At 68.6% G+C, this 230,686-nt stretch carries 206 protein-coding genes and 11 pseudogenes (1 of these 217 running past the window's edge); 93 read left to right on the top strand and 124 right to left on the bottom strand.

The window, feature by feature from the left end:
• Positions 1-839: the 3' portion of an FAD/NAD(P)-binding protein gene (locus tag OG285_RS06590; RefSeq protein ID WP_356830199.1), read on the top strand. 1,108 nt of this gene lie to the left of the window's left edge; the window shows 839 of its 1,947 coding nt (coding positions 1,109-1,947); the start codon falls outside the window, past its left edge; it ends in the stop codon at positions 837-839.
• Here the strand turns inward: OG285_RS06590 and OG285_RS06585 are convergent.
• Positions 833-1,309: an Rrf2 family transcriptional regulator gene (locus OG285_RS06585; protein ID WP_356830201.1), complete on the bottom strand. Its 477-nt coding sequence runs from the start codon at positions 1,307-1,309 to the stop codon at positions 833-835. The two genes, OG285_RS06590 and OG285_RS06585, sit on opposite strands and share 7 nt — an antisense overlap.
• 156 nt (positions 1,310-1,465) lie before the next feature.
• On the opposite strand from OG285_RS06585, the gene OG285_RS06580 reads away from it, so the two are divergent.
• A complete protein-coding gene (locus OG285_RS06580) occupies positions 1,466-2,878 on the top strand; it encodes an adenylosuccinate lyase family protein (RefSeq protein WP_371790485.1) in 1,413 nt (470 codons plus the stop codon).
• A gap of 20 nt (positions 2,879-2,898) precedes the next feature.
• Here the strand turns inward: OG285_RS06580 and OG285_RS06575 are convergent, their stop codons facing one another.
• Positions 2,899-3,030, bottom strand: a complete 132-nt coding sequence (locus OG285_RS06575; RefSeq protein ID WP_356830205.1) for a hypothetical protein — start codon at positions 3,028-3,030, stop codon at positions 2,899-2,901.
• A 25-nt stretch (positions 3,031-3,055) separates the two neighbouring features.
• On the bottom strand, positions 3,056-3,643 hold the full coding sequence (locus OG285_RS06570; protein ID WP_356830207.1) for an RNA polymerase sigma factor: 588 nt from the start codon (positions 3,641-3,643) through the stop codon (positions 3,056-3,058).
• Positions 3,644-3,707: 64 nt separating this feature from the next.
• Here OG285_RS06570 and OG285_RS06565 point away from each other — a divergent pair, with 64 nt between their 5' ends.
• Positions 3,708-5,600 (top strand): protein kinase, encoded by a 1,893-nt coding sequence (locus OG285_RS06565; RefSeq protein ID WP_371790484.1) that lies wholly within the window; start codon positions 3,708-3,710, stop codon positions 5,598-5,600.
• 65 nt (positions 5,601-5,665) lie between these two features.
• Positions 5,666-6,457: a DUF4232 domain-containing protein gene (locus OG285_RS06560; protein WP_371790483.1), complete on the top strand. Its 792-nt coding sequence runs from the start codon at positions 5,666-5,668 to the stop codon at positions 6,455-6,457.
• 94 nt (positions 6,458-6,551) lie between these two features.
• Here OG285_RS06560 and OG285_RS06555 read toward each other — a convergent pair whose 3' ends face one another.
• A complete protein-coding gene (locus OG285_RS06555) occupies positions 6,552-7,127 on the bottom strand; it encodes a DUF4232 domain-containing protein (protein WP_371790482.1) in 576 nt (191 codons plus the stop codon).
• A 330-nt stretch (positions 7,128-7,457) separates the two neighbouring features.
• On the opposite strand from OG285_RS06555, the gene OG285_RS06550 reads away from it, so the two are divergent.
• Complete coding sequence (locus tag OG285_RS06550; protein ID WP_371793469.1) at positions 7,458-8,564, top strand: hypothetical protein; 1,107 nt, start codon at positions 7,458-7,460, stop codon at positions 8,562-8,564.
• Positions 8,565-8,628: 64 nt separating this feature from the next.
• On the opposite strand, the gene OG285_RS06545 is transcribed toward OG285_RS06550, so the two are convergent.
• Positions 8,629-9,936 carry an MFS transporter gene (locus OG285_RS06545; RefSeq protein ID WP_371790481.1) on the bottom strand — a complete coding sequence of 436 codons (1,308 nt, stop codon included), beginning with the start codon at positions 9,934-9,936 and terminating at the stop codon, positions 8,629-8,631.
• A gap of 292 nt (positions 9,937-10,228) precedes the next feature.
• Between OG285_RS06545 and proP the strand changes: the two genes are divergently transcribed.
• The 3 genes from proP to OG285_RS06530 all read left to right on the top strand — a co-directional run bounded on the left by proP (position 10,229) and on the right by OG285_RS06530 (position 15,298).
• Positions 10,229-11,854 (top strand): glycine betaine/L-proline transporter ProP, encoded by a 1,626-nt coding sequence (gene proP / locus OG285_RS06540; RefSeq protein WP_356830397.1) that lies wholly within the window; start codon positions 10,229-10,231, stop codon positions 11,852-11,854.
• A 94-nt stretch (positions 11,855-11,948) separates the two neighbouring features.
• A complete protein-coding gene (locus OG285_RS06535) occupies positions 11,949-12,407 on the top strand; it encodes a MarR family winged helix-turn-helix transcriptional regulator (RefSeq protein ID WP_371790480.1) in 459 nt (152 codons plus the stop codon).
• On the top strand, positions 12,404-15,298 hold the full coding sequence (locus tag OG285_RS06530; protein WP_371790479.1) for an FUSC family protein: 2,895 nt from the start codon (positions 12,404-12,406) through the stop codon (positions 15,296-15,298). The genes OG285_RS06535 and OG285_RS06530 overlap by 4 nt, the downstream gene beginning before the upstream one ends.
• A 91-nt stretch (positions 15,299-15,389) precedes the next feature.
• Here the strand turns inward: OG285_RS06530 and OG285_RS06525 are convergent, their stop codons facing one another.
• The 7 genes from OG285_RS06525 to OG285_RS06495 form a co-directional block, all read right to left on the bottom strand.
• Positions 15,390-16,655, bottom strand: coding sequence for a CynX/NimT family MFS transporter (locus OG285_RS06525; RefSeq protein WP_371790478.1), 1,266 nt, complete (start codon positions 16,653-16,655; stop codon positions 15,390-15,392).
• A complete protein-coding gene (locus OG285_RS06520) occupies positions 16,652-17,419 on the bottom strand; it encodes a FadR/GntR family transcriptional regulator (RefSeq protein WP_371790477.1) in 768 nt (255 codons plus the stop codon). Before OG285_RS06520 ends, OG285_RS06525 begins: the two co-directional genes overlap by 4 nt.
• A 105-nt stretch (positions 17,420-17,524) precedes the next feature.
• On the bottom strand, positions 17,525-19,063 hold the full coding sequence (locus OG285_RS06515; protein ID WP_371790476.1) for an APC family permease: 1,539 nt from the start codon (positions 19,061-19,063) through the stop codon (positions 17,525-17,527).
• 131 nt (positions 19,064-19,194) lie between these two features.
• Positions 19,195-20,544: an aspartate aminotransferase family protein gene (locus OG285_RS06510; RefSeq protein WP_371790475.1), complete on the bottom strand. Its 1,350-nt coding sequence runs from the start codon at positions 20,542-20,544 to the stop codon at positions 19,195-19,197.
• A 94-nt stretch (positions 20,545-20,638) separates the two neighbouring features.
• Positions 20,639-21,952, bottom strand: a complete 1,314-nt coding sequence (locus tag OG285_RS06505) for an ArgE/DapE family deacylase (protein WP_371790474.1) — start codon at positions 21,950-21,952, stop codon at positions 20,639-20,641.
• Positions 21,949-23,421 (bottom strand): aldehyde dehydrogenase, encoded by a 1,473-nt coding sequence (locus tag OG285_RS06500; RefSeq protein WP_371790473.1) that lies wholly within the window; start codon positions 23,419-23,421, stop codon positions 21,949-21,951. Before OG285_RS06500 ends, OG285_RS06505 begins: the two co-directional genes overlap by 4 nt.
• The gene (locus OG285_RS06495) at positions 23,418-24,890 is read right to left on the bottom strand and encodes a cytosine permease (RefSeq protein ID WP_371790472.1); all 1,473 of its coding nucleotides are present in this window, start codon (positions 24,888-24,890) and stop codon (positions 23,418-23,420) included. Before OG285_RS06495 ends, OG285_RS06500 begins: the two co-directional genes overlap by 4 nt.
• Before the next feature lie 143 nt (positions 24,891-25,033).
• Here OG285_RS06495 and OG285_RS06490 point away from each other — a divergent pair, with 143 nt between their 5' ends.
• Positions 25,034-25,636: a TetR/AcrR family transcriptional regulator gene (locus tag OG285_RS06490; RefSeq protein ID WP_371790471.1), complete on the top strand. Its 603-nt coding sequence runs from the start codon at positions 25,034-25,036 to the stop codon at positions 25,634-25,636.
• Positions 25,637-25,729: 93 nt separating this feature from the next.
• Here OG285_RS06490 and OG285_RS06485 read toward each other — a convergent pair whose 3' ends face one another.
• From OG285_RS06485 to OG285_RS06425, 13 genes are all read right to left on the bottom strand, one after another.
• Positions 25,730-26,446, bottom strand: coding sequence for a DUF6390 family protein (locus tag OG285_RS06485; protein ID WP_371790470.1), 717 nt, complete (start codon positions 26,444-26,446; stop codon positions 25,730-25,732).
• The gene (gene hypE / locus OG285_RS06480) at positions 26,447-27,514 is read right to left on the bottom strand and encodes a hydrogenase expression/formation protein HypE (protein ID WP_356830403.1); all 1,068 of its coding nucleotides are present in this window, start codon (positions 27,512-27,514) and stop codon (positions 26,447-26,449) included.
• A gap of 8 nt (positions 27,515-27,522) precedes the next feature.
• Positions 27,523-28,626: a hydrogenase formation protein HypD gene (gene hypD / locus OG285_RS06475; RefSeq protein ID WP_356830236.1), complete on the bottom strand. Its 1,104-nt coding sequence runs from the start codon at positions 28,624-28,626 to the stop codon at positions 27,523-27,525.
• Positions 28,623-28,925 (bottom strand): HypC/HybG/HupF family hydrogenase formation chaperone, encoded by a 303-nt coding sequence (locus OG285_RS06470; protein WP_356830238.1) that lies wholly within the window; start codon positions 28,923-28,925, stop codon positions 28,623-28,625. Before OG285_RS06470 ends, hypD begins: the two co-directional genes overlap by 4 nt.
• Before the next feature lie 67 nt (positions 28,926-28,992).
• Positions 28,993-31,578 carry a carbamoyltransferase HypF gene (gene hypF / locus OG285_RS06465; RefSeq protein WP_371790469.1) on the bottom strand — a complete coding sequence of 862 codons (2,586 nt, stop codon included), beginning with the start codon at positions 31,576-31,578 and terminating at the stop codon, positions 28,993-28,995.
• Between the two features lie 2 nt (positions 31,579-31,580).
• Positions 31,581-32,075 (bottom strand): hydrogenase maturation protease, encoded by a 495-nt coding sequence (locus OG285_RS06460; protein ID WP_371790468.1) that lies wholly within the window; start codon positions 32,073-32,075, stop codon positions 31,581-31,583.
• A 52-nt stretch (positions 32,076-32,127) separates the two neighbouring features.
• Complete coding sequence (locus tag OG285_RS06455) at positions 32,128-32,247, bottom strand: hypothetical protein (protein WP_371790467.1); 120 nt, start codon at positions 32,245-32,247, stop codon at positions 32,128-32,130.
• Positions 32,244-33,668: a hypothetical protein gene (locus OG285_RS06450; RefSeq protein ID WP_371790466.1), complete on the bottom strand. Its 1,425-nt coding sequence runs from the start codon at positions 33,666-33,668 to the stop codon at positions 32,244-32,246. Before OG285_RS06450 ends, OG285_RS06455 begins: the two co-directional genes overlap by 4 nt.
• Positions 33,665-34,321, bottom strand: coding sequence for a DUF6084 family protein (locus OG285_RS06445; protein WP_356830246.1), 657 nt, complete (start codon positions 34,319-34,321; stop codon positions 33,665-33,667). The genes OG285_RS06450 and OG285_RS06445 overlap by 4 nt, the downstream gene beginning before the upstream one ends.
• A complete protein-coding gene (locus OG285_RS06440) occupies positions 34,318-34,971 on the bottom strand; it encodes a DUF5947 family protein (protein WP_356830248.1) in 654 nt (217 codons plus the stop codon). Before OG285_RS06440 ends, OG285_RS06445 begins: the two co-directional genes overlap by 4 nt.
• Complete coding sequence (locus tag OG285_RS06435; protein WP_356830250.1) at positions 34,968-35,912, bottom strand: NifU family protein; 945 nt, start codon at positions 35,910-35,912, stop codon at positions 34,968-34,970. The genes OG285_RS06440 and OG285_RS06435 overlap by 4 nt, the downstream gene beginning before the upstream one ends.
• Positions 35,912-37,705, bottom strand: a complete 1,794-nt coding sequence (locus OG285_RS06430; RefSeq protein ID WP_356830252.1) for a nickel-dependent hydrogenase large subunit — start codon at positions 37,703-37,705, stop codon at positions 35,912-35,914. The genes OG285_RS06435 and OG285_RS06430 overlap by 1 nt, the downstream gene beginning before the upstream one ends.
• Before the next feature lie 35 nt (positions 37,706-37,740).
• Positions 37,741-38,796, bottom strand: coding sequence for a hydrogenase expression protein HypE (locus OG285_RS06425; protein ID WP_356830254.1), 1,056 nt, complete (start codon positions 38,794-38,796; stop codon positions 37,741-37,743).
• Positions 38,797-39,146: 350 nt separating this feature from the next.
• Between OG285_RS06425 and OG285_RS06420 the strand changes: the two genes are divergently transcribed.
• From OG285_RS06420 to OG285_RS06410, 3 genes are all read left to right on the top strand, one after another.
• The gene (locus OG285_RS06420; RefSeq protein ID WP_356830256.1) at positions 39,147-39,476 is read left to right on the top strand and encodes a hydrogenase maturation nickel metallochaperone HypA; all 330 of its coding nucleotides are present in this window, start codon (positions 39,147-39,149) and stop codon (positions 39,474-39,476) included.
• A gap of 3 nt (positions 39,477-39,479) precedes the next feature.
• Positions 39,480-40,325, top strand: coding sequence for a hydrogenase nickel incorporation protein HypB (gene hypB, locus OG285_RS06415; protein ID WP_371790465.1), 846 nt, complete (start codon positions 39,480-39,482; stop codon positions 40,323-40,325).
• A gap of 107 nt (positions 40,326-40,432) precedes the next feature.
• Positions 40,433-40,885 (top strand): VOC family protein, encoded by a 453-nt coding sequence (locus OG285_RS06410; RefSeq protein ID WP_371790464.1) that lies wholly within the window; start codon positions 40,433-40,435, stop codon positions 40,883-40,885.
• A 58-nt stretch (positions 40,886-40,943) separates the two neighbouring features.
• Here the strand turns inward: OG285_RS06410 and OG285_RS06405 are convergent, their stop codons facing one another.
• The 4 genes from OG285_RS06405 to OG285_RS06390 all read right to left on the bottom strand — a co-directional run bounded on the left by OG285_RS06405 (position 40,944) and on the right by OG285_RS06390 (position 43,304).
• Entirely contained in the window at positions 40,944-41,723 is a 780-nt protein-coding gene (locus OG285_RS06405) for an SDR family NAD(P)-dependent oxidoreductase (RefSeq protein ID WP_371790463.1), read from the bottom strand.
• 117 nt (positions 41,724-41,840) lie between these two features.
• Entirely contained in the window at positions 41,841-42,203 is a 363-nt protein-coding gene (locus tag OG285_RS06400; protein ID WP_371790462.1) for a hypothetical protein, read from the bottom strand.
• 203 nt (positions 42,204-42,406) lie between these two features.
• Entirely contained in the window at positions 42,407-42,739 is a 333-nt protein-coding gene (locus OG285_RS06395; protein WP_356830266.1) for a cupin domain-containing protein, read from the bottom strand.
• 223 nt (positions 42,740-42,962) lie between these two features.
• Entirely contained in the window at positions 42,963-43,304 is a 342-nt protein-coding gene (locus OG285_RS06390) for an SCO4225 family membrane protein (RefSeq protein ID WP_356830268.1), read from the bottom strand.
• A gap of 296 nt (positions 43,305-43,600) precedes the next feature.
• On the opposite strand from OG285_RS06390, the gene OG285_RS06385 reads away from it, so the two are divergent.
• The 12 genes from OG285_RS06385 to OG285_RS06330 all read left to right on the top strand — a co-directional run bounded on the left by OG285_RS06385 (position 43,601) and on the right by OG285_RS06330 (position 57,470).
• The gene (locus OG285_RS06385; RefSeq protein WP_371790461.1) at positions 43,601-44,473 is read left to right on the top strand and encodes an ABC transporter substrate-binding protein; all 873 of its coding nucleotides are present in this window, start codon (positions 43,601-43,603) and stop codon (positions 44,471-44,473) included.
• 114 nt (positions 44,474-44,587) lie between these two features.
• Entirely contained in the window at positions 44,588-44,983 is a 396-nt protein-coding gene (locus tag OG285_RS06380) for a cell division protein SepF (protein ID WP_164266402.1), read from the top strand.
• A 56-nt stretch (positions 44,984-45,039) separates the two neighbouring features.
• Positions 45,040-46,164 carry an AAA family ATPase gene (locus OG285_RS06375; RefSeq protein ID WP_371790460.1) on the top strand — a complete coding sequence of 375 codons (1,125 nt, stop codon included), beginning with the start codon at positions 45,040-45,042 and terminating at the stop codon, positions 46,162-46,164.
• Positions 46,161-46,511 (top strand): nucleotide pyrophosphohydrolase, encoded by a 351-nt coding sequence (locus tag OG285_RS06370; RefSeq protein WP_371790459.1) that lies wholly within the window; start codon positions 46,161-46,163, stop codon positions 46,509-46,511. The genes OG285_RS06375 and OG285_RS06370 overlap by 4 nt, the downstream gene beginning before the upstream one ends.
• Before the next feature lie 122 nt (positions 46,512-46,633).
• A complete protein-coding gene (locus OG285_RS06365) occupies positions 46,634-47,095 on the top strand; it encodes a DUF6099 family protein (RefSeq protein WP_356830276.1) in 462 nt (153 codons plus the stop codon).
• A 370-nt stretch (positions 47,096-47,465) separates the two neighbouring features.
• Positions 47,466-48,386 carry an LLM class F420-dependent oxidoreductase gene (locus OG285_RS06360; RefSeq protein WP_356830278.1) on the top strand — a complete coding sequence of 307 codons (921 nt, stop codon included), beginning with the start codon at positions 47,466-47,468 and terminating at the stop codon, positions 48,384-48,386.
• Positions 48,387-48,394: 8 nt separating this feature from the next.
• On the top strand, positions 48,395-49,309 hold the full coding sequence (gene mmuM, locus OG285_RS06355) for a homocysteine S-methyltransferase (protein WP_371790458.1): 915 nt from the start codon (positions 48,395-48,397) through the stop codon (positions 49,307-49,309).
• Between the two features lie 43 nt (positions 49,310-49,352).
• Entirely contained in the window at positions 49,353-50,831 is a 1,479-nt protein-coding gene (locus OG285_RS06350; protein WP_371790457.1) for a 3' terminal RNA ribose 2'-O-methyltransferase Hen1, read from the top strand.
• Entirely contained in the window at positions 50,828-53,458 is a 2,631-nt protein-coding gene (locus OG285_RS06345) for a polynucleotide kinase-phosphatase (RefSeq protein WP_371790456.1), read from the top strand. The genes OG285_RS06350 and OG285_RS06345 overlap by 4 nt, the downstream gene beginning before the upstream one ends.
• An 84-nt stretch (positions 53,459-53,542) precedes the next feature.
• A complete protein-coding gene (locus OG285_RS06340) occupies positions 53,543-54,769 on the top strand; it encodes an arginine deiminase (protein ID WP_356830286.1) in 1,227 nt (408 codons plus the stop codon).
• Between the two features lie 70 nt (positions 54,770-54,839).
• Complete coding sequence (argF, locus tag OG285_RS06335) at positions 54,840-55,847, top strand: ornithine carbamoyltransferase (protein ID WP_371790455.1); 1,008 nt, start codon at positions 54,840-54,842, stop codon at positions 55,845-55,847.
• 147 nt (positions 55,848-55,994) lie between these two features.
• Positions 55,995-57,470 (top strand): amino acid permease, encoded by a 1,476-nt coding sequence (locus OG285_RS06330; RefSeq protein WP_371790454.1) that lies wholly within the window; start codon positions 55,995-55,997, stop codon positions 57,468-57,470.
• Here OG285_RS06330 and OG285_RS06325 read toward each other — a convergent pair.
• A complete protein-coding gene (locus OG285_RS06325) occupies positions 57,442-57,873 on the bottom strand; it encodes an ATP-binding protein (protein WP_356830292.1) in 432 nt (143 codons plus the stop codon). The two genes, OG285_RS06330 and OG285_RS06325, sit on opposite strands and share 29 nt — an antisense overlap.
• 266 nt (positions 57,874-58,139) lie before the next feature.
• Here OG285_RS06325 and OG285_RS06320 point away from each other — a divergent pair, with 266 nt between their 5' ends.
• Together OG285_RS06320 and OG285_RS06315 are read left to right on the top strand one after the other, a co-directional pair.
• A complete protein-coding gene (locus tag OG285_RS06320; protein WP_371790453.1) occupies positions 58,140-58,967 on the top strand; it encodes an enoyl-CoA hydratase family protein in 828 nt (275 codons plus the stop codon).
• Positions 58,952-61,294, top strand: coding sequence for a bifunctional salicylyl-CoA 5-hydroxylase/oxidoreductase (locus OG285_RS06315; protein WP_371790452.1), 2,343 nt, complete (start codon positions 58,952-58,954; stop codon positions 61,292-61,294). The genes OG285_RS06320 and OG285_RS06315 overlap by 16 nt, the downstream gene beginning before the upstream one ends.
• 120 nt (positions 61,295-61,414) lie before the next feature.
• Here OG285_RS06315 and OG285_RS06310 read toward each other — a convergent pair whose 3' ends face one another.
• Positions 61,415-63,013 (bottom strand): AMP-binding protein, encoded by a 1,599-nt coding sequence (locus OG285_RS06310; RefSeq protein WP_356830298.1) that lies wholly within the window; start codon positions 63,011-63,013, stop codon positions 61,415-61,417.
• Positions 63,014-63,101: 88 nt separating this feature from the next.
• Here OG285_RS06310 and OG285_RS06305 point away from each other — a divergent pair, with 88 nt between their 5' ends.
• The 3 genes from OG285_RS06305 to OG285_RS06295 are packed head-to-tail and all read left to right on the top strand — an operon-like array spanning position 63,102 to position 65,477.
• Complete coding sequence (locus OG285_RS06305; protein ID WP_371790451.1) at positions 63,102-64,211, top strand: acyl-CoA dehydrogenase family protein; 1,110 nt, start codon at positions 63,102-63,104, stop codon at positions 64,209-64,211.
• Positions 64,208-64,642 carry a RidA family protein gene (locus OG285_RS06300; protein ID WP_356830302.1) on the top strand — a complete coding sequence of 145 codons (435 nt, stop codon included), beginning with the start codon at positions 64,208-64,210 and terminating at the stop codon, positions 64,640-64,642. The genes OG285_RS06305 and OG285_RS06300 overlap by 4 nt, the downstream gene beginning before the upstream one ends.
• A gap of 1 nt (position 64,643) precedes the next feature.
• The gene (locus tag OG285_RS06295; RefSeq protein ID WP_371790450.1) at positions 64,644-65,477 is read left to right on the top strand and encodes an alpha/beta fold hydrolase; all 834 of its coding nucleotides are present in this window, start codon (positions 64,644-64,646) and stop codon (positions 65,475-65,477) included.
• A gap of 51 nt (positions 65,478-65,528) precedes the next feature.
• Here the strand turns inward: OG285_RS06295 and OG285_RS06290 are convergent, their stop codons facing one another.
• The 8 genes from OG285_RS06290 to OG285_RS06255 all read right to left on the bottom strand — a co-directional run bounded on the left by OG285_RS06290 (position 65,529) and on the right by OG285_RS06255 (position 73,253).
• Positions 65,529-66,293 (bottom strand): enoyl-CoA hydratase/isomerase family protein, encoded by a 765-nt coding sequence (locus OG285_RS06290; RefSeq protein ID WP_371793468.1) that lies wholly within the window; start codon positions 66,291-66,293, stop codon positions 65,529-65,531.
• A gap of 97 nt (positions 66,294-66,390) precedes the next feature.
• A complete protein-coding gene (locus OG285_RS06285) occupies positions 66,391-67,581 on the bottom strand; it encodes a cytochrome P450 (protein WP_371793467.1) in 1,191 nt (396 codons plus the stop codon).
• 164 nt (positions 67,582-67,745) lie between these two features.
• Entirely contained in the window at positions 67,746-69,113 is a 1,368-nt protein-coding gene (locus OG285_RS06280) for a cytochrome P450 (RefSeq protein WP_356830308.1), read from the bottom strand.
• A 9-nt stretch (positions 69,114-69,122) separates the two neighbouring features.
• On the bottom strand, positions 69,123-69,713 hold the full coding sequence (locus OG285_RS06275; protein WP_356830310.1) for an ATP/GTP-binding protein: 591 nt from the start codon (positions 69,711-69,713) through the stop codon (positions 69,123-69,125).
• Positions 69,688-70,068 (bottom strand): DUF742 domain-containing protein, encoded by a 381-nt coding sequence (locus OG285_RS06270; RefSeq protein WP_356830312.1) that lies wholly within the window; start codon positions 70,066-70,068, stop codon positions 69,688-69,690. Before OG285_RS06270 ends, OG285_RS06275 begins: the two co-directional genes overlap by 26 nt.
• Complete coding sequence (locus OG285_RS06265; RefSeq protein ID WP_356830314.1) at positions 70,065-70,475, bottom strand: roadblock/LC7 domain-containing protein; 411 nt, start codon at positions 70,473-70,475, stop codon at positions 70,065-70,067. The genes OG285_RS06270 and OG285_RS06265 overlap by 4 nt, the downstream gene beginning before the upstream one ends.
• On the bottom strand, positions 70,472-71,629 hold the full coding sequence (locus OG285_RS06260) for an ATP-binding protein (RefSeq protein WP_356830316.1): 1,158 nt from the start codon (positions 71,627-71,629) through the stop codon (positions 70,472-70,474). The genes OG285_RS06265 and OG285_RS06260 overlap by 4 nt, the downstream gene beginning before the upstream one ends.
• Positions 71,630-72,134: 505 nt before the next feature.
• Positions 72,135-73,253 (bottom strand): PP2C family protein-serine/threonine phosphatase, encoded by a 1,119-nt coding sequence (locus OG285_RS06255; protein ID WP_371790449.1) that lies wholly within the window; start codon positions 73,251-73,253, stop codon positions 72,135-72,137.
• 185 nt (positions 73,254-73,438) lie between these two features.
• On the opposite strand from OG285_RS06255, the gene OG285_RS06250 reads away from it, so the two are divergent.
• Positions 73,439-73,954 carry a hypothetical protein gene (locus OG285_RS06250; RefSeq protein WP_356830320.1) on the top strand — a complete coding sequence of 172 codons (516 nt, stop codon included), beginning with the start codon at positions 73,439-73,441 and terminating at the stop codon, positions 73,952-73,954.
• Positions 73,955-74,074: 120 nt separating this feature from the next.
• Here OG285_RS06250 and OG285_RS06245 read toward each other — a convergent pair whose 3' ends face one another.
• Positions 74,075-75,334 (bottom strand): ROK family protein, encoded by a 1,260-nt coding sequence (locus OG285_RS06245; RefSeq protein WP_371790448.1) that lies wholly within the window; start codon positions 75,332-75,334, stop codon positions 74,075-74,077.
• Between the two features lie 233 nt (positions 75,335-75,567).
• On the opposite strand from OG285_RS06245, the gene OG285_RS06240 reads away from it, so the two are divergent.
• The 4 genes from OG285_RS06240 (at position 75,568) to OG285_RS06225 (ending at position 80,339) form a co-directional block, all read left to right on the top strand.
• Entirely contained in the window at positions 75,568-77,439 is a 1,872-nt protein-coding gene (locus tag OG285_RS06240) for an RICIN domain-containing protein (protein ID WP_371790447.1), read from the top strand.
• 125 nt (positions 77,440-77,564) lie between these two features.
• Entirely contained in the window at positions 77,565-77,741 is a 177-nt protein-coding gene (locus OG285_RS06235) for a hypothetical protein (protein ID WP_371790446.1), read from the top strand.
• A gap of 30 nt (positions 77,742-77,771) precedes the next feature.
• Positions 77,772-79,700 carry a hypothetical protein gene (locus tag OG285_RS06230; protein ID WP_371790445.1) on the top strand — a complete coding sequence of 643 codons (1,929 nt, stop codon included), beginning with the start codon at positions 77,772-77,774 and terminating at the stop codon, positions 79,698-79,700.
• 264 nt (positions 79,701-79,964) lie between these two features.
• On the top strand, positions 79,965-80,339 hold the full coding sequence (locus tag OG285_RS06225) for an SH3 domain-containing protein (RefSeq protein WP_356830328.1): 375 nt from the start codon (positions 79,965-79,967) through the stop codon (positions 80,337-80,339).
• Positions 80,340-80,585: 246 nt separating this feature from the next.
• On the opposite strand, the gene OG285_RS06220 is transcribed toward OG285_RS06225, so the two are convergent.
• On the bottom strand, positions 80,586-81,956 hold the full coding sequence (locus tag OG285_RS06220) for a tyrosine-type recombinase/integrase (protein ID WP_371790444.1): 1,371 nt from the start codon (positions 81,954-81,956) through the stop codon (positions 80,586-80,588).
• 322 nt (positions 81,957-82,278) lie between these two features.
• Between OG285_RS06220 and OG285_RS06215 the strand changes: the two genes are divergently transcribed.
• The 5 genes from OG285_RS06215 to cutA (OG285_RS06195) all read left to right on the top strand — a co-directional run bounded on the left by OG285_RS06215 (position 82,279) and on the right by cutA (OG285_RS06195) (position 87,860).
• Positions 82,279-82,512 carry a helix-turn-helix transcriptional regulator gene (locus OG285_RS06215; RefSeq protein ID WP_371790443.1) on the top strand — a complete coding sequence of 78 codons (234 nt, stop codon included), beginning with the start codon at positions 82,279-82,281 and terminating at the stop codon, positions 82,510-82,512.
• Between the two features lie 480 nt (positions 82,513-82,992).
• Positions 82,993-83,184: a hypothetical protein gene (locus OG285_RS06210; RefSeq protein ID WP_371790442.1), complete on the top strand. Its 192-nt coding sequence runs from the start codon at positions 82,993-82,995 to the stop codon at positions 83,182-83,184.
• 118 nt (positions 83,185-83,302) lie between these two features.
• The gene (locus OG285_RS06205) at positions 83,303-84,874 is read left to right on the top strand and encodes an ATP-dependent endonuclease (protein WP_371790441.1); all 1,572 of its coding nucleotides are present in this window, start codon (positions 83,303-83,305) and stop codon (positions 84,872-84,874) included.
• Positions 84,875-84,877: 3 nt separating this feature from the next.
• Positions 84,878-86,785 (top strand): UvrD-helicase domain-containing protein, encoded by a 1,908-nt coding sequence (locus tag OG285_RS06200; protein ID WP_371790440.1) that lies wholly within the window; start codon positions 84,878-84,880, stop codon positions 86,783-86,785.
• Between the two features lie 748 nt (positions 86,786-87,533).
• Complete coding sequence (gene cutA / locus OG285_RS06195; RefSeq protein ID WP_371790424.1) at positions 87,534-87,860, top strand: divalent-cation tolerance protein CutA; 327 nt, start codon at positions 87,534-87,536, stop codon at positions 87,858-87,860.
• 51 nt (positions 87,861-87,911) lie between these two features.
• Here the strand turns inward: cutA (OG285_RS06195) and OG285_RS06190 are convergent, their stop codons facing one another.
• Positions 87,912-89,159, bottom strand: coding sequence for a helix-turn-helix domain-containing protein (locus OG285_RS06190; protein ID WP_371790439.1), 1,248 nt, complete (start codon positions 89,157-89,159; stop codon positions 87,912-87,914).
• On the opposite strand from OG285_RS06190, the gene OG285_RS06185 reads away from it, so the two are divergent.
• A complete protein-coding gene (locus OG285_RS06185) occupies positions 89,158-89,730 on the top strand; it encodes an ATP-binding protein (protein WP_371790438.1) in 573 nt (190 codons plus the stop codon). The two genes, OG285_RS06190 and OG285_RS06185, sit on opposite strands and share 2 nt — an antisense overlap.
• Before the next feature lie 9 nt (positions 89,731-89,739).
• On the top strand, positions 89,740-90,003 hold the full coding sequence (locus tag OG285_RS06180; RefSeq protein WP_266804290.1) for a hypothetical protein: 264 nt from the start codon (positions 89,740-89,742) through the stop codon (positions 90,001-90,003).
• A 14-nt stretch (positions 90,004-90,017) separates the two neighbouring features.
• Here the strand turns inward: OG285_RS06180 and OG285_RS06175 are convergent.
• The 5 genes and pseudogenes from OG285_RS06175 to OG285_RS06155 all read right to left on the bottom strand — a co-directional run bounded on the left by OG285_RS06175 (position 90,018) and on the right by OG285_RS06155 (position 96,116).
• Positions 90,018-90,949, bottom strand: a pseudogene (locus OG285_RS06175) (IS5 family transposase).
• Positions 90,950-91,123: 174 nt separating this feature from the next.
• Entirely contained in the window at positions 91,124-92,332 is a 1,209-nt protein-coding gene (locus tag OG285_RS06170; protein WP_371790437.1) for an IS701 family transposase, read from the bottom strand.
• 54 nt (positions 92,333-92,386) lie between these two features.
• Positions 92,387-93,823 (bottom strand): annotated as a pseudogene (locus OG285_RS06165) (tyrosine-type recombinase/integrase).
• 121 nt (positions 93,824-93,944) lie between these two features.
• Positions 93,945-94,211 carry a helix-turn-helix transcriptional regulator gene (locus OG285_RS06160; RefSeq protein WP_371790436.1) on the bottom strand — a complete coding sequence of 89 codons (267 nt, stop codon included), beginning with the start codon at positions 94,209-94,211 and terminating at the stop codon, positions 93,945-93,947.
• Between the two features lie 528 nt (positions 94,212-94,739).
• Positions 94,740-96,116 (bottom strand): IS1380 family transposase, encoded by a 1,377-nt coding sequence (locus OG285_RS06155; RefSeq protein WP_371790435.1) that lies wholly within the window; start codon positions 96,114-96,116, stop codon positions 94,740-94,742.
• Between the two features lie 179 nt (positions 96,117-96,295).
• On the opposite strand from OG285_RS06155, the gene OG285_RS06150 reads away from it, so the two are divergent.
• The gene (locus OG285_RS06150; RefSeq protein ID WP_371793466.1) at positions 96,296-96,490 is read left to right on the top strand and encodes a dihydrofolate reductase; all 195 of its coding nucleotides are present in this window, start codon (positions 96,296-96,298) and stop codon (positions 96,488-96,490) included.
• A gap of 184 nt (positions 96,491-96,674) precedes the next feature.
• On the opposite strand, the pseudogene OG285_RS06145 reads toward OG285_RS06150, so the two are convergent.
• The 3 genes and pseudogenes from OG285_RS06145 to OG285_RS06135 all read right to left on the bottom strand — a co-directional run bounded on the left by OG285_RS06145 (position 96,675) and on the right by OG285_RS06135 (position 102,851).
• Positions 96,675-98,095: pseudogene (locus OG285_RS06145) on the bottom strand (IS1380 family transposase).
• 59 nt (positions 98,096-98,154) lie between these two features.
• Positions 98,155-98,751, bottom strand: coding sequence for an IS3 family transposase (locus OG285_RS06140; RefSeq protein ID WP_371790434.1), 597 nt, complete (start codon positions 98,749-98,751; stop codon positions 98,155-98,157).
• Between the two features lie 869 nt (positions 98,752-99,620).
• The gene (locus OG285_RS06135; RefSeq protein ID WP_371790433.1) at positions 99,621-102,851 is read right to left on the bottom strand and encodes an RHS repeat domain-containing protein; all 3,231 of its coding nucleotides are present in this window, start codon (positions 102,849-102,851) and stop codon (positions 99,621-99,623) included.
• Positions 102,852-103,784: 933 nt separating this feature from the next.
• On the opposite strand from OG285_RS06135, the gene OG285_RS06130 reads away from it, so the two are divergent.
• Complete coding sequence (locus tag OG285_RS06130) at positions 103,785-104,216, top strand: adenylyltransferase/cytidyltransferase family protein (RefSeq protein WP_371790432.1); 432 nt, start codon at positions 103,785-103,787, stop codon at positions 104,214-104,216.
• A gap of 112 nt (positions 104,217-104,328) precedes the next feature.
• Entirely contained in the window at positions 104,329-107,058 is a 2,730-nt protein-coding gene (locus OG285_RS06125) for a LamG-like jellyroll fold domain-containing protein (RefSeq protein WP_371790431.1), read from the top strand.
• Between the two features lie 296 nt (positions 107,059-107,354).
• On the opposite strand, the pseudogene OG285_RS06120 reads toward OG285_RS06125, so the two are convergent.
• Positions 107,355-107,758: pseudogene (locus OG285_RS06120) on the bottom strand (TlpA family protein disulfide reductase); the annotation flags it as partial.
• 162 nt (positions 107,759-107,920) lie between these two features.
• Positions 107,921-109,294, bottom strand: a complete 1,374-nt coding sequence (locus tag OG285_RS06115) for an IS1380 family transposase (RefSeq protein WP_371790430.1) — start codon at positions 109,292-109,294, stop codon at positions 107,921-107,923.
• 173 nt (positions 109,295-109,467) lie between these two features.
• On the opposite strand from OG285_RS06115, the gene OG285_RS06110 reads away from it, so the two are divergent.
• Positions 109,468-110,142 (top strand): hypothetical protein, encoded by a 675-nt coding sequence (locus OG285_RS06110; protein ID WP_371790429.1) that lies wholly within the window; start codon positions 109,468-109,470, stop codon positions 110,140-110,142.
• Between the two features lie 415 nt (positions 110,143-110,557).
• Positions 110,558-111,949, top strand: a complete 1,392-nt coding sequence (locus OG285_RS06105) for an IS4 family transposase (RefSeq protein ID WP_371790428.1) — start codon at positions 110,558-110,560, stop codon at positions 111,947-111,949.
• A 120-nt stretch (positions 111,950-112,069) separates the two neighbouring features.
• Here the strand turns inward: OG285_RS06105 and OG285_RS06100 are convergent, their stop codons facing one another.
• Genes OG285_RS06100 through OG285_RS06090 form a run of 3 tightly spaced genes read right to left on the bottom strand, consistent with a single transcriptional unit; the run spans position 112,070 to position 119,378 of the window.
• Complete coding sequence (locus OG285_RS06100) at positions 112,070-114,832, bottom strand: RNaseH domain-containing protein (RefSeq protein ID WP_371790427.1); 2,763 nt, start codon at positions 114,830-114,832, stop codon at positions 112,070-112,072.
• A gap of 7 nt (positions 114,833-114,839) precedes the next feature.
• Positions 114,840-118,199: a hypothetical protein gene (locus tag OG285_RS06095; RefSeq protein WP_371790426.1), complete on the bottom strand. Its 3,360-nt coding sequence runs from the start codon at positions 118,197-118,199 to the stop codon at positions 114,840-114,842.
• Positions 118,200-119,378 carry a hypothetical protein gene (locus OG285_RS06090; protein WP_371790425.1) on the bottom strand — a complete coding sequence of 393 codons (1,179 nt, stop codon included), beginning with the start codon at positions 119,376-119,378 and terminating at the stop codon, positions 118,200-118,202.
• Between the two features lie 469 nt (positions 119,379-119,847).
• Between OG285_RS06090 and cutA (OG285_RS06085) the strand changes: the two genes are divergently transcribed.
• Positions 119,848-120,174 (top strand): divalent-cation tolerance protein CutA, encoded by a 327-nt coding sequence (gene cutA / locus OG285_RS06085; RefSeq protein WP_371790424.1) that lies wholly within the window; start codon positions 119,848-119,850, stop codon positions 120,172-120,174.
• A gap of 180 nt (positions 120,175-120,354) precedes the next feature.
• Positions 120,355-120,825 carry an RHS repeat-associated core domain-containing protein gene (locus OG285_RS06080; RefSeq protein ID WP_371790423.1) on the top strand — a complete coding sequence of 157 codons (471 nt, stop codon included), beginning with the start codon at positions 120,355-120,357 and terminating at the stop codon, positions 120,823-120,825.
• A gap of 540 nt (positions 120,826-121,365) precedes the next feature.
• Here the strand turns inward: OG285_RS06080 and OG285_RS06075 are convergent.
• Together OG285_RS06075 and OG285_RS06070 are read right to left on the bottom strand one after the other, a co-directional pair.
• Positions 121,366-121,614, bottom strand: a complete 249-nt coding sequence (locus OG285_RS06075; protein ID WP_371790422.1) for a hypothetical protein — start codon at positions 121,612-121,614, stop codon at positions 121,366-121,368.
• Between the two features lie 194 nt (positions 121,615-121,808).
• Positions 121,809-121,970 (bottom strand): hypothetical protein, encoded by a 162-nt coding sequence (locus tag OG285_RS06070; RefSeq protein ID WP_371790421.1) that lies wholly within the window; start codon positions 121,968-121,970, stop codon positions 121,809-121,811.
• 850 nt (positions 121,971-122,820) lie between these two features.
• Here OG285_RS06070 and OG285_RS06065 point away from each other — a divergent pair.
• The gene (locus OG285_RS06065) at positions 122,821-123,165 is read left to right on the top strand and encodes a helix-turn-helix transcriptional regulator (RefSeq protein WP_371790420.1); all 345 of its coding nucleotides are present in this window, start codon (positions 122,821-122,823) and stop codon (positions 123,163-123,165) included.
• 102 nt (positions 123,166-123,267) lie between these two features.
• Here the strand turns inward: OG285_RS06065 and OG285_RS06060 are convergent, their stop codons facing one another.
• Together OG285_RS06060 and OG285_RS06055 are read right to left on the bottom strand one after the other, a co-directional pair.
• The gene (locus tag OG285_RS06060; protein ID WP_371790419.1) at positions 123,268-124,140 is read right to left on the bottom strand and encodes a hypothetical protein; all 873 of its coding nucleotides are present in this window, start codon (positions 124,138-124,140) and stop codon (positions 123,268-123,270) included.
• A 79-nt stretch (positions 124,141-124,219) separates the two neighbouring features.
• Positions 124,220-125,239, bottom strand: coding sequence for a NucA/NucB deoxyribonuclease domain-containing protein (locus OG285_RS06055; RefSeq protein WP_371790418.1), 1,020 nt, complete (start codon positions 125,237-125,239; stop codon positions 124,220-124,222).
• A gap of 776 nt (positions 125,240-126,015) precedes the next feature.
• Here OG285_RS06055 and OG285_RS06050 point away from each other — a divergent pair.
• Positions 126,016-126,270 carry a hypothetical protein gene (locus OG285_RS06050; RefSeq protein ID WP_371790417.1) on the top strand — a complete coding sequence of 85 codons (255 nt, stop codon included), beginning with the start codon at positions 126,016-126,018 and terminating at the stop codon, positions 126,268-126,270.
• A gap of 117 nt (positions 126,271-126,387) precedes the next feature.
• Here the strand turns inward: OG285_RS06050 and OG285_RS06045 are convergent, their stop codons facing one another.
• Positions 126,388-127,275: a phosphotransferase gene (locus tag OG285_RS06045; RefSeq protein WP_371790416.1), complete on the bottom strand. Its 888-nt coding sequence runs from the start codon at positions 127,273-127,275 to the stop codon at positions 126,388-126,390.
• Positions 127,272-128,663 (bottom strand): helix-turn-helix domain-containing protein, encoded by a 1,392-nt coding sequence (locus OG285_RS06040; RefSeq protein ID WP_371790415.1) that lies wholly within the window; start codon positions 128,661-128,663, stop codon positions 127,272-127,274. The genes OG285_RS06045 and OG285_RS06040 overlap by 4 nt, the downstream gene beginning before the upstream one ends.
• A gap of 174 nt (positions 128,664-128,837) precedes the next feature.
• Between OG285_RS06040 and OG285_RS06035 the strand changes: the two genes are divergently transcribed.
• The 7 genes from OG285_RS06035 (at position 128,838) to OG285_RS06005 (ending at position 132,694) form a co-directional block, all read left to right on the top strand.
• A complete protein-coding gene (locus tag OG285_RS06035; RefSeq protein WP_371790414.1) occupies positions 128,838-129,314 on the top strand; it encodes an ATP-binding protein in 477 nt (158 codons plus the stop codon).
• A gap of 33 nt (positions 129,315-129,347) precedes the next feature.
• Entirely contained in the window at positions 129,348-129,827 is a 480-nt protein-coding gene (locus tag OG285_RS06030) for a DUF6415 family natural product biosynthesis protein (RefSeq protein ID WP_371790413.1), read from the top strand.
• Between the two features lie 400 nt (positions 129,828-130,227).
• Entirely contained in the window at positions 130,228-130,428 is a 201-nt protein-coding gene (locus OG285_RS06025) for a DUF5999 family protein (RefSeq protein ID WP_371790412.1), read from the top strand.
• A complete protein-coding gene (locus OG285_RS06020; RefSeq protein WP_371790411.1) occupies positions 130,425-131,087 on the top strand; it encodes a hypothetical protein in 663 nt (220 codons plus the stop codon). Before OG285_RS06025 ends, OG285_RS06020 begins: the two co-directional genes overlap by 4 nt.
• A 129-nt stretch (positions 131,088-131,216) precedes the next feature.
• Positions 131,217-131,573 (top strand): hypothetical protein, encoded by a 357-nt coding sequence (locus OG285_RS06015; RefSeq protein ID WP_371790410.1) that lies wholly within the window; start codon positions 131,217-131,219, stop codon positions 131,571-131,573.
• Between the two features lie 150 nt (positions 131,574-131,723).
• A complete protein-coding gene (locus OG285_RS06010; protein ID WP_371790409.1) occupies positions 131,724-132,065 on the top strand; it encodes a hypothetical protein in 342 nt (113 codons plus the stop codon).
• Positions 132,066-132,079: 14 nt separating this feature from the next.
• The gene (locus OG285_RS06005; RefSeq protein ID WP_371790408.1) at positions 132,080-132,694 is read left to right on the top strand and encodes a JmjC domain-containing protein; all 615 of its coding nucleotides are present in this window, start codon (positions 132,080-132,082) and stop codon (positions 132,692-132,694) included.
• Positions 132,695-132,813: 119 nt separating this feature from the next.
• Here the strand turns inward: OG285_RS06005 and OG285_RS06000 are convergent, their stop codons facing one another.
• The 6 genes from OG285_RS06000 to OG285_RS05975 form a co-directional block, all read right to left on the bottom strand.
• On the bottom strand, positions 132,814-134,706 hold the full coding sequence (locus tag OG285_RS06000) for an ABC transporter ATP-binding protein (RefSeq protein ID WP_371790407.1): 1,893 nt from the start codon (positions 134,704-134,706) through the stop codon (positions 132,814-132,816).
• A gap of 103 nt (positions 134,707-134,809) precedes the next feature.
• Positions 134,810-135,241, bottom strand: coding sequence for a lasso peptide biosynthesis B2 protein (locus OG285_RS05995; protein ID WP_371790406.1), 432 nt, complete (start codon positions 135,239-135,241; stop codon positions 134,810-134,812).
• Positions 135,241-135,549 (bottom strand): PqqD family protein, encoded by a 309-nt coding sequence (locus OG285_RS05990; RefSeq protein ID WP_371790405.1) that lies wholly within the window; start codon positions 135,547-135,549, stop codon positions 135,241-135,243. The genes OG285_RS05995 and OG285_RS05990 overlap by 1 nt, the downstream gene beginning before the upstream one ends.
• Entirely contained in the window at positions 135,543-137,231 is a 1,689-nt protein-coding gene (locus OG285_RS05985; RefSeq protein WP_371790404.1) for an asparagine synthase-related protein, read from the bottom strand. The genes OG285_RS05990 and OG285_RS05985 overlap by 7 nt, the downstream gene beginning before the upstream one ends.
• Positions 137,232-137,388: 157 nt before the next feature.
• Positions 137,389-137,541: a hypothetical protein gene (locus OG285_RS05980; protein WP_371790403.1), complete on the bottom strand. Its 153-nt coding sequence runs from the start codon at positions 137,539-137,541 to the stop codon at positions 137,389-137,391.
• 95 nt (positions 137,542-137,636) lie between these two features.
• Positions 137,637-137,786: a hypothetical protein gene (locus tag OG285_RS05975; RefSeq protein WP_371790402.1), complete on the bottom strand. Its 150-nt coding sequence runs from the start codon at positions 137,784-137,786 to the stop codon at positions 137,637-137,639.
• A gap of 236 nt (positions 137,787-138,022) precedes the next feature.
• Between OG285_RS05975 and OG285_RS05970 the strand changes: the two genes are divergently transcribed.
• From OG285_RS05970 to OG285_RS05960, 3 genes are all read left to right on the top strand, one after another.
• Complete coding sequence (locus OG285_RS05970) at positions 138,023-139,447, top strand: transcriptional regulator (protein WP_371790401.1); 1,425 nt, start codon at positions 138,023-138,025, stop codon at positions 139,445-139,447.
• Positions 139,448-139,522: 75 nt separating this feature from the next.
• The gene (locus OG285_RS05965) at positions 139,523-139,879 is read left to right on the top strand and encodes a hypothetical protein (protein WP_371790400.1); all 357 of its coding nucleotides are present in this window, start codon (positions 139,523-139,525) and stop codon (positions 139,877-139,879) included.
• Complete coding sequence (locus tag OG285_RS05960; protein WP_371793465.1) at positions 139,783-140,889, top strand: transposase; 1,107 nt, start codon at positions 139,783-139,785, stop codon at positions 140,887-140,889. Before OG285_RS05965 ends, OG285_RS05960 begins: the two co-directional genes overlap by 97 nt.
• 42 nt (positions 140,890-140,931) lie before the next feature.
• Here the strand turns inward: OG285_RS05960 and OG285_RS05955 are convergent, their stop codons facing one another.
• On the bottom strand, positions 140,932-141,480 hold the full coding sequence (locus OG285_RS05955; protein ID WP_371790399.1) for a DUF4262 domain-containing protein: 549 nt from the start codon (positions 141,478-141,480) through the stop codon (positions 140,932-140,934).
• Between the two features lie 26 nt (positions 141,481-141,506).
• Between OG285_RS05955 and OG285_RS05950 the strand changes: the two genes are divergently transcribed.
• Positions 141,507-141,836, top strand: coding sequence for a hypothetical protein (locus OG285_RS05950; RefSeq protein WP_371790398.1), 330 nt, complete (start codon positions 141,507-141,509; stop codon positions 141,834-141,836).
• 278 nt (positions 141,837-142,114) lie between these two features.
• Here the strand turns inward: OG285_RS05950 and OG285_RS05945 are convergent, their stop codons facing one another.
• The 3 genes from OG285_RS05945 to OG285_RS05935 are packed head-to-tail and all read right to left on the bottom strand — an operon-like array spanning position 142,115 to position 145,031.
• Positions 142,115-143,293 (bottom strand): cytochrome P450, encoded by a 1,179-nt coding sequence (locus tag OG285_RS05945; protein ID WP_371790397.1) that lies wholly within the window; start codon positions 143,291-143,293, stop codon positions 142,115-142,117.
• 5 nt (positions 143,294-143,298) lie between these two features.
• The gene (locus OG285_RS05940) at positions 143,299-144,468 is read right to left on the bottom strand and encodes an MAB_1171c family putative transporter (protein WP_371793464.1); all 1,170 of its coding nucleotides are present in this window, start codon (positions 144,466-144,468) and stop codon (positions 143,299-143,301) included.
• Between the two features lie 20 nt (positions 144,469-144,488).
• Entirely contained in the window at positions 144,489-145,031 is a 543-nt protein-coding gene (locus OG285_RS05935) for a regulator component (RefSeq protein ID WP_371790396.1), read from the bottom strand.
• Between the two features lie 341 nt (positions 145,032-145,372).
• Between OG285_RS05935 and OG285_RS05930 the strand changes: the two genes are divergently transcribed.
• Positions 145,373-146,245: a helix-turn-helix transcriptional regulator gene (locus tag OG285_RS05930; RefSeq protein ID WP_371790395.1), complete on the top strand. Its 873-nt coding sequence runs from the start codon at positions 145,373-145,375 to the stop codon at positions 146,243-146,245.
• Positions 146,246-146,263: 18 nt separating this feature from the next.
• Here OG285_RS05930 and OG285_RS05925 read toward each other — a convergent pair whose 3' ends face one another.
• Complete coding sequence (locus OG285_RS05925; protein ID WP_371790394.1) at positions 146,264-146,710, bottom strand: Secondary metabolite protein; 447 nt, start codon at positions 146,708-146,710, stop codon at positions 146,264-146,266.
• 431 nt (positions 146,711-147,141) lie between these two features.
• Between OG285_RS05925 and OG285_RS05920 the strand changes: the two genes are divergently transcribed.
• The 9 genes from OG285_RS05920 to OG285_RS05880 all read left to right on the top strand — a co-directional run bounded on the left by OG285_RS05920 (position 147,142) and on the right by OG285_RS05880 (position 154,163).
• Positions 147,142-147,468 carry a transcriptional regulator gene (locus OG285_RS05920; RefSeq protein WP_371790393.1) on the top strand — a complete coding sequence of 109 codons (327 nt, stop codon included), beginning with the start codon at positions 147,142-147,144 and terminating at the stop codon, positions 147,466-147,468.
• Between the two features lies 1 nt (position 147,469).
• Entirely contained in the window at positions 147,470-148,489 is a 1,020-nt protein-coding gene (locus OG285_RS05915; protein ID WP_371793463.1) for a hypothetical protein, read from the top strand.
• Complete coding sequence (locus OG285_RS05910; protein WP_371790392.1) at positions 148,489-149,193, top strand: ATP-binding protein; 705 nt, start codon at positions 148,489-148,491, stop codon at positions 149,191-149,193. Before OG285_RS05915 ends, OG285_RS05910 begins: the two co-directional genes overlap by 1 nt.
• 102 nt (positions 149,194-149,295) lie before the next feature.
• Complete coding sequence (locus OG285_RS05905; RefSeq protein WP_371790391.1) at positions 149,296-149,853, top strand: WhiB family transcriptional regulator; 558 nt, start codon at positions 149,296-149,298, stop codon at positions 149,851-149,853.
• Positions 149,850-150,917, top strand: coding sequence for a DUF2637 domain-containing protein (locus tag OG285_RS05900; protein WP_371790390.1), 1,068 nt, complete (start codon positions 149,850-149,852; stop codon positions 150,915-150,917). The genes OG285_RS05905 and OG285_RS05900 overlap by 4 nt, the downstream gene beginning before the upstream one ends.
• A 101-nt stretch (positions 150,918-151,018) precedes the next feature.
• Positions 151,019-151,243 (top strand): hypothetical protein, encoded by a 225-nt coding sequence (locus OG285_RS05895; RefSeq protein WP_371790389.1) that lies wholly within the window; start codon positions 151,019-151,021, stop codon positions 151,241-151,243.
• Complete coding sequence (locus OG285_RS05890) at positions 151,240-151,905, top strand: MobC family plasmid mobilization relaxosome protein (protein WP_371790388.1); 666 nt, start codon at positions 151,240-151,242, stop codon at positions 151,903-151,905. Before OG285_RS05895 ends, OG285_RS05890 begins: the two co-directional genes overlap by 4 nt.
• Positions 151,905-153,665: a relaxase/mobilization nuclease domain-containing protein gene (locus tag OG285_RS05885; protein ID WP_371790387.1), complete on the top strand. Its 1,761-nt coding sequence runs from the start codon at positions 151,905-151,907 to the stop codon at positions 153,663-153,665. The genes OG285_RS05890 and OG285_RS05885 overlap by 1 nt, the downstream gene beginning before the upstream one ends.
• Positions 153,666-153,767: 102 nt before the next feature.
• The gene (locus OG285_RS05880; protein ID WP_371790386.1) at positions 153,768-154,163 is read left to right on the top strand and encodes a hypothetical protein; all 396 of its coding nucleotides are present in this window, start codon (positions 153,768-153,770) and stop codon (positions 154,161-154,163) included.
• A 577-nt stretch (positions 154,164-154,740) separates the two neighbouring features.
• Here OG285_RS05880 and OG285_RS05875 read toward each other — a convergent pair.
• From OG285_RS05875 to OG285_RS05865, 3 genes are all read right to left on the bottom strand, one after another.
• Positions 154,741-155,070 carry an esterase gene (locus OG285_RS05875; RefSeq protein ID WP_371790385.1) on the bottom strand — a complete coding sequence of 110 codons (330 nt, stop codon included), beginning with the start codon at positions 155,068-155,070 and terminating at the stop codon, positions 154,741-154,743.
• Between the two features lie 93 nt (positions 155,071-155,163).
• Positions 155,164-155,376, bottom strand: a complete 213-nt coding sequence (locus OG285_RS05870; RefSeq protein WP_371793462.1) for a hypothetical protein — start codon at positions 155,374-155,376, stop codon at positions 155,164-155,166.
• A 580-nt stretch (positions 155,377-155,956) separates the two neighbouring features.
• Positions 155,957-156,367: a DUF317 domain-containing protein gene (locus tag OG285_RS05865; protein ID WP_371790384.1), complete on the bottom strand. Its 411-nt coding sequence runs from the start codon at positions 156,365-156,367 to the stop codon at positions 155,957-155,959.
• Positions 156,368-156,530: 163 nt separating this feature from the next.
• On the opposite strand from OG285_RS05865, the gene OG285_RS05860 reads away from it, so the two are divergent.
• Positions 156,531-156,752 (top strand): hypothetical protein, encoded by a 222-nt coding sequence (locus OG285_RS05860; protein WP_371790383.1) that lies wholly within the window; start codon positions 156,531-156,533, stop codon positions 156,750-156,752.
• Between the two features lie 462 nt (positions 156,753-157,214).
• Here the strand turns inward: OG285_RS05860 and OG285_RS05855 are convergent, their stop codons facing one another.
• Positions 157,215-157,838, bottom strand: a complete 624-nt coding sequence (locus OG285_RS05855) for a hypothetical protein (protein ID WP_371793689.1) — start codon at positions 157,836-157,838, stop codon at positions 157,215-157,217.
• Here OG285_RS05855 and OG285_RS05850 point away from each other — a divergent pair.
• A complete protein-coding gene (locus OG285_RS05850; protein ID WP_371793461.1) occupies positions 157,749-157,961 on the top strand; it encodes a hypothetical protein in 213 nt (70 codons plus the stop codon). The genes OG285_RS05855 and OG285_RS05850 overlap by 90 nt on opposite strands.
• A 461-nt stretch (positions 157,962-158,422) precedes the next feature.
• Here the strand turns inward: OG285_RS05850 and OG285_RS05845 are convergent, their stop codons facing one another.
• Both OG285_RS05845 and OG285_RS05840 read right to left on the bottom strand, forming a co-directional pair.
• Positions 158,423-158,767 carry a hypothetical protein gene (locus OG285_RS05845; RefSeq protein ID WP_371790382.1) on the bottom strand — a complete coding sequence of 115 codons (345 nt, stop codon included), beginning with the start codon at positions 158,765-158,767 and terminating at the stop codon, positions 158,423-158,425.
• Between the two features lie 15 nt (positions 158,768-158,782).
• Positions 158,783-162,256 (bottom strand): ALF repeat-containing protein, encoded by a 3,474-nt coding sequence (locus OG285_RS05840; RefSeq protein WP_371790381.1) that lies wholly within the window; start codon positions 162,254-162,256, stop codon positions 158,783-158,785.
• A gap of 338 nt (positions 162,257-162,594) precedes the next feature.
• Here OG285_RS05840 and OG285_RS05835 point away from each other — a divergent pair, with 338 nt between their 5' ends.
• Together OG285_RS05835 and OG285_RS05830 are read left to right on the top strand one after the other, a co-directional pair.
• Entirely contained in the window at positions 162,595-163,131 is a 537-nt protein-coding gene (locus OG285_RS05835; protein WP_371790380.1) for a hypothetical protein, read from the top strand.
• Between the two features lie 78 nt (positions 163,132-163,209).
• The gene (locus tag OG285_RS05830; RefSeq protein WP_371790379.1) at positions 163,210-164,739 is read left to right on the top strand and encodes a trypsin-like serine protease; all 1,530 of its coding nucleotides are present in this window, start codon (positions 163,210-163,212) and stop codon (positions 164,737-164,739) included.
• 109 nt (positions 164,740-164,848) lie between these two features.
• On the opposite strand, the gene OG285_RS05825 is transcribed toward OG285_RS05830, so the two are convergent.
• Positions 164,849-166,513, bottom strand: coding sequence for an IS1182 family transposase (locus OG285_RS05825; protein ID WP_371790378.1), 1,665 nt, complete (start codon positions 166,511-166,513; stop codon positions 164,849-164,851).
• A 186-nt stretch (positions 166,514-166,699) separates the two neighbouring features.
• Between OG285_RS05825 and OG285_RS05820 the strand changes: the two genes are divergently transcribed.
• Positions 166,700-166,897, top strand: a complete 198-nt coding sequence (locus OG285_RS05820) for a hypothetical protein (protein WP_371790377.1) — start codon at positions 166,700-166,702, stop codon at positions 166,895-166,897.
• 5 nt (positions 166,898-166,902) lie between these two features.
• On the opposite strand, the gene OG285_RS05815 is transcribed toward OG285_RS05820, so the two are convergent.
• The 33 genes and pseudogenes from OG285_RS05815 to OG285_RS05655 form a co-directional block, all read right to left on the bottom strand.
• Positions 166,903-167,271, bottom strand: a complete 369-nt coding sequence (locus OG285_RS05815; protein ID WP_371790376.1) for a DUF6233 domain-containing protein — start codon at positions 167,269-167,271, stop codon at positions 166,903-166,905.
• Between the two features lie 190 nt (positions 167,272-167,461).
• Positions 167,462-167,902, bottom strand: coding sequence for a hypothetical protein (locus tag OG285_RS05810; protein ID WP_371790375.1), 441 nt, complete (start codon positions 167,900-167,902; stop codon positions 167,462-167,464).
• 690 nt (positions 167,903-168,592) lie between these two features.
• Positions 168,593-168,964: pseudogene (locus tag OG285_RS05805) on the bottom strand (IS30 family transposase); the annotation flags it as partial.
• Positions 168,910-169,611: a winged helix-turn-helix transcriptional regulator gene (locus OG285_RS05800; protein WP_371790374.1), complete on the bottom strand. Its 702-nt coding sequence runs from the start codon at positions 169,609-169,611 to the stop codon at positions 168,910-168,912. The pseudogene OG285_RS05805 and the gene OG285_RS05800, both read right to left, overlap by 55 nt.
• A gap of 23 nt (positions 169,612-169,634) precedes the next feature.
• Complete coding sequence (locus tag OG285_RS05795) at positions 169,635-170,462, bottom strand: large ATP-binding protein (protein WP_371790373.1); 828 nt, start codon at positions 170,460-170,462, stop codon at positions 169,635-169,637.
• A complete protein-coding gene (locus OG285_RS05790) occupies positions 170,459-171,127 on the bottom strand; it encodes a hypothetical protein (RefSeq protein ID WP_371790372.1) in 669 nt (222 codons plus the stop codon). The genes OG285_RS05795 and OG285_RS05790 overlap by 4 nt, the downstream gene beginning before the upstream one ends.
• On the bottom strand, positions 171,124-171,594 hold the full coding sequence (locus OG285_RS05785; RefSeq protein ID WP_371790371.1) for a hypothetical protein: 471 nt from the start codon (positions 171,592-171,594) through the stop codon (positions 171,124-171,126). Before OG285_RS05785 ends, OG285_RS05790 begins: the two co-directional genes overlap by 4 nt.
• On the bottom strand, positions 171,591-172,361 hold the full coding sequence (locus OG285_RS05780; RefSeq protein WP_371790370.1) for a glycosyl hydrolase: 771 nt from the start codon (positions 172,359-172,361) through the stop codon (positions 171,591-171,593). The genes OG285_RS05785 and OG285_RS05780 overlap by 4 nt, the downstream gene beginning before the upstream one ends.
• The gene (locus OG285_RS05775) at positions 172,358-172,948 is read right to left on the bottom strand and encodes a DUF4913 domain-containing protein (protein WP_371790369.1); all 591 of its coding nucleotides are present in this window, start codon (positions 172,946-172,948) and stop codon (positions 172,358-172,360) included. The genes OG285_RS05780 and OG285_RS05775 overlap by 4 nt, the downstream gene beginning before the upstream one ends.
• Before the next feature lie 156 nt (positions 172,949-173,104).
• Positions 173,105-174,010, bottom strand: a pseudogene (locus OG285_RS05770) (DNA cytosine methyltransferase); the annotation flags it as partial.
• Positions 174,011-174,131: 121 nt separating this feature from the next.
• Positions 174,132-174,287 (bottom strand): annotated as a pseudogene (locus OG285_RS05765) (DNA methyltransferase); the annotation flags it as partial.
• Positions 174,288-174,303: 16 nt separating this feature from the next.
• On the bottom strand, positions 174,304-174,894 hold the full coding sequence (locus OG285_RS05760) for a hypothetical protein (protein ID WP_371790368.1): 591 nt from the start codon (positions 174,892-174,894) through the stop codon (positions 174,304-174,306).
• Positions 174,895-174,949: 55 nt separating this feature from the next.
• Positions 174,950-176,119: pseudogene (locus OG285_RS05755) on the bottom strand (DnaB-like helicase N-terminal domain-containing protein).
• The gene (locus OG285_RS05750; protein WP_371790367.1) at positions 176,116-176,346 is read right to left on the bottom strand and encodes a hypothetical protein; all 231 of its coding nucleotides are present in this window, start codon (positions 176,344-176,346) and stop codon (positions 176,116-176,118) included. The pseudogene OG285_RS05755 and the gene OG285_RS05750 overlap by 4 nt, the downstream one beginning before the upstream one ends.
• Positions 176,343-178,128, bottom strand: a pseudogene (locus OG285_RS05745) (type IV secretory system conjugative DNA transfer family protein). The gene OG285_RS05750 and the pseudogene OG285_RS05745 overlap by 4 nt, the downstream one beginning before the upstream one ends.
• 205 nt (positions 178,129-178,333) lie before the next feature.
• Positions 178,334-178,894 carry a hypothetical protein gene (locus OG285_RS05740; protein WP_371790366.1) on the bottom strand — a complete coding sequence of 187 codons (561 nt, stop codon included), beginning with the start codon at positions 178,892-178,894 and terminating at the stop codon, positions 178,334-178,336.
• Positions 178,895-179,176: 282 nt separating this feature from the next.
• Entirely contained in the window at positions 179,177-180,448 is a 1,272-nt protein-coding gene (locus OG285_RS05735) for a hypothetical protein (protein ID WP_371790365.1), read from the bottom strand.
• A 118-nt stretch (positions 180,449-180,566) separates the two neighbouring features.
• Positions 180,567-181,076, bottom strand: coding sequence for a hypothetical protein (locus OG285_RS05730; protein ID WP_371790364.1), 510 nt, complete (start codon positions 181,074-181,076; stop codon positions 180,567-180,569).
• Between the two features lie 78 nt (positions 181,077-181,154).
• The gene (locus OG285_RS05725) at positions 181,155-181,709 is read right to left on the bottom strand and encodes a hypothetical protein (RefSeq protein WP_371790363.1); all 555 of its coding nucleotides are present in this window, start codon (positions 181,707-181,709) and stop codon (positions 181,155-181,157) included.
• Between the two features lie 144 nt (positions 181,710-181,853).
• Positions 181,854-183,653 (bottom strand): hypothetical protein, encoded by a 1,800-nt coding sequence (locus tag OG285_RS05720; RefSeq protein ID WP_371790362.1) that lies wholly within the window; start codon positions 183,651-183,653, stop codon positions 181,854-181,856.
• A complete protein-coding gene (locus OG285_RS05715; protein WP_371790361.1) occupies positions 183,650-184,855 on the bottom strand; it encodes an AAA family ATPase in 1,206 nt (401 codons plus the stop codon). The genes OG285_RS05720 and OG285_RS05715 overlap by 4 nt, the downstream gene beginning before the upstream one ends.
• Positions 184,856-184,992: 137 nt before the next feature.
• The gene (locus OG285_RS05710; RefSeq protein ID WP_371793460.1) at positions 184,993-185,214 is read right to left on the bottom strand and encodes a hypothetical protein; all 222 of its coding nucleotides are present in this window, start codon (positions 185,212-185,214) and stop codon (positions 184,993-184,995) included.
• A gap of 34 nt (positions 185,215-185,248) precedes the next feature.
• Complete coding sequence (locus OG285_RS05705) at positions 185,249-186,025, bottom strand: hypothetical protein (RefSeq protein ID WP_371790360.1); 777 nt, start codon at positions 186,023-186,025, stop codon at positions 185,249-185,251.
• 99 nt (positions 186,026-186,124) lie between these two features.
• Positions 186,125-187,228, bottom strand: a complete 1,104-nt coding sequence (locus OG285_RS05700; RefSeq protein ID WP_371790359.1) for a hypothetical protein — start codon at positions 187,226-187,228, stop codon at positions 186,125-186,127.
• Positions 187,229-187,369: 141 nt separating this feature from the next.
• Positions 187,370-188,005, bottom strand: a complete 636-nt coding sequence (locus OG285_RS05695; protein WP_371793459.1) for a hypothetical protein — start codon at positions 188,003-188,005, stop codon at positions 187,370-187,372.
• A gap of 89 nt (positions 188,006-188,094) precedes the next feature.
• Positions 188,095-188,373, bottom strand: coding sequence for a hypothetical protein (locus OG285_RS05690; protein ID WP_371790358.1), 279 nt, complete (start codon positions 188,371-188,373; stop codon positions 188,095-188,097).
• A gap of 224 nt (positions 188,374-188,597) precedes the next feature.
• Positions 188,598-190,103 (bottom strand): ATP-binding protein, encoded by a 1,506-nt coding sequence (locus OG285_RS05685; RefSeq protein ID WP_371790357.1) that lies wholly within the window; start codon positions 190,101-190,103, stop codon positions 188,598-188,600.
• A gap of 26 nt (positions 190,104-190,129) precedes the next feature.
• On the bottom strand, positions 190,130-190,582 hold the full coding sequence (locus OG285_RS05680; RefSeq protein WP_371790356.1) for a DUF6238 family protein: 453 nt from the start codon (positions 190,580-190,582) through the stop codon (positions 190,130-190,132).
• A gap of 38 nt (positions 190,583-190,620) precedes the next feature.
• Positions 190,621-192,090 carry an SCO6880 family protein gene (locus tag OG285_RS05675; RefSeq protein WP_371790355.1) on the bottom strand — a complete coding sequence of 490 codons (1,470 nt, stop codon included), beginning with the start codon at positions 192,088-192,090 and terminating at the stop codon, positions 190,621-190,623.
• A gap of 152 nt (positions 192,091-192,242) precedes the next feature.
• Positions 192,243-193,625, bottom strand: a complete 1,383-nt coding sequence (locus OG285_RS05670) for an ATP-binding protein (RefSeq protein WP_371790354.1) — start codon at positions 193,623-193,625, stop codon at positions 192,243-192,245.
• A 27-nt stretch (positions 193,626-193,652) separates the two neighbouring features.
• On the bottom strand, positions 193,653-194,342 hold the full coding sequence (locus tag OG285_RS05665; RefSeq protein ID WP_371790353.1) for a hypothetical protein: 690 nt from the start codon (positions 194,340-194,342) through the stop codon (positions 193,653-193,655).
• Entirely contained in the window at positions 194,342-194,650 is a 309-nt protein-coding gene (locus OG285_RS05660) for a DUF6112 family protein (protein ID WP_371790352.1), read from the bottom strand. Before OG285_RS05660 ends, OG285_RS05665 begins: the two co-directional genes overlap by 1 nt.
• Before the next feature lie 85 nt (positions 194,651-194,735).
• Complete coding sequence (locus OG285_RS05655; protein ID WP_371790351.1) at positions 194,736-195,881, bottom strand: C40 family peptidase; 1,146 nt, start codon at positions 195,879-195,881, stop codon at positions 194,736-194,738.
• 574 nt (positions 195,882-196,455) lie between these two features.
• Between OG285_RS05655 and OG285_RS05650 the strand changes: the two genes are divergently transcribed.
• The gene (locus OG285_RS05650) at positions 196,456-197,202 is read left to right on the top strand and encodes a site-specific DNA-methyltransferase (protein ID WP_371790350.1); all 747 of its coding nucleotides are present in this window, start codon (positions 196,456-196,458) and stop codon (positions 197,200-197,202) included.
• A 94-nt stretch (positions 197,203-197,296) separates the two neighbouring features.
• Here OG285_RS05650 and OG285_RS05645 read toward each other — a convergent pair whose 3' ends face one another.
• Positions 197,297-198,232 carry a DUF5655 domain-containing protein gene (locus tag OG285_RS05645; protein ID WP_371790349.1) on the bottom strand — a complete coding sequence of 312 codons (936 nt, stop codon included), beginning with the start codon at positions 198,230-198,232 and terminating at the stop codon, positions 197,297-197,299.
• Between the two features lie 344 nt (positions 198,233-198,576).
• Here OG285_RS05645 and OG285_RS05640 point away from each other — a divergent pair, with 344 nt between their 5' ends.
• The 14 genes and pseudogenes from OG285_RS05640 to OG285_RS05575 all read left to right on the top strand — a co-directional run bounded on the left by OG285_RS05640 (position 198,577) and on the right by OG285_RS05575 (position 218,894).
• On the top strand, positions 198,577-199,077 hold the full coding sequence (locus tag OG285_RS05640) for a DinB family protein (protein ID WP_371790348.1): 501 nt from the start codon (positions 198,577-198,579) through the stop codon (positions 199,075-199,077).
• Between the two features lie 149 nt (positions 199,078-199,226).
• Positions 199,227-200,466 (top strand): annotated as a pseudogene (locus tag OG285_RS05635) (IS701 family transposase).
• Between the two features lie 2,507 nt (positions 200,467-202,973).
• On the top strand, positions 202,974-203,165 hold the full coding sequence (locus tag OG285_RS05630; protein WP_371790347.1) for a hypothetical protein: 192 nt from the start codon (positions 202,974-202,976) through the stop codon (positions 203,163-203,165).
• Between the two features lie 31 nt (positions 203,166-203,196).
• A complete protein-coding gene (locus OG285_RS05625; RefSeq protein ID WP_371790346.1) occupies positions 203,197-204,111 on the top strand; it encodes a multiprotein-bridging factor 1 family protein in 915 nt (304 codons plus the stop codon).
• Positions 204,112-204,704: 593 nt separating this feature from the next.
• Positions 204,705-205,217, top strand: a complete 513-nt coding sequence (locus OG285_RS05620; RefSeq protein ID WP_371790345.1) for a hypothetical protein — start codon at positions 204,705-204,707, stop codon at positions 205,215-205,217.
• 202 nt (positions 205,218-205,419) lie between these two features.
• Complete coding sequence (locus OG285_RS05615; protein ID WP_371790344.1) at positions 205,420-207,600, top strand: trypsin-like serine protease; 2,181 nt, start codon at positions 205,420-205,422, stop codon at positions 207,598-207,600.
• 356 nt (positions 207,601-207,956) lie between these two features.
• Positions 207,957-208,820 (top strand): alpha/beta hydrolase, encoded by an 864-nt coding sequence (locus OG285_RS05610; protein WP_371790343.1) that lies wholly within the window; start codon positions 207,957-207,959, stop codon positions 208,818-208,820.
• A gap of 272 nt (positions 208,821-209,092) precedes the next feature.
• Positions 209,093-210,346, top strand: a complete 1,254-nt coding sequence (locus tag OG285_RS05605) for an FG-GAP-like repeat-containing protein (protein WP_371790342.1) — start codon at positions 209,093-209,095, stop codon at positions 210,344-210,346.
• 390 nt (positions 210,347-210,736) lie between these two features.
• Positions 210,737-214,615: a polymorphic toxin-type HINT domain-containing protein gene (locus OG285_RS05600; RefSeq protein WP_371790341.1), complete on the top strand. Its 3,879-nt coding sequence runs from the start codon at positions 210,737-210,739 to the stop codon at positions 214,613-214,615.
• The gene (locus tag OG285_RS05595; RefSeq protein ID WP_371790340.1) at positions 214,612-215,124 is read left to right on the top strand and encodes a hypothetical protein; all 513 of its coding nucleotides are present in this window, start codon (positions 214,612-214,614) and stop codon (positions 215,122-215,124) included. Before OG285_RS05600 ends, OG285_RS05595 begins: the two co-directional genes overlap by 4 nt.
• A gap of 398 nt (positions 215,125-215,522) precedes the next feature.
• A complete protein-coding gene (istA, locus tag OG285_RS05590; RefSeq protein ID WP_371790339.1) occupies positions 215,523-216,941 on the top strand; it encodes an IS21 family transposase in 1,419 nt (472 codons plus the stop codon).
• On the top strand, positions 216,938-217,708 hold the full coding sequence (gene istB, locus OG285_RS05585; RefSeq protein WP_371790338.1) for an IS21-like element helper ATPase IstB: 771 nt from the start codon (positions 216,938-216,940) through the stop codon (positions 217,706-217,708). Before istA ends, istB begins: the two co-directional genes overlap by 4 nt.
• Positions 217,709-217,803: 95 nt before the next feature.
• Positions 217,804-218,190: a VOC family protein gene (locus OG285_RS05580; protein WP_371790337.1), complete on the top strand. Its 387-nt coding sequence runs from the start codon at positions 217,804-217,806 to the stop codon at positions 218,188-218,190.
• Between the two features lie 515 nt (positions 218,191-218,705).
• The gene (locus OG285_RS05575; protein WP_371790336.1) at positions 218,706-218,894 is read left to right on the top strand and encodes a transposase; all 189 of its coding nucleotides are present in this window, start codon (positions 218,706-218,708) and stop codon (positions 218,892-218,894) included.
• 163 nt (positions 218,895-219,057) lie between these two features.
• Here OG285_RS05575 and OG285_RS05570 read toward each other — a convergent pair whose 3' ends face one another.
• Positions 219,058-219,525: an enediyne antibiotic chromoprotein gene (locus OG285_RS05570; protein ID WP_371790335.1), complete on the bottom strand. Its 468-nt coding sequence runs from the start codon at positions 219,523-219,525 to the stop codon at positions 219,058-219,060.
• A 115-nt stretch (positions 219,526-219,640) separates the two neighbouring features.
• Here OG285_RS05570 and OG285_RS05565 point away from each other — a divergent pair.
• Positions 219,641-220,097: pseudogene (locus OG285_RS05565) on the top strand (helix-turn-helix domain-containing protein); the annotation flags it as partial.
• A gap of 939 nt (positions 220,098-221,036) precedes the next feature.
• On the opposite strand, the gene OG285_RS05560 reads toward OG285_RS05565, so the two are convergent.
• The 7 genes from OG285_RS05560 to OG285_RS05530 form a co-directional block, all read right to left on the bottom strand.
• On the bottom strand, positions 221,037-222,230 hold the full coding sequence (locus OG285_RS05560) for a DNA glycosylase AlkZ-like family protein (RefSeq protein ID WP_371790334.1): 1,194 nt from the start codon (positions 222,228-222,230) through the stop codon (positions 221,037-221,039).
• Entirely contained in the window at positions 222,227-223,546 is a 1,320-nt protein-coding gene (locus OG285_RS05555; RefSeq protein ID WP_371790333.1) for an MFS transporter, read from the bottom strand. The genes OG285_RS05560 and OG285_RS05555 overlap by 4 nt, the downstream gene beginning before the upstream one ends.
• 5 nt (positions 223,547-223,551) lie before the next feature.
• Positions 223,552-224,313 (bottom strand): hypothetical protein, encoded by a 762-nt coding sequence (locus OG285_RS05550; RefSeq protein WP_371790332.1) that lies wholly within the window; start codon positions 224,311-224,313, stop codon positions 223,552-223,554.
• A 14-nt stretch (positions 224,314-224,327) separates the two neighbouring features.
• Positions 224,328-225,383, bottom strand: coding sequence for a YncE family protein (locus tag OG285_RS05545; protein WP_371790331.1), 1,056 nt, complete (start codon positions 225,381-225,383; stop codon positions 224,328-224,330).
• Between the two features lie 36 nt (positions 225,384-225,419).
• Positions 225,420-225,983 carry a putative 2OG-Fe(II) oxygenase gene (locus tag OG285_RS05540; protein WP_371790330.1) on the bottom strand — a complete coding sequence of 188 codons (564 nt, stop codon included), beginning with the start codon at positions 225,981-225,983 and terminating at the stop codon, positions 225,420-225,422.
• A gap of 384 nt (positions 225,984-226,367) precedes the next feature.
• Positions 226,368-226,670: an ArsR/SmtB family transcription factor gene (locus OG285_RS05535; protein ID WP_371790329.1), complete on the bottom strand. Its 303-nt coding sequence runs from the start codon at positions 226,668-226,670 to the stop codon at positions 226,368-226,370.
• 82 nt (positions 226,671-226,752) lie between these two features.
• Positions 226,753-227,571, bottom strand: a complete 819-nt coding sequence (locus OG285_RS05530) for a YncE family protein (RefSeq protein ID WP_371790328.1) — start codon at positions 227,569-227,571, stop codon at positions 226,753-226,755.
• A gap of 397 nt (positions 227,572-227,968) precedes the next feature.
• Here OG285_RS05530 and OG285_RS05525 point away from each other — a divergent pair, with 397 nt between their 5' ends.
• Complete coding sequence (locus tag OG285_RS05525) at positions 227,969-228,409, top strand: VOC family protein (protein WP_371790327.1); 441 nt, start codon at positions 227,969-227,971, stop codon at positions 228,407-228,409.
• Positions 228,410-228,600: 191 nt separating this feature from the next.
• On the opposite strand, the gene OG285_RS05520 is transcribed toward OG285_RS05525, so the two are convergent.
• From OG285_RS05520 to OG285_RS05510, 3 genes are all read right to left on the bottom strand, one after another.
• Entirely contained in the window at positions 228,601-228,954 is a 354-nt protein-coding gene (locus OG285_RS05520) for a hypothetical protein (RefSeq protein ID WP_371790326.1), read from the bottom strand.
• A 137-nt stretch (positions 228,955-229,091) separates the two neighbouring features.
• Entirely contained in the window at positions 229,092-229,724 is a 633-nt protein-coding gene (locus OG285_RS05515; protein ID WP_371790325.1) for a DUF1524 domain-containing protein, read from the bottom strand.
• Positions 229,725-230,144: 420 nt separating this feature from the next.
• Positions 230,145-230,546 carry a rodlin gene (locus OG285_RS05510; RefSeq protein ID WP_371790324.1) on the bottom strand — a complete coding sequence of 134 codons (402 nt, stop codon included), beginning with the start codon at positions 230,544-230,546 and terminating at the stop codon, positions 230,145-230,147.
• Positions 230,547-230,686 lie beyond the last annotated feature (140 nt).

The raw sequence follows: 230,686 nt of genomic DNA, 5'->3' as shown, positions 1-230,686 counted from the left end.
CGGAGGCCGAGTGCGCGCTCCTCGACCGCTACCGCGTCGCCCGGCAGCTGCGCTGGGACTGGGACCGGGTGGTCCGGCCGTACGGCACACGGACCTTCACCGACCAGGACGACTACCGGACCTGGCTCCTGCAGTATCTGCGGAGCGACCTGCACGAGGCGGCCCGCGGCAATGTGCGCGGCCCCCTCAAGGCCGCGCTCGACGTGCTGCGCGACCTGCGGAACGAGATCCGGCTGATAGTGGACCACGGCGGCATCACCGGGAGTTCGTACCGCAGCGATCTCCAGGAGTGGTACACGCCGCTCAACGCGTTCCTGTCCATCGGGCCGCCGGCGAGCCGGGTGGAGGAGATGATCGCGCTCGTCGAGTCGGGCGTACTGACCCTGCTCGGGCCGGGCTTCCGGGTGGTGCCGGACGCCTCGGGCAAGTGCTTCCAGGTGGAGTCGACCGCTGTCCCCGGCCCTCCCGTCCAGGTCTCCAGCCTGGTGGAGGCGAGGCTGCCGGAGGTCGACATACGCCGGACCACCGATCCGCTGCTGCGCCATCTGCTGGCGAGCGGGCAGTGCTCGGCGTACGGGCTGGCCGACGAGGGCGGAGCCGAGTACCGGACGGGCGGTCTCGCCGTGACCAGGCGGCCGTACCACGTGGTGGACGCCGCGGGCCGGGCACACCCGCGGCGCTTCGCGTTCGGGGTGCCCACCGAGACGGTGCACTGGGTGACCGCGGCCGGGATCCGGCCCGGGGTCAACTCGGTGATCCTCAGCGACGCCGACGTGATCGCCCGCGCGGCGCTGCGCGCGACACCGGCGCCCGTCCGGGACGGCGTCCCGGCTCAGTGAGCGAGCCGGGGGAGCATCTCCTCGTTGCGCGTACGCACCGAATCGGGCAGCTGCGTGACGAGTTCGGCGACCGTGACCGAGCGCAGCGAGGCGCGCCAGGCCTCGTCGGCCCGGTCCATCATGGTGTTGACCAGGCAGGGGCGCCGGCACTCCTCGGAGGAGGAGGCGCCGGTGCCGCGCTGCCGGATCTCCTGGCAGATGAAGGGGGCGGCGGTGCCCTCGATGGCCTCCACCACATCCAGGGCGGAGACCGACTCGGGGGCGCGGGCCAGCCGGTAGCCGCCCTTCGGGCCGGAGTTGGCGTACAGCACACCGGCCCTGGTCATCGCCTGGAGGTGCTTGGCCAGATACGCCTCGGGCAGGCCGAAGTGGCCTGCCAGCGCATCACGGCGCATCAGCCCGCCGGGCGGCACCTGCGCGAGCAACATGGCACAGTGCAGGCCCCATTCCACGCCTTGTGACAGCTTCATCCGGCCAGTGTAGTGATGCAATATCCGGAATAACCAGAAACAATCTCCACTCCGGAGCCCGGACCCCGGCCCGGAGTCGCCCCAACGGCCCGATGCGTCTCCCGGCGGCGGGTCCCACCCGCCCCGGCGCGGCGCGACGGGGGAAAAGGACGAGCGATGACCCAGCCGCCCGAGACCACCGTCTTCCTGGACACCGGCCTGCTGACCCCGGTACGGGCGGGCGCACCCGTCGAGGCCGAGACGGCCGACTTCGCCTGGCTCCAGGCCATGCTGGACGCCGAGGCCGGTCTGGTCAGGGCGCAGGCCCGGCTGGGCCTTGTGCCTGTCGCGGCGGCCGGGACGATCAGCCGGCTGGCCGACGCCTCCCGGCTCGACCTGCGCGACCTGGCCGTCCGCACCCGGGGCGCCGCGAACCCGGTGGTCGCCGTGGTGGAGGCGTTCACCGCCCATGTCGGGGCCGAGGACCCGGGTGCGGCCGAGTACGTGCACCGCGGCTCCACCAGCCAGGACATCATGGACACCGCGGCCATGCTGGTGGGGCAGCGGGCGGGAGCGCTGATCCACGCGGACCTGCTGAGGGCCGCCGACGCGCTGGCCGGGCTGGCCGGCCGCCACCGGGACACCCTCCTCGCGGGCCGCACCCTGGGCGCGCACGCCGTGCCGACCACCTTCGGGCTGAAGGCCGCGGGCTGGCTGGACGGCGTGCTCCGGGCCGCCGACCGGCTCGGCGCCGTGCTCGGCTCCGGGCTGCCGGTCCAGTTGGGCGGTGCGGCGGGGACCCTCGCGGGCTACGTCGAACAGGCCAGGATCCAGGGGGTGGCCGACGCTGCGGAGACGGCTCCCCGGCTCCTCGCCGCCTACGCCGCCGAACTGGGCCTCGCCGAACCGCTGCTGCCCTGGCACACCACGCGCGCCCCGCTCGTGGAGCTGGGCCAGGCGCTGGTGCTGTGCGCCGGGGCGCTGGACAAGGTGGCCGTGGACGTCCAGGTGTTGTCCCGTACGGAGATCGCCGAGGTGGCGGAACCGGCGGCGCCCGGCCGGGGGGTCTCCTCCGCGATGCCGCACAAGCGCAACCCCGCCCTCGCCACGCTCATCCGCACCGCGGGTCTGCAAGTCCCTTCCCTGGTACTGGTGCTGGCCCAGGCGATGGCGGCGGAGGACGAACGACCCGCGGGCGCCTGGCACGCGGAGTGGCAGCCCCTGCGGGAGAGCCTGCGGCTCACCGGGGGCGCCGCGTACACGGCGGTCCAGCTGGTGGAGGGCATGACGGTGTTCCCGGAACGCATGCGGGACAACCTCGGGCTCACCGGCGGCCTGGTGGTGTCGGAGCGGATCGCCGCCGATCTCACCCCCGCTCTGGGCAAGGCGGCGGCGCGGGAGCTGCTCAACCGGGCCAGCGCCGAAGCGGCCCGCACCGGGCGGCCACTGGCCGACGTCCTCACCGGGGCGCCTGAGCTGGCCGGTGTGGCCGGGGCCGCGGAGGTGCTCGACCTGCTGGACCCCGCCCACTACACGGGCGCGGCCGGGGTCCTGGTCGACCGGGCGCTCGCGGCCTACCGTGCGCGGTAGCGCGCGCCGGGGGACACGGTTCAGTGCTCAAATCGCACTCCGCCGCCTCCCGCGCCCTCCTGGCGGCGCGTGCGGCCGGATCCCGTTCCGCGGTGCGCGCTGATGCCGTTGTGCGGGAACGCGGTGGCCGTCATGTCCGGCATGCCGGACATGACGGAAGCGGATCTGCGGCAGCCCTCAGGCTCCGGCGCCGCCCGGCGTCTCGTTGGTCTCCAGGCCGGCCACCAACCAGGGCCTGACCTGCTGGCGGGCGCGGTGCAGACGGGACTTCACGGTGCCGACGGGCAGGTTCATCCGGTCGGCGATCTCCGCGTAGTCGAGTTCGCAGATGTCGCGGTAGACCAGCGGCGTCACCAGCTGCGGAGCCTCACGCTCCAGCCGCTCCAGGGCTTCGAGCAGATCGACGCGCGAGCCCGCGATCACACTGGTGGTACGCGGGTCGGGATGGGTCGCCTCCGCCGTCGTCAGCGGGGTCTCGGCCGCCCGCCGCTTGAGCTCGCGGTACTTCTGCCGCGAGCAGTTGGCGACCACCGTGTACAGCCAGGTGCTGAACTTGCTGCGGCCCTCGAAGCGGTGGATGTTGCGGGCCACCTGCACGAGCACGTCCTGGGCCGCTTCCTCGGCGTCCTCGCGGTACAGGAGGAACCGGGCGCAGCGGCGCAGCACATCGGGGCTGATGTCGCGCAGGAGCGCGTCCAGGGCCGTCTGGTCGCCGCCGGCCGCTCGGACGGCCAGGGCCTCTGTTGCTTCGGCGGGCCGGGTCACGGGAGGGTGTCCGCCGGTCGGGCCGGCTGGACTCGCTGGGGGATCACCCATGCATGATAGCCACATGTCCGTACCAGAAGAGATTGGCCGGTACCGCGTACTGCGGCGCCTGGGCACGGGGGCTTTCGCCGTGGTGTGGCTGGCCCACGACGAACGGTTGCACGCCGATGTCGCGGTGAAGGTGATGGCCGACAACTGGTCGTACCGCCTGGACATCCGGGAGCGCTTCGTGGCGGAGGCGCGATTGCTGCGCAGAGCCAACTCGGGCGGCGTGGTCCAGGTCTTCGACATCGGTGATCTCCCGGACGGGCGGCCCTACTTCGTCATGGAGTACGCCGACCACGGCACGCTGGACGACCTGTTGACCGCGGGCGAGCTCGGGGTGGACGAGGCGCTGCGGCTGACCGCCGAAGCGGCGCGCGGTGCGGCCGCACTGCACGACGCGGACATCGTGCACCGGGACATCAAGCCGTCGAACATCCTGCTCAAGGGACGGCCGGGCGGTCACGAGCGCGTCCTGATCGCCGACCTCGGGCTGGCGAAGAACCTGGCGCAGGCGTCCGGCCTCACCGTGATCGCGGGCAGCAGCGGCTACATGGCGCCGGAACAGGCGGAGCCGTACGACGGCATCGACGCCCGTGCCGACGTCTACAGCCTCGGCGCCGTCCTCCACCATCTGCTCACCGGCACGGTCCCCGGCCCGCCCGGCAAGGTGCTCCCGGCCGACGAGCTGCGGCCCGGTCTGCCGGGGCCGGTCGTGGCCGCGGTACGGCGGGCCATGGAGCCGGACCGGGAAGGGCGGTGGGAGAGCGCGCAGGCGTTCACGGCGGAGCTGGAGCGGCTGCGGGAACTGACCGCGTCGGCCGCGTCGGCCGCGTCGGCCGCGACGGGCGCGGCTACGGCGGGCCCGCCCCTGTCTGCTGCCCCGGCGGCCTCGCCGGTGCCTACAGTCGTGGCCGGCTCGCCCGTACCGTCGGCACCCGTCGGCTCGCCCGTGCCAGGTGCCCAGGGCTCCTCGCCCGTACCTCCTGTCGCGGCCGGCTCGCCGGTACCTGCCGCTCCGGGCTCCTCGCCCGTACCTCCAGTCGCGGCCGGCTCACCCATACCTTCGGACCCGGTCGCACCTTCGGTCCCGGCCGCTTCCGCCGTGCGGCCGTTCTCCCCGGAGTCCACCAGGTCCGCTGGGTCCCCGGAGCCCCTCGCTTCCCCTGAGTCTCCTCTGTACCCCGAGACCCTTGCTTCTTCAGGGTCCGCCGGGTCCGCCGGGTCCTTCACGTCGCCCGAGCTCCCCGGGCCGCCCGCGCCCACCGCGTCCCCGGTGCCGGCCGCCCCCGGCGGCGGCCCGGTGGCCACGCCGCCCACCCGTACGCGGCGTCCCAGGACCGTGCGGACCGTACTGACCGTGCTGACGGCCGTGGCCGTCGCCGTCGGCGCGGGAACGGCCCTGACGCTGCGGGAACGCAAGCCACCGAGCACGGAGCGGGTCAGCGATGCCACCGGGAAGCTCAGCGTGACAGTGCCGCACGCGTGGGCCGTGCAGCTCGCCGACTCCGGCTGGTCACCCGGCGTCCTCGGCCTCGCCGGCGCGCACCGGCCGGGCCTGACGGTGGCGCACTCCGTCGCCGGCTGGTCCGACCTGCGGACCGACGACGACGGAGTGTTCGCGGGTACCACCGATCCCGGCACGAAGAGTTCGGCGGCCCTGACCGCGAAGGTGAAGAAGAGCACGCACCCGGGGTGCCGGGACGCCGGTACGAAGGAGTACGCGGACAGCCGGTGGCACGGCACTGTCCGCACCTGGGACTCCTGCGGAACCGGGGGCAGAAGCCTCAAGGAGGTCGCGCTGGTTCCGGTCGCCAAGGGCGGTACGCCGGTGTACGTGCAGATCCGGTGCGCCGAGACGTTCGGCGCGGACGGCACGGACGGCATTCTGCGGAGTGTGCGGACAGCGGCGTGAACTTTTCGGTCCTTCCGGTCATCGGAGGTAGTCAGAGAGTAGTCGGAGAAGGGACGGTCGGCGCCATGCCGAATCCAGGACAGCGGGGCAGGGAAGACCACGTGGCCGGGGCCGGCGCGAGGACCGGAACCACAGCACGCCGGGGCCTGGTCGCAGGGGCCGCGACGGCAGCCGTCGCGGGCGTACTGCTGCTCAGCGGGTGCGGCACCGGCGACTCCGGTCCGCAGAAGGTGGCCAGCGTCGGCGGCCCGGTGACCAGCGGTGCTTCGGCCGCGCCGGCCGGCAGCGGCGAGGACCCGACCCCGAGGACGTCGGCGCCCGGAAAGGGATCGGAACCGCCCGCCGCCCCGTCCGGGGCGAAGGACCCCGGGACCGGCAGCGCGGCTCCGCCGAGCAGCAGCAGTGGCGGAGGCGCGAACTCACCCGCGCCGACGGCCTCGACCCGCTGCCGCTCCTCCGAACTCAGCCTGTCGGTCGGCGACGACCACCCCGGCGCGGGACAGGAGAACTTCGCTCTCGTCCTCACCAACACATCCAGCCACACCTGCACCGTCAGCGGTTTCCCGGGCCTTGAGTTCGTGGACAACGGAGGCAGCCAGGTATCGGTGGACCCCGAACGCACGGGCTCCTCCGGCGGGCCGGTGAAGGTGGCACCCGGGGCCACCGCCTGGGCGCCGCTGTCGTTCACCAACCCGGAGGTGTCGGGGTCGGGCAAGGTGACACCGCCGACCGTACGGGTCACTCCGCCGGACGAGACGGCCCCGCTGATCGTGCCGTGGAACGGCGGACCGGTTCCGTCGGACGGAAAGGTCTCGGCGCCGCAGGTCGGGGCGTTCTCGGCGGGTTCGGGCGGCTGAGGGCAGCACAGCGGGGAGCAGCACACGGCAACCAGGAAAGAGGCGGGCCGCACGGGCGGCCCGCCCCTTTCCTGTCCGACCGGTGTGTACCGGGTCAGCCGGTGACGCTGATGTGCGGGGCGAGGGCGGTGACGTTGAGGGCACCGTTGTCGACCCACTGGGGGAACTTCAGGGTCTTGTTCGTCTTGGACGCGGGCGGCGTGACCACCAGGTAGGAGGCGTGCCGGGCGTCGGAGGTACCGGTGTCGGCGTGCGTCCAGGCGATGACCGACTCGGCGCTCTGGCCGTTCTTGAGGGTCAGGGTCTGCTTGGCCGGGCTCTTCGCGTACCACGTGCTGCCCCAGTGCACCGAGGAGGCCAGCGTGTGGTGGCCGGAGTCCTGGAGCCCGAGCCCCGGGTATCCGCGCAGGTCGCAGGTGTGGCCGCTGGTGTTCTTGAGCTTGAGGACAACGCCCTCGTGGTTCATTCCGCCCGCCAGGCCCTGCCCGAAGGAGGGGGTGAGTCCTGAGGTCGTGCAGGTGGGCACGGACGCCGCCTGGGCGGCCCCGGCCCCGGCGAGCCCGAGTCCGGCGACAGCGACGACCGCGAGCCCCGCGCCGCCTATACGGCGGGCCGTGCGGGTGCGGGCGCCTGCGCGCCTGGCGTTGCTGTTCCGATGCTGCTCAGCCATGTCGATCGATCTCCACTCTCAATGGTGCGCTTCTCGATGGTGCGGTGCGCGCTGTGCGTGTTCTCCAGGCAGTGAGATGCGGTACGCACCCAGAAAGTTCACGGTAAATCCGCCCAGATACGACGGGCACCCGCCGCGGTCGCCCTTCCGCCGCGCCTTCCGTCACTCCGGCCCCTGACCCGGTCGGGCGTTCCGGGTCGCGCGAGCCGCCGAGAGTACGGAAGGTCGGAGTGTTCCCGGTATTCCGCTCTCCGGAGGTGCGCCCTGTCCGCCGAGGCCGAATCAGTCGGCGCGGGCCCCGGCCCGGCGCCCTCGGCGGCTGCCGCCGCACTGTCCCTGGTGCGCAGGGCGGCCCCCGCGGTCGCCCTGTTCCTCGCGGCGCGGTCCGCCGGGGCCGTGGCCCTGGCCTTCTGGTCGTGGCGCACCGGACGCGATCCGCTGGGGCTGCTCGGGAATTCCTGGGACTCCCGCTGGTACACCTCGATCGCCGCGCACGGCTACGGCCTGACCGTGCTGCGGCCCTCCGGGCACACGGACAGCGACCTGGCCTTCTTCCCCGCCTACCCCGCGCTCGTCCGCGGGGTGTCCTGGCTGCTCCCGGTCACCGGCGGCGGCGCCGGACTCCTGGTCTCCTGGGCCGCGACGGTGGTGGCCGCCTTCGGTGTCCACGCGGTCGGCGAGCGGCTGGGCGGACGTCGTACCGCGGCCGTCCTGGTGCTGCTGTGGGCCCTGCTGCCGCATTCGGTGGTGCTGTCGATGGCGTACACCGAGCCGCTGTTGGCCGCCTCCGGCGCCTGGTGCCTGTACGCACTGCTCAGCGGCCGGTGGCTCTGGGCCGCCGCGGCGGCCGTGGCCGCCGGGCTGACCCGGCCCAACGGCTACGCGGTCGCGGCCGCCGTGTGCGCGGCCGCACTGCTCGCCGTCTGCCGGGGGCGCGGCACCTGGAAGGTCTGGGCGGCGGGGCTGACCGCCCCGCTCGGCTGGGCCGGCTACGTCCTGTGGGTCGGATCGCGTACCGGGGACCTGCTCGGCGGATACGTCCGGCTCCAGGGCCGCTGGGGTTCACAGTTCGACTTCGGGGCGGGATGGGTCCGGCTGATGGGGAGCATCGCCGGGAAGCCGCTCCCGTACCAGGTGAGTCTGCTGATCGTGGCAGCCGCGGTGGTGCTCTTCGTCCTCCTGCTGCTGGGCCGGGACCGGCCGCCGCTGCCCGTACTGGTCTACACGGGCGCGCTGTTGCTGGTGGCGGTCGGCGGCGACGGCTTCTTCGGCGCCAAACCGCGCTTTCTGCTGCCCGCCTTTCCGCTCCTGCTGCCGGCCGCGCGGTCGCTGGCGAAAGCCCGGCCGGGCACGGCCGTCGCGGTGCTCACCGCCTTGACCGGGCTCTCGCTGGTGTACGGCACGTATCTGCTGACGGATGTACGGATGGCGCCGTAGCGCCTCAGCCGCCGGGGCGGGGCGGGCGGGCAGTGACGGGGATGGACGGGGATGGACGGGCCGCTCAGGCGAAAGCGCGCTCCGCTTCGATCTGCTCCAGTGACTTGCCCGCCGTGTTGGGCATGAAGAAGAAGCCGACGGCCCCGCTGATGATCAGGAACACGGCCAGCATTCCGGCCACCGGCCGGATGCCGGTGCTGGCGAGGGCCGGCACGAACAGGCTCCAGATGCCGACGAAGGTCCGTGAGAGGCCGAAGGTGAAGCCCTGGGCCGTGCCGCGCAGCATGGTCGGGAACAGCTCCTGGCTGAAGATCTTGTAGAGCGGTTCCCCGGCGAACGTCCCGCCCACCGCGAACAGCACGATGTTCAGGATGATCACCGGGATGGTGAACGGCAGGACCAGGTAGCTGACATACGCGATGACCTGCATGGCGCCGCCCGCACCCCACATCCACTTGCGGGTGAGGTGGCTCCGGTCGACGTGTTTCATGAACAGCAGCGCCGCTCCGATGCTCACCACGAAGCCCGCACAGGCGAGGCCGACCCCGGCCGACTGGCTTCCGGCGTGCAGGGTCCTGATCATGTACGGGGTGAAGATGCCGTTGGTCGCGGCGGCCAGTCCCCAGAAGAGGTAGATCGTCCCGGTCCAGACCAGCGCGTTCCGGTTGGGGCCCCGGAAGAGAGCGCTCGCGGTGGGCCTCGCCGACGCCGCCGCCGCGAAGGCCGTCGTCCAGCGCACCGACTCCGACAGACCGCGCCGCAGGGCCCAGGTCACCAGCGCCACGACGAACAGCTGGAGGAAGACCAGCCGAATACCGAGCAGGCCGAACGGTGCGAGAACGAGCGCGAGCAGCAGCACAATGACCGGTCCCAGACTCCAGGCGATCTGGGTGAATCCGAGAAGCTTTCCGCGCGCCGATGCCGGTGCGAACTCGCCCACCAGCGCGAGGGAAGTGGGGACGTCCGCGCCCACGGCGAGCCCGACGACAAAGGTGCCCAGAAAGAGCATCAGCGGGTTGACCGCGAGAGCGATGCAGAGAATTCCCGCCGCATAGACCAGCAGGTCGTACTTGTAGATGCGTTTGCGGCCCAGCGTGTCACCCAGCCGACCGCCGATGAACGCGCCGATCGCGCAGCCGACCGCATTGGGTCCCAGTGCCGCGAGCAGTCCCACGGCATTCGAACTCAAGTGCAGATACGACTGGAACATCACAAGCCCCGCGCCCAGCGCGACGATGGATCCGGCGTCCATATAGGAGGCCATACCGGCCAGCACCGACCATTTCCACTGCTCGGATGTGACTTTCCCTGCCTCCCCGTCAGCCGTTTCCCCAGCTGCTGTACCGAAATCGCCTGTCTCCTGGGGGATCATGCCTTTCTCCGGATCTGTTCGTGTTTCACGGTCTGAGGTCAGCGGTCTGTGAGGTGCGTCCCGTGGTGCGTGCCCGCTGTGGCGTGCCCCGTCCGCGCTGTACTGCGCGGATGATGCGAGTGGCGTGGCTGGCCCGGCTGTTCGCAGCTGCATTGTCCCGGCAATACGGGGTACGGGGTGGTCCGGCACTCCGTATTGCGGACGGTTGTGCGTGAGGGCGCGCCGACACGCGGTCTCCTGTGTTTCTCCGACGAAACTGGTCAGGGAGACCGAAGCGATGATGAACGCGGCAATGCCGCACTGCAGACGGGATGACATGAGCAAGGGACGCCCCCGACGAGAAACACGGCCGTCCGGCGGATCGAACTCCGCCAATGACCGGCTCCTTCGTATCCTGCTACGGCGTCGCAAACGCTCGCTGAGCGCCGATGACGTGACGGTCACGGACAAACCCGAGGTGCGCCGGGCGGTGTCCGCATCCGCTCTCGGCAACATGATGGAGTGGTTCGACTTCGGCGTGTACGCCTATTTGGCGGGCATTCTGGGGGAGGTCTTCTTCCCTTCCAGCTCACCCGGGGCACAGGTCGTATCCACCTTCGCGACATTCGCCGCCGCATTTCTCGTACGGCCCCTCGGCGGGCTGGTGTTCGGCCCGCTCGGCGACCGTATCGGCCGTAAGCGGGTACTTGCCGCGACCATGATCATGATGGCGATCAGTACATTCGCCGTCGCGTTCCTGCCGAGCTACGACTCGATCGGATTCGCCGCACCGATCCTGCTGCTCGTCTGCCGCCTCGTGCAGGGGTTCTCGACCGGTGGCGAATACGCCGGTGCGACCACCTACATCGCCGAGTACTCGCCCGACAAGCGGCGTGGATTCCTGGGCAGTTGGCTGGACTTCGGTACGTTTGTCGGCTATTCGCTCGGTTCCGGCATCGTCACCATCCTGACCGCGGTTCTCGGGCACGACGGAATGGTGCACTGGGGCTGGCGTATTCCGTTCCTGGTGGCCGGGCCCCTCGGGCTGATCGGTCTGTACATGCGGCTTCGGCTGGAGGAGACCCCGGCCTTCAAGCGGCAGGCCGAGGAGGCCGCGGCCGAGTACGCGTCGGAGCCGCACGACGAAGGCGACGAGGACCCGGTGGACGTGGCCCGGCAGTCCGGCCACGGGCGGCTCAGGGAGATCTTCACCGACCACTGGCAGGCGGTGCTCATCTGCATGGGTCTCGTCCTGCTCTACAACGTCACCAACTACATGGTGACCTCGTACCTGCCGACCTTCATGACCGAGACGCTCGGCCAGGACGACCTCACCGCCCAGCTCCTGGTGCTCGGCACCATGATCGTCGTGGTGCTCACCATCACCACGGTGGGCCGCAGCTCCGACCGGTGGGGCCGCAGGCCCGTCTTCATGGCGGGCAGTATCGCGCTCATCGTCCTCGCGATCCCGGCGTTCCTGCTGATCCGGCAGGGCGGCATCCTGCTGCCGGCGCTCGGCTGCCTCATCCTGGGCCTGCTGCTGGTGTGCTTCGCCGGTACGTCGGCGTCCACCCTGCCCGCGCTCTTCCCGACCCGACTGCGGTACGGGGCCCTGTCGATCGCGTTCAACGTCTCGGTCTCGCTCTTCGGCGGTACCACGCCGCTGATCGCGTCGGGTCTCGTGGAGGCCACCAAGAACGACATGGTCCCCGCGTACTACCTGATGGTCGCCGGGGTCATCGGATTCATCGCCACCTACTTCCTGCACGAGACGGCGGGCCGGCCCCTGCGCGGCTCCGGCCCCATGGTGGAGACCCCCGACCAGGCGCGCTCGCTGGTCGCCGAGAGCCGTACCGAGGCCGGACGGCGGGCGCGGGACGTCTGGATCCATCTGCGGCACCCGTGGGCCCGCCGCAACGGCGACAACAAGCAGGGCTGACCTCCGCCGGACGGCACCGACCGCGCGGGCCGGCGGTGCCGTCCGACGGGCGGCATGTCGATGAGCACCCCCGACGGCAATATATAATTGCGATATGCATCTATCTCCGGCCTCCGACGAGCAGCGGATCGAGGACGCCGCCCGAGGACTCCTGCGAGGTATCGGGCGGCTCTCCCAGGCGCTGTTCAGGGCCGGAGAATTCGGACTTCCGCGCAGCCACACCGCCGTACTCGACGCCCTGGCACCCAGGCCGCGCCGGGTCACCGAGATCGCCGCCTACACCGGCATAGCCCAGCCGCGGGTGACCGTCGTCCTCCAGGAGCTGGAGGAGCGCGGACTCATCGAGCGCGAACGCTGCGCCAAGGACCGGCGCGCCGTCGAGGCGTCGCTCACACCTGCCGGCGGAGAGCTTCTGGAGCGGGCGCGGCAGCGTATGGCCGCAGCTCTTCTCGAAGGCCTGCGGACGAACGTCGACGATCCGGAGCGGGCTGTGGGACTGGCCCGGGATGCGGTATCCACCCTTCTGCACGCCGTCGAACCGGAGGTCAGTTGACCACCCCAGCCACCGAAGCCGCCAAGGCCGCCGGAATCACCGAACCCACCGAACCCACCGGAAAGGCCGACCCCGCGGCCCGTACCGGAGGCTCCGTCGCACCCAGCCGGGTCGGCGGGCCGAGACGCTGGTGGGACGGGGTGCTCGCCGCCGACCCCGGACTGGGGCAGCTGCAGGCCGGGTGGCGCTCGCTGGTCGCCGTCACCACCGGCCTCGCCGTCGGTTACGGGATGTCCGTCGCCCTGACCCTGCCGGCCATGCTCGGCATGATGGTCGGCGGCATGATGGGCATGATGAGCGCGTTCGCCATCGCCGAGAACACCCCGCTCCGGCTGACCCGCTCCATCCTGTGGATGCCGTTCCCCTACTCGGCCGTGCTGCCGCTCGCCGCCTGGCTGCACCAGGACCGTGCGCTGGAGCTCACCCTGATGGTGGTGGCGCTGGCGCTGACGTTCTTCCTGGCGCGGTTCGGGTCGCTGGCGCTGCTCACCGGCATGATGCTCTTCAACTCCTTCATGGTCGGCATGATGGCGAACATCCCGCTGAACCTCTGCGGGAAACTGTTCGTCGTGGCGCTGGTCTCATCGGCGGCCATCCTGGCCTCCCGGCTGCTGCTCTGCTGCCCGATGCCCCGCGAGGACCTGCTCCGTACCCAGCGCGCGTTCGTCGTCGAGGCGCGCCGGGTCGGTGACGCCGCGACCGCCGCGCTGGACCCCGACGCTGACCACGAGGTCGCGATCAAGCGCATGCGGCGCAGTCTGCGCCGTCTCAACATCACCACCGTCACCATCGACGGCCGCCTCGCCCAGCCCGAGGTCGCCGCCGACCCGCACACCGCCGAACTGCTCCACCAGTACCTCTTCGACGCCGAACTCGCCCTGCAGGGCATCGGCCAGGCGGTGCAGCGGCTCACCCGGCTGCCGGTGCCCCCGCGCCTGCGCGAGGCCATGGTCGTCGCGCTGGTCGTCGCCCGCGACACCCCGCTCGGCCGGGCCGACGCGCTGCACCCGGCAGCCCGGCTCATCCAGCAGCAGGCCGGCGACGTCCTCGGCGACCGGAACACGAGCCCCGACGAGGCCGAGGCCGCGGTGCTGGCCCGGCGCGTCGGCCATCTGCTCGACTCGCTCGCCGACTCCCTCGCGCACTGGCTCGACCTCGGCTGGAACGCGCCGAAGGCCCGGGCCAAGGTCCCCTTCCAGCCCACGGTCGCCCTGGAGCAGAACCGCCCGGCCGGCGCCGGCGCGGTCGCCCGGCGGATCGCGGCGGCCCAGGAGCTGAAGGGATGGCGGCGCGTCGTCCCGTACGTGCGCCTGCCGCTGCACGCGGCGGTGGCCTGCGCCATCGTCTGCCCGATCACCGACGCCATCGACCCCGCGCGCTTCTACTGGGGCCTGGTCGGCGTCATGATCACTCTCTTCGGCACCAACACCACGCACGAGCGGCTGCGCAAGCTCGCGCACCGGATGGTCGGCACGGTCGCCGGCGCGGTGATCGGTATCTGGCTGCTCCGGCTCATCGGCCCCGGCCACGTCTACCTGACGCTGCTCGTCATCGTGGCGGGACTGGCTGTCGGCGCCTGGGGCATGCAGCGCCAGTACGCCTACTGGGTCGTGGGACTCGTCACCGCCCTCGTCCAGCTGTACGGGATGTCCACCCCGTACAGCGGCATGGATCATCTGCTGGCCGAGCGTCTCCTCGACAATGGTCTCGGCATCCTCGTCGCCACCGCCTGCGCCGCGCTGATCTTCCCGCTCTCCACCCGGAAGGTCGCCCAGGAGGCGGACCACGGTTATGTCGCGGCACTGGAGCACCTGGTGACCCAGGTCCGTGAGCGCTGGGAGGACCCCGAGGCCCCGGTCCGGCTGCGCGGGGCGGCCCGCGGGGTCGACGCGGCCCTCTTCCAGGTCCGCAGCGTGGCCCGGCCACTGATCCGGATGCCGCTGGGGGTACGGGGACGCGGTGCCGAGAACCGGCTCGCGCTCCTCGCCACCGCCACCGCTCACGCACGGGCACTGGCCGCCGCGGCCGATGTCGACATCGATCTCGGACCCCGGCTGACCGGGCACGTCGAGCGGATCACGCAGACGCTCCTGGAGTCGCTGCACGCACTCGACCGGCACTTCTCGACCGGTGAGCCCGGCGGCACCTGGGTCCGGGTGAGCCCGCTCGTCCGTGACCTCGAAGGAGAGCTGCGGGCCCCGGCGGGCCCCCGCGCCGACCGGTTGCACATCGCGCTCAGGGAACTGGCCGCGCTGGACGAGGTACTGGCCGGATTCGCCGAGGGCCGCGGTCTGGAGACCGTCACCGCGTCCGCCGAGCAGTCCGCCGTGCCCGCCGAAGCCCACCGGACGCCGCCCACCACGCCACGGGAACGCCGTACCCAGGAGGTCCTGGCGGCGTGGGCCGCACACACCCGGCAGGCCGACGAGCGGAAGCCGGGCGGCGTGCCGGAACCGCGCGGACCGGTCGCGGCGCAGGCCGTGCACCCGGCCGGTCCCGGGACACCGGTGCCCGCCGCCCGCAAGGCCGGCGGCGCACCCGTCCCGGTCCGGAACACCGGCGGCCCGGACACCGCCGTTCCGGGGGCGGGCGGTCCGAGGACCGTGGGTGCGAGGACCGGCGGTCCGGTCACCGTCAGCGGTTCCGTGCGGTGCGAGGACCACCCGGTCGACTGCGACGCGTGGATCACCGTGGTCAGCGCCCGTGGCAAGCGCCAAGCGGGAGTCCGGGCGAGCGGCGGCCGCTACCGGATCACCGGTCTGGAGCCCGGCACGTACACGCTCATCGCGGCCGGCTCGTCGCACGCTCCGCGCGCCGAGTTCCTCTCGGTGACCCGCACGGAGGGCGAGATGCACCACGACATCCGCCTCCACCCCGCGTCGGGGCAGTGAGACGCACCGCCGGCCGGACCGGCTGTGCGGGCGAGCAGCCCGCACAGCACCGTCCGGCCGGCGGTGGTGCCCCGTCCGTGTCTCTGCTGCGTCAGCCCCGCGTGTCCTGCTCCGGCGCCGCGTGGCGGTCCCGGGCGGCACCGACACCGATGACCGCCTGCGGCACCAGCAGCACCATCAGCATCACCAGCGGCACCGTCCAGCTGTCGGTCAGCTGGTGCACCGCGCCCAGCGCGAGCGGCCCGGCCGAGGCCAGCAGATAGCCGAAGCACTGCGCCATGCTGGACAGCTGCGCGGCATGACGGCCGTCCGGTGCCCGCTCCACGATGAACAGCATCGCCAGCGAGATCGCCGCGCCCTGCCCGAGCCCGAGCAGCGCCATCCAGAGGTAGGCCCCGCTCACCGGAGCCATGACGAGACCCACGAAACCGGCCGCGGTCAGCACGGCGCCGACCGTCGCGAGCAGCCCCGGCCGCACCCCTCGCGAGGCGAGGACCGGGGAGAGGAACGCCCCGGCGATGCCCAGCAGGCTGGAGAAGGACAGCATCCATCCCGCGGTGCCCTCGGCCATGCCCGCGTTGCCCAGGATGGTCGGCAGCCATGCGGCGGCGGCGTAGTACGAGAGGGACTGGAGGCCCATGTAGCCGGTGACCAGCCAGGCGACCGGGTGCCGCCAGAGGCCCCGGACGGGATGCGCCGCACTGCGCGCCTCGGCCGCCGAGGCCCGGCTGTGGCGGCGGAGCTGCGGGGCCCAGACGATGACCGCCAGCACGCCCAGCAGCCCCCACAGCGTCAGTGTGGAGCGCCAGTCCAGGTCGGCGGCGTGCTCGACGGGGACGGTGACACCGGCCGCCAGGGCGGCCCCGCCGAACAGCGACATCGAGTAGAGGCCCGTCATCAGCCCGACCCGGTGCGGGAAGTCGCGCTTGATGACCCCGGGCAGCAGGACGTTGGCGACGGCGATACCCGCGCCGACGATGACGGTCCCGCCGAGCAGCGCGGCCATCGACGGCACCAGCCGCAGCGCGGTCCCGGCGCAGATCAGCACCATGGTGCCCAGCAGCGCGGGCTCCATGCCGAACCTGCGGCCCAGACGCGGTGCGAAGGGGGCCAGCAGACCGAAGCAGAGCAGCGGCAGGGTGGTCAGCAGTCCGACCGCGGTGGCGGACATGCCCGTGCCGGCCCGGATGGTGTCGAGCAGCGGCGACGCGGCGACCACGGCGGGGCGCAGGTTCAGCGCCAGGACGATCACGCCGAAGGCGAGCAGCCCTCCCGGCCGCACCGCGGACGCCGGTGCGGCCGCTGTCCGCTCGCCGGACGGCCGGATCGCGGTCGGCTCCTCACGGGTGCCCTTCATGAGCGGCCTCCCGTGTTCTCGCCGGTGCTCGTCCCGGAGCCGGTTCCGCTGTGGCCGGGCAGGGGATCCGCGTCCTGCAGGGTCCGTACGGAGGCGATGGTCTCGTTGATGTAGTGCTCGACACAGCTGATCGCCCGGTCGGCGTCCGCCGCTTCGATCGCGTCCACCAGGGCGGCGTGCGAGTCCAGCTGGAAGCGCGGCCCGTCCGGCAGCGGGGCACGGGCGACGGAGGTGACCGCGGCCCGGAGCCCGTCGGTGAGATGGCTGTACAGATCGGAGAGCATCCCGTTGTGTGCGGCGGCCACCACCGTGTGGTGGAAGGAGACGTCCGCGTCCACGAACTCCGCCGGGTCGGCTTCCTTCCTGGTCTCGTCGCGGCGCCGCAGGGCGGCCCGCAGCGCGGCCACGTCCTCGGGGGTGCGGCGTTCCGCCGCCAGCCGGGCGGCGTCGCGCTCCAGACCGGCACGGACCTCCAGCGCCTCCAGATGGCTCGCCCGCCGCAGCCGGCGCAGCAGCGCGGCGCCGAGGTCGTCGGCGGCACGTACATAGGTCCCGTCTCCCTGGCGCGGCTCCAGCATGCCGCTGTGCACCAGAGCCCGCACCGCCTCCCGGACGGTGTTGCGGCCGACCCCCAGCAACTCCACCAGGACCGGCTCGGCAGGAATCTTCGTACCGACCGGCCACTCCCGGGACTCGATCAGGGTCTGCAGCTGGTCGATCACGCGTCCGACCAGGCTGGAGCGCTCCGTCGCGCGTAGCGGCATGTCCACCTCCAGGCTCAATACCTCCAATCAACCTAACATCCCATGTTTGACCCGTGGTGCGTCCGGGGTCGGTGCCGTACGGGCAGGCGGGCTCCGGTGGGCCGGCTACGGAGTCGTGGTGGGTACGCGTGCGGCGGATCCGGCTGTGTCAGGGGGGGCGTCCTTCGAACGCGCCGCTCGGTCCCGGACCGCGCCCACACCCCTGCCCAGTGCACCGACGGCGAGCAGGAGCAGCACCGTGCCGAGGGTGAACGCCTCGAACGTGGTGCGCGTGACGCCCCAGGTGCGCCGGAAGTCGTAGCCGACGCCGAGGAGCGCTTCCAGGGTGCCGGGGAAGAGCGCGACCCAGGAGCCGGCCAGGATCCAGACGTAGACCAGGGCCGCGCAGATCCGGAAACCGGCGGTACCGAACGGCACGGTGTAGGTGCGCGGGGCTTCGCGGTGGCGGTGGCGCAGGGTGACGAGCGCCGGGACGACGACCAGATAGGAGAGCAGCAGCGTGGTGATGGCGACGGTGAGGACGACGCCGAAGACGGCCGCGCTGTCGCCCCGTACGAGGTTCGTCGCGGCGATCATGAAGAACGTGGCGGTGATCCCCGACAGGAGGTTCATCCGGACCGGGGTGCCGAGCCCGCGGTGGAACGCGCCCAGCGAGCGCCCGAAGAATCCGCCGTCGGCTGCCGCCATGGCCTGCATGCGGTCGCTGACGATCATCCAGGCGCTGCCCTGGGTGAGCAGCGCGAAGGCGAACATCACCCCGGCCGCGGTGAGCAGCGGGCCGCTCCAGGAGCCGTACACGCCGAAGACCAGGGCCGCTGCTTCCATGAATCCGCCGATGCCGGTGACCTTGTCTGCGGGTGCCACGGACAGGATGGCGAGCACGGGCAGCAGATAGCAGCAGGCCGCGACGGAGGCGGAGACCGCGATGGAGACGGGGACGTCGCGCCTGGCGTCGTGCATCTCGTCACCGGCCGCGTTCGGGGCCTCGAAGCCCACATAGGCGAAGAGCAGGACGGGGACCAGGGCGAGGAATCCCGCCGTGGTCGGAGTGAACCGTGCGTGGTGCAGGCCCGCGAAGCCGTGCCGCAGACCGTAGGCCAGGGCGGTTCCGGTGAACAGGAGCACGCAGCCCACCTTGACGACCGCGCCGGCCATGGTGATCCATTTGCCGCGGCGCAGCGAGACGACAGCGGTCAGGATCGACGCCCAGATGAAGGTGAGCTTGAAGGCGTAGTCGGCGAAGGTGCCGCTGCCCAGGTGCGACACGTAGCCGTTCCAGGCGTCGGAAGCGGCGAAGACCAGCGAACCGCCCAGCCAGACCGGGTTGGTGACCCAGTAGAAGAGTGTGGTGAGCGCGGCCGTCGCCTTGCCGTAGGCGAGCTTGACCCAGACGTAGGGGCCGCCCTCCTGCGGGAAGGCGGCGCCCGTCTCCGCGAAGAGCAGGGCGTACGGGACGAGGAAGAGCAGCGCGATGACGGCGGTCCAGGTGACCGCCTCCCCGCCACCGGTGGCGATCTGGCCGACCACGTCGAAGGAGATGACTGCGGCGATACCCATGGCCATGATGTCGAAGCGGCGCAGGCTCCGGGCGAGGTGGGGCGGCGGCACGGCGGTTGGTTCGGGTGAGGCCGGTGGTGCAGACACGGGGTCCTCCTGCTGGCACGCGCCGCGGGGGGCGCGTGAAGTACGGCGGTGGTCGGCTGATGGCCGGCAGGCGGGACCACCCGGGCCTCCCGCGGCGACGGGAGGCCCGGGCCCCGGCCGGGCCCGGTGGGTCAGGCCAGGACCTCTCCGGTGGGCAGGGTGCGCTCCAGGACCGAACGCAGCGCCGCCGCGGCCTCCTTGGCCTCGGTATCCGTCATGATCAGCGGGGGCGACAGGACCAGGCTGTGGGCCGAGTCACGGACGATGACACCGGTCTCGCGCCGGATGACGTCGTGCGGCATCCGGGCGGGGTCCAGGGGGAGCGGGGTGCGCGACGCGCGGTCGGCGACGAGTTCGACGGCCAGCATCATGCCGACCGACCTGATCTCTCCCACGATCGGCAACTCGCCCAGCTGGGATTCCAGTTCGCCGTGCAACCGGGCGCCCATGGTGACCGCGCGGCCGAGCAGCCCCTCGCGTTCGATGATGTCGAGGTTGGCCAGGGCGACGGCGGCCGCGACCGGATGCCCGTTGTACGTGTAGCCCATCGGGAAGCCGTGGTCGCGCAGCAGCACCTCGGCGACCCGGTCGGCGACGAGGAGCGCGCCGAGCGGGACGTACCCGGAGGTGATGCCCTTGGCGGTGACGATGATGTCGGGGGTGACGCCGAAGTGCTGCGCGGCGAACCACTCGCCGACACGTCCGTACGCGGTGACGACCTCGTCGAAGACGAGCAGGATCCCGTGCCGGTCGAGGACTTCGCGCACCCGCGGCCAGTAGTCGGCGGGCGGCACGAGCATCCCGCCGACGCCCATGATGGGCTCCCCGATCATGGCGGCGATGTTGCCGGGCCCGATGTCCGCGATACGCGCCTCCAGTTCGCCGATCAGGAAGTCGGTGGGGTCCTGGCCGCCGTACAGCTCGGTGCGGTACGGCCACGGCGGCGTGAGGTGCGAGACGTGCGGCATCATCGGGGCGAACCCCTCGTGGTAGACGGGGAATCCGGTGGCGGAGCCGCCGCCGTAGCCGATGCCGTGGTACGCCTTGTCGCGGGCCAGGATCCAGGTGCGGTCGGTGTCGCCGCGCCGGTGGTGGTAGTAACGGGCCATCTTGATGGCGGCCTCGTTGCCCTCGGAGCCGCCCGAGGTGAAGTAGACGTGGTTCAGGCCCGCGGGGGCGAGCGAGGCCAGCCGGGCGGCGAGTGCGACGGCCTTGTCGTTGGAGAACTCCCAGAAGCTGGTGAAGTACTCCAGCTGCTTCATCTGGTCGAAGGCGACCCGGGCGACCTCCTCACGGCCGTGGCCTATCTGGGCGAGCCAGAGCCCGCCGGTCGCGTCGAGGTACGAGCGTCCCCCGGCGTCCGTGAGCCGGCAGCCGGAACCGCCGGTCATCACGACCCGCTCCTCGGCGGACCCGGGGAGGTACGGATGGATGATGTGCGCCCGGTCGGTGGCGGCGAGTTCGGCATGGCTGAAGGGCATGGCCGTGCGTCCTTTCGTTCCTGTGCGGTGTCTGTGCGGTGTCTGTGCGGTTCTGGTGCGCTGAGGTGGTGGTCTGTGCGGCAGGGGGTGCGGGTCAGGCGGGGCCGGTCAGGTCGACGGCTGCCAGTGCCAGCGCCTTCGCGGTGTCGACGAGATCGCTGACCTCGATGTACTCGTCGATGGTGTGGAGGGTCGGCGATCCGTCGGGCCTGGTGGCGGTGGGGCCCAGACAGACGGCGGGCGTGCCGCCGTTGCGGGTGAGCGTGGCCGCGTCCGTCCAGGAGGGTTCGCCGAGCACCCGGGGCGTGCGGCCCAGCGCGGTGGCGCAGGCGGCGAGCCGGGCGACCAGCGGATGTCCGGAGCCGACCTCGGCGGGCGGCAGTTCGGTGTCCCAGGCGAACCGGGGCGGATGCGCGGTGAGCCAGCCGTCCTCCGCGCAGGCCGCCCGTACCGCCCGCTCGATGTCGTCCCGTACCCGGCCCGCCCAGCCGTCGTCGTCGGCCTGGACCGGCAGATAGGTGATGTCCAGGGCGACTTCGCAGGAGGCCGGGTAGGTCACCCACCACTCACCGCCGCGGATGGTGGTCGGCACGATCGAAGGGGGCGGCAGCAGCGGGTGCCGGTGCGCGGGGTCGGCCGCCCAGCGTTCGCGCAGCCGCTGGAGGGCGGCGAGCACCGGCAGCGTCTTCTCGATGGCGTTGACGGCGCCCCCGGCCCGCCAGTCTCCCGGCGGGTGTTCGGCGTGCCCGGGGCGGCCCGCGACGGTGACGGTGCCGCCGAGGATGCCCCGCTGCGCGGTGACGACATCGAGGTCGGTCGGTTCCGGGACGATCGCCGCGTCGGCGCGTACACCGTGGTGGACCGAGGCGAGGGTGCCCGCGCCGTTCCACTCCTCGTCGGTCACGGTGTTGATCAGCAGGTCGCCCGGCAGCCGGACGCCGAGGGCGGCGAGCGCCTCGGCCGCGACGACCGCCGCCGCGATCCCGCCCTTCATGTCGCAGGTGCCGCGCCCGTACAGCCGCCCGTCGCGGACCTCGGCGCGGAACGGGTCGCTGGTCCAGGCAGCCCTGGGCTCGGCGGACACCACGTCGATATGGCCGTTGAACAGCAGCGACCGGCCGCCGCCCGTGCCGGGGAAGCGGGCGATCAGCTGCGGGCGGCCGTCGAAGCCGAGGCCGGGCGGGGTCTGGGGTGAGGCGGGCAGGCCGCCGGGGGCCGGGGTGAAGACGTCCGCGGTGGCACCGGCCGCGCGCAGCCGGTCCGCCAGGTACTCCTGGAGGCCGGCCTCGTCGCGGGCGGGTTCGGCCGCGCTGCCGCGCACGGTCGTGTCGAAGGCCACCAGGTCGCAGGTGAGGCGGACCAGGTCGTCGGCGCGCCGGTCGATCTCTTCCAGGACACGGGTGTTCATGCGTAGGCGATCCAAGTCGTCTTCAGGCCGGTGTACTTGTCGAAGGAGTGCAGTGAGAGATCACGCCCGAAGCCCGACTGCTTGAACCCGCCGAAGGGCGTGGCGGTGCTCAGCGCGTCGACGGTGTTCACCGAGACCGTCCCGGCCCGCAGCGCCTCGGCGACGCGGTGGGCGCGGGAGAGGTCGCGGGTCCAGAGCGAGGCGGCGAGCCCGTACGGGGAGTCGTTGGCGATCCGTACCGCGTCCGCCTCGTCGGTGAACGGCAGGACGGTCAGCACCGGCCCGAACAGCTCCTCGCGGGCCAGCGGCGCGTCCGGGGCGAGACCGGTGACCACGGTCGGGTCCAGATAGGCGCCGGGCCGGTCGGGCCGGGTGCCGCCGCAGGCCAGGCTGCCGCCCGATCCGGTGACCGCCCCGAGGATCCGTGCGGCCTGCCGTTCGTCGACCAGGGGGCCGAGCCGGGTGGCCGGGTCGAGCGGATCGCCCGGCACATAGGCGGCGGTGTGCCTGACGACCCGTTCCGTGAACTCGTCGGCGATCGAAGCGGCCACGAGCAGCCGGGTGTTGGCGGAGCAGACCTGGCCCGCGTTGTAGAGGAAGCCCCACGCGGCGCGTTCCGCCGCGGCGTCCAGGTCGGCGTCGGGGAAGACCAGGCAGGGGCTCTTGCCGCCCGCCTCCAGCCACACCTGTTTCATGTTGGAACCGGCCGCGTACGACAGGAACTGCTTGCCGACCGAGGTGGATCCGGTGAAGACGAGGGTGTCCACGTCCGGGTGCAGCCCCAGCGCGCGCCCGGCCGTCGGACCGGGGCCGGGGACGACATTGAGCACCCCGTCCGGCAGGCCGGCCTCCGCGGCCAGTTCGGCGAGCCGCAGCGCCGACAGCGGGGACTGTTCGGCGGGCTTGAGGACCACGCTGTTGCCCGCGGCCAGCGCGGGCGCGAGCTTCCAGACGGCGATGTCCAGCGGGAAGTTCCACGGCACCACCGCTCCGACGACCCCGAGCGGTGCGCGCCGCACCAGCGCGAGGCTGCCCGGCGGCGTGGGCGCGACCTCGTCGTACAGCTTGTCCGCGGCCTCCGCGTACCAGGCGAAGCAGCCGGCGGCCCCGGGCACGTCGGTGCCGTACGACTCCGTGATCGGTTTGCCCATGTCGAGGGTGTCGAGGAGCGCCAGTTCGGGGCCGTTCGCCTCGATGAGCGCGGCGAGGCGCAGCAGGACCCGTTTGCGGCCGGCGGCGCCGGCGCGGGACCAGCGGCCGTCGTCGAACGCGGTACGGGCGGCCCGGACGGCGGCGTCGATCTCGGGGGCGCCGCCCTGTGCGATCCGGGCGACGGTCCGGCCGGTGGCCGGATCGACCGTGGCGAAGGTGGCTCCGTCGGCGGCGTCGGTCCAGCGGCCGTCGGTGAAGACGCGGGTACGGAAGTCGAGTTCTGCGGCGCGCTGCCGCCAGTCGGCGTGGGTGTTCATACGGTCGGGGCTCCGGAGGTCGGTGCGGGCGAAGCGGGTGGTGTCGTGCTGTCGGGGGAGGGGGCGTCGGGGGAGGGGATGCCGGTGGCCGGGCGGGTCCTGCGCGCGGTCAGCCGGGCGGCCAGCAGATACACGGGGACGGTGACCACGAGCCCCGCGGCCCAGCCGAGGTCGGTGTCACCGAGGGCGTGGGCGACCGGCCCGGTGTAGAGGGACTGCGCCATGAACGGGATCTCGGCGACGATGCCGAGCGCGTAGACCCCCAGGGCGGTCGGGTTCCACCGGCCGTAGATCCCGCCGTCGCGGGCGAAGAACGACGCGACGTCGTAGCTGCCGTGCCGGATCAGGTAGAAGTCGACGAGGTTGATCGCCGTCCACGGGATCAGGACGTACTGCAGGACGTAGATCAGATCGAGGTAGCTGCTCATGAAGGAACCGGCGAGCCGGAGGGCCAGGACGACGGAGAGCACGGTGAGCACGGTCCCCAGGACGGCGCGGCCGGTGGCGCGGGGCAGCCAGCGGTGCGCGAAGGTCTGCACCGCGGTGACCGCGCAGAGCACCGCTCCGTACAGGTTCATGGAGTTGGTGAGCATTGTGACCAGGGCGAAGCTCCACAGGGTGAGCTGCCCCAGCGTGTTGCCGAGCAGACCGTCGAGAGCCGCGATCGGGTTGTCACCGCCGGCGAGGCCGATGGCCGCGCCGACCACCATGGGGAGCAGGCTGCCGAGGACGCATCCGGCGTAGGTGCACCAGAGCGTCGAGCGGACGCCCGCGCGGTCGGCGGGCATGTAGCGCGAGTAGTCGGAGACGTACGGCGCGTACGCGATCTGCCAGAGCGCACCGACGGAGACCACCCCGAGGAACCCGCCGACGCTGAAGCCTCCCCGGGCCAGGAAGCCGTCGGGCAGTCCGCCGGTGAACAGCCAGACCGCCCCCGCGAGTTGGACGGCGCCGAAGACCCAGCTGGTGAGGGTCCCGATCCGGTGCATGAGGCGGTACCCGACCACGGCGACCACCAGGCTGACCACGGCGCCGAGCAGCACCCCGGTGTGCTGCCCGACCGGGGTCACCTCGCTCAGCGACTGCGCGCCGACGACCAGATTGGAGGCGAAGAACCCCTGGTACATGACGATGACGACCACGACCACGGCGAGCGCGCCCACCGAGCCGAACTGGCCCCGGCTCTGGATCATCTGCGGTACGCCGAGCCGCGGGCCCTGCGCCGAGTGCAGCGCCATGAGGAACCCGCCGCCGAGATGGCCGGCCAGCAGGGCGGCCAGGCTCCACCGGAAGGAGAGACCGAAAGCGGTGGGTGCGAGGGCCCCGGTGACGACGGTCAGCGGACCCAGGTTCGCACTGAACCAGATGGTGAACAGATCGCGGGTGCGACCGTGCCGCTCGGCGGCGGGGACGGCGTCGATGGTGCGGTGCTCCACGACGCCCGGGACGGGTGACGAGACGTGTTCCATGCTGCCTCCTCGGCGCCGTTCGGAGCGCCGCCCTGCAGGGCTGGATTCTTTGTTGCGAGATTCAAACAATGGCAAGGGGCGGCGTCAATACCAACGACGGAGTAATATGCGATGACTTGAATCGACGGACGGAGAATGGCTTCATGGCTCGACCCAAGAACCAGGGAGCCCGACGCGAGGCGCTCATCGACGCGGCCGGCCGGGCGATTTCCGAACGGGGTATCGCGGGGCTGCGGATCAAGGACATCGCGGCCGAGGCGGGCGTCTCCGCCGGTTCGGTTCTCTACTACTACCCGGACCTCGACGACCTCGTGTTCGAGGTCCACCAGGGCGCCGTCGAGCGGTTCCTCGCCGACCGGCACAGCCGTACGGACGGCATCGCGGATCCCGTGGCACGGCTGCGCGGAGCCATCGCGTCCGGCCTGCCGGCCGACCCCGAGGACGCCGCGCACCGGCTGCTGTACGAACTGCACAGCAGGGCCGACCGCAGCGCCTCGCACGCGGCGCTCATGGGATCGCTCTTCGCCCGGGAGACCGCCCTCTACGCGACGATCCTCGAACTTGGTTCTGCCTCGGGCGACTTCACGCTGACCGAGCCCCTCCAGGACACCGCCCGCAATCTGGTGACCCTGGAGGACGGTTACGGCCTGCACATCGTCAGCCGCAACACGGCCGTGGACCGCACGGCCGCGCTGCGCATGATCGCCGGTTACGCGCGCACGGTCACCGGCTGCCCGGAGCTGTGAGCCGCCGAGCTGCGAGCCGCCGGCGCCGCTCCGCCGGTGCCGCGACTGCGGCCCGCGGGCTCTCGGTGCTCGGCCGGCTGCCCGCCTTCCCTCTTACCCGGTAAGGGAGTTGATCTCGCTGTGCCGCCGGCCCTCGATCGACTCGATGCGCGCGGCCTGCTCATCGGTGAGCACGTCGCAGACCCAGTCCCAGTGCAGCGCCACCCGGTCGCCGGGGGAGACCCCGGCGATCAGTGACCTGCCCCCCGTGGACCAGCGGACCGACTCCCGCCGTGGCGGCGCCGGTACGAGCGCCTCCCCGTCCCAGCTCAGCGGACAGGACTCCACGGTCGCCGACTCACCGTCGACACCGACGACCACACCCGTACGGATACGGCACTGGTCGAGCACGGACAGCGCGGTCGGGTTGCCGGTGCCGCGCAGCAGCACCGCCCACGGGTACACGTCGAACACCTGGAAGCTGTGGTGGGCGACGGCCCGGTGCGCCGCCTCCCGCCAGGTGCCGCCCGTCTGCCCCCGGAACCGGTCGAGGAGACGGGCCACCAGTGCCCCGGAGTCGGCCAGGTCCAGCAGCTCGTTGCCGATCCAGTACGCCTCCACCACCCGGACGTCGAGCGGATCGGGGATGCCGGCGGCCTCCGCCAGGAATTCGAGATAGCACCAGGCCCCCTCGAACTGCCGGGCCCGCTGCTCCATCCCGGCCACCGCCCCGGGACGGAGCAGCGCCGCTGCGTCGTCCGGACCGCAGTAGCCGAGCTCGTTGGGGGGATAGGCGTATCGCGCGAACAGCAGCGCGCCTTCGGCGCTCATTCAGCAGATCCGGGGCAGCTGCTCGCCGATCGGCAGCCCGACCACCCGGCTGCCGCCGAGCCCGGTCCTGGCCACCACCATCCCGGCGTGGTCCGGGACACAGGTGCCGATCCGGCAGGCCGAGCGGCCCAGCGGGTGGGCCCGCAGCGCGGCCAGGACCTGGTCGGCGCTCTCGCCGGGCACCACCGCGAGCAGCTTCCCCTCGTTGGCCACCTGGAGCGGGTCGAGCCCAAGGAGACTGCACGCGTCGCGGACCGTCTCCGGGACCGGCAACTCCCGTTCCACCAGCTCGATACCGACATCCGAAGCACGGGCGATCTCGTTCAGCGAGGCCGCGACCCCGCCACGGGTCGGATCCCGCAGCACATGCAGATCCGCACCGGTGGCGATCATGTCGGCGACGAGGCCGTGCAGCGCGGCCGTGTCGCTCTCGACCGTCGTGCCGAACTCCAGCCCGTCCCGGCAGCTCATCACCGCCACCCCGTGCACCCCGATGTCCCCGCTGACCAGCACGGCGTCCCCGGGGCGCGCACGGCGCGGGCCGATGTCGACGCCGTCGGGCACCATGCCGATCCCCGAGGTGTTGATGAAGACGCCGTCCCCACTGGCGCTGTCGACGACCTTGGTGTCCCCGGTGACCAGCCGGACACCGGCGGACCGCGCCGCAGCACCCAACGCCTCGGCGATACGGCCGAGTTCACTGAGTGCGGTGCCCTCCTGCAGGATGAAAGCCGTCGAGAGGAACAGCGGTACCGCGCCCGACATCGCGAGGTCGTTCACCGTCCCGTTCACGGCCAGGTCGCCGATCGACCCCCCGGGGAAGAACATGGGCTTCACCACGTAGGAGTCGGTGGAGAAGGCGAGACGGGGGCCGCCGCCGACGGACAGCACCGCGGAGTCGCCCAGTTCGGCCGCGGCCGCGGCGCCGTACGCGGGCAGGAACAGATGCTCGATCAGCTCGCCCGACATCGCGCCGCCGCCCCCGTGGCCCATCACCACGGACGGCGTCTCGCGCAGCGGGACCGGACAGACCCAGCTCTCGAAGTCGAGCTCGGCGGGGGACTGCATCGCTTCGGTCACTTGGCTTCGACCAGTTCCAGTCGGCGGTACGTGTGGTAGGCGGCGCAGGCGCCCTCGGACGACACCATCGTGGCGCCCAGCGGATTGCGCGGGGTGCACTCCTTGCCGAAGGCCGCGCACTCGTGCGGTTTGATCAGGCCCTGGAGGACCTCACCCGACCGGCACAGCGCCGACTCGGCCGTACGGATACCGGTCACGTCGAAGCGCAGCTCCGCGTCGAACTCCGCGTACGCGGGAGCCAGCCGCCAGCCGCTGCGCGGGATCATCCCGATGCCGCGCCATGTCCGGTCGGTCACGTCGAAGACGTCCCGCAGCATCTCCATGGCGGGCAGGTTGCCCTCCTCGCGTACGGCGCGGGAGTAGGCGTTCTCCACCTCGTGGCGGCCCTCTTCGAGCTGGACGACCGTGCGCCGGATGCCTTCGAGGATGTCCAGCGGCTCGAAGCCGGTGACGACGATCGGCACCCGGTACTTCTCCGCGAGCGGTGGGTACTCCGCCGTGCCCATCACGCTGCACACATGTCCGGCGGCCAGGAAGGCCTGCACCCTGCAGGTGGCGGACTCCATGATCGCCGACATGGCGGGCGGCACCAGGACGTGCGACACGAGCAGGGAGAAGTTCCGTACCCCCAGGCGCTTGGCCTGGTACACGGTCATCGCGTTCGCCGGGGCCGTGGTCTCGAAGCCGATCCCGAAGAAGACGACCTCACGGTCCGGGTTCTCCCGGGCCAGCTTCAGCGCGTCGAGCGGCGAGTACACCACCCGGACGTCCCCTCCGGCGCTCTTCACCGAGAACAGGTCCTGGCTGCTGCCCGGCACCCGGAGCATGTCGCCGAAGGAGCAGAAGATGACCCCCGGCCGGGCCGCGATGGCGAGGGCCCGGTCGATGATCTCCAGCGGGGTGACGCAGACCGGGCAGCCCGGTCCGTGGATCAGCTCCACACCGTCGGGCAGCAGCTGGTCGATGCCGTGCCGGATGATCGAGTGGGTCTGGCCGCCGCAGACCTCCATCATGGCCCACGGCCGCGTGGTCGCCGCGTGGATCTGGTCGAGCAGCTTCTTCGCCAGCTCGGGGTCGCTGAACTCGTCGAGATACTTCACCGGCCGACTCCTTCGGGGAACTCCTGCTGCCCGGCCCGTGCGGCGAGTTCGAAACCGTCGCCGAACTCCTCCTCCAGGATGCCGAGCCGGTCGAAGTCGGCCAGCGTCCGCTTGGCCGACTCCTCGTCGAGGCGCTGGATGGCGAACCCGACGTGCACGACGACGTACTCACCGACCGTCACGTCCGGGATGTACTGGAGGCACACCTCCTTGCGTACCCCGCCGAAGTCGACATCGGCCATCAACGTGCCGTCGACCTCGGCGGTACTGAGGACGCGCCCCGGAACTGCCAGACACATGGTCCCTCTTCTCTGTGGATCCGGTGGGATCCCGTGTGAATCTCTGCGGATGTCCCGGCGCACGGGGTCAGCCCGACGCCGCGATCAGGAGCTGGCCCAGCGCGATTCCCCCGTCGTTCGGGGGCAGGAGTCTCGGCCGCAGGACGGTGAAGTCCCTTTCCTCAAGCCCGTGTTGTACGGCCCCGAGGAGTACGGCGTTCTGGAATACGCCTCCGCCGACGGCCACCACCCCGAGCCCCGTCCGGTCACGTGCGTGCTCGGCAAGGGCGACGGTCAGGGCTGCGACGGAGGCATGGAACCGTGCCGCGATCAACTCGGCAGGGACCCCCGCCCCCACGTCCGAGACCACCGCGCGCACGACCGGACCGGGGTCGGCGACGACGGGCTCCCCGTCCACCGCCTCCCGGATCCCGAAGGTGTACCGGCCGTCCGTACCCGCGGCGTCCGGTCCGGCCGATCTGGCCAGCCCCTCAAGACCGATCGCGGCCTCGGCCTCGTACTCCACCTCCTGGCGGACCCCGGCCAGCGAGGCCACCGCGTCGAAGAGCCGGCCCATGCTCGACGTCGGCACACAGCCGAACCCGGTAGCGAACTGATGCGCCAGCACGTCCCGTTCCCTCGGCGGGCACGCCCGGACGGAGGGCAGCCGCTCGTCCCAGGCGACCCCGGCCGCACGGAGGTGGGCCAGCGCCATCCGGTACGGCCGGAGCACACTCGCGTCCCCGCCCGCCAGCGGCACGTACCCCAGGTGCGCGGCACGCTCGAACGACTTGTAGCCGGCGATGAGCACCTCGCCGCCCCACGCGGCCCCGTCCGTACCGGCGCCGGTGCCGTCGAAGGCGACCCCGATCACGCTCTCGCCCGCCGCGACGCCGTGCTCGCCCATGACGGACGCGACATGGGCGTGGTGGTGCTGCACCCGCCGCACCGGCCGGGACCCGGCGTGCGCCACCGCCCAGGCGCCCGACCGGTACCCGGGGTGCAGATCGGCGACCAGTTGTCCCGGCTCGACGCCGGTGATCCGCTCCAGCTGCCGCTCGGTCCGGGTCAGCGCGTCGTCCGTGGCCAGGTCGTCCATGTCACCGATGTGCTGGCTCACCCAGGCGTAGCGCCCCTCGCCCAGCGCGCAGGTGTTCTTCAGATCCGCGCCGACCGCGAGGAGCGGCGGTACGTCGAAGGGCAGCGCGAGCGGCAGCGGGGCGTAACCGCGCGATCTGCGCAGCGGAAGCTCCGCGCCCGCCACGAACCGGCTGACCGAGTCGTCGCAGGGCACCTCGATCCGCCGGTCGTGCCGCAGCCAGGCATCCGCCAGCGGCGCCAGCACGGTGAGGGCCGCCGCGTCGTCGGTGACGATCGGCTCGCCCGCCTGGTTGGCCGATGTCATCACCAGCGCATCGGGCCCCGGCCGGTCGTCCCCGATGCCGAAGAGCAGGACGTGCAGGGGGGTGTACGGGAGCATCAGCCCCAGATCCGGGCTGCCCGGCGCCACCGAGCCGGCGATCCCGGCGCCCTTGGGCGTCCCGCGCCGCGGCAGCAGCACGATCGGCCTGCTGACACCGGTGAGCAGGCGCTCCTCGTCCTCGGTCGGCGTCACCAGCTCCGCCGCCACGCCGGTGTCCGCGACCATCACCGCGAACGGCTTGCCACCGCGCCGCTTGCGCCGCCGCAGCTCGGCCACCGCCGTCTCGTTGCGGGCGTCGCACGCGAGGTGGTAGCCGCCGAGCCCCTTCACCGCGAGGATCCGGCCGTCGGCCAGCATTTCCCGTGCTCCCCGCAGCGCGTCCTCGCCGCTCACCGCCGGAGCCCCGTCCTTGCGGACCAGTTCGAGCACGGGCCCGCAGGCGTGGCAGGCGACCGGCTGGGCGTGGAAGCGGCGGTCGCCCGGATCGCCGTACTCCGCCCGGCACTCGGCGCACATCTCGAAGGCGGCCATCGTGGTCGCCGCCCGGTCGTACGGCACACCGGTCACGATGGTGAACCGGGGGCCGCAGTGCGTGCAGGTGATGAAGGGATGGCGGTAGCGGCGGTTCGCCGGATCGCGCATCTCGTCCAGGCACTCCCGGCACGTCGCGACATCGGGCGAGACCAGAGTGCGGGCCGGGCCGCCCCCACGGGACTCCCCGATGGTGAACTCCGTTCCGCCCAGGGGCGGCAGGTCCGACTCACCGACGGACTCGACCACCGCGAGCGGCGGTGCGTCCGTGCGCAGTCTCCTGCCGAACTCGGCCACCGCACCGGCCTCGCCCTCGACTTCGGCGACCACACCCGCGCCGGTGTTCACCACCGAACCGCTGAGGGCGAGTTCGCGGGCGCTCACATAGACGAAGGGCCGGAACCCGACCCCCTGGACCACACCGTGCACCTCGAACCGCCGCCGCACCCGGTCCACCGGGGCCGCCTCACCGGACGCGGGCAGCTCGTCACGGCCCCGGCCCATCATCTCCAGGCCGGAGAGCGCCTCCCCGGCCTTCGCCGCGTCGATGACCTCCATCGCGAAGCCCATGTGGAGGAGCACCCAGTCGCCGCTGACCGGAGGGGAGTCGAGCATCCCGACATTGATGCGCCGCTGCGCGCCCTCGACATCGACGAGCGCGAGCTGACCCGCATACCCGTCGACGAGCTCCACGACGCGCCCCGGAATGCCAAGGCACATGATCAGGACCTCCTGGTCGGGGCGGGCTCGGCGGGCAGCAGCCGGTTCATCAGAATCCGTACGGCGTCCATGGCCGCGGGCACCGCCGCGAGGACCGCGGGGCTGAGGCCGATGCCTTCACCGACGTCGGCGGGGGTGCAGCCCACGACGTAGGTGGACGGAAGAGTACCGCCCAGTTGCTCCAGATTCGCCAGCACTGCGACCGGGTTCATGCCATGTGCGTCGAATTCACCCGAACCGAGGTCGTCCGGCCCCACTTCGAGCACGGTCACCTCGCCGGGCGGCCCGCCGCCCGGGCAGGCGTCGACCAGCACCAGCGCGTCGTACCCGTCCAGCAGGTCGTACGCGAGGTGCATGCCCCGGATGCCGTAGTCCACGACGCGGACACCGGGCGGCAGAGTGCCCCCACCGGCGAGGGCGCGGACCACCTCGGGGCCGAAGCCGTCATCACTCAGGAAGAGGTTGCCGACCCCGGCGACCAGTACGCGTTCCGTCACCGGCGCCACACCCCGGCCGTCGCCGGGCCGGGCGCCGGGGCCGACGCCGCGCTCACATCGAACGCATTCGCAGATACCGGCGGATGTCCGGGATCGACTGCACTCCCACGGCCACGGCGGCTGCCACCAGAACGGCGCCCGCGACGGTGGTGATCACACCAAGGGTCCTCACGATGGGCTCTCCTCTCGGTTTTCGGGGGTGGTCCCGGCGGCCAGCGGCTCCAGCTCGTCGGGGGCGAAATAGAAGTAGCGGCCGTACCAGTCGTGCATGTCCGCCGCCGGATCGTCGACGAGGACCAGGGCGACGTGCGTCCCGCCGTCGACGTCCGAGAGCACCGCGGTCACCCGCGCCACCTGCCCGGCGAAGAAGAGGTCCTGGGCGTCCGCGCGGCGCGAGGGATGCACCCGCACCAGGCTGCCCTTGGAGACACTGACGCCGTCGATCACCACCGCGTCGGACGCCGGACGCACGCTCGCGTCCGAAGCGGGGTCCCACCAGGGCGCGCCGCCGGTGTCGAACCCGGGCGGCTCGCTGTTCCGGAGGTCGGCGTTCAGCGGCGGCGGCTGATCCTGCGGTGCTGCCGCGCGCGGATCGCGCAGCAGCCCGTGCAACTGCTGGAGATCCGCTGCGGACATGGCGTCGCAGCGTTCGATGATCTCCCTGGCCCGCGGGTCGGTGGCGCGCGCCTCGGCCTTCTCCTGCTCGGTCATGGTCATGACCCGCAGGGTGAGGATCTCGTCGATCTCGGTGGAGTCGAAGAGGGCGCCCGGGCTCTGCTCGGCCACCTCCGGATAGTCGTAGAGGATGATCGGTGCGCCCAGGACGGTGTCCACCGAGCCCTTGGCCCCGGCCAGGACCGGCCAGCACCTGCGCTGCCGGCAGCGGGCGGCGGCCGCCGCCGCGTGCTCCGGCGGTTCGAGGAGCGAGACGAACTCGCCGCCGTGCGCCCGCAGGATCAGATGCGCTCCGATCAGCGAGCTGCGGATCGCGTCGTCCTTGGACCCGGGCGCCCCGGGGTGCTCGTTGGCCACATCGAGCGACAGCCGCAGCAGACCGTCATCGGCGGTGGCACCCGCCCGGATCCGGACGTCCAGGGGCAGCCGGCGCCGTACGATACGGCCGGCCGGGGCGCCGTCCGCGTCCGTCAGCTCCTCCACCTCCTCGCCGCCGGGCACCGTGCGCCGTACCTCGGACGGCTCCGCCAGGGAGAGTCCGGGCAGCACGATCTCCTGCTCGACCGCCTCCTCCCAGCTCAGCACCTGGGCCCCGTCGACGGTCAGTGCGGCGACGGGGGTGTGGCCGCCGTCCGCCTCACGCCGCTGCACCTCGCGCACCTGCACCTGGAGGAAGCGCAGGTGCACCGTGACGGCGGCGGGCGTCCCGTCCGGCGCCAGCAGGCACTGCATCGCCATGTCCGGCTCCTCGCCGAAGCAGGCGGGCGAGGCCGACGGCGGCCCCAGGACACCGAACTGCCAGCGTGACCGGTTCTTGTGGGAGCTGGCCCGGTACGGGTACAGCAGGTACCCCTCGTACAGCACCGCGTCGGCGACCGTACGGACATGGTCGAGCGTCAAGGCGTTCACGGGGGTCACGGGACCACCTCTCCGGTCTCGGCCAGCAGGGTGTGGACCGTCTCTTCCCAGCTGATCAGCCCGTGCCGCGCACGGAAGCCGGCGAACTCGGTGATGACGTCGTGGTCGAGCCTGATCCACCCGGCGTTCGGGAAGTGGGCGGCGATCATCTCCCGCCACACCGCGACGGGCATCGGGTGACGGGCCTCGCAGTCCCAGGGCACCTGCCGTACTCCGAAGCCCGCGCTGCCCTTGGTGAAGACCGTCCCCGAGAAGAGCAGCGTGAGCGGGACCGCGCCTTCCCCGAGGGCGTGCAGATACCGCGAGCCGGTGACGTCGAAGTCGTAGGTGCAGGGCAGCGCGAGGTCGACCTCGGTGGCACCGGTGAACCCCTGGACCGTGGTGTTGCACTGCATCCAGAGGAACGGCCGCAGCGTGTCCGCCCACCGGGACCGCTCCCCGAACAGCCCGCGCAGCCCCTCCTCCTCGGCCGCGTCGTAGGAGCGGCGCTGCGGTTCGATACGGACCTGGCACTGCAGGACGATCGCGTGGATCCGCTCGCCGCTGCTCTCCTCGATCCGCAGCCGGGCCGTCAACTGGGGCGCCGCCGCGTACGGTTCGGACACCACGTCGAGCACCGAGAAGTCCAGTACGGAGAAGTCGGTGCCGCTCACGAGACCCCCTCCGCCGACACGGTCCTGCTGCGGCCGCGCACCTGCTCGAAGAAGGCGTCCATCGCCGCGTGCGCCTCACGGCCGCCGTCGAAACCGCGCCACAGCGTCCGCAGCCGGCCGACCAGTTCGTAGCAGGCGTCGATCGGGACCAGATGGCACGAGCCGTCCCCGGTGCCGGGGCGGCGGATCAGCAGCGCCTCGACGTCGGGGCGCAGCACCGCGAGCGCGGGCGCGGACCCGACGATGGAGTCCCAGGCCTCCAGCGGGAGTTCGGACTCGGTGGCGCCCGCGGGCCCGGGGTAGAACGCGACCGTGCGGTCCTGCACCGAGTTGCGGAAGAGGAACGCCAGGCCCACCGGGATCTGGAGTTCGTCCCAGGCCCGTGCGTCCAGCGGCACCCCGTCGAAGCGGAGGTACCGCTCCGGCACCGCGCGGTAGCGCATCCGCGCGTCCTCCTCGGTGAAGAGGAGGTAGCAGGCACGGCAGCTGCACATCAGCGCGCGGCTCTCCAGGTTCACCACGTGCGAGTGCTCGGGGGCGACCGCCTCCGCGCACATCTCGCAGCGCTCCCCGGCCGCGGGCTGCGGCCGGTTGCGGGTGATCCGCCGCAGCGCGGACACCGGGGTCGCCGTACGGCCCGGGGCACTCATGCGGAGACCGGTGCGGGCACCGCGACCGAGACCGTCGGGCCGTCCACGAGCAGGGGAAGCGGGTCCAGGTGCAGCCCGTCCTCGTCCAGACAGGCACCGGCCCGTCGTACGTCGTAGTGCGCGCGGCAGCCGGGGCACCGCAGCACCCCGTCACCGGACGCGCCGCCCAGTCTGCGGGCCAGCGCCGCGCCCTGAAGGGACCGGTCGCACCGCGCGCACCAGTCACGGAAGGCGAACAGGCCGGAGCCGATCCGGCAGGCCAGCACCGGGATCGAGCCCGCGGTGAAGTGCCGTACGGCACCGGACTCCAGGGTGTCGAGACCCGGCACGGCCTCCCAGGACGAACCGCCGTCGCCGGGAGCCGACGCCGCTTCGTGGAGCCGGGAGAACAGCGAGTCCACCGTGACCAGCGGGCCGGGTTCGCCCGCGCCGCTCTCGGCCGCAGCCTCCACTTCGATCCCGGTGATCTCCGGGGCGGCGGCCTCGACCGCGCTCTGCACGGCCAGCTTGAGCGTGGCCGACGACGAGGGGCACCCGTCGCAACTGCCGAGCAGCCGCAGTGTCACGACGCCTTCGGCCGTGACACCCAGCAGCTCCACATCGCCGCCGTGCGAACCGAGATACGGCCGGACGCTCTCCAGCGCCTCCTCGACCCGGGTCTCCACCCCGTACGGGTGCAGCCCGTGCACCAGCAGCAGACTGGCCACCAGATCGTCGGCCGCGAGAGCCGCCAGGACCTCGTCGTCCAGCTTGCCGTGCTCGTGCACGAGGTCGAGCAGCCGTTCCAGACCGGCGCCGTAGAAGTCCGTGACGAGCCGGACCAGTTCCTCGCTCCGCTCGCGGGCGACGGCGCCGCCCGCCGCGCTGGCGGCGATCAGGGTGTCGATCCGGTCCCCTGCCGACCGCCAGTCGGCGGGCCCGGACGCTGTCTCCTGTGTCATCACTCGCTGCCCGCGGACTGGGTGGGGGAGTGCAGCAGTTCCAGCTTCTTGCCCTCGCCGAGATACATGTGCACGCCGCAGGGCAGACAGGGGTCGAAGCTGCGCACGGTGCGCATGATGTCGATTCCCTTGAAGTGCTCCCGGTCGTTCTCCTCGAAGATCGGCTGGCCCTGCACCGCGTCCTCGTACGGCCCCGGCGTACCGAAGTTGTCCCGGGGGCTCGCGTTCCAGGGGGTCGGCGGGTACGGGTGGTAGTTGGCGATCTTGCCGTCCCGGATCACCATGTGGTGCGAGAGCACGCCGCGCACCGCCTCGGTGAAGCCGCAGCCGACGCCCTCCTCGGGGACCTCGAACTTCTCCCAGGTCTTGGTCCGGCCCGCGCGGATCTCCACGAGCGCCTTCTCCGCGAAGTGCAGCGCGCAGGCGGCCGCGTACGCCTGGAAGTAGGTGCGCGCCCGGTTGCGCTCGATCGTGTTGCTCCACTTCGGGACGTGCCACTCCAGCTCCACCGGGCCCTTGAGCGCGGTCTTGGGGAGGTTGATCTTGACGCTGTTGCCGGTGGCCTGGATGTACCCGATGTCGACGAGACCGGCCAGCGCGGTGGTCCACAGCCGGGCCAGCGGGCCGCCGCCGGTGTCGAGTGCGAGGTAGTCCTTGCCGTCGAACCAGCGCGGCGACATGACCCAGCTGTACTTGTCGTCCAGGTCCCGCTTCTGCGGCTGCGGGTTGGTGTGCTGGTTCCACGGGTGCCTGCGGTCGACCGGGTTGCCGAGCGGGTCCTCGGTCACGAACATCTCCTGCTCCTCCCAGTCGCCGTAGTACGACGAGCCGAGGAGGATGCGGATGCCCAGGTTGATCTTCACCAGGTCGGTGGTGACCAGCTTCCCGTCCACGACCACACCGGGGGTGACGTACATCTTCCGTCCCCACTCGGTCATGTCCTGGTACTTGAAGTTGCAGTGCTCCGGGTCCTGGAACGAGCCCCAGCAGCCCAGCAGGATGCGCCGGTTGCCGACCTGCTCGTAGCCGGGCAGCGCCTCGTAGAAGAAGTCGAAGAGGTCGTCGTGCATCGGCACGACCTTCTTCATGAACTCGACGTAGCGCTGGAGCCGGGTGATGTAGTCGGTCATCAGCTGCACGGTCGCCACGGTGCCCACGCCGCCCGGGTAGAGCGTGGAGGGGTGTACGTGCCTGCCCTCCATGAGGCAGAACATCTCCCGGGTCATCCGGCTGACCTGGAGCGCCTCGCGGTAGAACTCACCGGTGAACGGGTTCAGCGAGCGCATGATGTCGCCGATGGTCTTGTACCCGTGGTCCCCGGCGTGCGGCGACGGGGTGCGGTTGGCCTGCTCCAGCACACCCGGGTTGGTCTCCGCGACCATCTTCTCGCAGTAGTCGACCCCGACCAGGTTCTCCTGGAAGATGTTGTGGTCGAACATGTACTCCGCGGCTTCGCCGAGGTTGACGATCCACTCACCGAGGTGCGGCGGCTTCACCCCGTACGCCATGTTCTGCGCGTAGCAGGAGCACGTGGCGTGGTTGTCTCCGCAGATTCCGCAGATCCGGCTGGTGATGAAGTGCGCGTCGCGCGGGTCCTTGCCCTTCATGAAGACCGAGTAGCCGCGGAAGATGGAGCTGGTGCTGTGGCACTCGGCCACCACCTTCTGCTTGAAATCGATCTTCGTGTAGATGCCCAGGCTGCCGACGATGCGGGTGATGGGGTCCCACGCCATCTCGACAAGGTCGTCCTTGCCCTGCTTCCCGCTGCCACCCCTGCGTGTCGTCGCGGTCATTGAGCCGCCTCATCTTTCTTGTCCGTTGCGGTCGGTCACCAGGTGCGGGTGGCACCGGTCGTGAGACTCCTGCCGGGCCTGCGCCACTTCGGCTCCTGGTCCAGCGTGTGTGTGGTGATGTGGCGCAGCCGGCGCATGGTCGCCCCGTACAGTCCGACCGCGTTCGACGAGAGTTTCCCGCCGGGCGGCTCGTCCATGAACGGCATGAACTTGTCCGGGAATCCCGGCATGGTGCAGCCGATGCAGATTCCGCCGACGTTGGGGCAGCCGCCGATACCGTTCATCCAGCCGCGCTTCGGCACATTGCACTTGACCGTGGGGCCCCAGCAGCCGAGTTTGACAATGCATTTGGGTGATCCGTATTCGGTGGCGAAATCACCCTGCTCGTAGTAGCCGGCCCTGTCGCACCCCTCGTGGACGGTCTGTCCGAAGAGCCACGCGGGGCGCAGCGCGTCGTCGAGCGGAATCATCGGGGCCTGGTCCGTGGCCATGTAGAGCAGATACGTCAGTGTCTCGGACAGGTTGTCAGGCTGGATCGGGCATCCGGGGACGCATACGATCGGAATTCCCGCCTTGGACTTCCAGTCCCAGCCCAGATAGTCGGGAACTCCCATCGCACCCGTCGGGTTGCCCGACATGGCGTGGATACCGCCGTAGGTCGCGCACGTCCCGACCGCCACGATGGCGGTCGCCTTCGGTGCCAGCCGGTCGATCCACTCACTGGTGGTCATGGGCTGTCCGGTGGCCGGGTCGTTGCCGAAGCCACACCAGTAGCCCTCGTCGTGCAGCTGCTCGTTGGGGATCGACCCCTCCACGACCAGCACGAACGGCTCCAGCTCTCCTCGGTCGGCCTTGAAGAACCATTCGAGGAAGTCGTCGGCGCCGCCGTTCGGCCCGCACTCGAAGTCGATGAGCGGCCAGTGCACCGCGACCTGCGGAAGGCCGGGCAGGGCGCCGAGCGCGATCTCCTCGATGCTCGGCTGGGTGGCCGCCGTCAGGGCCACGGAATCGCCGTCACAACTGAGTCCGGCATTGATCCAGAGGACGTGGATCAGTGTTTCCTCTGCCTTTACCGCTGCTTCTGTCGGCATAGCGCTGCCGCCTTCCGGTGCCGGCGTGCCCATTCCAGAAAGCGCTGGATCGGGGCGCCTGGCTCACGAGTGTGGTGTCGCTCACATTGCTACCATCTAGGCCCGGCGCATGCGCCCTGTCAACGCGAGAAGAACTCCGTACGAGCGTCCTCGGGCCGCGCCATTCGGCGGTGTGCACACCGGATGCGCCCTGCCGGGCAGAACCGGTGGCTATTTCCTCCTGCGGCCGGGCCGGGATTGCGCCGGTCGAATGAACCGGAAAAGGAAATGACCCGACCGAATCAGCTGTAAGAGGCACGCGCGGGTTTCAGGTCCTACGGTCGTGCCACCGATGCGGGAACGAGGCAGAGATGCATGAATTGTCGATCACGCAGAGCGTCGTCGACATGGTCTGCGAACGGGCCGACGGAAGGCCGGTCCGCACCGTCAGCGTGCGGGTCGGAGTGCTCACGGCGGTCGTGGCCGAGTCGATGCGGTTCTGCTTCGACCTGATCACGGCGGGCACGGTGGCCGAGGGCGCGCGACTGGAGATCGACCAGCCTCCGGGAGCGGCGCGCTGCCGCACCTGCGACAAGGACTTCACCCTGACCGATCCCGTACTGCTCTGTCCGTGCGGCAGCGCCGACGTGGAGATCACGTCGGGGCGTGAACTGCAGATCATCTCGATGAAAGTGGGCTGACCCATGTGCGGTACCTGCGGTTGTGGCGACGAAGGCGGCGGCACGCGCATTGCGCTGCCCCAGGAGGAGCACGCACGGGCCACCGGACGTCCGCACCACGGCCACGGCCACGGTCAGGACCACGGTCACGACCACAGCCATGACCGTGACCACGGCCCGCACGGCCACGAGGCTGCGCACGACACCGGCGAGACGGTCACCCTCGAACAGCGGGTGCTCGCCAAGAACGAGCTCCAGGCGGAACGCAACCGTGGCTGGCTCGCCGAGCGGCACATCGTGGCGGTGAACCTGATGAGCTCACCCGGCGCGGGCAAGACCACCCTGCTGGAGCGCACCATCAGGGACTTCTCCGGACGGCGTCCGGTGGCCGTGGTCGAGGGCGACCAGGAGACCATGCTCGACGCCGACCGCATCAAGCGCGCCGGATGCGCGGTGGTGCAGGTCAACACCGGCGCCGGCTGCCACCTCGACGCCGACATGATGCAGGGGGCACTCACGGCCCTCGCACCGGAGCGCGGAGCACTGGTCCTGGTCGAGAACGTGGGGAACCTGGTGTGCCCGGCCCTCTTCGACCTGGGGGAGCGCAGCAGGATCGTGATCATCTCGGTGACCGAGGGCACGGACAAGCCGCTCAAGTACCCCTATATGTTCGGCGCCGCCGACCTGGTCCTCATCAACAAGATCGACCTGCTGCCCTACGTCGACTTCGACGTGGCCCGGTGCGAGGCGTACGCGCGCTCGGTCAGCCCGGACGTACAGGTGCTGGCGGTGTCCGCGACGACGGGCGAGGGGATGGACCAGTGGTACGACTGGGTTGCGGCGCTGGACGATCAGATGCTCCTGAACTGATGCCCGTTCCCTGAGCGGTGTCCGGCCTCGTCCCGGGGTGCCGGGGGTGCGCCGGGGCCCACCTCCCGAGTTGCCGCGGGGTGCGGGCACCGCTTACAACCGGTCACATGACACTGAGTTGGAAACTCGTCATCGACAGCATGAACGCGCCCGTGCTCGAGGACTTCTGGGCCGCGGCCCTGGGCTACGAAGTGGAGGACCCCAGCGAGCTCATCGGGCAGCTGCTGGCCGCCGGTCGCATCGGGGAGGAAGCGATCGCCGAGCACCAGGGACGGAAGACCTTCCGTGGCTATGCCGCGGTACGCCATCCCGATGACCCGTTCGACGAGGCCGGCGGGATCGGGCGCGGGCGGCGGCTGCTCTTCCAGGACGTACCCGAGGTCAAGGCGGGCAAGAACCGCCTCCACATCGACATCCATGGTGAGCCCGGTGGTCTCGGACAGCTGGTGGCACGCCTGGTGGACCTGGGGGCGACCCGCGTCCGCGAGGAGGACCGGGGGCCTGCCGGACACTGGTGGGTCATGCGGGACCCGGAAGGCAACGAGTTCTGCGCCGTGTGAGGGCTGCCTCCGGGCCGTCCCGGAGGCAGCCCTCACGCGCTCAGTGGCCGCATGCTGATCAGTGCACGGAGAACCCGCCGTCCACGAAGACCGACTGACCCGTGACGTACGCGGAGGCGCGGCCGGCCAGGAACACCGCCGCGCCCTCGAAATCCTCGGCCAGGCCATTGCGTCCGATCATCGTGCGCGCGGCCAGCGCGGCGGTCTTCTCGGGGTCGGACGACAGTCGCGCGTTGAGCGGTGTCATCACGAAACCGGGCACCAGCGTGTTGCAGGTGACACCGTGCGGCGACCAGGCCTCGGCCTGTGAACGGGCCAGGGACTCCAACGCACCCTTGGATACCCCGTAAGCACCGCTCTGGACGAAGGCCCGGTGCGCTTGCTGCGAGGTGACGTGGATGATCCGGCCGAAGCCGCGCCCGGCCATGCCGGGGCCGAACCGCTGCCCCAGCAGGTGGGGCGCTTCCAGATTCACGGCCATCGTGGTGTCCCACACCTCGTCGCTCAACTCGCCCATCGGCGGCCGCAGGTTGATCCCGGCGGAGTTGACGAGGATGTCGGGCTCGCCGAAGGTTTCCACTGCCTTCTCGGCCGCCGCGCGGACGCCCTCACGGGTGCCCAGGTCGGCGCTCACCCACGCCGCCCGGCAGCCGTCCGCCGTGAGTTCGCCGACGGTGGCGGCCAGCTCCGCCTCCCTGCGCGCCACGACGACCACGCTCGCACCGGCCCGGGCCAGCGCCCCGGCGATGCCGCGGCCGATGCCGGAACTCCCACCGGTCACGACGGCGACCAGGCCGTCCAGGGAGAACAGTTCGGAAAGGTAGGCCCGAGAGGTCATGCGCGCCTCCCGGTGTGGACGGCCGCACGGTCCGGCACCGCGGTCGCTGTCGCGCTTTTCAACGTCTTTCCTTCCGTGTGTGGTGGCCGGGCCCGGCGTCGTGAGCCGGGCGCGGCACTAGACCCCGGTGTCCTGCCCCGGTGTGCCTTCGGGCCGCTCCCGGGCCGTCGCCGGGTCCTCGGACATTCCGTCTCCCATGAGCAGTGACAGCACCAGGACGACGAAGGCGGCGCCGAGTCCTACGCCCGACCATCCCATGCGCTGGATCCGGGCGGAGCCGCAGGCCGGTGAGGTGTCGCGGTTGTCCGCCAGCGCGTCGTCGCCCGCCGGATCCAGGACCGAGCCGCAGGTCACCTGCACGGTGGAGTTCCCCTCCGCGTACTCGGAGGGGTCGGGGACCTTCGGTGACACCGGCAGGAGCAGCAGACCCACCGCTGCCACCGCGATCAGCAGCGCGAGGGTCGCGCCGCCTCGCACCACCCCGGGCAGCCTGCCCAACGACCGGCCCGGCCGGACGCGTTGGGACTCTCCCGGTATGCCGTCGCGCTCGCCGCCCACTTCCGTACCCCCGCTGCTCGTCGGCCGAAAACTTCCGGCCGCTGAGGCCAGCCTGCGTATCGCCCGGCACCGGCACCGGTGCCGCAGGTACGGTCGCCCGCCGGGCAGTGCGCCCGGGCCGGCCGTCAGAGCAGTTTGGCCACGGTCAGCAGGAGAGCGGAGTCCTCCAGGGCGTCCACCCGGTGGCGGCTGTCGGGCACGATGATCAGGTCACCCTGACGGCCCTCCCAGGACAGGTCGCCCGCCGAGAGCCGCACCCGGCCCTGCAGTACCTGCACCGTGGCCTCGCCGGGGTTCTCGTGCTCCGCGAGGTGCGAGCCGCGCGTCATCCCGATGACCGTCTGGCGCAGGACCTTCTCATGACCGCCGTAGACGGTGTCCGCTGTGTGACCGCCACCGGCCGTGGCCGCCAGTTCGATCTGCTGGCGGGCCAGGGCTTCGAGAGAGAGTCTCTGCATGACGTCATTCTCCCGCATCGGCCCGTCCGGGCAACGTGGACGGCGCCGGGCGCACGGGACCGGATCGAGCGGGGGCCGGGCATACGGGTCCGGCAGGAGCCGGTGACGTCACCGGCGGCCGGTACGTCAACGGGCCGGTACACAACCGGCGGGTCCAGCAACGGGCCCGTACCCGACCGGCAGGTACGTCAACGGACGGACGGGTACATCCCCGGCCGGTACGTCACCGGGCCGGGGTGGCGCCCGGCCCGGCACGGCGGCTGCTGCCGTGCCCGCCCGCCCGGCGGACGATCAGGCTGATGACAGTCGAGTTGACCAGGGCCGCCGCCACCAGCACGACCCAGCCCAGAGGCCCCTCGATGCCGGGCAGCAGCAGAAGCAGGCTGCCCGGCGCGGTGAGCAGGATCGGGTACACCCCGGCGAACGACGCGTCCGGGTGCGAGACCAGCGTGGTGTCCACCCAGACCCAGACCAGCAGGGCCGCGATGACCATGAGGTATCCGCGAGATACCCAGTCACCCGCCACTGTCCGGCCGATCCGCTGCGCCGGGCTCTTGCCGTTCATCGTCGCTCCACCACCGTCGTGTCGTTGTGGCCGGGATGCCGCGCCTGCCTGTCACGTCCGGCAGCCGCGTGTGCGAGTGCATGAGCCGCACCCCGCTTCCTTCTTCCTCCAGGCTGCCGGGACCGGGCGGACGAGACGTGAGTACCGGTACTCAACCCCGGCCGAGTACGGGGGCGATGCGCGATTCCCGACATGGGGCGGTCCGCGCCGAATGCCGTACACGCGAGCTGGGCAGGTACGGGTGTGCGGCGCCCGGACGACCGGACGGCGCTGACCCGGAGGGGGCGCGAAACGTCATGGAACAAGCTGGCTGGCAGTTTTCCGACGACCGTGGGCAGCTGTCGACGGCCGGGCGGACGCCGTCGAGGGTGACGGCGTACATCCGGGCCGGAGCCACTCTGCAGGACCACGGACTGGCCCCGCACGCGGTCTTCGGCTCCCTGCACGACGGCGCTGTGGTCGACCCGGCGAAGGCCGGATCGCTGTCGCCCGACGTCCGCTACCTGGGGGCCGGCAGCGCACTGGATCTGGAGACGCTGCTCGGCGGCGCCCCGGACCTCGTGGTGGCGGTCAGCTACGGCGGCGGCCAGGTGTACGGACTGGACCCGGACACCGCCAAACACCTGGAGGAGCAGATCCCCGTCGTGGTCATCGACGTCGGGCAGACGCACACACTGGCCGGGATCAGGGACCGGTTCGACGCGCTCGCCCGCTCGCTGGGGGCGGGTGGTGACGGAGAACAGCAGCAGCTGCTGGACGCCGCACACCAACGGCTGCGCGCGACGGCGGACATACCGTCCCGGCCGGGGGTGCTCGCACTCTCGCCCGCCGGCCCCGACCAGGTGCATCTGGCGCGCCCCGGCGCCTGGCCCGAGCTGCGCGCCCTGACGGAGCACGGCGTCAGCATGGTGCGGCCGCCCGACGGCGCGGGCGCCAACTGGGCCACCGTCAGCTGGGCGGAGGCGGCGGAGCTGCACCCCGATGTCGTGCTCGCCGATGTCCGGTCGAACGCCACCCCCCTCGGTGAACTGCGCGGCAACGACGAGTGGCTGCGCCTCACCGGCCGGGCGCGCGTCCTGCCGTGGAATCCGGAAGCCCCGGACAGTGCCCGGGCCCACACCCGGTTCTTCACGTCGGTGGCCGACGCGCTGGAGGCCGCCGCGGAGTGAGTGCGCTCACACCCGGCGCTGATCACGGCACTCATCCGTGTCGGTGTTGGGCCGAACGGGTGAAGGGGGTCAGAATTGGCTGATGCAGATAGAAAGCCCAGCCGAGGTGGTCCGGTGAGCAGGTACGACGAGTACGACGTCACCGACGAGCAGTGGGAGGGGCTCGCCCAGGTGGTGCCGCTGCGCGGGCGCAACGAATGGCCCTCGCGAGTCGACCACGAGACGATCCCCAACGAGTACGCGGCCGAGCAGCGCCGGTTCGTGGTCCTGCGCGTCCAGGTCTTCGCGGACGCCCGTGAAGTCGCCGAGTACCTCGTCGGGCAGGTCCCGGTGCTGCTCGACCTGACGGGGGCGGAGACCGAAGTGGCCAAACGGATCCTGGACTTCAGCAGCGGTGTGGTCTTCGGCCTCGGCAGCGGGATGCACCGGGTCGACAAGAACGTCTTTCTGCTGGCCCCGGCCGGCATGGAGGTGGAGGGGATCGCGGCGGCCGCAGTCCCCCGATCGTAGGAAGGTCATGCAGACGGAACGGTTCGCCACGGTGACGCGTGCGTACGGTCCGGACCATGGACGCAACCTACGCACGCCCGACCGTCACCGAACTGCGGCTGTCGGCCTTCAAGTCGCACCGCGGCGCCGTCTTCCCGCTCGCCCCGCTGACCCTGTTCACGGGGGCGAGCGGGAGCGGTAAGACGAGCGCGCTCCAGGTGTACGAGGCGCTGGCGCGTCTCGGCGCGGGAGACGAGCTCGGTGAGGTCTTCGAGGATCCGGGCAGCTGCGTCCCGGAGTGGGCCTGTGCGGACGCCCAGGGGCGCCGGGGGTTCCGGATCGGCTGCACCGTCGACGGCCCGGCCGGCCCCGTACACCTGGATCTGGCGGTGCAGGCCGAGCCCGAACTGCGCGTGGTCGGCGAACGGCTCACCGCGGACGGCCAGTTGCTGCTCTCCACGGCACTGCGCGATCCGGCGCGCAGGACCGTGCAGGCCGCCTGGCACACGGCGGGTGCCGTCCCGGTGACCCGGGCACCGCTGCCCGACGACCGCATGGGGACCGCACTGCTTCCGCTGCGGGTGGCGGGCAAGACCGACGGGCAGCTGAAGGTGCTGGCCGCTGCCGAGCAGGTGGTGGTGGCGCTGCGCTCGGTCTTCGCCTGCGACCCCCAGCCGCACCGGATGCGGCGTCCGGTGCCGGCCGGTGCGGGGCTCCTGCGGCGGGGGTGCGACAACCTGGCTTCGGTGCTGTACCGAACCCAGTCCGAGTGCGCGAACCGGCACCGGCAGCTGGTCGCCGCGGCGCGTGCCGGGTGCGCGGGGCCGGTGGCGGGGCTCGCGGCCGAGGAGTTGACGGACGGGCGGGTACGGGCGGTGCTCGGCCGGGGCAGCGGATCGGGCACACCGGTGGAGCGGCTGGGCGAGGGCGAGCTGCGCTACCTCGCGCTCGCCCTGGTGCTGCTGACCGGGCCCGGTGTGCTCGCGGTGGATCCCGCGGGTGAGGTGCCGCCCGCGATGCAGTCGCTGACGGTCCTGGCCGACGGGTTCGACCGCTCCCTCGACCCCCGGCAGGCGCGCGAGCTCGCCGCTCTCGCCGCGGGCATCTGCGGCCAGGGCCACATCAGGGTGGTGGGCACGGCTTCGGACGCGCGGTGGGCCGGTGAACTGGCGGGTGTCTCGGTGGTAGACCTGAGCGCGTGACAGAACTGGATGTAGCGCAATTGCAGCGCCGGCTGGCCGAGTTCGCCGCGGCGCGGGACTGGCAGCCCTATCACACGCCGAAGAACCTGGCCGCGGCGCTGAGCGTGGAGGCGTCCGAACTGGTCGAGATCTTTCAGTGGCTGACGCCCGAGGAGTCGGCCCGGGTGATGGAGGACCCCGGGTCGGCACACCGGGTCGCGGACGAGGTCGCCGATGTTCTCGCCTATCTGCTGCAGTTCTGCGAGGTGCTCGGGCTCGATGTTCTTACGGCACTTTCAGACAAAATTGACCGAAATGAGACACGTTTTCCGGCGAAGCGCGCCGTGAATCGTCACTCTCCGGAGTGAGTGAGTTATCAACAATGCGTCTTGCGTCCACAGATTTCCGAATTCCTCTGGCTTTATGGTCCATCCACCTTCACTCTGGGTAATGAAAGGGGAGACGGTAAGTCATACGAACGGGGACAGGGATGGACGGGGTGCGGCTCATCGCAATCAGCCGGGACGCTCTGGCGCGGAGCGTCCCGGAGTTGGACACCATGGTGGAGGCCTGGCAGGCGCAGGCGCTCTCCCGCGCCGTGGGCGGACATCTGGCACTGCGCGGTCCGCAGGAGCTGCGGGCCGACGCGCGGGCGCTGGGTGAATCGGGCGGCCGGGGGTGCGGGGCGCTCGAAGTGCCGACGGTGCGCGGCGGGCTGATACGGGCCGCGCAGCTCACCGAAGTGTCCGATGTGCGCGAGGTGTTGACGGCGCTCGGGGTGCTGCTCGGCGAGGTGGGCATCGCCCTGGTCGGTGTCGCCTGCGGGACCGACGAGGAGTCGGTCTACTGGCAGTGCATCGAGGCCATGGACGCGGCGGACGAGTCGGGCGACCGGGTGCGCGGAATGCTGCGGAAGCTGGCGGAGCGGGACGCGGAGAGGTCCCCGAGGTAGAGCCGGGGTGGGAGGAGAGGAGGAAGCCGCGGGAGAGGGGGAGCGAGGACCCGGAGGGACAGGGGGCGGGGTCTCGGAGGCGGTGGGTTCTCGGAGCGGGCGGCTTCGCCGATGCGGCGGCTTCACGGAGGGGGCGGGGTCACGAAGGGGGCGGGGTCACGAAGGGCGGTTCGCGGAGGCGGCGGATCTCGGAGCAGGCAGGATGTCGGGGCAGGCGAGGTGCCGGGGCGCGCGAGGTCTCGGAGCAGGCGGGGTTTCGGGGCGGGCGGGCCCGGTGATCCTTCGCCGGCGCCGGGGGGAATCGCCGGACACCGACCGGACGGGCACTGCGGGAGGCGTCGCGGAGCGGCCGAAGGTGCAGGATGGATGCATGGATCTTCGAATCTTCACCGAGCCCCAGCAAGGGGCGAGCTATGACACTCTGCTGACCGTCGCCAAGGCAACCGAGGACCTCGGCTTCGATGCCTTCTACCGCTCGGACCACTATCTGCGGATGGGATCGGGTGATGGCCTCCCCGGCCCCACCGACGCCTGGATCACGCTGGCGGGGCTCGCCCGCGAGACCCGGCGGATCCGCCTCGGGACGCTGATGACGGCGGGCACGTTCCGGCTGCCCGGTGTTCTCGCCATCCAGGTGGCGCAGGTCGACCAGATGTCCGGAGGCCGCGTCGAGCTGGGCCTGGGGGCGGGCTGGTTCGAGGAGGAGCACCGGGCGTACGGGATCCCGTTCCCCAAGGAGAAGTTCGGCCGCCTGGAGGAGCAGCTGGCCATCATCACCGGGCTCTGGGAGACCAGGACCGGTGAGACCTTCAGCTATGACGGCACGTACTATCAGCTCAGCGAATCGCCCGCGCTGCCCAAGCCCGCCCAGGCGAAGGTGCCCGTGCTGATCGGCGGGCACGGGGCGACCCGTACACCCCGGCTGGCCGCGCAGTACGCCGATGAGTTCAATATCCCGTTCGCCTCGATCGAGGACAGCGAGCGGCAGTTCGGACGGGTCAGGGCAGCGGCCAAGGCGGCCGGCCGGGCGGACGACCTGGTGTACTCCAACGCACTGGTCGTCTGTGTCGGCAAGGACGACGCCGAGGTGGCGCGCCGTGCGGACGCCATCGGGCGGGACACGGCGGACGTGAAGGCGAACGGGCTCGGTGGTTCGCCCGCCGAGGTCGTCGACAAGATCGGCCGCTACGAGGCCATCGGCGCGTCGCGCGTCTACCTCCAGGTGCTCGACCTCGACGATCTGGACCACCTGGAGCTGATCTCCTCGCAGGTCCTCTCCCAGCTGAAGTAGGAGCCAGGGTGCGCCCCGTCCGTACACTCGCCGCCGCGCTGGCCGAGTCCACCGTCGTGCTCGACGGCGGTCTCTCCGGCCAACTGGAGGCACAGGGCTGCGATCTGTCCGACGCGCTCTGGTCGGCGCGGCTGCTCGCCGACGATCCGCAGCAGATCGTGGCGGCGCACACGGCGTATGTACGGGCGGGCGCCCAGGTACTCATCACCGCGAGCTACCAGGCCACGTTCGAGGGCTTCGCACGGCGCGGGGCAGGCCGGGACGAGGCCGCCGGGCTGCTGGCCCGCAGTGTGCGGCTGGCCCGGGAGGCCGCCGGGACGGCGGACCGCGACGTCTGGGTGGCCGCCTCCGTCGGTCCCTACGGCGCGATGCTCGCCGACGGCAGTGAGTACCGCGGGCGGTACGGGCTCTCCGTCCGGGAGCTGGAGCGCTTCCACCGGCCCCGGATCGAGGCGCTGGCCGCGGCAGGCCCCGATGTGCTCGCCCTTGAGACGGTGCCGGACACCGACGAGGCCGAGGCGCTGCTGCGGGCGGCCGAGGGATGCGGGACGCCGGTCTGGCTCTCGTACAGCATCGCGGGGGAGCGGACCAGGGCCGGGCAGCCGCTGGACGAGGCCTTCGCGTATGCGGCTGACCTGGATCAGGTCGTGGCCGTGGGGGTGAACTGCTGCGCGACCGGGGATGTGGACCGGGCCGTGGAGCTCGCGTCCTCAGTCGCCGGCAAGCCGGTGGTCGTCTATCCGAACAGCGGCGAGCAGTGGGACGCGGAGCGCCGCTGCTGGCGCGGCCGTTCCACTTTCCGGGCCGCGCGGGTGCGCGGCTGGGAGCAGGCCGGCGCCGCACTGGTCGGTGGCTGCTGCCGGGTCGGCCCGGAGGAGATCGCGGAGCTCGCACGGCTCCGGACACCGTCCCGAAGACCATGAAAACCTCTGGTCGGGCCCGGTCGCGCGGGCGATACTCGGACCTGTGTTCCTGACGATCAGCACCACCGGCACCCCAGAGCGCCCCGCCACCGACCTCGGCTTCCTGCTGCACAAGCATCCCGACAAGGCGCAGGCGTTCTCCACCTCGCACGGCACGGCGCACGTCCTCTACCCGGAGGCCACCGCCGAGCGCTGCACGGCCGCGCTGCTGCTGGAGGTGGATCCGGTGGCGCTGGTGCGGCGCGGTAAGGGCAAGGGCCGCGGCGGCGCACCCGACGCGGCGCTCGCCCAGTACGTCAACGACCGGCCGTACGCGGCGTCCTCGCTGCTGTCCGTGGCCATGACCACCGTCTTCAAGAGCGCTCTGCGCGGCGTGTGCACCGCGCTCCCGGAGCGGGCCGAAGCAACGATGCCGCTGCGGATCGAGGTGCCCGCGCTGCCCGCCAGCGGCGGCCCCGGCCTGGTGCACAAGCTCTTCGCCCCGCTCGGCTGGGAGCGGGTGAAGGCCGAGCCGGTGGCCCTGGACGAGAAGTTCCCGGAATGGGGCGAATCACGGTACGTGCGCCTCGTACTAGAAGGTGAACTGCGGCTCGCCGACGCGCTGCGGCAGCTGTATGTGCTGCTCCCGGTCCTCGACGACGCCAAGCACTACTGGGTGGCACCCGACGAGGTCGACAAACTGCTGCGCGCGGGCGAGGGCTGGCTGGCCGATCACCCCGAGCAGGCTCTGATCACCAGCCGTTATCTGTCGCGGCGCTGGGGACTGACCCGGCAGGCGAGGGAGGCACTGGAACTGGTGCGGCTCGCGGAGGCCGACGACACCGAGGTCGAGTCGATCGACAACGCCGTCGACGAGACCACGGACACCGAGGAGCAGCCGGTACCGCTGGCGGCGCAGCGCCGCGCGGCGATTCTGGACGCGCTGCGCACGGCGGGCGCGAGCCGGGTGCTCGACCTGGGCTGCGGGCAGGGCCAGTTGGTGCAGGAGCTGCTGAAGGACGCCCGCTTCACCGAGGTCGTCGGCATGGACGTGTCGATGCGTGCGCTGAACATCGCGGCCCGCAGGCTCCGGCTGGACCAGCTCGGCGAGCGCCGTGCGGCCAGGGTGAAGCTCATCCAGGGCTCTCTGGCGTACACCGACAAGCGGCTCAAGCGGTATGACGCCGCGGTGCTGAGCGAGGTCGTCGAGCATGTAGACCCCGAGCGGCTGCCCGCGCTGGAGTACGCGGTCTTCGGCGCCGCGCGACCGCAGACCGTGCTGGTGACCACGCCGAACGCCGAGTACAACGTCCGCTGGGAGACGCTGCCCGCCGGACAGGTGCGCCACCGGGACCACCGTTTCGAGTGGACCCGCGAGGAGTTCCGGGGCTGGGCCGGAAAGGTGGCCGAACGCCACGGATACGGCGTGGAGTTCACGCCCGTGGGGCCCGATGACCCGGAGGTCGGCCCGCCGACCCAGCTCGCTGTGTTCACCATGATCCCGAAATCCACCACGGCCCCGAAGGAGGCGAAAGCGGCATGAGCAGCAGCGGAGACAGCAGAGACACCAGAGACACCGGAGACGACAGCACCACGGGCACCCCAGCGACAAACACCGGCCCCGGTACGCCCGCCGGCCCGCGCACCCTCCCCGTGACGGACCTCTCCCTCGTGGTCCTCATCGGGGCCACCGGTTCCGGCAAGTCCACCTTCGCGCACCGGCACTTCAAGTCCACCGAGATCATCTCGTCGGACTTCTGCCGCGGTCTGGTGGCCGACGACGAGAACGACCAGAGCGCCAGCGGTGACGCCTTCGACGTCCTCCACTACATCGCGGGAAAGCGGCTGGCCGCCGGTCGGCTGACCGTCGTGGACGCGACCAACGTGCAGTCCGAGAGCCGCAAACAACTGGTGCGGCTGGCCCGGGAGTACGACGTGCTGCCCATCGCGATCGTGCTCGACCTGCCCGAGGAGGTCTGCGCCGAGCGCAACGCCGGACGCCCTGACCGGGCCGGTATGCCCCGCCACGTCGTCCAGCGGCACCGCCGCGAACTGCGCCGCTCGCTGCGCGGCCTGGAGCGCGAGGGCTTCCGCAAGGTGCACATCCTGCGCGGCGCGGCGGAAGTCGAGGCGGCCGAAGTCGTCCTGGAGAAGCGGTACAACGACCTCACCCACCTCACCGGCCCCTTCGACATCATCGGTGACATCCACGGTTGCAGTTCCGAACTGGACACCCTCCTCACCCGCCTCGGCTACACCGACGGCGCGCACCCCGAAGGGCGTACGGCTGTCTTCGTCGGCGACCTGGTGGACCGCGGTCCGGACAGCCCGGGTGTGCTGCGCCGGGTCATGTCGATGGTCGCCGCGGGCAACGCGCTCTGCGTGCCCGGGAACCACGAGAACAAGCTCGGCCGTTACCTCAGAGGACGGAAGGTCCAGCACAGCCACGGACTGGCCGAGACCATCGAGCAGCTGGAGAAGGAGGACGCACGGGACCCGGACTTCCGCGAGCGGGTGCGGGAGTTCATCGACGGGCTCGTCAGCCACTACGTCCTGGACGGCGGCCGGCTCGTCGTCTGCCATGCCGGGCTGCCCGAGAAGTACCACGGCCGCACCTCCGGCCGGGTCCGCTCGCACGCGCTGTACGGGGACACGACGGGCGAGACCGACGAGTTCGGGCTGCCCGTGCGCTACCCCTGGGCCGAGGACTACCGCGGCCGCGCCGCCGTCGTCTACGGGCACACCCCCGTGCCGAGCACCAGCTGGATCAACAACACCCTCTGCCTGGACACCGGCGCGGTCTTCGGCGGGCGGATGACCGCGCTGCGCTGGCCCGAGCGCGAACTGGTCGACGTCCCCGCCGAGCAGGTCTGGTACGAGCCGGCCCGCCCGCTCACCACCGAGGCGCCGGGCGGCCACGACGGCCGTCCGCTCGACCTCGCCGACGTCAGCGGCCGACGCGTCGTGGAGACCCGGCACACCGGCCGGGTAGCGGTCCGCGAGGAGAACGCGGCGGCGGCACTGGAGGTCATGAGCCGCTTCGCCGTCGACCCGCAGCTGCTCGCGTACCTTCCGCCGACCATGTCCCCCACGGGCACCTCGCATCTGGACGGCTATCTGGAACACCCCGCCGAGGCCTTCGCGCAGTACAGGGCGGACGGCGTCGCGAAGGTCGTGTGCGAGGAGAAGCACATGGGCTCGCGCGCGGTCGCCCTCGTCTGCCGGGACGCCCAGGCCGCGCGTGAGCGCTTCGGGGTGTCCGGACCCACGGGTTCCCTGCACACCAGGACCGGCCGCCCCTTCTTCGACGACCCCGCCGTCACCGAGGAGATACTGGGGCGGCTGCGCACGGCTGTCACCGACGCCGGACTCTGGGACGAGCTGGCCACCGGCTGGCTGCTGCTCGACGCGGAGCTGATGCCCTGGTCGCTCAAGGCGACGGGTCTGCTGCGCAAGCAGTACGCGGCGGTGGGCGCCGCCTCGCGCGCCGTCTTCCCCGGTGTCGTCGGGGCGCTGGAAGCGGCCGCAGCGCGGGGCGTCGAGGTGGGCGGGCTGCTCGAAGGGCAGCGCGCCAGGGCCGATGACGCGGTCGCCTTCACCGAGGCGTACCGGCGGTACTGCTGGACGACGGACGGTCTGGACGGCGTACGGCTGGCACCGTTCCAGCTGCTCGCGGCCGAGGGCCGGTCGCTCGCGGCCGTGCCCCACGACGAGCAGCTCGCCTGGCTCGACCGGCTGGTCGAGCACGACCAGAGCGGCCTCCTGCGGACCACCCGCAGGCTGGTCGTCGACACGGGCGACAAGGAGTCCGTCCGCTCGGGCACCCACTGGTGGCTGGAGATGACCGGCCGCGGCGGCGAGGGCATGGTCGTCAAGCCGCTCCAGGCGCTGGTCCGCGACGGCAAGGGGCGGCTCGTCCAGCCCGGCATCAAGGTGCGCGGACGCGAGTACCTGCGGATCATCTACGGCCCCGAGTACACCCGCCCGGACAACCTGGCGAAGCTCCGTCAGCGCTTCCTCGGCCACAAGCGCTCCCTCGCGCTGCGCGAGTACGCCCTGGGTCTTGAGGCGCTGGACCGGCTGGCCGACGGCGAACCGCTCTGGCGGATCCACGAGGCGGTCTTCGCCGTGCTGGCCCTGGAGTCCGAGCCGGTCGACCCGAGGCTCTGAACTGCGGCCCCCAGCGGTGTTCCGGACACGCCCCGCCCATTCCCTTCAGGGGTGAGCGGGGCGGACCGGGGACAGGATGGGGGGATGGGATTTCATGTCGACTCCGAGACGGGGCCGCTGCGCCGCGTCATCCTGCACCGGCCGGGTCTGGAACTGAAGCGGCTCACCCCCAGCAACAAGGACGCACTGCTCTTCGACGACGTGCTGTGGGTGCGCCGCGCCCGTCAGGAGCACGACGGCTTCGCCCATGTGCTGCGCGAGCGGGGTGTCGAGGTGCATCTCTTCGACGACCTGCTGCGGGAGTCGCTGGAGGTGCCCGAGGCCCGCACGCTCGTCCTGGACCGGGTCTTCGACGAGAAGGAGTACGGCCCGCTCGCCACCCACCATCTGCGGACGGTCTTCGACGAACTGTCCGTCGGTGACCTGGCGGAGGCGCTGGTCGGCGGCATGACGAAACGGGAGTTCCTGGAGCGGTACCGGGAGCCGGTCTCGGTCCGCTTCCATGTGATGGATCTGGACGACTTCCTGCTCGACCCGCTGCCGAACCATCTGTTCACCCGCGACACATCGGCCTGGATCTACGACGGTGTCTCCATCAACGCGATGCGCTGGCCGGCCAGGCAGCGCGAGACCGTCCACTTCGAGGCGATCTACCGCCACCACCCGCTCTTCACCGGCTCGGGCCCCTTCCACCACTGGTCGCAGGGGCAGGTCGACTACCCGTCCACCATCGAGGGCGGCGACGTCCTGGTCATCGGCAACGGCGCGGTCCTGATCGGCATGAGCGAGCGGACCACGCCGCAGGCGGTGGAGATGCTGGCCCGCGGGCTCTTCGCGGCCGGTTCCGCGCGCACCATCGTGGCGCTCGACATGCCCAAGCGCCGGGCGTTCATGCATCTGGACACCGTGATGACCATGGTCGACGGCGACACCTTCACCCAGTACGCGGGTCTTGGGATGCTCCGCTCGTACACCATCGAACCGGGCCGCGGCGAACAGGAGCTGAAGGTCACCGACCACCCGCCGGAGCGGATGCACGACGCCATCGCCGAGGCGCTGGGGCTGAGCGGGATCCGGGTGCTGACCGCCACCCAGGACGTCCACTCGGCGGAGCGCGAGCAGTGGGACGACGGCTGCAACGTCCTCGCCGTCGAGCCGGGTGTGGTCGTGGCGTACGAGCGCAATTTCACCACCAACACGCATCTGCGCAAGGAGGGCATCGAAGTCATCGAGATCCCCGGCAGCGAACTGGGGCGGGGCAGGGGAGGGCCGCGGTGCATGAGCTGTCCGGTCCAGCGGGATGCCGTATAGTGATGCGTTCAATCGCATAGAATTCCACTGACCCCCATCCCTTCCCTTCGCGCCCCCAGGAGCAGCCACCATGGCGATAGACCTCGCAGGCCGCCACTTCCTCAAGGAGCTCGACTTCACCGCGGAGGAGTTCCGCGCTCTGGTCGAGCTGGCCGCCGAGCTCAAGGCGGCCAAGAAGTCGGGCACCGAAGTGCAGCGGCTGCGCGGCCGGAACGTCGCCCTGATCTTCGAGAAGACCTCGACCAGGACCCGCTGCGCCTTCGAGGTCGCCGCGGCCGACCAGGGTGCTTCGACGACCTACCTCGACCCCTCGGGCTCACAGATCGGGCACAAGGAGTCCTTCAAGGACACCGCACGGGTGCTCGGCCGGATGTTCGACGCCATCGAGTACCGCGGCGACAGCCAGCCGCAGGTGGAGGAGCTCGCCGCCTACGCCGGCGTCCCCGTCTACAACGGACTCACCGACGACTGGCACCCCACCCAGATGCTGGCCGATGTGCTCACCATGACCGAGCACACCGACAAGCCGCTGGAGCAGATCACCTTCGCCTACCTCGGCGACGCCCGCTTCAACATGGGCAACTCCTATCTGATCACCGGCGCGCTGCTCGGTCTGGACGTCCGGATCGCCGCGCCCCGCGCCTACTGGCCCGCCGAGGACGTCGTCGCGCGGGCGCGGAAGCTCGCCGCGTCGAGCGGCGGGACCGTCACCCTCACCGAGGACATCACCGAGGCCGTGCGGGGCTGCGACTTCGTCGTGACCGACGTCTGGGTGTCGATGGGGGAGCCGAAGGCGGTCTGGGCCGAGCGCATCGCCGCGCTCTCCCCGTACGCCGTGACGATGGACGTGCTCCGGGCCACCGGCAACCCGGGGGTGAAGTTCCTGCACTGCCTGCCCGCCTTCCACGACCTGGGCACCCGGGTCGGACGAGAGATCCACGAGCAGTTCGGGCTGACCGAGCTGGAGGTCACCGACGAGGTCTTCGAGTCGGAGCACTCCGTCGTCTTCGACGAGGCCGAGAACCGGATGCACACGATCAAGGCGGTCCTGGTCGCCACCCTGGCGGGCAGGGGATAGTCATACGCCCAATTGGGTGAATATGCGATAAGGCGGCTACTATGGCGGCCATTGGTGGGGTTCGGGCTCGCACGCTCGAACCCCACTTCGCTGTGTGTACCGCTGTGCGCGCCGCTCCGCGCACGTCCGGAAAGAGACCCCGCCCCCATGCGCTCCCCCCGCACCGCAGGACCGCGTCCGCCTCGAACGCCCCGCCCGCCGGGCCTGCGCGTCAAGTCGCCCGAACTCCTGATCGCCGAATCCGGCGCGGACCTGGAGGGGCACGGTCTCCGCCGCACCATGGGGCTCTTCCAGCTGGTGTGCTTCGGCGTCGGAGCCATCGTCGGGACCGGTATCTTCGTCGGCCTCTCCGACACCGTGGCGAAGGCGGGGCCCGCGGTCATCGTGTCGTTCGTGCTCGCCGCGGTCACCTGCGTCTTCACGGCGTTCTCCTTCGCCGAGCTGGGCGGCGCGATCCCGGTGTCGGGCAGCTCGTACTCCTTCGCGTACGCCACGCTCGGCGAGCGCACGGCGTTCCTCGTCGGCTGGTGCCTGTTCCTCGAATACGGCATCTCGGTGAGCGCGGTCGCCGTCGGGTGGAGCCAGTACCTCAACGAGCTGCTGAACAGCGTCGTCGGGTGGGAGCTGCCCGCCGCGCTCTCCAGCGGCCCCGGTGCGGGCGGGGTGATCAACCTGCCGGCCGTCGTGGTGATCGGACTTGCCGCTGTGCTGCTGGTGCGCGGTGTCCGGGAGAGTGCGCGCGCCACCGCCGCGATGGCCGTACTGAAGATCGGCATCCTGCTGGTCTTCTGCGCCGTCGCCTTCACCGCGTTCCGGGACGGCCACCTGGTGCCGTTCGCGTCCGGCGGTGTCGGCGGCGTCACCTCCGGCGCCTCGATCGCCTTCTTCTCGTACATCGGGTTCGACGCGATCACCACGGCCGGCGAGGAGGTCAGGAACCCGCGGCGGAACATCCCGTTCGCGATCATGATCTGCATCGGCATCGTGACCGTGCTGTACTGCGCGGTCGCTGTCGCGGCCATCGGCGCGTGCGGGGCGCCCGCCGTCGCCGACCGGCCCGCCGCGCTCTCCCTGATCGTCAATCAGGTCACCGGCTCCACGGTCGGCGGCGGCGTCATCGCCTTCGGCGCGGTCGTCGCCATCGCTTCGGTGGTGCTCGCCGTGATGTACGGGCAGACCCGCATCCTGATGTCGATGTCCCGCGACGGGCTGGTCCCCGCGGTCTTCGAGAAGGTCTCGCCGAAGACCTCGACGCCGGTCTCCAACACCTGGATCGTGGCGACCGTCGTCGCCGTGCCCGCCGCTTTCTCCTCGCTCGACGTCGTGGTGAACCTGACGACCATCGGGGCGCTGGCCACGATGGTCGCCGTGAACGTCGCGGTGGTCGCGCTGCGCCGCAGCCACCCGGCGCTCCCGCGCACCTTCCGGGTGCCGCTGTTCCCGGTGAGCCCCGTCCTGGGGGTCGGGTTCTGTGTGTACCTGATGTACGGGACCGGCTGGCGGACCTGGCTCCAGTTCGCGGCCTTCCTGCTGGCCGGTGCGGTCGTCTACGCCGCCTACGGGCGGCGCCGCTCCCGGCTCGGAGCGCGGGAGCTCAGTACGCAGGCCCCGCCGGAAGCGTGAACCAGACGGCCTTGCCGTGCTCCGTCGGGCGGTGGCCGTAGGACGAACTGAGCGTCCGGATGAGCAGCAGGCCGCGGCCGTGCTCCTGCCACGGGTCGGGCGGGCCGGTCGGCGGCGTCCGGGTCAGATCACCGGGCGGGACCGGGTCCCGGTCGTGCACCTCGACCTGGCAGCCGGTGTGCAGGACCTCCACGACCAGCTCGATGGGGTCGCTGCCGAGCGTGTGTTCCACGGCGTTGGCGACCAGCTCGGACGTGAGGAGCTCGGCCGTGTCGGAGTCCGCGGCCTCCTCGCCCTCCAGGTCGGCGAGCACCGTACGGATCAGCGCACGCGCTATCGGCACCGCGGCCGCGGTGTGCGGCAGTGCGATGCGCCACGAGGCGGGGCGCGAGGTGTCCGGCACGGCTGGTGGTCCGTTCGGTGTGGAGGGGGTTGTCCTGATTTCAACGATACGGAGCCGGAGGCGTCGCGAGTAGAGGCAGCGGCCCGGAGGAAATGGGACCTGTGCCACATTCTGGCGGGACTTCCGGGCAGAGTCCTGTCATCTTCTTTATCGCGTACTCGTGACGGTAGTCACGGAGGAGTGATAATTTGAGGGGGCACGCCGCTCTTTCACCGGGTCTCCGGCCTCCTTCGGACGAGTCCCCCGACCGAAGGAGGCCGCACACCATGAGCCCCTTTTCCGGCTCAGCAGACCCGGTGGAGCACTGGGAGCACCTCCGTGTGACCAGGCAGGACGGGGTCGCCACCGTCACGTTCGCCCGCCCGGAGAAGCTCAACGCCCTCACCTTCGGCGCCTACGCGGATCTGCGCGACCTGCTCGCCGAGCTGTCCCGCGAGCGGTCGGTACGGGCCCTGGTCCTCGCCGGCGAGGGCCGCGGATTCTGCTCGGGCGGCGACGTCGAGGAGATCATCGGCGCCACCCTCGCCCTGGACACCGCCCAGCTCCTCGACTTCAACCGGATGACCGGCCAGGTCGTCCGGGCGCTGCGCGAGTGCCCCTTCCCGGTGATCGCCGCCGTGCACGGGGTCGCGGCGGGCGCGGGCGCCGTCCTCGCGCTGGCCGCCGACTTCCGGGTCGCCGACCCCACCGCCCGCTTCGCCTTCCTCTTCACCCGGGTCGGGCTGTCCGGCGGCGACATGGGCGCCGCCTATCTGCTGCCGCGCGTCGTCGGCCTCGGGCACGCGACCCGGCTGCTGATGCTGGGGGAGCCCGTCCCGGCACCCGAGGCCGAGCGGATCGGCCTGATCAGCGAGCTGGCCGACGAGGGCCGGGCCGACGAGCGGGCCGCCGTGCTGGCCCGCCGGCTCGCCGACGGCCCGGCGCTCGCGTACGCGCAGACCAAGGCGCTGCTCTCCGCCGAACTCGACATGCCGCTCGCCGCCGCCGTCGAGCTGGACGCCGCCACGCAGGCGCTGCTCATGAACGGCGAGGACTACGCCGAGTTCCACGCCGCCTTCACCGAGAAACGGCCCCCCAAGTGGCAGGGCAGGTAACCGTGACCGCCGGTACGGGGGAGCGCGCCCGACCCGCCCTGCGGGTCGCGGTCGTCGGCGGGGGACCCGGCGGCCTCTACGCGGCCGCCCTCCTGAAGCGGCTCGATCCCGCCAGGTCCGTCACCCTCTGGGAGCGCAACGCCCCCGACGACACCTTCGGTTTCGGCGTCGTCCTCTCCGACGAGACCCTCGGCGGCATCGAGCAGGCCGACCCGGCCGTCCACCGCGCGCTGCAGGACGAGTTCGTACGGTGGGACGACATCGACATCGTGCACCGCGGCACGACCCTGACCTCGGGCGGGCACGGCTTCGCGGCGCTCGGCCGGCGCCGGCTCCTGGAGATCCTGCACGAGCGCTGCCGCGCGCTGGGCGTACGGATCCGCTTCCGCACCGAGGCGCCGTCCCCCGCCGAACTGGCCGCGACCCACGACCTGGTGGTCGCCGCCGACGGAGTGCACAGCGCCACCCGGCAGGCCTTCGCCGAGGTCTTCGCGCCCCGTATCACCACCCACCGCTGCCGCTACATCTGGCTCTCCGCGCCCTTCGCCTTCGACGCCTTCCGCTTCGAGATCGCCGAGACCGAGCACGGAGTGATGCAGCTGCACGGGTACCCGTACGGGCCGGAGGCCTCCACGGTCATCGTCGAGATGCGCGAGGAGGTCTGGCACGCTGCGGGCCTCGACCGCTGCGACGAGCGGGAGTCCGCCGCGCGGTGTGCCCGCATCTTCGCCGGCGCGCTCGGCGGGAGGCCGCTCACCGGCAACAACTCCACCTGGACCGCGTTCCGCACCGTGGTCAACGACCGCTGGTCGCACGGGAACACGGTGCTGATCGGCGACGCCGCCCACACCGCGCACTTCTCCATCGGCTCCGGCACCAAACTCGCCGTCGAGGACGCCCTCGCACTGGCGGCGGCCATCGAGGAGCAGCCCGACCTGCCGACGGCCCTCGCCGCGTACGAGAGCGAGCGCCGCCCGGTCGTCGCCTCCACCCAGCGGGCGGCCGCGGCCAGCCTGGAGTGGTTCGAGCAGCTGCCCCTGTATCTCGGCCAGCCGGCACGGCAGTTCGCCTTCAACCTGCTGACCCGCAGCCGCCGGGTCACGCACGGCAATCTGCGGCTGCGTGACAGCGCCTTCACGGACACGGTGGAACGCGAGTTCGGCTGCCGGGACGGCACACCGCCGATGTTCACCCCGCTGCGGCTGCGCGGTCTCGAACTGCGCAACCGCGTCGTGGTCTCGCCCATGGACATGTACTCGGCGCACGACGGTGTCCCCGGTGACTTCCACCTCGTCCACCTGGGCGCCCGCGCCCTCGGCGGCGCGGGCCTGGTGATGACCGAGATGGTGTGCGTGAGTCCCGGGGGGCGCATCACCCCCGGCTGCACCGGCCTGTACACCGGCGAGCAGGCGGCGGCCTGGAGCCGCGTCACCTCCTTCGTGCACGAGCAGTCACCCGGCACCGCCATCGGGATCCAGCTGGGGCACTCCGGCCGCAAGGGGTCCACCCGCCTCATGTGGGACGGCATGGACGAGCCACTCGCGGACGACAACTGGCCACTGTCGGCCGCGTCCCCGCTTCCGTACCGGCCGGGCGTCAGCGGGACCCCGACGGAACTGGACGGAGCCGGACTCGCCGCTGTCCGCGAGGAGTTCACCGAGGCGGCGCGCCGCGCCGCGCGGGCGGGCTTCGACCTGCTCGAACTGCACTGTGCGCACGGCTATCTGCTCTCCGGTTTCCTCTCCCCGCTCACCAACCTGCGCACCGACGGCTACGGCGGCTCCCTCAGCGGCCGCCTGCGCTTCCCCCTGGAGGTCTTCGACGCGGTCCGGGCGGTCTGGCCCGACGACCGCCCGATGTCGGTCCGTATCTCGGCGGCCGACTGGGCCCCGGGCGGCACGACCCCGGACGACGCGGTCGGGATCGCCCGCGCCTTCGCCGCCCACGGGGCCGACGCGATCGACGTCTCGACGGGCCAGGTCGTCCCCGGCGAGAAACCCGCGTACGGCCGCTCCTACCAGACCCCGTACGCCGACCGCATCCGCAACGAACTGGGCGTCCCGGTGATCGCGGTGGGCGCCATCTCCTCCTGGGACGACGTCAACTCGCTGCTGCTGGCGGGCCGCACGGACCTCTGCGCGCTGGCCCGCCCGCATCTGTACGACCCGCACTGGACCCTGCACGCGGCGGCGGAACAGGGCTACGAGGGCCCTGCCGCGCCCTGGCCCCTCCCGTACCGGGCGGGCAGCCGTGCCCCCAGAACAGGGCGGACGGACGCGCCGAGGCCGAGGCTCAGCCTGGGGGCCGCCCGTAACCCACTGGCGTAGCCCGCTGACGGGCGCACGACACCACCGGGGCGGGGTTGCACGACGACCGCCCCGGGCCGTCCCGCCGGCGCCGGTCCGCCGCCGTCCGGCCCATGGGAATCCGCTCGCACGGGAATCCGCTCACCCCAGCCGGAACCGCTGGAGCTTCCCCGTCCCCGTCCGCGGCAGCGCGTCCGCGAACACCACCTCCCGGGGGCACTTGTGCGGAGCCAGCTCGGCCTTCACGAACTCCCGCAGTGGCTCCGCCTCCCGCGCCGCTCCCTCGCGCAGCACCACATGCGCCACCACCACCTGCCCCCGCTCCGCGTCCGGACGGCCCACCACCGCCGCCTCCAGGACGTCGGGATGGCGCAGCAGCGCGTCCTCGACCTCGGGGCCCGCGATGTTGTACCCGGAGGAAATGATCATGTCGTCGGCGCGTGCCACATAGGTGAAGTAGCCGTCCGCGTCGCGCAGATACGTGTCGCCGGTGAGGTTCCAGCCGTCCCGCACGTACTCGGACTGGCGCTCGTCGGCCAGATAGCGGCAGCCCACGGGACCGCGCACCGCGAGCAGACCCGGCTCGCCGTCCGGCACCGGACGGCCGGAGCCGTCCACCACCCGTGCCTGCCAGCCGGGCACCGGAACACCGGTCGTCCCGGGGCGCGCCGCCCCGTCCGCCGCCGAGATGAAGATGTGCATCAGCTCCGTCGCACCGATGCCGTTGATGATGCGCAGTCCGGTCCGCTCGTGCCAGGCGTGCCAGGTGGCCGCGGGCAGGTTCTCCCCGGCCGACACACAGCGCCGCAGTGCCGAGACGTCGTACGAGCCGAGCCCCTCCAGCATCGTGCGGTACGCGGTCGGCGCCGTGAACAGCACCGACACCCGGTGCCGGGCGAGCGCGGGCAGCAGCTGGCGCGGCCCGGACCGTTCCAGCAGCAGGGCCGAGGCACCGGCCCGCAGCGGAAAGATCACCAGACCGCCCAGGCCGAAGGTGAAGCCGAGCGGGGGACTCCCCGCGAAGACGTCGTCGGGCCGGGGTTTCAGCACGTACCGCGCGAAGGTGTCCGCGACGGCCAGCACATCGCGGTGGAAGTGCATACAGCCCTTCGGCCGCCCGGTGGTGCCGGACGTGAAGGCGATCAGCGCCACGTCGTCCGAGGAGGTCGCGACGGCCGCGTACCCGTCGGGTCTGGTCGCGGCCAGCCGCAGCAGGTCCTGCGGCCCCTCGCCGCCGTATGGGGTGATCCGCAGTCCGGGGACCTCCGCCTTCACCAGGTCGCCGACCGACCGGATGTCGCACAGCGCGTGGCTGATCCGGGCGAGCGAGCACACTTCGGCCAGTTCGTGCGGACGCTGGGTGGCCAGCACGGTCACCGCCACCGCGCCGGCCCTCACCACCGCGAGCCAGCAGGCGGCCAGGTGCGGTGTGGTGGGACCGCGCAGCAGCACCCGGTTACCCGGCACGACCCCGAGGTCCGATGTGAGGACATGGGCGATACGGCACACCTCGGCCCGGAGTTCGCCGTACGTCCACAGCTCACCGGCGCCGGTGCGGAAGGCGGGACGGTCGGCCCCGAAGCGCTCGATGGTCCGGTCGAGCAGCTCCGCCCCGCAGTTGAGCCGGTCCGGACAGGCCGGCCCGGGAAGATCATCGAGGAGCAGCCGGGGCCACTGGTCGGCGGGCGGCAGCTGCTCGCGGGGAAAAGTGTCGACGTGCGCTGAGGTTTTCAGCTCCATCACAGGATCGCCCCCTTAGGCGGCATCGCACATGGAGCGTATCGTTTGCGTGACGACAGTCAACGGTTCACGATAGAGGGGATCGGGGATGACCGCATTCGCACTGGACCCGGACCAGCGGAAGTGGTGCGCCGAGCTGCGCACCCTGGCCGCCGAACGGCTCGGTCCGCTCGCCGCGGCCGGCGAGCCCGGTCGTGTCAACCGCCCCCTGGTCGCCGCCCTCGGTGAACTCGGCCTGCTGGAAAGGCTGTTCAGCGCGGGTGCGCTGGACCTCTGCCTGCTGCGCGAGTCCCTGGCGTACGGCTGTACCGAGGCCGAGACCGCTCTCGCCCTCCAGGGACTGGGCAGTTACCCGCTCGTCCAGGCGGGCACCGCGCACCAGCGGGAGCGGCTGCTTCCCGAGGTGATCGCGGGCCGGGCGGTCGCCGCCTTCGCGCTGAGCGAGTCCGGCGCGGGGTCCGACGCCGCCGCCCTGGAGCTCAGGGCCGAACCGGACGGCGGGGGCTGGCGGCTCACCGGCGGGAAGTGCTGGATCTCGAACGCCCCCGACGCCGACTTCTACACCGTCTTCGCCCGTACGACCGCGGGGGCCGGAGCCCGTGGGATCACCGCGTTCCTGGTGCCTGCCGACCGGCCGGGGCTGACCGGCTCCCGGCTCGACATGCTCTCGCCGCACCCCATCGGCTCGCTGGACTTCGACGCGGTGCCGGTCGGGCCGCAGGACGTCCTGGGCGAGCCGGACCGGGGTTTCCGGGTCGCGATGAACACCCTGAACCTCTTCCGTCCCAGCGTGGGCGCGTTCGCGGTCGGCATGGCGCAGGCGGCCCTGGACGCGACCATCGGCCACACCTCCCGGCGCACCGCGTTCGGCGGCCCGCTGAAGGACCTGCAGACCGTGGCCCACCAGGTCGCCGAGATGGCCACCCGCACCGAGGCCGCACGTCTGCTGGTCCACGCGGCCGCGGCCGCCTGCGACGCGGGCGACCCCGGCATCGCGAAACGCTCCGCGATGGCCAAACTCTTCGCCACCGAGACCGCCCAGTACGTCGTGGACACCGCCGTCCAGCTGCACGGCGCCCGGGCCCTCCAGCGGGGCCACCTCCTCGAACACCTCTACCGCGAGGTCCGCGCCCCGCGGATCTACGAGGGCGCCACCGAGGTCCAGCGCACCATCATCGCCAAGGAGTTGTACGGATGAGTCCCGACCACGATCCCCGGGGAGCCCCACGGACGAGCCTCGAACGGGTCAACCCGCCGGAGCTCTCGCCGCCCGCAGGGTTCTCCCACGCCGTCGCCGCCACCGGGACCCGGCTGGTCTTCCTGGCCGGGCAGACCGCCCTGGACGGTGCGGGCGAGGTCACCGGGTCCACCCTCCCGGCCCAGTTCGAGGTGGCGCTCTCGAACCTGCTCACCGCGCTGCGCGCCGCGGGCGGGGATCCCGCCGACCTCGCGCGGGTCACGGTGTACGCCACCGATGTGGCCGACTACCGCGCCCACGCCGCCGAACTGGGCCGTATCTGGCGGAAGCTGGCCGGCCGGGACTACCCGGCGATGGCCGTGATCGGCGCCACCCGGCTCTGGGACGAGCAGGCGATGGTGGAAATCGACGGAGTCGCCGTACTCTCCTGACATGCCCGGGATCACACTCTCCGCAGGCACCCTCGACTACGTGGACACCGGCGGCTCAGGCCCCGTCGTCGTACTCCTCCACGGGCTCGTGCACGACGCCACCGTCTGGCGCAAGGTGATCGAGGGTCTGCGCCCCGGCCACCGCGTGATCGCGCCCACCCTGCCGTACGGAGCGCACCGCACCCCCATGCGCCGCGACGTACCGCTGACCCCGGATTCGGTGGCGGAGCTCATCGCCGAGTTCCTCGACCGGCTGGAGCTGCGTGACGTCACCCTCGTCGAGAACGACTGCGGCCGCGCCCAGTCCGTCGCCGCCCGGCACCCGGAGCGGCTCGCCCGGCTGGTCCTGACGTCCTGCGAGGCATTCGACAACTATCCGCCGGGAATCCCGGGCAAGCTGATCGTGCTGGCCTGCCGGGTGCCGGGCGGTATCCCTCTCCTGGTCCGTACGCTCGCGATCAAGCCGATGCGCCGGCTGCCGGTCGGCTTCGGAGCGCTCACCGAGCGGCCGGTCCCCGACGAGATCGTCGACGGCTGGCTGCGCCCGCTTCTCACCGACAAGGCGATCCGCGAGGACTTCCGCCGCTACGGTCTGGGCGTACGCAGGACGGAACTGCTGGAGGCCGCGGAGGGGCTGCGGACATTCGACAAGCCCGCGCTGGTCGTGTGGGCGCTGGAGGACCGGATGAATCCGCGGGCCCACGGGAGGCGCCTCGCCGAGCTGCTTCCGCAGGGGCGGCTCCTGGAGATCGAGGACAGCGGCACCCTGATCGCCGAGGACCAGCCGGAACAACTGGTCGCGGCCCTGAGGGAGTTCATCGCCACCACGGGGTGACGGGGGCCGCGCCGGGGTACGGCCCGGCGGCCCCTTCCAGTCACTGTCGCGTCAGCGCGCTCTCGCGGCTTCCGCTGCGGTCACCGACGCCAGCAGCAGCTCCGCGTCGAAGAGCGAGGCGTCCGCGAGCCGGCTGGCCCCGGCGTAGGCGTTGAGCATGACCTTCGCGCTGCGCAGCGCGGCGGGTGACCGGCGGACCAGCGGTCTGATCCACCGGGTGACAGCGTCGTCCAGTTCGCTCTCCGGGACGACCTTGTGCAGTACGGAGAGCTCGGCGGCCTTCGCCGCGCTGAAGTTCTCCGCGGTCAGGATCAGTTCGCGGACCTTGGCGGTGCCCGCTTCGTTGAGCAGCCGGGGCAGCACGCCGCCCCAGGCGGGCGGCACCCCGAGCCCCAGTTCCGGCATCCGGTACCGGCTGGTGTCCGCGCCGACCCGCAGGTCGCAGAAGACCGCGAGCCCCAGCCCGGCGCCGACCACGCCGCCGTGCAGCCGGGCGATGGTCACCGCGTGGGCGGTGGCGAGCGCGTCACAGACCCGGCGGGCCTTGTTGGCCAGCGCGTGGAGCCCCGCTCCACCGGGGTCCGCGGCGAGCAGCGTGGCGAACTCGCTGCGCTCACCGCCGAGGCAGAAATTGTCCCCGGCGCCGGAAAGGACCAGCACTCTGATACCGGGATCGTCGTGCACGGCGTCGAGTACGGAGAGGAGTTCGTCGAGGACCTGGCCGGAAATCGCGTTGCCCGTCTCCGGAGTACTCAACTCCACTTTCAGTACGGCGCTTTCATGCGTCACACGGAGAGCCTTGAGATCTTCCACGATGTGCTTCTATTCCTTGTGCTCTGGCCCGTGGCATATGCAGTTCCTCGGGCTGACCGGGGCATTCCGTTTTTCTCCGGCCGGCTTGTCGGCCGGCTTCTCAGTCCTGGACGACCTTGAGTTCCGCCAGCCGGCGGAATGCCACACGCGGGGCCCAGACCGGGGTGCCACTGATGCGAAGCCCCGGCAGCCGCCTGAGCACACCGGTCAGCAGGGATGTCGCTTCCAGCCGGGCCAGCGGCGCGCCCAGGCAGTAATGAATTCCGCCGCCGAAGCTCAAGTGCGAGGCCCTGCGGTGGATGTTGAACATTTCGGCGCCGTCATACTTCTCCGGATCGTGGTGCGCGGCGCCGACGAGCAGCTGCACCATCTCGTCCTTGCGGACCAGCACATCACCGAGCACGGTGTCCGCCGGGGCGATCCTGCTGATCATGTGGATCGGCGGGTCGTAGCGCAGGACCTCGTCGATCACGTTCGGCAGGTGCTCGGGGTGCGTGCGCAGCCACTCCAGCTGGAGAGGGTGCTCAAGCAGCAGCCGGACGGAGGTGGAGAGCAGGTGGGAGGTGGTCTCCAGGCCCGCGAGCACCACGAAGAGCGCGAGGGAGTAGACCGCCTCGTCGGCAGCGGCCCGGTCGGGCTCCATCTCGTCCCAGGTCCGTATCCAGGCCGATACCGGATCGTCTCCCGGGTTCCTGCGGCGCTCCCGGACCAGGGCGGTGAAATACTCCCGCAGCCGCGCCGTCGCGGAATCCGAGAGCGTGAGCTGACTTGGCGAGGGGAATAATTCCTGGGTGAATACCTGATCGTGTGTGAGTTCCCGCATGAGCGGGTAATCATCGGGTGGTAGCCTCAGCCATTCCCCGATGACCGCAACCGGCAATTCCTCGCCGACCAGTCTGCAGAAATCGACTTCGCCGTCCCGCAGTTCCTCCGTCAGTCGATCGAGCAGCAAATCAGTGTTCCGGTCCACCGAATTGCTTATTATCTCAAGTGATTTACGGTCGAGTACGCGTTTTGCTGAGTTGCGCATTCGGGTGTGATCCGGCGGATTCAGCATGGGGAGTGTTTCCCCCATCTGGAGCGAGGCGGGGGCGCTCCAGCGAGTGGCGTCCTCCTGGCGAGTACGCCACTCGCTGCTCGGAACGGTCCAGGACCGGTCCCGCAGCACCTGGTCACACAGATCGTACGGAGTGACCAGGTGCCCACCCCACGGTGCGGGGAATACGTCCCCCATTTCCCTGAGTTCCGTATAGAAAGGGAAAGGGTTCGCCTGGCCTGCCGGTGTCCGCATACGAGAGAAGAGCGAAACGATGGCCCGCCTGTTGACAGGCGGGGTAGCCAGAGAAAGCTCCACTGCGACTCCTGTTGCAGAGATCACGTAAGATTTGCCAACCCTGTCTACCCGTGCGCCTGAACCTTCATGCGACGGTAAAGTCACTCAAGGTGTTGTGGATGTCACACCTTCCACCAGGTCAAGAATCCACTCCACCAGCTACCCTTTTCCGGCCTTCCGCGCCCCTGCGGGGCGGGCGTGTTTTCCGGTATACGGGGGCCGGTCGCGTAAGGCCTGGATGTGACCTTTTCCCTGCGTTCGGGCGTAAAGCGGGTCGGCAGTGCGGCCAGTGCGCGGTGGAAGGGTCCCGGCCGCCAGGTGAGCGTGTCCGCGGGCACCGCCAGATCGATGTCCGGCAGGGTGTTGAGCAGCTTCTCGATCGCCTGGACCGCGATCAGCAGCGCGGGGTCCTTGGCGGGACAGGCGTGCACGCCCGCGCCCCACGCCAGGTGCGCGCGCTTGCTGAGCGTCTGACGGCTCATCGACAGGGCCGGATCGCTGTTGGCGGCGGCGAAGCTGATGACGACCGGGTCGCCGGCGCGCACGGTCGTTCCGGAGAGGTCGACGTCGTACAGCGGGTAGTGCGCCGCGTAGTTGGCTATCGGCGGGCCGTTCCAGAGCACGTCGTTGATGGCGTCCTCGACGAGCAGCCCCGCCGAGTGCTGGCCGCCCGCGTACTTGTCGTCGGAGAGCAGCAGCCGCAGTGCGCTGGCGATGATGTTCTGGGTGGGCTCGGTGCCGGCCCCGATGAGCATGACCAGCTGGTGGATCATCTCCTCGTCCGTCAGCCGCGCCTCGTGCTGCATCAGCCAGGAGGTGATGTCCTCACCGGGCTGGGTGCGCTTCAGCGTGACCAGTTCGAACAGGGACTCCGTCAGGATCTCGTTGGCCTTCTCGACGTCGACGCCGTCGAACAGGCAGGAGATCCCGTACACCAGGCGGTCGCCGATCTCCGCGGGGCAGCCGAACAGATCGTTGAACACCAGGAGGGGTACCAACTGGGCGTACTCGGCGATGAGATCGGCCCGTCCGCGGCTGCTGAACTGCTCGATGAGATACATCGCCACGCGGTCGACGTGCCGGCTCACCCGGTGCGTGTCGATCCGGGCCAGCGACGACGTCACCGCCTGCCGCAGCCGCAGATGCTCGGTGCCGTCGGTGAACAGGCAGTTCGGCCGGTACGCCATCATCGGCAGGATCGGGCTGTCCAGCGGCACCTGACCCTCGCTCAGGGCGCGCCAGCGGCGCGAGTCCCGCGCGAACACGTCCGGGTTCTGGAGCACATGGAGAGCGGCCGCGTAGTCCGTGACGAGATGTGCCTCCACACCGGGGGACAGCTCGACGGGTGCCGCCGCGCCGTACGCCCGCATGTGTTCGTAGAAGGCTTCGGGGTCGGCGGCGAACTCGGGCCCGTGCAGCGGCACGCTCTGGCCGCTGTTGTGAGCGGGGCAGCCGGGAGGCGGACCCTGGCCTTCGGAAGGGTATTGCATGCCGAACTCCTAGGAAAGGCGAGACTGAAGATAGCGGACGAGGACGATCAGAGCATTCGCGGACGAGCGCTGATCGCGCGCATCGCAACTCACGAGAGGCGTCTCGGGAAGCAGGTCCAGAGCCTCCCTGATCTCCTTGTCCTCGTGATGCGTCCCGATGTCGAACCGGTTGACGGCGATGGTGTACGGAATTCCGTACTGCTCCACCAGGTCCATCACGGGGAACGACTCCTGGAGACGCTCGGGATCGACCAGTACGAGAGCTCCGAGTGCCCCGCGCGACATGTCTTCCCACACCTGGACGAAGCGCTGCTGACCGGGTGTTCCGAAGAGATAGAGCACCAGGTTCTCACTGAGCGTGAGACGGCCGAAGTCCATTGCGACGGTTGTCGTGGTCTTGCCGCGCGTTCCTTTGAGGTCGTCTATTTCCTCGCCGGCCCGCGTCATCACTTCTTCGGTCCGCAGCGGAGGGATCTCCGACATGGTCCCGATGAACGTGGTCTTGCCGACCGCGAAGTGCCCGACCACGAGGATCTTCGCTGCGGTCTGCACTGTTTCGTTCAGATAGACGCCGCTATCCGAAACGGGCTTGAAGGCCATTCAGCACCTCCTCGAGTATGCGTCGTTCGACACGCTCGGCCCGCGGAATGGGTTTGCGCGTGTAGAGATATCCCGCATCGGTGAGATCGGCGAGCAGGACACGGACGATGCCGACGGGCAGCTGAGTGTGCCCGGCGATCTCGGCGACCGCGAGGTATCCCCCGGAGCACAGCTCGACCAACCGGCGCTTCTCCGGGTCGAGATGCCCGACCGCGGGGCAGTTCTCGGCCACCGTGACCAGTGTGATCAGCGAGAGCTCTTGATCGTCCACCAGGCTGCGGCCGTTGGTGATGACGTACGGACGCACTAATTGCGGGGCTTCCGGTTCCTGGTCCGGGTCCTCTGTGGTCGTCATGCGCCGGCGTCGGCAATCTCGCGCGGGGGACTGGTCAGTGCCTTGCCGAGCTGGCTCACGAGCTGCTGCATACGGAAGGAGATCTCCGCCATGTCGACCTCGGGGGAGGCCGAGACGGCGAGGTAGGCGCCCTCGCCGGCGGAGATGAGGAACACCCAGCCGTGCTCGAACTCGACCAGCGTCTGGCGCCACTGGGGCCGGTTGCTCGGCGGGCCGCCGCAGAAGTCGGCCACCGTGCGGCTCAGGGACTGCATCCCGCTCATCGCGGCGGCGATGGTGTCGCCGTGGTCCTTGCCGACCTCCTTCGAGCGGGCCATGAGCAGGCCGTCGGCCGAGACGAGGATCGCGTGCCGCGCTTCGGGGACTTCCAGGGCGCTGTCAAGCATCCATGACAGGTCGTAGTTCACTGAGTCTCAGGCCCTTCGCTGCTTGCACTGGTGGAACGGCGTCCTGACTGGGTCCCCCGCTGGAACGCCCCCATCACGGAGGCGATCTGCTCGGTGGACCTGGCAGGGGCGGCCCCGGCGTCGGCTTCCGGCACGATGGAGATCGGTCCCCTTCTGCTGCGTTTCGGCAGACCGCCGAAGGTGGTGGCAGGGGCCGTTGCGGGTGCTGCCGCCGAATCCTCTTCGGGCGGCATCGGGAAGGACGCGGCCACGGTGGGAATCTCCTTCGCCTGGGGTTGGGGGGCGGGCTCCGGCATCGACGTGAGGAGGTCGTCGGGAAGGAGCACGACCGCGCGCACACCGCCGTAGGGCGACGTGGTGTCCACGGAGACACTGAATCCGTAGCGTGCGGCGAGCACGCCGATCACGGTGAATCCGAACTGCGGCGGGTTGCCGAGCCCCGCGACACCGGGGGAGCGCTCACTCGAAAGGAGCTTGGCCGCGCGGCTCTTCTCTTCCTCGTTCATGCCGACACCGGCGTCGTCGACGATGATGCAGACGCCCTTGGGCACCGGCCGGATGTTGATCTCGATCATGGTTTCCGGCGCCGAGTAACTGGTGGCGTTGTCCAGCAGTTCCGCCAGTGTCAATGCGACCGCTTCGACGGCGCGGCTCACGATGGCGAAATGGCTCTGGGTCCGGATCTCCACACGGGTGAAGTGACGGATACGGCCCTTCGCGCTGCGGACCACGTCGTAGAGCGACGCGTCCGTGCGCTGACGGCCGAGCCAGCCGTCGCAGAGCACGGCAATGGACTGGGCGCGCCGTGCGAACTGGGAATTCATGTGGTCAATGTCCAGGAGGTCCTGGAGAATTTGGAGCTCGCCGTACTTTCCCTGGAGTTTGGAAATGGCGAGCTGCTGCTCACTCGCAAGACCCTGGAGCGTCCGCATGGCGGATTTCAGAGCGGTTTTGGTGGCTTCTTCGGCCCGCTCCTTCGCCTCCTCCACGGATTCGGCGTAGTGTTCTTCCAGGGTGGTGTAGTGGCTTCTGAGTTCCTGCTTTTCCGTGCGGAGCTTGGAAATCGACTTTCTTCCGCGAACGATCGCGGTAGCGGCGACAGGAGTACCAGCTATCAAAGCCCAGAGTGCTGGATCCTGGAGGTACTGAGTCATAAGGCTCTCTTCGGGTGGCGGGGCCGCCGGGTACTGAATGTCTCGGGGGCGCGGTCGAGTGCACTCGTGGCCGCAGACATACGGGATCGGTCGCGCGCGTTCTCCTGCCCGACTGCCTTGAAAGGCCCGGCTGATGGCAAAGTTCCCCCCGGGGTGGCGGAATTCTGGCCCGACGCGCTGCGCAATTAAGCGCCATAGCGGGTTTGGTACCGCCTGGCAAGCGTGATGATCTTAGCACCACGAGATCGGGTGCCGTCCCTGGGGAATCGTTATCTTTCTGGCATCTGACGGAAATTCAGCAAGGTGCCCATATGGGGTCTTGTGGGCGTTGGCTATTTGCCGGACGTGCCCGATTGATCATGATTATTAATTCTTCGGGGTGAATGTCCGCCAGGTGCCGGGCCGGGACGGAGACCGTCCTGGCCGGGGCCGTCCGGACCCGTACCGCCCGGACCCGTACCGCCCGGACCCGTACCGTCAGGCCCGTACCGTCAGGCCGGTGTCGTCAGGGGGACGCGAGCCGTTCGATGGCGACCATGGCCGCGTCGTCGCCCAGGCTGCCGTCGGCGTGACGCAGCAGATCGACGCACAGATCCCCGAGGAGCACGTCCGGACTGTGGGCGCGGCACGTCGCGATCCGCTCGGGCAGCGGGTAGAAGCGGCCCGCCGAGTCGCGGGACTCGATGACGCCGTCCGTGTAGAGGAGCAGGATGTCGCCGACACCGAAGGGGAACGTCTGGGCGGTGAAGGCGGAACCGGCCAGCGACCCCAGCCCGAGAGGCGGCGCGGGCTCCCGGACGTCGAGCGAGCGCACCTGGCCGGATCGCAGCAGCAGGGGCGGCGGATGTCCGCAGCTGACCAGACGGACCTCCGGTTCGGTGTCCGGGATGTCCAGCACGGCCGCGGTCACGAAAGCCTCCGCACCGCGTTCGTCGTCCCCGTCATCGGGCAGCCCGTCGCGGTAGGCGGCGACCCCTGCCTCCAGTTGGGCCACGGCCTGCGGAAGGCCCGGCTCCTGGCGGGTCAGGGACCTGAAGGCGCCCAGGACCTGGGCTGCTTCGCCCATCGCGTCGAGTCCCTTGCCGCGTACGTCGCCGATGATCACGCGCGTCCCCCCGGCCAGGCGGGCGACCGCGTACAGGTCACCGCCGAGCTGCGCCTCCGCCTCCGCGGCCAGGTAGCGCGACGCGATGCGCAGTGTCCCGCTCCGCTCGGGCAGCGGCGGCATCACCACCCGCTGCACCGCCTGTGCCACCCAGCGGAGATGGCTCATCTCCCGTGCGTGCTGCTCCCGCAGATGGGCGAAGAAGGTGACGAAGACGGAGATCAGGAACAGCGCGATGATCTGGTAGGTGTGATTGAGGTCGTTGATGCTGGTGCGCGCGACGGCCACCAGTGACTGGGTCAGGACGGCGACCGCGCCGACGAACCCGGTCATACGGGCTCCGGCGAACGACGCCGTGATCGCCGGAGCCGCCACGAGGAAAGGGCCGAGATGGACGTCCGGCGGCGCGCTGAGGTCGAGCACCGTGACGGCGGCGATGAGGGCGAACGGCACCGCGATGAGCGCCTTCGGGCGTGGTCGGTCCTCGTGGAGCGGGCGCAGGATCCGCAGCGGGCTCATATCTCTGGATACCGCACGGGGGCCGCGCACGCTTCTCGTGGCCGCGCCGCCGCGGTCCCCGCGAGCCGGCTGCCGACCTCGGGGGCTCCGCACGCAGATGCGCGGGAATCACGGTGGTATGCGGTTGTATCCGTCTGTACGGAATGACACCACGGAACGGCCTTTTCGCCCCGGGAGGATGCGCCTTGCCCGCCAGCCCGAGTGTTCCCCCGCCGCCCCGGCGCGCCGAACCCCTGCAACGGCTGCTGTTCGGCGGCATCTACGGAACGATTCTCGCCAGCGCCCTGGCGGCCGCGCTGGGAAACGACAACGGCAGCCCGGACCCCGGATACGACGCGCTCTGGGTGCTGCTCACATCACTCGCGTCGGCGGCCGCGCACGGCTACGCCCATGCCATCGCCCACCGGACGGCCGACGGAGCGCCGGTCACGACCAGCACCGTACGGTCGGTGCTCACCGAGTGGCCGCTGACCGCCGCGGTACTGCCCACGGTGGCTGCCCTGCTCGGTGCGCACGAGGGCTGGTGGGGGGAGGAAGGTGCCATCGCGGTCGCTCTGGTGATCAATACGGTGGCGCTGTTCGGCTGGGGGTTCTGGGCCGCACGCGTGTCGGGCCGCAGCTGGGGCAAGGCGTCCCGGACCGGCGGCGTGGACATGCTGCTCGGGCTCTTCATCGTGGCGGCGAACATCCTGAGTCACTGAGTCACTGAGTCACTGATTCGCCGATTCGCCGATTCGCCGATTCGCCGTTTCGCCGAGTCACCGCGTCACTGACGTAGCTCTGTCCGGATCCGCCGCCGCACGGCCATGCGGCGGCCGCCGTCAGACCGCGCCCGGGTCCTGGTACACCGTGTCCAGAGCCAGGTACGCGCCTCCGCGGGCCGCCGCCGTGAAGCCCAGGCCGGACAGCAGGACTTCGCAGCTGCCCGCGGCCGGTGCCATGACCCGGTCCCGGACCGTGCGCCGGACGCGTTCGAGGATGAGGCCACCGATGTGGGTGAAGTACCCGCCGAGGACCACCGCGGCGGGGTTGAGCACATCCGCCAGCAGGGCGATGCCCAGCGCGAGGTCGTCCGCGATGCGGTTCAGGGCGTCGCGGGTGCGCGGGTCGCCCGCCTCGGCCCTGCGGCGGAGTTCGGCGAGCCGGGTCTCCAGATCGACCTCCTCGTCGTGGACTTCGTCGGTCCCGTCGGCCGCGAGGCGCAGGATGGCGTCGAGCCCGACCATGGTCTCCCAGCAGCCGTGGCGGCCACAGGAACAGGCGCGGCGGTCGGAGCCGAGCGGCATGTGGCCGACCTCGCCGGCGAAGCCGGTCGAGCCGCGCAGCAGCCGGCCGTCGCTGATGATGCCGGCGCCGACGCCGCGTTCACCGGTGATGCAGATCATGTCGCGTACGTCCGCGCACTGGGCCTGCGCGTACTCCGCGACGGCGGTGACCTTCGCGTCGTTCTCGACGAGCAGCGACGGCGGGACGCCTGCCAGGCGGGCGCGCAGCTCGTCGGCCGCCCGGACATCGCGCCAGCCGAGTGTCGGCGCGTACTCGACGGCGCCGGCGCCGGTGTCAATGACACCGGGAACGGCCAGGGTGGCGCCGACCGGGCGGATGCCGGCCCGTTCCAGCGCGTCGAAGCAGTCCTGGAGCGAGCGTGCCGTCAGGTCGAGCGCCGCACCGGCCCCGAGCTGCGCGACCGCCACCACGTCCCGGTGCTCGTAGACGGTTTCGCCGGTGAGGCCGAGGGCGAGGACGTGCACATAGCTGGTGCTGATCTCGATCCCGACACCGCAGATGTCCCGGCCGTCGAGGTGTACGAGAGTGCCGGGCCGGCCCACCGCGCCCTCGCGTCGCGCGGGCCCCTCACGGAGGAGGCCGAGTGAGACGAGTTCGGCCACCAGGCTGGTGACGGTCGGTTTGGGCAGGCCCGTGGTGCTCGCGATCTGCGCCCGTGACCGGGGCCCGGTGTCGCGCAGAATGCCCAGCACCACAGCGAGGTTGGTGCGGCGGACGGACCGCCGGTCCCGCGGCTCGAAGGGCCCGGACTGCACCGTGCCCGCCGGTGCGGGCGCTCGCGGGTCAGTTCTCACTCGTTCCTCGTCTCCCGCTCGCCTCGGCACGACCCACATGATGGCAAACCGCCGGGCGTCCGTGCCGGCCGGCAACGGATCCCGGCCGTCAGGTGCCTTGACAGCCCAGTAATTAGTTCGGATTCTAGTCGAACTAATCAGCGCCTGTGGATCCCGCGTGTTTCCGCAACCGCCGGTCGTGCGCACTGGCCGCCGTGCCGCCCCTGGGAGGCCCGGCCACGAGAGGGGTATCTGTGTCAGCCCGTTCCAGAACGAAGCTCGCGTGCGCGCTCGCCGCGGCCGCCATGTTCGCCGCGCCACTGGCCGGTGCACCGGCCTCCGCCGACTCCCCGGCGTACACGGTCACCATCGGTCAGAAGGGCGCCTGGACGAACCCCGACGACTCGCCCGCCGCCACCTACATCGACAAGGACGGGTCCTTCCACTACCAGCAGGCCCACTCCCTGTACGGGAAGGACGACTCGCGGGCCTGGACGTTCTTCCGGGGGAAGGACTTCGACTCCGCGACCCCCGACTCCGCGCTGAACGACGCTGTGAACCCTGCCAACGCCAAGGACCGCAACGGCGACACCACCTGGCGGTGCAACAACAGCCCCACCGGTCGCGAGGCCACCTACGCCCCTGCCACGTCGAGTTACTCACAGAAGAACTTCTGCGACCTCATGGGCGTGTGGGTGGACCCGGACACGGGTGACTGGTACGGCCTGGTCCACAACGAGTTCACGCCGCAGCCGCACGGTGACGGCCTGCACTACGACGCGATCGACTACGCCGTCTCCAAGAACCAGGGCAAGACCTGGGACATCAAGAACCACGTGCTCACCTCGCCGTACAGCACCAAGCGCGGCGATGACAAGGCGTTCCCGCACGAGACGTACGACTACGGCAACGGAGACCCGAGGCTGTTCGTCGACACCGCGTCCGGCTACTTCTACGTCTACTACAACTCCCGTGTGATCCCGAAGGCCGGATCCCCCGGCGGCTGGACGGACGGCAGTCTCGCGCACGTCGCCCGCGCCCCGATGTCCGCCAAGATGGCGCCCGGCTCCTGGCAGAAGTGGTACGACGGCTCGTGGTCCCAGCCCGGGATCGGCGGCCTGGAGAGCAACATGGAGCCGGTCGACGCCGCTCACCCCACGGGCTACACCCCCGTCGCCCACGACTACGACCCGGCCAACTCCGGAAGCGTCGCGGAACAGCAGGCGGCAGGTGAACTGCCCTCCAAGTCGGACCTGTTGACCATGAACGTCGCCTACGACGCCTATCTGGGGCTGTACGTCGGCGAGCCCGAGTCCATCCACCAGGACAGCACGGAGCCACAGCGGTTCTACGTGACCGACGACCTGGCCACCCAGAAGTGGCGCCTGGCCGGCGACTCCGGCGACTACCGGACGGGCTCCTGGTACCGCTGGATGCTGGACTCGGTGAACAAGACCGGCTCCACCGTGGTCGGCAGGACGTTCCGCAGCTACTGCTCGTACTCGTGCTCCGGCGGCGTGGACGGCGAGTACTACGACACCACCATCGGGACCGGTAAGCCCGCCGCGCCCGTCGCCTCCGGCACGGCGTACACCATCACCAGCGGCGGCGGTCGCGTTCTTGCCCAGGCGGGCAACGGCAAGGCGGCCGCTTCGCTGCCCGCCGGTGACCACTCCGCTCGCAGCCGCTGGGTGTTCACACCCCGGGGCGACGGCTCGTACGAGATCGCCAACGCTGCCACCCGGCAGCTGCTCGGGGTCGACTCCACCAGCGACGCCGGACGCGCCTGGGGCAGTACGCCCGGCGTGACCAGGGCGCCCGCGGGCGGCCCCACGGTCGGCCAGCAGTGGTTCGTCATTCCCGGCTCGACCGTCGGGGGACGGAATACCGGTACGTTCCGGCTGGTCAACCGGTACAGCGGCCTCGTCATCGGGATGTCGGGCGAGAAGGGCCGGCATGCCGAGACCACCCCCACCCGCGCCTGGACGGACACCACCGGCAGCACTGTCGGCGGAGCACGGACGGCGGCCGAGCAGACGCTGACCCTCAAGCCCGCCGCACGGACCTCGGCATCCGCCCACCGGACGTCTGCCACCGTGTCCCCGGCCCACCGCAAGGGCGACTGACCCCCGGGCCGTTTCCCGCGCCCGCGACAGCGGGTGCGGGACCGCGGCGCGCCCGGCCCGTTTCCCGCTTGCCGGGGCCTCGTGACACCGGGGTACTACGGCACCATGCCCCAGGAGGCCCCGACATGCCCGCCCGCTACCACCTGCGCTTCCAGATCCGGCCCGGTGCAGCCGCCGGCCGGCAGGCCGCCGAACTCGCGGCCTTCTGCGGGGAGTCCGGCGTCGAAGAGGTCGTCCTGCTGATCGCCGCCGAGGAATTCCACGACGGTCACCCGTCCGGGCCCGAGGAGGACCGTCTGTAGGACACCGCGGCCGCCACGGCGGCGGTGCTCATGGACGCCGGCCTCGGCGTCAGCCTCAATCCGTGGGTGACGACGGGTCATGCCGACCGTGGCCGGCGCGACCGCCACGGCTTCGCGCCCATGGTCGGCCCCGACGGGACCGTCGCGGCCGGGCAGGCCTCGTTCGCCTGCCCGCTGTGGCGGGCCTGGATCACCGCGCACTTCGCCCGGTTCGCAGGTCTGGGCCTGCGCACCCTGTGGCTGGAGGACGACTTCCGCTACCACAACCACGCGCCCCTGCCCTGGGGCGGCGGCTTCGAGCCGTTGATGCTGGAGCGTCTGGCCTCGCCGGCCGGCGGGCCGGTGACCCGGGAACAGGTGGTCGCCGCCGTCACCGCCCCCGGTCCCGCGCACCCCTGGCGGGCCCAGCTCCAGCAGGTGTGGCGCACCGCGCAGCTGGAGGTCGCGGCGATGGTCGCGCAGGCCGTCGAGAAGCACTCCGGCGGCCGCTCCCGGCTGGGGCTGATGAGCTCCGGGCCTGACGCGCACAGCGTGGAAGGACGGGACTGGACGGCGCTGTTCGACGCACTCGCCATCGACGGCGAGGCTGTTCACCGACCCCACTTCGCCCCCTACAGCGATGCGCCAGGCCGGGCCCTCAGCTCCTCCGTGTGGCTCCTGGAGCTGCAGCGCGCGTTGCGGCCCCCCTTCGTCCGCAGCGAACCGGAGATCGAGAACTGGCCGCACACCTCCTGGTCGAAGTCCGACACACAGACCTGGTCGGAGATGGTCACCGCGCAGCTCTCGGGCGCGGACGCACTCTTCCTCAACCTCCACCCCATGCACTCCGGACATGCCCGCCGCCACCCGCGCATCGCGGGCCTGCTGCGCCGCTCCCGCCCCGCTCTCGATCTCGTGGCCGAACGCGCGGCCGGAGAGCTCGGCACCTGCGGCGTCCAACTGCCCGTCCGTCCGCAGGCGTCCGCCCTGACACGTACCCGCCACTCCGGCCACCTGGACGACCTGGAGCCCGACACAAACTCCGCGGCCGACTTCCTCCTGCGCTACGGCGTGCCGGTGACGGCCCAGGATTCTCCGGTGCGGGTGCTGTTCGGCCGGCAGGCGTGGGCGTTCGACGACGCCGAGGTGCGGCATCTGCTCGCCGGCGGGCTGCTCCTCGACGGAACCGCCGCGCACGTGCTGAGCGAACGCGGCTTCAGCGACCTGCTCGGGGTCACGGCCGACGAGACAGTCGGCCGTGAGGAGCCGGCTGCCCCTGGTCCGTACGCGTACGAACACCTGAGCTCGTACGCGTACGAGCACCTGAGCCCGGCGGGGCTCTGCGACGTCGAGGACGTCCACCTCAGCGTCAACGTCCAGCCGGCTCTCGCACGGCTGCGTCCCGCGGTCGGCACCGAGGTGTGGACCACCGTCCGAACCCCGGACGGCCGGAGCTGGGGCGCCGGACGCTGCCTCCACACCAACGACCTGGGCGGACGCGTCGGCGTACTCGCCGCCACTGCTCCACACCTGCTGCCGCACGACGACGCCGGGCGTTCCCTGCTGCACCGCATGGTGCGCCGTCTGGAAGGCGCCGCGGCGCCGAGGCTGCCACTGGTCAGCGGCGGCCCCCATCTGATCCCGAGACTGGCCCGCACGCCGCAGGGGCCGCGCCTCGCCATCGCCAATGGCAGCGCCGACCCGGCCCGCCCGCGGATCTCCCTGCCCGGGGGATCGGGGAAGGCGGCCGCCACCTTGCTCGCGCCCCTCTCGGACCCTGCGCCCGCGCCGCTCGTCTCGGCCGACCGCATGCTCACCGCGGGGCTCGAACTGCCCGCCTGGGGGTGGCTGCTGGTGGAGTGGACGCCGAATGCGGATGTGGGGAGGGGGGACGAGGAGAGGGGCGGCGCTGATTCGTTGAGGGAGCGGGGTACGGGCCGTCCCGGCGGTTCGGAATTGCCGAAGCCTGCCCGTGGATGAGCCGAGCAGGTCCCCATAAGACAGTGGAATGACCCCGAACGGATCAGACTTACCCCCATTCAGGAGAGCGCGCTGTGTGTCGAATTGTGCACGGGGGTGATTGCCGTGGTGCGCGCAGTAGGTTCCTCCTGCTGAGGCGATTGGTTTCCTCCATGGGCCGTTCGACGGCGAATTGTGTGAACAGTGAGCCGTTCGTGTCGGCGCACAGGGGGACCTCGCCTCACGGCATCTACCCATCGGTCTGTGATCTCGTGGAGGCAGCGCGTGTTCCCCAAGCCCAAGACCAGCAAGCTCGTCATGGCACTGACCGCCGGTGCCATGGCCGTCGGCGTGGCCGCAGGTCCGGCCCTGGCCGGCGACAGCAGCATTGGCACGACCTACAAGGGCCAGGCGACGACCACGGCCACGTCCTACTACAAGGGGCGTGTGACTGCCAGGACGGGTGTGCTGGTCCGGAGCGGCCCGAGCCAGCGCTACCGCGTCGTCGGCTCCTACTCGTACAACTCGATCATCCCGATCGTGTGCAAGGTGCGCGGCGAGAACGTGCTCGGTAACAACCTCTGGTACAAGACGCCCAAGGGCAACTTCGTATCGGCGCGGTACGTCGCGAACGTGGGCAGCATTCCGCGCTTCTGCTGAACGCAGGAAGAAAGTCCCCTCGCGCGGTGATATTCCTGCTGTGCAGCGATATGGCGCAAGGGGCTTGATCCGCATCCTGTTGCATTCGTCGCCGGCCCTACGCTCCTGGGGGCCGGCGACGAAGCGTTTGCCACGAACCTTCGCTCAGATGTCGCGGAACTCATAGACAAAGCTTCTGACCTGCACAAATGACCCCTCTTGAAGATCACCTTGCACGGTTGTTGCACAAGCCGCACGGAGCAGGAGTCACGCGGCCCTGGCGTAGGCGCTCCGGACCGCGATGCGGACCTTGGAACCGGCTCCCACGACCCGGTGCACGTATTTACGCAGGGTAAACGCGGGATCGGCGTGGCCGAGGCGGTCCGCGAGCGTGTACACGTCTACCCCGCCGTTGATCATCATCGACGCGTACAGGTGCCGGAGCGCGTGCATCATCACGTCGCGGGACTTCTCCCAGCGTCGTCCCTTCGCGTCGGGCTCAAGGGGCTTGATGAGGCCGGCCGACGCCAGGGCGGGCTTCCAGCGGTAGGAGTTGAACCAATTCGACTGAATGGCGGTCTTCTCCCGGGTGTAGAAAATCAGCCGCACCGTGGTCGGGTCGCCGCCTTTGCTGCCCCACGGTCGGGTCACCTCGACCGGCGGGTACTTCTCCATGTGCTCGCGCAGGGGGATGGCCACGTCGTCGGTCAGCTCGACCCACCGGTCCTTCGGGTCCTCGTCGTCTCCGCCCTTGGGGAGGGCGTATACGAGGAACGAGCCGTCGTGGACTACTTGCCGTTGCACGTGCACCATGGCGCCGTCCGGATGTGCCCAGTCGATGTCTTCTGGTGACAGGCCGAATATCTCTCCTTGCCGAAGGCCCAGGCCGCGACCACAGTCGACGAGAGCTTTGTAGCGGCCGGGAAGTTCGGCACGGATCTTCTCGGTGTCCTCCCATGTCAGGGTCAGCTCGGCCCGGCCGCCACCTCCCCGCTTCGGCTTGGCGTCCTGCACCGATTTGGCGAGGCACGGATTTTTGTGTATCAGGCTGTCGTCCACGGCCAGGTCAAAGACAGCCCGAAGATTGTCGAAGACCAGGCGCAGCGTGGAACTTTCGAGCAGCCTGCGACGGTCGTGCAGCCAGTCCAGCAAAGATGAGGCGTTCACGTCCTTTACGCGCATCTTCCCAACTGCGGTAGGAACGACGTGCAGGAGAATCCGCTCCTTGTGGCGTCGGTAAGTCCGTGGATTCTTGTGTTCGTGCCCCTTGAGCCACGTAAGGGCGAGTTCACCGACCCTGACCTCACCGGCACGAGGGTTGATGTACGAGCCGTCGTCCACTCCGGACCGCATCTTGGTCTCGTGCTTGCGGGCTTCGACCTCGGTGCGGAACAGTTCCGTCTGCTGGACATCTTCCCGGTTGCGCCATCGGGCCTGCCACCGCTTCCCCGTCCCGTGATCCCGCGTCGGGACTTTGCCGTGTTCCTTGCAGGTCGACTCCCCCCCTTTTGGGCGCGACTTGTGCCAGCGGTCGTACGGCATCGACTCAACTCCTAGTTTCCAACGGCCCTTTGAGTCTATTTGTGGACTCTTTTTAATCAGGGCCATCGTCGACGGCGAGATTGTCTGCCCGTTCATCGCGCCCTGAGTGAATTGAATGTTGATCCAGGCGAGCTGAAGATGTCAAATGCATTCTTGGGGTCTTCGTGACAAAGGGTGCAGAGCGGTAGAGAAGATTTCACCTAGGTGAATGCTCGCTGAGGGTTCGGCGAGCCCTCGCCGAACCCTCAGTGAAAATTCGCCGGTGTCCTTCGAGAGTTCGCAAGAGTCGTAGGCATTTCGTCGAGAGGCCCTCTGTTTGGTCCGGCCGGAATTTAATGCAAACGTTCCGTGTGCCACCACGGCGGAATGCCGCTCACGTGGTTCTTTCCTGCCCGCTTCGAACCGTTCTGGAGTGCCCATGCGTCGAACCACTGCCCGCGCGGAAGAAGTAGCTGGCGGCGTGGGGGACCATTGTCCCTTGATGAGTGCGGAGGAGCTGGCCGACTTTCTGGGTGTACCTCTGAATACGGTCTACATATGGAATCACCGACACCAGGGGCCGCGAGCCCACAAGGTCGGCCGCTATTTGCGCTACCGCTGGCCGGAGGTGGAGGCATGGCTGGAAGCTCAAGCGGTGAAGCGCGCGACCTGATCGGCCAAGATTGGCTGGTGCCCTTGTCCTTGGTCGGCGACAGAACCGGCGTAACACCCGAACGGCGCTGCCGTCCAGCATTTTCCCAGTTCAGAGCGCTGCGGCACGATGAAAATCAGCGGCCGGGTCGAATTTCGCCGTGCGTGTCCAGAGCGACTAGGTACGCACGAACCCGTCGACGTGCCCACTCTGCGCGGCATCGCCGTGCCGTGTGCGTAGGAGGCGCCTTGCCCTCATGCCCACCAGTTGTGAGGGTCCATCCCTCCCTTATGGCTGCGCCGCCATGACGGTCCCGCACTACTGTTGGAGTTGACGACCTGACGTGTCCATTTCCAGCTTAGGGGGCGGATTTTCCCAACGAGGCACGAGTGTTGCGATGAATCGTATGATGTGTCAGAACCGCTTACGGGTGGGGTACTTGAGGCGGTTGCATTCGCCTGGGCCAGTCAGGGCGCGGGCCTCATCGCTCGGGGGACGTCGTTGTACCTTGCCTGCCTGTACGCGGAGAACTTCCGGATCTTCGGCGCGGCGCCGCAGAAGGACGGCGACAAGGACGCCAGCCTGAGCCTGGACTTCGGTCCGGCCACGAACGTCCTCGTCGGCGAGAACGACAGCGGCAAGACGGCCATACATCGATGCGATCCGCCTGTGCCTGCTGACGACCGCGGCTGACTTCTACCGCATCGCGCGCGACGACTTCCACGTCGGACCGGACGGCCGCGCGGGCACTTTCAAGATCACCTGCGGGTTCAAGGGCCTCACGACGGAAGAACAGGCCGTCTTCCTTGAGTTGCTGACCACGGACGATGAGGGCAACGTAGCCCTCTACGTCACCGTCAAGGCGGAGTTGATGGACCCGCTGCGTCCCCACCGCGTCGCGATGACCACGCGCACCGGCCGTGATGGGCAGGGGCCGGCCCTGGACGGTGCCGCACGTGAACTGCTGAAGGCCACCTACCTGCGGCCCCTGCGGGACGCCGAGGCGGAGTTGCGCTCCGGCCGCGGATCACGGCTGTCGCAAATCCTGGCCGGCTACCCCGCCATGCGCGCACAAGGTGAGGACGACTTCGACGAGGAGAGCGGCAGCGCCTCCACCCTGGTCGGCATCCTGCGCCGTGCGGAGCGGCACATCAGCGACAACGAGGCCATCAAGACGGCCCGGGACGACATCAACACCGGTTACCTGCAGAAGTTCTCCATCGGTTCCGACGTCCTGCGCGGTGAGATCGGCGTTGCGGGTGATGCCACGCTCGCCCGCGCGCTGGAGCGGCTGGAACTCACGCTGTTCGCGGGTACGGGGGAGTGGACCAGACACGGTCTGGGTTACAACAACGCCCTGTTCATGGCGGCCGAACTGCTCCTGCTCGGCAACAGCGTCATCGCGCCCCTTCTGCTGATCGAGGAACCCGAAGCCCACCTCCATCCGCAGCTTCAGACCCGCATCATGGACCTCCTGCGGGATCGCGCCGAGACCGCGAACACGGTGGAGACGCCGCCGGTCCAGGTCATCCTTACTACCCACAGCCCGAACCTGGCCTCGGCCATCCCGGTCGAACACCTCACCCTCGTCGCCCGCGGATCCACCTTCCGCCTGGCCCCGGGCCTGACCAAGCTGGATGAGGGCGACTACGCCTTCCTCACCCGTTTCCTCGACGTGACCAAGGCCAACCTGTTCTTCGCCCGCAGCGTCGCAATCGTCGAGGGCGACGCCGAAGCCATCGTCCTGCCCGCCCTCGCACAGGCGGTCGGCCGGTCGTTCAGCGAATGCGGCGTCAGCGTCGTCAATGTCGGCGGCGTCGGCCTCTTCCGCTACAGCCGGATCTTCCAACGCGAGGGCGAGCAGATACCGGTCGCCGTGGCCTGCATCCGGGACCGGGACCTGGTTCCCGCAGGTACCTCCGCGGAGATGCGCAAGAAGCTGAAGTGCTCGGCGGAGATGACCAAGCAAGGGATCGAAAAGCACGTCGCAGGGTTGAAAGAGGAGGACAGCGGCCACGTACGCACCTTCGTCTCCAACCACTGGACGCTGGAGTACGACCTGGCCGCCAGCTCCTGGACCATGGCGACCCTGATGCACCAGGCCGTTCGTGCCGCTGTCGCTTCCAAGACCACCTGGCCCACCGCGGACAGACTCGCCGACCTGGACCGACTGGCGCAGGAGGAGGTCAAGAAGTGGCGAGAGAGCAACGTTCCCCTGGAAAAGGCGGCCTTGGACATTTATGAGCCGCTGCGCATGGGCCGGGGCAGTAAGCCGATCGCCGCTCATCACGCGGCCCGGCTGCTGCAGAGCACGCCCGTGACCGATGAAGACCTGCCGCCCTACCTCGTGGCCGCCTTCACGTACCTGTGCAGGGAGGTCTGAGCGATGACATCCCCCTACGCCCCCGACGCCTTCATCAATTACAAGGTCGAATCCCTCGCCCAGCAACTCGGCCTCGACCTGCCCCACCTGGAACAGTGGAACTTCATCCAGAGCCTGGAATCCATGGACCTCCAGGCAGCTCCCGGCTCGGGAAAGACCAGCCTGATCGGTCTGAAGCTCGCCCTCCTGGGCCAGGCATGGGCTTCGCCGACACGCGGCATCTGCGTCCTGTCCCACACCAACACGGCCAAGGACGAGATCACCCACCGCCTCACCGCCACACCGGCGGGACGCCGCCTGCTGCAGTACCCGCACTTCATCGGCACGATCCAGGCCTTCACCAACACCTTCCTCGCCCTGCCGGCCCTACGGTCCCGGGGCATTGAAGTCCAGACCGTCGACGACCACGCCTACGCGGACGAAGCCCTCCGGCTGCTCGAACGCCACCCCCGGTTCCGGAAACTCAACACCGCACTCGGACACCGCACGAACGGCCCCGCACTCGTCGCTGAGGCCCGCTACGTCTGCGACGGCGGAGACCTTATCGCGACAGGACCTGACGGCACTCCTCCCTTCAAAGCATCCAGTGACAGTGGCCAACAATTCGCCGCGCTCAAGGAAATGCTCACCGAGCGAGGCGTCTTCCGCTATCACGACATGTTCGCCCTCGCCGAGCACCACCTCTTTCATCACCCCCAGCTCGCGCTGGCCGCCGCCCACCGCTTCCCCTTCGTCCTCCTGGACGAAATGCAGGACACCAGCGACCTCCAGCAACGCCTGCTCGACAAGGTCTTCGGCCCGCCGGGCACGGTCGTCCAGCGCGTGGGTGACATCAACCAGCGCATCTTCGCCGACGCACCGGATGCCGCACAGCCCTCGTCATTCCCCCTGCCGCACGCCGCCCAACTCCCCGTCAGCCGCAGGTTCGGCAGCAAGATCGCAGCACTCGCCAGCGACCTCACGGTCCACCGCCGCCAACGCATCGACGGCGCCGGCCACGACGGGGCCGTCGCCCTCCTGCTCTTCGACGACGACACCGTCGCGGAAGTGGTACCGGCCTTCGAACGGATGGCAGCGGCCACGGTCCCCCGCCAGCTGCTGTTGGACAACCCGCCCCGCGTCCTGGGCGCCCGCCTCACGCGGGGAAGCGCCAAAGCCTTTCCGCAATCCCTCTCCTGCTACGTACCCGGCTTCACCAGCACGCCGGTCCAGACAACCGGCAGTCTCATCACGACGGCACGCGCCGCCCAGGCCCAGCGGCGATCCGGCGACAACCACGCAGCGATCACGCTCATGTGGAACGCAATCCGTGACGTAGCCCGACTCGCCAGTGTCGGCGGTCTGCCCCCGCTGAGGCGACTGGACCGAGACCCTGCCACCGCCGGAGGCAGGGCACGCCTGGTTCTGCACGATCTGCTGACCAGCCCTCTCAACAGCCACGTCGAGTGGGCAGTCCTCACCGCCCGGCTTCTGCGGCTGCTGCCGGACCTGACTCAGAGCCCCTTGAAAGGTGTCGCCCGTCTGGCAGATCCTCTTGCCCACATCCCGTACATCGCCCAGCCAGCGCCCGTGCTCGATGCGTCGGCTGATGCGGACCACGTTATGGTGGCGTCGGTTGCAGGATCGATCCAGAGCGCCAAGGGCGAAACCCACGCGGCCACACTCATCCTCGAATGCCTGGAACGCAGCGGCAAGAAGCACGACGTACACGAGGTTCTCGGACTCCTGAGCCGACAACAGGACGCCTCCAAAGCCCTGATCACGATCCAGCGCGCGGCACAACTCGTCTTCGTGGGCGCCACCCGCCCCACTCACCTGCTCGCCTTCGCCGCGCACCGCACAAGAGCCGAACCGTACGTCGAGGCGATGACGGCCCGCGGCTGGTCTGTCCACGACAGCGGTCTGCGCTAGAGCGGATCTTCGTATCAGTGCGTGGGCCTTGAACGACTTGGGCGAGCATTCCGTATGATCGATCAAGAGTGGGAAACGTTTGGATTGCATGGCAAGACGACCGTTGTGGAGGGCCGAGGGCTCGCACTAGGGTCATCACTGTCGCTCCGGCGACGGGGCAGGTGTGACAGCACTAGCCTGACCTGAAGACAGGGGCTCGTGCCCGTGACCCGGGCAGCAGTGCCTCAGTTGTGCCTGGTAGGCGGCGTGGTCGTCGTGGGTAGCGGCAGCCGCGGCTGGCAGTACTGGCGCGTTCAGACCATTCCGTGAAAGGCTTCCTACCGGTAGGTAAGTAGGGACAAGTCGCCGGGATCAGTACCTGACGGCTGTCGCGGACGATCACCATGCCCTTGCGGCGGTGCTCGGACAGCCGCTCCAACACATCCCGGTACGCCGCGCGCTCGACGGCGTTCAGCGCCTTGCGCCGGGCCGCGACGCCTGTGGTGCCGCACTCCGGGCGACCGCGTCCCAGCCCTGCGCCAGGTACGCGGCACCGACTGGGCGCCGTGCTGCCGCCACGAGGCGACACTTCGACGGCTCCCCAGGGACGGTCAGCTGGGGTGCTGAACCCGGCAGGCCTGGAACAGATTCGCGCCCGGCGTCTGCAGATCATGGCGGCTCGATCACTACGGGCCGCCTCCGCCCCTCTCGCTGGCCTGCGTAGAACACATGGATAGGGTCGCGGTACCCGAGCTGGAGAGGTAGCCGCATGGACCCCGAGATCGTGATCGCGCAGACGACGAGTGACGACGAGGAGCAGGCGAAGACCCTCGCCAGAGGCGCTGTTGAGAGCAAACTGGCGGCGGGCGTCCACATTGATGCGCCCATCACCGCCTTCTACTGGTGGCAGGGGAAGGTCGAGGCGGCTCAGGAGTGGCGGATCTCCTACATGACGTCGTCGGATCGCCTCCCCGCGCTGGAGGCATGGCTGCACGAGAGGCACCCGTACGACGTCCCCCAGTGGATTACGCTGCCTGTGACCGGAGGGTCGGAGGCGTACCTGTCCTGGGTCGTCGATGAGACGCGCCCGCGGTAGAGGTCTCCACTACAGCGCCTCGCTCTCACCGAGCCTGTGCGCTTCGACGCTTCACAGCGTCGCGAACGTCAGCAGGTGGCTGGCCAGGTCATGCTCAGTGTCGGGGAGCCCGGCAGCGATGGCCTGGGCCCGCTGCCGGCCCATGGTGTTGGGCTTCGACGCCGCCGCTGCGGCGAACCGGTGCGCGACGTAGGCCCCGCGGTCTACGTCGCCGCCGCACAGAAGGGCGGACGCCAGGTCACCCAGGACGACCACACCGGACTCGGGTAGTTCACCGCCGAGGCGCTCGACTGCGGAGTCGGCTGTGGCCGTCAGCTCCTGACGCTTGAGTTCGCCGTAGACCGAGAGGGTCAAGGAGTCCATCCGGTACGGCGTCACGAAGCGGACCCACGCCTGCTCGCTCGTGTGGTCGGCGAAGTCATAGGCGAACTTGGCCTGGTCGAGAGCACGAAGGGCGCCGGCGTCATCGCCTGACTGAGCGGCCTCCTCCGCGTACCGGCCCAGGGCCCACGCTGCGGCGGTTGCATTGCCACGTCCGCGTACGTCCTGAGCTGCCTGCGAAAGCATCTCCAGCGCCTTCGCAGGGCTGGGGGCACCGTAGCTCGCGTAGCCCAGAGCGAGGGCGCGCAGCGGGGGGTGTCCAGCCTTCTTCGCGCACTCCGAGGTCACTCCGTAATAGGAAGTGGCCTTGTCGTGCTCGCCGAGGTCCCAGGCAACCCATCCAGCTAGAGCAGCGGTCTCCCCCGCCGCGATGGTCAGGGCTCGCTCGTGGGCTCCGGCGCGGGGAAGGGCTGCGGTGATCGCGTCCAAGTGCGCCTCGACCCGAGACTGCAGGCTGAGCGCGCTCTCGTTCAGCTCGTCCACGTGCAACCGGGCCGCATGATCGATAAGCATCGCCGCGGACTCAGGGTCGATCTTGGAACCCTTGCTGAGTGCGTAGGCCAGCCGGCCCCACGGCTCGGCCGCCGCAGCCGCACCGATGACTGCGCCTCCCAACAGCGTTCGGCGTTTCACGTCGTCCAGGTCCTCCGCCTCGGCCTTGTTCTTCTCTCGCCGCCTGGCGCGGGCGGCTTTCGCCTCGCGCAGCAGCGGCTCCAGCGGGACGCCGCAGGCCAAAGCAATGTTCCCCAGGGTGTGGTCCGTCGGAACGTTGGCACCGTTCTCGTACCGATTCACCTCTCGGCGGGTCATCGTTGCCCGGCCGGAAGCGGCGTTGATCGCACCGGCCTGCTCGTCCTGCGTCCTATTCGCGTTACGCCGCAGGTGACGGAGCAGCTCGGCAAATGGATCCACCGCCATGAGTCTGACCCCTATCCGTGGGAGAAAGCCAATACTTCCCTCAACTCCCCCCTGCTTTTCCCCCTTGACAAAGATTTCCCCCCTCCGGTTTCCCCTGTTCCGGATCGCGCAGCCACGGTGCGATGTGCGCATGACCACGTACCGGACAGCAACGCCACCCCGACCTGGAGGCGCCGACGGTGGTGCCCACGTCGTCGGCGCCGCGCCCGCTCGGTGTCCGCTGGCCTCTCACGTCTTCGAGATGGCCATGGAGCCGATGGATGTGCACGTCGCTCAGGCACGACGAACCACGGCCACCGTCCTGAAGCAGTGGTCGTTGCCGGAGGCGCCGGCAGAGGACGCCCGGCTTGTCGTCTCGGAGTTGGTGTCCAACGCGATCATCCACGGTTCCGGGGATGTCCGACTGCGTCTGCGACACGACGACCATGAGCTTCGAATCCGAGTCACCGACGACAGCACCGCACCGGCGAGGCGACGACGTGCACGTGCCGCCGGCCTCGGTGGTCGAGGGCTGCACCTCGTCGCCTGCCTGTCGCTTAGGACTTGTCCGGGCGATCATGTTGCTGGTTAGGGTGCGAGCGTGGCCAAGACGAGCGTGAGCAACGAAACCAGCAGCGTGGTCTGCCTGTGGGTTGAGCCGTGGGGAACTGATCACTGGATGGGGCCGGGCGAAGAGTTCACCGTCGTGACCGAGACGGACCCGGAGCACTCGCCGTTCAACGTGGTTGTGCATGATCAGGGCATCACGGTGTGGGTGAATTCGGGCAGCGACGCCGAAGTCTTCGACAAGAACGGCGACCTGGTCCCGTGTGGGCATCAGCGGCCGGCGGAGGGCGACCACTGAGGTGTGTTTTGCCGTCAGGTTCGGAGCCAGACGACGATGGCTGCCACGGTTGCGGTGCCGAGGTAGACGTAGCGGCGTTTGTCGTAGCGAGTGGCCACCGCCCGGTGCTGTTTCAGTCGGTTGATCGCCCGTTCGACGGTGGTGCGTTTCTTGTAGCTGTCTTCGTCGAACTCGGGTGGCCGCCCGCCGTGTGATCCTTTGCGCAGGCGGGCGGCCTGGCTGTCGGTCTTCTCCGGGATCGTGTGCCGGATGCCGCGGTGCCTCAGGTAGTCGCGGCACGGCCCATTGCTGTAAGCCTTGTCCGCAGCGACGCTGTCGGGCTTCTTCCGGGGCCTGCCCGGCCCGACTTTGGGAACGCGGATCTTCTCCAGTACCGGCTCGAACTGCGTGCAGTCTGCCCGCTGACCTGGTGTGACGATCAGAGACAGAGGGCGGCACCGGCCGTCCGCGCTTAGGTGGACCTTGGTCGTGAACCCGCCGCGCGAGCGGCCCAGGCCCTCACCTCCAGCACCACCTCCACCAGGCGGGCGACGAGGCTCTGCCACGGTCTCTCGTGCTGGTGTTCTTCTGACGCGTCCCCCTTTGAGGCAGGAGCCGGCGGTGGGCCTGTCCGGGCGCCCGCCGCGTGCTGATGCGCCCGCACGATGGTGGAGTCGACCGAGACGTCCCAGTCGATCTCACCCGCCGCATCCGCCGCGGCCTGGACCTGCTGGAGCAGACGCTCCCACGTCCCATCGGCCGACCACAGACGGTGGCGTTCGTAGACGGTCTTCCACGGCCCGAACCGTTCGGGCAGATCACGCCAGTGAACACCGGTCCGAACCCGGTGCAGAATCCCGTCAATCACCTGCCGGTGATCCCTCCACCTGCCACAACGCCTATTACTGACAGGCAGGAACGGCCGCAGCCGTTCCCACTCCGCATCACTCAGATCACCCCGCCCCATGACCACATCAACGACCTGGGCAGGGAGTAGTCACATGATCGGCCGGACAAGTCCTAGTAGGGCTTTGTTAGGTGGTGTCGTAGGTCTGCCATGGGGTGGGTTGCCGGCAGGTGGGGCAGGTGCCGGTCCAGGTGGCTAACAGGTGTTGGAGGAGTGCCAGGGTCTGGTAGAGGGTCAGGCCCTGGCAGGGACTTTTGGGCAGAACCGCTGCTCGGTCAGGAAGAGGTGGGCGGCGGTCACGAGGGTGACGTGGCGGTGCCAGCCGGTGAACGAGCGGCCCTCGAAGTGGTCGAGGCCGAGCGTCGTCTTCAGCTCGCGGTAGTCGTGCTCGATGCGCCACCGCAGCTTTGCGAGCCGGACCAGATCCCGGGCCGGAATGTCGGCCGGCAGGTTGGAGATCCAGTACTTGACCGGCTCGTTCTCCCCTTCCGGCCACTGGGCGATCAGCCACCGGAGCGCGATGACACCGTCCGGGGCGGGTTTCGGGCGGCGGCCGGCGAGGCGGACGCGCAGGAACACGAAGCGGGCGGACATGGCTGCTTTGGAGCCCTTGCGCCAGGTGACCGTGACCGCTCGGGCACGTCCGGCGGCCAGGACATGTTCGCGCAGGCTGACCGGCCGGGTCCGGTAGCGGGGCAGCGGACGCGGCCCGAGCCCGCTGTAGGGCGGCTGGTGCGGCAGGGCCGACTCGGCATGGGCGGTCATCTCACCCTTGGCCTGCAGCGCGTAGGCCAGGCCCCGGTCTTCCAGGCCGCGGCGGAAGGCGGCGTTCGCTCCGTAACCGGCGTCCGCGACCAGCACCGCGGGCCGCAGCCCGACCGTAGCCAGTTCATCCAGCATGTCCAACGCGAGCTGCCACTTCGGCCCGTGATGCTCGCTCTCGGGGATCCGGCAGCGGGCCCGACGGTCAGCGGCCTCGTTCTCGTCCCAGCTGCTGGGCAGGAACAGCCGCCAGGACAGCGGGCACGACGCGGTGTCGGACGCGGCATGGACGCTGACCCCTATCTGGCAGTTCCCGACCTTGCCCAAGGTGCCGGAGTACTGCCTGGCCACCCCGGGCGAGGACGTGCCGTTCTTCGGGAATCCGGTGTCGTCCACGACCCATACCTGCGGCCGAACCACCGCCACCGCCCGGCGGGCCAAGCTGTTGCGAACGGTGTCCACCGGCCAGGTCGACGAGGTCATGAACTGCTGCAACTGCTGATGGTCCACCCCCAGGCGCCCCGCCATCGGCTGCATCGACTTCCGACGCCCGTCCAGCAGCAGGCCCCGTAGGTACAGCCCGCCCTTCACCCTCTGGTCAGCACGCACCAAAGGCGCGAACACCTCCCCAGCGAACTCCTCCAACCGGCCCCTGCACGACGCGAGTTCATTCGCCCTCATACCATCAGGAAACCACCAGGGCGACCACTTGCCCAGACACGTAACAAAGCCCTACTAGCACTCGATGATGTTCACCGCGAGCCCGCCACGCGCCGTCTCCTTGTACTTGACCGACATGTCGGTCCCCTGTCGCACTATGCCCTTGACCTGCATGTTCGAGGGTGTCCGAGGGGCGATCCACGTCCGCAGGGACTTCTCAGGGACTTTCGGCCGGGAGGGATCCCGCAGCCAGGCGTCCATCGCGGTGAGCCCTCACTGCCCCGCACCGGGCATGAAGTGAGCGTAGTGGTCGAGCGTGACCTTCGGCGTCGAGTGCCCGAGCCATTTGGACAGGCTGACGACCGACTCGCCAGCTTCCAGCTGCACGCTCGCGTAAGTGTGGCGGAGGACGTGGAACATGTCCTCGCGTGGGGCGGCATAGCGCGGGACCCGGCGGATTCGGTTGCCGTCGTGCCGCACCTTCTCGCCCACGGGCTTGATCAGTCCGGCGGCGGCGAGCGCACGCTTCCAGCTGCGGTCGTTCCAGGTCCGGTAGTAGATGCGGTTCCCGTGCGACGAAGTGAGGATCAGGTCGACCGTGATCGGCTTCCGCTGGCGCTCTTCGAGCGCGGTGGTGGGGGTCTCCGGGTTCCGCCAGGGCAGCGTGCATGAAGTCGACGGGAATCGGCGGAAGCGAGTTCGGGCCCGAAGCGCGAGGTTCGCCGGCAGGGGGATCTCGCGGGTCTTGCGCCCCTTGGGGAGCGAGAAGTAGGGGCGTCCCTTGATGTCCCACCTGAGCTGGCGGCGGACGTGGACGACTCCAGCCGCGAAGTCGAAGTCCTCTTCGGCGAGACCGAACGCTTCGCCTTGGCGCAGCCCGAGCCCGATGCCGAGATCGACAGCGATCTGGTAGCGGTCTTGCAACCCCACGCGGACGGCGTCGACGACCTTACGTGACCACGCCTTGGCCTTGCTGTCGATCGCTCGTGGGGGCTTGACGCTGTTCTTCGTCTTCATCGGGTTGCGCAGCAGACGCTGGTCGTCGACGGCACTGCCGAGGATCGAGGACAGGTGTCCCCAGATCACCTCGGCCGTCGACTCCTCAACCCTCGTGAGGAGTCCAGCCTTGAAGGTCCGTAGAGCGGAGGCATCGATCTCACGCAGGGCGTAGTCGCCCATCAACGGAATGATGTGATTCCAGATGCGGCTGCGCATCGGGTCCGCCGTCGAGGGCTCGTCGGAGCGGCCCGCCCACCAGTACTCGGCGATGTAATCGGCGAGGAGGATCTCCCCCTTGCGGGGGTCGACGAACTCACCACGGCTGGAGTCCGTTTTGGCGCTGGCAAGCCACTGCTTCGCGTCCTCACTCGTGTGGAACGACCGGTCCTGGATGCCGGGAATCCCCTTCACCCGGTAGCGCTTCCCAGTGCCGTAGATCGCGGTCCGTTCCCGCTTCCCGGTCAGCTTGTCGGGGCGCTTCTTCAGCCATCGGTCTTCTATGTAACCCGCCATGACGGGGTCCTCCAGTGGTGCGTGATCATGAGCTGGTCGGTGCTAACGCGATCTGCGGCACGATCCAATCCCCGTGCGATGAACTTCTTCTCGGGGGAGACGGGTCGCGTAAGCCACCGCGCTACTTCACGGGCTTCGAGCGCCGCTGCGGCTTCCGGTTCAGCGGGGCAAGGACGCGGTTGGAGCGGGAGTCCGCTAGCTCCTGATCGCGGACCCACTCGTCGAGCGCCGTGATCCGGTACATCACGCGCCTACCCATGCGGAAGCTGGGAGGCCCCTGTCGGCGGTGACGCCAGACGTACAGCGTGTTGGGCGAGATGCCGAGGTACTCGGCGGCCCTGGGAAGGGTCAAGAAGGCGGCCTGGGATGCTCCGCGCGGCTCCGGCATGGGGCGACTCCTGTCGTGTGGGGCGATGACAGGACGAGATTGCGGAGAAAGGGCGAGTTGGACGAACCGGATTCTTGAGATAGACGGGGCGTTACTGAAGTGGAGTTTGTGATGCCGCAGCAGCTTACGGTGGTTGTCGGCTGAGCTAAGGCTGAGGCGTGAGGGGAGTGAACGAGGGGAGTCCGAATGCCCAACGGTAGCATTATCGCGCGAAGCTAGGGCTACGAGCGGTGGAGCACTCCGCAGCGGGCGAAGGAAGGCTCCGCCATGGTCGAGGACCTAGAGAAGCCATATTCTTGCTGTTCGGAGGCATATGTCGCCTACGTGGCCACCCGTGGTCAGCTCGCTTAATGAAAGCGCTAGGTTAGCCTCGATCTTTCGTGACGGTTCATCGGTTCAATGGGTGGGCCGTTTCGGCATGTTCGGGCGGCTGTAGGCGCGGTAGTGGCCCGTCTGTCGCGTCGGGTGGGCGCCGGATTCCACGGCTCCGGAGGGATGATTCGAGTCGTTGGGGCAGGGAACTGCTGGTCAACCGGGGTTCGGTAGAGCATCGAGCCGTTGGATCGCGCTGGTGACCACGTCGGTCCATGGCCAGTGGGCAGCGAATCTCAGGTGCCGACGACGGCCGGTGGTGACGAACTGAGCGGCGGCGGAAAACAGGCGGAGCCGTAGGCGTCGGGGTTCCCACCTGCGGGCTTTGCCGGTGAGGGCGAGCATCGGCATCCAGGCGAGGAGGTCGAGGGCGAGCTGGACGATCTCCAGCCAGATCCGGTTCTGGGCGGTGTCGTGCAGGGGCAGGTTGCGCAGGCCGGTGGCGCGGGCATTGCGGATCCGGTCCTCGGCGCGGGCGCGTCGGCGGTGCCGCAGCTCCAGCTGGGCGATAGGCGTGCTGGTGGTGTTGGTGGCGAAGCAGGTCAGCCGTAGTCCGTCGGCGTCGGTGAGGCGCAACTGGGCTCCGGGGTGGGGCCGTTCCTTGCGGACGATCAGCCGCATCCCCTTCGGCCAGCCCGTGAGGCGGTCGCTGTCGAGCTCGGCGACCCAGGCGCCGTCGCGGATCTCACCACCGGGCTCGACGGCCACCGTCCAGGCGGAGGAGGGAACCTGGAGAACGGCTTGGTGGATGGCGTCGGTGATGGTCATCCCGACCGAGTAGGACAACCACCGGCCGCGTTTCGCGAGCCAGGCCACGAACTCGTGGGTGCCACCGCCGGAATCGGTACGGATCAGCGTCTGGCGTCCGCGCCGGTACTTCTTCGGCAGCTGGGCCAGGGCAAGTTCCGCGGTCTCTATGTGATCAGCGGCGGTGTTGCTGCCTGCATTCCCGGGCCTCAGCAGCCCAGCGACCGGCTCCCCACTGCCGCCGCTTCCGTGATCCACGAAGCCCATCAAAGGGTGGTGCCCGAACGTCTTCTTCCAGGTCGCGGCGGCGTCCTGCTTCTCGGAGTGCGCCAGCACGAGCACCCCGTCGATGTCCACGATCACCTGCCCTCCCGCATCCGGAGCCGCCGCTCCGGCCAACTGCCACACATATTCCCGGACTTGTGCCCGCGCGGCGCGGATCACGGACAGGGCTTTCGGCCCGGCCAATGCGAGGGTGTCGACCAGGCGGGAGACGGTGGGGTCGGAGGCCACCGCACCGAACACGGCCGGCTCGGCCCGCAGCATGCCCACGTCCGCCAGACAGTCCCCGCCAAGGGCGACTGCGAGGGCCACATCCAGCAGGATCTTCCCCGGATCATGCACCGCCCGCGGCTTGCGCCACGGTGTCAGGGCCGCCGATATCACCTGATCCAGCCCGGTCTTGCGGATGGTCTCGACCAGCAGGACACCTCCCGCCTGCGAGACCACCGTCCGGCCACCACCCTCAACGCGGACACGCGGGTACGAACCGATACGCTTCTTCACCTGGGAAGTGCCTCCGACGGTGGCAGGAGCAAGGACCTCGACAATCCTCATTCTTGCTGGGCAGAGGCACTTTTTGTTTGCGACCACCCGTCGGACACCGGGCTTCATGAAAGCGCGAGGCTAAGGCGCTGGAACTTGCAGCCGAGCCGTTGGAGCCAGCCGCACCTGCTGCGGCATGGGTGATCGGTGGCGGTGAAATTTACCGTGCCGCCTTGAGCTACGCCACGACACTCTCGGTGACTGAAGTCGACTCGACGGTCGACGGCGACACCTACGCCCCGACACCGGACCCGACGTGGAAAGTCGCCGAGGACAAAGGCTGGCAGTCCTCTACGTCCGGGTTGCGCTACCGCATCCGCCGCTACACCCGGTGATAGTCAACCCGCAACCCTGATTCACTTCCGAAACAGGCCCTAGCCTCGCCGGTTCAGTTGCTGCTGCTGAGTAACTGGGCGGGTGCGTTTGGGATGGTGCTGGTTGGTGGGCATGGGTGAGAGCCCGGCGCGGTGGTCGGGTTCTCCAAGGTTCCTCGGGTTGTGGGTGGTTGGGGACTGCCGGTCAGCTGGCTGGGCGGGGCAAGGCCGCGAGTCGGTGGAATGCGGCGGCAAGTTCGTGTCTCCAGGGCCAGGTGGCCGAGATCCGCAGGTGGAGGCGGCGGCCGCCTCGGGTGATCCGGGCGGCGACGTGCAGGAGTCGGTAGCGGAGCTTCTTGGGTTCGGCAGCCGCGAGTTCGCCGTCCAGCAGGAGGACGCGGGTCCAGGCGAGGAGGTCGATCGCCGCGAGGCTGAGTTCGAGCCAGGCGGCGTTGACGGGGAAGCGGCGGGAGGGGAAGCGGCCGAAGCCAGTGGTCTTGCCGCACCGGATGTGGTCTTCGACGGTGGCGTGTCCGCGGTGGCGGACTTCCAGGAACTGGGCCGATCCGGAGGTGACCGGGGTGTCGGTGAGGAAGACCTGGTGCCGCAGTCCCTCGTCCTGGTCGAACAGCGAGAGCTGGGCTCCGGGGTGGGGACGTTCGCGGCGGACGATGATGCGGGTGCCGGCCGGGTAGCCGGCAAAGTCGGTCGTGCCGGTCAGTTCGGCGACCTCGGCGGACTCGCGGAACGTGCCGTCCTGGTTCAGGGCGGGGTGCCAGACCTGCTCGGGCAGGGCCCGGATCGCGCGGCGGACCGGCTCTGTGACCGCGTATCCAACGGAGAAGAAGGTGCTCATTCCGCGTGTTCGCAGGTCTCGGACGTGGGTGAGGAAGGCTTTCGCGGATCCGGCACTGTCGGTGCGGACGAGGATGTCGGTGCCGTGCCGGTGGGCGTCGGGGACTTGTGCGAGAGCGTCGTCCAGCACCGTGATGTGATCCGCGGCGGTATTGGCTCCGGCGTTCCCGGGCCGAAGGCGGCCGGACATGCCCTCGCCGGTATTGGCCAGAAACACACCAGAGGGTGGAAGCCGAAACCGCCTTTATAGGTGGGTGCGGCCGCCTCTTTCTCGGAGTGGCAGGTCACCAGCGTGGCGTCGATGTCCAGGACCAGGCCGGGCACCTCCCGTCCGCCGGCCTTCACCGCCGGTATGCCGCAGCGGGTCTCGGATGCCTGCAGCCAGGCCACTTCCCGGGCATGAGCTCGGGCCAACCGCAGGCGGTCCAGCACATGTTCGTCGAGAGCGGCCAGCAGCCGCCAGGCCGTCGGTGTCGAGGCGATGGGGCCGAACACCTCGCCTTGGTCCCGCAACACGGCCAGATCCGTGATGACCTCGCCGCCATCGGCGAGCATCACCGCGAGGTCGGTCGCGATCCGGCCCTGATCGTGGCCGGTGCCGCGTGGCCGAAGCGGTCTCAATGCGGTGGAGTACGCGCTGGTCAGTCCGGTGGCATCGGCGAGATCAGCCAGTAGCCGTGCCCCGGCGTGACCAACCACCCCCGAACCATCAGCGGAGACATGAAGCCTGGGACGCGAACCGATACCCTGCACGCAGAAAGTGCCTTCCACCTGGACCGACAGAACCCCTCGACAAGGTTCATCGTCCCAGCTCAGAAGACACTTTCGCGTTACCGCTCATGATCCGGACCAAAGCCCAAGTGTAGGGTCGGGGTTAGCTGTCTACGGCGTCGGTGGTAGGTCCGTTCGATCCAGGTCACGATCGCGGCCCGCAGCTTTTGCCGGATGGACCAGGTGCGGTGGTCCAGGACGTTGTTCTGCAGCAGGCCGAAGAACGATTCCGTGGCGGCGTTGTCGCCGGCAGTGCCGGCTCTGGCCATCGATCCCACCAGGTCGTGCGGGTGAAGAGCGTGGACGAATTTGCGTGAGCGGAACTGCGGTCCGCGGTCGGAGTGCACCACGCAGTCGGCCACCACGCCTCGGCGGGCAACAGCGTTGTCCAGGGCGTTCACCGCGAGTTGGGCCTTCATCCGGTGGGAGATCGAGTAGCCCACGATGCGGCCGGAGCAGGCGTCCTTGACCGCGCACAGATACAGCTTGCCCTCGCCAGTGGGGTGTTCGGTGATGTCGGCCAGCCACAGCTCGTTCACCGCGTGCGCAGTGAAGTCACGCCGGACGAGATCGTCGTGGACGGGCGGCCCGGGCCGTTCCTTGCCCGCTTCTTCCTGAACACAGACCACCAGGCGTTGTCGCGGCAGATCCGCCACGCGGTCCGCTCGCTCATCGGCTCGCCCGCCGCCTCCGCCTCGCCGACGAGGAAGCGATAGCCGTACTCGGGGTCATCGCGATGGGCATTCGCGGGGTTGGGCGTCCAGAAGGCGGTGCCCTCTTGCGGCTTCCACGGGCCGTGGTGATGTTGAGGATCTGGCCAGCACCAGGATTTTTGGCATTATTTCGCCCTTAATTTATGGCAGATGGGTGGTGCCGACTTCGCGTCCTGGTGTTCGGTCAGTGCAAGCGACCAGATATCGAAGTCTCCACCTGGCAGCCTGAGACGTCTTCGCCTCGGCCGCCTTGGCCCACTGTTTCCCGATCCACGAGGTCTCGCGCTGGTCGGGCCACTGGGCGGTCAAAGTCACGGCTCGTGCTGGCTGGGGCTGTTCTCCAACAATCTGCTGAGGCCGCGCAGCCAGCTGGTCGTGGCGTGAAACGGTGCTCCTCCTGTCGAGGGGGAGCACCGTTTACGCCTACCGCCGGTTATTCTCTCTACAATTGATTTGGGAGAGCCGGTGGCAATGATGCGACGAAGTGATCGATCTCGTTTCGGTCAGACGGTGATGTCGCGAACTCTCGACCGTTGAGTATTAAGCGGCGATGGTCCGTGCTGAGTGAGGCAGTGCAACTCTCGCGTTGCTCGGTCCAGATCATGTGTGCTGGGCGGCTTGATGTCCGACTGTAGGCGAATGCCGCGACGCGTTGATCGGACAGTGCGAGAATGCAGCCTCGGAAGAGTAGCCCGTAAGGCAGGGGGCCCAGAGGGTATCGGACGGGGAAAGTCCGCTCCAGTTTTTCGTCTCGACGCAGCAGGGATTGAACGTCTCGTGCTGTCCACATCTTTTCCACTGCTGCTCCTGGACTAGTCGCGGAACCCGACGTAAATGGAGTAAGGGAGCCCGCCTACGAACCCGACCCCCACGCCGTACCCGGCGCCAGCTATCGCGCCTGCAGGGCAGCCGATACCGTCCGTGAAGACTCCGGCGATGACGCAGCCGCCAACGGCTCCGGCCCCGCCGCCCACTGTGATGAATGAGCTGAGAGTGCTTAGAGCACTGTCGAAGTCGAACATTCCGGTGGGGTCGAAGTTGTTGATGGGGTCGTCGCCGGCATAGGCGTAGCGGTTTCCGTTGGCGGGGTCGGCGATGAAGGTGAGGGCGTCTTGTGTGGTGAAGCGGCCGGTGGTGGGGTCGTACCAGCGCTGGCCGTATTTGATGTAGCCGGTGGTGCGGTCGTAGGTGCCGCCGACGAACCGGTAGGGGTTCTGTGCGGCGGCGGTGCCAGTGGCCTGGTCGGTCTGGTAGGCGCCGTAGGGGTCGTAGGAGTACACCGTGGACTGGACGGTGGACTGGTTGATGAACTGCACGGGGCTGCCGAGTCCGTCGATGATGTAGTACGCCTCGTAGCCGTTGGTGGTGCGCAGGGACAGCGGCTGGCCGGTGGTGGGGTCGTGGTCGATGTAGGCGGTGCCTGCGTCGAGCTTGACCTGTTCGATCACCGGCATGCCGTACTGGTCGGTGGTTCCGTAGACGTAGTCGACGTTCTCGCCGGTGTCGGTGCTCTGGTGGATCAGTTCGTTCTGGTCAGTGCCTGCGTAGGTGTAGGTGCCGGTGCCCTTTGATGTTTTGGCCGAGGTCATGCGGCCGGCGCCGTCTGAGGTGATGGCCGACAGGGACGGGCTCTTCGTAAGGTCGCCCTTGGCGTCGTAGCCGTAGCCGGATGTGGTGATCTGGTTGGCGGCGTCGAAGTCGAAGGACTGGGTGGTGGTGCCGTCACCTGAGGTCTTACGGTTGCCGCGTGCGTCGTATCCGTAGGTGTACGTCTTGCCACCCCCTGACGTCGCGACCGACTTCAGCCGGTTGGCCGTATCGTAGCTGTAAGTTGTCGTCTTGCCATTCAGGTTGTCCTTACTCCACTGGAGCAGGTCGCGGTCGTCGGCCGTGGCGGTGGAGCAGGTGCTGGTGGAGCCAGCGGAGCGGCAGTAGGTGGTGTCGAACTGCCGGGTGGTGTCCGTTGCCGGTCCCTGGTCGGCCCAAACGCGGCTGATGCGACCGGACTTGTCGTAGTCCTGGTGAACGCGGGCCTTGAAGATGCTGTGGGCGTCGTTCGTGCCGTACCAGGTGTCGGTGCGTCGACCGTGATCGTCGTAGGCGAAGCCGATCTTCGTCTTCGACGTCGGTGCGTCGGTGATGGCCTGGACGAGCTTGTCGCTGTTGTCGTACGCGTACGTGGTCGTACCGCGAGCGTCCGTCACGGACGTCTGATTTCCGTCCTTGTCGTACGCGTACGAGATCGTCCCGCCGCCTGATGTCGCGGTGCGCGAAGTCAGCTTGCCGAGATCGTTGTAACCGTAGGTGGTGGTGCCGGTCCCGTCGGCGCGGGTCTTGGTGCGCCCGAAGCCGTCATAGGTGTAGGTGACGTCCGGGGTGCTGTCGGAGTAGTCGACCTTGGTGATGCGGTCCGCGTCGTCATAGGTGTACGAGGTGCTCACGCCGCGGCCGTCCTTGGCGGTGGCCATACGTCCGAAGGTGTCGTAGGTGTACGACTGCGGCTTGAGCGTGCCGCCGGCGGGGTCAACCGAGGTGACCTGGTGGGAGGCGCTGTCGTAGTGGTAGGTGGTGTCCGTGGTGTTGCCGGGGTCGGTGGAGGTCTTCACCGTGCCGTCGTCGTTGTAGGCGACCTTCGCTTCTGAGGCGTTCGCGTCTTTGGCCGAGGACAGGTTTCCGGACCCGTTGTAGGTGTATGTCGACTTGTTGGACTGTCCGTCTGTCGTGGACGACGGCGAGTACTTCGACCCGGCTGCGGTGTTGTCGTACGCGGCGCCGAACGAAGACCCAGTCGGGGAAGCGGACTTCGTCAGGGACTCCCCGCCATTTGCGCCGAATGTGTTGCTGATGGTGCCTGCCCCTGCGCCGGAGCCGTCGGTGGCGGAGGCCGTGTCGAAGTTCGCCGTGTACGTCTTGGAGCGCTCACGGCCCTCCGCGTCGGTGGCCTTGCTGACGCGGGCGGAATTGTTGTCCGTCAGGTCGTAGGTGGTATGCGGGACGTCCGTGACCGCCTTCGACTGGTCCGTGTTGGGAGAGGCTACCAGCGTCTTCGTGGAATCCGCGTAGGACAGGCGGGTTACTGAGTCACCCGGAGAGCCTGCGGTTTTGTTCTCCTGCGTGATGGACAGGACGCCCACGGAGCCGTAGCCGAAGGTCGTCTTGCCACCGCCGGGGTTGGTGATGGAGGTGAGCTGGTGCCCGGATGGCGTGTAGCCGAAGGTGGTGGTGCGGTTCAGGGCGTCCTTGATGGAGACGAGGTCGCCGGCGCCGTTGACGGTGTAGGTCACGGCGCGCTCGCGGCCGTCGGCGCCTGTCTGGGTCAGTGTCGTCACGTGCCCCGACGCCGTCGCGTAAACGGCGGCCTTCTGCGTGTCGCTGCCCCGGGTCGAGACGATCTTCGACGGCAGGCCTCCGGTATAGGAGAGCGTAGTCGCGTTGCCGTTGCGGTCGGTGGTCTTCGTGAGCTTGCCCGAGGAGTCGAAGGTCTGCTTCACCTGCGACCCGTGGTCGGTCAGCGTGTAGGTGCCGTCGGAGTTCTTGACCAGGTCCGCCTTGAAGCCACCCGGGCTGTCGAAGCCGGAGGCGTTCTTGACGAACAGCCCCGTGACCCCGCCCTGGCCGTAATAGGTGACCGAGCCCTCTTCGTGCACGGTGAGGGAGATGTCGAACGGGGTCAGCCGCCATCCGTCCCCGGCGGGTGAGGAGGCGGAGGTCGAACCTGACCCGGGAGCGGCGCTGTTGTACGCCGCACCCAGACCGGTGTCTCCGTTGATGCCCGGAAGGGACAGGCCGCCGGTGTTCACCAGCAGGTTCCCGGAAGCGACGTCCACCTGCGCGGAAACGTTGTCTCCGGCCGAGAACTTCAGCTGCGTGGCGCCCTGGCGGGCCCCCGCGCCGACCATCGGGTTGACGCGCGTTGACTGACGGGCGGTCAACGGGGAACAGGTGCCGTTCTGGCAAGCTTTGACCTGCCAGTCGAACTGCGTCCCGATCCGGAGTCCGTCCGGCACTTTGAGGCGGGCCACTGATCCCGAGTCGACGGTCACCGTAGCCCCGTTGACTATGTCGTTCGCACCGCCTGCGGCGTAGGTGCCGGCATAGAACGTCGCCGTTACCTTCCCCCCATCCGGTGCGGACACCTTTGCCGTCAGGACCGGCTGCGTGCTGTCAGTGAGCGCTACCGCCTGAGACGGTGTGTCAGGTGAGGCGGCCATCGCGGGGTTGGCCGCCCACGCGGTGATCGCCGCCGCCAGAGTCACTGACCCCAGGACCTGTATCGAGCGTCGTCTGACGCCAGATGAAGACATCGAACCCCCCATGTGAAGGCGCACCACTCAATGCGCCTTCACATGTTCTGCTACACCTCCTCCGGAATTACTTATTCCGGTGAACTACTACACAGGGCGATTGGGTTCACTGGCGGTCAACTCGCGGAATGTCAGGTCTGCGTCAAATGGAATGATGGTCGAAGCCGCTTCTTGACCTTGGAAGCGCAGAGTGTGCGCGGGTCTGGCCTCAGGAACCCCGCGGGCCTCGGTGGTTGTGATCCACCCCACAGGTATAGTCCCCCGGAAATTGACCACGCCGGGTCTCGCCTCACGCCCGCAACCAGGTGCCTTTACGTCTGGGTTGCTCGCCTCCGATGCTGCGGGGCTGGCTCGCGGTGCGTGACCGGCTGCCGTGACGCCTGCCCCGAAGGTTCTGCTCGGAGTCGGGCGGATGAATGCGGCACACCCGCAACTGCGCCTCCCGCCCCACGGCGGGGCCTGGGAGTTTCCCGGTCCATGTTGCGGCCTGCGCTCGGCGGTACTCAGGTTCCGGGTCTCAGGCGTTGTGGAACGAAGGTTGTCAGTTTGACTTGTGAAGGTCTTGTGCGTGGATACTCTTGCCCCTAGCGTTCCTTCAGCGTTCAGGGGGAGGAGCCAGAAGACTGAAGCGCCCCTTGGGGGAGGGGCGTTAGGGGAAAAAAGGGGGAGGGTATGACCCGCGTTGTGGGCTACGCATCTGGGGTTTTTGACCTGTTTCATCTTGGTCACTTAAATCTCCTCAAGCGAGCACGTGAACGGTGCGACTATCTCGTTGCCGGAGTGCTGATCGATGAGGTGGCCCTACACAAGGGCTATCCGCCGGTGGTGCCGCTCGCCGAGCGCATGGAGATCGTCGAGTCGCTGGGCTGCGTGGACGAAGTGGTCGTGGATACCACGCTGGAGAAGGTTGCCGCCTGGGAAAAGGTGGGTTTCCACCGCATGTTCAAGGGTGACGACTGGAAGGGCACACCGCGTGGCGACCAGTGGGAGCGCGATTTCGCAGCCCTGGGAGTGACCGTGGTGTGGCTTCCCCGTACAGAGGGGATCTCCACCGCGCACCGGCGAGCCCTCGTCGAGGGGATCGCGGCCGAGGCCCGCGAGTAAGAACACACACCGATTAGCGCCGGCCTGGGCGTCGACTGCGATAGGACGTGGTCGGCTCTCAGGTCCTTTGTCTTGTTCCCGGGTGTTCCGGGCTCTATCCCCTGGGGGGGTCATGCACAGATCAAGAGGGTTATCGGTTGCCCTTGCCCTGACGGTCGCTGCGGCCGGACTGGGAGTGATGGCTACGGCACCGAAGGCATCGGCGATCACACCGCCGGTGGCGTTCACCGCCGATGACCTGCCGACCTGGCAGACGAACGGCATCGTCTGGGCGCTCGCCCAGGCCGACGGTGTCGTCTTCGCGGGCGGCACCTTCTCCGCCATCCGCCCGCCGGAGGGCGGCACCGGCACCCCGCAGTCTGTGGTGAACTTCGCGGCATTCGACGCCGCGACCGGAGCACCCACCGGCTGCAAGCTGAACTTCACGGTCAACAGCGGCGGCAACGCCACCGTGCGTGCTCTCGCGGTGTCACCCGACAAGAAAACCCTGTACGCGGGCGGTTACTTCGGTGAGGTGAACGGCACGCAGGTGTCCTCACTGGCTGCGATCGACATCGCGACCTGCACACCCAAGGCATCGTTCAAGGCCAGCTTCCCCGCGACGGTGCGGGCGCTGGCCGTCACGGACGACACCGTGTATGCGGCCGGCGACTTCACCACGGTCGGTGGCCAGAAGCATGAACGATTCGCTGCCGTGCAGGCGTCCGACGGCTCCGTGCTGCCCTTTGCTCCAAACGCGGACGAACCGGGTCGTGCCATCCAGCTGACACCCGACGGCACCAAGGCCGTGATCGGCGGGGACTTCTTCACGGTCAACGGGACGAACTCCCACGCTCTGGCTGTCGTCGACGCCAAGACCGGCGCGCTGGCCAAGACCTATCCCGGCTTTATCGAGACCAACTCCGTGGTCAAGGCCATCGAGACCGATGCCACCGGTATCTACACCGGCAACGAGGGCACCGGCCTCGGCGTATTCGACGGACGGATCGCACTCAACGCCAGCGACCTCAATCAGCGCTGGCGTGACACCTGCCTGGGGGCCACCCAGGCCCTGAAATCTTACAAGGGCGTCCTGTACAGCGCCTCGCACGCGCACGACTGCTCCGGCGTCGGCGAGTTCCCTGACGGCCGCCGCCACCACTTCCTCGCCGAACCCACCACGGGCACCGGCAAGCTGGGCTGGTTCCCGGACACCAACGACGGCAACGGCGAGCAGATCGGCCCCCGCGCACTGGCGGTCGCCACTTCCGGCTCCACCCAGTACCTCTGGTCAGGCGGCGAGTTCACCACCGTCAACGGCGCTCCCGCACAGAGCCTGACCCGCTTTGCCTCCACCGGCGACACGGGCAAGCCGTCCGTCCCGGTGGTCCGTGCGGCGAGCGAGAAGCCCGGAGAGGTGGAAGTCCGCTGGCGCGCCAGTGTGGACACCGACGACTCCAAACTCACGTACAAGGTCTACCGCAACGGTTCCACCACTCCGCTGGCGACCGTGCAGGCCGACTCGCTCCTGTGGGACCGCCCGCAGGTCTCCATCAAGGACACCTCGGTCAGTGCCGACCAGAGCTACAGCTACCGGGTCACCGCGAGCGATGCCGCAGGCAACACCAGCTCCCTCTCCGCGACGGCTACCGCCACCGCATCCGCGACCACGGAACCCTACCCGGCCGCAGTTCTCGGCGACGGAGCACAGCTGTACTGGCGCTACGACGACTCGTCGTCCCCCTTCACCGCTGACTCCTCGGCCGGCAACAGTGCGGGCACCCAGCTGAACGCGCCGGTGCTGCGCCAGGTCCCTGCGGCCGTCAGTGGTCCCTCCACGGCCATTGGCCTCAATGGCAGCAATCAGCAGGTGTATGACGACCACCGGTTCGCGCAGCCCACCACCTACAGCCTGGAGACCTGGTTCAAGACGACCAGCACCTCGGGCGGCAAGCTGATCGGGTTCGGCGACAACACCGAAGGCGTCAGCGCGAAGTACGACAAGCATGTGTACATGACGAATGCGGGCAAGCTCGTCTTCGGGGTGAGCAGCGGCGGACTCAAGACCCTGGTCAGCCCGAAGTCGTACAACGACGGGAAATGGCACCAAGCGGTAGCCACTCAGGGCTCCGGCGGCATGGCCCTCTACGTCGACGGTCACCTGCTGAACACCAACAGCGTCACCACGAACCAGAACTACACCGGCTTCTGGCACGTGGGCGGCGACAACCTGGCCGGCTGGCCCTCGAAGCCCACCAGTAATTTCTTCAAGGGCCAGCTGGACGAGACCGCGATCTACCCCAAGGCCCTCACCAGCACGCAGGTCGCCCACCACTACACCCTGGCGAGCACCCCGGCCGACACGGTCACCACTGTCCCGGCAACCGCCGACACCTACGTCAATGCGGGAGCGGCGGGCACCAACTACGGAGCAGCGACCTCGCTCGCGGTCCGTAAAACCTCCGCCTACGAGACATACCTGCGGTTCGCACTCCCCAAGGTACCCGCGGGCACCAAACTGGCCAGTGCTCGGCTGCAGGTCAAGACCGACACCTCCAGTGGGGCAGGCAGCAGCGACACCATCTCCGTGAGTCCGGTCACCGGAACCTGGAGCCCGACGAGCGTCACCTACACCACACGCCCCGCGCTAAGCAGCACAGCCGTTGGAACCCTCACCGGGGCGACTCAACCGTCCACGCTGTATTCCGCCGACCTGAACACCGCAACGCTAGCGGCGGACCTGGGTAGTTCGTACGACCTGGCACTCACCAGTGACGGCACGGACGCACTGTGGCTCTGGGCGAGCCAAGACAGCGCCGCACAGTCCACACCCAACCTGGTGCTGACCTTCTCACCGAAGTAACCGGCACAACAGCACTGCCGCAAGGTGCCCGGCGAATCGCCGGGCACCTTGCGCATGCCGTTCGGCCACAAGCCGCAGAGCGGGCCCGGCCAGGTTATCGTCACGAGGTTCCCGAAGCGTGGCCACACTGAGTGATCCGTCGTCGCCTTCGAATATTCGAGAGCCACAGGGCGCAAGCGGCTTTAGCACCAGTTCATCCTGGACGGCTGCACCTGGCCAACCAATCCGCCAGGGCTTCACGGGCACGCTGCCTGCGTGCCCGCACCGTCACCGCGGCGACAACTCCCCTGACCGGATCACTTCTCCGCCAGCACTGGGTCGATCATCTTGTGCAGCGTGCCCTCTTCGACCCCGCTCAGCTTGCGTGCGGCGATCTTCCCATGCCGGTCGATGACCAACGTGGAGGGAATGGCCTGCGGGCTCAGGCTACCCGCAGGGAACCGGAGAACGAGCTTCCCGGTCGGGTCGTACAGGCTTGGATACGTGATGCCGTACGACTTCTCGAATGCCTTCGCGGGCCCCGTGGACGCATCACGTGTGTTGATCCCGACGAACTCCACCCTTTTGGTTTGAGTTCCTTCGCGACCTTCTCAAGATTCTTGGCCTCGGCGCGACAGGGCGGGCACCACGAGCCCCAGACGTTAACGACGACGATTTTCCCCTTGTAAGCGGAGTTCACGTCCAACGCGGCCCCCTCTAGCCTCGATCTTTCATGGTGGGCTGCCGACGGAGTCGGTGGCCCATTTCGTTGCCGGTGACCGTAGTTGGGCAGGCTGTGGGCCCGAGTGTCGTGTCGGGTGGACGCCGGGTTCCACTGCTCCGGGATGGAACGTTCTCTCGCAGGGACGGGTGGATCTGCTGGTCAGCCGGGGTTCGGGAGAGCTTCGAGTTGTTTGATCGCGCCGGTGATGACGTCGGTCCATGGCCAGTGGCGCGGGAACCGCAGGTGCCGGCGGCGGGCGGTCGTGACGAGCTGGGCGGCGGAGAAGAGGCGGAGTCTCAGACGGCGGGGCTCCCACCTGCGGACTTCACCGGACAAGGCAAGCATGGGCATCCAGGCCAGCAGGTCGAGAGCGATCTGCACGATCTCCAGCCAGATCTGGTTCTGCGCTGTTTTGTGCAGGGGCAGGTTTCGCAGGCCGGTGGCGCGGGCGGCGCGGATGCGGTCTTCGGCGCGTGCGCGTTGGCGGTGTCGCAGTTCGAGTGCGGCGATCGGAGAACTGGTGGTGTTGGTGGCGAACGCGGTGAGCCGCAGGCCGTCGGCATCAGTGAAGCGCAACTGGGCTCCGGGGTGAGGGCGTTCCTTGCGGACGATCAGCCGCATTCCCTTCGGCCAGCCTTTGAGGACGTCTCCGTCGAGTTCGGCGACCCAGGCGCCATCGCGGATTTCACCGTCCGGTTCGATGGCTGCCGTCCATGCGGCGGGCGGCACTTCGAGGACGGCCTGGTGGATGGTGTCGGTGATGGTCATGCCGACCGAGTACGACAGCCACCTGCCACGCTTCGCAAGCCAGGCTGTGAACTCGTGGGTGCCGTCGGCGGAGTCGGTCCGGATCAGCGTGGAACGGCCTCGCCGGTACTTCTTCGGGAGCTGGGCCAGAGCGAGTTGGGTGGTGGTGACGTGGTCGGCGGCGGTGTCGCTGCCCGCGTTTCCGGGCCGCAGTAGACCTGCGACCGGTTCCCCGCTGCCGCCGCTTCCGTGATCGACGAAGGCCATCAAAGGATGGTGTCCGAAGGTCTTTTTCCAGGTCGCGGTGGCGTCCTGCTTCTCGGAGTGGGCCAGCACGAGCACCCCATCCAGGTCCACAGTCACCTGCCCTGCAACGTCTGGGGCCGCGTTCCTGGCCAGCTTCCAGACTCGTTCGCGGGCTTCGGCCCGCGCGGCCCTTATCGCGGAGAGGGCCTTCGGCCCGGCGGCGGCGAGGGTGTCGATGAGGCGGGAGACCGTCGGGTCGGAGGCCACCGGTCCGAACACGGCCGGCTCGGCCCGCAGCAAGGCGACATCAGCGAGGCAGTCCCCGCCCAGCGCGACCGCGAGGGCCACGTCCAGCAGGATCTTGCCCGGATCGTGCACCGCCCGAGCCTTCCGCCACGGTGCCAGCGCCGCCGATATCGCGCTGTCCAGGCCGGTCTTACGGGCGGTCTCGACCAGCAGCACGGCCCCGGCCTGGGACACCGCCGCCCGACCGCCGCCCTCGATCCGAACGCGTGGATAAGACCCGGTACGCTTCTTCACCTGAGAAGTGCCTCCGACGGTGGCAGGAACAAGGATCTCGATAATCCTCATTCTTGCTGGTCAGAGGCACTTTTCACTTTCCTGACCACCCGTCGGACAACCCGATTCATGAAAGCGCGAGGTTAGCGGTCAAACTGCGGGGCAGCGCAGAACTGACCCAGAACGGAGACGCCGTGACGGACCTCCCCGAAGAGGGCCAGCCCATCGAAGCCGTACCGACGGTGTACAGCGGTACTACCTTCCGTTCTCGTCTCGAAGCCGACTGGGCTCACACCCTCGACGCCCAAAGCATCCTCTGGCAGTACGAACCCGAGCAAATCACCTTGCCGTCAGGGGTGCATTACCTGCCGGATTTCTGGCTGCCCGAGATCGGCACATGGCTTGAGGTCAAGGGGCCGGCCACTCCCCGCAGGGAAAAGGCTGTCGAACTGGGCAAGGCGCGCGCCTGCCGGTGCGACGGTCCCTGCGTCTGCGCGTGGCCCGGTGGCGAGATGGTCCTTCTCGGTTGGGTCTCGGAGCGCACCCACGGCGACATCAACGTTGCACGCAGCCGGTCGGGCTACGCCAGTTGGGCCGCCGCGCACGGGCCCAGCGCGTACTTCGCGTTGTGCCCCTGGTGCGGGCTCAGACAGTGGATCACTCTGCGCCGCCCCTGGCAGTGCCGAGCTTGTCGCCGTAGCTTGGAAGGCGAGGAATTGCACCAGCCCCACGACCGGGTGCTGCCCTTTGGAAGCGGCTCGGCCTGGTCGCTTGCGGACACGTTGGCGATCCGCAGGGAAGTCGCCGACCAGATGGCCGAGGCGGAGGCCGCTGGCTCAGAAGAGCTTCGCTGGGAGGACTTGTACTAAGAGTGAAGGCGCGGGCGCATAGCGCTCGCTCTTGCTCGGGTGGCGGGGTCCCCTCGCTCGGCACCAACTGGGCTCAGTGTGGCCGCCACAGGCGGCGGCACTTCGACAGCTCTTGAGGGGACGTCCGTCAGGGGCGCTGAATCCCACAAACCTGGAATAGGTTCGTGCTCGGCGTTTTCGCGATATGGCGGCCCAAACGCTGTGGGCCGCTTCCGCCGAAAGAGGCGCATCACTCGCATCTACCCCTACGCCGTCCTGGTCGACGGCGCCCCCTTCTCAACCAGGATTCGAGCCCCGTCGTTCGCCTTAAGCACGCCGTTCTGACTGCTGACCTAGAGGCAACGCCGTTCAGTTAGGCGTGGAAGTCGTTCGTCAAGGCTGGTGAACGAGGCAGCGGAGCTGCTGTAGAAGAGGGATGTCACTCCAAGACATCCTCACCACAGGAGCTCCGCTGTTGGAACAGGCTGCCATATCAAGGACCGTCGGGGTAGCGGCAGGGGTGTTCGCACCGGGGCATATCGGTGAGCTGACCCGGATCGTTCCGTTCGAGATGGTCGATGAAGTGCTGGAACAGACCGGTGCGGTGCAGCGCAGGGTCCGGCTGGTGCCGGCGCGGGTCACGGTCTACCTGCTGCTGGCCGCGGCACTCTTCAACGGGCTGGGCTATCAGCAGGTTTTCGACCGGTTATGCGCCGGGCTGGCGAGCCTGGCACCAGTCCGGCCCAGTGGCAGCGCTCTTCGCCAGGCCCGCCAACGGCTGGGGCCGGCACCGATGAAAGCCCTGTTCGACCTGGTGAGTGGGCCTGCGGCCACGACCGCTGCCGCCGGGCGATGGCGAGGTCTGAGGGTCGTGGCAGTCGACGGCACCCTTCTGTCGGTCCCGGACTGCCCGGCCAACCTTGCGGTGTTCACCCGGCAGCGGCTCGGCAACGGGATCTCGGGCTACCCGCAACTGCGTCTGGCCGCGCTGGTGGCCTGCGGGACCCGGTCGGTGATCGGGGCCGTGTTCGGTCCGGCCACGACCGGCGAACTGGAGTACGCCCGCCGCCTGGCGGTGGACCTGCGGGCTGGGATGCTGCTGCTGGGCGACCGGAACTTCGCCTCCGCCGCATTGCTGAACCAGCTGGCCGCCACCGGCGCCGATCTGCTCGTGCGCTGCAAGACGAACCGGAAGCTGCCACCGTTGGTCCGCTGCCGTGACGGCTCGACACTGACCCGGATCGGTCCGCTGACCGTGCGTGTCATCGAGGCCGAGATCAGTATCCGCACCGCCCAGGGCACACGCACGGGCCATTACCGGCTGCTGACCACCCTCACCGACCCTGACACCCACCCGGCCGGTGAACTCGTCCGGCTCTACCACGAACGCTGGGAGATCGAGACCGCCTACGCGGAGCTGAAGTCCACGATGCTGGGCGGACGCGTCCTGCGGGCCCGCACCCCGGACGGCATTGAGCAGGAGGTCTGGTCCCTGCTGACCGCCTACCAGGCACTGCGGACCGCGATGACCGACGCCACCGACAGCATCCCGGGCACCGACCCCGACAGGGCCGGCTTCTTCACCGCCCTCGCCACCGCCCGGGACCAGCTCGTCCTGGCCGCCGGCATCATCACCGGCACCGACATCGATCTCGTCGCCACCATAGGCCGTCACGTCCTGGCCCACCTCCTGCCCACCCGGCGGGTCCGCACAAAAGACCGCATCGTCAAACGAGCAATCTCCAAATACAACGCACGCGGACCCGCCATTGACCGGACCACCTACAAAGCCACCATCAGCATCAACATGCTCACGAGCAGCCCTTGACACCCCAGGCCCCGCCCTAACTGAACGGCGTTGGACCTAGAGGTCGATGTGGAGAGCGACACCCCCGGGGTTACTCCGCAACATTCTGGAGGCCCCGAGCGGCCTCGAAGCTCTACGCGGTCACTCGATGTACTCCTCCATGAGCCGCGCCAAGTGCAGCAGGTAGGGCAGCCGGGTTGGTGTTGCGGTGTGCAGGTGGCAACGGCGCAGCCCGTTCACGTAGGCGGCCAGGTCGGCGGTGTTGTCGGTGGGCTGCTGGAAGGAGATATGGATTTCCAACGACCTTGGGTTGGCTCCGTGGCGGGTGACGTCGCGGTCGTCTCCGAGGTATTTGGAGACGGATTTGGACAGCTGGTGGGTGTCCGGGCGGGGGTTGACGGCGAGATAGGTGCGATCGTTCCAGGGGATCAATCCGGAGTATCGGCCCCATTCATATGGGAGCACGTTGTCCGGGCTCGGCGTCTCAGGCTGGTCCGGCGGGTTCTCGCCGGAGACGACAGCGCCTTGAGCGGGGGCGTCAGCGCTCTCGGCATCCGAATTCTCCAACGGATTCATTCCGAAGATGAGAGGGATCTCATCGGAGTCGTCGTTGATGCGGACAATGCGCAAGCCTGGCAGATCCGTCGGCGTGCGCCGACTGACTGATTCTGCCGAGCTGCAGTCGATACCCGGGAGGACGAGGGCGTCCGGGGCGATGTGGTCGTTCTGCAGCCACGACCAGATCTCTCTGTTGCGCAGGGTCTGAGCGCGTGCAATCAGGAGACGGTCCGCGGTGCTGTCGAGCGCGAGGGCTTGGGTGAGGAAGTCAGCCAGTTGGGCTCGGTCCCGAGCGCGGACGCGGCCTCGTCCCTCGACCAGGGCCTTGGGCAAGTCGACCAATGGCATGGGGGCTTCGTTCAGATGGCTGGTGGTGGGAACCAGTTGGGCGGTAACCATGCCGTCTGTGTTTGCGCGGAGCAGGAGGGGTACGAGGCCTCCGCGTGATCGGGCCAGGTGCACGGCGGTGAGCTCGAAGGAGCCGGTGACGCCTCGTGGGCGAGGCAGTTGCGGCAAGTGTCCGACGGACCGGAGGATGTCGCGCACGGCGGAGGCGGCGCGCTCGACGTCGGCACGGCGGATCTGGGAGTTCTGGAAGGGCTTGGCTCCATCCTTCTTCGCGTCCGGGTTGGCCGTCCGGGTGACGGGGTGCAGACATTGGACGTGCCGACCAAGCGTTGGAAGGACCTTCTTGAGCAGAGGCTTGGGGTCGTCTTGGTGTGCTGCTGAGAAGGAGGCCGGTTTACCGATCTCCATGAGCGCACCGATCAGTTGTGCCTCGTCGGGGAGGGCCTCGCGCAGTGCGCGAGTCCTTTCCGCGCGGTGCTGACGCCGAGCCTCGCTGCGTTCTTCCGACGATTTTTCGGTAGGCCAGGGTGTTCCGGATACCAGAGTGTCAGGGTTGTACAGGCGCAGATGGACTTCGGTGGCACCGCGATAGACGTGAACGTCGCGTCCGGTCTCACTCCGGTGGTCAGTATGGGTGTAGCCGAGCAGGCCGGTCAGGGCCAGATGTACGGCTTCGTACGTACCGGGGGCGGTGTGTCCCAGCTCCAGGCGGTACACGGCGCCGGGGGCGGCGGGTTCGAGCCGAGGTGCACGGCGCTGCGGGATCTTACCGATGGAATCGACCGGTTCAAGGTGCAGTCCGGGCAGGGTCTCCTTCAGTTGTTCGAACAGGAGGAGGTGGTCGATCGGCTGGAGGCCCGTCTCGGCGGGGTGGCCGGCGGACTTACGTCCGGTTTCGCCGTCCGGTTCGTCCAGAAGATAGGTGTAGCCCGTGGTGTGCAGGAGAAGGGCGACGGGATCCCTCTTCGTCCTGTCATCGCGGCCGAGGCCGTTGTAGGCCCGCGGGTCTTCTCGGACGGCGTTCGGGTCCGGGTAGAGGTGGGAGGTGGGGAGGGAGGGCAGCATCCGGGCGATCCCGGGGGTCCAGCGCCATGTCATCTCATCTGCGCGGCCGGTGGCCACGACAGGTGCCCGGAGGAATAGGGGGTACTCCAGGCCGCTGAGTACGCCACCGGGTACGTGGAGCAGCACGGTGGCGGTGGGTGGTTTGTCGGGACTGCGTCGCGGTAGGTAGACGGGCATGGTGCCGCCGAAGCGGGTGATGTGCGGGGTTGCCCGGATGAGGAGCCGGTCGTCGTGCGGCATCGTTGTGACGCGGAACGTGGTCTGGTGGGTCCACAGGCCGAACGCACCGTCATCGGTCAGTTCGCGGGGTGGCCAGAGGTAGACACTGCGTTGACCGCGGTCTCCGATGGTGCCAAGGACAGTGGTCTCGTTCTGCTTGTGCCCGGGGAGCACCCACTTCTTCTCGATCCATCGGGTGGCCAGGTAGGACGCGAGGAGTCGGTAGACATGGGGGCGGGGCCGCGCTGTGTCGTTGGGTGCTTTGCCGTGTCCCAGCAGGTCGAGTGTCGTGGGGGACCATTCCAGAGGGAAGGCCGCTTTGATGCAGGAGGGCCAGTCGACGTCGCTTTGGTGGGGTGCGACCTCGGTGGTGATCCAGGTCTCCAGGGCGATTTGCAGGGCCAGTTGGTTCTGGGGCGGACACAGGGCGTAGAGCCAGGCGTCAGCGCTCAGATCGTCGCCGACTGCGAGGATGCCCGCGCCGACGCACTCCACGAGTTCACGCAACCCACGCGTCGGAAGGTAGCGCGAGCGAGACTTGGGGTTACTGTCCCAGGCGCGCTGGAGGCGGGGGAGGATTTCGCGCGGGAAGGCGGCCGTGTAGAAGTCGAGCGCGAGCTTCTGCCCGGGGAGGGCCGCGAAGACCGGGGGAATGGTGTTGTTGTAGCGAGGCGGTGGTGACGGCTTCTTGGACTCGTTGCCGGTGCTGGTCACAGGTCTTTCATCCCCAGTCGATGTTCTCAAGGAGGTTTCCGAGCAGCCCCCACACGGTGGTGTGGATCGCGTGCTTGACGCGGGTCTGGGCGTCCGCCCTGGGGCCCGGGTCAGCGAGGAGCTCGCGTACCAGTGCCCGGCCTGCAATCAGGATGCTGGTGCGGTCGGTATCGAGGGCCGAGTCGCGGGGGTCAGCAGCGCGGGGTGCGAAAGCGGCGTCCAGCAGGTAAACGCGGACGGGTACGTTGCCGCGGATGCCGCGGCCGGTGGTTTGGTAGAAGGAATGGAACTGGTCCGCGACGAAGGCCTGGCGCAGTTCTTCGGTGGGCATGGTGCGGAAGGTCAGAGGGCGGCCCATCATTCCGCCCCAGGTCGCGTAGGCCCGGCGGGTGAGCGTGCGGACTTCCTGAGTCGGGTCGGTGCCGGGTACGTCGCAGCGGATGGGGTCGAGCAGACGGGCCATAGCCTGGGAATTGAGCACGGCCAGGGGGAAGGACAGGTCGTCTGGCGGCGGGTGCAGGCGGGCGAGGTAGAAGATGACGGAGACGGCAGCGACGCCGCGGGCGTTGAGCATGTTGTGTGCGCGGCCCACGGAGCCTTCGGCCGCGGCCATCACGGTGGCCTGGAGGGTGGGGAATTCGGCGATGCGCCGGTGGGCAAGGCCGTAGGGGCCCGGTGCGCGACTGTCCGGGACCACATGGCAGGCGGTCACGCTGGTGCGGGTGTTCATGTAGTGGGCACTGGTTTCGGCGTCCTGCGTGCTGAGGACCACGAACAGCGCCTTGCGTCGGTCTTCATCGGCACTCTGGAGCGCCTGCTCAAGAAGTGAAAGGGTGGCACCGGGGTCCGGGGTGCAGACTGCGTCGGTCATCGTCCGCACCGCGTTCTGCCGAGCTTCGCGCCCCCCTGCTCCCGAGACGCGCACGCCTCTTTCGTGGCCGGGGCGCCGGCGCGGCCGATACAGCAGTCGGCTGGTTCTCAGTGCCTCTGCGCACTGCTCGGGCTCGCGCAGGATCAGTGAGGGGAGGATGTCGATGTGATAGCGCGCTGAGTACGGGTCATAGCTGGTCGCGGACGTGAGCAGGACATGGGGGCCTTCGACTCCTTCGCATGCGAGCATGTCGTGCAGGTGGTACAGCAGCCAGCGGCCCACACCGCGCAGCCACAGTACGTCCAGGGAGCCGCCGCTGCCTTTGCGGCTGGGGGTCCACTGCAACGCCATCATGTTGCCCATCGGCAACTCAGGCACGAGAGCGCGTAGTTCGGCGTGTGGTTGATGCGTCAGGGCACTTCCGCCCATGGCGAGTGGCATCACCTCGCGCAGGGTTTCCTGCATGGCGGAGAGTTCGAAGTACGAGGTGGTCACGCGCGCGGCCCAGATGCCGGCGATGAGCAGGTGCGCCAGTTCGGTTCGGCGGGGAGGTGGTCCGTCGGGAATCGAAGGCGGTGCATGCCGTGTGATCCACTCTTCGGCAACTTCCTGTGCTGTCCGCTCGGCGGCGTACCCGGCCGTCATGGTGTCGATCAGTTCGGCGATATGGCTGGGTGGGGCGTCGAACGGTCCTGCGGTTAGCGCGACGAAGTACTTGTCGAAGTACTGCTCGGCGGCTTCCCACCTGTCGGCGTCCTCCTCGCGCTCGGCACGGTTCCCGATGCCGTGCAGGAGGCGGGCCAGTCGGGTCAGCAGAGTGTGTCCGCTGAACGGTCCGTCGTCGGCGGTCTGAGCCAGGGCCTCCTCAGCCGCCCTTTTGGCCTCCGGCGTGTCACCGGCGGGCAGCATCAGCAAGGGCAGCAGGCCCGCAAGGGCCTGCGAGTGATAGGTCGCGTATTGCTGAAACCGCTGCCCATGCTTGTGTGCCATGGGCCTGTACCAGGTGGTGGCGAGGCCTTCGTGCCAGGCCACGGCGATGCGACTGCTCCATCCGTCCGGCTGAGTCAGCGGCTCGTGATGCAGGAACTTCTTGTCGAACTGGGTCATGACGCGGTCGGCCTCGTCGACCACCAGAAGGTCGAGTTCGTGCTGAGCCGCAGTGATCCAGCGGGCGGCATACGCCGAGGGCTCCGCTCCGCTGGCCAGCAGGGCGGCGGGCGTGGTGACCCACGCCTGGGCGTCGGGCACTTCGCACGAAGCGATCTGCGAGGGACACACCGACAGCAGCGGACAGTCCACTCGCTCCTTGCGCTTCGTCGCGCCGACGACACGCAGCGAGTTCCGGCACGGCCGGTCTTCCAGTGCCAGCGGTTCGGCAACAGGACCGGAGGACTCCAGAAGCATCTCCAGGGGGCACAAGTCCGTGGTGAACGGCGCGGTAGCGTCCGTCTGCGACGGCAATGGGGCAACGTCTCCTCCCTCGCTGACGTACAGCACGTCATCCCAGTACCGCGCCAGGTGTTCGTCGCGTGTGGAGCTGCCGATGAGCGGGACCGCCCGGATCCCGAGGGCGCGGAAGAAGCGCACCTTTGCCAGCGCGTCGCCGACCGATGAGACGAGGTAGCCCACTTTCAGGCCCCGGTCGACAGAGATCTTCACGAGGATGTCGTTGAAGGTGGTCTTGCCGGAGTTCATTAGGCCGACGACATGTGCAACGCCGTCGATTCCGAACACTCCCAGCCCGTCGCGGAGTTCACCAGCCTCTGTGTCCGTACTCGCGAAGACCATGTTCTCCAGGCGGCCGGAGAAGTTCTCGCCTCGATGGCGCGGATCGTCTTCCAGCAGGCGGTCCATCTCCTTGGCCGCCTGCTTCATGTCATCGTCGGTCACCGGAAGGAACGGGGTCCGGGTACGTCGCTCCTTGGGCTGCAAGAGCGGCGGCTTTGTCGCTGCGGCCACCCAGTCGGGTACCCGCAGGCGCTCCTTCTTGTCGTTGTGACGCTTGAACCAAAGGGCCGCGCCGGCCCGAGCCGGCTCACGCGCCGGCCGCATCTCGTACGGCACGGGATCAAGCAGTGCGTCCCGATATGCCTTGACCCTGCCGGACAGCACGGCGCTGCCGCGTGGGCGGAAGGCACTGCCGTGTACTACTCGGCGCGAGTCCGGGTTGTCCAGCTCGAACTTCCGCAAGTGAGCGGGCAGTTTGCAGTAGTCGTTCAGGCGCACCTTCCACTCGCCGCCCCGAGCTGTGGGTCCCATTCGGCGGCGGAGGTTGCGCACGAGCGGGGCGGTGTCTGGGCCCGCGCTGAGATAGCCATCCAGGACCTTGCGCAACACCGTTGCCGACTGGCCGGGCATGTACTCGGTCAGGAAGTGCAGGCCCAACTCCACACGGAAGAACTCCAGGGCCGTAAGCGGCTGCATCAACGGGGTCAGCCCCGTGGCGTCGGCCTCCTTCACCAGCGGGTCGTTCCACGCCGTGATGTCACGAGCCATTCAGCCACGCTCCGAAGCGTGCCGAAGTACCGCAGCGATGAAGTTGTCCTCGCCGACGACCTCGACACCACAAACACGTCCGTCCATGGCATCTCTCAGGTCATCGACGTAGCCCCGTGTCTCGAACCGGTGCTGGGCGATCACCAGGAACCGGCGACGCGCGTCGGCACGCGGATCCCAGCGAAAATACCTTCCCAGCAGCGTGGCGCTCGCGTGATCCTTCACGTCAGCGGCCCACCACTCTCCCGTGCCCATGTGGTCCGTGCCATCGAAGTCGTAGGCCACGTCCACGGCGTCCATGCCCCACCACGGGTGCATGCGCTGCCCCAGCGCGGACCCTGTTGCGTGGAGGACCCGGCGTTCCGCCAAGCCTGGGTCGTGGAAGAAGCGGCGTACGGCCTGCCGCTGGACATACAGCTCGGACATCGCCTCGACGGTCCACTGCGTGGCCGATCCCTCGCACCCCGGAGTGCCGCAATGCCCTCGCCTGCTGGGCAGCGGGTTACCGCACTCGTCGCACACATCCAGCACTGTCGGCCCTGACGCGGGGCGATGTTGATAGCCGTGCAGGAACCACTCCTTCACCCACGGCTGACCATGAGTGTTCTTGGCGGGGAAGCGCCGGATGAGGGAGGCCAGGTCGAGGTCTGACGCAATCGGCTTGTCGATCAGGAAGCCGCGCAGCTCGACATAGTTCTTCTGGACCTGCTCTTCGCAATTGGCGTTGCGGTCCGCTGTGGTCATGAGCAGGTCGAAGGAGCGGTTCTCGACCAGTTCGGCCTCGGGGTCCTTGGACATGGCCAACCGGGCGGCCTCGTCCGCGAAGGCGGAGGGCCTGCCGTCGTCCACCAGCAGGAGGTCTCTATCGCTTTCGGTGATGTCGAGAGCGAGTGGCCACTGCCCGAGCGGTCGCGTGCACCAGGCGAACACCTCCATATGGGTGATTGGTTGAGCCATGCCGCTCTCCAGCGCGCGCCACCACAGCCGTTTCACCCCGGCATTCCACGCCACAGGAAGCCCCACAGACTGAGTGCCCAGTGACGGCGTACTCCACATCGCGCCGAGCTGGTCCGTCTGAATTCGCGCGAGTCCAGCTGCGAGCAGCTGCACCGTCATGTAGTCGTCCGGCAGATCAGCCGACACCTGCGTCAAGCGCGCCGCACGCGACACGTCCGTCACTACGTCCCTAACAGGCATGGTCTGTCCCCTCAGTGACCTTTTGTCGCGACGGATAGTAGCCACTGTGATCGACACCTCCGACCACGTGGAGGACGAACTCCTCCCCGGTTCGCAGTGCCGAACCCCCGTGGGCGAGCACTCCCGTGCCCCACGTGAATGTCACGACTAGCCTTCGCTCATCGCCCGAACGGTGCGCTCAGCCGATTGCCGACGTTGACGCAGCACATTCGTGACTACCCCACACAGCAGCGCGTCGTCATGAACTCCGTGGACTTCCTGCGTCGGCGAGTCCGGAGTGGTAGTCGGCCTCCCGAGGCCTCAGCTACCAACGGGCTCGTCATGCCCCCGAGCCGCCGTCCACGTACTACTACCGGCAGGGGGAGCAGAACCGCTCATGGGCGAAACCAACCCGCGAGCTGCGTCGGACATCTGGGTAGGGTCGCGGTACCCGAGCTGGAGAGGTAGCCGCATGGACCCCGAGATCGTGATCGCGCAGACGACGAGTGACGACGAGGAGCAGGCGAAGACCCTCGCCAGAGGCGCTGTTGAGAGCAAACTGGCGGCGGGCGTCCACATTGATGCGCCCATCACCGCCTTCTACTGGTGGCAGGGCAAGGTCGAGGCAGCTCAGGAGTGGCGGATCTCCTACATGACGTCGTCGGATCGCCTCCCCGCGCTGGAGGCATGGCTGCACGAGAGGCACCCGTACGACGTCCCCCAGTGGATTACGCTGCCTGTGACCGGAGGGTCGGAGGCGTACCTGTCCTGGGTCGTCGATGAGACGCGCCCGCGGTAGAGGTCTCCACTACAGCGCCTCGCTCTCACCGAGCCTGTGCGCTTCGACGCTTCACAGCGTCGCGAGCGTCAGCAGGTGGCTGGCCAGGTCATGCTCAGTGTCGGGGAGCCCGGCAGCGATGGCCTGGGCCCGCTGCCGGCCCATGGTGTTGGGCTTCGACTCCGCCGCTGCGGCGAACCGGTGCGCGACGTAGGCCCCGCGGTCTACGTCGCCACCGCGCAGAAGTGCGGACGCCAGGTCCCCCAGGACGACCAGGCCAGCGGCACCGCAGCCATACAGAACCCCCACCGATACGTCGGCGGCACCTACGACCGCACCACCGGCTACATCAAATACGGCCAGCGCTGGTACGACCCCACCACCGGCCGCTTCACCACACAAGACGCCCTCACCTTCCTCGCCAACCCCGCCAACGGAAACCGCTACGCCTACGCCGGCGACGACCCCATCAACAACACCGACCCCACCGGGATGTTCGACTTCGACAGCGCTCTCAGTACTCTCAGTTCGTTTATCACAGTGGGCGGCGGCCGGGGCCACTGGGGGCTGCATCATCGCCGGAGTCTTTACGGACGGCATCGGATGCCCTGCGGGCGCGATAGCCGGCGCCGGGTACGGCGTGGGGGTCGGATTCGTGGGCGGGCTTCCTAACTCCATTTACGTCGGGTTCCGCGACTGATTCAGGAGTAGCAGTGGAAAAGATGTGGACAGCGCGGGACATTCAATCCTTGCTGCGCCAAGACGAAAAATTGGAGCGGACTTTCCCCGTCCGATACCCTCTGGGCCCTCTGCCCTACGGGCTACTTTTCCGAGGCTGCATTCTCGCACTATCCGATCAACGAGTGGCGGCATTCTCTTACAGTCGAAAGTCAAGCCGCCCAGCAATATAGTCTGGACCGAACGGCGCGAGAGTTGCGCTGCCTCACTGAGCGCGGACCATCGCCGCTTAATCGTCAATGGTCGAGAGTTCGTGACGTCACCGTCCGACCGTGATGAGATCGATCGATTCGTCGCATCATTGCCGTCGGCTCTCCCGAATCAACTGCCGGGAGAATAAACGGCGGTGGGCTACACGGTGCTCCCCTCGACGCGGGGAGCACCGTGTGTTCGCGCCACGACTTGGCGATGTGTCTGTGGCACCGGTGGGCCGGGGAGCCGGTGCGGGTTCTGGACCTCACGCCTTGACCACGGTCAGAGGGTGCTGTTGCAGCGGTCGCGGCGGGTGATGACCAGTTCCCGCCAGCGCTGGCGGGCGACGGGTTCCCCGTCGAGCCATCGTGCTGGTGAGGAGCCGTCGAGCGGGCGGCCGGCCATGAAGTGGGCGATGTCGACGTAGTAGGCGTAGTCGCCGCTGTGAGTACCGAGCAGCCGGGAGATCGCTGTGGTGATCTTGTCGTCGGCGTCGAGAACGGCGTGGTGGGCGACCTCTCCGCCGCCCACCGTTGGTGCTGACCACCGCGACGGGCCCCTAACTGTGCTGCCTCATGAGGTTGGTGCCATGGCCGCGAGGCTGGGCGGCCGGGCCTGTCTCGGGCGCATCCCGCCGCCTGGGTGTGGGAGAGACACACCCGTGCCGTCGCCCACCGGAGCGGTCGCGCACTCACCGCTATCGAGGACGCCCCTCGCCTTCACCATCAGCTGCTGCTGAGCATCGACCAGATCGCCACGGTGACCGGCACCGAACCGGGGGCCGTTTCCGCGCTCCTGGCCGCGGCCCACCGGGCGGTCCGTACGGGCACGGCCCGACCGCGACCTCGGACAGCCGCGAGCAGATCCACGACGCGCAGCCTCAGCACGCGGCGTGCCCGGCCTTCCGGAAAGGCGCTCTCCGGTGACGCGCTTCCCCCTGGGCTGCGGACTCGGCGCCCGGCTCACGGTGGTCCTCGATCTCGTCCGGGACACCTGCGAGACGGTGCAGCACGCTGACGGTACCGGTCGGCTGACAGCGCCGTCGACGACCGGCCCGAGAGCACGCAGTACTGGTGACCGACAGCGTACTGCCAGACCCTGAAGTACCTGTCTGATCGGAAAATTTCGGAACCGGTGAACTCCGGTGTCACCTCACTCATTCAGTTCCCTCCAGTCGCTGCTACTGCCGATGCCGATCACTTCGGGCGAACCCGGGTCCAGCCGTTGAAGTTTGCCAATGACCCGTCATCAAGGGTGAGGCGGGTCCATACCCAAGCCCGCGTGATCGCGTGCTCCGTGCCCTGCCCTGGAGCCGGGGCCGGAGCACCAGGATGCTGACCAGTGGCTGAAAACCCACTGTGTCCTGTTGGCTTGTGGTGTCACGGACGGAAATTGGGGGCGGCGGGGAAGTGGACGGGCCGGTAGCCGTGGTCTCTCGTGCGTGCGCTGCCCACTCTGTTCCAGGGCGTCGATGAGGAGGCGCGTCAGCCGCTCGCGCTCGGCGGGCGGGATCCGGGCCCCTGAGGCAGGCACTCCTGGAGGCGAGACTTCGCACTCCTCTGTCAACGGATCCTTTCGGATGGCGACTTGTCCCCCTTCGTCGTCGCCGTAGGCGAGACAGGTCACCTTTTAAGTTGCCCCAGTTGCGCCATCAGAGCGCTAAGTTGTGAACGCTCGCCACCGCGCCCAGGACCACGGGGGTCTTCCAGGGAAAAGCGGTGGTCAGGAAGGACCGTAATGACTGAACGGTTCGATGCGGATGGTCATGTCTGCGTCTACCGCCGGATGGGCGCCCATCCGGTACGGGGTTTATGGAAGCTCAAAAGGCTGACGGGACGCGAGCGAGAAGTGCTCCTTCTCGTGGGCACGGGTGCAGGTAATCGGGATCTCGCGCGGGAGCTGGGGATCGCGGAGCGCACGGTGAAGGCGCACATCGCGCGGATCGTGGAGAAGCTGGACCAGCAGACGCGGCTTCAGGTCGCGGTGCTGGCCGTGCTCGCTCACGAGGAGCTGTGCTCCGATCCGCGGTGCGAGTGCCGTGAGACTGGCGTTCCGCCGGGGTCGGTGATGACGGCCGCCTGACGGGGGTGTCCGTGTCCGGGGGAGCACGGGCACGGACACCCCCGTGTCCGGGGCTGACGGGGCAACCGACGGAGGGTGCCGTGGTGTGCACCCTTGGATCTGTCAGTAGTGCTCTTCCCGGTAGATGCCGTCGGCGTCGGCACCGCGGCTCCAGTCACCGAAGCCCGTGTTGCCCAGCTCGATGTTGACGACGAAGGATCCGGCCGCTGCGAGGATGATCCTGAACGGAGCGTCGTCATCGTCGGGCAGATTGTTCACGGCCAGCAACGGGAACTCCGCGGAGGCCAGTGCCGGAGTGTCGGCGATGAGGAGGAGGGGGCTGTCCGGCCAGTCCTCTCCATCACGCCCGATCCGCGCCTGGATCTGCTCCGCCGTGAAGGTCGTGTAGGCGCGGTTGTCGATGACGGTGATCGACTCGTAGTGCCCCGAGCCTCCTTCGAGGGCCTGGAGCAGGCGTGCCCATTGCTCCGGCTGTTCGAAGGAGGTCCGCACCAGAAGCGGGCCGGCGGACTCCTCGATCGTGGAGGAGGGTGGCGTCTCGGGCTCGGCCCCCGTACGCTCGCCGGGGGTGACCTGGATGAGGAAGCGGGGCTTCTTGCCGTCCGTCGACCGGTCACTGGCGTGGACGCGGATCAGGTACCGGCCGGCTCCTGCGATGGCGAGGTTCTCTTTGCGCAGGGGTTCGTATCCGCTGTCGCACAGGGCGAGGAAGCCGGTCGTGGAGACCACAGGGGTCTCCTCGACCTCGTCCCAGCCGCTCTCCGCTCCCGGGTCGTCTCCGGCGTAGAGGGTGACGATGGGGTTCTCCAGGGCGTTCCCGGCGTCGATGTGTAGCCAGTCTTTCCCGGCCGCCAGGAGTCCGCGCCCCCGCGGCTGCGGGCTGGCGTCGGGGTCCATGACGGCCAGGTCGCCCCACTCCTTCATCTTGAGCGGGCGGGTGCGGCCTTGGAGGAACGGCCAGTTGGAACGCTGCATGGAGAACCCCATCGTGCTCGCTGTGCCTGCCAGTTACGTCCTGAAAGGGTAGACGGGCCTTTGGCAGGTGTGACGGGTCTTACTTGATGCCGACGTAGTAGCCGTCGCCGTTGAGGACGCGCTGGGACTTGTAGAAGCCGCCGAGACGGGCACCGGCGCTGCGGTTGTCACCGGCGGAGATGATGCGGGTGCTGCCGCGTGCCGGGTTGCCGCCCTCCTTGCTGGCAGCGAAGGGGTACTCGTCGCAGTCGTACTTCTTGGGGTTGGGGTTGTGGACCTTCGCGCACATGGCCTTGCGGTGGTTGCTGATGGTCTTCTCGTTGGTGATGCGGTGCAGCGGCGAGGAGGCGCCCGGGTGACCGGTGATCTTGCGCTGGGCGTCGAGGATGTGGGTGGCGGACTGCTTCACCTTCGCGTCGCTGCGCGAGAGGCTGAAGACGGGGGAGTAGGACGGGAAGACACAGCCGGGGTTCTTGGTGCGCTTCTTGGCGCCCCAGAACGTGTCGTCGCACCGGTACTTGGCGGACTTGTAGGTGAAGCCGCCTGCCGAGTAACCGGGCTTGGTGAAGGAGAACCGGTAGGAGGCCGGGCTGGCGAGCTGCTTCTTCTTCCCGACGCTGGCGGCGTAGCCGACGGTCCCTTTGTGGGCGGAGCCGAGGGTGGAGCCCTGCGGGAACTTGACGGCGGTCTTGACGCCCTTGCCCCCGCCGACGGACACGCTCATACGGATGCCACCGGCGTTGACGAGCTTGGCCTTACCGACGGTGAAGCTCTCCGCCCACTTCAGCTTGCTGGTCTGCAACGTCATCGAGTGCTTGATGTCGAAGCTGGCGGAGCCGACCGGCTTGCCGTTCCTGAGCAGATCGACGCGGGCACCGACGTCCATACACATGCTGGTGCGGGTGATGCTGATGGTATTGAGACGGCACGTCGCGGCAGCCGCGGTGTTGGCGTAGATGGTCTTGACGGCCGGGGCCCGGGTGACCGTGATGCTGTCCCGCACCGGTGCGGGCTGCGCGGTGGCGGCGCTGATGCCGGTGAGGAGAAGAGTGCCGAGAGCGGCACCGACGACGGCTTTCCTGGGCGCACTGATGGGCATGGGTGTTGTGTCCCCTCGTAGGTGGAGGAACGGCACCACAGCGGGCCGCCGTCCGAGCGGGACTTTATGCTCCTCAACGCCCTTGGATCTATTGACCGTTAGGGCACTGCCTGTTAGGACATGTCGGTTTTCGGTCAACTATCATCACGACGAGAACCACAGAACGGCGCAGCCGCCCTCAGATCCTGAAGTTTCTTGTCGAGGAGCACGTCGCCCCCGTCACCTCATTTCCGACCCGCGAACCCGTGTCCCCGGGGCAGGCCACGCTGTTGACAGTCCCACGTGACTGGGGAGTGGTTCATGCTGTGCCAAATCACATGCAGCCTCCGCTCAACGCCGATGCACGAGTGCTGCTGGGGCAGTTCGCTGTCTGCCTTCCCGCCGCTGCCGGCGGGCAGCTCGGTCGACCCCGTTCGTCGCCCGTCAGCTGATGCCCCAAGCCCGCCAGCACGGATCGCGTGACGCCCTCGGCCTGCTCCCGGGTGGGGCAGGCGCTTCGTACCGGATCCTTTCTAGCATCTGGTGCAACGTCATATGGATTTGGTCAGCGTCTGATTCATGCACCGGAAACATCGCGGGTGGTCGCCTCTCTCGTCCAACGGTGGATTCGACGGTAGGAAGGGTCGGCCGTCACGAGTGCCGGCAGCCTTTCTGGGACTGGATAAGCGCATCCAGCACCGATGCTTTGGACGCGCCCGTCAGACCGGAGGTGGCGTCATGGCTCAGGAGGATCCGGGAGGGACACGGCGGGGAATTTCGTGCCGCCGCACCCGATAGTGCGCGAGCACAAGGACTGGGGGCCAGTCCCATCCGTCGTCGCGGCATCGCGCAACCTCGAACAGGCGGACTGGAAGGCCGTCGCGTACAACGCGGGTACGCTCAACCGCACCCGCCAGGCTGGCGTCGGCGTGGTGGAGGTATTCGACGGCTTCGACTGTGGCTGGACCTCCCACCAGGACGCTGACAAGGCGAACCGGCATCCGTGGTGTCGTCGTGGGTTCGGCCCGCGGCCAAACGTCGATGCGTTATAACGGCGGACTGCGGGTTCGCTTGCCCTATTTATGAGTTGTGGTTGTGGCTCAACTTCGTTGCGGCGCATGCCGGGAGGAGTCGGTGCGAGCTGCGTTCGTACGAACAGGACGGATTGATCAGAGGATGCCTTTCCACGACCATGGCCGCGGACCGGATCGGCCGCGAAGGCAGTCGATCCGGTACTGCGCTTGCCTGATCCACTCCCCGTTGCTGGCTGCATGCTGGGCGGCGTAAGTCGCCATCCGCAGTTCCCTGGCACCTGCGAGGATGCGATAGCCCTCCCAAGCCGTGACGTCGTACCCGTAGGCCTCACAGAACTGCTCGTACTCTCGTGCCGTGACTGCCGCGGTCGTCTTCGCGCGTACGGCGGTAGACACGAGATCCCACTCCGGGGGGCCGATAGAGAAACGCTCCAGATCCATCATCAGAGCCCCGTCGCTCGTGTGGACGAAGTTGCCGGGCCAGGCATCACCGTGCACAGCCCGGTCGGGAAGGCCGGCTGGCCGCTCTGTCCACGCCGCTGCGAGGTCACGGTGAAGATCGCGCAGCCACTCTTTGTCGTTTCCAGGGATCGTCGCGGCGGCTTGCAGCCGCTCGTCCACCCGGACGAATGGATCGAGGTACCCCAGCTCGATGTCTGGCACGGGCAATGAGTGGAGTCGTGACAGGAGGCGGGCCAGGTCGTGAACCGACCCGTGTTCCTGACGCGGGAGTTCCGCCCAGAACGTCACGGGCCTCCCGTCGACTTCAACTGGTTGCTCCACGTCGACCAGGCGGACGGCCGGGACATCCTCCCGAGCGAGCCAGCGTGCTACGCGCACCTCACGGGCCGCCGCACCGCCCTGGCCGGTGCGGGCGATCCGCACGATCACCTGTTGCCCTGGGAGCCGCCATATTTCGTTCTCGGCCAGGCGTACAGATTCGGCTGCCGAGGCATCCAAGCCCACGGCAGCACAGGCTTGTTGGAGAGTTCGCCGATCGGGCTCGTCTGCGGAGTGGGTCATGCTGGGACCGTAGCGGTGATCCGTTCCCGCAGGCCTGACGCCTCCTGAACCTTCTGGTGCCTGGCTGCGAAGTGCCCGAGCTGCCGAAGATCGTCGGCCGCCCGTCGGGACGTGAGCCGGCCGACTTCGTCCAAGGCGTCGTGCCCGATCAGCGCCGCCTGCCGCGGATCGCCTTTCGCCATCATCAGGGCGGCAAGCTTCGTACGGGAGATCGCGCGGGACCGTTTGAAGGAGTCCGAGTGCCCCTTGACCGCCATGTTGAACCGGCCTGCTGCCCTACCTGGGTCCTGCCCCGCCAGGATGGCGAGGTCGAATAGCGCGTGGGCTGTGTCCCCGTTGTGCTGCGCTGCGTCGTAGTAGGCCATCCACGGGGGGTCCTCGGATGGGCGGGCACGCGTGAACGCTTCGTCCGCAGCGCCGACTGCGGCCATGGTGTCCCGGACATTGCCCATCTTCCCGAAGGCGCGGGCGCGTGCTGTGTGGAGCATCGCCTGTTCCGTGGCGGTCAGGCGGTCGGACCGTACGAGTCCCTTCTCGGCGTAGGTGAGGCCATCGTCTGGCGCGCCGATCCACACGGCCTGCCGGGCGAGAAAGGAGTAAGTCTTGGCACGCAGGTGCCAGTCTCCGGCCTCCTCGGCGCAGTCGGCTGCGAACTTGAACGTCTTGGTGGCTTCGTCGTGGTGGTAGGCGTCGAAGGCCGATGCGCCGACGACGATACCGAGCCGTGAGACGGCCGCGAACAGGTCGGCGCGTAGGTGCTCGGCGCAGCGCACTTGCAGCAGCCCGGCGGACCATTGCATCGCGCTGCCGGCCACGTCACGGACTATGCCGCCGCCGCCCAGCTTGTTGTCCATGCCGCTGATGGCGGTGGCGGCTGCCAACACCTGGTCGATCTGACTGGGGCTGACGCTCTCGGGGAGCGAGAGGCCAGACGGGGCGAAGGCTTGCGTGAGGTCTATGGGGGCGAAGGCGGCTAGGCCGCTGACTTGGAGGAACGAGCGTCGGTTCACTGGCTCATGGCTCCCGGAGTGAGGAGATGGTTCGTCTCCGCCCAGGATGCGGCCTGCCCGCGCCTGAGCTGTTTCTTCCCCCCTACCCGCTGCGCGCTTATCGGCATCAGCCCGCCTTTTATCGGCATCGGGGTTGCCGAAGACCATCGGCCAAGCGCGGTCGAAGAACCCTCCGGTCTCAAAATAGGCGTCGAGCCGTTGGGCCACATCACGGCGACAGCTCGGGTACTTTCCTCTCTCAATCGCCAAGATCATGTCGTCGCTGACCTGGACTAACCGTCCCAGAGCTGCGGCGGATAAGCCCGCCGCTTTCCGTAGCTCGCGCAGCTCGTTCCCGAACCACTCCTGGGGCGAGGCCCCTGGGTTGAGGTCTTTCATTGGCTGCGGCATTCCCTGCCCCTGAAGTCGTTGATGCCGATATTTCGAGCTGTCGGCATCAGGCACTGCCCACGATCGGTGCGCTCTGTCTGAATGGTTGCTGATCAGTTGGGTTCCAGTACACACCGCAACCGGAGCTTGTTGAAGCGGTTCCGGCGGAACGGAAGGAACAGGGTGCAACTTCTCCTCGATACACGCGAGCAAGGCGTTTCCATTCCAGCCATGTCCAGAAGCGTGGGCGGCCAACTCGACATGACGTTCGACGTCCGTGCCGAAGATCTGGGCACCGTACGGGACATAGTGCAAGCGCATCTGTGCCTGTGGCGCATCGCCAGCGGAAGCATCGACCTACTGCTGATTGTGGTCAATGAACTGCTGACCAACGTCATTCAGCACACAGCGGCAGATGGCAACGGGGCCCGGATGGCCAGCCTGCTGCTTCAACAGGTTCCTGACGGTGTGACCGCAATCGTTCGTGATCAGGACCGCTGTCCGCTTGCCCGCACGGCCTCTGCAGGCCTGCTCGCCGAAGGGGGCCGCGGCCTGATGCTGGTGCGCGCCCTGGCGAACGACATGTCAGTGTCCATCACCCCGGCCGGCAAAGACGTCTGGGTCTTCATCGCAGCCCCAACTGAAACCGAGCGTTCCTAACCCCTCGCAGCTGGCGCCGTATCTGGAGATCCGATGTCCCTCACTGTTCTGGCCCCGCAGGCCAACGTGGTTTCCGCGCACCGCGGCGGGCCCGTGGCTGCCCGGTGGACACCGCCGCTCGACGCAGACGGCTTGATGCGTCTCCTAGAAGCCGTCAAAGCGTGGACCCCACTCGACGTCGAGGCGATCTTTACCGACTTGGACACGGCCATCGGCTACATCGTGGAGGCAGGCACCTCAGAGGGCACCGCAGCGCCCGAGGCCCCGACGGTGGAGCTGGTCGACCGGCTGTGTGGCCACCTGATCAGGCTCAGCGATATCGCCGGCGCCGACCGGAAGGACCCGCCCACGAAGGTCATGGTGGTGCTCATCGAGCGCGGCCAATCCGTGCGGGAAGAACACGCTCCCGACTGCCAGCGGGGGGTCGTGGCTCGTGCCCGGCGTTTGGCCTTCGCGCTGTCCGACCTGGTCGACGCGCTGATCGAGGCACAGATCATCAGGGAGGGTGCATGACGCACGACTCCAACGCCCGCAAGCACCCGTCGGTGGGCGTCATGCTGATTGATTCCCCGGCCGATGCGTATGACTACGAGGTGTACGCAGCACGCCTCGCGGACACCAGGCTCGTGAAGAACAGCCTTGCTCTGCGGCCCCTGCCGCGCGTCCTGCATCTGCTTCGCCCTCATGGTCAGCGACTTCATTCGCGGCCGGGACGCTTCCCACACCCGCGCCTGCGGTGGATGCCCTCGCCGCTCTGCAGGGCCGGATCCACAGCTGGACGACCACCGCGATAGCCAGACCCGCCGCGCAGCACGCCCCCCGAACGCCCTCTTCGGCGGCCAACCACCGCTCCCCCGCGCCTCCGTAGGACCGCCGAAGAGGGCTCCCCCTCCATCGACCAGGAGTCACCAGCATGTGCCAGCATGAGCCCCCCTGCCCCGCCTCTGTCAGGCCGGATCGCGAAGCGGCCGAACCCGTTGCCCGCGACCACGTCATGGGGTGGACGCTGCTGTGCAATGGCGTCCTGTGCTTCGAGGACACCGGCGAGATCCTGCCAAACGGGAAGATCATCGCCCCGCACCGCCCCGCCGACGCGATCGGAGCAGCAGCGTGAACGAGAAGAAGATCCCGGTTCCATACATCACCGCTCGCGTCGGGGAGGAGGCGGACGTCTTCCTCTCCCTGCGAGCCACGTTCGGCTCCGCCGGCATTGCGCGCCTGGGCTACTGGGACGAGACGAGGGACGACCGTGACGTGCGTGGCGTGCTCTGGGGCCGCGTCTCACAGTCGATCGGGGAGGAAGGGTTGCCAGCCGGGGACCCGCGGTGGGGACTCGTCCACCCTGCCCGTCAGCGCGAGACCATGCTCGGGCTGCGGTGTCAGGTGTGCGTCGGGGACGCCCGTAGGCCCGAGGGCATCCTGTTCCTGGAGAGCGCGCAGAACGGCATGCCCGCGACGGGTGCCCCCGTACGCACTGCTCAGCCTCCGGTCTGCCTGCGGCACGCGCGCCTGTCCGCGAAACGGTGTGATCACCTCGCAGATCACGGGCACATCGCGTTCCTGGCGCAGAGTGCTCCCCTGTACGGGGTCATCGGGACGCCGTACGCGTACACCCACAGCGGCCTTGAGGCCCTGGAAAGCGACGACACCCCCGTCCCGTACGGCGCCCCCGCGCTGCGCTGGTTCCTCGCCTCCCAGCTCGTGCGGACCCTGCGGGCCTTCACCGTCGTGGACCTGGACGACCTTGTACTCCCACTGGCTCCGGCCGTGTGATCCCTGCACACGGCCGACCCCGCTCCGCTTCCGGGCGGACGCGGTGGCATCCAGGCCGCCGCGCATCGAGCACCACCCCGTTGGACGGTCCCGGCCAACGGCCATAGCAATTCGAGGAGATTGAACCCCGTGACGATCCTTGCCGACGAGACTTTGGTAGCTCAGGATGCCGACCTGCTCGGCCGTCTCAAGGAACTGCTGGCCGGGCACCCGGCCGGTGGGGCCTTCCAGCTCCTCCTGGCCCCCAATGGGGTATCGGTGGCCGACGACGAGGTCCTGGTCCAGGAGATCGACACCGCCCGGCGCGTCGTGGAGCTGCGTCCGCGCAAGCTCAGCGACGTCTCCCTTGACGACGTGCTGCACACCACCCAGGTGACCGACCCCACAGACGAGGCATACGGCCGCTACGTCGCCATGCCCATGGCCAGCGACTGCCGCACGCACTATCGCCCCGACGGGAGCGCGGGCCACCTGTACGTGATGTGAGGGAGGCAGCCCCGGAGCATTCCGCAGGTTGCAGAGCTCCGTCTGGCTTCCCGGGCGGACGCGGTGGCCCAGAGTGCCACCGCACATCGAGCACCACCGGGTGACTGGCATCCGGCCCCACGTCCACAGCTATAAGAGGAGATAGATTCCGTGACGATCCTTGCCGACGGCACCTTGGTGGCTCAGGAAGCGGACCTGCTCGGTCGCCTCAAGGCAATGCTCGACGGCCACCCCGCCGGGGCCGCCTTCCAGCTTCTTCTGGCGCCTTCCGGGGTACCGGTGGCTGACGATGAGGTGCTGGTCCAGGAGGTCGACACCGCACGGGGCGTCGTGGAGCTGCGTCCGCGCAAGCTCAGCGACGTCTCCCTTGACGACGTGCTGCACACCACCCAGGTGACCGACCCCACAGACGAGGCATACGGCCGCTACGCCGCCATGCCCGTGGCCAGCGACTGCGTCCGCGTCCGTACGAGCCACGTGTACGTGGTCTGAGGGAGGAAAGCCTTGTGCATATCGCATCGCAGCGCGAGATGGCCTCCACCATCTACACGCGCCTCAGCTCCGCGGTCGTGCCGCGCCGCACTCCCGGGCCAGGCATGCAGCTCATCCACCTGCCGCACGTCTTCCCCGAGCAGTGGATCGCGTCGTTGCCGATCCCGGTCGAGGACAAACCCCCCGGTCAGACGGTGGCGCTGGTGGACGGAGCCGCCTTTCACCGAGAGGTGAGTGAGGAGGCCGTCACATCTGCCTACGCGGAGCGGCCGAGGACCCGCGTCTTCGAGAGCATCCACGCCCGGTCCGACGGTTGGTACAGCCTGGTCGCGCTGCGCCTGGCGGGCCTGGTCCGCCACCGGGTCGTCGCCACCCTGTACGAGTCGAGTGCCGGAGACCTCAACTTCGGCGCGCATGACGACGTGTGGGACGGGGTGATCGTGCAGCTGCGGGGGGCGAAGTCCTGGCGGCTGTGGCCGGAGCCGCACGGTCAGCCGCGTGAGGTGCTGACCCGGGCCGGCGACGTGCTGCTCCTTCCCCGGGGCGTCAAGCACGAGGTGACGACACCGGACCGCTCGGTGCACTTGGTGCTAGCCGTGACCGACGCACCACTCGCCGCGTCGGCCTGACCCGCCTCCGACACCGGCCGCGTGACCCCTGCACGCGGCCGGTTCCCGCCCGGCGAGACCCCGAGTCCGCCGTGCGGGAGGCCCGTACCGCTCACCACTCTCCCGGGTGGTACGGGCCCTCAACTCTCGCCTTCCTGAAGTGCGTGCAGCTCGGCAAAAAGCCCTCCGGCGTGGAGAAGTTCCTCATACGTACCGGCCTCCGCGACCGTGCCGTTGTTCAGCACCACAACGCGATCGGCGACGCGGGAGTTGGCCAGCCGGTGCGTGATGAACAGAGCGGTGCGGCCGGCTGACAGCTCTCGAAGCCTGGAAAAAACTTGGTGCTCCGCACGGGCGTCAAGGGCTGCTGTCGGCTCATCGAGGACCAGCACGGGAGCATCGCGGTGAAAGGCTCGGGCGATGGCGATGCGCTGCCACTGCCCGCCAGAGATGTCGTGACCGCCCCACCACGATCGGGCCAGGGACGTGTCCAGCCCTGCGGGGAGCTGCGCAACGACGCTCGCCGCCCCGGCTTCTTCGGCCGCCCGGTGCACAGCCGGGTCGCCTTCTTCTCTTGGTGTGCCCAGGGTGATGTTCTCTCGGCAGGTCAGGGGCCAGCGCGTATAGTCCTGCGGCACCATCGCTACGGACCGCCACACGCTCTCCGGGACTGCGGTGGCAAGGTCGACTTGGTCCCATTCCACCCGCCCCTGATCGGGCAGGTACAGCCCCGTCAGGAGATGTGCCAGGGTTGTTTTCCCGGAGCCGTTCTCGCCCACCAGGGCGATGACTTCGCCCTTCTTCAGTTCGAGGTGGATGGCCGCGAGTGCCGGGCGCGATGTGCCCGGGTAGGTGTATGAGATGTTCCGGGCGCTGATGACGGTCGGGCCGCCTGCGGGCGCCTCGGCAGAGCCACGGCGCGTTCGCAGTTCGTGGGCGGTGCGCAGGAACGCGGACCAGTCGTCGAGGAACAGGCTGGTGCGGAACAGCCGGGCCCCGGCGCGCGTCATCATCGTCAGCGTGCTGCTCGACGTACGCATGGCGAACAGGGCTGTGCCGGCCGCGGCCAGGTTGATGCTCCCGGCCGAGACGAGAACACCGAGCATCGCCCATGCGGCGATCATCGCGAGGCTGGAGACGGCGTCCCCGCCGAGGCGGACCCGCAGGGCGCGCAGTGCGGCCGACAGTGCTTCGCTCTCCAGGCGATCGGACACCTGCCCGTACCGCTCGGAGAGGAAGGGCCCCATGCCGCAGGCGCGGATCTCCGCGGCCGTGCTGCGCGTCGTGGAGTAGCTGCGCAGCGTGGAGCGGAGCCGGTTGTCAGAGAGGGTGTCGTGAGCGGCTGCGTGTTCGATGCGGGCGGCCTTCACCGCTGCGATCCCACGGGGCACTGCGGCGAGGACCAGAAGGCCGAGCAGCGCCGGGTGAAGAGAGCAGAGGACCGTTGCGGCGGCGGCGATCTGCGCGAGCGCGGACACCATGCTCTGAGCGTCCTGAAGGAGCTCCTGGCAGGATTCAGCGCCGCGTCCGGCCGCATCCAGGCTGTCTTCGAACCCGGGGTGTTCGTAGGCCGAGAGTTCGGCGGCGGCTGCGGCGGCGAGAACCTGGATGTCCGCCTCGCGCGCCGCCTTCGGCCCCAGCCGCGCGGCGGCCCCCTGAGCTGTCGCATCGGTGAGGGAACGCCCGATGAGCGCGGCGGTGACGATGACCAAAGAGGGGATGGCCGCGCTCGCCAGTGCGTTCACGGGGCGGCCGTCGGAGAACGCGTTGAGGATGTCGAGTGCGTGCTGGACCACCGTGGTGGTCGCCGCGAGCGCGACTGCCGCCAGGAGTGCGGTTGCGATCTGCGCGCAGCCCATCATGATCAGGGCTCTGCGGTCGGCAGCCCAGCCCAGGCGGGCCGCCGACCGCAGGGCGGTGGGCAGCCGACGGGCGATGGCCCAGGTGCTGATCGAGGCAGCGGTCGTGTGATGCGGATCTACTTTGAGGCGCATGACCGGCGGCGCGCCGGTCGCGGGTGCGGGTGTCGTCACCCCCCATGATGTAGAGGACATCTGCGTTGGGGTGCAGCCGAGTTACCTGCCCGGCCGCGCAATCGGGCAGGTGAGACGCCCCGAACGTCAACATGACGCCTCTTCATTCACCTGTGCGGGTGATGTCCGGTGTGATGAGAACGGCGGCCCATGGGCGCACCGGATCGTCCTCCTCCAGCCCGAGCGTGTAGCCCTTTCCCTGGACCCAGGCGTGTGCCTCGTTGGGAAGCGCCCGGGCGCCGAGTACCCAGTGGACCCGGTGTCCGCACACCCTCAGGGCGATCACGGTGGCCAGTGACACCTCCATGCAGGCGAGTCGTCCGCCCCACCACGCCGGGCGCACAGCCAGCACTGCCCGGTGTACTTCTCGGGCGAAGGCGGTGTCCGCCGGCGGGAAGCGCGCCAGCAGCCTGGTGGCCCGCATCAGCCAGACCAGCGGCAGGCGATGAGCGGGGACCGCAAGGGCCAGGGCGAGGACTGCCAGAGCACGCAAGACCAGTGGAGGGGCGGGTGCCGTGTTATGGCGTTCGGCCATCAGCGGCATGTGATCACCTGCCGCAGCGTCCGGCGCCGGGGCGTCGCCCGGTGTTCGGTGAGCAGCCCGTGATCGTGGAGCGTGGCCATGGTCGCGGCCACCGCTTCCTGTACCTGCATCGGGTTGTGCCCCCGGGCCGCGATGGTGTCGATCAGGATGCGGATCGAGCTTCCGGCGGTCAGGGCCGCTTCCCAGATGCGGCGGGTGTCCTCGTCCATCCACACCCATTTCCCGGTCCGGAGGTTCAGCACCGCCGTGGTGCCGTGTCCGATGGCGGCCGTACGGACGTGGTCCGGTCGTCTCAGCATGCTGCCGCCTTCGATGTCGGGACGGTGGCCGGGTTCGGGAGGTTTCCGAGCCAGAGGCAGGCCGTGAGGAACTGCTGAAGAGCGGCGCGCGGCGCCGATGCCTCGCCGCCGACCGCCCGGTGCAGGTCGGCCCCGATCTGCCGCGCGTCCATCAGCCCTGCCTGCACGAGCGGACTCGCGGTGACAAGGCGGTGCAGCTGGGTGTGGTGGGCTCGCATCCCGGACAGCAAGACCGGTCCGAAGGAGCCTTTCGAGCGGCGGCCGGTCAGCCAGGTAGGCAGGTCGGGCAGCGCCGCGCCGAGCAGCGGCTTGTACTCGCCACCGCGGCGACGCTCATGTGCGGGGATGGCCAGGCAGGCCCGGACGACAGCGTTGTCCAGGAACGGATACACCGGGCGTACGTCGAGCGGTTCGTAAAGCGTGACCTCATGCCGGGCTGCGGCACCGTTCAGACGCAACGCGGACCAGTCGTCCCATGCGCCGGCCGACACGTCGGGCTGGTCCTGCGCTGATGTGCGCAGCAACTGCCCCACCACGGAACGGCCATGGGCGGTGAGCCACCCTGTGGCGGGGCCCGGCCTGCACCACGACCACACCCGTGGCACCCCGTCGAAGCGTGCTCCCTCGATCATGCCGGCTGCCTCCTCTACGGCTCCGCCGCGGCCCAGGGCGGCCGATGCTTTTACCTGCCGCCACAGGGGTCCGGGCGCCTGATCACGCAGCCGCGCCCAATCCGCCAACTGCGCTTTTGCCGGACGCCGTTCGCCGCGTTGCAGGAGGTCCACGAACGTTGCCGTGGACGATTCCAGCACCACATCGCCGCCGTGTCCGGTCAGGTGGGCTCCCAGCCCGGCCGCCGGACGCAGATAGGCGGCGTCCATCCCCGCGATCGCAGCCGCGAGCGTCGGTCCGTCCGTCGGCACAGGTGGCGGCGACGCGAAATGCCAGGTGTCGGGCCCGCCCTCGCACAGGTGGTGCTCGATCCTCGCGTACTCGGCGACCCGGGCGGCGAACCCGGTGTCCTCGGCACTGGCCAGCCTTCCGCCGTAGGTCACCGCCCGCACGGGGCGCCGCTGCGAGGCCAGGAGTACCAGCGTCGAGGAGTCCAGCCCGCCGGACAGGTCGGCGCCCACCTCGTCGTGCTCGCAGGCGTAGCCTTCGGTCGCCTCGGTGAGCGCCTGGCCGACTCGTGCTGCCCCTTCGGACAGCGTGACCGGGGAGGGCAGGCCGGTCACGTCCACGGTCTCCCAGCGGTCACCCTGCACCAACAGGCCGCTGCCGCCGGGCACTTGGTGCACTCCCTCATACAGTGACCGGTCAGGCCAGTGCTCGGCTCCGGCCACGATATGTGCGGCCAGTAGTGCAAGGTCAGGGTCCGATCCGACAGAAGCGGCGACCCGCGAGGCTTGAGTGCCCCAGACCACGCCTCTCTCACCCCGGCCGACGAACAGCGCGCGCGCTCCTGCAAGATCGCCCGCGATGAACGTGCGGTCCCCGTGGCTGGCCACGGCCCAGTACGACCCGGCCCACCGGGTGAGGTCTTCCCACCGGCCCCGGCGCGCGGCAGCGAGCCCTGCGGTCCACAGCACGGCTTTACTCACCCGGCAGTCCCCGATCACGCTGACGCTGACCGGCCCCTCGCGCACGCTCTGGACCGTCTTGCAGGTGTGCCAGGCCCGCACACCCGGGGACACCTCAGTGCCCCCGTACGGTTCGGCAAGGCCCGGCCCTCCAACAACCCACATTTGGCTCACGCCCACTCCTCACATTGGTGTCGAACGAAATGCGGCGCGACCACTCAGAAAGAGGTGTGTCGCGCCGCACGGGAAAGCCCGTGGTTCACGGGCCGAAGAAGAACATGTCCTTGTCGGGCTCAGTGGCCGTTTCGCCGCCGCGCGTGACGCGCACGACCGAGGCCGTGAACAGCGCCGGCGCGAATACCGGGTGCTCCTGCGGCTTCGCCGCGGTGGCAATGACAGGGGTGTTGTCCATGACGCGAGTTCCTTTCACAGACGGGCTGCGGGGCGGTGCCGGTGCTGCCCGGCCTGGAGAGCGGGCAGCACCGGCACCTGAGGACCGCGAGGGGATCAGCCCTCGAAGTAGTTGTCCTTGTCGGAGTCGTTGAAGACCTGTCGGCCACGGGTCGCCGTGGTGACGGCCTCGACGGACATCAGCGGAGCGAAGACCGGGGCGGTCTGGATGTCCTGCACGGTGTTCTCGGAGCTGATCTCGATCATGGGAACAACCTCTCAATCGGTGAGCTGTTCGCCCTTCGGCCGGATGTCCCTGCCGGGGCAACACCAGATCACCAGAGATCGAGGACGACCGGAACTCGGCGAAAGGCGGCAGAGAACGGCGTGTGAGTCGGCGCGAAACGGAGGCGGGCTCGGCGAATTTCGGCGAAGTACCCGGCCCCATTCCCCGGTTGTCCGTCTCCTCATACGCTGGTCTGAATCAGCAGACGGAGGCATCCATGGGAAGGCCCCCGATCGACCGGCGGCCCAACACATTCCTGGCGTACTGGCTCACGCGTACGGGGATGTCGAACGTAGAGCTGGCTCGGGCCATTACCGATCGAGCCACCGAAACCGGCGAGCGCGGCGTCGCCACGGACGAAAGCCGCGTACGCCGGTGGCTCAAGGGCGAGATGCCGCGTCCCCCCGTCCCGCAGTTGATCGCAGACGTGATCAGCATGCGGGCCGGTACTCCGATGACCTGCGCAGACCTCGGCCTTCCTGGTCCGCAGGGACCCGCGAACGCGGGCCACCCCGATCTGCCGTGGGAGGCGTCCAGCACCATTGGTGCTCTGACACACATCATCCGGAGCGAATTCATGCTGCCGACCACCCGCATCAGTGCCGAAGCCAGCACAGTCCACCAGGGCAATAACCTGCTGAGCCCTCTCCAGCAGTGGGCATCGGCGCCCTCCACCACCGAGGCGAGCGAGGCTCTACAGGCCCGCTCGGGGCGCATCGGGATGGCACAGGTGGAAGGCATCCGGGCAGTTACCGCGACCTTCCGCGACCTGGACAACCGCCACGGCGGGGCCCTCTCCCGCAAAGCGGTCATCGGCCAGCTCGACGACGCCGTCGACATGCTCAACACGTGCTCTTACACGGCCGCCACCGGACGGGAGCTGTTCTCGGCCGTCGGTGACCTCGGCTCCGTCGCGGGCTGGATGACCTTCGACGCCGGCCGCCACACCAGCGCACAACGCCTGTTCATCACCGCCCTGCACGCTGCATCTGTAGGCGGTGACAAGGGCCTGGGAGCGCACATCCTGCAATGCATGGCCCGGCAGATGTCCCACCTCGACCACTACGAGGACGCGCTCGACCTGGTCGCGCTCGCCCAGTACGGAGCCCGTCGGCGGCTGAGCCCGGCGACCACCTCCATGCTGGCCTCCCTTGAGGCCCGCTTCCACGCGATCCTCGGCCACCTTCCCGACTCCGAACGTGCAGCAGGACACGCAGAGGAAGCGTTCACCCGCGTGGTCCCCGGAGACGAACCACCGCACATGGCGTTCTTCGACGCGGCCGAACTCTCAGCCACGCTCGGAGTTGCCCATCAGATCGCCGCAAAGAAGAGCAGCGGGCCCGACCGGCTCCGTCGCGCCGAACAGTCCGTGCTGCTCCTGAACCGGGCCATGGAGAGCCGGCCAGACCACCGCGTGCGGAGCAAGGCATTCGACCACGTTGGCCTCGCGCGCACCCATCTTGCGGCCGGGGAACTCGACGGGGCACGGCAGGAGACCGAGCACGCATTGGCCCTGTTCGGGGACATCGGATCGAAACGGGTGGCCGACCGTCTCGTGGAACTCCACGACGAAACCGAACCCTTCCAGCGTGGGCAGGCTGGGCGAAAGATGCGTGAACTTATCTCTGCTGCCCTGAGCTGACCTGTCCCGTCTCGAACGGTCTGGGCTGCGAGCAAGGCCGTGAACTGCGGCGACCAGGTCGACTGAGACGCCAGGGTGCGGGACATCTCAGTTGACCTGGTCCCACAGGCGCGGGTACGGGTCGCCGTCTGCACGGTTCTCGCGGACCGGGTCGCGTGGTCGGCCCGAGGTGGTGAGGAGGCTGCGGACTTGTTCGGTGCGCGCTGCTGGGTGTTGGTGGTGGCGTGTGACGAGGGGATCGAGTCGTGCGACGAGTTCGCCTACACCTCCAGCTACAACTCTGACGGTAAAATCGAACCTGAGCCCGCCCCGGAAGACGAGCCGTCCGGTTCACCCTGGCCGACGGGACACCGGTTCGCCGACCGCACAGGCAAGTACGGAACCCCGCGTACCACGACTGTTCCGGAGATCAGCGTCGGCGACAAGATGTAGCCGGGCCGCTGGCCGCCTGGCTGGACCGCCACCCCGGCGTGGAGGTCATCTGCCGGGACCGGGCGGGCGCCTACGCCGAGGGTGCCCGACGCGGAGCCCCCGACGCCCTGCAGGTCGCCGACCGGTTCCATCTGTGGCAGGGCCTCGGCCGGGCCGTGGAAACCTGCGTCGCCGCCCACCGCGACTGCCTGCGCAACCCGATGCCCGGCGGCATGCAGCCGGAAGCCACCGGACGGGCTTCCGGCCGGGGACAGGACGATTCGGCGCCCATCGGCCGGCGGGCCGAATGGAAGAAGGCCGCACACGCCCTGGTCCACGAGATGCTCGCCCAGGGCCACTCACGCCGGGCGATCGCCCGGCACCTGGGCTGGGGGCTGAACACCGTGCTCCGGTACGCGAACGCCGCACGCTGGCAGGACACCATCCGCGACAACCGCCCCCGGCCCAGCAGGCTGGACCCCTACAAGCCCTACCTGGAGCGACGCTTCGCTGAGGGATGTATCAGCGTCACCCGGCTGCATGGCGAGCTGGTCGCCGAGCGGGATCCCGTCACCTACGGCATGGTCCGAGCCTACATTGCCACCTTGCGCGGGGCTCCGTCCGCAGCACCGCCGCGGCCGCCGACGGTGCGGCAGGTGACCGGCTGGATCACCCGACATCCTACGGCCCTGACCGAGGAGGACCGGGCCGGTCTGAAGGACGTCCTGGCCCGCTGTCCCGCACTGGACACAGCTGCAGGACACGTCCGCGACTTCGGCGAGATACTCACCGACCGCCTCGGCGCCACGCTCCCCACCTGGATCGACGCAGTCGATGCCAGCCGGCTGCCCGGGCTCACCGGTTTTGCACTCCATCTGCACCGAGACCTCAACGCCGTGATTGCCGGGCTCACTCTGGACTGGAGCTCGGGCAGTATCGAGGGTGCCGTGAACCGCATCAAGAAGATCAAGCGGCAGCTCTACGGTCGGGCCGGATTTGAACTCCTACGCAAGATGATCTTGCTTCAGTAGTGCATCGCCTGGGTGTCGGCTCTCTACCCACCGCGTCGCAGATCAGAGTTCGGTCGTCCAGATTCCGACCGGATGGTCACTCGGAGGCAGCCACAACTGAGGCTGTGACTCGCGATGCCTCTTGTCCGCGCTCTCATCCCAGTGGAAACGGCCCTCGGTATCAGGCCACGCGACTTGTACTACAGGGAGAGGCGGCCGCCGGTAGAAGCCGATGGCCTGCCCGAAGAAGGTCCGGTACCAGCCGCGATCAACCTGCCTGAGCGCGACTCGATGGCCGGCGACAACATCAGGATGGCTCTGGCTGTCTGCCAGTGTTTCGCCTGCGGCGGACTTCTCTCCGAGGGTGTTGAGCATGCGGTGCATGGCGTGGATATCGAGCCCGAACATGGCGAGTTCAGGTCCGCCGTGGGTGTGTGCGAGGCCGATCGTGTAAGCGAATCCAGGACCGATCTCGTCTTCGGGGACCATCACGACGTGCCATCCGTGCTGTTGCACATGCTCGATGACCGTCAGATCCATGCGGTCCGCTTCGTCCCGGTCGCCGTAGTCATGGCAGAGGACACAACGGCACCGGAACGGATCATCAGTCATGTGCGGAGGGTACGAGGTGAGCCCCTATGTCGAGCCACCAGGGCTTGGAACCTTCCCAATCGAACAGCGCCCTCACCCTCTGCGATGGCTCCCCAAGATCTGTGCCAGAAGCCTCAACTCGTGAACAAAGCCACCAGTGCCTGGGTGTCGGAGCCGAGGCGGTCGACTTCGTCGATGGCGATGAGGACGCGCTGTTTCCTGCGGGCCAGGCTGTCAGTAATGCCGGTAAGGAGGTCGCGGAACTCTTGGACCAGAGCAGGGAAGTTGGGCGCATTGTGGAGATGAATGTGGCGTGTGATCCGTCCCGCGTCATCATTTGGGCGGTGCTGTTGGAGAGAGTGTTGGTCGTGGTCTGAATGGTTTGCAGTCGGTAGAGGTGGGTTTCGCAGCGGGTGATGAGGTGGGGTTTTGCGGGTCTGGGGCGCCATCCGGCGGCGCGGGCGAGCAGGGTGCCGATGACCATCATCGCCCGAGACCTGAGCAAGGTTGAGGGTTCCACCTCCGAATGACGACTGTGCCTGATGAGCGAGGGGTGTCCGGCGAATCATCACGTGCCGTGCACTCTGCCTTGCCACGGCAGTGGGTGACAGTATCCCTGCCAAGTGATCACCAAGCTGGCGTTCGAGCCCGGCACTTACGTCAGGACGGGTAGCGAGGCCAGGCCGCGCACTAGGCGAGTTCGCCGCCAGTTCAGTTGTTCGGGTGGTAGGGCTAGCCGGATTTCGGGGTATCGAGTCAAGACCGCCCGCAGAGCGATGTCCGCCTCTGCCTTGGCGAGAGGGGCACCGAGACACCGGTGGATGCCGTGTCCGAAGGCTAGATGGCCCGCTGCTTCGCGTTCGAGATTGAGCTGGTCCGGTGACGCGTACCTCTCCGGATCGCGGTTGGCAGCTCCAAGTGCCACCGACACGGGAACGCCGGAGGGAATCTCGACACCTCCCAGAACGACTGGTTCCGTGGTGAACCGGAAGGTGGTTGTGCTGACAGGGGAGTCGAACCGGAGCAGCTCATCCAGCGAGGCTGACACATCTTCCGGCTTCTTCCGGAGCCGTTCCAATTCGGCAGGGTGCTGGAGCAGCGCCAGCAGGGCGTTGCCGAGGAAGTTCGTGGTGGTCTCGTGCCCTGCGATGAGCAGCAGCACGGCCAGCGACACCAGCTCCTCTTCGCTGAGGTGATCGTTTCCGTCGCGCGCCGAAATCAGCCGGTCGAGGAGCGACTCACCTGGTTGTAGGCGCTTGGTAGCGATCAGACCGGTCATGTACTCGGCCATGGCGTGCGAGGCCGCATCGATGAGGTCGGGATTGCCGGCGGCGAACAGCTCTCCGGACCAGCCCTGGACATCGGGCCGATCGGTCTCTGGCACTCCCAGCATCTCGGAGATCACGATGACCGGCAGCGGCACTGCGAGTTCGGCGATCAGGTCGACCTGGTCGCCGGCGGACCACTGATCCAGAAGCGCATCGGTGACCTGGCTGATGAACGGGTGTAGCTTCGCGACAGCGCCTGTCGTGAACGCCTTGGTCACCAGCTTGCGAAGCCGGGCGTGCTCGGGCGGATCACTGGCGAGCATGTTGTGAGCTACCGCCGGGTGGAGGCGACGCCGTGAGCCCTTATCGGCGAAGAAGGCTGCCGTGTCCTTTGAGAGCCGGGAGTCACTGAGAGCCTCCCGGGCTTCTGTATAGCCGGTGACGACGTAACTGCCGCGCCCACTTGAGCCGGTGGGCCCAGGCTGCACAGGGCATACGGAGCGCATGGCCGCGTAAGTGGGGTAGGGGTCACGAAGGAAGCGAGGGTCCTTGGTCGGATCGTTCATGACTTTCAGACTCCAGTCTGTTCTGGCTTGCCGCCTTCGGCTACACGCGCGGCGGACGAGAGGGTATAGGCACTGGCTACCTGGAGGAGCCAATGAACGTCGGCACGGAGGTCCTTTCGCACCGTGATGTCCGTCGTTGACGGCGGAGCGATTTCGTTGGGGTATTGGCCTTCCTGCAAGGAGGCCAGTGCAGCCTCGATGATCGCTGCTTCAACGACCGCCGCATTTCCTCCCGTTGCCCTGCCCGCGGACTGCGCCGCGGCATCCTGCACATGCTGGGACCGGTAGGGACGAAGGGCGAGGATGCCGTCACTGATCTCAATCACGCGGCGCTGAAGGATGAAGTCGGCGTCTGTCGCAGGTTCTTCGTCCAGTGCTCCTGCCGGCAGGACAATTTCCGGCATCGCTGCCGAGAGGTCCTGCCAGAGGGGGTCTAGGGCGTCTAGGGACCGTATTTCCCAGCGGTGGCGGCGTGCCTGAGTGATCGGGTACACCACGGCGGGCAGCGTGAGGCCCAGGCAGATCAACAGGACTGCGAGTGCCGGAGAGTCCACGCTGAAGATGCAGCGCGTGGCGACAAACGAGGAGCATTCGGAGTGCGCCGACAGGAGGTGGAAACCGAGGCCGAGGGAGAACAGGATCGTCAGCTTGTACGCGGCGTAGACCAACGCGAACAGACAGCCTGCTGCTGCAGTCCGCAGGCCGATGCGAACACTGCTCCTGCGGGTCGACTTCGATTGCTCCAGGGCCTGCCGCAGGAAGTCGATGATGGCGAAGCTCAGGTATGAGATGAAGACGAGCAGGTAGAGCGCGTAGATCTGTGGGGACCGATGCGTCAGCTGCTCCCATGTGAACAAGACGCTCATACCGAGTACGGAGGCGCCGAGCAGGGCGAGGCGCAGACGGATGCGGCGGCGCGCTTCAAGTTCTTGCAGGTTGACCTGGAAGGAGAGCGCGAGGACTGAGGTGGCGGCCGCCAAAGAGGCGGAGTTACTGAGGAGACGGGCCACGTGCGGCACGACTGCTTCCACCATGTGCTCGAACAGCGGTGAGTAAGAGGCGAAGGCGAAGGCGAACGAGGCTAGGAGAGCGCCCATGGCCCATGTTCCGGTTGGTCGCGGTGTGCCCCTACCGAGGACCCAGTAACCGGCAGCCGCCGCGAGCAGACAGGCCATGCCAAGGAAAAGGGTATTCATCAAGACCGGAACCGACCTTTCTTTATGGGCTGGGCAAAAAGTGCGTCCCAGCTGTCCGATCCCTTATTCGGCTGGCGAGAGGGTGATTCACGTTCGCGGTAGATTCGCTGGCGAATGATGGTCGCCATCATCTCCGCCTCGCGTTCATCAGCTGAGGAGTAGCTCGTACGCCCCGACATGCGCATCACGAGCGTGGGGTTCACTCCGAGTGCATGTGCCGTGTCGGTATCGACTTCCAGGCTTCCTGGGTGGTCGCAGTACACGTGGCACAGTTCATGCGTCAGGATGTGCCGTTGGTGATGTACAGATGCCCCCTCCTCGTAGTAGAGGAGATCAGCCTCCGGTGTCTCCAGCCGCAGGCCGCAGGGCGCATCGATCGCGCCGAGCGTCCTCAGCGGCTTCAGGATTATGCATTTTCCGCGAAGCGCGGCTATCGCATCGCGCAATTCGCGCGTGGTGAAGCGATGCGGCAAGTGCAGGAGATCGACCTGCGCCTCACACGATTTGCGCAGTCGACCCTGGTCGAATCCTGGCAAAGGCATTGCAATCCCCCTCGGCCTGTTCGGTGTACCAACTTGCTAGTGAACGGTTGAAAGAGGATGCCAAGAGGAAGGGTGAAGCCACGCTTCCTGGAAGTGGTACTTCCGGTTACAGGAGGTGACGCGGCCGAGGCCCGGAGGTGGGGGAAGCCCGTGCGGTTCTAACTGACGATCTCGCCTCGCTCCGGGCATGAGCGAGGTGTTGTGGCGCGTGACACACTTTGTTGAATGGTCGACTATCCGTTATGTCTGACTACGCTGGATGACCGCTTCTTAATTCTGTGAAGGTTTTTCAGGGTGTGTTGTGAGTCATGTCACCTGATCGTGCGATCTAATCTTGGGCCATGGATTCCCGGGGTGGGCAAGACGACGACGATGAGCTTGGAGCCGAATCCCTGCCTGAACTCCTGCGCTCTTGGCGGCGGCGCATTGATCCTCGAACGATTCCCCGCCTGGCAGCGCCAGGTCGGAGGAGTAGTGGGCTGACGCAGCATGACGTGGCCCGGCTGGCTGGCGTAAGCGAACGCTGGTACGGCGACTTGGAGAGGGACAAGCAAGCCGGTTACTCCGCGGATTTCCTTGACCGGCTGTCGTCAGCGCTTCGGCTGAGTCGGGCGGAACGCCACGCGCTGTATATGAGGGCGATCGGGCGTCCGCCGGCGCTCGCCGCAGTGCCAGTGGCGGATGTAGCGGCAGAAATGGACGAGCTGCTCCAGCAATTCCTCGACAACCAGGCGCCCAGCCCTGCCTTGGTGACGGACGTGGCATGGAATGTGGTCGGCTACAACGCCCCTTTCCTCGACTGGTTCCCCTGGGCCGCCCATCAGGCGAATCAGATGAGGTGGGCCTTCCTCAGCCCAGAGGCCCGCGAGCAGCTCGTGAACTGGGAGCACGACTGGGCCCCGTCCTACCTGGGCCAGATCCGCTATGAGCGCGCCCGCCATCCGAAGAATAAGGCTCTGCGTTGCCTGGAGCGCGACATCCTCGCGGCGTCTTCGGAGGTGCGGGATATGTGGGATCGCCGCGAGATGGTCGAGCATGCTGATGGCGCGCTGCGAAGGATCAGGCTCCCGCATCACCGGGGCCGGGAGGTCGCTGTTCGCCTCGTCGGGCTGCGTCCCATGCGCAGCGACCGGCTCCGCTTGATCGTCCTCATGGAAAGCCCCGATGAGCCGCCATCGGGCAACCAGCCCAATGCGAGCCGACGGGTGCCGTAGTTCCGGTCGGGGCGAGGTCTATTCGTCGTCGAGCAGCTCGGCGGCGCCCGTGTCGTCCGCCATGCCTTCGAGCCGTCGGGCGTGGTCGATCACTTCATTCACCATGCGCAAGCTAGACGTGCTGAGGCCGTTGGCGCGTAGCGCAACCCTGCGTACCTCCTGGTCACGCATTGCCGCGACCACCTGAATCGTGGCCTGCGTCCGCTCTGCCGTCTCCTCTTCGAAGAAGTAACCGGGGGGTACGCCGAAGTAGCCGGCCAGCGCCCGTACCGTCTCGAACTTCGGGTTTGAGTTCTTCCCGGTGCGGAGCTGCTGGATGCCGCTCGCCGAGATGGTCACGCCGGAGCTGGCCCGGATGCCCTCAGCCACTTCCGCGTATGTGAACGACCCGCGCCCCTTCGGGCGCACCTCTCTGAACAGGTAGTCGAGCAGCTCCGCGAAGGTGCGCTCCTTCTTCTCGGTCATCCCCAGCCCTCCATCACGACCAGGATCCTATCCACTCCAGTGGCGATCATGTCCCTCATCATCCCAGATCCCGGCACTGCAGTTGACGCATCGACTCCATTGCAGTGTACGTTGACATCGTTATTCATCCAGTGCAGTGTTCCATGCCTGGTCGGAGTGGGTGTGAAGGACTGGACTTGGGCCAGGGGTCGCCATATGGTTCTGGTCCCCGCTCAAGCGGGATCACCGACCGCCGGGCGGTCAGGAGAGGAGGGCGATTCAGACACCGGGGCCATGACACCCGCCGGGGTGGAATGAGACCGGCGCTCGGGAGCTACCAACTCCCAAGCGCCGGGCCAGCACCCCTAAGGGCACTGATTCACATCTCGCGGGCGGCGGGGCTTTTGCACGAGTACCACCGCACCGCGGTCCTACGAACCACGGAGTATCGCATGCTCGCCATGCCGAGCGGAACCCCGGCCTGTCCGGACGCCGACCGCCAGCACCGTCTCGCCGCCCAGCTCGCCGACATGATCCCGGGCGCGGCCACCATCCGGGTCAGCCTCAACGATCCGAAGCAGGTGTGGCCCCACCCGCACGCCATCATCAAGGACGACGCCGGAAAGACCATGGAGCTGGGCCGGACGACCAGCAGGGTCGCAGCTCGCTGGATCCTGCGCGTCTGGCCGGAGGCGGACTGGACCCGACCTCAGATTTTCGACCTCGCCGACGCGACCCTCAACCGCAGTGACCTCGCAGCCGCCGGTCGGGGCCGCTGACATGGCGCGGATACGAACCATCAAGCCGGAGGCGTTCGTCTCCGAGTCGCTGGCCGAGGTGAGCGTCGAGGCCGAGCGGACCTTCTTCGGGCTCCTCACCCAGGCCGACGACCACGGCCGCCACCGCGACAACGCCGCGATCATCGCCGGGCTGCTCTGGCCCCTGCGCGCCGAGCACACCTCGGTCCACGTCGAGGACGACCTCCACCAGCTCGCGAACGCTGGCCTGGTCTGCCGGTACACCGGTTGCGACGGCCGCCGCTACCTCCACATCGTCACTTGGTCCGAGCACCAGAAGATCGACAAGGCAAGCCAGTCCCGGCTGCCCTCCTGCCCGCAACACCACGGTGGCGACCGGTGCGCCCCCTGCAAGGGCACCTGCACCAAACGGGCCGAGGAGTCGCCCACCCCTCCCCGAGGACACGACGAGGCTTCACCGAACACTCCCCGAGCCCTCGATCTGCCCGCACAGCCCGCCGCGACGCCTCGCGATCACGCAGGCGAGGTTCCCGCCCCTCAGCAGGGCGCTTTCGACGCCATGGCTGACGCCCCTAGCCACGAGGAAACGAAAACCTCAGGTCAGGACACATTCTGCGAGCCTTCCCCGAGCCTTCCCCGACGTCTCCGAGAGGGCTCGGCGCCTGGATCTAGGATCTTGGATCCTGGATCTTCTTCCCCTACGGGGCGCACAGCGCCCGCAGCCCCCGTCTCGGCCAACCAGCTCGTCGGCGAGTACATCGCCGCCTGCGACGAGCGCCCGCCGAGCGACGTGATCGGGCACCTCGGTCGGATCACCAAGAAGCTCCTGGCCGAGGGCATAGCCCCGGAGCACATCCGGGCCGGGCTGCAGAACTTCGCCGCCAACCCTAAGCACCCGAGCGTGCTGACCAGCATGGTCAACGAGGCCATGAACGCGCGCTCCGCCGGTTTGGGACGGCCGGGAATCCGGCCTAACGTGCTCGCTCACCAGGCGTGGACCAACCCGGTCGATGCCTCCGCCGCCTACGCCGAGGAGCTGTGATGCGCACCCGAACCCGCGAACCGCAGACCCTCGGCAGCGAGGGCGCCCTGGACCGGATGGCCCGCATCCTGGCAGCCCGCAACGTCGATCCGGCCACCGCCGAGGCGTCCGAGGAGCCCGAGCTCTTCTCCCCGCTCGACGCCCTGTCCACCGGGGTGCCCCCTCGCTACCGGGGTGCGGTCGCTGACCACCCGCAGGTCCTGGCCTGGGCCAGGGACGTCGCCGAAGCGGCCGTCGCCCCCAGCCGAGGAGCCCGGCGACAGGTCGCCACCGGGCCCAGCCTGCTGATGGCCGGGGTGGTCGGTGCGGGCAAGACACACCAGGCATACGGGGCGGTCCGGCAGCTGGTGCAGGGCGGGGTCGGCGTGCGCTGGCGCGCGAGCACCGCCGCCGACCTCTACGCCGATCTCCGCCCCCGGCCCGGCGTGGACAGCGAGCGGGAGCTGGCGGCCGTCAGCCGCTGCCCGCTACTCATCATCGACGACCTCGGTGCGGCCAAGGCCAGCGACTGGACGGAGGAAGTGACGTACCGGCTGATCAACCGCCGGTACAACCACATGCTCCCGACCCTGATCACGACGAACATGCGCATCAGCGACCTCCGGTCCCATATCGGGGACCGTGTCGCCTCCCGTCTCGCGCAGATGACCACCCGGATCCAGTTCGAGCCGGTCGACCGCAGACGCGACCGCGCCGCCGCCTGACCGGATGCAGGCAGCCACGCCCGGCCTCGCCCCACAACTTCCCGACCCAGCGCACCTCTCCGCCGACGCCCCTGCGCGCGGAGAGCGATCGGAGCAACCCGCATGACCACCATGACGATTAGCCCGGCCCGCCACCGGTCGCTCGGCGACCAGACCTGGCAGGAGCAGGCCGTCTGCCAGAGCACCGAGTACAACCCGGTGGACCCTGACATCTTCTTCCCCGAGCCCGACGAGATCGCCAAGATCACCGCCGCCATGTCGCTGTGCAGCCAGTGCCCGGTCCGCCGCACCTGCCTGGACGCCGCCCTGGAGGGCGGCGACACCGACGGTATCCGGGGCGGGATGACCCAGGAGGAGCGCGAGCCGCTGCACGCGAAGCTCGCCAGCCGCCTCGACTACAGCCGTGTCAACGCCACCATCGCCGGGCGCGACGTCCACCTCACCCAGGCCGAACGCCGCGCGGTCATCCACGCCGCCTTCCGTCAGGGCCTCAGCGAACAGCGGCTGGCCTGGCTCCTGACGGTCAGCGAGGAGCACGCGCAGAAGCGGTACCGAGAAATTCGCCTCGCCATCCGTAACCGCGACCTGAAGCCGACCGCCCCGCCCCCCAAGACTGACGGAGAGTGCCTGGGCCAGGGCGACTTCGGGACGGCAGCGTGAGCAACGCGAACGCACAGAAGACGGCGCACATCACCGGCTGGGACCGCGTAGCCGTCTTCGCCCTCGGAGGCGCGGGCTGCGCCCTGTCCTACGACGCACTCCAGCAGATGGCCGTCGCTATCCACGTCCGCGGTTTCCTCACCTACCTTTTCCCTCTGATCGTGGATGGCTTCATCGCCTACGGTATCCGGGCGCTCTTGGTGCTCCGCGACGCGCCGATACGGGCCCGCCTCTACGTCTGGGCACTCTTTGGCACGGCCACCGCCACCAGCATCTGGGCCAATGCCCTGCACGCGGTCAGGCTTAACGAGGAGAACGCCCCGGCTGCCGGGCTGAGGCTCGGCGACATGGTGGTCGCCGTGCTGTCCACCATCGCCCCGCTCGCCCTGGCCGGAGCCGTCCACCTCTACATCCTCATCGCCCGGGGGCCGGTCAAGGACAGTGACCGGTCTGACCGCGATGACCGCGCTGACCCCGGTCAGATCGGTCAGACCGAGCGCATCGCGGTCACTCGGACTGACCGAGCCGGTCAGCCGCAGCCCCAGCCCGGTCAGGTCAGCGCCGGACAGCCGGTCGGTGCCCTGACCGACCAGTACCGCTTGTCCCTGGACAAGCGACACCCGGACACCCGGACACCGACCGGCGACAGTGACTGGGCGGACGCCAGCCGCCCGGACCACGGTCACCGTGACGGGGAGGACAACGGCGTTGACCTGCCCGGACAGTCGGGCAGCGGCCCGGCGGTCAGTGACCGGCAGGTCGACAGCGAGCAGGTCACCGGTAGCCCGGTCAGGCTCCCGCCGGTCACTGACCGCCAGGGGACCGCGCCGCCGGTCAGTGATCGGGAGAGCCCGGTCACCGGTGACCGGCGGTCTGACCCGGACACCGAGGAGCTGTTGAAGATCGCCCGGTCAGCGGTCAGGGCCGAGGACAAGCTGACCCGCAAGGTGGTTGCCCAGGCAATCCGGGGCCAGCAGATCCCGCTGTCGAGCGACACCCTGACCGCTCTGATGGTCCAGCTCCGCGAGCAGCACGGTCAGCCGGTCACTGCCGCCCGCAGCTGACCGACCTCCACGGGGTCGGGTGACCGAACCGGACACACGGCCGGTCACCCGACCCCGGACACCCCCCTACCACCTCACGAAGTGAACCGGAGAGCACCACCATGCGCACGAAGCCCGCCACACCGGCCGAGGTGGACTCCTGGCTGGCCGTCCTGCACCAGCACGGCCACTTTCACCATGCCGAATCTGGCCCCGACACCACCTGGACCGTGCAACGACACCGGCACAGCCGCCCCTGGACCCTGCACCACCCGGTCCTGGCCATGGACTGGATCGAGGAAATCGTCCGCACCATCCACCAGCAGGAGACGGAGTCGAGCCGGTGAACGCCAACGACCCGGTGGTTACCACGTCCGGAGAGCTGCGTGACCCTACGACGGCTCCTGGCGGAGCAAGTTGTCGCGTACGACGGTCCTACGGCCCGTCGTACGCACTTGCCCCCGCCCAGGAGGGCGGGGGAAGTCCGGTTGGTCCCCGAGCGAGGGCGCACGGGGACCAACCGGACTCCCGGCACCAGGGGGCGCCGGTCGCAGGAGGAGAAGCAGACGACGACGTCCCACGCGAGCAGCCGACCCCGAGCGAGCCCGCGTTCCCCGACCGCACCCCACGCCGCCGCACTCGTAACCCGAGCCAGCGCACCCACAAGACGACCACCCGCCTCTCCGATGCCGAGAATGCCGAGATCACCACCGCCGCCAAGCAGCGCGCCGTTACCGTCGCCCGCTTCCTCGCCGCTGCCGGCCTCGCCGTCGCCCGCGGTTCCACCCACGTGCACAGCAACGAACAGCTCGACACCGCCATTGACGAGCTGGCCGCGCTGCGCACCGCACTGGCCCGCATCGGCAACAACATCAACCAGATCGCCTTCGTCCTCAACGCCGGTGGGCAGCCCCGCCCTGGCGAACTCGACCACGCGCTGACGACCTTGACCCGAGTTCTGTCCCGCCTCGATGACACGGCCGACGCTCTGGTGAAGAAGCGTCTGTGATGGTCCCCAAGATCCGGCGCGGCTCACGCACCCACGGCCTGCTCGTCTACCTGTACGGCCCCGGCAAGCGGGACGAGCACGTCGACGCTCACCTCGTGGGGAGTTGGGACGGCTTCGCCCCTGACCCCGGGCGCGACGCCAGCCCCGATCCCGACCCCAAGGTCACCTTGGCCCGGCTCACCGCCGCCTTGGACCTGCGGGTCAAGCAGGCCGGACGCAAGGCCCCGGCCCAGCATGTCTGGCACTGCTCGGTCCGCACCGACCCCGGCGACCGGGAGCTGACCGACGCCGAGTGGAACACCGTCGCCCGCCGCCTGGTCCAAGCCACGGGTCTCGCACCCGAAGGCGACCCGGACGGATGCCGCTGGGTTGCCGTACGCCACGCGGACGATCACATCCACATCCTGGCCACCATGGTCCGAGGCGACCTGCGCCGCCCCCGGATGAACTACGACTTCAAGAAGGCCCAGGCCGAATGCCGCCGCATAGAAAAAGAGATGGACCTGCGCCAGCTCAAGCCCGGCGACGGCACCGGAGCCAAGACACCCACCAGCGCCGAACGCTTCAAAGCGGAACGTACCGGCCGCCCGGAGACGCCACGCGAAACGCTCCGTGAAGCCGTCCGCCAAGCCCTCGCCGGAGCCGCCACCGAAGAGGAGTTCTTCACCCGCCTTCACGACGCCGGTCTGCGCGTGAAGCTGCGCCTCGCCCCCTCGGGTGATGCCCTCGGATACAACGTCGCCATGCCGGGCGACCGTAACCGCGACGGGGTACCGGTCTGGTTCCCGGGCTCGAAGCTGGCCCCTGACCTCTCGCTGCCGAAGATCCGTCTCCGCCTCGCTGAGGGGCCCGTCGACGAGACGACCTCCTCGATCGCGGCCGGCAGCCGTGCGAACTGGTCACCCCCTGCCCGAGGGCGACGAAACGCCACTGGGATTGCCGAGCGCGCCGCGATCCTGCTGGACAGCGACGACTGCGAGGCTCCGGCCCAACTCGTCGGCGTCGGTGAACTCCTGGACGTGCTCGCCCAGACCTCCCCGGCCAGCACCCGGGCCGAACTGGGAGCTGCCGCCCGCTCCTTCGAACGCGCAACACGTAGCCACGTCCGCGCCGAGCACGCAGACACCCGCGCGATCCGCGCGGCGGCGCGCGGCATCATCCAAGCTGGTGGTGCACTCGGCCGAGGTGAGGACGGCGGAACCACCGCCATGGTGGTATCCACCCTCGTCCTGGTCGTCCTGGCCGCCGCCCGCTGGCACTCCGCCCGTGGTCACGCTCAGCAGGCCGAAGCCTCCCGACAGGCCGCCCAGCACCTACGAGCCGCATACCGCCAGGCCGCCACCGCACCCATGCAGGCCCTGCGCGACCACGGCCGCGCCCTGCCTGAAGCCGAACGCCGAACCCACGAGGCGACCATCCGCGCAGTCCTACCTGGGCATGGCCTACGTTCCGATGGCGAAACAAACACTGATGCTCTCGCCGCCACCCTGGCCCAGGCCGAACAGGCAGGCCACGACTCCAGGGCACTGCTGGAGAAGGCGATCGTCATGCGCGAACTCGACACCGCGGACGACGTGAACGACGTCCTGGTCTGGCGACTGCGCCGACTCGCCCAACTTCCCGCTCACCCGGGTGAAGTGCCCCGCCGCCCGCAGGCCGACACCCGCCAGACTAAGCCCTCGGCCAACCGCACCAGCACCCGGACAGAACCCACAGCCGCAGCCCGCCCCGACCCGCGCAACCGCTCACCGCACCGCTGACAAAGAGTCCGCCGCCCAGCTGCCTACCGGACTCCGCGAAACCCCTGGACAACCGGTCCCACCGGCTGTTACGGATGGAAACAGAAGGTCCTCGACCCGGAGATGACGCTCGTGCTCAGAACCACCGACCGGCCCGCAGAGCCGACACCTGTCCTCCCCGCCGGAACCGATCCCCTGCTGCAACTCGAATACGAGACGCAGCCGCCCAACGGCCCCGGCGTGACACGCTGCCTGAACCACCCCAGCGAGCTGGCCCTTCGCGGGATCCCCGTGATGTGCTCGGACTGCCGGGCCCGGCGCGACTGGCTGCTCATCAACCACGGCCGCAACGTCTGGATCGTCTGCCGCTGCAGCAACCAGTGGCTCGAACCCGAGATCAGCCGTGGCGACTTCGACGCCTTGATCGCCATCCCGGGCGGGACGACCTACCCCAGCGTGGAGCAGGGCCTCGCCGCACTCGGATTCGACGGCGCCTTCGCCGGCACCTACCTGGACTAGGCCGGTAGAGAACCAATGCCGAGGAGCTTGTTCCCGCGCTCCGACCCCTTGGGGGTGCCGACACTGAAGAGGGACGGTCGGCGGCACGGTCACGGATCCGGCCGTCACGCGCTTGCACCGGCCGCTACGGCGAACAAGGGGATGCCGTAACTGTGCTGAGCGGCGACGGTGCGGTGGCCGCTCCGGCGGCGGCCAGGGAGTACCCGACGAGATGCTTGTTCATGAAGCCCCCTTCTCGGAGGATGCCGGTGGGGCTGCGGGAGTGGGTTCGCCGTGCAGGTCGCTGCGGAATCCTCGGCCGACCGGCTTCCAGCCCTGGAATGTGGCTGGCCTCCAACGGGGACGGTCCGGCACGCTGGTGTCATCGGGCGCGGGCAGACTGCCCCGGCTTTTGCGGCTGCGGGTGGCGCGGACGGTGATGCCCAGGTGGGCGGCGACCTCCGGGTACCCCCAGAGTTGCTGGTCGTCGGGCATCGTGTCCTCCTCGTTCGTCGGTGATGAGCGTACGCAACGCGCGATGGGCGTACGGCAAGGCCGCCCCGCCTGATCGGCGCGGGGCGGCCTTCTGCGGTTGCTGTCAGACCTCGGCGAGACGGTGGGAGAGGTCGAGGGCAGCGGTGGCGACTGCGAGGGCGGCGCACAGGCCGCGTACTTCGTGGATGGTGGGGCGGACCAGGCGCGGCCAGTGGTCGGGTGCGGCGGGCCAGGAGGCGAGATGGACCTCGGTGGTGGCCAGGCCGAGGTGGGCGGTGACGTCCCATCCTGCGAGGGAGGCGGGTTCCCAGTGCAGGCGGATGTGGCCGAGGGGGAGTCTGGCGGCGTCGGCCGGGAGCCAGGAGATGTCGAGCGGTCCGTCGGGGAGGGAGGAGACGCGGTGGACGAGTGCGCCGCGTACGCCGTTGGGCATGGGGCGTACGGCGAGGCCGTGCAGCGGGAGGACGTGCGAAGGGCAGCAGCGTGACGAGATAAGAGCCTCCGGGGATGGGGCGGTGCGATTCGGTCAGGCCCAGGCGAGGGCGTCACGGACTTCTGTCGGGAGGTAGTCCTGCTGGCCGTCATCGGCGATGTATGCGACGCCGGCGCGTACGACGATGTCGGTGCCGAGGTAGTGGGTGAAGGGCCAGTCGGGGTTGATGGCGAGACGGATCGGCAGGCTGGGATCGAGGTTCTGTAGCTGGCGGAGCAGGTGGCCGACGGTCAGGTAGTGGGGCACGGATTCCTCCGGTGGGGAGTGCATGGCTGGTGGGTCTGGCGCCAGGACGTCAGCGCATGCTGAACGGGAGCACGTCGTGCACGGATGGCGATGTCGGAGATGCGGGTGCGCGGTGGGTGAGGAGGTGACGCTTGCGGGACTCGTTGACGTAGCCCTTGCCGGACTCCTCCATCTCCCAGCCGCCGCAGGAGCAGACGGCTCGGGTGGCAGTCGGGGTGGAGCGGCTTGCCGGAGCTGGTGTGTTTGTGCTCCTTCGGGCAGAGAGTGCGGTCGGCGTGGTGGTTGGTGAGTGGAGCGCGGAAGGGCATGGTGAATTCCTCGCGGTGTGGGGTGTGGGGTCCGTCAGCCGGGTCTGGCCGGTATCAGGTGCCGTGGTCATTCAGCGAAGTCGCGCCGCCACTGACGCTGTTCGGCCCGACGGGCGGCACGGCGGCGAACGGCCTTGGCGCGGCGGCCGTACTGACCGGGTCGGTAGAAGCAGGTGCAGCGTCGGGCGTAAGCGCACTGACGGCGGTAGCCGGGGCGGGTGGCCAGGAGCATGCGCACGGTCGGAACCTCCTGTCGCGGCACCGTTCAGCCTTCAGCGTTGGGCGACGAGGGCAGCGATGAAACCGGCGACGGCTTCGGAAGGGGTGTAGGGGCCGAACTCCTGGGCCCACGGGTCGCCTTCGGTGGGGTGTACCCGGATCTGCCAGAGGATGCCGCCTTCCAGGCGGCGGGGTCTTCGGGGAGCCAGCCGACGTAGACGCGGCCGTCCGGGCTCGTCGAGTGGACGTTGGCTTCCGGGGTGTCGACGGCTGCCCAGCCGAGGGTGTCGAGGAGGTCGAGCACCGGGGCGGCGCAGCCGTCTGAGGAGAGCCAGCAGCGGTCTTCCACGGCGGGGCGGACTACGGCGGGCAGGAGGGCGGTGGGCAGGAGGGCGGTGGAGGTGTTCAAGGGTGGACGAACCCTTCGTTGACCTGCGGTTTTTCCGATACCCGTACGTTGGCATGCGGTGTGCCGAAGTGCGTAGTCGTTTCCCGGGAAGCGGCGTCTGCCGTGGGCGAACTGGCGCCCGTCCGCAGATGACTGGTGGCCCGGGAATGGATTGGCGGACGCGGTTGTCGTAACTGGGTTGCGGCAACGGGCCGCACAGGAACGAAGGGGGAGCAGGGATGGCGGAGCCGGGCAGACACTGGGACGGAGCCGGGCTGGAGCGCAAGATCCTCGCCGCCGGGCGGCCTTGGACGGTGGGCGACATCGCGATGGTCGCCGACGGCCAGTGGGCTATTGGTGCGCAGCCCGAGGGGCGTCGCGTCGAGTTGACGCTGGAGGAGCTGGCCCGCGCGGTGGGCTCCCGCATCTGGGATGCCCACCGCGACGATGACCTCGCCTAACCGGTGGTCAGCGGTGCGGCCCCTAGTCGGGGCTCCGGGGCGGGGGAGGGGAACGCGCCCGCGTGCGCAGCCGAACGAGCTGCTCGACTGCACGCGGGCGCCGTGGCGGTGGGGAGAGGCGGCTGGCTCTCAGTGCCACGCGGATCACCGGCCCTGGGAGGGCGCTGAATGGGCGGTGACGGCTGCCGGCACCCGCGGTTGCGGCTGGGGTGCGTGGCTGAAGAGGCTGCTCGGCGCAGCGGTACTCCGGCGCAGGGCCGCTGCGGCCCGGATGCCGTCCGATCCCAGCGGGGCACCGGTGTGGGTGCGGGTGGCCGCCGTGACAGGCGCCGGGGGTGCCGAGATGCCTTGTGGCGTTGGCCGTGCCTAAACCTTCGCAGGGGTTCGCGGACAACTCGAATCAACAGAGAAATCGGAACCTAGTTCCTGGAATTAGGTTCTGACTCTCTATGGAAGTTGCGGTCAGCCCGTGGCTTCCAGGAAGGCCGCCACTACGGGGACGGTGCGGTGCCGGTCGAGACCGTCTCGGAGGTCGCCCAGGGTGCTGTTGCCCCTCGCTGAACTGACACCGCCCATCAGGGCCACTGCCTCCTCGGCCGTGTGTACGGCACCGTCGAGGCCGCCCAACTCCCGGTAGGCTGCCGCCTTCCGTGCAAGGTAGATTGCCGTTCCCCGCGGTTCCTTTGTCGAGTCGTACGGGTCGTTGTGGGTGGCGGCCTCTACCGTCTTTGAATCACCCGTGAAACCGAACCGCGGCGCGAGCTGGGCGATCAGGCTGTGGACCAGATGCTGGCCGAGGCCCGCAGGAAGCTCCCCACACTGGCCAGCCGCCGGGCCGTCGCCCTCACCCTGAGACGCCCAACGGACCGTCCCAGGCGGTGTCTGGATGCTCGGTAGGCTGCCGGGGCTCGTCGCTCCGGACGGGGTCCTGGGAGATGCGGGACGATGATGGCCGAACACCACTACCCCACGAACCACCACCGTGGGTCTGAGCCTGTGCACCGGGTGGCCGTGCTTTCCGCTCGCTCGTGGGGCACGGTCTTCGCCACGGTCCTTGCCGAGGCAGGCAACGAGATCGTCCTGCATGGCCGTAGGTCTGACATCGCTGACGCGATCAACGTGCGCCACGAGAATCCGGACTACTTGCCCGGCGTCCGGCTGGCCGATTTGGTGACGGCGACCACCGCTGCGGAAGCTGGCGGGTGCTGACTACGCGGTCATGTGGAGCCCGCACCGACGGACCTTGGCACCGTCGTGGCTGCCGAGGTACAGCTCCACACCGAAACCGGCGAGTGCGCTGACGAGGTCCTGGTCTTCGCGCAAGGCGGCTACCTCTCGTCGCTGGAGCTCTGCTCCTGGAGCGATGATATCGAAGGTGAATCTCGCCGCGGCGCGGCGCTGGCTACAGCCGTGAACCCGAGCCGGCGGCTTTTGGGGTCTTGGACCGTGACGCCGCCGCGATCCACACGACATCACGAGTCAAAGTCCAGTAGGGCAACCGCAGAGCCGCCGGGTGTTCGGCGGGTGTGCGCCCGGCTCCAGTCCAGGCGAATGCCGAGGAGGCGAACCTCCTCGGCATTCGTCACGGAGCGCTACAGTGCTCTCTATGAAAGAGCCTTTTGGGCAGGCAGTCGATGTGTCGGCCGTGTAGTATGCAGCGTCGCCTTGGACTAGTGGGATTCCGTTGATTTAGGCGCACTAAACCAACAGATCTTGATGTAGTCGTACGGGTCGTCGTACATCTGCATCTCTCGCTCGATGCGGTGGAGCACCCCTTCGCGAGAGAGATCCCATGGGACTACTTCCTCGCCCTCTTGAGGGCTCATGTCGCCAGCTCTAATTCCGCGATCGAGCATGTCGCCAACGAGACTGAGAGCCGCTTTCTGCACTTCAGGAACTGAGCTTCCGTCATCAGCGACCGTCTCGGCGGCGTCCCAGAGGATAGTGAAATAGACAGATGTCTGCTCTGCGTATTGCACCAGATAGGCGAGTTCGGATTCATAGATCTCACTCATTGAACAGCCTTCCGTCTAGCCTCGAGGAACGTGGTATCGCTTGAGACCAAGCTCTTTGATCAGATCCTTGGTGAAGTCGATCGTAGTGTCGCCAGCTCCGGCGGTTCCGCTGAAATTCCGGTAGTTGACGTTCCCGCCGTCAAAATTCCATGTCTCTACGCTTCCCTTTCCTGGGACCTCGGTCACCCGGTCGGGAGCACCGAACTTTTCACGTATACCGTTCGCTACTTGATCGAGCTCGTCCTGCGTGACCTCATGCACGAGTGGGGCGCCCTCCTTGCCGAGCGGCTTCCCCTCCTTGAGGGCGATCTCACCGAGCTGTCCGATCTTTCCGAGTCGTGTGCCTTCGACAACTCTCTTGATGTACTTGAAGTCCTCGAGTCCCTTGAGTGCTTTGAACTCGCCGAAACCAGGGATGACCATCGCAACGTACTCACCGCACTTCGCGAGTGTCGGATTGTCGCGGCATTCCACGAGAGTGTCGGTGCTAGTCAGGGCCCATGCGATGGCGATGATGGTGGGGTTCGACGGAACGGTATGCACGATGCCGCCGTTTTTGACGCACCGCAGGAGCTCGTAGTCGACTCCCCCCTCCCTGTACCGAGGGACGCAGCGTGGTTTCTTGGCGGCCTCTGCCTCTTGCTTCCGTGCTGCTGCTGCCGCCTTGCTGGCTGCGGCTTCCTCCTGGTTGCGCAGGTCGATGGTCCTCTGCCATGCGGCACTGGCGTCAGCCTTGGCCGCGTTGGCACTCTTGCCTGCGGCGAGGGAGTCTTGCTTTGCCTGAGCTGCGGAGCTGTTGGCGGAGGCGGCCGATGTGTAGGCGTAGTTGGCGGACCACTGCGCCTGGGCTGCGGATTCATTGGCGTCTGCGGCAGCCCGGTCGGCGGTGGCAGCGGCGTTGCGTGCGGTGGTGGCGGACTTTGCGGCGTTGTTGGCGCTGACCTGTGCCTTGTCGGCGGATGTGTCCGCGTCGTGGGCGTACCCAGATGCCTTCACTGCAGAGTCGTGGGCGCGCGTCGCTGCGTCCTGTGCCTCGCCAGCGGCGCCGTTGGCTTCGAATGCAGCCTTGGCGGCCAGCCAGCTGTTCTGCTGTGCCGTAGCGGAGATCGCGTCGGCCTGGGCGACCAGGCCCGTGACCTGTGCGACATGGGTTGCGGCGAGCTGGTCTTGACGCTCGGCCATGTACTGCCCGACGGTTATGAAGTCGTGAAGCGCATCGGCGGGACCGGCTATGGCCACCTTCGCAGCTGCCTGAACTTCCGGTCCGCCGTCGTTGACCAGCTTGGATGCTTCGACTTGCTCGTCGGCGTTGCGGGCGCTGTACTGGCCGCTCGCAAGGAAGGCCGCCAGTGCCTTACCGCTGCCGTCTGCGAGGGCAGCCTTCCCGTTCTCTTGAACCCCTGGCCCGCCGGCGTTGACGAGTTTGGAGACCTCGACCTCCATGTCGACCACACCGGCGTCGTACTGACCGGTGGTGAAGAAGCCGCTGACTGTCTTGTTGTCTCCTTCGAGCGCGGCGGCGGCAGCCGTGCGCACGCTTTCGTACGGGCTGTTGGTGCTCAGATCGGTGACGGCGTCACGGGTCTCCTGCTGCTTGGCCTGGTCCCAGCCTGTGCGCAGGAATGTGAGGACGTCCTCATCGGAGCCAGCAAGGGCATCGGCGGCGGCCTGACGCACCCAGGGACCACGAGACTTCATCGCGTCCAGGGCGAGTTGACGTCCCTTGGCGGCGAGCGCCGCAGTGTCAGCGTCGGGCTTGGCTGCCTCGGCGGCCAGGGCCGTCTGGGCGTCGTCGAGCTGCCTAGCCTGGACAACGAGGCCAGCTGTCTCAGAACCGGCCTGATTCGTGCTCAGATCTTGTGTCTTTGCCAACTCGATCGCGGCGTTGGTGCGGGTGATCAGATCCTCCGCCTCAGCCTCCCGGGCGATGCCGAACACCTTGTGCGCAGTGCCGGCTGCGTTCGTGGCGGTGTCGGCCGCGTCCTTGGCCGCGGCCGCGTGCGTCGTGGCCAATTTCGCCGCTTCAGCGGCGGTCCCGGCGAACTTGGCCGCCGCATCTGCGGCATCTGCGGCCTTGTCGGCGTGCTCTGCAGCAGAGTTGGCGTAGTCGCGGGCCTCGTAGGCTGCCGCGGCCGATTTGTTGGCCAGCGCTTCGGCGGCATCCGCGGCGCGATTTGCCTCGGAAGCATGACGGCGCGTCTCTGCCGCGGCGGCCTTGGCCTCACCGGAGTGGATTCCCGCAGCCTCGGCGGCGGCGTCGGCCTCATCTGCCGATTCGGCAGCCGCGTCGGCATTCCCACCGGCGCTGCGCGCTGCCTTGGCCGCGTTGGCGGCGGCCTTGGAAGCGTCGCCCGCCTTCTGCGCGGCCAGACCGGACTTCTTCGCCATGCCGGCGGCGGCGCGGGCCTTCTTAGCCTGCTCTGCTGCGGCCCCCGCCTGGCCCTTGTCCTTGCCCGCGGCGATGGCGGAGTTGTAGGCGTCCTCCGCCGCGTCCGCGGCCACTGCCGCGGCCGAAGCGGTCTGCGCAGCGGCGAGCGCCGCGATGCGCGCAGAGTGGGTGGCCTCGTTGGCTGCACCGATCGCGGTCTGCGCCGCCGCAGCCGCTTGCCGGGCCGCGTCTGCTGCCTGCTTGGCCTTGTAAGCGGCCATCTTCGAGTCGTTCTTGGCCGCCGCGGTTTCCTTCGCGGCCTTCGCCGCGGCCTTCTCCGCCTGGGCGGCGGCCGCGATGGCCTTGGCCGAGTCGGCCTCAGCCTTGTCGGTTGCCTCCTGGGCCTGCTTGCCCGCCGCCTCGGCCTGCTCGGTCAGCTGCTCAATTGTGGCGTGTTCCTGGTCGCGGTCGCGGGCCGTGAACTGGCCGACCTCAAGGAACTCATCGATGTCGTCCGGCGTACCCTGCAGCGCGAGCTTGCCTGCCGCTTTCACATTGGGACCGCCGGAGTTGATGAGCTTGGAGACCGCGACCTCGTTGTCGGTCTCCCGCGCGTCGTACTGGCCCGTATCGAGGAACTTCTCGATGTCAGCGGCGCTACCCTGCAATGCGGCCTTGCCAGCTGCCTGTACACCGGCGCCGCCATAGTTAATGACCTTGGAAGCTTCGACCTGCTGGTCCTGTGCCAGCGGCGCCTTCCAACCGTCCTTCAAGAAGGCATGCAGATCGTCCGGCGTACCCAGCAGCGCCGCCTTGGCCGCATCCTGCACGGCCGGACCGCCCGCGTTGATGACGCGGCTGGCGTCCACGTAGTCGTCGTCGTACTGGATCTTTGGTGCGTCATCGAGGAACTTCTTGATGTCCTCATCCGAACCCAGCAATGCCTGTTCGGCGGCCTCCTTGACGCCAGCACCTCCCGTCGTCCAGTAGTCGACAGCCTCGGATCGTGCCGACGGGATGAGGAGGCCGTCCTCATCGGTGCCGGCAAAGGCCGGCGCCGCCGATCCCAGCAGACCGGCGAACAGGGCCGCGGGCAGGAGGACCGTGACGGCACTGCGCAAGGCGGGTATCCGCCTCTTTGCAGGGCCTCTCTGTGCGAAACGCATCGGCTGTCCCGCCGATGTGAGTGGTTGTCTTGCCACTCTGTCTCCTCTCTCTCGGCGTGCACGGAGACCGTGCACGCCCCGCATGAGCCACAACAGAAGACGAGCCGCGGTTTAGTTACCGAAGCAAGAAATGTCCGCATTGGTGGATATGGACTGCAATGGGAATTAATTGTCGAAGTAAAACTTGGCACCTTACGAGCGGCCCATCTGCTCCACAACATCCCCTGAGCTGCTAGATGTTGAGGGCTGCCGTAGCTTACATGTGCTTTACTTGTGAAAATTACGTGGGTTTCGTGGAGTCCCTCAATCCCAACTGGAAGGCAGAAGTGGCGATAACCCGTGCCCGAAAGGCACTTTTTGCGAGCATCATTGGTGCTCTGACTGCGTCCGCTGGCCTGCTTGCGCTGAACACGGCGAACGCCGAGCCACAGGCAGCCACCGCGACAGCGGCTGCGGACATGCCCACGACGGTCGAGACGTTTGACTACCCGGGCGCCGACAAGATTGCGGCTGACCGGCAGATCGTCCTCAAACGCGGCGACGGTCACATCGTGTTGAGCGACTGCGCGCAGCCGTACGACATCATGGTCAAGTCGCGCGTGGCTGCGACGAACTTCTGCTTCACCGTTCACGGCTCCAAGGGCCTGCTGACGCTCGAGCTTCCGGATGCATTTGGCGTGTGGACCGAGGCGCATCCGGTTACAGCGACGCTGACTGCCGATGGCAAGGAGAACGTCGTGAAGGCTCCGGCAAACGACTACACACCCATGGGCGAGGCCGGTGACTCGGGTCTGCGCTCCGTACTCGTCGAGTTGCGCGTCACCAGCTGACCTTCACCACCACCGCGTTTCGTCGCTGTCACAGCGTCCCCATCTCCCTCCCTTGAGCTCGATCGGATCACCTTGCACGTGGCCAACAACCTCAACCGCGCAGCTCTGTTGACGAGCCTGCTGGCCGGTTCCCTTCTGTCGGGCGTTCTTGGCGCCCTGCCCGCTCAGGCCGTCACTGGCAGTGAAGCCGCCGCCCAGGCCTCCGCATTCACCGCCCGCATCGACATCGGGGACGGCGACCGCACCTGCTCCGGTGTCCTCGTCGACGCCCAGTGGCTGCTCACTTCCGCCACTTGCTTCTCCGCCGATGGAAAGCCCGCCTCAGGCGCCCCCACCACGGCCACGAAGGCGACCATCGGCCGGACCGACTTGGCCTCCACCGCCGGGGAGGTCCGCAACGTTGTACAGCTGGTGCCGCGCGCCGACCGCGACGTGACCCTTGCCCGTCTCGACAAGCCCGTCACCACCGCCACCCCGTTGGACATCGCGCCGCAGGCTCCGGCGGCCGGCACCGATGTGACCGTGGCTGGCTACGGTCGTACCAAGGACGAGTGGTCGCCGCTGAAGATGCACACAGGAACCTTCACCGTCGGCACACCCAGCACCAGCAACCTGCCCCTGGCAGGCAAGGACGGTGCCACCATCTGCGCCGGTGACTCCGGCGCCCCTGCACTGGCCACCAATAACGGCAAGGTCGAGCTGGTTGGCATCAACTCCCGCTCCTGGCAGGGCGGCTGCTGGGGAGTCGACGCGGCTGAGACCCGTACCGACGCCATCGACACCCGCGTCGACGACCTCGCCAGCTGGGTGGCCAAGAACCGGCTTGCCACCAAGCATGCCGATGTCACCAACGTGATGACCACCGCTGACTTCAACGGCGACGGGCGTCCCGACATCGCCGCCGTCCTCAAGGACGGGAACCTGCACGCCTTCTACACCACCGCCAACGGCACCCTGGAGTACGGGCGCGAGCTGTGGGCGCACGACGGCAGTTGGGTCCACAAGAAGCGGATCTTCGGCGGCGACTTCAACGGCGACGGCTTCGGCGACATCGCCGCGCTCAACGAGGCCGGGGACTTCGTCATGCACCCGGGCACCCGCAACGGCACCCTGGGCTCGCCGCTGAAGATGTGGAAGGACACCTCCTGGGGCGGCTTCCCGGACATCGCGACCTTCCGCAGCAACGGCGCGACCCGTGACGGACTCGTCGGCATCTCCCCCAACGGCGGCATCTTCTCCTACCCGACGGCCGCCAACGGCGTTCTGGACGGCACCCGCAAGGAGATGTGGAAGGACCAGACCTGGGACAAGCGCCTGGTCGCCTCGGACGACTTCAACTCCGACAAGCGCAATGACGTTGCCGCGATATCCCAGGCTGGGGCGCTCGACCTCTACACCGGCAACACCGCGGGCATGCTCGACTTCAGCAACAACATGTGGACCGACAACGGCTGGAGCACCATCCCCGTCATCATGGGCGGCGACTTCAACGGCGACGGCAAGGCCGACATCGCCGCCATGAACACCGCCAGCGGCCTCTTCATCTACCCGGGAGACGGCAAGGGCAAGCTCGGCACCCGCACCAGCATGTGGCCGTCGATCGGCTGAAAATCCAACGGTCCGCTGAGATCGATTGGCAACGTGTCATGCGCGACGACGGCCCATGCCCATAGGAGGGACGCTGTTGGCGAATGGGCCTTGCTTCGCCCCACCGATGTCATTCGGTGGGGCGAAGTACTGCCAGGTGGCTGGTGCGGGTGCGGGCGTGTGGTGTCCCGGTGAGATGGGCGTCGATGCGGACGAGGTTGATCGCCGCGCCGGTGAACTGGTGCTGAAGGCTGGTCTTGGCCAGGCCCCGGTAGCGGGATCTGCGCAGGCCCTGGGCGAGGACGCCTTGGGAGATGGTGCCCTCGACCCCGGCACGGATCTTGTAACGGGCCTTCCAGCCATCGGTCTGCTGGAGAGTCCGGGCCTGGTGGATGGTGTCGTACTCGTTGCGGGGCCGCAGGGTGAGGTCGCGGCGGATGAGCTTGCGGCTGCCGGGCTTCGATTTGATGCAGTCGGGCCGCTGCGGGCAGGGGGTGCAGTCGCGTGGGGAGAACTGGACGCGGATGACCGGCGTCCCTCGCTGTGACATGGCCTGACGCCACACAGTGCTGGTGTGAGTGCCCGGACACGTCACCTGTTGCTGGTCCCAGTCGATGCTGAACGCATCCTGTCCGAAGGCCGCTTCACCTCTGGACTGGGCGGAAGTGACGGCTTTGAGCGGTCCGTGCAGGTCCACGCCGTGATCCTGGCGGGCTGCGCTCATCGCGGGACCGTTGGCATAGCCGGTGTCCACCCAGTGCTCACCGGGCAGCAGGTCCCGTCCGGCGAGGGCACGGTGGACGACAGCGGCCATGCGGTCATCGCTGACCTCACCGGTCGTGGTGGCGACGTTGGTGATGAAGTGGACGGTATCCGGCTCGCAGGTCTCGGTCAGATGGACCTTGTAGCCGTCCCAGAACACGTCCCTCTTCCCACCGTTGCGGGCCTCGGGGTCATACGGGGTGGCCAGGCGCGTGGCGCCCGGCGGACGGTCTTTTGGGCCTCGACGAGCCACCTCGCCGTCGACCAGGTGGAAGTGCTGGATCCACACCTGCCGCAGGATCTCCGCCTCGGGCAGTTTCTGTAGTCCTGGCGGAGCATCGTCCGCCCAGATCTTCCGCAACAGGTGCATGCCGTCGGCGCCGATCCGCTCGTAGACCCGCGTGCGCTTGGTTCGGTCCTTGGGGAAACGGGATTCCTCGGCGCGGGTGGCATAGTGCCTGAACCAGTCCGGCCGGGCACACTCACTCAGCCAGCCCGGCTCGGCGCGGGCCACCGCGTTCAGGGCTGCCCGCAGACTCTCCGCAACCAGCTCAAGCTGGTTCAGCTCACGCACCGCAGACAGCACGTGCGTGGAGTCTGTCCGTGCTCTGCCGGCGGCGGTGATCAGTCCCCGAAGCCGGGCCGCGGTCAGAATGCCGTCCAGGATCTCCCGGCCGCCGTCCGCACCGATCAGCCGGTCCCTGAACTCCGAGAGAACCGAGTAGTCGAAGCCCGGGTCGGTGAGTTCCAGTCCGAGCGCGTACTTCCAGTCGATCCGTGCCCGCACCGCCTCGGCGGCCTGCCGGTCCGTCAGGTTCTCCACGAACTGCAACACCAGCACCACAGCCAGCCGGCCTGGTGACCAGGCATTCTTGCCCCGCACCGGGAACAGACCGGCGAAGTCCTCGTCCTGGAACAGCGCCCCCAGTTCGTCCCGGACCCTGATTGCCAGGCTGCCCTTCGGAAACGCAGCCCGTGCCACCCGCACGGTCTCCACCGGAACGTCTCCCGACACCTGCGGCCTCATCGACACGCGTACCCACCCCAAACAGCAACGTCGGCCTTCGAGACCACAACTGAGTCTCGAAGGCCGACGTCACGCGACAGACCCTATTCGCCAACAGCGTCCCATAGGAGGGTGTGGGCCGTCTTCCTAATGAGGGCGCCGAGGGTGAGGACGAGGTCACTGGGACACTGGCCAGGCATCCGGACCGCCACCATGCCATCTGATCAGTGGGCTCGTCGCAACGAGGTCTTCGTCTACGTCCTCCAGGCCCGCCCTGCGCAAGAACTCGGAGACGTCCTTCCGGTTGTGGGCAACCCCAAGGTCTTCGGCGCCGGCACGTACACGGCGGCCGCCGGACGGGTGCGGTGTATACACGGTGACCTGCGGTGTCGTGCCTCCAGCGTGCTCTGACTCTGTCATTCCAGCACCCCGAGGACGGTGTCCGGCCGGCACTTCTCGCAAGGCGTCGCGCCGTCGGTTGTCAGCGCCTGAAGGGCCTGCGCACGGTTGATGGCTTTGGTGCGCATGTAGTCGACGTTGATCCCCCAGCAGATGTCCGCGCGGTCTCCGAGCGTCGTGTGAACGGTGACCGCTCCTTGAACCCGGTCGCGAGCGGCGATCCATTCGGGCGGGGGCTGTGCCGCACGCTCGCGGCGCAGCTCTTCCTCTGCCTCTCGCTGCCGCGCCTCGGCGAGCCAGTGGTCCATCCGAGCCAGATCCTGCACCTGAACTCGGCGATGGAACTCAAGGAGCTCGGCCTCCGAGGCCGCCGACCATTCGCTCATATATTCGATATTAACTCAGCGAACTATGAGCCTGAAAATTCTATTTGTCATGTTCTGTTCCACAGAAGGTTGAGCGTCTGCCGTTGAGACTGAGTCGATGCATGCACGGGCGAGTGCAAGTCGGCTTTTCGGGGCGGCGCGGCAGGTGATGGGCAAAGCTGCGGTTTGCCGAGCGCCCGGTGGTGAGTGGTCAGCGTTTGATGCGTCCGCGGACGACCAGGGCGGCGAGGGCGATGAGGGTGGGCTCCAGGAGCCGGGAGGCCATTTCGACGTAGGTGCCGACGGTGGTCAGGTCCTGCCCGCTGGAGCGGAAGACCACGGAGTTGAGGGTGACGTTCAGGGCCTTCTCGAAGCGTTCGTCGGTGAACCTGTTCCCGGTGGGGTTCCGCGGGGCGTCCTTCTCGATCTCGAAGGTGACGCTGCCTCCACCGGGTGGCACCGTGCCAGTCGCTTCCTGCTTCGGGGACTCTTGGGGTAGCCCGAATCCCATCAGCAGCGTGATGGTGATCAGCATGGCGGCGGCGAGCCAGCCGAGGGCTCGGGAAGCACGCAGGCCGTAGCCGGACAGCAGCCAGTACGTGTGGAGCAGACCGCGCTCACCCCTCGGAATGTCGTCGGCGTGACGGCGCATCTCCAGTTCTCCGTAGTAGAAGTCAGCTGCCCTGGCTCGTGCTTCCCGTCCTCGAAAGACTTACGCAGTGCCCTGTAGACCGGGGCCAGTTGCAATGGCCCGGCATATGCGGAACCCTCCGCTGTGTTCCAACCCTGGACTGCTGTTGGCTGGTTCGCACGCCAGTGGTGTTCTTCGGCGAGGGTGCGCCGCTTGGCGAAACGGATGGGGTGCCAGCGCCGCCAGTGTGTGCCGGGCGGGACCTGGGCGAAGGTGCAGTTACCCTCCAGCCGCACCTGGTCGAGATGCACGGCCCCGGTGAACAGGCAGTTCGACAGGTCGACGTCGGCGAGGACGAGATGGGCCGTGTCCACTCCCCGCAGTGAGGCCATCCGCACTGCGGCGTCGCGGGTGCGTGCGAGATCCTGCTCTGGCACCGGCTGCCCCTCGGGGAACTCGAAGAGGGCGCCCTCTGCGGCGATCGCCACGGGGGATTCGAGAACCGCGTGGGCAAAGTCCACAGTCGCGTAGCGCAGACGCAACTCTGCCGTGGGCAGCCAGCGGGTTCGTCGGCACTCCAGCCGGTGCGCGGCAAGCGCGAGGGTCACCGGGCCGCTGAACACCGCCCTGGACAACGACACTTCCCCTGCGCACACCAATGGCCCGAGTCCGACCTGGCGGTTTCTAGGGGTCCTCGCAACACCTGATGGCTTACGTGGTCGTCAGTAGATCACGCAGGCGCTCGGCTGGGGTTCTCCAGTCGAGTGTTTTGCGTGGTCGGCCGTTGAGCTGCTGAGAGACGTGTTCGAGGAGGTCTGCGGCGCTATGCATGGACAGGTCGGTTCCCTTGGGGAAGTACTGCCGCAGCAGGCCGTTGGTGTTCTCGTTGGATCCGCGCTGCCAGGGGGAGTGCGGATCGCAGAAGTAGACTGGCACTCCCGTGGCGATAGTGAACTGCTTGTGCGCGGCCATCTCGCAGCCCTGGTCCCAGGTCAGTGAACCGCGCAGGTGTGCGGGCAGGGTCTGGATCAAGGGCACCAGCACGTCGCGGACTTCCTCGGCGGTGTGCCCGCCGGGCAGATGTGCTTCCGTGCGGGGGCGGGGTTGCTCCAGTGCTCGACGGCCGCGTAGACCGGGCCGAGAGCCCGTCCGGCGTCGGTCAGGACGTAGGGGTCGCCGTGGCGCGGTCCGGTACGGGCGACCAGGCCATCGGCCTGAAGCCGGTTGAGCCGCTGCCGGGTGAAGCCGTTGTCCAGGTCGGCCTCCTCCGCAATGTGGACGAACCGCATGGGGCCGCCCGCGTCCAGGACCTGGATCACGGCGGTCGAATGCCGAAGGTGCAGACGCCGCACAGCGTCCTCGACACGTTCGGCACCGGCCACCTTGCCGCCGAGCGACAAGGTGGCCTGCGACCAGTCCGACAGGGCGCGGTGCACCGGGGACAGCGACTCGCCGATGGCGCTGAGCTGGTACGGGCCACGGAGGCGGCCGTCGGTCCGGGTGACCAGTCCGTCCGTGTGCATCTGGGTCAGCCGCTTGCTGACGAGCTGCTCGCTGACGAAGGGGAGCCTGGCGGCGACGTCGCGCACACGCATGGGGTGGTCCTGCTGTGCCAGGGTCTGCGCCGACCAGGTGGTCCACTTCGGTGCGAGCAGGGGAAGCGCGTCCTCGACCCGCTGGGCATCGACCGAGCCGATCGAGGAAGGAGAGGGCTGTGCGGGGGCGGACATGGGGGACGTCCTTTCTGGAGGTATCAGCGGGAGCGGGACGGCTTGGTGGCGGAGCTTGTTGCGGGTGCGGCGGCTGGATCGGCGGAGGCGCCGGAGGCCGTCGCGGAGGCGCTGCGGCTGAGGGCGGCGGACATACGCGCCGTGGCCGTACGTGCCTCCCGTAGAGCGGCCTCGCCCTGCGGCGTGAGCGAGAGAAGCTGCCCAGGCCGGTACAGTCCCTCGCTGGTGTCCTGGTCCAGTAGCCCGTCGGCGACCAGCCGCTGGACGGTTTGGGGCCAGACCTCCGAATGGGGGCGCAGGCCCCGCCCGTCGGAGAGATAGATAAAGCCGTACACCCCGCTCTGGTGAAATCGCAGTCCGCCGGCCTCGACGGCTTCGAGGGCCCCGAGCTGGCGATCACCCGAGATGTCCCAGTCATCCACTCGGCCGGAGCCGTGATCGTTGCCCAGGTTGCTGGACTTTCCGTTCGCTGCCTGGGAATCGTCCGACTGGGACAGGAGATCGCGGTACGCGAGGATCGACTGGCTGAGCCGCTCGTAGGCTTCTTTCTGCTGCGAGATGTGCCGCCCGATCTGTCGGACCGCGAACCGCAGTGGCGTGTACGAGGCGGGCGATCCGTTGAACTCGCCTCGACCGACAGGTTCGAGCAGTCCGAGGGCGCTCTGGGTGGCATGGGTGACTCGGCTGTGCACTTCATTGAGTTCGTGGGCTGCCCCAATGACGCGAGTCGCGGCACGGTAGAGCGGCTCATCTGGTCGATACGAGGTGTTCAGCATCCAGAAGTTCTCGACGCCGAGCAGCTCGGCAACGAGGTGTGCGCCGGGCGGCTGAGTCGGGTCAGGGGAGTTCATTCCGTCGCCCCCATCCGGGCGAGCAGGGTGCGGACGAGGGTGGGCAGGCTGTCGGGGCCGTCGTCGATCCAGACGTGGTCGGTCGCTTCGCCGAGGACGTATGCGGCGTCTTCGAGGAGGCCGCTGGAGATTTCCATGCAGGCGTCGGTGAGCCGGGAGGCTGCGAGCAGGGACTCGGAGAGCACCTCGACGTAGTGGCCCGGCGTGAGACCGGCGGTTTCTGCGGCGGTGCGGATAGCCGCCAACTCCAGTGCGCTGAAGGCGAAGTCGAACTCGCTGTCCCGCTCCCCGCTGAGGGGCCCGGCGAAGGCCGGGTCCGGCGGCTGGGCGGGGATGCCGACGCGCGTGCAGATCCGGTCGACCGAGGTGGTCAGCTCGGCGAGGGACTCGGTGAGCCATCCCAGCGCGGAGGCGTAGGAGGCCAGGGTGAAGAGACCCGCTGGTGTGGCCGGGAGCGGCTCGTCGGCGACGAACCCTTCGAGCCGGTTGTTCAACTCGCGGACCACGAGGGGGCCGGCGGCCAGTGCTCCCAGGACGGGGTGCAGGTAGGAGCGGCTGGCGGCCGTCGGGTACTCGGCGGTGAGGATCCCGGAGACGCTCTGCGCGGCACCGGTGAGGAGGCCCGCGAGTTCGGTACGGGCCATGGAGGTGCGGTTGGCGGTCATCGCTGGGAAACCTTTCGGGAGGTGGCGACGGTGGCGGGCTGGGCTGCTGCGGGCGGGGGAGCCGTCGTCTGGTCGACCGCGTGGGGAGAGCGGGAGCGAGCGGCCCGCACACGCGCCTCGGTCGCCGAATCCGTCTCGGCGTCCTGGTGGGGGCCGGTGCGCAGGTGGGCCGAGCGGTAGACCGCGTAGTCCTTCCGACTGCCGGCGGCGACGAGGTACACCTCGCGCTTGTGGTGCGAGTTGGGCGGGGCTGGGCGGAACTGGATGACCATCCGGTAGGAGACGGACGGGTCGACGTAGACCTTGTGGAAGCCCGCGAGACGCCCCTTAAGGGGCAGGCAGTCGTCGCTGCCGTGGACCAGGCTCTGCAGTTCCAGCAGCGCCAGGTCGCGCATGTCATCGGGGAGTTCGCGCAGATCCGCGATGGCGTCCGGGTGCGCGGCGAAGGCGAAGCGTGCGCGGCTCACATCGGCCTCCGCGGGCTGGGATGCTGGGCTGTGTTCGCGGACGGCGCGGTGCTGGTGATCAGGAACCCGGCCGTGGGGATCGCGGAGGAGCGGGCGGAGCGGTTGAGGGCAGCGCGGGCTCGCATCGCGGCGGCGTAGTCGCGGTATTCCGGTGGCTCCGGCAAAGGACCGCTGCGGTCGTCCAGCCAGCGCCGGGCGGCACCCTCGTCCGCGAAGGCGCCCTCACGCATCGTGTAGGTGTGGGTGTCGAAGCTTCCCTCTTCGAGGAAGACCCGAATCGGTGCCTGCGCGGCGTAGGAGTCGCGGGCCAACGTCCATGTCTCACACGGGTCGTAGTCCGTGGAATCGGTGTCGAGGACCTCGTACTGCGTGCCCGACGTCCGGATCTGTTTCTCGACACGGTCGGTGACGTAGTCCGCTGGCTTCATGAAGCCCTCCCCAACGCGCGAGATGCGCTCGGAGGGACAACCGCGCTCGATCAACCAGTTCTGGGCGAAGGACACGGTGGCGTGGTAAGCCGATTCGATGGTGAACGTGTTCGTGCTGAGGTCCCGTACGACCGCGAAGGCGGCTACCTGCGGCTCGCCGGGGATACCCCAGGTGACCGACCGGTCGTGGGCGACGATGAAGCTGTGTGACCGGTTCGGGGTGGTGTGGTGTTCTGCCAGGACGGTCAGGTCGCCGGACTGAAAACGCTGCTCCGCGTACTCAGAATCGGTATCGGCGGGCTCGAAACCATCGATGCGGAAGTCGGGCTCGTCGCTCATGCCGCCGGCCCCAGCTGCTCGGGTGCGGGGGTGGCCAGCACACGGTGGTTGGGCCGGGTCGGGCTCGTCGTGCACGCGGCGAACGGCCCGTCGGGAGCACGGAGATGCACCAGCGCCTGGTCGAGGTGGTCGCGGTGCCACGTCGAGGGGCCGGAAATCCCCGCCTCGGCGTCGGTGAGCTGCTGCCACGCGAGCCAGAGCGCGTGCAGCCGGGCCACGGCTTCGGAGTGCTCGTGCCACTGGGAACACCAGGGCCGGTTGCTGCTGATCTCCCGCCCGTAGACGGGGAGGAACAGGTAGTTCACCCAGTCGCTGAGCGCGGCCAGTTCCACGTCGTACGCCTCGCCGCCCAGGGCCAGGATGAACACAGAGGCGGGGCCGTCCGCCGTGCCGGGGGCGGACGATTCTTCGGCCAGGGCGTCGCTGGCGATCTTGGTGGTTTCGCCGGGTTCGGAGCCGAGGCGGTCGAGGATGACACCGTGCTGACGTACATCGGCCATGGTCTTGGCGAGGGTGCTGGCGAGATCATCTAGATCGTCGTCGGGAACACGGAACGGTTCGGAGGTGGCCTTGCTGGGTTCAGACATAGCGGATCCAAGGGAGTGTGCGTGCAGGGCGGGGGCGAAGTGCGGCACGCTCTTCTGGAGGTCACGGCGGTGCTCCTTTCGAAGGTCGGGATGAGTCAAGAGGATGCGGTGATTCCCCGATTTGGTCCGGCCGGAGAATGGCGGTAGTGGAGCGCGTTAGTGGCCTGTGCAGCGTGGGCAGAACGGGAAGGGCGGGGCCAACAACCGCACTGCTCGGGAAGCCTGTTGAGGGATGACGCCGTTACCGAGCGCGGTGAGCTGAGCGGGTCGGCCCAGACCCGGAGTACTGGTCACCCAGCCGGGCTCCAGGCCCTGCATCCACTCCACGAAATCGGCACGCAGACGCCCGCCCGTATCAGTGGGCGGCGGAGCGGGGCGGGTGAGGATCTCCCATCGGGTGATGGCCGATCCGTATGCTCCCCACCGCCCCTCGGGTGTCCGGCTTCCTGACAGGTTTCCGCCCACAGCGGCAGAACCACCGACGGCGTCGGCGGACGTCGGCCCTGACCCGGATGGCGGCCCGGAGTGCCGCTGCCGCTGGCCCGCGCCATGGGCAGCAGTGAAGCCGCCGCGCTCGGCAGGGTCATGTCCACGTTGCCGTGACGCTGGTTGGGTGAGCCCTTGATGCCGTCCGACGCCTTCGGGGTCGGCAGCAGGAGCCACTCCACCTCGTCGGCCAGGTTCGGCCCGTGGCCCCCGCTCTTCCTCTTCGACGGGTGCTGGGAGCCGCCGTTCTTGCCGATGTTGCTGGTCGGAGTCTTGAGCAGGGCGCTCGGTGGGCCAGGCGGCGAGGAAGGTCCGCTCGCGGCGGTGCGGGGCTCCGATATCGGATGCGCGAAGCACGAGCCACCGTGCGTCGTACCCGAGGTCGGCCAGGGATCCGAGTACGGCACCAAGTGCCCGCAAAGGAGGCTGGGCTGGGTCGTCTCCCAGACACCACGGGCAGGGTTCCAGGTCGCCAGGGGAACCGGCGCGTGAGGTGAGGAGTCCTCGGACATTCTCGATGACCACCAGGCAGGGACGGAGGGCTTCGACCGCACGCGCGACATGCAGCCACAGCCCGGAACGGGTGTGAGCGTTGAGTCCGGCCCGACGGCCGGCAACGGAGACGTCTTTGACAGGGGAAGCCCGCCGTCAGAACGCACACCCGCGGAATCCGCGCCCAGTCGACCCTGGTGATGTCGCCCAAGTTGGGCACGCCGGGCCAGTGCCGGGCCAGGATGCGTGAGGCATCGGGGCTGATCTCGGCGTGCCAGGCCACGGAGCCCCCGACGGCGGCCTGGACTCCAAGGTCCAGACCGCCATACCCGGAACAGAGCGAGCCGATCAACGGCCCCATGACGGTGGTTTCCATGTCAGCGTCCCCGAGTGCTGACGTGCGGTTGCACCGGATGTGCTGTGGCCACGACGACGGTGTCCGGGCCGGACTGCGCGGCGGTGTCGGCGAGGGGGGAGCCGGCACGGGCGACCCGGAGCCGCTCGGACTGAGGCGAAACCGTCGCCGACGCGGCGTGAAGGGAGTCAGCGGTATCGCGGAGGGCCGTGTCCGCCATGGCGAGCGCGTTGCCTATCACCAGCGTCGCAACTTCCCGAGCACCCCGGGCATGGGGCTGATCGCGGAGATGCTCGGTCAGGTCCAGGAAGGAGAGCTGGTGGGCCGCTGCTCCGAGAGCGGACGCCGCCCGTCCGGCAGGTCCCACGGCGTCAGCGAAGCTGTTGATCACCTGGGCGGTGTGGGGAGCCTGGTTCTCTGCGTTGGCGCGGAAGAGGACCTGGTCGCCCAGGGTGGTGATCAATGCTCCAAGCTGGGAGATCTGGCGTGCGAGGGTCACGGTGTCGGGTGATCGGTGGCGGTCTCCAAGTACGGGCAGCTTGCCGCGCAGAGCGTCGAAGGCGGACGCGGTGGCGCGCAGGGCCTGGCCATCAGCAAGAGGCGTGTTGTTCACGGTGTGCTCCAAGGGATGGGGTCAAGACGGGTGATCTGGGCTGGTCGGACACGAGTCAGCTGTGAGTGCGCGAGGGGGATCGTGTGGCTGCCGGTTTGGCGGCCGGGCCTGGGTGATCCGGTGGCGGTTCCGCCGGTCCAGGAGCGCTGCGGGAGAGGGCGGCACGGACCCGGGCCACGGGGGCGTCCTCGCGAGGCGGGGCGGTAGTCGGCAGCGTCGGTGCGGTGCCGGTCGCGGTTTGTCAGCGGGCGCGCACCTCGTCGAGCGGGCCGAGTGCGTGCAGTGCGTGACTGATGAGGCGACCAGGGGACAGCGTCTCGTTCTCGGCCAGTGTCCGGATGGCGTGTGCGGAGGAGGCGGCCGTGCGGGTGATGGAGGACCGTATGACCTTTTCGCCGAGCCATTCCGCGCTGCCGGAGCCGACCCCGTCGCTGATCGAGGTGAGCTGCTCGCTGGACAGCGTGCCGTCGGCCAGCAGGCCGCGCCGTTGGGCTTCCCACAGCACGGTGATCCGGTCGATGGGCTCGCCCCGGTGATGCAGCGCGCCGAGACAGCGGTAGAGCTGGCCGTGGGCGGGGTCGGCGAAGTCGCCCGGCCTCAGCCAGCCGACCACTTCGTCCACCGCCTTCGGCTGCTCGACGAGGACTGACAGGAGGAACCGTTCGTCCTCGGCAACCTCGACTGCACGGGCTGGCGGTGGTACGGCCGGGGCAGTGGTGGGCGAGTTGGAGGGAGCGGCCGGGTGCGGTTCTGCCCCCCAGCGTCGTGCGAGGTCGCCGAGCACACCGGTCAGTACGTCCGCGTAGTGCAGGGCTCCCTCCACCTGGCCTTGCAGGGCATCGGCGCGAGCAGCTTGGTGGAGACGGATCGCGTGCTCCGTGACCGTGCGGTGGATGGCGCCCTCCAGCACCATGCGCCCGTACACCGGAGCGTGCCCGGGACGCGGACAGGCCGAGATCAGGGTGTGGGCGTACACCGAGGTCAGCCCCCGGACGTGGCTGCTGGCCTCGTCGACGGCATCGGTCACCCACGACAGCGGCACGGTGTCCTTGGTGGTCAATGCGGGATGGCCGTCGGCCCGCAGCTTGCGCAGCGCGGCGAACAGCGCCTGGTGCACCGGCCGGTAGAAGTGTTCCGGTGCGAGCCAGTCGAGGTGCGCAAGCTGGCGGGGTTCGAGCAGGACCGAGCCGAGCACCGCCTGTTCGGCGCCCTTCAGCGGGTTCATCGCTGCCCCCCGTTGTCGGGAGCCGGGTACTCGTCCGGCCGGGGGTGCAGGCTGGCGACAGCCTGGTCGGCAGCGGCCACCGCTGCGGCGAAGCCGTCCAGCGTCCTGGTGAACGCGGGGTCGGTGGCGAGGACCGAGCCAGCGCTGCTGACCAGCCACCACTGACCGTCACGGCGAACGAGCGGGGAGCGGACCAGACGCCCGAACCGGGACGTGGGCGCGCTCATGCGGAGAGCCCGAAGTCGTCGCTGTCAACGTACTTGGCCATGGCTCGCTCGGTGATGACCTTCGTCGCACGGGCCGAAGCGGGGCCGACCACCTTGGCGGAGGGCTCCTTGTACCAGGGCCGGAGGTCGATCATGGCCACCCGGATACCGGTGGCCAGCAGCAGTGCCTTCCCCTTGGGGAGCGCGCGGATCGCGTCCGGCGGCAGGATCCGCTCGGTACGCATGCTGATCGAGGTGGACTTGCCGGAGTCGCTGGTCGACACCGACGTGGTCTGGACGTCGTGGTCCCCGACCTGCCTGCTGAGTCGGTCGGCGAAGTCCGCATCGTCGATGCCACTTCCGACGATCTTGATCGTGGCTGCGGACCAGAGGGCGTCCATGCCTGCCTCGCCCCAGCACCGCTGACCCTGCCGGTAGGACTGCAGGATCGTCATCGGGATGACACCCCGGCTGCCCAAGTGGCTATACAAATCGGGTAGGTCGCCGATTTTGCACACGTTGGCGGCCTCGTCGAGGACGCACAGGGCGGGCGGGTCGAGCCGTCCGCCGGTGCGTTCGGCGACGACCACGGCCGCGCGCATCACGGCGTCGGCGGCAGCCGCGATGATCGCTGAAGCGGAGCCGCCGCCGTCCTTGCTGAGCAGGTACAGCGTGTCGCGGGAGGTGGCGAACGCGGAGGGCTTGAACTCGGGCACGTCCGTGCTGGGGGTGATCCAGGCGGCGACGTCGGGGTCGAGCAGGCAGCTCGCGTACTGCCGCGCGGTCTCGTAGATGCCGTCACGTGTTTCGGTGGCCCCGCTGACGGTGCCCTGAAGCTGGGCGGCGACCGCATGGTGGCCGGCATCGGTGAGCAGGTCGACCGGCGTGCGGTCAGATGGGGTGGCGAGCCAGGCCAGGGCGTCAGTGATCGGGCGTCGGCGGCTCGCCGCGGCCAGGAACAGCGCACCCAGCGTGTTCGCGGCGGCGGTGGACCAGAAGTCGGAGCCGCTGGAATCGTCCGCGGACGCGGTGACGAAGTGTCCGGCGAGGCGTTTCGCTCCGGCGAGGTCGCGGGCGTCGGCCAGGATGTCCCACCACATCTCCCGCGGATAGTGCGCGATCTGCTGCGGGTCGAGCGCCCAGATCGCGCCGACCGCAGCACGGGCGTCCACGGTGGCGGTGAAGGCGTCGTTCGCCGCCTTGTTCGAGGTCAGCAGTACGGGACCTGGAGCGGCGAGGATCGCCGGGATGGCCAGTCCGGAGGTCTTGCCGGAACGCGGGGCCATGATCGCGACGATCACGTCCTCCCACGAGGCACGGACCTCGGCGTGGCCGGGTGAGAGTGTGCCGACGAGGATCCCCCTGTCGGCGGGAGCGACCTCTTTTACACTCCTGGCCGTTCAGGCTCGGCCGCAGGCTCCGGGCCTTGGCGGTGATCTCCTTGTCGAGCAGAGGGGCCAGGTCGTCCTTGCGGGCGAGGCCGTTCTTCGGGCCGCCGCGTATGCGCGACCACAAGATCAGGATGGTGATAACGAGCCCGACGGACAGCAGGCCGGGGACGATCCGCGCGCCGACCAGCAGGGCGGTGGGGCTCAGGTGGGGCCATAGCGCGTCGGGGTGCAGCAGCGCGTCACTGGGCTGGAACGGGGTCCAGGGGCCGGTGCTGACGGACCTGTTGGTGAGGTTGCCGGTCAGCCAGGCCAGCGATCCGAAGGCGAGGACGATACCGAGGACGGCGAACAGGAGGTAGAGGAGCGCGTCGGTGCCGGTGGTCGAGGGCGCGCTGGTACGTGGTGCGGGCATGGTGTGTCCAGGAGGTGAGCGCGAACGAAGGGCGGGGCGCGGGGCGCTCTTCTGCAGGTCATTGAGGTATCTCCTTTTCAGGGGAGGCGGGTTATCGGGTGCGCCGCGTTCGGGGCGGCGGTGCGCCGAACGGAGAGTCCGGATTGTCCGACGAGGGTGCCGTGTGCTGGGCGGCAGCCCGCGGGGACGAGGTACGGGCGACGCGCTACCGACCGCCCTCCGGGCTCCGTTGGGAGGCCGGTTCGGGTTCCCTGACCGCTTCGGCACCGAGAACATCGTTGAGCAGCTGCCTGGTCCGAAGGACGTTGACCCTCTCGTGGTGACGGGGGCCAGCGTGCGTGGCGGGGCGTGCCGCGATCCCGTCTACGGCACTCTCCAGCGCCTCTTGAGCTTCGCGGAGCATCACGTGGACGGCGGCCAGGAGAGTCCACGTCTCGAAGGTCGGGTTGTGGTCTGGGCCGTCGAAGCTGAGGCGGACGCGGGTCCAGTCGGCTGCTACGGCGACGAGTTCGGTCAGCTGCGGCAGGGCTCCGACCAGCGCGCTGTTGACCTCTTCGATTATCTCGGCGACCTCGTCCGGTGTCGCGGTCTCGGTGAGCCGGACGATCATCCCCGGGACGGAGTGCGGGTCGGCAGACGGATGGGGCAGGTGGCGGACCTGCAGCGGCGTATCGGGGCTGGCCGCCTTGCCGTCGTGGGCAAGGCGGCTGTTGTGCCGCATAGCGGCGGCGACGGCCTCGCCGATGCGCGGGTGGGACTTGGGCACAGTCGCTCCTCGAAGGCGGTTCTGGGTATGGACGGCTGGGCGGGAGTCAGCGCCCCAACTGCGTGTACGGGATAGTCCACCGTGTGGCCGTTCTGCCGACTGGCGGGCTCACGGCGGGGTCGTCAGCGTCAGTTCTTCGGAAAGGGACGGTGGAACCGGTGGTGACCAGAACCATGAGCCGGATCGCGTAGGTGGCCGTCGCGCTGGCCAGAGCATCGGCGGCCCGCATGAGATACGTGCGCGACAGATCGTCGGACTGATCGCGAGAGGGGAACACAGGGGTCACCGGGTACGGGGGCCGGGGCTCGGTGACGGGCGTACGGCCGAACCGGTCTCCGGCACTCCGGCTCCGAGCGTCGATGAGGCCTTGGCCGTGGCCGCTGCGGGCGATGTGGCGAGAGCTGCGCTTCGCGGGCCGGGGGACGCTGGGGACTGGGTTCGTGCCCGGGACACGAGTTGCTGCGAGTTGCCGACCAGACGCAACTCGACCTCTGAGTCGATGAGTTCCGACTCAGCTGCGCTGACGAACTCAGCGGCGAAGCCGAACCGTTCGGAGAGCCGGTATGCCTCGTCGTCGAGATCGGTGATCTGCTCGCTGGCCGCCTCCAGCGCTTCCCGGGCACGTTCCAGTGCGCCGTGCTCGGGATGGATGAGGTGATCAAGGACCTGCAGAAGTTCGGCGCCGGTCTCGGCGGCCCTGATCTGGTCGGTGAGCCGCAGGATTTCCGCTCCGGCGGCGTACGGCCCGAGCGGGTTGGCCGGAGTGGTCAGCCGGCTGGTGTCGAGGTCCGGGGGCAGGTCGACGCTGTAGCGAGCGGCGCGGAGCATCTCGGCTGCGTGGGTGGCTATCGCGGCTCGGTCAGCGGGCGGGGTGGTGGTCGCGAGGCGGTGGCGGCGGCCGTGCCAGTCCTGGATCTGCTGGAAGCCAGCGTGTTTGAGGAGGGTGGCGGACAGGTCATCGCTGGCGCCCTTCGCCGAGACGCTGCCGCTGGGCTCGACGGCGATCGTGATGTTGGGGGCAGGCATGTGGATCTCCTGGGCGTCGAGTGTCGGGCTGGGAGCGGGGGGCAGGTGGCCGATTTCGGCGGCGATGCGGTGGCACTCGCTCTGCAGGTGAAAGGCGTCCCGATAAGCGTTATGGAGGGTTCCGTCTTCTCGGGCGAGCGTGGCCACGACGTGGACCTGCCGGGACTGGTTGCGCAGGGCTATCCACCGGCACGCCTCCGGATCGCCATCCGGCGCGATCCCGGTGGCCACCACCACCCGGCGGGCAACGTCGGCCCACTGGGAGTCGGTGGGGTCCGGGTACCGAGGGTCGGACCGGATGGAGCAGCACCACACGGGCCGTTCGGGCGCGCGGGCCCAGAGGCGCTCGACGGGTGCATCGAGGGCGTGAGCCAGATGCGGCAAGGAGTCGGTGAGTACGTCGATCGGGGCGCCGTGACAGTCACCGTCAACCAGGCGAGGGTTGGCGTGGTTGCCGCGCTCGCCCGGCCCGAACAGATATGTCAGCAGGCCGACGGTGTCGGTGGCACGGTGCAGATGGGCGATCACGGCGTCTACCTCGAAGGGAAGTGGCGAACGGGAGCCCCGCTGATCGGGCGCTCAGGAAGAGAGGATCCGCGGAATCGGCGGTTTGGCTCGGCCGGAGAAGGCTGGTAAGCGCGGTGAGTCACTCAGGCTCATCGAGGCCGTAGTCGTAGGCGAAGTTCTCGCAGGCGGACCGCGCGAAGTAGGCGTCGTTGTGAAGGCGCGCCCAGCGGCCGTCTTGTCGGATGACGGTGGCGACGATGTCGAGGCCGTTGGCCTGGTTGCGCAGGGCAACCCAGCGGCAGGCGGCGGGGTCGTCGTCCGGTTCGATACCCGTGGCGTCGAGAACCTCTCGGGTCAGCTCGAACCAGTCGCTGTCATCGAGTTCCACGCCGATCGTGTCCCGGATCGCGCAGTGCCAGGTGAGCCGCTGGGCAGCAGCCTGCCCGGCCCGGGGCTTTTGCAGGGTGAGCGGCTCGTCGAGCAGCCTCGCCAGGTCGGGTAGGACCACGACGTCCTGAGCTGTCAGATCCGGCGACCACGCGGTGAGCAGGTAGGGGGAGAAGCCGGGATCGCTGCGGTGGAGCTCGGCAAGCAAGTCTGTGGTGCTTTCGGTGCGCCGTACATCGCAGCGCAGGGGGTACTCGGGCATGGAGCATTCGCAATCTGGCAGGAGAGGGGGAGGGGAAGCGAAGCCGGGGTGCCCCACCGGGGCGGGGCACCCGGTCGGTCAGAAGTGTGGGTTCTCTGTGGGCCGGTCGGCTTCGGTCGCGGCCTGGAGCAGCTCGGCGAGGTCGCCCGGCTCGGAGGAGCGCTGGTCGATCCACCATCCGGCGCGGGTAATGGCGCGAGTCGACTCCTCGATCGCTTCCCATTCCGTCTCGCTGGTGTCGCCTTCGAGGACCAGGGCGCTGTAGGCGGCGGCAAGGACCTGGTGACGGCACCGCACAGCCCAGGCAACCGCGCGCTCGGACCCTTCGAGCGGTGGCATGCGGTACTGCTGCGACCAGGCATCGGACTCGGCCTGCTCTTCGGCACGCTTGGCTTTCAGCCAGGCGGCTTTGTCCTGCTCGTCGCCGTCTTTCGCGGCCCGCCAGCAATCCGTGCATTCCTGCTTGGCGAGCCACTCGGCGAAGCCCGCGCGACGGTCGGCCGCTCGGCCGGAGAGGTCGCGCTCGGATTCGTGTCCACAGGAGAAGGTGATCTGCCAAATGGTCTTCACCCCCGGGGAATTCCGTTTGATGGGCGGTACGTTCGAGGTCGGGCTGCTGGTCTGGGGCTTCATATCGAGTCCTTTCGTTGGCGGTTGGGGTGGTGGCCTGCGTCGCTGCGGAGGGTCGTGCATCAGATGCACGACTCGTGCGGCGGACGGAGGTGGTCTGGAGTGCTTGGCGGTGGTCTCGGGGACGCTTCCGCCTTCTGCGTCGTCTCAGCGTGTCCTTCGAATGGCGTTTGTGGCCGCCGTGGCGATGGCGGCGGGAGCGCTGGAGGGCTGGGTCAGGTGCAGCAAGGTGGTCCCCGGCAAGTGGCGGGACTCCGCGGCGACGGTGAGCTGGAGCACGGCGCAGCCGGCGGTCGTGAGCTGCTTGACGCGGGTGACGGCTTGAGCGGTTTCGTCGGGGGTGTAGATGGCGTCGGTGACGATCACGAGTAGGCGGCCGGCGCCGGGGCGGCTGAGTTCGAGGCCGTGGTCGAGCGCGTCCAGGGCATTGGCGAGGTTGTGACTGCTGCCGTTGGCGCCGACCGTTGTCACGCGCTCCGGTGCCCGGTGGGTGGGTCGGGTCAATGCGGTCAAGTGCGTGTCGTAGGCGATGGTGGCGGTGCGGGAGTCGGGGTCGGTCAGGGCTGCTGCGCGTGCCACGATCCAGGCAGCGGACGCGACGGGCGCGCAGGCGGCACGCATGGAGCCGGAGACGTCGACGGCGATACCCACACGCAGCGGTGGGGTGGGCGAGCTGCGCCGGCGGGTGTGGGTGAACGGTTCCGCGGTGGGGACCGACCCGGCCGCGCGCTGAGCGTCGCGGGCGAGGGCCGCGCGCATGTTGAGGCGGCCGGGCGGGGTGGGGCTGGTGGTCCGCTCCTCGGTCTGCTCGCGGTAGGCGGCGGCACGCAGGGCGCGGCTCAGGCGCGCGGCGGCACTCTGCTCGGCGGCGGTGGGCCTGCGGGTGCCGGTGACCGGGTTGCCGTAGGGCGCCGGTGTGCCGTCGGGGTTGACGGTGGTGGCACGGGTGTTGAAGACCGACTTGGCGGTGGCGGCGGCTTGGCGTCGCTGGCCGGCCCGCTGGGCTCGGTCCTGAGCCTGCGACTTGGACTGCGCGGCCATGGCGTTGGTCGCTGCGGCCTGTGCCGCGAGGTCGGCGGCGTCGGTGGCGGCCGTGCTGTCCATGACGACCCCCACGGCGCCGGACAGCAGATCGGTGAGGTTCTCCGGCACGGGCAGGGCGGGGGCAGCGGCGTCCAGAGCGTCGCACCATTGTTGAGCGTGCGCGAGCATGCTCCGGGCGTCGTGGTCGGCGCAACGGTGGGTTGCGTTCCAGAGGCGGGTGAGTGTGGCCAGCAGGTCTGCGCCCAGCACCTTTTCGCACAGATCGGCGACGGCCCGGGTCTCGCCAGCGTCCAGGATGCCGACGTCACGGCGGCCGAGGATCAGGGCTGCCACGGCGGCGGCGTGCTCGATGCCCTGGAGGGTGGGGTGGGCGATGTCGGGCATGACCAGGGTGCGGGCACTGGTGCGCAGGTACGTACGGTCCGTGGGCCGCGTGATCAGGTGTGCGCCTTCGACACGGCTCTCCTCCAGCAGGAGCGCGGCCTCGACGACACGGGGGTTCGCTCCGGCAGGCTCCGTCCAGACGGAGTGGGCCGCGTGCGCGGCCTCGTGGACGACCACTCCCCAGGCAGCGGGATACCGCTCCTCGTCGCCCACGATCCGCGGATGGATCTCGTGGGGCTTCAGCGGGGCGAACAAACGGGCGTCGAACTCGACCTCGCCCAGCGTGGGGAAGAACGCGGCCGGTGCGCCGCTGCGCGTGCCGGGGCGGCAGGTGACGAGGAGGTCCTGGCGGCCGGAGAGGTCGACCAGCCGGTCGCCGAGTTCGGCTCCCACGCGCAGCCACGCGTCCGGGGAGAAACGGGGTTGCGCGGGCGGGGCGCCGTCGTCGTCCCAGCGCGCGAGGTCGGCGTCGTCGTCCGGCGTGGTGGCGGGGGACTGGACGTGGTGGTGGGCGCTCATCGCGAGCGGCCCCGCTGTGCGGAGCCGGTGCTGCCCGGGGGCTGCCGGGCGGCTGAGGCGGGGAGCTGCTTGCCGAGGGTGAGGGGCGCGATCTTCTTGACGCCGACAGCCTTGATGACGGCGTCGGCGACGGCGTCGCGATCCTCCACAGGAGCGATGCCGACGAGGTTCGCCAGCGCGGCCTTGGTGCCGAGGACGGCCTCGGTCTTCTGGTAGCTGAGCAGTTCCCGCAGTTGGGGGGCCCATCCCAGCTCGCCGAGTTCGACCTGGCGGGCGAGGTGCCGGGCGACCCGGACCGCCCGGGCATCGATCTTCAGCGCCTTGGCGAGGTCGTAGTCCGTGCCGATCTGGATCTGCACGCTGAACCGGCTCGCGAGCGCCTCCGTCAACACCGAGCCGTGGACGCCGGGATTGTGGCCCGCCACCACGTAGAAGCCCGGCTCGGCCTTGATGGTCTCGCCCTTGTGGGCCTTGACCTGGATCTGCCTGCGCCCGTCCATCGCGGGATACAGCGCCGCCAGGACCTTTGGTGAGATCAAGGTGGCATCGTCGATCAGCAGGGCGCGGCCCTCGGTCATCGCGGTAACCAGCGGACCGTACTGGAAGACGTAGCCTCCGCCGTCGTCCTGTGTGTACTCGCCGATCAAGTCGCCGACCGCGGTGTCGCCGTCACCGGCGACGGTGAGCAGGTCGGGGAACGCCGCCTCGACCAGACTCGTCTTGCCGGTGCCCGGAGGGCCGTAGAGCAGCACCGGCACGTCGGCGTCGCGCAGGCGATTCAGCGCCTCGACGTCGGGCAGATCGGCCAGCTCCCGGGGGTGGTAGAGCTGACCCCCCGCGCGACGGATCGGGCCGGTCTGCTTCGGCGTGGCTGCTGCGGGAATGGTCGTGCGGGCCATGGCCGCCTGAGCGCGGGGAGAGTGAGTGCCCGGTGGGCTGATCACAGCGGTCTGCGCGGCTGCGGCAGTCTTCGCGTTCGCGCGGAACTCCGGTTGCCCGGTTCCGCCTTGGTCGGCCTCGCCGCGTCGCACCAGGGTGAGGGCGGCGTTGCGGACGGCGCCGTGGGAGTGGCCCAGCTGCCTGGCCATGTCCCCGATGGTGATCGTGTCCGCCGGCCGGTCGGCCAGTAGCCGGGCTACCTTGGCCCGTAGTTCGCCGCCCTTGGTGCGCGCTGGACTGGTAGGCGGTCCGGGTGTGGTCACAACGAGGCTCCTTCAACAGGTAGCAGGTAGGGGGGCGGGCGGGGTTGGCGTGGGCTGGAGGGGCTGGCCGGTCTCGGAGCGGCTCACGGACTGTGCCGACATCGGCGACCGGGCCAACCGGTGCGTACCGTCGGCGCTCACCGGCCGACCGAGGGCTCGGTCCAGGGGCAGGGGATGCCCGGCGACGAGCAGCTCGCTGGCTGCCGAGCAGGCCCGTACGTCCGCTCCGTACCGGGCTCCGTCGCTCGGCAGGCGCAGCCTGGCGTCTCTTCGAAGCCGGCATGGAGCAGGATCCGCCGGGCGGCGGCGTTGTAGCCGGTGGTGGTGATCTCGCCGGTGATGGTGTGCCGGATCGTCATGAACGGCTCTGGTGCTTCGGACAAGGCGGATCTCCTATCGGTGGTGGCGGGAGAAGGCGACGCGCGGGTCCACCGGGTGGGCCGCCGCAGCTGAGGCTGCGGGTGCCGGCACCGGCGCCCTGCCGGGCATGCCCGCACGAGCGGGACTGGCGGCGAGCGCGGCGGCGCTGATGGGAGACGTCCGGGCGGCGGGCCCGTTACGGCGGCCGGAGTGCGCCGCCGTCGTGGGTGTGGCAGGGCGGCGCGCGGCTACGTCCTGAGCGAGGTGTGGCTGCACGGCCACCTGGAAGTCGGACTGCTGCATCGACAGGGTGGCGGCGGCGACCCTTCCGAGGGCCTCGCCGCGGTCAGTGCCACTGGGCAGCCTGTAGATGTCCAGGGCCGGATCGTGCCGCCAGCCGTGCTCTTCCAGGATGGCTCGGCCGCCGAGAGCGGAAGACTGGTCGGCGGTGGCGGCGACTATGCCGAGCTGGGGGTGTTCGCCGAAAGCGACGTCCGGCTCCACGCGCGGAGGCCGGTCGCGGACTGGCCCGGGGCCGGAGGCGAGCGAGGAATCGAACGCGACGTCCGTATCCACCCGATAGCCGGCCTTGCGCAGCAGAGCAACGGCCCGGGTGGCACGTCCCTGCCCATCGCTCTGCTGGTCGGCCAGCGCGTACAACGCGGAGTGTCCGGGGACGGGATGGAAGTCGAATCCCTTCAACATCCATGCGCTAGCCGCGAGTTGCCGGGGGTTGGTGGCGATGATGCCGAAGTCGGGGTGGTGGCCGACTGCGATGTGGGGAAGCTGGTCGTGCTCGGGTTCGGGCATGGCGGATCCATCCGGTGCGGGCTCGGGAAGCGGGGTGGTCGAGGGCGGTGGTGGTTCTGCTGGGGCGGGGCATGGCGTACTCCGAGAGGTGGGGAGAGGTCAGCGACCGGGTGAATACGGCGGCGGCGAGGGCGGCTGTGGGGGGCGTGCAGCTGAATCCGCGGGCAGTGGTGCTGGGCCTGTGCGCCGTGCGGTCGGCGAGCTTGCGCGAGCAGCGTTCACGCGGGGAGAGACAGGCTCCCGCAAGCTGATCCGGTCCCCCCGGGCCGGGGCCTTGTCGGGGTGCGCGGTGTGTCGGTCGGCCAGGTCGCCGCGTAGCGCTCGAATCTGGGTCGCGTAGGAGTCGAGAATCTGGGCGATGGAGCCTAGACGGCTCACGTGGTGGGTATCGCTCGCGTCGCCGAGCCCCTCCCACCAGTCGGCTGTCGTGCCGAGGATCTCCCCGACCCGCTGGAGAACTCCGTCGTCCGGGGCGGTCAGTTCGCTCAGCGCGGCAACTACTTCGCGCGTATGTGTCGATGCCTGGATGGAGTCGGCCAGATGTCCGAGACGGTCGCCGAAGCTCATTTCGGGGACCTGGGCGGGAGGCAGGTCGCTTTCCAGCAGGGCAGGGTCGCACGAGACGTCGAAGCCCTCGGCGTGCAGCATGTCGAAGGCCCGGGTCACGACCAGCCGCTGCTCGGCCGGGTCGGTCATGGCCGTGGGCAGCCTGTGGTGGCGCTCACCGGAGAGCGCCACGGCAGCAACGAAGCCCGCACGATGGAGTACTGCGTCGGCGTCGTGCTCCTGTTGCTGCTCCGGGCGCGAGGGCACCCCAAGCTGGTCCAGGCGCGCGTCGACGGTGGCGAGCAGACTTGGGACGTCACCCGCGTGCGGGGCAGGGGGGCCATCGAGCAACGAGTCGTAGACCCCCTCAACCGGCTCGTTGCCCGGATGACGGGTCACCATCCAGTGCTCGGGGAACCCGGGCGGGTGCTCGGTCGGTGGTTCCTGTGGTGGAGAGATGATCAGGGAGCTGCCGTCCGGGAGCGTGGCGACGACGATGTAGTCGCTGAGGCCGTACTCGACGGTGCACTCCAGGCCCCGCTGGCGGAGCGGAAGGGTGAGGTGGCTGTACGCGTCCTCATATTCCGATGTGCTGGTGCGTGCGGTGACGTACGTGCCCTCGCGTCGGAGGGTGACCTTGCTCTGATCAGGGCGCATGGGGGGCTTCTTTGTGACAGGCCGCCCCGGCGGCGACGGGGGCGAAACCGTCGCCGACCGGGAACGGGCAGAGGTGGTGGCGTTCGTTGAGGATCCAGCCATTGCGCGGTTTGGCCCGGCCGGAAGTCCGTGTTAGTGGCGTCAGCGTGAACGGCGCGGGGCCGTCGGATTCGACGCGGGCGCCGCAGGAGGGGAAACGGGTGGTGCCCCGCGGTTGCCGGGGGCGGAACGAGTGAGGGCCACCTGTGCACGTTCGGTCTGCGCGGGCTGCTCGCGGTCGATCCGGGTGGCCAGGTAGTCGGCCGCGCGGGCGAGGGCGGGGCCTTGGAAGGACAACTCGCTCGCGTAGTGCCAGCCTTCGGAGTTGCGGATCTCCTGCGCCCGGCTCGCGTAGATCTCCCGCGAGCCGGGGAGAGAGGCGTCCATGAGCGTCATGACCTGATCCCACTCGTGCTGGATCTGGCCTGCGCGTTCCAGGGTGGTGTCGATGCCGCGCAGCCGCCGCAGGTCCTCGCTGACCGGCCCCTCGACATAGTCGAGACCGCAGGCGGCGGCGCGGACACCGGCCAGCACCTCGGAGCCGTGTGCGAGGAAGACCTCGACGTGTTTCCACGCTTCGGCATCACGCGCTACCTTGCCGTCCGCGTAGCCCTTCTCATCGATGGGCCAGCCGTCGTCGTCGCAGTAGGAGTCCGAGACCGCGTCCCAGGCATCGGACGCCTGGTTGATGCCGTCTGCGGCGGAGGCCAGTGCCGGCACGTGCTGCTGCCATGCCAGGGGCACGGTGGTCGTGGGCGGCTGGTGTTCGGGCGGAGTGGGGGATTCGGGAAAAGTGCGCACTTGGGTCCTCGTTGCTGTGCCGGTGCTTACCGTGAACGCGGCAGCGAGCGGGCGGCGGGCGGCGGGAAGGGGGCAGGAGCGTCGCTCTGCTGACCGACGGAAGTCCCCCGGGTTGACGCGGCTGGGGAGACGAGGGCGGCTGCTGCCTCACGGTGTGAGCTGGAGTTGATCTCGTAGCTGATGTACTGGCCCGTGAGGTGCAGCTCCTGGCCGAGGTCGCTCAGGCGGTCGGCGATGGCGTCCAGCTCGGATGAGGCGCTTCGCACACCGTGGGCGCGGCACCACTGCGAGGCGGTTTCCGGCATTTGGTGCAGCTGGGCCACCGTGCCGAAGTCATCCGTGACTGCCTCGTGGAACAGCTCGGCGAATTCCTCGGGACGGGCTGCGGCGAGAAGGCCGTTCCAATCGACGGCCGGTGCGACGGTACCCGGAGGCGTGGTCAGGGCAGGGCCTGCCTCGTGGACGCCATAATGTGCTCGCGGTACGGGTGACGAATATTGGAACTCCTTTTGAAAAGAGCCTAGTTGGGCTAGGCGGACATGCGGGCGTCGGTGTCGAACAGCTCGCGTTCGGCCGGGTGCAGGAGGTGCTGGGTGATGAAGCTCCGGCCTGCGACCTTCCACAGACCCCGGCCCTTGGTCAGGGCGGATACGGCCTGGGTCTCGACGCCGGTCAGACCGAGCAGTGACGCGGCGGCGGCGAGCTGGTCGGGTTCCTGGCGGTAGATGATGCGGGTGGAGCAGTCCGCGAGAAGCCCCTCGGCCAGGACCCGGCCGCGCGAGCCGGCATCGCCTGCACTCAGCAGGTCGCTGAGGCGATGGATGATCATCAAGTTCGCGATGCCGAGACCCCGGGAGAGCTTCCACTGCGACTGCATGCGCTCCAGCAGCCCGATGTGCCGCATCACGCGCCACGCCTCGTCGTAGATCACCCAGCGTCGGCCGCCGTCCGGGTCGGCGAGTGCGGATTCCATCCAGGCGCTCGCGCACGTCATCGCCAGGACCAGGGCGGTGTCGTCGCCGGAGCCCCCGAGGCGGGAGAGGTCGATGGACAGCATCGGCGTGCTCGGGTCGAAGGCCACGGTCGAGGGCGCGTCGAACATCCCGCTCAAGTCACCGTGTACCAGTCGGCGCAGGGCGTGGGCGAGGTCCTGTGCGGCAGTCCCCATGTGACTGGCCTGGTCGTCCAGGGCCCGGTCGAGGCGCTCGGGTGAGCCGAGTGTGTGCGCGATCTCGCCGAGCAGCGGCACCGTGTCGTTGGCGTCAGCGTCGGCGACGACCAGGTCGAGCGCGAGGTCCAGGGCTGTGTGCTCCATCGGTAGGAGATCGCGCTTCAGTACCGTGCGCGCGAGCCCGGCCAGCAGCAGCAGACGGCGCTTACGGATCTCCGCGGACCAGTCGCTCTCGCTGACGGAAGCGGGCCGGGCTGGGGCATCCAGAGGATTGAGCCTGCCGGGCAGACCGGGGCCCAGCGCGATGGTGTAGCCCCCGAGGGCCTGAGAGACAGCCGTCCACTCGCCCTTCGGGTCGCACGGTACGTAGATCCGGTAGCCGTGGGCAATCGCCCTGGTAGCGATGGACTTGGCCAGCGCGGACTTTCCCATGCCGATGATCCCGGCCAGGACGGCGTTGGGGTTGGTGAAGCCCTCGATCCGGCCGCTGTTGTAGAGCGAGAACGGGTCGTAGCAGAAAGCGGCCTCCGCGTGGACGTCACGACCGATGAAGATGCCCTCCGCGCCCAGGCCGCCTTCGGCGAGGAAGGGGTAGGCGCCGGACACGGTGGCGGTGGTCATGCGGTGGCGGGGCAGCGTGAGCTTGCCGCCGCGCCCCGAGGAAGGCCCGGGGCGCCCGGACGGCGGGTAGATCGGCCTCAGCTCCGGGTCGAGGGCTGCCTCCTGGCGGGATTTGGGCGGGGCTCCGGCGAGGCGTGCCTGGCGGCGGGCGTCAGCGAAACCGGCGCGAGCGGCTCGCTGCTCGGCACGTGATGCCTTGCGGGGGACGAACAGATGGGAGGCGCTGGCACGGATCCTGGGCATGAACGTTTCTCCGGACGAAAAAGGGGTCAGTGGCGGATGAGGCCGGTGAACGGCGCGTGCAGGTCGGCCGGGGTGGTGCGGCGGCGGACCAGGTGCGCGGTGCGCTGATGGCGCTGGCAGATGGTCAGCTCCGGAGCGCCTTCCGGCAGACCGGTCTGGCACGCCTCGCGGTCGGGTACCTCGCCGGAGTCCGGCCGGGGCGCCGCGTGGTACGCGGCGTGGACGTGGTCGGCGGCCTGCCAGATCCGGGTGCGAGTCGCACGCAGCTGGTCGCCCTCGACCGGCACGAGCTGGCCGGTGCGGGAGCCGTGGGCGTCGAGCAGGCCGTGCAGTGAGACGAGGTGGGCGTGCAGGGCGTCCAGCTCGGCGCGGCTGGTGACCAGCGGACCGGCCGGGACGTTGAGTGTGCGGTGGAAATCGAGCGCGGCGGTGGCGAACGGCACGAAGTCCTGCGCGGTCGGGCTGGTGGTGCGGGACATGGGGACGCTCTTTCAAAAAAAGGGGAGAAAGGCCGGCATCAGGCGGCGAGGGCAAGCGGCATGGCGGTCGCGGTGAACGCTTCGGCCTGCTGCCAGGTGAGCGGCCGCAGATCGATCTGCGCGCCGACCGCTGCGGTTTCCACCACCGCGCAGGCCGGACGCAGCTCCTCCTCGGAGTCGGCCGAGACGGTCAGCAGACCAGTCAGGGCAACATCTGCGTGGCCCGCGATGAGCTGACGCTCACGCGACTTGATGTCCTGGTACTCGATCGAGTCCGCTTCGGAATCGACCTGACCGCGCCGTGCTCGCTCGGCGGCGTCCGCGATCACGCTGGCCTTCTTGCGCTGGACATCGCGCAGTGCGGCATCCAGTCCCTTCGGTTCGTACGAGAGGGACAGGGTCCGCCGGACCCCGGCGGTGAACAGGAGCTGATGCAGGAACCCGGCCGACGTCTCGATCCGGGGCCAGTTCTCCACCCAGTACGTGGCGTGAACAGCGGAGTCGGTCGCGATGTGGTCTGCCTTCTCGACGACCACGACGGGACCTGCAGCCTCGGGATCGGTCTCGGGCCGCCCGGAGGTGGACCAACGGTCCAGCTTGGCAAGGGCCTTCGGATCGTAGGCCGTGCGCACGACGGCCGCGATCTCGCGGGCGGTGAGCCATCCCGTGGGATTCAGCCCGGCGGTCCGTGCGGCCTGGTCCAGGGTGGAGGTCAGCTGGGCCAGAACACTGAAGGCACCGGTCAGTCCACCTCCGGCCTGGTTGATCAGGCGCCGCGCGGCCTTGGTGTCCAGAGCGATCGCGATGTACGCCTCGTGCGGGGCCGCGGCCGGGCCCGCGCTCTGGATCAGCTCGTCGTAGATCGCGCCGGCCACCGGGGCGTCGGGGGCACCGTGCTCTTCCCAGTAGCGGCGCAGCGCGTCGCCGGAGTCCGGCACGGTCCGCTCGATCACCTGGATCCGCGCGACCTGGCCGGCACGGGCCAGTGCGGCGAGTGCGCGCCCCCATCCGTTGACGTTGGCGTTCTGGGTGCCGGGGTCGAGCAGCGCGTAGGCGCGGGAGGACACCTTGACGACGGCGGTCAGCGTGCCGGTGTGGGGGTTGTGGACCGCGCCGTACCGGCGGTCGGGGGCGGTGACGACGCGCAGGCTGGCTGCCGTACCCGGAAGATGAAGGAGACCTTCGCGCGCAGGTCGCCGGGAGGGCCGGGTGAGCCAGATCAACTGGCCTTTCATCCGGCGCAGCGCGTACCGGGTCACGATCGGAGCCCAGTCGGCCAGGGACCGGCCCCGGTAGCGGACGAAGACGAGCAGGGCGATGGCGGCCCAGAGGGGGATGAGTTCGAGAGCGCCGACGATGCCGTGGGTGAGGATCACGGCGAGCAGGAGAAGGCCGGTGAGGCTGATGGCGATCAGCTGTGGGGCGGTCAGGCCGAGCAGAATGCCCCGCCTGCTGCGGTGCGGGAACTTCACGGTGGCCGTGGTGACGGCCTGGGGGTTTTCAGACATGGCGGTTCCAGACTGGGAGAGCGAGAGGGGCGGGGCACAGGGCTCGGCACTCTTCTGGAGGTCATGGCAGGAATCCGTTTCACGTGATCGCGCTTGCGGTGCCAGGGGGCGGGCTGCGGGGATACAGCCCGCCCCTTGGCGCGGTCGGTCGGTCAGGAACGAGACGGCGGCTGGCTGGGGAACTGCCAGCTCGCGGGCGTCGGGGCACCTGTTGCCGACGGACCCGTCGAGGGCGGCGGCGCCGCACCAACGTGGTTCATGCTGCTGCCCGGAGCCGGCGAGCCAGCGAGCTGACCAGAGCCGCTGCCGTCTCCCGGGGCGCCCCCTTCGGGGCCTCCCGCTTCGTCCTGGCTGGGGCGGGTAACGAGCGGCGGGATGCCGGGGCGCTGGATCAGCGCACGGCCCTTGTCGCCCGAGGCATGCGGGTCCTCGCCGTAGCGGAAGCTGGTCTGCGGCTTCGGCGGTCCCGCGTCGATGCCTTCCTTGCTCAGGTTGCCACCGGAAGGGCTGATGCCGGAGGCGACACCGTCGCTGTCCGCGCCAGGGACCTGGCCTGGCCCCTGCGGAGCAGGTGTGCCGGTGCCGGCCCTCATCGCCATGCTGCCCGCGGTCTTCGCCGCGCCCGCAGCGACCGCCATGCCCGCGACGCCAGTGCGATGGAGATCGTCGTGCCCACCGCCGTCGCTCGCCCAGTGGACGAACGTGTACGTCGCGTAGGGGCACAGGAGGACCAGGATCATCACGACGATGCCCGCCATCGCGTCCGACAGTGCGGCCATCCCGCCGTGGGAATCCGACTTGCCCATCGCCGAGACGCCGATCAGGAAGACGACGGTCATCAGGAGTTTCGAAACGACCAGGGTGGCGGTGGCCTCGATCCAGCCGCGCCGCCAGCGCTTGGCCACTTCCCAGCCGCCACCGGCTCCGGCGAACACCGCGAGCGCGACCAGGACCAGGACGCCGACCTTGCGGGCGACCATCACACCCCAGTACATGAACGCGCCGATCGCGAAGCCAAGGGCGACCAGGGAGGGGACGCCCCAGCCGAGGCCGTACATCGCCCCCAGTTCGCTGACCTTGATGACGCGGCGGATCGCGTCGTCCACCGAGGAGTTGGCTGCTTGGAACAGACCGTCACTCAGGGCGTCCACCACGGTGATGGCCACGGACGTGAAGGCCACGGCGCAGAAGGAGAACAGGACACCGGTCATGGTGCCGATGGCCGCTTGAGCCAGGGCTCGTTCGTCCCGTCGCCAGGCGGCGAAAATCAACTGGATGCAGAACGTACCGACGGTCAGAGCGAGCCCGATGGGCAGCAGCAGCTCGTAGTTGTCCCGAAACCACCCGGCATTGAGATCGATGGCCGTCGTCGAATCGACCGCCTTGGCGGCGAGATCGGCCGCGCTGGAGGCCAGCTCACCTGCCGACTTCGCGATCCAGGCCCCGATGCCGTCGGTGACAGCCCCGGCTGGATTGGACGCGAAGTCGACGGCGCCACAGACCTTGTCCATGAGCGGAAGGTCGCAGACTCCCATGGCGATACCTCCTTTCTGGGGTGAGGGTCAGGGCGCGACAGCCGGAAGGACACCGGCCAGCGCGCAGGAACGGGAGGGCCGGCACTGGACCGCGAGCGTGGCGATACGTTTCTCCGCGCCGCCCGCGGTCGAGCCCTTCCACGCGATCGACTGCTTGCCGGAGACCGTCACGGCATAGACGTACGTCTGTGTGATCGCCCCCGGATCCTCCTGGAGGGCCCGGGTGAAGGAATCCGGGAAGCGCCCGTCGTTCACCGTGGCGGTAGCGAACTGGCCATGGGAGGCCATCTCCTTCCACAGCACGGGCGACGGGATGAGCGCGTCGACCGAAGGGGCATCGGCGTGCTTCTTCTCGCTGGTCAGCCACCCGTGCAGGGCGGTCAGCAGCTCAGGCTGCGAGTAGGCCCGGGTGTCGTAGGACCACAACGCCGCCGCAGCTGCCTTCCCGAACTTGACCGGGTCGTGCGTCTTCGGGGGAACGGGAAGGGCCCCGTCGTGCCCGCTCGCTGGCAGGGAGGGGGAGGGCGAAGAAGCCGGAGCGGAAGGCAGAGCTGAACTCTTCTGCGGCACGGGCGGCTTGGAGGAGTTGCTTCCGCCTCGGGTGAGGTAGGCGGCCAGACCCGCGAGGGCGACGAGCACCACCAGAACAGCGGTGCCGAGCAGCGCCCGGCGGCGCACGCGAGATGCGCCGCCGGGGTTCGAAGAACGGGAAGCCATCAGTGGACCTGCGTCCCCAGCGTCGAGAAGAACGCGACCACACCGTTCGCGGCACCCAACAGGAGAGCCGCTCCGGCGCCGACCATCACGCCCTTCTTCCCGTTGGCTTCAGCCTGGTGGCCCCCCGAGTGGTGGCCCCATGCCCACACGCACGCGCTGACAGCGAGCGCGCCGACCACGGCGATGATCCCGAAGAGGTTGAGGGAGCCCATCACCTGCTTGAGAACGGAGAGACCCGGCAACCCACCCTCGTTCGGCTTGATCCCGGGGTCGTAGGCGAGCTGAACGACCTTGTCGGCCAAATACATGTGAACTCCAATTCGATTTACCGCACGCCAAAGCCCGAGAGAGCGGAGCGGCGATGCACGGAGAAGGGGGAGGGAGAAGCGCCGGTCAGACGACTCGGCGGGCCGCGAGAATCTGCGGCTTCCAGGACGCGAGGGTCGCGATACGGACCACGTCACCGGTGTGCGGGGCGTTGATGATCAGCCCATGGCCGATGAACATCCCCACGTGTTCGGGCCGTTCGGCCGCCCCCTCCGTGAAGAGAAGGTCACCCGGCCGCAGGGCGCCGACTGACACCGGCTTGCCCTCCTTGACCTGCGTGTACGTCGTCCGCGTGAGAGTGACCCCGGCGGCCTTGTACGCCTGCTGCATCAGGGAGGAGCAGTCGCACCGGCCCATGGGGTCGGGACCGTGCGAGTCGGTGCAGCGCCCGCCCCACTGATACGCGGTGTCGAGCTGGCCGAGGGCCCAGCGGATCGCTGTCCGGACCTTGGGCGGAGCGTCGGCCGGGACCTTGTATCCGGCCGGCACTGCGCCGGGCGGAATGGTCCCGAAGCCGGTTCCATCCCCATCCGTGGTGCAGCTGCCAGCGGCACTCGCTACAGGGTTGCCCGTGCTGCCCGAGCCGGATGACGAAGTACTCGGTGACGCGGTGCTGGTCTTCGACAGCAGAGGGGAGATCGCCTTCTGCAGTGCGGTGGCCAGGGGCTCCCATTTCGCATACGCCCCGGGAAATCCCGACTTCTGCACCGACTGGGCGGCCTGGGCGATGGACAGGGACTGCCAGCCCGGGACCTTCCCCAGCCCGTCGTAGAACTTGGTACTGGCATGCACCGGATCGAGGATCTCGTTCGCGGTGCCCCACCCCTGGGACGGGCGCTGCTGGAACAGTCCCAGCGAATCGCGGTCCCCGTAGGTCAGATTCCGCAGGCCGCTCTCCTGCAGGGCCGTTGCCAGGGCCACGATCTGGCCCCGGGCCGGAATCTTCATCGCGACGCCGGTGGCCTGAATGGTCTTGGTGTTTGGCACCTGATCGGCCGGGTCATCCAGGCCCGGAACGGAGACCGTTCCCTTGCCCTTGCCGCGCAGGATCGACTTCACCTGAGCGGCAACTGCCTTGGCGTCCACAGCCTGTGTACTGTCCGACGCGCAGGAGGCCGAAGCCCTCTCGGCGCCCAGCGCGAGGATCGGAACAGCCAACAGGAGGGACCCGGTGGCGCCGAGACCGACGACGGCTCCGGTGGTCTTCTTCATCGCGGCAACCGACCCGGACGGACCGCCAGAGCGAACAACGGCGTGGGGTCAGGGCGGGGACGCTTCAGGGCATGCTGCATCGCAGCGGCTCCTCGTGATTCGTAGGAGACGCGGTGCCAACTACTCGTGCAAAGCCGTCGGCACCGCGTCGATGTGAATCCGCCTCTCAGGACGGGCCCGGGTCAGAGGAGTTGGTAGCTCCAGGACGCCGGTCTCTGGTCATGCGCGGCAGCCGGCCGCGCTCGTAATCTCAGGCAGTGCACCGGGTCTCCTCACGGCATCGAACGGCACGGCAGGTGCCAACCACGGAAACGTACTTGGACGCGACGACATGCATCAGCACAGGTCAACGGGGGTGGAGCTAGGCCCCGCCTCGGTGACTTGGCGAGACAGTAGACCGGGAATCCGGCCGCACCAAACGACCGCCGGACGGGCCTCGGAGCACGCTGCGGGACCGTTAGGCCCGGCCGGGAATCGGGGCTAACGTCCGGCTCGACCTGCTCCGGTACGAGCATTGTTGACCGATCGTCCGGAGAGTTCCCAGTCCCGTCATGCCCTGAAAGAGGACCCACGCATGAGCTACACGCTGCACCGGGGCGATGCCCTCACCGTGCTGAAGACCCTTCCGGACGAGAGCATCGACGCCGTTGTCACCGATCCGCCGTACAACAGCGGCGGACGCACCAGCTCGGACCGAACCGGCCGATCAGCACGCGCCAAGTACGTCACCAGCAACAGCGCCCACGACCTCCAGAACTTCCCCGGAGAGAACCGCGACCAGCGCTCATACCGCAGCTGGCTCACCGCACTGCTCACCGAGGCGTACCGGACCGCCACCGAGCACTCCGTCGCCATCGTGTTCTCCGACTGGCGCCAGGAGCCGACCACATCCGATGCCCTGCAGATGGCGGGTTGGACGTGGAGCGGCACGATCCCGTGGATCAAGCCCGCCAGCCGCCCCCGCAAGGGCGGTTTCAAGCAGGCATCCGAGTTCATCACCTGGGGCGTCAAGGGCAGCCTCGACAAGGACCGGGACCTCTACCTCCCCGGCCACTTCATCGCCTCACAGCCCCGCAAGGACCGCGTTCACATCACCCAGAAGCCCGTCGAGATCATGCAGCAGCTCGTACGGATCTGCCGCGAGGGCGGCACCGTCCTCGATCCCTTCACCGGCAGCGGCTCCACAGGCGTCGCCGCGCTGCGCGAGGGCCGGAAGTTCGTAGGCGTCGAGCTGTCCTCGCACTACGCCGATGTCGCAGAGCGAAGGCTCCAGGCCGAACTGGCGCAGGACGATTTCGTCCTGGCCGGACCGGAGGCGTAAGCGTGAGACCGGCTAGGCCACAGCCGAAGGGTCGCAGACGAAAAAGGGCGGCTGGCGCATCGAGAAACGATGCCCCAGCCGCCCTTTTGTTGTGTCAGGCCGCCTCGAACGCGCGCCGGATCAGCGCTCCCGCCTTCTCCAGGTCATCTGGCGAGGCGATACGCACCTCCAGATCACCGGTCCCGAGGTGACCGATGCCGCGCATATCGCGGGAGAAGCCCTCCTCCAGCTCGACCGTCTCCGGGTCGACTCTGAGATACACCAGGATCACCTCGTGCTTTGCACGGAAGACCACGGAGGCCAGGTTCACCATCCGTCGATAGGCGATGTAGTGCCGCAGCGCAGCAACCTCCACCTCGCCCCACACGGTGAGAGCCTCGTCCAGCTCGGCGTACAGGTCCTGCAGACAAGCCGGAGCCGCGCCCGAGGTCACCCCGACACCTGGCCTCCTGCCCTGGCTTGCATCAGCCGTCAGTTGCCGCTGTCGACGCTGCCGTCGGGCCGGAGCGTGGCTCGGAGTCCCAGCTGCGGACTCGATCAACAACAAGCTGAGCAACCCGCCGTCGAAGACGCGGTAACGAACGAGGTCGATACGCTCACGGAGCCGGTGCACCGCGACCCGGTCATGGTGCGAGAAGCTGGCCGCGATGCAGACCATCCGCGGGTTCCGCCAGTCGATCGCCTCGGCTGCCTCGGCGCCCAGCGCTTCCTTGACCAGGGCCTCGAACTCGTGATGCGCCGAGTCCAGCCACGACAGGTAGGACACCGCCTGCGACATCACCCCGCTGTCGGAGCCCTTTTTGTACTCGATCACGACGGGGGCGTTGTTCTCGTCGAGTCCCAAGGTGTCGATACGACCTCGGTGCCACGGCCCGGTCGGGTACTCCGACGCCAGGAAGCGGATACCGAGCATCTCCTCCATGCCGGCTTCGACCCGGCGTTGAAGGTCAACCTCCAGCGTCACCGTTGAGCCCCGCAGCTCCACGTCTCGGTCGTCCTCGTCTCGTCGAAACACCTTGAGGTCTGTCATTTACGTCTCCCCGATATCGCGGCACCACAGAGAGACGAATCAACGAGCCGAACAGACTATTCCCCCGGACCCGATCCCGCAGCAGCATCAGTGTCCTTTGACAGTGAAGTTAAGTCCGGCCCGATGCGGATGCAGCGGGATCCTCCGTGAGGAGCTGAGCCCGGCCGTGGGCGGGCAAGGGTTACTTCACAGGAGGACTGGGCTCACCGTCATCGTGCTGAAGCGTCTCGATTCGTCGTCAGGCGACTCGGCTAGGTACTCCAGCTGTAGATCGTGATCTTCATGCTGGATAGCTACGCAGCAGCACCGGTCGGCGCGCACTCTGGTCCGGTAGCGTCCGGGACATGACAGCCAACCAGTTCTCAATCGCTACCGAGCGGGAGGCCCTCTGCGGCTTTCTCGACAAGCAGCGCGCCGATCTGCTTCGGAAGGTCGACGGAGTTTCTGACGCGGATGCCCGCATGGCTCCGACGGTGAGTTCGTTGTCCTTGATGGGCCTGCTCAAACACTCGGCCCTCTGGGAGCGCAGGTGGTTTCAGATCGTCGTTGCGGGACGGACACTTCTCGGCGAGTGGCCCGAAGCGGAGGTCCGGGACTGGAGGGACGAAGACTTCCGTGTCGACGAGCAGGACACGGTGAAGCACTGGACGGCCTTCTTCGAGGAGCAGGTGGCTATCTCACGGGAGATCGTCGCAGGCATGTCATTGGAGGCTCCGTGCAGTCGCCCCGACCTGGCGGACCGGAACGTGCGTTGGGTCCTGCTCCACATGATCGAGGAGACTGCCCGGCACGCCGGTCATGCGGACATCATTCGCGAGAGTCTCGACGGCAGCCGTGGTATATAACGCTCCGTCGCAAGCCGGACCTGGCAGGGGCCTGCTGACGAACATGTACGGCCACCGTTGATCATCGGTGTGTGAAGACTGAAGATCATGCGGTGGCCGCAGGTCACAGCGTAGACCCTGCTCGATGGCAAGAGGCGTTCGAATGCCTGATGGGGTGGATCGCGGGCCGGTTCAAGCGGGTCGAGCCCCGGCGCCGGGTCCGGGTCCGGCGATTGGTGCTCGGGCTCCTGTCGGACCTGCCGCGTAAGAACTGCTGGACGATCGCCGAGTGGGCCGGGGAGTCCACCCCGGATGCCATGCAGCACTTGCTCAGCCGCGCCAAATGGATCGCTGACGCTGTCCGCGACGACGTGCGCGGATACGTGGTGGAGCACCTGCATGACGAGCGGGCGGTGCTGGTAGTCGACGAGACCGGCGATGTGAAGAAGGGCATCGGCACGGTCGGCGTCCAGCGTCAGTACACCGGCACCGCGGGCAGAATCGAGAACGCCCAAGTTGCCGTCTACCTCGTCTACGCCGGTCAACGCGGGCACGCCGCAGTGGACCGGGAACTGTATGTTCCGCGTTCCTGGACCACCGACCCGGGCCGTTGCCGCGCCGCCGGACTCGGTGAGGAGACCGCCTTCGCCACCAAACCCGAGCTGGCCGCGTGCATGGTCACCCGGTTCCTGGACGCCGGCCACCGGGCCGCTTGGGTGGCGGGCGACGAGGTCTACGGCGGCAACCCCAAGCTGCGAAGCGCGCTGGAGGAACACGGCACGCGCTACGTCCTCGCGGTGGCCTGCTCGCACGAAGCCACCACCAGCGCGGGGAAGTTCCGCGCGGACACCCTGGCCAAGAAGGTACCCAAACGAGCCTGGCAGAAGCTCTCCGCCGGAACCGGGGCCAAGGGCCACCGCTTCTACGACTGGGCCGTCATCGACCTCGCCAACCCCGAGACCGGCAACCGTCAACTGCTGATCCGACGCAACCGCAGCACCAGCGAACTGGCCTACTACCGCTGCTACTCGCCCGCCCGAGTGCCTCTGACCGAGCTGGTTCGCGTCGCTGGATCAAGATGGCGAGTGGAGGATTTCTTCCAGTCCGGAAAGGGCCTGGCCGGACTGGACGAGCACCAGGTCCGCCGCTACGCGTCCTGGTCGCTGGGTCACTCTCGCCATGCTTGCGCATGCCTTCCTCACTGTCGTTCGCGCAGAAGAACACATCCGCCAGCCTGCACCGGACGGCCTCACGCCGCTCACCTGCAATGAGATCCAGCACCTGTTCATCACCCTCGTCGCCCAGCCCGTCCACACCGCCGCCTACCGACTCTGTTGGTCCATCTGGCGACGCCTCCACCAGGCCCGATCCCACACAAGCCACTACCAGCGACAAGCCACCCAGACATGAAGATCACGATCTACAGCTGGAGTATTAGATGGCTCTAATGGCTCCAATTTGCTCTTATATGTCTTACCGGGGTGCAGTCAGCGATGATCTCGTTTGGCGACGAGGCGCACCGCGAGGCGGCAGCGCCGTCCCGGCTTTTTTGTCAGGCCAAGCCCCGCCGAACCCCGCCGCTCGTGTTCTGCCAGGGCTGCCGACCGCCATGGATGCCTGGCGGCGGCATCGGCTCCGGTGACGGGCGCCGCCGGGCACCAGACAGGGTCGCAGCTGCTACTGACAACCGAGGCTTCGGCTGGCGAGGGAACCCTGAGGTATCTCAATGGTTGATCGGGGACGCAGCCTGCAGTACGGCGGCCGCGTGGGCATTCCACTCGCGGAGGGTGTCCGTGGAGGGGATAGCGTCTGGAACGAGGACGTAGTCGCGTCGGTGGAGGACCGTCTTCGTGTCCGTCTCGCTGGGGCACTTCCGGCGGGCGGGCTCGTTCCGCTCCGGGGCTCGATCTGTACTCACGAGCCGATAGATCTGATCAGCCAGGCCAAGGAACTGGTGGTACAAGTTGCTGCGCTCTTCTGCCTTCCCCATGCCTTCCCTCACATTTACGTCGCGTCGTGCACACATTATCCACACGCGCGTTCGGGGTCTCCAGTGGCTGGCGCTCGACAGCCCGAAAGGGCGCGTCGTAAGGGCGCCGCCTCCGAGCGGCCTGGTGCTGGCTTGTTTGAGGTCCTGCCTCTCTGCGGAACCGTTCAGGCCGTGGGGTCGTTGACCTGGGCGTGGGTGGGTATACTTGTGCGCTCCCCGGCGATGAACGGATGGGCCAACGGCCGAGCTCGTGACGGAGCTTGGCGGGCAGTCCAGCACCCCATCGCCGGGGCCGTGCACCGAGCCGGCCACCAGATCGCCGGTCATCCGCACGGTATCGAGTCAGGCCCGATGGCTTTATGCCTTCGTCGTCAACCCGCTGCGCAGCATGAACCGGCGGCTCGCAAGGCATTGAGCCCGGTTCGCTAAGTTCCCGTCCTGTGGACGACGCAGACAACGCGGTAATGGTGGCCAAGGCACTGGCCAAGCCACGGTTCAAGGTGGACAACGCAGGATGGGTTTCGCTGCAGGGGACAGCGGAGTGGTGGAGAAGCCAGATCGACTCCGATGACTGGCCCGCCATCGCAGAGCAGATGGCGCAGGAGGGTGAAGACGCCATACAGACCGGCCTCTGCCGTGTCATCGGCGTGACCACAGGCAGGCCGTGCAGAGTCGACACGCGTGATGAGCCGTGCCCTCACCACGGCCCCGGCAACGAAACTAACCGCTGTGGAGCGCCTACAGCCAGCAACAAGTTGTGCCGGTGGAACCTCGCCGTGAGGGGGGCATGTCCAAGCCACCCTGACACGTACGAGCGAATCCTTGAGGAAGAACGAGCTCGAAAAGCGGAACTGCGGAGGCGTCAGGAAGCTGCACAGGCGGAATTCGCGCGGCGCAGCGCGGAACGCAACAGAGCGGCAGAACTTCTGCCCTGCCGTTACTGCGCCGCCGAACCAGGATCGTCCTGTGTCAGCCCCAGCACAGGGTTACCGGCCGGAAAGACCCACACCCCTCGCTATCAGCTTGTCGACCACACCCGCCTGGCAGCGATCCCCTGCCAATCGTGGGGTGCTGCGGCGGGTGATCTCTGCCAGACATTAACTGGGAGGCAAGCCATCGAAGCCCACGCGCCACGGCGCCACCCCGATTGACACCTGTCAACCAGCGCCCCGTCCGCGCCGGGCGGGTCCGGCTGCGTACCTGGCGGGGCGAGGGGTGCAGATCTTCCGGGAGAAGTGGGCTGGGTTGACGCGGCTCATCGGCCAGATTGACCGGCCGGTGGTTCTGGCAGCGCGGGGGCCGTGCAGCCGTGCCGGTCGGCGGAGCGGGTTATGAAGCTGCGCAGGCCATAACGCGGAAGGGCCGGGCCCAGTGGGTCCGGCCCTTGCCTTGTTTGTGCGAGGTGAGCCAACACGCCCGCACGGGATCCCTGTTCGCAGTGGTTGGAGCCAGCAGCAGTCAGGGCAGCGACCGCAGCGCGGTGCTGGCCGGATCGTCGCAGTACAGGAGTGGAAGCGGCAAGCGAAGTGTGCCAAGAATGGGTGAATCTCCTGCCGCGCCCGTTGGAAGGGAGAACTCGGTGTACCGCCTCTCCCTATTTACCTGGTCGATCACCTCGTCATGTCACGCAAGCGTGCACCTATGGCCAATGGATATGGGGGTACTTGCCAAGTGAGGCCCTCCCCAACGCGCGTGACAGATATGAATTAACTATGAGCGAGTGGCATGTGAGCCTTTCGATCACTGGCACGATTCTGTTCACCGCAGCACGGCGGAGCCAACCGCCGGCGGTAACGGTTGGAGCCGGCGTTCCTTCACGCCACAACGGCGTGACCTCAGAAAGGGTCCCTCACTCATGCCATCTCCCTATCCCGTAGAGACGTGCACCGCCAGCCTCCGGCCCCGACTCGGCTCAGGAGAAAGCGCCGTGATCATCGTGATCATCGTGGTGGCGGTACTCATGACTCTCCATGGCGTCCCCAGGCAGGAGACGGGGGCCGTACTCGGCGGCGCCAGCCTGCTCGGCTTGCTGCTGATCCGCAACGCCCAGGCCAGCCCGCGCGCCACGGTGCTGATCCGGCGTTTGGGGCGCGCCCTATTGACTCCCGCGCTGGGGTAACGACGCCGTGCCAGGCAAACGTGGGCGGCCAATGGCGCCGATCGACGACCCGAACGACAGCGTGGGTCGTCTGGCTTGTGAATTACGTGAGGGCCGTTCCCGGCGGGGCCTGACGCGCTGGGAACTGGCTGCGGAGATCAACCGGTCGGTGACGACGATCCAGCGTGCCGAAGCGGGCGAGGTGAGGCCAACCCTCATGGTGGCCCGGGACATGGCGGCTGCGTGCGATACCGACCTCAACGAGATCGAGAACCTCTGGAAGAAGGCGGGCCGGCCAGGAAGAGGCCACCGTCTGACTGATGCCCCCCGTCTGAAGCTCGTCCGTACCTCGGCTGATCTGGCCGCGGCGCTCAGGCGGGTCTGGGAGGAGAACGGCGAGCCGTCATCCCGGCAGATGGAAGAGCGAGCGGAGGACCGAGCCAAGGATTACGGGACTCTCTCCCGTATGTCGGCGTGGCGGATCCGGGAGCGAAAGCAGCCAGTCACCTCAGTGCACCAAATGCATGCCTACCTGATCGCATGCCAGGAACCGGAGAGTTCCTTCGTGGCCTGGGCCTCGGCGTGGCACCGAGCTAAACGCGCAGAACGCTCGTTGCCCAAGCAGGCACCGGCCCCCGCTTCCAGGCATCCACGGCGCCGGGTGACGCCGGCAGAGGCCGTGGCCTTCATGCTGCAGTCGGGCCTCAAGCCCCTCGACCCCTACCCCGGGAACCACACGCCGTGGACAGCCGAGTGCACAACCTGCAGGTCCATCAGCCGGGTCCGCTACTCCAAGGTGAAGGCAGGATTCGGCTGCCGCATCTGTCTGCAAAGCCGTGTCCCCGCGGGACAGGGAAATGGCCAGTCGACCCGGGCTCCCGGCCATCCGAAAGGTCCAGAGCGGGGTGCAGCCAGTGCCGCCGGGCACATCACGCGGTTGGAGGGCGTTCCGGTGCTCTGGAGCTGAAGAGCAAAGGCGCCGTTAGACGACAAGTCCGGCCGTACGGAGCGCGCCCTTTTCAACGCACCTGCACAGGAGGGCCATCAGCGTCCCCCGGCCCCAGCCTCACCGCGCGCTGTCAGCCTCCAGCCCGCCGGTCAGACGCTGCTCCTGGCTGGTGGTGTCGAGTGCGCGGTTGTGGGCGGCGCCGATGTCGGCGTGCGTGGCGTGTCCGCACTGCGTGCACTCAAAGGCGGAACGCGTGCGCCGGGTTCTCTGAGGCGAACCACTCAGCTGAGGAAGTCTGTAGCTGCGAGCCGCACGCAGGAGGCTGAACGGGTGTTTCACCTGATGAAACTACGTTTTGCGATAGCTTATCACCCAAAAAACCGACATGGATCGGCCATGGGAGCTTTTGTCCGTTTCCGAGGGATGCTGGAAATGTGGCACGCTCGCGAAGCTCCGAAGTCCGGACAATAGCTGACGCATCGCCGACTGCAGTCAGGCCTCGACTAGTTGGTCTCGCGGATGCGCGTATATTGCATGTGCTTTACTTCAGTGAACCAAGGCTATTACCTCGGCTTCACCTCCCCTTCACGCTTCTCCCTTGGATAGGAATCATGGCGATACCTCCTGCCCGGAAGGCCCTGCTCGGCGCGCTTACGGCGCTCCTGGTCATGGGTGCCGGCGCTACCGCACTCGCCGTCCCGCGGGCCTCATCCGCCGCCTCCGCCTCCGCCTCCGCAGTCGACATGCCCACCACTGTCGAGGACTTCACCCACCCAGGCGCTGCAAGGCTGAAGGAGACTCGGGGGATCACGCTCAAGCGAGGCGACGGACACCTCTGGCTCACCGATGCCACTGCCCTGGGTGACTGCCAGGATGCTTCGAACGTCGCGGTCGAGGCGCGCAACGGCGTCTTTTGCTTCAAGACCAACGCCAAGTCCGGCTACCTGACGCTCGAGTTGCCCGATACCTTCAGCCTGTGGACCCAGGACCACCCCGTGAAGGCCACCCTGAGCGCCGACGGTAGGAACACCGTGGTCAACGCTCCCGCCAATGACCTGACACCAGTCGGAGAGGGCGCCGGAGCGGCACGCTCGGTCCTCGTCGAGATCCGTATCACCGGCTGACCCCAGCCCACCTGCACCACCTTGCGCCTGCTCTACCGCACGCCCCAGCGAAGCCCTCCTGTTGCAGTTGCCCTCATGCAGCTTCTCCGTCGGCTCTAACTGCACCCCGTTTACTGGCTACTAAGCCGGTCACGGCCGCGTCGATGCACCAAGCGTCCGCCGCCATTCCCCCTCGTTCACCGTTTCACTCAAGGAATCCTCTGTGCGCTCTCTGTGTTCACGGGGCATCGCGATAGGCACGACCGCGCTGCTCACTGGTGTCTCCACGGGGCTGCTTGTCATGCCGGCTCATGCTCTGACCGGCCCGGCTGCAGCCGATGGCACCTATGCCTTCACCGCCAAGATCGACATCGGCGACCTCGACCGTTCGTGCTCGGGTGCGCTCGTAGCCGCCCAGTGGGTTGCCACGAGCGCCAGCTGTTTCGCCGCCGACCCCGCCCACCCGGAGGCGCTCAAGGCCGGCAAGCCGTCCAAGACGACGAAGGCAACCATCGGCCGCACGAACCTGGCCAGCACCACCGGCACGGTTCAGTCCGTCGTTGAGCTGGTCCCCTACGAGGGACGTGATCTGGTCCTGGCTCGTCTGGCCCGTCCCGTGACCAACGTCTCGCCGGTCACGGTGGCGACCACAGCTCCCGCCTCCGGGGAGAGCCTGAAGGCGGCTGGCTTCGGCCGCACAAAGACCGAATGGGTCACCGACAAGCTGCACACCGGTACCTTCACGGCGGGAACCGCGACCGACAACACGGTCGATCTCGCTGCCGCGGACGGTTCGACGATCTGCGCCGGCGACACAGGCGGCCCGCTGCTGCGGGAGGCGGGAGGCAAAGTCGAACTGATCGGCGTCAACAGCCTCTCTTGGCAGGGCGGTTGCTTCGGTAACACTGAAGAGACCCGCACCGACGCGGTGGCAGCCAGGATCGACACCGTCGCTGACTGGGTCAACACCACCGTCAATGCAGCGAGCGTGACCGACTTCAACTGCGACGGCGATCGCGATGTCGCCATCGCCGACCCCGACGCCACCGTCGGCGGAGCGACCAAGGCCGGCCGGGTCCAGGTCGTCTATGGCGGCGGAGCGGCGCCTGTCGAGGTGTCGCAGGGCCTGGCGTCCGTTCCCGGCACTGCGGAGAAGAACGACCACTTCGGTGCAGCCCTGGCCACCTACGACGCCAACCTCGACGGCTGCACTGACCTGGTGGTCGGCGTCCCCGGTGAAGCCGTCGGCACCGAGACCGGCGCCGGCGGAGTCCATATCATCTACGGCTCCCCCCTGGGCCTCGCCCAGGGCACCAAGACCCTCAACTTCACCCAGGGCTCCGGCACCGGTGCCCTGGCCTCAACCTCGTCCGAGGCGGGCGACGCCATGGGCGAAGCCCTGGCTGCCGGTACGACCACGACAGGCGAGCCCTATCTCGCCATCGGCGTGCCGGGAGAGGACGACACCTCGGGCAACACCGACGCCGGCGCCGTGTTCTACCTCCGCGGATCCAGCACCGTCCTGATCAACCAGAGCAAGGACGGCGTTCCCGGCGTAGTGGAGAAAGACGACCGCTTCGGCGCCTCCCTCGCCGGCTCCCCGCAGCACCTCGCCATCGGAGCACCGGGCGAAGCCATCGGCACCCTCGCCAAGGCCGGCGGTGTCAGCATCTTCACCCACACTCTGAACAGCGCCAAGATCCCCACGCCCATCGCGGGCATGGACCAGAACCTGGACACCGTCGAAGGCGGCGCCGAGGCCGGCGACCAGTTCGGCGCCTCGATCGCGCTCGTTCCCTACCGGGCCTCGGCTACTTCCACCGGCAGCGAGTCGATCCTGGCGATCGGGTCCCCGGGCGAGGACAGCACCACCATGGCTGACGCCGGTCGCGTCGACACCTTCAAGCTCACCGCCAACGCCTTCACCCAGATCAACGGCTTCCACCAGGACACCGCAGGTGTCTCCGGCGAGATGGAAGGCGGCGACCAGTTCGGCGCTACCCTCTCCGCCGTCGCCACCGAGCCGGGAGAGATCAGCACGGCCGCCAATCTCTTCCTCGCCGTCGGCGTACCGGGCGAGGACACCGGCACCAACGCTGACACTGGCACCACCTACACCTTCGGCCTGCTGGGCGCCCCCGGAGACTCCGACCAGTCCATCTACCCCGGCAAGTTCGGAGTGCCCGGCACTCCGACCGCCGGCGAGAAGGTCGGCAATTCCCTCACAGCTACGCCCGGTCACCTCTACCTCGGCATCCCCGACGGCCCCTCCGCCTACGGCAGCGCCTACGCCGTCCCGTGGGCTGTCATCGCCGGCGGCACCGACGACGCGGTGACCTCCTACATCCCCGGACAGAACGGCCTGCCGGGCACCGGATCCCGCTTCGGCGCAGCACTGCACTAACAACTACACACGGCATACATCTCACGGCTCATCCGGGGCGTCCCCTCAGGGGCGTCCCGGCCTCAGCGGGCCGTCGGCCCGGCGCCTTCCCGCAGCAACCCCTGACTCGAAAGGCACGGATCGTGCGCCGCATCGTCCTGCCCGTGGCCGCCACACTGCTGACTCTCCTCAGCACCACCGCCCACGCAGCTCCTCAGCCCAGCACCCATCCAACCAACACCGCCACCCCGTCGCCGGCCAGCTCCAGGAGTTCCACCGCATCTCCGTCCGCTGGGGTGCGCCCGACTCCATCCAGCCCGGCGCCATCGACGGCTGCTTCTTCGTCAGCATCGTCCAGCCCTGCTGCCTCCACTGCGATGGAGACACCGGAAGGCCGGCCCAACTCCAGCCGCCCGCAGACGCGCGCCGCTGCTCCACTGCAGATGAAGACCGGTATCGCTTACGGCAGCCACAAGCGCCAGAGTCTGGACGCCTACTGGGCTGTCTCCACTGCGCCGAAGCCTGTGCTGGTGATCATCCACGGCGGTTACTGGTACCAGGACTCCGACTGGTCCAACTGGACCGACGACTTCGCGGCCGAAGGCTTCCAGGTGTTCGCCATCAAATACCGGATGAACTTCGAAGCCGCCTGGCCCGCTCAGCGCGACGACGTTGCCTCCTCCATAGCCTGGATACGTGCCCACGCTGCCGAGTACGACGCGGACCCCGACAACGTCTCCGTGATCGGCGCCTCCGCTGGCGGTCAGATGGCCACTGACGCTGCCACCCACGGCACCAACGCCCTAAAACTCCGCGGTGTCGTCGCCCTCTCCCCGGTTGCTTCCCCTTACCGTGCCTGGGGCGACGGCAATACCAGCACCAACGCCAAGGACCGCAAACTCCGCGATAACGCCGCCATCCTCGCCGGTTGCTACCCCGATTCCGGCGACAACACCACGGACCTGCGCAACAGCGGCTGCTGGGACACGTGGAAGAGCATGGTCTCCAAGAACTGGGTCAACCGCGGCGACGCACCGATGCTGCTGATGCACTCCGAGGACGATTTCGTGCCCGCCATCCACTCCACCGACCTGGAGACCACGGCCGAGGCCAAGGGTGTTCCCGACGCGGACGTCGAAACCCAGATTGTGCCGGACTCTTCCGCTCACGGTGGCGCCCTGCTCAGCGAACCCGGTGTTTACGACTCCGTCGTCACCTGGCTCAAGGCACGCACCGCCTGAGTGCCCATCTCTCCCCGGGCCGCCGCCAGCCACTCGATGGCCCGGACAGCCCATCCCGTTCCTGCCCAGGAGAGGTCACCATGGGGCGTCATGCCCGCCGCAAGTCCCACCCCAGCGTCCCGCAGCGGCTACTGCTAGCTGCAGGTCTGGCAGCGCTCGGAGCTTCCGCCGTCAGCACCGCCCACGCCGACGAACCCGCAGCCACCCACCGGACCGACCTGCTGGGAGACAGCAACGACGACCTCGTCGCGGGTCTACCGAAGGCCGCCTCCATGGCCGGGGCCGTCACCGTCGTACCCGGCAGCGCTGCCGGCCTTGCTGCTGCCTCGGCGCTCACTGTCTCCCAGAACTCCGGCAGCATCGCAGGCAGCTCCGAGTCAGGTGACGCCTTCGGCACCGACATGGCCGCTGGCGACACCAACGGTGACGGCCACACCGACCTCATAGTCGGCGCCCCCGGCGAGGACGACATCAGTGGTCACGCCGACCGCGGCTCAGTCACCATCCTCGACGGCGCCAGTCACCTCACCACCGGCACCTCCTTCACCACCAGCGCCGCCGACCGCACCGCCACCTCAGCACGACTGGGCACCGCCGTCGCCGCAGGCGACTTCAACCACGACGGCAAGGACGACGTCATCGCTGCCGGCCTCGGCTCCAAGAGTGCCCCGGGTGGCTGGATCACCTGGCGCAACAGCGCCACGGATGACCTCACCACACAGCAGCTCACCTACGCCGCACTCACGTATGTAGACCTCACCACTGGCGATTTCAACGGTGACGGTTACACCGACGCCGCCGCCACCACGGTCGACATCAACGGCCGCGCCACCGTATACGAGTACCAGAGCACAGGAACAGCAGGCCTCAAGCACAGCACGGCCGTTCAGATGAACGGTGGCCGCAGCATCGATTCCGGCGACATCAACGGCGACGGACGCGACGACATCATCGTGGGCCAGCCCGTCGCCGCAGAGACAGCCTCCACCGGATATCACGGCTACACGGGAGGCCAGATCACCATCAAATATGGCCAGGAATACGGTCTGTGGTACGGCGGCCACACCACCACCATCAATCAGGACACTCCCGAGATACCCGGAGCCGCCGAAGCCGGCGACGCCATGGGCACCTCTGTCACCCTCACTGACCTGAACAACGACGGACATCCCGACATCCTCACAGGTCTGCCCGGCGAAGACCTGACCACCCACCAAAACGCTGGTAGCGCCCTGGCCATCAACATCATCACCAACGGCGACCAGACCACCGTCACCAGCGCCACCGCCTACAACCAAGGCACCAGCCCCATCACCGGCGCACCCGAATCTGCCGACCGGTTTGGATCCGCCGTCACCGGCGGCCACTACTTGCCAAACGGAAACGGCCTTGTCATCGGAGCCGCCGGCGAAAACAACAACGACGGAACCCTCGTCACCGTCACCCCCGCCGGAACCTCGACCGCCCTCGGGCGAACCTCACTCGATACGCCGATCAATGCATTCCTCGGTGACCACATCAAGTAGATGATCCTGGCCGTTGCGACCCGATTCCGAGCCGACCTCACACCGGCTCTCAGCCGTCCGTCCTGCCCGGGTGCCCGACCGTCATCACTGGCCACCCACCGGGATCTCCTTGACAGGTCGTATCGCCAAAGGCCCCTACATGGGAATCAAATCCCGAGTGGCGAGGACCCGGCTGGCGCAATATTAAGCCGCTAATAGCGCAATCCTGCTATCACTGCAAGGTCCAATAAGGGCGTAAGTTTCATTGCGCTCCTTGAGTGTAATTCATCACCCAATAGCTGCTATTGACTGAAGGGCGATAAAGTGAAAGAAAATTCTCTTCACAGGCGCAGAGGGCGAATTCGGAGTCGGTATCGATCAGGGCTCGGAATTCGGGCTACTTTTACGACTTTGCTGTCCAGCACATTGGCGGCCGGACTGCTCGCTGTAACGCCCGCTACCGCTGCTGAGGACCCTTATGCCCCGGCCTTCCGCAGTCAGGTCGTAGAGATCTGGGAAGCTGGTGGCACTGGCATCAAAGAGGCAGCCGAGCAGGCTCTGCTTGGTTCGGATGAGGACATCAAGCAGTTCCTCACCGATATGACCACCATTCAGGAGATCGACGACCGGGTGGACGTCTCGCGGGTCGTTAACGCGGGTGGCCCGGCGGTGCGAGAGGCCGCAAAACAGGCTCTGGCCGGCACACCGGCCGACGTCGAGGCCTTCTTGGACGAAGGCTGGAGGGCCCCGCACGAGCAGGATCTTCGAGTAGAGGCCACCAAGGTCGTTAACTTCGGCGGCCCCGGAGTGCAAGACGCGGGTAAGACAGCATTGGGAGGCACACCCGAAGATCTCAAGCAATTCCTTGAGGTCGACCAGTTTAAGGCTCAGGAGACCGACGACCGAGTCGAGGCCACCAAGCTCTACAACACCGGCGGCGCGAACGTGAAGGCCGCCGCCAAGCTCGCCCTGCAGGGAACCGCAGACGACATCGTCGAGTTCCTAGAGGTCGGTCAGTTCGTCGCGCGCAACCGTGACCAGGAATATTCCTCGATCGCGCAGTTGACCGAGCAGGCCGAGAAAGCAGGCAAGCAGGCCGAGGCTGCCACCGACAAGGCCCAGGAGGCGTCCGCGAAAGCAATCGCTGCAGCGGCGCTCGCCCAAGAGGCCGCAGAGAAGGCGGCTGAGGAGACCGCGGCAGCGAAGAACGACGCCAACCGAGCGTCAGTCAAGGCCAACCAAGCCGCCGACGCGGCGCGCGCGGCAGCCACAGCCTCGCAACAGGCGATCGGTGCGGCGAACGAGGCCAATAGATCAGCCCGCCGGGCATCGCTGGCCGCTGCGCAGACCGCGAGCGCGGCAGCCGCGGCAGCCGAGGCCGCGGGCCGAGCCTCGAACGCGGCGTACGCCGCCAGCAAGGACAAGGACAAGGCGCAGGCCGCCCGGGATCGGGCTGCCGAGGCGCGCAAGGCCGGCGAGCTCGCCAAGAGGTCGGCCAAGGCTGCTGAACAAGCCGGCAAAGCCTCCCTGGCTGCCGCGGACGCAGCCGCTGCCTCCCGCAGCGCGACCGGCAACGCAAACAAAGCGGCCGACGCCGCTGACCAGGCGGCCGGTTACGCGGAAGCTGCAGGGGGCTCCGCAGGCGAAGCGCGGGCCGCAGCAGCTGAGACCCGCCGACACGCTGCCGAGGCGAACCGCGCCGCCAACGCGGCCGAGGCACTGGCCCGCAAGTCGGCAGCGGCCGCCAACGAGGCACGAGACGCAGCCAATTCGGCCGCCACACACGCCAACAATGCCGCGGACGCTGCAGACGAGGCAGCCAAACATGCCGGGGAGGCGGCCGACCAGGCAGCGGAGTCAGCCAAGCAGGCCGCTGCCGCCAAGGCTGCCGCCGACACCGCAACCAAGGCGGTCGCCACCGCGCAGAAGACCTTCGACATCGCACGGGAGACAGAGACCGAGGAACTCAACACCCGTACCAACGCCGGTGTTGAGGCTGCTTTGACGCAAAAGGCAACAGCCGACACCTTCACCATCGACGTCTCCCAGACGGTCGTCGAGGGCCAGTCCATCGTGGACGACACCAAGTCTCTGGCCACCGAAGTGGACAAGCCCGGCGCAGACCAGGCAGCGATCGCCACCAAGGGACGCGCGGTGGCCTTGCGCGCCCTGAAATACTTTGGATCTTGGCGCAAGGACGCCGCCGCCCAAGCACTGTCTGGCACCGACGCTGACGTGATCACGTACCTGAAGACCGGCTGGGACAAAGCGGTCGCGGATGAGACCCGTCAGCAAGTCGCCGACCTGGCTTCGGACAGCCCTTACGATGCCGTACGGACTGCTGCGACCGATGCGATCAAGGGAACCGACGCAGAAATACTCGACTTCTACACCACCGGCCAGCACGAGGCCGCCAATGCCGACTACCGGATCGCGGTCACCAAGCTTGCCAACGACGGCGGCCCGGGTGTCAAAGAGGACGCCAAGAAAGCTCTGGAGGACGGCAGCACCCACGCGCTGCTCAGCTTTCTGAACAAGGGGCAGTACACCGCCCAGCAGGCTGACGAGCGGGTGGCCACCACCGCGCTCTTCAACGACGGTGGCCCTGAAGTCAAGTCTGCCGCCAAGATCGCCCTGGCCGGCCCCGCCGACGAGGTGCACAATTTCGTCCAGGCGGGCCAGTACATGGCCGACCGCAAGGACCAGCTCGCGAACAACCACATCGCCCAGGTCGAACGGCTTATTGCCGAGGGTCGGGAGATCGCGGCCACGGCCCGGAAGAACAGCGCGCTTGCTGCGCAAGCCGCAGCCGAAGCCAAGGGCGCTGCAGCAGATGCTGAGAAGGCCAAAAACGATGCTGCGCAGAGCGCCAAGGACGCCGAAGGCTATGCCGCCGACGCAGACAAGGCTGCCGACCGGGCCGAGACCAGCGCCAAGCAGGCCAAGACGTCCGCGACCACCGCACGCGACGCCGCCAACCGCGCCAACCAGGCATCCTCGGCAGCCGAAGAATCCGCCGCCGACGCAGAATTCTCAGCGGACTACGCACGCGCCTCCGCGACGTCTGCTGAGCAGGCATCTGACGACGCACGCCAGTCGGCCTTGGATGCGGGAAAGAGTTCCACGGAGGCCGCTGAACTCGCTAAGGCCGCGTGGAAAGACGTGGTCACAAAACGCGAATCGGAACTTGCTGAAGAACGCCGACAGGCCGCAGAAGCTCGCAAAAAGCAGCGGGAGGCAGAGAAAAAGCCCAAGTGCTACATCCCGGTGAACCGGGACAGCCTCCCACCCTGTGCCATGGCAGGGCAAGAACTAGTGTTTCCCACGATCGACCCTGTCATGAAGGAAGTTGCCTGGGAAGTCCTTGGCCTGAACGATGCCAAGGATTGCATCGAGAATCCCAGCCTCGGCAAGTGTGCTCTCGCGGTCATGTCGTTCCTGCCAGTCGGAAAACTTAAGCTCCTCAAAAAAAGCGGCGACGCCATCGAGGAAATCGCCGACGGTTCACGTGCGGCTAAAGCAATCAAGTGTGCCACGTGCTTCCTTGCGGGCACCAAAGTGCTGATGGCGGACCGAAGCCACAAGGCTATCGAGGCTGTGGGCGTCGGCGACCACGTGGTCGCGACCGACCCCCGGACCGGAAAAACGCAAGCTCGCACTGTCGAAGATCTCATCATCACCGGCCTCGACACTTCGTTCAATGAACTCTCCATCGGCACCTCTCGCGGCACGGAGCACCTCACGGCGACGCATGAGCATCCATTCTGGTCCCCCTCTGAGGGGGAATGGATCAAGGCCGGCAGCCTGCACTCCGGAATGACGCTGCGTACTGTCGACGGGAGCACCGCCACCATCAAGGGGAATCGGGGCTTCACGCAACATGCTCGCACGTACAATCTGACCGTAGATGGCCTGCACACTTACTACGTGTTCGCAGGCAACACGCCTGTCCTGGTTCACAACGACATCTGCGGAGTACGCGTGTCTCCCGTCGCCTCGGACTGGGCCACGAAGGGAGCACATCTACACGTGGGAGCCGACGAAGTTCATGTCTACAGTCATGAGGGAGCACTCGGCGCCAAGGGAATCCGGCTCAGCACGGGGATGGCATCGGACAAGAGCGTTCAGAAAGTCCTGGACACGCTCAAGAGCAGCCCTGAGCTAAGAAAAGATCTAATCCAGAAGGCACGGGCGGCACAGGAGCACATGAACACACACAACTGGGGAAACAACAAGAACCGCGCTGCCGAGCTCCAGTTTTTGATCAAAGCATTGGAGAAGTTGGGATGAAGGGCGCAGAATTCATTGCTCGTGCAATCTATACTGGCTCGCTTTTCGGTTCCAGAGTTGGCGGCGAGCTTGACGGACTCGCTCCCGTCGTTCCGCTGCCATACGTAGACGACGTCACCGGGCGTCGAAATTCCAGGGTCCTCCGACGTGACTACGGCCTGTTCGAAGTGACGTGCGTCGACGAACCGGACTGGGCATGCCAAGCATTTTCTCTGGAAGTTCACAGACTTCGCCATTTGTCCGACCTGAGAGAAAAAATTCGAGAGCGGCTAGGCATTCTGTTCGAGCCGTTCACGAACTGGTCGGATGTGCAGAGGGAGCATGAGCGTATCCCCGGAATCGGGACCCTGGAAGTAGTCGATGAGACACCGGGATATCGTGTCTTCCTAGAACGCTCTACCGGGGTGAAGGTTCAAGTTGTGCACGACGCGAGTGCTATCCGGGGAGAATTCCCCGGACACGGCGATGTGTGGAGCCTGGAGATCATTTCGTCCCGTTTTGTGCAGTAGATAGGGGCGCGGGCGGGCCCGCTAAGGTTCTCCCTTGGCGGGCCCGCCTCCCGTTTTCTGCATATAAGGGCCTTGCCAGTTTTCATTCTTGTTACGGAAATTCCAGGGCTGGTCGGCGTGTACATCCGGTGCATACGCAATTACCTGTGACAACGCGGTATCCCGCACACCATTCCCGAACGCGCTGACCAGCGGGGCGAACCACCATCGATGTGGCAGTAAGAGCTCATAACAAGATCTTGTTGAAGTGTCCTGGTCGAGCGTGGCAGGGGGCTGTCGGCGTACAGGTGATCGTGCACCATCTCGTACGGATGAGAGTGCACCAAAGTTGATGCGGTGGCGGGTGGGTCCCGCGAGTGTTCTGTCATCGGTCACGGGGTGGCAGAGGGGAGGCTGAGGTGGTCTTGGACCCGCATCGCTGGCTGGAGTTGAGGCGGTTTCGCGGTCTGTACGAGTCCGGTGCGATGAGCCTGCGGGAGATCGCGAAGGAGACCGGGCTGAACCGTCGCACGGTCACGAAATACTTGTCGGGCGAGGCTCCCGTCGCGCCGCCGAAGCGCACGGCCGAGGGCCGACAGCAGCGACGGGCGGTCGACGAGGTGGCGCCGCTGATCGACGCGATGCTCAGGTCAGAGATCCTTTTGAAGGCATCGGTGATCCACGAGCGTCTGGCGTCGGAGTACGGGGTCACCATCAATTACCAGCGGGTCAAGATCTATCTTCAGGAGGCCCGGCCCCGGATTGCCGAGGATCTCGGTATTAGTCCGGGTGAACTGGCGGGTCTGCATCGCCGGTTCGAGGTAGTCCCGGGCGCCCAGGCCCAGTGCGACTGGGGCGATGAGGGCAAGATCCTCGCCCACGTGGGGATCCCGAAGGTCTACTCGTTCCATATGACTCTGTCGTACTCGCGTGATCCGTTCTGCTGCTTCACCACCAGCCAGGATCTGGCGAGCTTCTTCGATTGCCATCGGCAGGCGTTCGCGCACTTCGGCGGGGTGCCGATGACGATCGTCTACGACCGCACCAAGACCGTCGTGCGCCGGCACGTCGCACCGGGCGAGGCGGTCCCGCTGCACCCGGAAGCGGTCGCGTTCGCCGGGCACTACGACTTCGATATCGATGTCCTGGCCGCCTATCGGCCGACAGGGAAGGGCCGGGTCGAACGGCAAGTGCTGATCGTCCGAGACCACGTGCTGGCCGGACGGGCCTTCTCCTCGATCCAGGAGATGAATGCCGCCTTCGCCGCCTGGGTGCCGCTGCGGAGGGCGAAGGTGCACGGCACCCACGGCGAGGTCATCGGGCACCGGGCCGTGCGCGATCATGTGGCCCTGCGGCCGCCGCCGCCGACTCCGTATGTGGTCGCCCAGCGGCATCTGCGGCACGTCGGCAAGGACTGCCTGGTCGCCTTCGACGCGAACCTCTACTCGGTGCCAGCCCGCAAGGTCCGCCCCCGTCAACTGGTCGAGGTCCGGGCCACGAAGTCGCAGATCAGCCTGCACTCCACCGTCCCCGACGCCAGCGGCGGGACCCTCTTGGCTGTCCATCCGCGGGCAGTCGGCCGCGGCGCGCGTGTCGTCGACGAGAAGCACTGGGACGGCCTGCCCAAGGGCGACAACCGGCGCGTCACCACCGGCGACGTGGTCCCCCGGCCTCGCCATGACCAGCCACTGGGCCTCGAAGCCGGCCCGCTGCAAGCCCTGTTGAACCGGGCCGCAGCCGCCAGCGTCGAAGTTGGCCGCCGCCCGCTGTCCGTCTATGACGAACTGACCGGCACCCGCCCCTTCTCCACCCACCGCGCGACGAAGGAACGCTCTTGAGCCAGCTGACCGGCAACCGCATCCGCACCACGGCCGGCAAGCTCGGCCTGCCCCATCTCGCGGAGACAATCAACGAGTTCACCCGCCGGGCCGACGAGGCGAAGATGGGTTACCTCGACTTCCTCGACCTGGTCCTCTCCGAGGAACTCGCGGTCCGCGACGACCGTCGCTTCCGCCAAGGGCTGCGGACCTCGAAGCTGCCGCACCACAAGACGCTCGATGAGTACGACTTCTCCTTCCAGCCCGACCTCGACCCCCGCAAGGTCAAAGACCTCGCCACCCTCTCGTTCGTCGAGGCCAAGGCCAACGCGGCCCTGCTGGGCCCGCCGGGAGTCGGCAAGACGCACATCGCCGTCGCCCTGGCCGTCGCGGCCTGCCGGGCCGGCTACTCGATCTACTTCACGACCCTCGACGACATGGTCCGTCACCTCAAGACCGCCGAGGCCGCCGGACGGCTGGTCAACAAGCTCGGCACCTACCTGCGGCCCAGCGTCCTCGTGGTCGACGAAGTCGGCTACCAACCCCTCGAACGCGCGGAAGCGAACCTGGTCTTCCAGGTGATCTCCAAGCGCTACGAGAAGGGCTCGGTCATCCTGACCTCGAACAAGACCTTCAGCGAGTGGGGTCAGGTCTTCGGCGACGAGGTCCTCGCCACCGCCATCCTCGACCGCCTCCTCTACCACTGCGAAGTCGTCTCTATCAACGGCAACAGCTACCGGCTCAAGAACCGGCTCCAGGCCATCGAGCGGGACACAGACGTGGCCTGAGCGACCAGGAGGCCAATCGCAGAAGGTGAGCGAACGTGCCGACCACATCACAAATAGGACCCAGCTTGTCCTAGATCCCTAATACCGTCCCGCCCATGAGCCATGAAGACACGTCAGCATCCACGTTCCGCTACTCGGCTGTCACCTTCGACTGCCCTGACCCCGCTGAGCTGGCCCACTTCTACGGAAAGGCCGTCGGCCTGCCTGTGGTCCTCTCCACCGAGGATTTCATCCTGCTCGGCCGAGAGGGAGCTGCAGGACTGGGATTCAACCGGCTCACCGACTACCGCCGCCCCACTTGGCCGGATCCCTCCCAGGAGAAGCAGGCCCATATAGAACTAGGCGTCGACGACTTGGACGCCGCTCAGGCTCGCCTGCTCGCTCTGGGAGCCGTCAAGCCCGAATTCCAGCCGGACCCCGACCGGTGGCGGGTCCTGCTGGATCCCGCAGGCCACCCGTTCTGCATCTCCACCCTGGTCTGAGCACGACCGTCCCTCTGAGACTGGTGCACATTTCTCCGTACTTGGTGGAGCACTCAGAACAGTACGGGGACAGGAACTGACGGCGAGGCTGTCGCTGGGGGTACCGCTGTTCGTCCAGTTGGCCATGAGGCTCTCCGCTTCCAGGAGTTGAGGATCTTGCCCGGCCCGCTCACCGTACTGGGGCATACATCACCCATCCCGCCACAGAGGGAAAATAACCACAAGAATGGCTAACCCGGCACAGCCGGGAAGGCCGAAAACGAGCGCCCTTACGGCCACCTGCCGCGCTCGATCACACCAAGCCTGATCAAGCTTCGGTGGCACGCGATCAAGGTTCGTTGACACAGAACACCCGCGCCCTGTGACCTCTCGCAGCGAAGATTGAGCATTGTCGCCGAAGCCTGAGTGGTCTGGGCCACATTCGATGGTTTAGCGGGTCTGCCGGGACGCGATATGTGTCGCTGGGCCACTGTTTCTGGCAGGGCCGTGTTCTCGTATGGCTGCCGCTACCTGTCATGTCGCAGAACGTGATGGCCGACCCGAAGTGGGCCGACACCTTCACGGAGGCGGGCCGGTGCACGCTCTCCCCGCTTTTCTGGACGCACGTGAACCCGTACGGACGGTTCGAGCTGAACATGAACCGGCGCCTCGACCTGGCTCTGACCGCCCGGACTGTGCCGGGTACGCGCACCCCCAGGCGATGAACCGACCGCGGTCTCGGGGTGATGGAGCAGCATCACCCCGGGGCCCCTGCTGGCGTTGATCTGGTGCGCCCTTCAACCGACTCGCACGGGTGCCGCCTGGCGAATACGAGCGAACCGTGAGCCGCCACCGCCGGTGGAGTCCGCGCGCCTGGTGCGACACGACTTACTGGAAGTCGATCGGCGCGGTCGTTCTGCCTTCGGAGTTGGGGACGGAGACGAAGCAGCCGAGTTCGGTCGTGTTGCAGTTGACGGTGCCGACCGGGTCACCGTTGTCGAGGTGTGCTTCGAACTCGCGGTGCACTCGCACTGCGGAGCTGCCGTCGCCCTTGTCGTTGAGGGTCTCAGTTTCGGGGTCGTTGTCGCAGGCGTAAACCCCCGCGCTTACCTCTGCGCATTGCTGGACGACTACCGATTTCCCAGGTTTGAAGCCGGTCATGTGGACCCTGACAATGGCGGTCGGGGCCAGGTTGGTGGCGGGGACCACGGTGACCTGGGGTGCGAAGGCTCGCGCCTGGGCGGTCACTGTTGGTACGGCCGTCATCGACAGGCCGAGGGCCGCTGCTGCGGCGAGTGCGATCTTCATCGGCGTCGACTTGAAGTTCATGATCATGCCGTGTGGAACGAACGGCACTGGGAGAAGACACGCCTGCTGTCGGCCCTCGACGGGGGCCGCGCGGCATCATCCAAGCCGATGGTGCACTCGGTCGAGGTGAGGACGGCGGAACCACCGCCATGCTGTCGACGCGCTGGTCGCGTCCGCGTCTCCGCTCCCGCCACCGGAAGAGCGCAAACGCTTGCGGGTCGCACGGCCTGACGCTGGAGCAGGTGTCCGGGGCGCTGAAGGTGCGCCGTGCGACCGTCAGCGTCTGGGAGTCCAGCAAAAACAAGACGGAGCCGCGAGGCCCGGAACGTGAGGCGTACGCGCGGCTGCTCAACCAGCTCTCAGAGCTCTACCCCGCACCGGCCAACACGGCCGCACCCGCCCGGGACGATGCGGTGCCGACCACGTTCACCGGTGCGCCCGCCCCGGCGGAAACGCCTCCACCACCCCCAGCCACCGCTGCACTTCGTCGTCCGCGACCCCGGCCGTGGCCAGCCCCATCGCCGCGCGTGGCAGCAGCGCCTGCACGAGGTCCCGGGCGGCCACCCGGACCGGCGCGGCCCCGCCCGACGGCCACCACAGGCGGGCCGCCATGCCGTCGCGGGCGGCGGTGTAGAAGTTCCCCCGGGCCAGGGTGAAGGGGAGTTCGCCGTCGGGTTCGCGGGCTGCGCGGTCCAGGACGAGGCCGGTCAGCAGGGCGGTGTTGGCGACCATGTCGGCTGGGGTCGGACCTGAGGGGAGCGCACGCAGTTCGATGCGCAGGTGCCCGCCCCCGGCCGGGTCGTAGACCGGGCGGTTCCACCACCACAGGGTGCCCAGGTGCAGCCGCAGTTCCTCCAGTGCGGGCGGGCCGCCGGGCCGCACTGGGCGGTCCCACGCGCCATCGGCGCAGAGCGGCACCAGCGGCGTGTACCGGCGCACCGCCTCCTCGACCAGTTCCCGCATACCTCCGCGCAGCCAGCCGTTCCCGAACCCCGAGCGCCGGTCGGCCTGGGCGATCCGCCGCCGGTGTTGGCCGAATGCCTGCTCTTACCAGGGGATACGAGTTTCGTCCAGGCCCGTCTGCCCAGCAGCAGCGGGGAGTTGGCGGCGATGGCGAGGACGGACGCGGTCATGAGCTGGGCGGCGTTGTGGGTCCGGGTGAAATCCTCGGATCGTACGGTCAGATGGACCTGCCAGGAGCCGGTGGCGCCCTGCGCACAGAGCGTGTCGGAACGCATCCGGCACCGTTGTTCCCCGGTGAGGCGCAGCCCGCGTCCGGTTCGCCCGAGCGCGTCGTCGATCATCGCGTACCGGCCGCGCGAGGACATGTTGCGGCGTGTCAGGTCGGCCGGGCGCAGGGTGGGCAGGAGGCCGGCGCAGTACGGTTCGGCGCCGTACGCGACGGCGGCGCGGCGCACTGTCTCCAATGAGTTAGCCCCGGAAGCGGGCCGATCGACGGGAGGCACCTAGGCCGGGCATGAAGGGCTCTCTCCCGGGGCCGGGCGCTTCCCCGCCGGGAAACCTGCGCCCCCCATCCGAGGGCCCCCTGACCTTCGCCTTTACGGGTGCGGTTGCTCGGCGCGTGTTCGGTTGAGGGCGTGGTTGAGCGCTTTCACGGTTGCGGGTGGTGCTGCGTTGTCGGCGATCACGGTGTGGCGCAGTGCGGTGGTCTTCTGCAGGCGGGTGCAGGCGCGGGCGAAGTGTTCGGCTGTGTCGGTGGGGTGGGGGCCGGGTTCGAAGCTGGTGCGGACGATGGTGAGGGTGTCGTGGTGGTGGGTGAGGTCGGCGCGTGCGATGAGGTGGTCGCCGGCGAGGAGGGGGCAGACGTAGTAGCCGTGGACGCGCCGGTGGGCGGGTTTGTATGCCTCGAGTGTGTGGGTGACGTTGAAGAGGCGTGTGGTGCGGGGGCGGTGCCAGATGAGGTTGTCGAACGGTGCCAGGAACGCGGGCTCGCCGGGCTGGTGGGGTTGGTCGGCGGCGGGCAGGGCGTCGGGGTGGGTCCAGGCCGGGCTGTTCCAGTTTTCAACCCGGGTCGTCAGTAGGGGGGTGTCGGGCAGGAGGCGGGTGGCGGTGGCGGTGGTGATGCGGAGGTAGTCGGCGAGGTCGTCGCTGGTGGCTGTTCCGAGGGTCCGTCCGGCGTGGGTCAGCAAGGTAGTCAGGCAGTCGTCGTCTGTGAGGGCGTCGGTGAGGAACTTCTCGGGGACTGAGCGCTGGGGGAGGTCGAACTGGCGTTGCCAGCCGGTGCGGTGGGTGCAGGCCAGTTCACCTGACCACAAGAGGAATTCGACCGCGGTTCGGGTGGGCCCCCAGTCCCAGCCGCTCGGCTCGCGCTCCGTGCGCAGCTCGCGCAGCGTGAGAGGCCCGCGGCTGCTGATCTCGTCGAGGATGGTCTTGCGGAGGCCGGGTGCGGGGTATTCGCGGCGTTGGCGGCTGGTGCGTCGGCGGAACGCCCACAGCGGCCAGTGGTGGAGAGGTACGAGCGCGGCAGCGTGTGCGGGGTATTCGAAAGCGATCGGGTCCCGTTTTCCCCACAGCGCGGTGTCGACGTCTGTGGTGGAGGTGCGGGTGCGGGTGGCCAGGGTCAGTTGGTGGGCGCGGGCGAGGGTGTTGATCGTGTCGAGCTGGACTGCGTTCAGGCGCGCCAGGACTGCCGCGGTGTCGGTGTCCGCGGTGCTGGGTCCGGCGGAGGCGACCGTGATACGGCGGGCCTGTGCCAGTGACAGGAAGACCGCGGGCGCCGGGGTGCGGGTCATGAGGCGGAGGGAGCGTTTGCCCCCGGGGCCGGGCCTGCGAGCGGTGGTTGCGGCCGGGGTCCGGCGGGTGTGGGGGCCTGGTCGCGGTGGGGGGAGGTAAGGGCGATGAGGACGCCGGCGGTGGCGCAGCAGGAGAGCAGGAGCAGGGCACTTCTCCAGTTCTGGTGGGCGGTCAGGGTGCCGATGATGATCGCGATGATGCCGTTGGCGATGTCGGTGGAGGCGCCGACCCAGGTGTTGGCTTCGATGCGGATGTCGTCGGTGGCGGTGGCGTCGAGGAGGAGGAAGGCGTTGATGAACAGGGGGGTGACGAAGAGACCGCAGGTCAGCAGAAGCAGTGCGAGGAACCAGAGGGGGTGGGCGAGGACGAGGAAGCAGGCGGGGAGGGCGAAGCCGAGGGTGAGGATCCGGTATTTGTGCCAGAGGGGCTGCTTCCAGGGGGTGGTGGCGTAGACGAGGCCGCCGATGACGCCGCCGGTGCTGGTGGCGGCGAGGAGCGGACCGATCCATGCGGTGGCATGGTGGGCCTGGGCGTAGGCGGGGAGGTAGACGCCGGTGCCGCCGAAGACGCAGCCCATGACGAACAGGGGCAGCATGATCGCCAGGACGCGGGGCCGTGCGAGCGGGCCCAGCCAGGCCTTGCGGCGCGCTGCTGCCCGGTTCTGCCCGGTGGCGGTGCCGGTGGCGGAGCTGTTGTCGGTGGGGTGGCGGGTGAGGCGGTAGTGGTGGGCGGCGGTGAGGTAGGCGGTGACGACCAGGAGGTAGCAGCCGACGGTGACGTCGTAGGCGTGGGCGGCGCCGAGGAGGGCGATCGCGGTGCCGGCGGCGAGGGGGGCGAGGACGAAGCCGGCTTCTTCGAGGATCGAGTCGGCGGAGTGGACTGCTTTGAGCTGGGCGGGGCCGGTGGTCAGGCGCCGCCAGGAGGCGCGCAGTGCTGCGTTGAGCGGGGGAGTGGTGGTGCCGGCGCCGATGGTCAGGAGCAGGGTGGTCCACCAGGGCCAGCGGGTCGCGGTGCTGATCGCGACGAGGGTCATCAGGGTCATGGTGGTGGCGCCCATGAGGATCAGGGCGCGGCCGGTTCCCCACCGGTCGAGGATCCTGGCGCGAAGGGGGGCGAGAAAGGCCAGGACGAGGGTGTAGCCGCCGTTGACGGCGCCGGCCCGGGCGTATCCGTAGGTGTGGGCGAGGGTGAGCAGGAGGGTGATGGGCAGCGCGGCCACGGTGACGCGGGTGAGGAAGGCGATGGTGAGCAACGGGAGCACCGGCATGCGCGTCAGCAGCCGAGCGGTGCCGGCCGGCGGGGGAGTGGTGGTCATCTGGGTCACGAGGCATCACTGGGCTCGGTGTGGGTGGCGGTGGCGCGCAGCGAGTCGGGGTGCAGGAGCACGATACGGGCCAGAGGGTCTCCGCGGCGCAGGGTGAGGGGGGCGGTGGGCCGTACGGCGATACTCATGCCGCCGGGGCCGTCCATCGCGTTGAGGGTGTGGGCCGCGATGACGCCGACGGGCACCTCGAGGTGCGGGTGCGGTGCGGACAGTGGCATGACCATGAGGAAGCGCTGTTCGAGGATGCGGGCGCTCCAGCCGAGCCGCCACTCGATGGTTCCTGATCCGTTGGGCAGGAACATGGACTCCCAGCCGTGGGGGGTGCGGTAGTCGTGCAGCCGCAGCCAGCTGGCCTCCGCGGTCCCGATCCACGCGCGGCCGTGCATCCACATCTGGGTGCGCTGGGCTCTGCGGGCCACGTCCGTCACGTTCTCCTCGTCCGGGACGCCGAAGTCCGTGTCGCGCACCGGGGTCAGGGTCGCGGTGATGGGTGAGCGGATGGTCCAGCCGAGTTCCTGGCCCAGGACCCAGGGCGGGCAGTCCGCGGGGAGGCGGGCGATGCGCTTGTGGCGGAAGTTGGCCGCGTAGGCGTCCCGCTCGGCGCGCGCGGCGGCCCGGTCGACGTGGGGTTTGTCGGGAGGAAGCGCCCACGGCTGCTGCGGGCAGAAGGTGATGTCGGCCATCGGCACGGAGAAGGGTGCTTTCTTCTCGGAGGCATGGGCGTGTCCGCTCCCGCCGCAGGGCGGGGGAGCGGACACGGTCACAACAGGGGTCAGGCTTCGGTGCTGGCGTGCTCCACACGGCGTGCGCGTTCTTCGGCGGAGAGCGTGTCGAGGTCGAACATCACGACGCTGCAGGGCCCGTACCCGACGTGGACCTCCTCGTAGGTGAACGTTCCCTCGTCCCGGTCCAGCGGGGCGGAGGACAGGTCGACCATGGTCAGCGAGTTCGGGCCGTACAGCGGGTGGTTGTCCCCGCTGTGCATCATGTTGGCCCGCGCGAAGTTGGTGATGTAGGCGGTGTCGTCGCCGGGGTCGACGACCAGGCCGCGCGGGCCCGGGCCGACCGGCACGTGCCGCACCACCCGCAGGGTGTTCACGTCGATGACGTAGACCCGGCTGATGGACTCCACCGTCACCAGCGCGTGACGGCCGTCCGGGGTGAACGCCACCGCGCGCCCGCCGATGAACCCGACATCGACCCGCTGGGTCTGGTCGGTCTGGGCGTCGATCACGGTGACGAAGGTCGCCTGGGTGTTGGCGACGAACACCTTCCGGCCGCTGGGGTCGATGGCGAGGCTGTAGGGGTGTGCCTCACGGTCGACGGGGATCCTGCTGATCTCCGTGATCCCGGCGGGGTTGTCCGAGCCCAGCGCGCTGATGTTGAGCTTGCTGATGTAGCCCTCGCCCCACACGCACACCCAGGCGGTCCGGCCGTCGGCGCTGATGCCCATGTGCCGCGGGTCGCGCCCGGTGGGGATCTGGTGGATCTCCGTGTTGAGCTCGAGGTCGACGACCGAGATGCTGTTGGACCCGGAGTTCGATACCAGCAGGTAGCGGTCGCCGGGCACCATTCCCTGCCCGCGGGGCCCGTGCCCGACCTCGATCCGGCGCACCTCGGTCAGGGCGACCGCGTCGATCTCCGAGATCGTGTTCTGGCTGGTGTTGCAGACGAACCCGCGCCCGTCCCTGGTGAACTTCACTCCGCCGCGCGGGGCGTTCCCGACCGGGATCTGCGCGACCCTGCGGTGCTCGCCGGGACCGGTCTTGGCGACGACGGAGACCACACCGTCGTCGGTGTCGGTCGAGAAGAACTGGATGTTGCGCATGCTGTTTCTCCCTGTGACGGTGCTACTGGCTGGATTTCAGCCGTGGGCGGTGTAGTTGAGGTTCCAGGACAGCGAGATGCGTATCCCGTCGTCGGTGTAGGGCGGCACCGCGTGACGGACCCAGCCGGGAAAGATGACGAGTTCTCCGGGCAGGCAGCTGATCCGTACGCGGTGGCGGTCCCCGGCGAGCGAAATTCCGGGATCGAAGTAATCGACGTACGGGCGCGGATCCAGGAGATCGAGCTCGCACGTTTTCGGGGCGCTCACGTAATAGATCGCGGCGAGAGCGGTGTTCGGGTGGAAGTGGGCCTCGTGGTTGTCGCCGGGCCGGTAGAGGCTGGCCCAGCTGCGGGAGACCGCGACACCCACCCGCCGCTCCGGCTCCTCGCCCGCATCCGTGCTGTGGCCGGCCTCCCGTTGCAGTGACTCCGTGTACGCGGCGGCCAGGGACTTGTGGGTGAGGGCTTCCACGACCTGATGGGCCGTACGCGCCACCCAGCGGGTCAGGCGGTCCGCGGACGGGTCCCCCCAGGAGGTCAGCTCACCTGACGTCTCCGCCTTGTAGCCGAAGTCCTTGCCTGGCCCCCCGGCCCGCTCCACCACTAATTTCGCAAGCAGAGAATTGATGTCCGCAGCAAAAGGGCACAATATTCTTGCCACCGGAGTGCTGAACATCTGCGAAATAGTCGCAGTACCTGTCTGGGAATTCGCTGTTCTTCCGGTATCAGTCACGGACATGACTGTCCCCTCGAATCAGTAACTGCCCTGCACCCACCGTGTGTTGCGGGAATCTTTCATCAGTGTGCGGGCGGCATTCGAGGGGCGCAAGCTATTCGAGCCTGCTCGAATTCAGCACACCCGGCAGCATTAAACAAGCAGGCATCCTTTTAACTCATGCCGCATGGGTCCCGCGCCACACAGACCATCCCGCCTGCCCCAACCGCCGCACACCCGGCGCCACGGGAGCACCTGTCGTTCGCGGCGTCAGGGGCCCTGGCTGCGGCCGAGCAGGCTTTCGCCCATCGGGGCCAGGCGGTGGTGCACGCTGCCCCCGGTCCGCTGCGTGGTGATCAGACCGGCCTGCCGCAGCACGCTGGTGTGATGGGAGGCCGTGGCAGGAGCGACCCCGGTGACCCGCGAAATCTCTCCCGTGGTGCTCCCGGGCCGCTCGGCCACAGCGCGCAGCACTATGGCCCGGGTCGCCCCCAGCAGCGCATCGAGCGCACGAGCACGTGCTTCACCGCCGCCAGGGCCGGGCTCCCGCCCGGGTCCGGAACTCTCACGCATCGCTTTTCCTGCCGTCGCTGCCGCTGGCCAACTCCCGTGAAGGGCGGAACGGTCCGGCGCCGGGCACGTGGCCCGCGGGGCGTCAGACCGGCCAGGGTATGGACGCCGGCAGCGGAGCGATGCAGATACTGCTGGGACCTGCACCAACGCTCACGTACTCGTACTGGGGGAGGCCGTCCTCGTTGGACAGGTCAACACCGTCCAGGTGCACCACGGCCAGCGAACGCGGCGCAAGGGTGCAGTAGAGCGTCCCGTCCTCATAGTCGACCGCGATCCCCGCCGGCGATGGGCCCACCGGGATGCACCGGGTGAGCGTCATCTCCAGCATGTCGAGCACGGCGACGGACCCCGCACGCTCCAAGGCCACCATCGCGTACTCGCCGTCCTCGGTGAACGCCACCGACCGACCGCCGCCTTCCGGCACCCCGATCCGGCACAGCACCCGCTCCTCCACCAGGTCGAGCACCGCCACCCAGCCCAGCGACTGGCACGCCACCACCGCGCACCGGCCGTCAGGAGCCACCGCCATCCCGCAGGGATGCGCTCCGGCGCCCAGCGTGAACCGGCCCGCCTCCCGCACCAGATCCGGGCGGCCCGCCCGCAGCGGCGTCAGATCAAGGCGGGACACGCAGCCCGCACCCCACAGCGCCACATACGCCACCGTCCCGTCAGCGCTCACGGTGATGTCCCGCGGGTCCCGCGCCACCGCCACCGCCACCAGCTCGGACCGTGTGGCCAGGTCCACGACCGAGACCGTGTCCGCACCGGAATTTGAAACCAGGAGAAAGCGGCCGTCCACTACGCCCAGCCCGCGGGGGCCCCAGCCGACGCTGATCCGCTCTCTCTCCCAGCCGGAGACCAGATCGAGCTCGGAGACACTGTTCGTGCTGGTATTCGCCACGAAACCCCGGCGCCCCAGAGCCAGGAGCGCGCCGTGCGGACTGTTCCCGGTTCGGACCGCAGCCCAGGGCCGGTAGACGGAAGCACCGTGTTTGAGGACCAGGCTCACCTGCCCGGCGGCCGTGTCGGTGGAACAGAGGAGAACCGGCACAGGGGCCCCCAACCTCGGGCGCAGCCCAGGTCTTCCGCAGTACGCCGCCGGACGCGAAGCACCGGTGTACTGGCGCCCGTATAAGGCATACCGCCCGGCATGGTTCCCCTGGAGGGGATTACCTCCGAAGTGGCTCTTTTATAGCCTTAGATGACTGAACGGGCTATCTAGACCGGAACTTGACAATCCGGTATACGCTGCCGACCGCACACAGCCCGCTCCGCTCCCGAAATTCCAGGAGGACACAGTGCCCCGCGAAGCCCAGGACGACCAGGTCCCGGAACAGGGATCACTCCACCACGTGGAAATCTGGGTCCCCGCCCTCGACCGGGCCATCGCCGACTGGGCCTGGCTCCTCGAAGCCCTCGGTTACACCCTCCACCAATCCTGGGACAACGGGCGCAGCTGGCGCCTGGGCACCACCTACCTCGTCTTCGAGCAGTCACCCGCCCTCACCCAGCCCCACCACGACCGTCTCGCCCCCGGGCTCAACCACCTCGCCTTCCACATCAACACCCCCCACACCGTCGACCTGCTCACCGCCAAGGCGCAGGAGAACGGCTGGACACTCCTCTTCCCCGACACCCACCCACACGCCGGCGGCCCCCAGCAGTACGCGGCCTACCTGGAGAACACAGACCACTTCGAAATTGAACTCGTCGCCATGTCCGCCCGCCCGGCCAGCTGACGTCAGGGACCTCTCCACCGAGCCGCACACGGTCGCCCCAGCCCCGACGAGGTGCCGCACACCGCCGTCTCGCCATGGGGTCGAATCTTCTGTCCGGCTCGTCTACGGCACCGGGACCAGCAAGGTGCTCCTCGCCTGCTGGCAGATTGAGGAGCACACAGAGCACAGAACGGCTTACGGCCGGGCATCGCTCAGCGGCCGCGCTGAAGTGTGTCGGTTCGTACCAGGGTGAGTCTGCCCAGCCACTCGAAGTCCTCCGGGTATGTCCACTCCTCGGCTGCCGCAAGCACATCCGGAAGGTCGTCATGTGGGATCGGGGGCCCCGGCTGGAAGCCGCTCCCGCCTTCTGGCGGTGTCCAAGGGATGTACCGGCAGACCTCGACCACTCCGCGGTCGACGAGAGCCAGGAGGAAGGGCACCAAGTCCTCCGCCGGGCCAAACGCCAAAGGCTCCTCCAGGTCGCCCCGTACTCCAGCAAGGATGTCCATCTCAGTCGCATTGAGCACGAAGGCGTACTCGATGTCAGATATCTCGCTCCTACTCACCCAGCGATCTTCGCAGGCAAACGCGATTGTCTTCTGGATCGGAAGGTGTCTGCGCGATCGCGAAGGTACTGACCACGGCGATCCGGCCCGGGGCGGGGAGCAGTCGGTAGTGACTGCTCCCCGCCCCGGAAAAGACGTCAGGAGGTGCAGGTGTCGAGCATGGAGGTCAGGGCGGACTTCTCGGCGTCGGTGGTGGTGAGCTTGAAGACGCTCTTGATGTGCGTGTAGTCCTCGCCGTAGGTGCACCAGAACGCGTGGTTCGTCGGCTTCCAGTCCGCGGGCCCGGAGTCGGACTTGGAGCTGTTGGAGGAGGACGAGGCGATGAACAGCTGCTGGTCCTTCAGGTCGTTCCCGAACGCTTTGCGCTGGTCAGCGGTCCACTTGTCGGCGCCGGAGCGCCATGCTTCGGCGAGGGGGACCATATGGTCGATGGTCGCCTGGGCGACGACGGTCACCGTCGTGTCGTCGTACACGGAGTACCACGAGCCGGAGGAAGGCTGGCAGCCATCCGAGCCTTCAACGACGTCTTTCCCGTCCCGGGACAGGACGTCCTGGCGGGTGGTGCAGCCGTCGGGCTGGCCGACCCAGACGTCGAAGGCGTCACGGGAGTAGCCGTCCATCGAATGCGGGGCTGCTACCGACAGCGCGGTGAGCTCGGCCCGCGCGGTACTCAAGGAGGGTGGGGCGGGCGGGTCCGCCGAAGCAGGACCCGCGGTGAAACCGGCGACGACGGCAGCGACGGCTGCCAGACCCAGCGCGGTACGGCGCATGGAGATCTCCTGATGTCTGTGGGGGGACAAGAGGAGACCAGAAAAGCGCCCAACCGCCCATCGCACTACGCGCGTTGATTAAGCCAGACAACAACATTCCAATTCCATTACCCAACCTCCGCACCCCGCCGGGCCTCTGTGGGCTGGGGCGTTCACGGATCGGCCATCGTGCCGACACGACCCCCGAGCACGCGGAGGCCCACGCCGAGACCTTCAGCCGCACCGGGCCATTGGCCAAGGGGCTGCAGTCCTGCCGGTCTTCCGGCAGGCCGGCCATAGGCCGCGAAGGGCACGCCGATTCAGCGTGGAGCTCTCCGGTCATGACTGCGGCCCGCCCGTTGACGTGATCTCCTTCAGGATGCTTCCCGGGCGAAGGCTGATCCGTGGTGGGCGGGCCGCTGACAGCTCAGAACAGGACGGTCAGCCGTTGCCGACGCCATTGCCGGACAGCACCGGGATCTGGTCGAGGATGTGGGACAGGGGCTCGTCGCCCTTGGCCTGGGAGGAGTTCTCGGTGCACTGCTGGTTCTGCGGGGACGACAGGACGGGGATGTCCTGGACCGCGACCGGCACGACACCGACGAGGGATCCCACGTTGGCCTTGACGGGCACGCCGGCGCACAGCTTGTTCAGGGAGCCCTGGACGAGGGTCAGCTGCGGGCTCTGGGCACCGTCGGTCTTCGAGTTGCCGAAGGCCTGCTCGGAGCCGTTGCCGCTCAGGGATGTGGTGCCACCGTCGCCGATGGCGGCTGCGTTGCCAGCGGCGCCGGCGATGGCCGCGGCGGCAAGGGCTGCGGCGGTGAGGGCGGTACGGGCGCGCATGTCACTCCAGTGGAATGGTGATTGAACAGGGACGCGCACCAGTAGACGCAGCGATCAGGCACATCTGGATCAATTCACCTGATCGTTGGAGTGTCGGCTGGCGCAGGTTGCTAACGATCGAAATGAGGTCAGGTGTCGAC

The organism is Streptomyces sp. NBC_01471, from assembly GCF_041438865.1.
Classification (GTDB): Bacteria; Actinomycetota; Actinomycetes; order Streptomycetales; family Streptomycetaceae; genus Streptomyces.
This window is presented reverse-complemented; position numbering and strand designations above follow the sequence as displayed.

Excerpts from the sequence above, each read along its gene's own strand:
- OG285_RS06585 (WP_356830201.1), bottom strand. The coding sequence starts at position 1,309 with ATGAAGCTGTCACAAGGCGTGGAATGGGGCCTGCACTGTGCCATGTTG.
- OG285_RS06580 (WP_371790485.1), top strand. The coding sequence starts at position 1,466 with ATGACCCAGCCGCCCGAGACCACCGTCTTCCTGGACACCGGCCTGCTG.
- OG285_RS06575 (WP_356830205.1), bottom strand. The coding sequence starts at position 3,030 with ATGTCCGGCATGCCGGACATGACGGCCACCGCGTTCCCGCACAACGGC.
- OG285_RS06565 (WP_371790484.1), top strand. The coding sequence starts at position 3,708 with ATGTCCGTACCAGAAGAGATTGGCCGGTACCGCGTACTGCGGCGCCTG.
- OG285_RS06560 (WP_371790483.1), top strand. The coding sequence starts at position 5,666 with ATGCCGAATCCAGGACAGCGGGGCAGGGAAGACCACGTGGCCGGGGCC.
- OG285_RS06555 (WP_371790482.1), bottom strand. The coding sequence starts at position 7,127 with ATGGCTGAGCAGCATCGGAACAGCAACGCCAGGCGCGCAGGCGCCCGC.
- OG285_RS06545 (WP_371790481.1), bottom strand. The coding sequence starts at position 9,936 with ATGATCCCCCAGGAGACAGGCGATTTCGGTACAGCAGCTGGGGAAACG.
- proP (WP_356830397.1), top strand. The coding sequence starts at position 10,229 with ATGCCGCACTGCAGACGGGATGACATGAGCAAGGGACGCCCCCGACGA.
- OG285_RS06535 (WP_371790480.1), top strand. The coding sequence starts at position 11,949 with ATGCATCTATCTCCGGCCTCCGACGAGCAGCGGATCGAGGACGCCGCC.
- OG285_RS06525 (WP_371790478.1), bottom strand. The coding sequence starts at position 16,655 with ATGAAGGGCACCCGTGAGGAGCCGACCGCGATCCGGCCGTCCGGCGAG.
- OG285_RS06520 (WP_371790477.1), bottom strand. The coding sequence starts at position 17,419 with ATGCCGCTACGCGCGACGGAGCGCTCCAGCCTGGTCGGACGCGTGATC.
- OG285_RS06510 (WP_371790475.1), bottom strand. The coding sequence starts at position 20,544 with ATGCCCTTCAGCCATGCCGAACTCGCCGCCACCGACCGGGCGCACATC.
- OG285_RS06505 (WP_371790474.1), bottom strand. The coding sequence starts at position 21,952 with ATGAACACCCGTGTCCTGGAAGAGATCGACCGGCGCGCCGACGACCTG.
- OG285_RS06500 (WP_371790473.1), bottom strand. The coding sequence starts at position 23,421 with ATGAACACCCACGCCGACTGGCGGCAGCGCGCCGCAGAACTCGACTTC.
- OG285_RS06495 (WP_371790472.1), bottom strand. The coding sequence starts at position 24,890 with ATGGAACACGTCTCGTCACCCGTCCCGGGCGTCGTGGAGCACCGCACC.
- OG285_RS06490 (WP_371790471.1), top strand. The coding sequence starts at position 25,034 with ATGGCTCGACCCAAGAACCAGGGAGCCCGACGCGAGGCGCTCATCGAC.
- OG285_RS06485 (WP_371790470.1), bottom strand. The coding sequence starts at position 26,446 with ATGAGCGCCGAAGGCGCGCTGCTGTTCGCGCGATACGCCTATCCCCCC.
- hypE (WP_356830403.1), bottom strand. The coding sequence starts at position 27,514 with ATGCAGTCCCCCGCCGAGCTCGACTTCGAGAGCTGGGTCTGTCCGGTC.
- OG285_RS06470 (WP_356830238.1), bottom strand. The coding sequence starts at position 28,925 with ATGTGTCTGGCAGTTCCGGGGCGCGTCCTCAGTACCGCCGAGGTCGAC.
- hypF (WP_371790469.1), bottom strand. The coding sequence starts at position 31,578 with ATGTGCCTTGGCATTCCGGGGCGCGTCGTGGAGCTCGTCGACGGGTAT.
- OG285_RS06440 (WP_356830248.1), bottom strand. The coding sequence starts at position 34,971 with ATGAGTGCCCCGGGCCGTACGGCGACCCCGGTGTCCGCGCTGCGGCGG.
- OG285_RS06435 (WP_356830250.1), bottom strand. The coding sequence starts at position 35,912 with ATGACACAGGAGACAGCGTCCGGGCCCGCCGACTGGCGGTCGGCAGGG.
- OG285_RS06430 (WP_356830252.1), bottom strand. The coding sequence starts at position 37,705 with ATGACCGCGACGACACGCAGGGGTGGCAGCGGGAAGCAGGGCAAGGAC.
- OG285_RS06425 (WP_356830254.1), bottom strand. The coding sequence starts at position 38,796 with ATGCCGACAGAAGCAGCGGTAAAGGCAGAGGAAACACTGATCCACGTC.
- OG285_RS06420 (WP_356830256.1), top strand. The coding sequence starts at position 39,147 with ATGCATGAATTGTCGATCACGCAGAGCGTCGTCGACATGGTCTGCGAA.
- hypB (WP_371790465.1), top strand. The coding sequence starts at position 39,480 with ATGTGCGGTACCTGCGGTTGTGGCGACGAAGGCGGCGGCACGCGCATT.
- OG285_RS06410 (WP_371790464.1), top strand. The coding sequence starts at position 40,433 with ATGACACTGAGTTGGAAACTCGTCATCGACAGCATGAACGCGCCCGTG.
- OG285_RS06405 (WP_371790463.1), bottom strand. The coding sequence starts at position 41,723 with ATGACCTCTCGGGCCTACCTTTCCGAACTGTTCTCCCTGGACGGCCTG.
- OG285_RS06395 (WP_356830266.1), bottom strand. The coding sequence starts at position 42,739 with ATGCAGAGACTCTCTCTCGAAGCCCTGGCCCGCCAGCAGATCGAACTG.
- OG285_RS06390 (WP_356830268.1), bottom strand. The coding sequence starts at position 43,304 with ATGAACGGCAAGAGCCCGGCGCAGCGGATCGGCCGGACAGTGGCGGGT.
- OG285_RS06385 (WP_371790461.1), top strand. The coding sequence starts at position 43,601 with ATGGAACAAGCTGGCTGGCAGTTTTCCGACGACCGTGGGCAGCTGTCG.
- OG285_RS06375 (WP_371790460.1), top strand. The coding sequence starts at position 45,040 with ATGGACGCAACCTACGCACGCCCGACCGTCACCGAACTGCGGCTGTCG.
- OG285_RS06365 (WP_356830276.1), top strand. The coding sequence starts at position 46,634 with ATGGACGGGGTGCGGCTCATCGCAATCAGCCGGGACGCTCTGGCGCGG.
- OG285_RS06360 (WP_356830278.1), top strand. The coding sequence starts at position 47,466 with ATGGATCTTCGAATCTTCACCGAGCCCCAGCAAGGGGCGAGCTATGAC.
- OG285_RS06345 (WP_371790456.1), top strand. The coding sequence starts at position 50,828 with ATGAGCAGCAGCGGAGACAGCAGAGACACCAGAGACACCGGAGACGAC.
- OG285_RS06340 (WP_356830286.1), top strand. The coding sequence starts at position 53,543 with ATGGGATTTCATGTCGACTCCGAGACGGGGCCGCTGCGCCGCGTCATC.
- argF (WP_371790455.1), top strand. The coding sequence starts at position 54,840 with ATGGCGATAGACCTCGCAGGCCGCCACTTCCTCAAGGAGCTCGACTTC.
- OG285_RS06330 (WP_371790454.1), top strand. The coding sequence starts at position 55,995 with ATGCGCTCCCCCCGCACCGCAGGACCGCGTCCGCCTCGAACGCCCCGC.
- OG285_RS06320 (WP_371790453.1), top strand. The coding sequence starts at position 58,140 with ATGAGCCCCTTTTCCGGCTCAGCAGACCCGGTGGAGCACTGGGAGCAC.
- OG285_RS06310 (WP_356830298.1), bottom strand. The coding sequence starts at position 63,013 with ATGGAGCTGAAAACCTCAGCGCACGTCGACACTTTTCCCCGCGAGCAG.
- OG285_RS06305 (WP_371790451.1), top strand. The coding sequence starts at position 63,102 with ATGACCGCATTCGCACTGGACCCGGACCAGCGGAAGTGGTGCGCCGAG.
- OG285_RS06300 (WP_356830302.1), top strand. The coding sequence starts at position 64,208 with ATGAGTCCCGACCACGATCCCCGGGGAGCCCCACGGACGAGCCTCGAA.
- OG285_RS06295 (WP_371790450.1), top strand. The coding sequence starts at position 64,644 with ATGCCCGGGATCACACTCTCCGCAGGCACCCTCGACTACGTGGACACC.
- OG285_RS06285 (WP_371793467.1), bottom strand. The coding sequence starts at position 67,581 with ATGCGGACACCGGCAGGCCAGGCGAACCCTTTCCCTTTCTATACGGAA.
- OG285_RS06280 (WP_356830308.1), bottom strand. The coding sequence starts at position 69,113 with ATGCAATACCCTTCCGAAGGCCAGGGTCCGCCTCCCGGCTGCCCCGCT.
- OG285_RS06275 (WP_356830310.1), bottom strand. The coding sequence starts at position 69,713 with ATGGCCTTCAAGCCCGTTTCGGATAGCGGCGTCTATCTGAACGAAACA.
- OG285_RS06270 (WP_356830312.1), bottom strand. The coding sequence starts at position 70,068 with ATGACGACCACAGAGGACCCGGACCAGGAACCGGAAGCCCCGCAATTA.
- OG285_RS06260 (WP_356830316.1), bottom strand. The coding sequence starts at position 71,629 with ATGACTCAGTACCTCCAGGATCCAGCACTCTGGGCTTTGATAGCTGGT.
- OG285_RS06255 (WP_371790449.1), bottom strand. The coding sequence starts at position 73,253 with ATGAGCCCGCTGCGGATCCTGCGCCCGCTCCACGAGGACCGACCACGC.
- OG285_RS06235 (WP_371790446.1), top strand. The coding sequence starts at position 77,565 with ATGCCCGCCCGCTACCACCTGCGCTTCCAGATCCGGCCCGGTGCAGCC.
- OG285_RS06230 (WP_371790445.1), top strand. The coding sequence starts at position 77,772 with ATGGACGCCGGCCTCGGCGTCAGCCTCAATCCGTGGGTGACGACGGGT.
- OG285_RS06220 (WP_371790444.1), bottom strand. The coding sequence starts at position 81,956 with ATGAACGGGCAGACAATCTCGCCGTCGACGATGGCCCTGATTAAAAAG.
- OG285_RS06215 (WP_371790443.1), top strand. The coding sequence starts at position 82,279 with ATGCGTCGAACCACTGCCCGCGCGGAAGAAGTAGCTGGCGGCGTGGGG.
- OG285_RS06200 (WP_371790440.1), top strand. The coding sequence starts at position 84,878 with ATGACATCCCCCTACGCCCCCGACGCCTTCATCAATTACAAGGTCGAA.
- cutA (WP_371790424.1), top strand. The coding sequence starts at position 87,534 with ATGGACCCCGAGATCGTGATCGCGCAGACGACGAGTGACGACGAGGAG.
- OG285_RS06185 (WP_371790438.1), top strand. The coding sequence starts at position 89,158 with ATGAGTCTGACCCCTATCCGTGGGAGAAAGCCAATACTTCCCTCAACT.
- OG285_RS06190 (WP_371790439.1), bottom strand. The coding sequence starts at position 89,159 with ATGGCGGTGGATCCATTTGCCGAGCTGCTCCGTCACCTGCGGCGTAAC.
- OG285_RS06170 (WP_371790437.1), bottom strand. The coding sequence starts at position 92,332 with ATGAGGGCGAATGAACTCGCGTCGTGCAGGGGCCGGTTGGAGGAGTTC.
- OG285_RS06160 (WP_371790436.1), bottom strand. The coding sequence starts at position 94,211 with ATGCCGGAGCCGCGCGGAGCATCCCAGGCCGCCTTCTTGACCCTTCCC.
- OG285_RS06130 (WP_371790432.1), top strand. The coding sequence starts at position 103,785 with ATGACCCGCGTTGTGGGCTACGCATCTGGGGTTTTTGACCTGTTTCAT.
- OG285_RS06125 (WP_371790431.1), top strand. The coding sequence starts at position 104,329 with ATGCACAGATCAAGAGGGTTATCGGTTGCCCTTGCCCTGACGGTCGCT.
- OG285_RS06105 (WP_371790428.1), top strand. The coding sequence starts at position 110,558 with ATGTCACTCCAAGACATCCTCACCACAGGAGCTCCGCTGTTGGAACAG.
- OG285_RS06095 (WP_371790426.1), bottom strand. The coding sequence starts at position 118,199 with ATGGCTCGTGACATCACGGCGTGGAACGACCCGCTGGTGAAGGAGGCC.
- cutA (WP_371790424.1), top strand. The coding sequence starts at position 119,848 with ATGGACCCCGAGATCGTGATCGCGCAGACGACGAGTGACGACGAGGAG.
- OG285_RS06065 (WP_371790420.1), top strand. The coding sequence starts at position 122,821 with ATGACTGAACGGTTCGATGCGGATGGTCATGTCTGCGTCTACCGCCGG.
- OG285_RS06060 (WP_371790419.1), bottom strand. The coding sequence starts at position 124,140 with ATGCAGCGTTCCAACTGGCCGTTCCTCCAAGGCCGCACCCGCCCGCTC.
- OG285_RS06055 (WP_371790418.1), bottom strand. The coding sequence starts at position 125,239 with ATGCCCATCAGTGCGCCCAGGAAAGCCGTCGTCGGTGCCGCTCTCGGC.
- OG285_RS06045 (WP_371790416.1), bottom strand. The coding sequence starts at position 127,275 with ATGACCCACTCCGCAGACGAGCCCGATCGGCGAACTCTCCAACAAGCC.
- OG285_RS06040 (WP_371790415.1), bottom strand. The coding sequence starts at position 128,663 with ATGAAAGACCTCAACCCAGGGGCCTCGCCCCAGGAGTGGTTCGGGAAC.
- OG285_RS06030 (WP_371790413.1), top strand. The coding sequence starts at position 129,348 with ATGTCCCTCACTGTTCTGGCCCCGCAGGCCAACGTGGTTTCCGCGCAC.
- OG285_RS06025 (WP_371790412.1), top strand. The coding sequence starts at position 130,228 with ATGTGCCAGCATGAGCCCCCCTGCCCCGCCTCTGTCAGGCCGGATCGC.
- OG285_RS05995 (WP_371790406.1), bottom strand. The coding sequence starts at position 135,241 with ATGGCCGAACGCCATAACACGGCACCCGCCCCTCCACTGGTCTTGCGT.
- OG285_RS05990 (WP_371790405.1), bottom strand. The coding sequence starts at position 135,549 with ATGCTGAGACGACCGGACCACGTCCGTACGGCCGCCATCGGACACGGC.
- OG285_RS05980 (WP_371790403.1), bottom strand. The coding sequence starts at position 137,541 with ATGGACAACACCCCTGTCATTGCCACCGCGGCGAAGCCGCAGGAGCAC.
- OG285_RS05975 (WP_371790402.1), bottom strand. The coding sequence starts at position 137,786 with ATGATCGAGATCAGCTCCGAGAACACCGTGCAGGACATCCAGACCGCC.
- OG285_RS05970 (WP_371790401.1), top strand. The coding sequence starts at position 138,023 with ATGGGAAGGCCCCCGATCGACCGGCGGCCCAACACATTCCTGGCGTAC.
- OG285_RS05955 (WP_371790399.1), bottom strand. The coding sequence starts at position 141,480 with ATGACTGATGATCCGTTCCGGTGCCGTTGTGTCCTCTGCCATGACTAC.
- OG285_RS05950 (WP_371790398.1), top strand. The coding sequence starts at position 141,507 with ATGTCGAGCCACCAGGGCTTGGAACCTTCCCAATCGAACAGCGCCCTC.
- OG285_RS05945 (WP_371790397.1), bottom strand. The coding sequence starts at position 143,293 with ATGAACGATCCGACCAAGGACCCTCGCTTCCTTCGTGACCCCTACCCC.
- OG285_RS05940 (WP_371793464.1), bottom strand. The coding sequence starts at position 144,468 with ATGGCCTGTCTGCTCGCGGCGGCTGCCGGTTACTGGGTCCTCGGTAGG.
- OG285_RS05935 (WP_371790396.1), bottom strand. The coding sequence starts at position 145,031 with ATGCCTTTGCCAGGATTCGACCAGGGTCGACTGCGCAAATCGTGTGAG.
- OG285_RS05930 (WP_371790395.1), top strand. The coding sequence starts at position 145,373 with ATGGATTCCCGGGGTGGGCAAGACGACGACGATGAGCTTGGAGCCGAA.
- OG285_RS05925 (WP_371790394.1), bottom strand. The coding sequence starts at position 146,710 with ATGACCGAGAAGAAGGAGCGCACCTTCGCGGAGCTGCTCGACTACCTG.
- OG285_RS05920 (WP_371790393.1), top strand. The coding sequence starts at position 147,142 with ATGCTCGCCATGCCGAGCGGAACCCCGGCCTGTCCGGACGCCGACCGC.
- OG285_RS05915 (WP_371793463.1), top strand. The coding sequence starts at position 147,470 with ATGGCGCGGATACGAACCATCAAGCCGGAGGCGTTCGTCTCCGAGTCG.
- OG285_RS05910 (WP_371790392.1), top strand. The coding sequence starts at position 148,489 with ATGCGCACCCGAACCCGCGAACCGCAGACCCTCGGCAGCGAGGGCGCC.
- OG285_RS05905 (WP_371790391.1), top strand. The coding sequence starts at position 149,296 with ATGACCACCATGACGATTAGCCCGGCCCGCCACCGGTCGCTCGGCGAC.
- OG285_RS05895 (WP_371790389.1), top strand. The coding sequence starts at position 151,019 with ATGCGCACGAAGCCCGCCACACCGGCCGAGGTGGACTCCTGGCTGGCC.
- OG285_RS05885 (WP_371790387.1), top strand. The coding sequence starts at position 151,905 with ATGGTCCCCAAGATCCGGCGCGGCTCACGCACCCACGGCCTGCTCGTC.
- OG285_RS05880 (WP_371790386.1), top strand. The coding sequence starts at position 153,768 with ATGACGCTCGTGCTCAGAACCACCGACCGGCCCGCAGAGCCGACACCT.
- OG285_RS05875 (WP_371790385.1), bottom strand. The coding sequence starts at position 155,070 with ATGCCCAACGGCGTACGCGGCGCACTCGTCCACCGCGTCTCCTCCCTC.
- OG285_RS05865 (WP_371790384.1), bottom strand. The coding sequence starts at position 156,367 with ATGCCAACGTACGGGTATCGGAAAAACCGCAGGTCAACGAAGGGTTCG.
- OG285_RS05860 (WP_371790383.1), top strand. The coding sequence starts at position 156,531 with ATGGCGGAGCCGGGCAGACACTGGGACGGAGCCGGGCTGGAGCGCAAG.
- OG285_RS05855 (WP_371793689.1), bottom strand. The coding sequence starts at position 157,838 with ATGCAGGACGATCTCGTTGCCTGCCTCGGCAAGGACCGTGGCGAAGAC.
- OG285_RS05845 (WP_371790382.1), bottom strand. The coding sequence starts at position 158,767 with ATGAGTGAGATCTATGAATCCGAACTCGCCTATCTGGTGCAATACGCA.
- OG285_RS05820 (WP_371790377.1), top strand. The coding sequence starts at position 166,700 with ATGCCATCTGATCAGTGGGCTCGTCGCAACGAGGTCTTCGTCTACGTC.
- OG285_RS05815 (WP_371790376.1), bottom strand. The coding sequence starts at position 167,271 with ATGAGCGAATGGTCGGCGGCCTCGGAGGCCGAGCTCCTTGAGTTCCAT.
- OG285_RS05810 (WP_371790375.1), bottom strand. The coding sequence starts at position 167,902 with ATGCGCCGTCACGCCGACGACATTCCGAGGGGTGAGCGCGGTCTGCTC.
- OG285_RS05800 (WP_371790374.1), bottom strand. The coding sequence starts at position 169,611 with ATGTCCGCCCCCGCACAGCCCTCTCCTTCCTCGATCGGCTCGGTCGAT.
- OG285_RS05795 (WP_371790373.1), bottom strand. The coding sequence starts at position 170,462 with ATGAACTCCCCTGACCCGACTCAGCCGCCCGGCGCACACCTCGTTGCC.
- OG285_RS05790 (WP_371790372.1), bottom strand. The coding sequence starts at position 171,127 with ATGACCGCCAACCGCACCTCCATGGCCCGTACCGAACTCGCGGGCCTC.
- OG285_RS05780 (WP_371790370.1), bottom strand. The coding sequence starts at position 172,361 with ATGAGCGACGAGCCCGACTTCCGCATCGATGGTTTCGAGCCCGCCGAT.
- OG285_RS05775 (WP_371790369.1), bottom strand. The coding sequence starts at position 172,948 with ATGTCTGAACCCAGCAAGGCCACCTCCGAACCGTTCCGTGTTCCCGAC.
- OG285_RS05750 (WP_371790367.1), bottom strand. The coding sequence starts at position 176,346 with ATGAGCGCGCCCACGTCCCGGTTCGGGCGTCTGGTCCGCTCCCCGCTC.
- OG285_RS05730 (WP_371790364.1), bottom strand. The coding sequence starts at position 181,076 with ATGCCCGAGTACCCCCTGCGCTGCGATGTACGGCGCACCGAAAGCACC.
- OG285_RS05725 (WP_371790363.1), bottom strand. The coding sequence starts at position 181,709 with ATGAAGCCCCAGACCAGCAGCCCGACCTCGAACGTACCGCCCATCAAA.
- OG285_RS05720 (WP_371790362.1), bottom strand. The coding sequence starts at position 183,653 with ATGAGCGCCCACCACCACGTCCAGTCCCCCGCCACCACGCCGGACGAC.
- OG285_RS05710 (WP_371793460.1), bottom strand. The coding sequence starts at position 185,214 with ATGACGATCCGGCACACCATCACCGGCGAGATCACCACCACCGGCTAC.
- OG285_RS05705 (WP_371790360.1), bottom strand. The coding sequence starts at position 186,025 with ATGCCCGAACCCGAGCACGACCAGCTTCCCCACATCGCAGTCGGCCAC.
- OG285_RS05700 (WP_371790359.1), bottom strand. The coding sequence starts at position 187,228 with ATGCGCCCTGATCAGAGCAAGGTCACCCTCCGACGCGAGGGCACGTAC.
- OG285_RS05690 (WP_371790358.1), bottom strand. The coding sequence starts at position 188,373 with ATGCCGGAAACCGCCTCGCAGTGGTGCCGCGCCCACGGTGTGCGAAGC.
- OG285_RS05685 (WP_371790357.1), bottom strand. The coding sequence starts at position 190,103 with ATGCCCAGGATCCGTGCCAGCGCCTCCCATCTGTTCGTCCCCCGCAAG.
- OG285_RS05680 (WP_371790356.1), bottom strand. The coding sequence starts at position 190,582 with ATGTCCCGCACCACCAGCCCGACCGCGCAGGACTTCGTGCCGTTCGCC.
- OG285_RS05675 (WP_371790355.1), bottom strand. The coding sequence starts at position 192,090 with ATGTCTGAAAACCCCCAGGCCGTCACCACGGCCACCGTGAAGTTCCCG.
- OG285_RS05670 (WP_371790354.1), bottom strand. The coding sequence starts at position 193,625 with ATGGGAGTCTGCGACCTTCCGCTCATGGACAAGGTCTGTGGCGCCGTC.
- OG285_RS05665 (WP_371790353.1), bottom strand. The coding sequence starts at position 194,342 with ATGGCTTCCCGTTCTTCGAACCCCGGCGGCGCATCTCGCGTGCGCCGC.
- OG285_RS05660 (WP_371790352.1), bottom strand. The coding sequence starts at position 194,650 with ATGTATTTGGCCGACAAGGTCGTTCAGCTCGCCTACGACCCCGGGATC.
- OG285_RS05655 (WP_371790351.1), bottom strand. The coding sequence starts at position 195,881 with ATGAAGAAGACCACCGGAGCCGTCGTCGGTCTCGGCGCCACCGGGTCC.
- OG285_RS05650 (WP_371790350.1), top strand. The coding sequence starts at position 196,456 with ATGAGCTACACGCTGCACCGGGGCGATGCCCTCACCGTGCTGAAGACC.
- OG285_RS05645 (WP_371790349.1), bottom strand. The coding sequence starts at position 198,232 with ATGACAGACCTCAAGGTGTTTCGACGAGACGAGGACGACCGAGACGTG.
- OG285_RS05640 (WP_371790348.1), top strand. The coding sequence starts at position 198,577 with ATGACAGCCAACCAGTTCTCAATCGCTACCGAGCGGGAGGCCCTCTGC.
- OG285_RS05625 (WP_371790346.1), top strand. The coding sequence starts at position 203,197 with ATGGCGCCGATCGACGACCCGAACGACAGCGTGGGTCGTCTGGCTTGT.
- OG285_RS05620 (WP_371790345.1), top strand. The coding sequence starts at position 204,705 with ATGGCGATACCTCCTGCCCGGAAGGCCCTGCTCGGCGCGCTTACGGCG.
- OG285_RS05610 (WP_371790343.1), top strand. The coding sequence starts at position 207,957 with ATGGAGACACCGGAAGGCCGGCCCAACTCCAGCCGCCCGCAGACGCGC.
- OG285_RS05605 (WP_371790342.1), top strand. The coding sequence starts at position 209,093 with ATGGCCGGGGCCGTCACCGTCGTACCCGGCAGCGCTGCCGGCCTTGCT.
- OG285_RS05595 (WP_371790340.1), top strand. The coding sequence starts at position 214,612 with ATGAAGGGCGCAGAATTCATTGCTCGTGCAATCTATACTGGCTCGCTT.
- OG285_RS05580 (WP_371790337.1), top strand. The coding sequence starts at position 217,804 with ATGAGCCATGAAGACACGTCAGCATCCACGTTCCGCTACTCGGCTGTC.
- OG285_RS05575 (WP_371790336.1), top strand. The coding sequence starts at position 218,706 with ATGTCGCAGAACGTGATGGCCGACCCGAAGTGGGCCGACACCTTCACG.
- OG285_RS05560 (WP_371790334.1), bottom strand. The coding sequence starts at position 222,230 with ATGACCCGCACCCCGGCGCCCGCGGTCTTCCTGTCACTGGCACAGGCC.
- OG285_RS05555 (WP_371790333.1), bottom strand. The coding sequence starts at position 223,546 with ATGACCACCACTCCCCCGCCGGCCGGCACCGCTCGGCTGCTGACGCGC.
- OG285_RS05545 (WP_371790331.1), bottom strand. The coding sequence starts at position 225,383 with ATGCGCAACATCCAGTTCTTCTCGACCGACACCGACGACGGTGTGGTC.
- OG285_RS05535 (WP_371790329.1), bottom strand. The coding sequence starts at position 226,670 with ATGCGTGAGAGTTCCGGACCCGGGCGGGAGCCCGGCCCTGGCGGCGGT.
- OG285_RS05515 (WP_371790325.1), bottom strand. The coding sequence starts at position 229,724 with ATGCGCCGTACCGCGCTGGGTCTGGCAGCCGTCGCTGCCGTCGTCGCC.
- OG285_RS05510 (WP_371790324.1), bottom strand. The coding sequence starts at position 230,546 with ATGCGCGCCCGTACCGCCCTCACCGCCGCAGCCCTTGCCGCCGCGGCC.